Source organism: Rhizobium sp. WYCCWR 11152, from assembly GCF_013087615.1.
Taxonomy (GTDB): domain Bacteria; phylum Pseudomonadota; class Alphaproteobacteria; order Rhizobiales; family Rhizobiaceae; genus Rhizobium; species Rhizobium indicum.
This window is the reverse complement of the sequence record NZ_JABFCP010000002.1, coordinates 1-223,569: the sequence shown is the minus strand read 5'-3', so window position 1 is coordinate 223,569 and position 223,569 is coordinate 1. Positions and strand designations below refer to the sequence as shown.

Annotated in this window: 219 protein-coding genes and 20 pseudogenes (1 of these 239 only partly in view); 138 read left to right on the top strand and 101 right to left on the bottom strand. The window is 59.9% G+C overall.

The window, feature by feature from the left end:
* The 12 genes from G9X67_RS01360 to oiaX all read right to left on the bottom strand — a co-directional run.
* Positions 1–526 carry the 5' end (the start) of an ABC transporter substrate-binding protein gene (locus tag G9X67_RS01360; RefSeq protein ID WP_138390428.1) on the bottom strand. 728 nt of this gene lie to the left of the window's left edge, so 526 of the gene's 1,254 nt are visible here — the first part of the coding sequence; its start codon is at positions 524–526; the stop codon falls past the left edge of the window.
* Between the two features lie 71 nt (positions 527–597).
* The gene (dhaL, locus tag G9X67_RS01355) at positions 598–1,242 is read right to left on the bottom strand and encodes a dihydroxyacetone kinase subunit DhaL (RefSeq protein ID WP_138390429.1); all 645 of its coding nucleotides are present in this window, start codon (positions 1,240–1,242) and stop codon (positions 598–600) included.
* 3 nt (positions 1,243–1,245) lie between these two features.
* Entirely contained in the window at positions 1,246–2,250 is a 1,005-nt protein-coding gene (locus G9X67_RS01350) for a dihydroxyacetone kinase subunit DhaK (protein WP_171597829.1), read from the bottom strand.
* A gap of 55 nt (positions 2,251–2,305) precedes the next feature.
* On the bottom strand, positions 2,306–4,168 hold the full coding sequence (locus G9X67_RS01345; protein ID WP_171597828.1) for a hypothetical protein: 1,863 nt from the start codon (positions 4,166–4,168) through the stop codon (positions 2,306–2,308).
* The gene (locus tag G9X67_RS01340) at positions 4,165–5,199 is read right to left on the bottom strand and encodes a Gfo/Idh/MocA family oxidoreductase (RefSeq protein WP_138330803.1); all 1,035 of its coding nucleotides are present in this window, start codon (positions 5,197–5,199) and stop codon (positions 4,165–4,167) included. Before G9X67_RS01340 ends, G9X67_RS01345 begins: the two co-directional genes overlap by 4 nt.
* A gap of 1 nt (position 5,200) precedes the next feature.
* Positions 5,201–6,265: an ABC transporter permease gene (locus tag G9X67_RS01335; RefSeq protein ID WP_138330804.1), complete on the bottom strand. Its 1,065-nt coding sequence runs from the start codon at positions 6,263–6,265 to the stop codon at positions 5,201–5,203.
* Complete coding sequence (locus G9X67_RS01330; protein ID WP_171597827.1) at positions 6,262–7,812, bottom strand: sugar ABC transporter ATP-binding protein; 1,551 nt, start codon at positions 7,810–7,812, stop codon at positions 6,262–6,264. The genes G9X67_RS01335 and G9X67_RS01330 overlap by 4 nt, the downstream gene beginning before the upstream one ends.
* Positions 7,809–8,453 carry a DUF2291 domain-containing protein gene (locus G9X67_RS01325; protein ID WP_171597826.1) on the bottom strand — a complete coding sequence of 215 codons (645 nt, stop codon included), beginning with the start codon at positions 8,451–8,453 and terminating at the stop codon, positions 7,809–7,811. Before G9X67_RS01325 ends, G9X67_RS01330 begins: the two co-directional genes overlap by 4 nt.
* A 73-nt stretch (positions 8,454–8,526) precedes the next feature.
* A complete protein-coding gene (locus tag G9X67_RS01320) occupies positions 8,527–9,468 on the bottom strand; it encodes a D-ribose ABC transporter substrate-binding protein (RefSeq protein ID WP_171597825.1) in 942 nt (313 codons plus the stop codon).
* A gap of 75 nt (positions 9,469–9,543) precedes the next feature.
* Positions 9,544–10,371, bottom strand: a complete 828-nt coding sequence (locus G9X67_RS01315) for a phosphogluconate dehydrogenase C-terminal domain-containing protein (RefSeq protein ID WP_171597824.1) — start codon at positions 10,369–10,371, stop codon at positions 9,544–9,546.
* A 120-nt stretch (positions 10,372–10,491) separates the two neighbouring features.
* Positions 10,492–11,829, bottom strand: a complete 1,338-nt coding sequence (locus G9X67_RS01310; protein ID WP_171597970.1) for a four-carbon acid sugar kinase family protein — start codon at positions 11,827–11,829, stop codon at positions 10,492–10,494.
* Positions 11,830–11,834: 5 nt separating this feature from the next.
* Complete coding sequence (gene oiaX, locus G9X67_RS01305) at positions 11,835–13,091, bottom strand: 3-oxo-isoapionate-4-phosphate decarboxylase OiaX (protein WP_171597823.1); 1,257 nt, start codon at positions 13,089–13,091, stop codon at positions 11,835–11,837.
* A gap of 175 nt (positions 13,092–13,266) precedes the next feature.
* Here oiaX and G9X67_RS01300 point away from each other — a divergent pair, with 175 nt between their 5' ends.
* The 3 genes from G9X67_RS01300 (at position 13,267) to G9X67_RS01290 (ending at position 15,489) form a co-directional block, all read left to right on the top strand.
* A complete protein-coding gene (locus G9X67_RS01300; protein ID WP_171597969.1) occupies positions 13,267–13,971 on the top strand; it encodes a transcriptional regulator NanR in 705 nt (234 codons plus the stop codon).
* 201 nt (positions 13,972–14,172) lie between these two features.
* Entirely contained in the window at positions 14,173–14,493 is a 321-nt protein-coding gene (locus G9X67_RS01295; RefSeq protein ID WP_138330810.1) for a hypothetical protein, read from the top strand.
* 468 nt (positions 14,494–14,961) lie between these two features.
* On the top strand, positions 14,962–15,489 hold the full coding sequence (locus G9X67_RS01290) for a sigma-70 family RNA polymerase sigma factor (protein ID WP_138330811.1): 528 nt from the start codon (positions 14,962–14,964) through the stop codon (positions 15,487–15,489).
* Positions 15,490–15,712: 223 nt separating this feature from the next.
* Here the strand turns inward: G9X67_RS01290 and G9X67_RS34690 are convergent, their stop codons facing one another.
* A complete protein-coding gene (locus G9X67_RS34690; protein ID WP_348649092.1) occupies positions 15,713–15,964 on the bottom strand; it encodes a hypothetical protein in 252 nt (83 codons plus the stop codon).
* Positions 15,965–16,529: 565 nt separating this feature from the next.
* Here G9X67_RS34690 and G9X67_RS01280 point away from each other — a divergent pair.
* The 19 genes from G9X67_RS01280 (at position 16,530) to G9X67_RS01190 (ending at position 37,545) form a co-directional block, all read left to right on the top strand.
* Entirely contained in the window at positions 16,530–17,288 is a 759-nt protein-coding gene (locus G9X67_RS01280) for a FadR/GntR family transcriptional regulator (RefSeq protein ID WP_138390436.1), read from the top strand.
* 23 nt (positions 17,289–17,311) lie between these two features.
* Positions 17,312–18,286, top strand: a complete 975-nt coding sequence (locus G9X67_RS01275) for a sialic acid TRAP transporter substrate-binding protein SiaP (RefSeq protein ID WP_171597821.1) — start codon at positions 17,312–17,314, stop codon at positions 18,284–18,286.
* A 286-nt stretch (positions 18,287–18,572) separates the two neighbouring features.
* The gene (locus G9X67_RS01270; protein WP_072641116.1) at positions 18,573–19,145 is read left to right on the top strand and encodes a TRAP transporter small permease; all 573 of its coding nucleotides are present in this window, start codon (positions 18,573–18,575) and stop codon (positions 19,143–19,145) included.
* A 4-nt stretch (positions 19,146–19,149) separates the two neighbouring features.
* Positions 19,150–20,556 (top strand): TRAP transporter large permease, encoded by a 1,407-nt coding sequence (locus G9X67_RS01265; RefSeq protein ID WP_171597820.1) that lies wholly within the window; start codon positions 19,150–19,152, stop codon positions 20,554–20,556.
* A gap of 9 nt (positions 20,557–20,565) precedes the next feature.
* The gene (locus tag G9X67_RS01260) at positions 20,566–21,600 is read left to right on the top strand and encodes an L-idonate 5-dehydrogenase (RefSeq protein WP_171597819.1); all 1,035 of its coding nucleotides are present in this window, start codon (positions 20,566–20,568) and stop codon (positions 21,598–21,600) included.
* Positions 21,601–21,825: 225 nt separating this feature from the next.
* The gene (locus G9X67_RS01255; RefSeq protein ID WP_171597818.1) at positions 21,826–22,533 is read left to right on the top strand and encodes a GntR family transcriptional regulator; all 708 of its coding nucleotides are present in this window, start codon (positions 21,826–21,828) and stop codon (positions 22,531–22,533) included.
* 48 nt (positions 22,534–22,581) lie between these two features.
* Positions 22,582–23,469 (top strand): dihydrodipicolinate synthase family protein, encoded by an 888-nt coding sequence (locus tag G9X67_RS01250; protein ID WP_138390440.1) that lies wholly within the window; start codon positions 22,582–22,584, stop codon positions 23,467–23,469.
* 1 nt (position 23,470) lies between these two features.
* Positions 23,471–24,817: an FAD-dependent oxidoreductase gene (locus tag G9X67_RS01245; protein WP_171597817.1), complete on the top strand. Its 1,347-nt coding sequence runs from the start codon at positions 23,471–23,473 to the stop codon at positions 24,815–24,817.
* 261 nt (positions 24,818–25,078) lie between these two features.
* Positions 25,079–26,272, top strand: a complete 1,194-nt coding sequence (locus G9X67_RS01240; protein ID WP_138390442.1) for an ABC transporter substrate-binding protein — start codon at positions 25,079–25,081, stop codon at positions 26,270–26,272.
* Between the two features lie 21 nt (positions 26,273–26,293).
* On the top strand, positions 26,294–27,166 hold the full coding sequence (locus G9X67_RS01235; protein ID WP_018444573.1) for a branched-chain amino acid ABC transporter permease: 873 nt from the start codon (positions 26,294–26,296) through the stop codon (positions 27,164–27,166).
* Between the two features lie 43 nt (positions 27,167–27,209).
* Complete coding sequence (locus G9X67_RS01230) at positions 27,210–28,196, top strand: branched-chain amino acid ABC transporter permease (RefSeq protein WP_138330821.1); 987 nt, start codon at positions 27,210–27,212, stop codon at positions 28,194–28,196.
* A complete protein-coding gene (locus G9X67_RS01225; protein WP_138330822.1) occupies positions 28,193–28,966 on the top strand; it encodes an ABC transporter ATP-binding protein in 774 nt (257 codons plus the stop codon). Before G9X67_RS01230 ends, G9X67_RS01225 begins: the two co-directional genes overlap by 4 nt.
* Positions 28,956–29,699: an ABC transporter ATP-binding protein gene (locus G9X67_RS01220; protein WP_171597816.1), complete on the top strand. Its 744-nt coding sequence runs from the start codon at positions 28,956–28,958 to the stop codon at positions 29,697–29,699. The genes G9X67_RS01225 and G9X67_RS01220 overlap by 11 nt, the downstream gene beginning before the upstream one ends.
* Before the next feature lie 42 nt (positions 29,700–29,741).
* A complete protein-coding gene (locus G9X67_RS01215) occupies positions 29,742–30,950 on the top strand; it encodes an aspartate transaminase (protein ID WP_138330824.1) in 1,209 nt (402 codons plus the stop codon).
* 78 nt (positions 30,951–31,028) lie between these two features.
* Positions 31,029–31,967, top strand: a complete 939-nt coding sequence (nac, locus tag G9X67_RS01210) for a nitrogen assimilation transcriptional regulator NAC (RefSeq protein ID WP_003550373.1) — start codon at positions 31,029–31,031, stop codon at positions 31,965–31,967.
* A 193-nt stretch (positions 31,968–32,160) separates the two neighbouring features.
* On the top strand, positions 32,161–34,224 hold the full coding sequence (locus tag G9X67_RS01205; protein ID WP_171597815.1) for a hydantoinase/oxoprolinase family protein: 2,064 nt from the start codon (positions 32,161–32,163) through the stop codon (positions 34,222–34,224).
* 113 nt (positions 34,225–34,337) lie between these two features.
* Positions 34,338–36,014 carry a hydantoinase B/oxoprolinase family protein gene (locus G9X67_RS01200; protein ID WP_138330827.1) on the top strand — a complete coding sequence of 559 codons (1,677 nt, stop codon included), beginning with the start codon at positions 34,338–34,340 and terminating at the stop codon, positions 36,012–36,014.
* 9 nt (positions 36,015–36,023) lie between these two features.
* The gene (locus G9X67_RS01195) at positions 36,024–36,827 is read left to right on the top strand and encodes an SDR family oxidoreductase (protein ID WP_171597814.1); all 804 of its coding nucleotides are present in this window, start codon (positions 36,024–36,026) and stop codon (positions 36,825–36,827) included.
* Positions 36,828–36,843: 16 nt separating this feature from the next.
* Positions 36,844–37,545, top strand: a complete 702-nt coding sequence (locus tag G9X67_RS01190; RefSeq protein ID WP_171597813.1) for an aldolase/citrate lyase family protein — start codon at positions 36,844–36,846, stop codon at positions 37,543–37,545.
* 80 nt (positions 37,546–37,625) lie between these two features.
* On the opposite strand, the gene G9X67_RS01185 is transcribed toward G9X67_RS01190, so the two are convergent.
* Positions 37,626–38,090 (bottom strand): Lrp/AsnC family transcriptional regulator, encoded by a 465-nt coding sequence (locus G9X67_RS01185; protein WP_003550368.1) that lies wholly within the window; start codon positions 38,088–38,090, stop codon positions 37,626–37,628.
* Positions 38,091–38,216: 126 nt separating this feature from the next.
* On the opposite strand from G9X67_RS01185, the gene alr reads away from it, so the two are divergent.
* From alr to G9X67_RS01170, 3 genes are all read left to right on the top strand, one after another.
* Positions 38,217–39,350, top strand: coding sequence for an alanine racemase (alr, locus tag G9X67_RS01180; protein WP_138390449.1), 1,134 nt, complete (start codon positions 38,217–38,219; stop codon positions 39,348–39,350).
* A gap of 29 nt (positions 39,351–39,379) precedes the next feature.
* On the top strand, positions 39,380–40,630 hold the full coding sequence (locus G9X67_RS01175; protein ID WP_138390450.1) for a D-amino acid dehydrogenase: 1,251 nt from the start codon (positions 39,380–39,382) through the stop codon (positions 40,628–40,630).
* A gap of 87 nt (positions 40,631–40,717) precedes the next feature.
* Positions 40,718–41,740: an AraC family transcriptional regulator gene (locus tag G9X67_RS01170; protein WP_171597968.1), complete on the top strand. Its 1,023-nt coding sequence runs from the start codon at positions 40,718–40,720 to the stop codon at positions 41,738–41,740.
* Between the two features lie 84 nt (positions 41,741–41,824).
* On the opposite strand, the gene G9X67_RS01165 is transcribed toward G9X67_RS01170, so the two are convergent.
* Entirely contained in the window at positions 41,825–43,159 is a 1,335-nt protein-coding gene (locus G9X67_RS01165; protein WP_171597812.1) for an aspartate aminotransferase family protein, read from the bottom strand.
* Positions 43,160–43,302: 143 nt separating this feature from the next.
* On the opposite strand from G9X67_RS01165, the gene G9X67_RS01160 reads away from it, so the two are divergent.
* Positions 43,303–43,851, top strand: a complete 549-nt coding sequence (locus G9X67_RS01160) for a cupin domain-containing protein (RefSeq protein ID WP_003550363.1) — start codon at positions 43,303–43,305, stop codon at positions 43,849–43,851.
* On the opposite strand, the gene G9X67_RS01155 is transcribed toward G9X67_RS01160, so the two are convergent.
* Together G9X67_RS01155 and G9X67_RS01150 are read right to left on the bottom strand one after the other, a co-directional pair.
* Positions 43,848–44,630, bottom strand: coding sequence for a pyrroline-5-carboxylate reductase (locus tag G9X67_RS01155; RefSeq protein ID WP_138390452.1), 783 nt, complete (start codon positions 44,628–44,630; stop codon positions 43,848–43,850). The genes G9X67_RS01160 and G9X67_RS01155 overlap by 4 nt on opposite strands.
* Positions 44,631–44,634: 4 nt before the next feature.
* On the bottom strand, positions 44,635–45,354 hold the full coding sequence (locus tag G9X67_RS01150) for a GntR family transcriptional regulator (RefSeq protein WP_027664541.1): 720 nt from the start codon (positions 45,352–45,354) through the stop codon (positions 44,635–44,637).
* 197 nt (positions 45,355–45,551) lie between these two features.
* Between G9X67_RS01150 and G9X67_RS01145 the strand changes: the two genes are divergently transcribed.
* The 11 genes from G9X67_RS01145 to G9X67_RS01095 all read left to right on the top strand — a co-directional run bounded on the left by G9X67_RS01145 (position 45,552) and on the right by G9X67_RS01095 (position 55,881).
* Positions 45,552–46,385: a transporter substrate-binding domain-containing protein gene (locus G9X67_RS01145; protein ID WP_138390453.1), complete on the top strand. Its 834-nt coding sequence runs from the start codon at positions 45,552–45,554 to the stop codon at positions 46,383–46,385.
* A 60-nt stretch (positions 46,386–46,445) separates the two neighbouring features.
* Complete coding sequence (locus G9X67_RS01140; RefSeq protein WP_138330838.1) at positions 46,446–47,228, top strand: amino acid ABC transporter ATP-binding protein; 783 nt, start codon at positions 46,446–46,448, stop codon at positions 47,226–47,228.
* A gap of 27 nt (positions 47,229–47,255) precedes the next feature.
* On the top strand, positions 47,256–47,918 hold the full coding sequence (locus tag G9X67_RS01135; protein ID WP_027664544.1) for an amino acid ABC transporter permease: 663 nt from the start codon (positions 47,256–47,258) through the stop codon (positions 47,916–47,918).
* A 9-nt stretch (positions 47,919–47,927) separates the two neighbouring features.
* Positions 47,928–48,593 (top strand): amino acid ABC transporter permease, encoded by a 666-nt coding sequence (locus G9X67_RS01130; protein WP_138330839.1) that lies wholly within the window; start codon positions 47,928–47,930, stop codon positions 48,591–48,593.
* A gap of 31 nt (positions 48,594–48,624) precedes the next feature.
* Complete coding sequence (dapA, locus tag G9X67_RS01125; RefSeq protein ID WP_138330840.1) at positions 48,625–49,503, top strand: 4-hydroxy-tetrahydrodipicolinate synthase; 879 nt, start codon at positions 48,625–48,627, stop codon at positions 49,501–49,503.
* Between the two features lie 11 nt (positions 49,504–49,514).
* On the top strand, positions 49,515–50,801 hold the full coding sequence (locus G9X67_RS01120; RefSeq protein WP_171597811.1) for an FAD-binding oxidoreductase: 1,287 nt from the start codon (positions 49,515–49,517) through the stop codon (positions 50,799–50,801).
* A gap of 33 nt (positions 50,802–50,834) precedes the next feature.
* Positions 50,835–52,325, top strand: a complete 1,491-nt coding sequence (locus tag G9X67_RS01115) for an aldehyde dehydrogenase family protein (RefSeq protein ID WP_171597967.1) — start codon at positions 50,835–50,837, stop codon at positions 52,323–52,325.
* The gene (locus G9X67_RS01110; RefSeq protein ID WP_171597810.1) at positions 52,322–53,356 is read left to right on the top strand and encodes a proline racemase family protein; all 1,035 of its coding nucleotides are present in this window, start codon (positions 52,322–52,324) and stop codon (positions 53,354–53,356) included. Before G9X67_RS01115 ends, G9X67_RS01110 begins: the two co-directional genes overlap by 4 nt.
* Before the next feature lie 8 nt (positions 53,357–53,364).
* A complete protein-coding gene (locus G9X67_RS01105; RefSeq protein WP_138390458.1) occupies positions 53,365–54,129 on the top strand; it encodes an SDR family oxidoreductase in 765 nt (254 codons plus the stop codon).
* Positions 54,130–54,140: 11 nt separating this feature from the next.
* Positions 54,141–54,896, top strand: a complete 756-nt coding sequence (locus G9X67_RS01100) for an SDR family NAD(P)-dependent oxidoreductase (protein WP_171597809.1) — start codon at positions 54,141–54,143, stop codon at positions 54,894–54,896.
* Between the two features lie 127 nt (positions 54,897–55,023).
* Positions 55,024–55,881: a hypothetical protein gene (locus tag G9X67_RS01095; RefSeq protein WP_171597808.1), complete on the top strand. Its 858-nt coding sequence runs from the start codon at positions 55,024–55,026 to the stop codon at positions 55,879–55,881.
* 37 nt (positions 55,882–55,918) lie between these two features.
* On the opposite strand, the gene G9X67_RS01090 is transcribed toward G9X67_RS01095, so the two are convergent.
* Genes G9X67_RS01090 through G9X67_RS01080 form a run of 3 tightly spaced genes read right to left on the bottom strand, consistent with a single transcriptional unit; the run spans position 55,919 to position 58,420 of the window.
* Entirely contained in the window at positions 55,919–56,503 is a 585-nt protein-coding gene (locus G9X67_RS01090; protein WP_171597807.1) for a TadE/TadG family type IV pilus assembly protein, read from the bottom strand.
* 1 nt (position 56,504) lies between these two features.
* Positions 56,505–57,035 (bottom strand): TadE/TadG family type IV pilus assembly protein, encoded by a 531-nt coding sequence (locus G9X67_RS01085; protein ID WP_138330846.1) that lies wholly within the window; start codon positions 57,033–57,035, stop codon positions 56,505–56,507.
* Positions 57,032–58,420, bottom strand: coding sequence for a TadE/TadG family type IV pilus assembly protein (locus G9X67_RS01080; RefSeq protein ID WP_171597806.1), 1,389 nt, complete (start codon positions 58,418–58,420; stop codon positions 57,032–57,034). The genes G9X67_RS01085 and G9X67_RS01080 overlap by 4 nt, the downstream gene beginning before the upstream one ends.
* 714 nt (positions 58,421–59,134) lie before the next feature.
* Here G9X67_RS01080 and G9X67_RS01075 point away from each other — a divergent pair.
* Together G9X67_RS01075 and G9X67_RS01070 are read left to right on the top strand one after the other, a co-directional pair.
* Positions 59,135–59,996 (top strand): annotated as a pseudogene (locus G9X67_RS01075) (alpha/beta hydrolase).
* Positions 59,997–60,265: 269 nt separating this feature from the next.
* Positions 60,266–60,505: a hypothetical protein gene (locus G9X67_RS01070; RefSeq protein ID WP_171597805.1), complete on the top strand. Its 240-nt coding sequence runs from the start codon at positions 60,266–60,268 to the stop codon at positions 60,503–60,505.
* A gap of 21 nt (positions 60,506–60,526) precedes the next feature.
* Here the strand turns inward: G9X67_RS01070 and G9X67_RS01065 are convergent, their stop codons facing one another.
* Both G9X67_RS01065 and G9X67_RS01060 read right to left on the bottom strand, forming a co-directional pair.
* Positions 60,527–60,913 (bottom strand): response regulator, encoded by a 387-nt coding sequence (locus tag G9X67_RS01065; protein ID WP_138390465.1) that lies wholly within the window; start codon positions 60,911–60,913, stop codon positions 60,527–60,529.
* Positions 60,914–61,027: 114 nt separating this feature from the next.
* Positions 61,028–61,528, bottom strand: a complete 501-nt coding sequence (locus G9X67_RS01060) for a ferritin-like domain-containing protein (RefSeq protein ID WP_138390466.1) — start codon at positions 61,526–61,528, stop codon at positions 61,028–61,030.
* A 99-nt stretch (positions 61,529–61,627) separates the two neighbouring features.
* On the opposite strand from G9X67_RS01060, the pseudogene G9X67_RS35380 reads away from it, so the two are divergent.
* Together G9X67_RS35380 and G9X67_RS01050 are read left to right on the top strand one after the other, a co-directional pair.
* Positions 61,628–61,735 (top strand): annotated as a pseudogene (locus G9X67_RS35380) (isochorismatase family protein); the annotation flags it as partial.
* 197 nt (positions 61,736–61,932) lie between these two features.
* On the top strand, positions 61,933–62,235 hold the full coding sequence (locus G9X67_RS01050; RefSeq protein WP_171597804.1) for a hypothetical protein: 303 nt from the start codon (positions 61,933–61,935) through the stop codon (positions 62,233–62,235).
* A 12-nt stretch (positions 62,236–62,247) separates the two neighbouring features.
* Here the strand turns inward: G9X67_RS01050 and G9X67_RS01045 are convergent, their stop codons facing one another.
* Positions 62,248–62,547: a hypothetical protein gene (locus G9X67_RS01045; protein WP_138390522.1), complete on the bottom strand. Its 300-nt coding sequence runs from the start codon at positions 62,545–62,547 to the stop codon at positions 62,248–62,250.
* A 161-nt stretch (positions 62,548–62,708) separates the two neighbouring features.
* Between G9X67_RS01045 and G9X67_RS01040 the strand changes: the two genes are divergently transcribed.
* The 4 genes from G9X67_RS01040 to G9X67_RS01025 all read left to right on the top strand — a co-directional run bounded on the left by G9X67_RS01040 (position 62,709) and on the right by G9X67_RS01025 (position 64,632).
* Positions 62,709–62,954, top strand: a complete 246-nt coding sequence (locus G9X67_RS01040) for a hypothetical protein (RefSeq protein ID WP_348649088.1) — start codon at positions 62,709–62,711, stop codon at positions 62,952–62,954.
* Positions 62,955–63,042: 88 nt separating this feature from the next.
* Complete coding sequence (locus G9X67_RS01035; RefSeq protein WP_138330853.1) at positions 63,043–63,456, top strand: hypothetical protein; 414 nt, start codon at positions 63,043–63,045, stop codon at positions 63,454–63,456.
* A gap of 66 nt (positions 63,457–63,522) precedes the next feature.
* Positions 63,523–63,768 carry a hypothetical protein gene (locus G9X67_RS01030; protein ID WP_138390468.1) on the top strand — a complete coding sequence of 82 codons (246 nt, stop codon included), beginning with the start codon at positions 63,523–63,525 and terminating at the stop codon, positions 63,766–63,768.
* 144 nt (positions 63,769–63,912) lie between these two features.
* Positions 63,913–64,632: a Crp/Fnr family transcriptional regulator gene (locus G9X67_RS01025; protein WP_171597803.1), complete on the top strand. Its 720-nt coding sequence runs from the start codon at positions 63,913–63,915 to the stop codon at positions 64,630–64,632.
* Positions 64,633–64,991: 359 nt separating this feature from the next.
* Here G9X67_RS01025 and G9X67_RS01020 read toward each other — a convergent pair whose 3' ends face one another.
* The 7 genes from G9X67_RS01020 to G9X67_RS00990 form a co-directional block, all read right to left on the bottom strand.
* Positions 64,992–65,486: a ferritin-like domain-containing protein gene (locus tag G9X67_RS01020; RefSeq protein WP_171597802.1), complete on the bottom strand. Its 495-nt coding sequence runs from the start codon at positions 65,484–65,486 to the stop codon at positions 64,992–64,994.
* Positions 65,487–65,508: 22 nt separating this feature from the next.
* Positions 65,509–66,423, bottom strand: a complete 915-nt coding sequence (locus tag G9X67_RS01015; RefSeq protein ID WP_171597801.1) for a PhnA-like protein — start codon at positions 66,421–66,423, stop codon at positions 65,509–65,511.
* Positions 66,424–66,609: 186 nt separating this feature from the next.
* Entirely contained in the window at positions 66,610–68,907 is a 2,298-nt protein-coding gene (locus G9X67_RS01010; RefSeq protein ID WP_138330858.1) for a glycosyltransferase family 4 protein, read from the bottom strand.
* The gene (locus tag G9X67_RS01005; protein WP_171597800.1) at positions 68,904–72,140 is read right to left on the bottom strand and encodes a glycosyltransferase; all 3,237 of its coding nucleotides are present in this window, start codon (positions 72,138–72,140) and stop codon (positions 68,904–68,906) included. Before G9X67_RS01005 ends, G9X67_RS01010 begins: the two co-directional genes overlap by 4 nt.
* Entirely contained in the window at positions 72,133–74,490 is a 2,358-nt protein-coding gene (gene glf, locus G9X67_RS01000; protein WP_138390472.1) for a UDP-galactopyranose mutase, read from the bottom strand. Before glf ends, G9X67_RS01005 begins: the two co-directional genes overlap by 8 nt.
* Before the next feature lie 62 nt (positions 74,491–74,552).
* Positions 74,553–75,548, bottom strand: coding sequence for a glycosyltransferase (locus tag G9X67_RS00995; protein WP_348649085.1), 996 nt, complete (start codon positions 75,546–75,548; stop codon positions 74,553–74,555).
* Between the two features lie 662 nt (positions 75,549–76,210).
* Positions 76,211–76,564 (bottom strand): MarR family transcriptional regulator, encoded by a 354-nt coding sequence (locus G9X67_RS00990; protein WP_131718345.1) that lies wholly within the window; start codon positions 76,562–76,564, stop codon positions 76,211–76,213.
* A gap of 91 nt (positions 76,565–76,655) precedes the next feature.
* On the opposite strand from G9X67_RS00990, the gene G9X67_RS00985 reads away from it, so the two are divergent.
* From G9X67_RS00985 to G9X67_RS00910, 16 genes are all read left to right on the top strand, one after another.
* Complete coding sequence (locus G9X67_RS00985) at positions 76,656–77,195, top strand: hypothetical protein (protein ID WP_171597798.1); 540 nt, start codon at positions 76,656–76,658, stop codon at positions 77,193–77,195.
* 3 nt (positions 77,196–77,198) lie between these two features.
* A complete protein-coding gene (locus tag G9X67_RS00980) occupies positions 77,199–77,861 on the top strand; it encodes a transglycosylase SLT domain-containing protein (protein WP_171597797.1) in 663 nt (220 codons plus the stop codon).
* Positions 77,858–78,157, top strand: a complete 300-nt coding sequence (locus G9X67_RS00975; RefSeq protein ID WP_129417250.1) for a TrbC/VirB2 family protein — start codon at positions 77,858–77,860, stop codon at positions 78,155–78,157. Before G9X67_RS00980 ends, G9X67_RS00975 begins: the two co-directional genes overlap by 4 nt.
* A 5-nt stretch (positions 78,158–78,162) precedes the next feature.
* Positions 78,163–78,501, top strand: coding sequence for a type IV secretion system protein VirB3 (locus G9X67_RS00970; RefSeq protein WP_171597796.1), 339 nt, complete (start codon positions 78,163–78,165; stop codon positions 78,499–78,501).
* Positions 78,494–80,860 (top strand): VirB4 family type IV secretion system protein, encoded by a 2,367-nt coding sequence (locus tag G9X67_RS00965; RefSeq protein WP_171597795.1) that lies wholly within the window; start codon positions 78,494–78,496, stop codon positions 80,858–80,860. Before G9X67_RS00970 ends, G9X67_RS00965 begins: the two co-directional genes overlap by 8 nt.
* A 32-nt stretch (positions 80,861–80,892) precedes the next feature.
* Entirely contained in the window at positions 80,893–81,558 is a 666-nt protein-coding gene (virB5, locus tag G9X67_RS00960) for a P-type DNA transfer protein VirB5 (protein WP_246705348.1), read from the top strand.
* Positions 81,555–81,788: an EexN family lipoprotein gene (locus tag G9X67_RS00955; protein WP_171597793.1), complete on the top strand. Its 234-nt coding sequence runs from the start codon at positions 81,555–81,557 to the stop codon at positions 81,786–81,788. The genes virB5 and G9X67_RS00955 overlap by 4 nt, the downstream gene beginning before the upstream one ends.
* Before the next feature lie 3 nt (positions 81,789–81,791).
* The gene (locus G9X67_RS00950; protein WP_171597792.1) at positions 81,792–82,712 is read left to right on the top strand and encodes a type IV secretion system protein; all 921 of its coding nucleotides are present in this window, start codon (positions 81,792–81,794) and stop codon (positions 82,710–82,712) included.
* A gap of 49 nt (positions 82,713–82,761) precedes the next feature.
* On the top strand, positions 82,762–83,046 hold the full coding sequence (locus G9X67_RS00945; protein ID WP_171597791.1) for a hypothetical protein: 285 nt from the start codon (positions 82,762–82,764) through the stop codon (positions 83,044–83,046).
* Between the two features lies 1 nt (position 83,047).
* Complete coding sequence (locus G9X67_RS00940; protein WP_138330870.1) at positions 83,048–83,719, top strand: virB8 family protein; 672 nt, start codon at positions 83,048–83,050, stop codon at positions 83,717–83,719.
* Complete coding sequence (virB9, locus tag G9X67_RS00935) at positions 83,716–84,573, top strand: P-type conjugative transfer protein VirB9 (protein ID WP_171597790.1); 858 nt, start codon at positions 83,716–83,718, stop codon at positions 84,571–84,573. The genes G9X67_RS00940 and virB9 overlap by 4 nt, the downstream gene beginning before the upstream one ends.
* 9 nt (positions 84,574–84,582) lie before the next feature.
* Positions 84,583–85,758, top strand: a complete 1,176-nt coding sequence (gene virB10 / locus G9X67_RS00930) for a type IV secretion system protein VirB10 (RefSeq protein WP_171597789.1) — start codon at positions 84,583–84,585, stop codon at positions 85,756–85,758.
* A 7-nt stretch (positions 85,759–85,765) separates the two neighbouring features.
* A complete protein-coding gene (gene virB11 / locus G9X67_RS00925; protein WP_171597788.1) occupies positions 85,766–86,806 on the top strand; it encodes a P-type DNA transfer ATPase VirB11 in 1,041 nt (346 codons plus the stop codon).
* Between the two features lie 205 nt (positions 86,807–87,011).
* Positions 87,012–87,224, top strand: coding sequence for a hypothetical protein (locus G9X67_RS00920; RefSeq protein WP_171597787.1), 213 nt, complete (start codon positions 87,012–87,014; stop codon positions 87,222–87,224).
* Entirely contained in the window at positions 87,221–87,439 is a 219-nt protein-coding gene (locus G9X67_RS00915; RefSeq protein ID WP_171597786.1) for a hypothetical protein, read from the top strand. Before G9X67_RS00920 ends, G9X67_RS00915 begins: the two co-directional genes overlap by 4 nt.
* A gap of 606 nt (positions 87,440–88,045) precedes the next feature.
* The gene (locus G9X67_RS00910) at positions 88,046–89,971 is read left to right on the top strand and encodes a PAS domain-containing sensor histidine kinase (protein ID WP_171597785.1); all 1,926 of its coding nucleotides are present in this window, start codon (positions 88,046–88,048) and stop codon (positions 89,969–89,971) included.
* A gap of 527 nt (positions 89,972–90,498) precedes the next feature.
* On the opposite strand, the gene G9X67_RS00905 is transcribed toward G9X67_RS00910, so the two are convergent.
* A complete protein-coding gene (locus G9X67_RS00905; protein ID WP_171597784.1) occupies positions 90,499–90,735 on the bottom strand; it encodes a hypothetical protein in 237 nt (78 codons plus the stop codon).
* A gap of 326 nt (positions 90,736–91,061) precedes the next feature.
* On the opposite strand from G9X67_RS00905, the pseudogene G9X67_RS00900 reads away from it, so the two are divergent.
* A pseudogene (locus G9X67_RS00900) lies at positions 91,062–91,810 on the top strand (autotransporter outer membrane beta-barrel domain-containing protein); the annotation flags it as partial.
* Positions 91,811–91,876: 66 nt separating this feature from the next.
* Here G9X67_RS00900 and G9X67_RS00895 read toward each other — a convergent pair.
* Positions 91,877–92,248, bottom strand: coding sequence for a response regulator (locus G9X67_RS00895; protein ID WP_138330876.1), 372 nt, complete (start codon positions 92,246–92,248; stop codon positions 91,877–91,879).
* A 137-nt stretch (positions 92,249–92,385) separates the two neighbouring features.
* Between G9X67_RS00895 and G9X67_RS00890 the strand changes: the two genes are divergently transcribed.
* The 4 genes and pseudogenes from G9X67_RS00890 to G9X67_RS00875 all read left to right on the top strand — a co-directional run bounded on the left by G9X67_RS00890 (position 92,386) and on the right by G9X67_RS00875 (position 95,397).
* The gene (locus tag G9X67_RS00890; RefSeq protein WP_171597783.1) at positions 92,386–93,435 is read left to right on the top strand and encodes a PAS domain-containing protein; all 1,050 of its coding nucleotides are present in this window, start codon (positions 92,386–92,388) and stop codon (positions 93,433–93,435) included.
* A gap of 481 nt (positions 93,436–93,916) precedes the next feature.
* Positions 93,917–94,093, top strand: coding sequence for a DUF3606 domain-containing protein (locus G9X67_RS00885; RefSeq protein ID WP_171597782.1), 177 nt, complete (start codon positions 93,917–93,919; stop codon positions 94,091–94,093).
* Between the two features lie 18 nt (positions 94,094–94,111).
* Positions 94,112–94,914 (top strand): annotated as a pseudogene (xth, locus tag G9X67_RS00880) (exodeoxyribonuclease III).
* A 246-nt stretch (positions 94,915–95,160) separates the two neighbouring features.
* Complete coding sequence (locus tag G9X67_RS00875; RefSeq protein WP_171597781.1) at positions 95,161–95,397, top strand: hypothetical protein; 237 nt, start codon at positions 95,161–95,163, stop codon at positions 95,395–95,397.
* Positions 95,398–95,712: 315 nt separating this feature from the next.
* On the opposite strand, the gene G9X67_RS00865 is transcribed toward G9X67_RS00875, so the two are convergent.
* The 3 genes from G9X67_RS00865 to G9X67_RS00855 all read right to left on the bottom strand — a co-directional run bounded on the left by G9X67_RS00865 (position 95,713) and on the right by G9X67_RS00855 (position 98,410).
* Positions 95,713–96,033: a hypothetical protein gene (locus G9X67_RS00865; protein WP_246705339.1), complete on the bottom strand. Its 321-nt coding sequence runs from the start codon at positions 96,031–96,033 to the stop codon at positions 95,713–95,715.
* A gap of 43 nt (positions 96,034–96,076) precedes the next feature.
* Positions 96,077–96,223 (bottom strand): hypothetical protein, encoded by a 147-nt coding sequence (locus G9X67_RS00860; RefSeq protein ID WP_164986432.1) that lies wholly within the window; start codon positions 96,221–96,223, stop codon positions 96,077–96,079.
* A 426-nt stretch (positions 96,224–96,649) separates the two neighbouring features.
* The gene (locus G9X67_RS00855) at positions 96,650–98,410 is read right to left on the bottom strand and encodes an EAL domain-containing protein (protein ID WP_246705338.1); all 1,761 of its coding nucleotides are present in this window, start codon (positions 98,408–98,410) and stop codon (positions 96,650–96,652) included.
* Positions 98,411–99,068: 658 nt separating this feature from the next.
* On the opposite strand from G9X67_RS00855, the gene G9X67_RS00850 reads away from it, so the two are divergent.
* From G9X67_RS00850 to G9X67_RS00815, 8 genes are all read left to right on the top strand, one after another.
* Positions 99,069–100,001: an NAD(P)/FAD-dependent oxidoreductase gene (locus tag G9X67_RS00850; protein ID WP_171597965.1), complete on the top strand. Its 933-nt coding sequence runs from the start codon at positions 99,069–99,071 to the stop codon at positions 99,999–100,001.
* A 597-nt stretch (positions 100,002–100,598) separates the two neighbouring features.
* Entirely contained in the window at positions 100,599–100,826 is a 228-nt protein-coding gene (locus tag G9X67_RS00845) for a hypothetical protein (protein ID WP_171597779.1), read from the top strand.
* The gene (locus tag G9X67_RS00840) at positions 100,823–101,845 is read left to right on the top strand and encodes a PHB depolymerase family esterase (protein ID WP_171597778.1); all 1,023 of its coding nucleotides are present in this window, start codon (positions 100,823–100,825) and stop codon (positions 101,843–101,845) included. The genes G9X67_RS00845 and G9X67_RS00840 overlap by 4 nt, the downstream gene beginning before the upstream one ends.
* Before the next feature lie 300 nt (positions 101,846–102,145).
* Positions 102,146–105,661: a chemotaxis protein CheB gene (locus tag G9X67_RS00835; protein ID WP_171597777.1), complete on the top strand. Its 3,516-nt coding sequence runs from the start codon at positions 102,146–102,148 to the stop codon at positions 105,659–105,661.
* Positions 105,662–106,054: a response regulator gene (locus G9X67_RS00830; protein WP_210258747.1), complete on the top strand. Its 393-nt coding sequence runs from the start codon at positions 105,662–105,664 to the stop codon at positions 106,052–106,054. It begins immediately after the preceding gene.
* A 41-nt stretch (positions 106,055–106,095) separates the two neighbouring features.
* Positions 106,096–107,070, top strand: a complete 975-nt coding sequence (locus G9X67_RS00825) for a chemotaxis protein CheB (protein WP_171597776.1) — start codon at positions 106,096–106,098, stop codon at positions 107,068–107,070.
* A 92-nt stretch (positions 107,071–107,162) separates the two neighbouring features.
* Complete coding sequence (locus G9X67_RS00820; RefSeq protein WP_171597775.1) at positions 107,163–107,660, top strand: hypothetical protein; 498 nt, start codon at positions 107,163–107,165, stop codon at positions 107,658–107,660.
* Positions 107,661–107,676: 16 nt separating this feature from the next.
* Positions 107,677–107,898: an SDR family oxidoreductase gene (locus G9X67_RS00815; protein ID WP_348649083.1), complete on the top strand. Its 222-nt coding sequence runs from the start codon at positions 107,677–107,679 to the stop codon at positions 107,896–107,898.
* A gap of 133 nt (positions 107,899–108,031) precedes the next feature.
* Here the strand turns inward: G9X67_RS00815 and G9X67_RS00810 are convergent, their stop codons facing one another.
* Together G9X67_RS00810 and G9X67_RS00805 are read right to left on the bottom strand one after the other, a co-directional pair.
* Positions 108,032–108,958 carry a nucleotidyltransferase and HEPN domain-containing protein gene (locus G9X67_RS00810; protein ID WP_171597774.1) on the bottom strand — a complete coding sequence of 309 codons (927 nt, stop codon included), beginning with the start codon at positions 108,956–108,958 and terminating at the stop codon, positions 108,032–108,034.
* A 183-nt stretch (positions 108,959–109,141) separates the two neighbouring features.
* A complete protein-coding gene (locus G9X67_RS00805) occupies positions 109,142–110,023 on the bottom strand; it encodes an AraC family transcriptional regulator (RefSeq protein WP_171597773.1) in 882 nt (293 codons plus the stop codon).
* Positions 110,024–110,158: 135 nt separating this feature from the next.
* Here G9X67_RS00805 and G9X67_RS00800 point away from each other — a divergent pair, with 135 nt between their 5' ends.
* Both G9X67_RS00800 and G9X67_RS00795 read left to right on the top strand, forming a co-directional pair.
* Positions 110,159–110,902: an SDR family oxidoreductase gene (locus G9X67_RS00800; protein ID WP_171597772.1), complete on the top strand. Its 744-nt coding sequence runs from the start codon at positions 110,159–110,161 to the stop codon at positions 110,900–110,902.
* A gap of 16 nt (positions 110,903–110,918) precedes the next feature.
* Positions 110,919–111,191, top strand: a complete 273-nt coding sequence (locus G9X67_RS00795; protein ID WP_246705337.1) for a VOC family protein — start codon at positions 110,919–110,921, stop codon at positions 111,189–111,191.
* Between the two features lie 713 nt (positions 111,192–111,904).
* On the opposite strand, the pseudogene G9X67_RS00790 reads toward G9X67_RS00795, so the two are convergent.
* Both G9X67_RS00790 and G9X67_RS00785 read right to left on the bottom strand, forming a co-directional pair.
* A pseudogene (locus G9X67_RS00790) lies at positions 111,905–112,198 on the bottom strand (epoxide hydrolase); the annotation flags it as partial.
* A 65-nt stretch (positions 112,199–112,263) separates the two neighbouring features.
* Positions 112,264–112,719, bottom strand: a complete 456-nt coding sequence (locus tag G9X67_RS00785) for a hypothetical protein (protein ID WP_168257982.1) — start codon at positions 112,717–112,719, stop codon at positions 112,264–112,266.
* Positions 112,720–112,872: 153 nt separating this feature from the next.
* Here G9X67_RS00785 and G9X67_RS00780 point away from each other — a divergent pair.
* From G9X67_RS00780 to G9X67_RS00750, 8 genes and pseudogenes are all read left to right on the top strand, one after another.
* A pseudogene (locus G9X67_RS00780) lies at positions 112,873–113,386 on the top strand (thermonuclease family protein).
* Positions 113,387–113,911: 525 nt separating this feature from the next.
* The gene (locus tag G9X67_RS00775) at positions 113,912–114,706 is read left to right on the top strand and encodes a DJ-1/PfpI family protein (RefSeq protein WP_171597771.1); all 795 of its coding nucleotides are present in this window, start codon (positions 113,912–113,914) and stop codon (positions 114,704–114,706) included.
* Positions 114,707–114,910: 204 nt separating this feature from the next.
* Positions 114,911–115,633 carry an alpha/beta hydrolase gene (locus tag G9X67_RS00770; RefSeq protein WP_171597963.1) on the top strand — a complete coding sequence of 241 codons (723 nt, stop codon included), beginning with the start codon at positions 114,911–114,913 and terminating at the stop codon, positions 115,631–115,633.
* A gap of 135 nt (positions 115,634–115,768) precedes the next feature.
* Complete coding sequence (locus G9X67_RS00765) at positions 115,769–116,743, top strand: alpha/beta hydrolase (RefSeq protein ID WP_171597770.1); 975 nt, start codon at positions 115,769–115,771, stop codon at positions 116,741–116,743.
* Between the two features lie 146 nt (positions 116,744–116,889).
* Positions 116,890–117,198: a putative quinol monooxygenase gene (locus G9X67_RS00760; RefSeq protein WP_171597769.1), complete on the top strand. Its 309-nt coding sequence runs from the start codon at positions 116,890–116,892 to the stop codon at positions 117,196–117,198.
* 125 nt (positions 117,199–117,323) lie between these two features.
* A complete protein-coding gene (locus G9X67_RS35375) occupies positions 117,324–117,749 on the top strand; it encodes an alpha/beta hydrolase (RefSeq protein WP_348649082.1) in 426 nt (141 codons plus the stop codon).
* 134 nt (positions 117,750–117,883) lie between these two features.
* Positions 117,884–118,222 carry an alpha/beta hydrolase gene (locus G9X67_RS35370; protein ID WP_348649081.1) on the top strand — a complete coding sequence of 113 codons (339 nt, stop codon included), beginning with the start codon at positions 117,884–117,886 and terminating at the stop codon, positions 118,220–118,222.
* Positions 118,223–118,430: 208 nt separating this feature from the next.
* Entirely contained in the window at positions 118,431–119,006 is a 576-nt protein-coding gene (locus tag G9X67_RS00750) for a cupin domain-containing protein (protein WP_171597768.1), read from the top strand.
* A 44-nt stretch (positions 119,007–119,050) separates the two neighbouring features.
* Here the strand turns inward: G9X67_RS00750 and G9X67_RS00745 are convergent, their stop codons facing one another.
* The 4 genes and pseudogenes from G9X67_RS00745 to G9X67_RS00730 all read right to left on the bottom strand — a co-directional run bounded on the left by G9X67_RS00745 (position 119,051) and on the right by G9X67_RS00730 (position 124,411).
* Complete coding sequence (locus G9X67_RS00745; protein ID WP_246705336.1) at positions 119,051–121,993, bottom strand: winged helix-turn-helix domain-containing protein; 2,943 nt, start codon at positions 121,991–121,993, stop codon at positions 119,051–119,053.
* A 536-nt stretch (positions 121,994–122,529) separates the two neighbouring features.
* A pseudogene (locus tag G9X67_RS00740) lies at positions 122,530–122,810 on the bottom strand (EamA family transporter); the annotation flags it as partial.
* 242 nt (positions 122,811–123,052) lie between these two features.
* Complete coding sequence (gene dinB, locus G9X67_RS00735; RefSeq protein ID WP_171597767.1) at positions 123,053–124,144, bottom strand: DNA polymerase IV; 1,092 nt, start codon at positions 124,142–124,144, stop codon at positions 123,053–123,055.
* Between the two features lie 3 nt (positions 124,145–124,147).
* Positions 124,148–124,411 carry a hypothetical protein gene (locus tag G9X67_RS00730; protein WP_171597962.1) on the bottom strand — a complete coding sequence of 88 codons (264 nt, stop codon included), beginning with the start codon at positions 124,409–124,411 and terminating at the stop codon, positions 124,148–124,150.
* A 19-nt stretch (positions 124,412–124,430) separates the two neighbouring features.
* Here G9X67_RS00730 and G9X67_RS00725 point away from each other — a divergent pair.
* A pseudogene (locus tag G9X67_RS00725) lies at positions 124,431–124,592 on the top strand (transposase domain-containing protein); the annotation flags it as partial.
* Positions 124,593–124,981: 389 nt separating this feature from the next.
* Positions 124,982–127,081 carry an alkyl sulfatase dimerization domain-containing protein gene (locus G9X67_RS00720; RefSeq protein ID WP_171597766.1) on the top strand — a complete coding sequence of 700 codons (2,100 nt, stop codon included), beginning with the start codon at positions 124,982–124,984 and terminating at the stop codon, positions 127,079–127,081.
* 250 nt (positions 127,082–127,331) lie between these two features.
* Here the strand turns inward: G9X67_RS00720 and G9X67_RS00715 are convergent, their stop codons facing one another.
* Positions 127,332–127,976, bottom strand: a complete 645-nt coding sequence (locus G9X67_RS00715) for a hypothetical protein (protein WP_171597961.1) — start codon at positions 127,974–127,976, stop codon at positions 127,332–127,334.
* Between the two features lie 295 nt (positions 127,977–128,271).
* Between G9X67_RS00715 and G9X67_RS00710 the strand changes: the two genes are divergently transcribed.
* Positions 128,272–128,490 (top strand): hypothetical protein, encoded by a 219-nt coding sequence (locus tag G9X67_RS00710; protein WP_171597765.1) that lies wholly within the window; start codon positions 128,272–128,274, stop codon positions 128,488–128,490.
* 173 nt (positions 128,491–128,663) lie between these two features.
* On the opposite strand, the gene G9X67_RS00705 is transcribed toward G9X67_RS00710, so the two are convergent.
* From G9X67_RS00705 to G9X67_RS00695, 3 genes are read right to left on the bottom strand one after another with little or no spacing between them, the layout of a single operon-like run.
* The gene (locus G9X67_RS00705) at positions 128,664–128,927 is read right to left on the bottom strand and encodes a hypothetical protein (protein WP_130705389.1); all 264 of its coding nucleotides are present in this window, start codon (positions 128,925–128,927) and stop codon (positions 128,664–128,666) included.
* A 4-nt stretch (positions 128,928–128,931) separates the two neighbouring features.
* Entirely contained in the window at positions 128,932–129,744 is an 813-nt protein-coding gene (locus G9X67_RS00700; RefSeq protein ID WP_171597764.1) for a Ku protein, read from the bottom strand.
* A gap of 11 nt (positions 129,745–129,755) precedes the next feature.
* The gene (locus tag G9X67_RS00695) at positions 129,756–130,664 is read right to left on the bottom strand and encodes a Ku protein (protein ID WP_171597763.1); all 909 of its coding nucleotides are present in this window, start codon (positions 130,662–130,664) and stop codon (positions 129,756–129,758) included.
* Between the two features lie 336 nt (positions 130,665–131,000).
* Here G9X67_RS00695 and G9X67_RS00690 point away from each other — a divergent pair, with 336 nt between their 5' ends.
* Both G9X67_RS00690 and G9X67_RS00685 read left to right on the top strand, forming a co-directional pair.
* Entirely contained in the window at positions 131,001–131,183 is a 183-nt protein-coding gene (locus G9X67_RS00690) for a DUF3606 domain-containing protein (RefSeq protein WP_077988735.1), read from the top strand.
* Positions 131,184–131,330: 147 nt separating this feature from the next.
* Positions 131,331–131,567, top strand: a complete 237-nt coding sequence (locus G9X67_RS00685) for a hypothetical protein (RefSeq protein WP_171597762.1) — start codon at positions 131,331–131,333, stop codon at positions 131,565–131,567.
* A 691-nt stretch (positions 131,568–132,258) separates the two neighbouring features.
* Here the strand turns inward: G9X67_RS00685 and G9X67_RS00680 are convergent.
* Positions 132,259–132,525: a DUF982 domain-containing protein gene (locus G9X67_RS00680; protein WP_011651748.1), complete on the bottom strand. Its 267-nt coding sequence runs from the start codon at positions 132,523–132,525 to the stop codon at positions 132,259–132,261.
* A 538-nt stretch (positions 132,526–133,063) separates the two neighbouring features.
* On the opposite strand from G9X67_RS00680, the gene G9X67_RS00675 reads away from it, so the two are divergent.
* Entirely contained in the window at positions 133,064–133,258 is a 195-nt protein-coding gene (locus tag G9X67_RS00675; protein WP_171597761.1) for a hypothetical protein, read from the top strand.
* Between the two features lie 295 nt (positions 133,259–133,553).
* Here G9X67_RS00675 and G9X67_RS00670 read toward each other — a convergent pair whose 3' ends face one another.
* Positions 133,554–133,826 carry a hypothetical protein gene (locus tag G9X67_RS00670; protein WP_072638816.1) on the bottom strand — a complete coding sequence of 91 codons (273 nt, stop codon included), beginning with the start codon at positions 133,824–133,826 and terminating at the stop codon, positions 133,554–133,556.
* Positions 133,827–134,309: 483 nt separating this feature from the next.
* The gene (locus G9X67_RS00665) at positions 134,310–135,200 is read right to left on the bottom strand and encodes an AraC family transcriptional regulator (RefSeq protein WP_171597760.1); all 891 of its coding nucleotides are present in this window, start codon (positions 135,198–135,200) and stop codon (positions 134,310–134,312) included.
* 132 nt (positions 135,201–135,332) lie between these two features.
* On the opposite strand from G9X67_RS00665, the gene G9X67_RS00660 reads away from it, so the two are divergent.
* From G9X67_RS00660 to G9X67_RS00645, 4 genes and pseudogenes are all read left to right on the top strand, one after another.
* Complete coding sequence (locus tag G9X67_RS00660) at positions 135,333–136,103, top strand: SDR family oxidoreductase (protein WP_171597759.1); 771 nt, start codon at positions 135,333–135,335, stop codon at positions 136,101–136,103.
* 61 nt (positions 136,104–136,164) lie between these two features.
* Positions 136,165–136,944 carry an alpha/beta hydrolase gene (locus tag G9X67_RS00655; protein ID WP_171597758.1) on the top strand — a complete coding sequence of 260 codons (780 nt, stop codon included), beginning with the start codon at positions 136,165–136,167 and terminating at the stop codon, positions 136,942–136,944.
* 470 nt (positions 136,945–137,414) lie between these two features.
* Positions 137,415–137,525 (top strand): annotated as a pseudogene (locus G9X67_RS00650) (oxidoreductase); the annotation flags it as partial.
* 154 nt (positions 137,526–137,679) lie between these two features.
* A complete protein-coding gene (locus G9X67_RS00645) occupies positions 137,680–138,993 on the top strand; it encodes an Nramp family divalent metal transporter (RefSeq protein WP_171597757.1) in 1,314 nt (437 codons plus the stop codon).
* 405 nt (positions 138,994–139,398) lie between these two features.
* Here G9X67_RS00645 and G9X67_RS35365 read toward each other — a convergent pair.
* Positions 139,399–139,704 (bottom strand): annotated as a pseudogene (locus G9X67_RS35365) (hypothetical protein); the annotation flags it as partial.
* A gap of 242 nt (positions 139,705–139,946) precedes the next feature.
* Here G9X67_RS35365 and G9X67_RS00630 point away from each other — a divergent pair.
* Positions 139,947–140,423, top strand: coding sequence for an Hsp20 family protein (locus G9X67_RS00630; RefSeq protein ID WP_171597756.1), 477 nt, complete (start codon positions 139,947–139,949; stop codon positions 140,421–140,423).
* A 177-nt stretch (positions 140,424–140,600) separates the two neighbouring features.
* Here the strand turns inward: G9X67_RS00630 and G9X67_RS00625 are convergent.
* From G9X67_RS00625 to G9X67_RS00615, 3 genes and pseudogenes are all read right to left on the bottom strand, one after another.
* Positions 140,601–140,780, bottom strand: a pseudogene (locus G9X67_RS00625) (hypothetical protein); the annotation flags it as partial.
* Between the two features lie 694 nt (positions 140,781–141,474).
* Positions 141,475–142,407: an NAD(P)/FAD-dependent oxidoreductase gene (locus G9X67_RS00620; RefSeq protein WP_171597959.1), complete on the bottom strand. Its 933-nt coding sequence runs from the start codon at positions 142,405–142,407 to the stop codon at positions 141,475–141,477.
* Positions 142,408–142,691: 284 nt separating this feature from the next.
* On the bottom strand, positions 142,692–142,886 hold the full coding sequence (locus G9X67_RS00615) for a general stress protein (protein WP_171597755.1): 195 nt from the start codon (positions 142,884–142,886) through the stop codon (positions 142,692–142,694).
* Positions 142,887–143,295: 409 nt separating this feature from the next.
* Here G9X67_RS00615 and G9X67_RS00610 point away from each other — a divergent pair, with 409 nt between their 5' ends.
* From G9X67_RS00610 to G9X67_RS00600, 3 genes and pseudogenes are all read left to right on the top strand, one after another.
* Positions 143,296–143,559, top strand: coding sequence for a DUF2934 domain-containing protein (locus G9X67_RS00610; protein WP_246705334.1), 264 nt, complete (start codon positions 143,296–143,298; stop codon positions 143,557–143,559).
* Positions 143,560–144,043: 484 nt separating this feature from the next.
* Positions 144,044–144,340, top strand: a pseudogene (locus G9X67_RS00605) (ATP-dependent DNA ligase); the annotation flags it as partial.
* Positions 144,341–144,641: 301 nt separating this feature from the next.
* The gene (locus G9X67_RS00600) at positions 144,642–144,809 is read left to right on the top strand and encodes a hypothetical protein (protein WP_171597753.1); all 168 of its coding nucleotides are present in this window, start codon (positions 144,642–144,644) and stop codon (positions 144,807–144,809) included.
* A 51-nt stretch (positions 144,810–144,860) separates the two neighbouring features.
* Here G9X67_RS00600 and G9X67_RS00595 read toward each other — a convergent pair whose 3' ends face one another.
* Positions 144,861–145,013, bottom strand: coding sequence for a hypothetical protein (locus G9X67_RS00595; protein WP_171597700.1), 153 nt, complete (start codon positions 145,011–145,013; stop codon positions 144,861–144,863).
* A 2-nt stretch (positions 145,014–145,015) separates the two neighbouring features.
* On the bottom strand, positions 145,016–145,258 hold the full coding sequence (locus tag G9X67_RS00590) for a hypothetical protein (RefSeq protein ID WP_138331622.1): 243 nt from the start codon (positions 145,256–145,258) through the stop codon (positions 145,016–145,018).
* A gap of 600 nt (positions 145,259–145,858) precedes the next feature.
* Here G9X67_RS00590 and G9X67_RS00585 point away from each other — a divergent pair.
* Positions 145,859–146,008 (top strand): annotated as a pseudogene (locus G9X67_RS00585) (DUF1515 domain-containing protein); the annotation flags it as partial.
* Between the two features lie 1,129 nt (positions 146,009–147,137).
* On the opposite strand, the gene G9X67_RS00580 reads toward G9X67_RS00585, so the two are convergent.
* From G9X67_RS00580 to G9X67_RS00560, 6 genes and pseudogenes are all read right to left on the bottom strand, one after another.
* On the bottom strand, positions 147,138–147,464 hold the full coding sequence (locus G9X67_RS00580; protein WP_246705345.1) for an RT0821/Lpp0805 family surface protein: 327 nt from the start codon (positions 147,462–147,464) through the stop codon (positions 147,138–147,140).
* A 296-nt stretch (positions 147,465–147,760) separates the two neighbouring features.
* A pseudogene (locus tag G9X67_RS34810) lies at positions 147,761–147,897 on the bottom strand (BA14K family protein); the annotation flags it as partial.
* A 4-nt stretch (positions 147,898–147,901) separates the two neighbouring features.
* Positions 147,902–148,069 carry a hypothetical protein gene (locus G9X67_RS00575; RefSeq protein WP_171597751.1) on the bottom strand — a complete coding sequence of 56 codons (168 nt, stop codon included), beginning with the start codon at positions 148,067–148,069 and terminating at the stop codon, positions 147,902–147,904.
* A gap of 51 nt (positions 148,070–148,120) precedes the next feature.
* Positions 148,121–148,978 carry a DUF1236 domain-containing protein gene (locus G9X67_RS00570; protein WP_171597750.1) on the bottom strand — a complete coding sequence of 286 codons (858 nt, stop codon included), beginning with the start codon at positions 148,976–148,978 and terminating at the stop codon, positions 148,121–148,123.
* A gap of 99 nt (positions 148,979–149,077) precedes the next feature.
* The gene (locus G9X67_RS00565) at positions 149,078–149,473 is read right to left on the bottom strand and encodes a DUF1236 domain-containing protein (RefSeq protein ID WP_138331626.1); all 396 of its coding nucleotides are present in this window, start codon (positions 149,471–149,473) and stop codon (positions 149,078–149,080) included.
* A gap of 173 nt (positions 149,474–149,646) precedes the next feature.
* Positions 149,647–149,874, bottom strand: a complete 228-nt coding sequence (locus G9X67_RS00560) for a BON domain-containing protein (protein WP_171597749.1) — start codon at positions 149,872–149,874, stop codon at positions 149,647–149,649.
* Positions 149,875–150,299: 425 nt separating this feature from the next.
* Here G9X67_RS00560 and G9X67_RS00555 point away from each other — a divergent pair.
* Positions 150,300–150,566 (top strand): annotated as a pseudogene (locus G9X67_RS00555) (transposase domain-containing protein); the annotation flags it as partial.
* Positions 150,567–150,592: 26 nt separating this feature from the next.
* On the opposite strand, the gene G9X67_RS00550 reads toward G9X67_RS00555, so the two are convergent.
* Together G9X67_RS00550 and G9X67_RS00545 are read right to left on the bottom strand one after the other, a co-directional pair.
* Positions 150,593–150,958: an antibiotic biosynthesis monooxygenase gene (locus G9X67_RS00550; RefSeq protein WP_171597748.1), complete on the bottom strand. Its 366-nt coding sequence runs from the start codon at positions 150,956–150,958 to the stop codon at positions 150,593–150,595.
* A 300-nt stretch (positions 150,959–151,258) separates the two neighbouring features.
* The gene (locus G9X67_RS00545) at positions 151,259–151,636 is read right to left on the bottom strand and encodes a response regulator (protein WP_171597747.1); all 378 of its coding nucleotides are present in this window, start codon (positions 151,634–151,636) and stop codon (positions 151,259–151,261) included.
* Positions 151,637–152,108: 472 nt separating this feature from the next.
* Here G9X67_RS00545 and G9X67_RS00540 point away from each other — a divergent pair, with 472 nt between their 5' ends.
* A complete protein-coding gene (locus G9X67_RS00540; protein WP_246705333.1) occupies positions 152,109–153,344 on the top strand; it encodes a glycosyltransferase family A protein in 1,236 nt (411 codons plus the stop codon).
* Here the strand turns inward: G9X67_RS00540 and G9X67_RS00535 are convergent.
* From G9X67_RS00535 to G9X67_RS00525, 3 genes are all read right to left on the bottom strand, one after another.
* Positions 153,304–153,591: a DUF1236 domain-containing protein gene (locus G9X67_RS00535; RefSeq protein ID WP_138391032.1), complete on the bottom strand. Its 288-nt coding sequence runs from the start codon at positions 153,589–153,591 to the stop codon at positions 153,304–153,306. The genes G9X67_RS00540 and G9X67_RS00535 overlap by 41 nt on opposite strands.
* A gap of 134 nt (positions 153,592–153,725) precedes the next feature.
* Entirely contained in the window at positions 153,726–154,037 is a 312-nt protein-coding gene (locus tag G9X67_RS00530) for a hypothetical protein (protein ID WP_246705332.1), read from the bottom strand.
* Entirely contained in the window at positions 154,034–154,414 is a 381-nt protein-coding gene (locus G9X67_RS00525; RefSeq protein ID WP_138391030.1) for a response regulator, read from the bottom strand. The genes G9X67_RS00530 and G9X67_RS00525 overlap by 4 nt, the downstream gene beginning before the upstream one ends.
* 202 nt (positions 154,415–154,616) lie before the next feature.
* On the opposite strand from G9X67_RS00525, the gene G9X67_RS00520 reads away from it, so the two are divergent.
* Entirely contained in the window at positions 154,617–155,003 is a 387-nt protein-coding gene (locus tag G9X67_RS00520; RefSeq protein ID WP_171597746.1) for a response regulator, read from the top strand.
* Positions 155,004–155,331: 328 nt separating this feature from the next.
* Here the strand turns inward: G9X67_RS00520 and G9X67_RS00515 are convergent, their stop codons facing one another.
* Together G9X67_RS00515 and G9X67_RS00510 are read right to left on the bottom strand one after the other, a co-directional pair.
* A complete protein-coding gene (locus tag G9X67_RS00515; protein ID WP_171597745.1) occupies positions 155,332–155,631 on the bottom strand; it encodes a hypothetical protein in 300 nt (99 codons plus the stop codon).
* A 13-nt stretch (positions 155,632–155,644) separates the two neighbouring features.
* Positions 155,645–155,959 (bottom strand): hypothetical protein, encoded by a 315-nt coding sequence (locus G9X67_RS00510; protein WP_171597744.1) that lies wholly within the window; start codon positions 155,957–155,959, stop codon positions 155,645–155,647.
* Between the two features lie 242 nt (positions 155,960–156,201).
* On the opposite strand from G9X67_RS00510, the pseudogene G9X67_RS00505 reads away from it, so the two are divergent.
* The 11 genes and pseudogenes from G9X67_RS00505 to G9X67_RS00470 all read left to right on the top strand — a co-directional run.
* Positions 156,202–156,303, top strand: a pseudogene (locus G9X67_RS00505) (molecular chaperone Hsp20); the annotation flags it as partial.
* A gap of 63 nt (positions 156,304–156,366) precedes the next feature.
* Positions 156,367–156,468, top strand: a pseudogene (locus G9X67_RS35360) (DUF982 domain-containing protein); the annotation flags it as partial.
* Positions 156,469–156,843: 375 nt separating this feature from the next.
* Positions 156,844–157,842: an ABC transporter substrate-binding protein gene (locus tag G9X67_RS00500; protein WP_138391025.1), complete on the top strand. Its 999-nt coding sequence runs from the start codon at positions 156,844–156,846 to the stop codon at positions 157,840–157,842.
* On the top strand, positions 157,826–159,631 hold the full coding sequence (locus G9X67_RS00495; protein WP_246705331.1) for an adenylate/guanylate cyclase domain-containing protein: 1,806 nt from the start codon (positions 157,826–157,828) through the stop codon (positions 159,629–159,631). Before G9X67_RS00500 ends, G9X67_RS00495 begins: the two co-directional genes overlap by 17 nt.
* A 150-nt stretch (positions 159,632–159,781) precedes the next feature.
* Positions 159,782–159,885: pseudogene (locus tag G9X67_RS34805) on the top strand (alpha/beta hydrolase); the annotation flags it as partial.
* A 109-nt stretch (positions 159,886–159,994) separates the two neighbouring features.
* The gene (locus tag G9X67_RS00490) at positions 159,995–160,666 is read left to right on the top strand and encodes an adenylate/guanylate cyclase domain-containing protein (RefSeq protein WP_246705330.1); all 672 of its coding nucleotides are present in this window, start codon (positions 159,995–159,997) and stop codon (positions 160,664–160,666) included.
* Positions 160,593–161,066, top strand: coding sequence for an AAA family ATPase (locus tag G9X67_RS34800; protein ID WP_348649080.1), 474 nt, complete (start codon positions 160,593–160,595; stop codon positions 161,064–161,066). The genes G9X67_RS00490 and G9X67_RS34800 overlap by 74 nt, the downstream gene beginning before the upstream one ends.
* Positions 161,067–161,531: 465 nt before the next feature.
* A complete protein-coding gene (locus G9X67_RS34795; RefSeq protein WP_171597743.1) occupies positions 161,532–161,999 on the top strand; it encodes a TlpA family protein disulfide reductase in 468 nt (155 codons plus the stop codon).
* 3 nt (positions 162,000–162,002) lie between these two features.
* Positions 162,003–162,494, top strand: coding sequence for a DM13 domain-containing protein (locus G9X67_RS00480; RefSeq protein ID WP_171597742.1), 492 nt, complete (start codon positions 162,003–162,005; stop codon positions 162,492–162,494).
* Positions 162,495–162,710: 216 nt separating this feature from the next.
* The gene (locus G9X67_RS00475; protein WP_348649079.1) at positions 162,711–163,757 is read left to right on the top strand and encodes an MFS transporter; all 1,047 of its coding nucleotides are present in this window, start codon (positions 162,711–162,713) and stop codon (positions 163,755–163,757) included.
* Positions 163,758–164,257: 500 nt separating this feature from the next.
* Positions 164,258–164,752 carry a MarR family transcriptional regulator gene (locus G9X67_RS00470; RefSeq protein WP_210258746.1) on the top strand — a complete coding sequence of 165 codons (495 nt, stop codon included), beginning with the start codon at positions 164,258–164,260 and terminating at the stop codon, positions 164,750–164,752.
* A 68-nt stretch (positions 164,753–164,820) separates the two neighbouring features.
* Here G9X67_RS00470 and G9X67_RS00465 read toward each other — a convergent pair whose 3' ends face one another.
* The 3 genes and pseudogenes from G9X67_RS00465 to G9X67_RS00455 all read right to left on the bottom strand — a co-directional run.
* Positions 164,821–164,967: a hypothetical protein gene (locus tag G9X67_RS00465; protein ID WP_171597741.1), complete on the bottom strand. Its 147-nt coding sequence runs from the start codon at positions 164,965–164,967 to the stop codon at positions 164,821–164,823.
* 77 nt (positions 164,968–165,044) lie between these two features.
* Positions 165,045–165,578, bottom strand: coding sequence for a peptide-methionine (S)-S-oxide reductase MsrA (gene msrA / locus G9X67_RS00460; RefSeq protein WP_171597740.1), 534 nt, complete (start codon positions 165,576–165,578; stop codon positions 165,045–165,047).
* A gap of 32 nt (positions 165,579–165,610) precedes the next feature.
* Positions 165,611–166,829 (bottom strand): annotated as a pseudogene (locus G9X67_RS00455) (alpha/beta fold hydrolase); the annotation flags it as partial.
* 239 nt (positions 166,830–167,068) lie between these two features.
* On the opposite strand from G9X67_RS00455, the gene G9X67_RS00450 reads away from it, so the two are divergent.
* The 7 genes from G9X67_RS00450 (at position 167,069) to G9X67_RS00420 (ending at position 172,135) form a co-directional block, all read left to right on the top strand.
* Positions 167,069–167,944 carry a LysR family transcriptional regulator gene (locus tag G9X67_RS00450; RefSeq protein WP_171597739.1) on the top strand — a complete coding sequence of 292 codons (876 nt, stop codon included), beginning with the start codon at positions 167,069–167,071 and terminating at the stop codon, positions 167,942–167,944.
* Positions 167,945–168,202: 258 nt separating this feature from the next.
* The gene (msrB, locus tag G9X67_RS00445; protein WP_171597738.1) at positions 168,203–168,646 is read left to right on the top strand and encodes a peptide-methionine (R)-S-oxide reductase MsrB; all 444 of its coding nucleotides are present in this window, start codon (positions 168,203–168,205) and stop codon (positions 168,644–168,646) included.
* Between the two features lies 1 nt (position 168,647).
* Positions 168,648–169,187: a peptide-methionine (S)-S-oxide reductase MsrA gene (msrA, locus tag G9X67_RS00440; protein WP_171597737.1), complete on the top strand. Its 540-nt coding sequence runs from the start codon at positions 168,648–168,650 to the stop codon at positions 169,185–169,187.
* A gap of 139 nt (positions 169,188–169,326) precedes the next feature.
* Positions 169,327–170,295 carry a magnesium and cobalt transport protein CorA gene (locus G9X67_RS00435; protein WP_171597736.1) on the top strand — a complete coding sequence of 323 codons (969 nt, stop codon included), beginning with the start codon at positions 169,327–169,329 and terminating at the stop codon, positions 170,293–170,295.
* Positions 170,296–170,389: 94 nt separating this feature from the next.
* Entirely contained in the window at positions 170,390–170,962 is a 573-nt protein-coding gene (locus G9X67_RS00430; RefSeq protein WP_171597735.1) for a hypothetical protein, read from the top strand.
* Positions 170,963–171,052: 90 nt separating this feature from the next.
* The gene (locus G9X67_RS00425) at positions 171,053–171,502 is read left to right on the top strand and encodes a hypothetical protein (RefSeq protein ID WP_171597734.1); all 450 of its coding nucleotides are present in this window, start codon (positions 171,053–171,055) and stop codon (positions 171,500–171,502) included.
* A gap of 144 nt (positions 171,503–171,646) precedes the next feature.
* On the top strand, positions 171,647–172,135 hold the full coding sequence (locus G9X67_RS00420) for a DUF417 family protein (protein WP_138391013.1): 489 nt from the start codon (positions 171,647–171,649) through the stop codon (positions 172,133–172,135).
* A gap of 495 nt (positions 172,136–172,630) precedes the next feature.
* On the opposite strand, the gene G9X67_RS00415 is transcribed toward G9X67_RS00420, so the two are convergent.
* The 10 genes from G9X67_RS00415 to G9X67_RS00370 form a co-directional block, all read right to left on the bottom strand.
* Complete coding sequence (locus tag G9X67_RS00415) at positions 172,631–173,455, bottom strand: DUF4432 family protein (RefSeq protein WP_171597733.1); 825 nt, start codon at positions 173,453–173,455, stop codon at positions 172,631–172,633.
* Between the two features lie 16 nt (positions 173,456–173,471).
* Positions 173,472–174,287, bottom strand: a complete 816-nt coding sequence (locus G9X67_RS00410) for an inositol monophosphatase family protein (protein ID WP_171597955.1) — start codon at positions 174,285–174,287, stop codon at positions 173,472–173,474.
* Positions 174,280–175,083, bottom strand: coding sequence for a glycerophosphodiester phosphodiesterase family protein (locus G9X67_RS00405; RefSeq protein ID WP_171597732.1), 804 nt, complete (start codon positions 175,081–175,083; stop codon positions 174,280–174,282). Before G9X67_RS00405 ends, G9X67_RS00410 begins: the two co-directional genes overlap by 8 nt.
* Before the next feature lie 14 nt (positions 175,084–175,097).
* The gene (locus G9X67_RS00400; RefSeq protein WP_171597731.1) at positions 175,098–175,916 is read right to left on the bottom strand and encodes a glycerophosphodiester phosphodiesterase family protein; all 819 of its coding nucleotides are present in this window, start codon (positions 175,914–175,916) and stop codon (positions 175,098–175,100) included.
* Positions 175,917–176,103: 187 nt separating this feature from the next.
* Positions 176,104–176,961, bottom strand: a complete 858-nt coding sequence (locus G9X67_RS00395) for an ABC transporter permease (RefSeq protein WP_171597730.1) — start codon at positions 176,959–176,961, stop codon at positions 176,104–176,106.
* Positions 176,951–177,880 carry an ABC transporter permease gene (locus G9X67_RS00390; protein ID WP_171597729.1) on the bottom strand — a complete coding sequence of 310 codons (930 nt, stop codon included), beginning with the start codon at positions 177,878–177,880 and terminating at the stop codon, positions 176,951–176,953. Before G9X67_RS00390 ends, G9X67_RS00395 begins: the two co-directional genes overlap by 11 nt.
* Positions 177,877–178,953: an oligopeptide/dipeptide ABC transporter ATP-binding protein gene (locus tag G9X67_RS00385; RefSeq protein ID WP_246705328.1), complete on the bottom strand. Its 1,077-nt coding sequence runs from the start codon at positions 178,951–178,953 to the stop codon at positions 177,877–177,879. The genes G9X67_RS00390 and G9X67_RS00385 overlap by 4 nt, the downstream gene beginning before the upstream one ends.
* Entirely contained in the window at positions 178,875–179,822 is a 948-nt protein-coding gene (locus G9X67_RS00380; RefSeq protein ID WP_246705327.1) for an ABC transporter ATP-binding protein, read from the bottom strand. Before G9X67_RS00380 ends, G9X67_RS00385 begins: the two co-directional genes overlap by 79 nt.
* A 59-nt stretch (positions 179,823–179,881) precedes the next feature.
* Complete coding sequence (locus G9X67_RS00375) at positions 179,882–181,453, bottom strand: ABC transporter substrate-binding protein (protein WP_171597728.1); 1,572 nt, start codon at positions 181,451–181,453, stop codon at positions 179,882–179,884.
* 55 nt (positions 181,454–181,508) lie between these two features.
* Positions 181,509–182,282: a DeoR/GlpR family DNA-binding transcription regulator gene (locus G9X67_RS00370; RefSeq protein WP_246705326.1), complete on the bottom strand. Its 774-nt coding sequence runs from the start codon at positions 182,280–182,282 to the stop codon at positions 181,509–181,511.
* 930 nt (positions 182,283–183,212) lie between these two features.
* Between G9X67_RS00370 and G9X67_RS00365 the strand changes: the two genes are divergently transcribed.
* Positions 183,213–184,529 (top strand): hypothetical protein, encoded by a 1,317-nt coding sequence (locus G9X67_RS00365; RefSeq protein WP_171597726.1) that lies wholly within the window; start codon positions 183,213–183,215, stop codon positions 184,527–184,529.
* Positions 184,517–184,921, top strand: a complete 405-nt coding sequence (locus G9X67_RS00360) for an SMI1/KNR4 family protein (RefSeq protein ID WP_171597725.1) — start codon at positions 184,517–184,519, stop codon at positions 184,919–184,921. Before G9X67_RS00365 ends, G9X67_RS00360 begins: the two co-directional genes overlap by 13 nt.
* A gap of 187 nt (positions 184,922–185,108) precedes the next feature.
* On the opposite strand, the gene G9X67_RS00355 is transcribed toward G9X67_RS00360, so the two are convergent.
* Entirely contained in the window at positions 185,109–186,056 is a 948-nt protein-coding gene (locus G9X67_RS00355) for a DMT family transporter (RefSeq protein ID WP_171597724.1), read from the bottom strand.
* Between the two features lie 85 nt (positions 186,057–186,141).
* Here G9X67_RS00355 and G9X67_RS00350 point away from each other — a divergent pair, with 85 nt between their 5' ends.
* On the top strand, positions 186,142–186,621 hold the full coding sequence (locus tag G9X67_RS00350) for an Lrp/AsnC family transcriptional regulator (RefSeq protein ID WP_164047958.1): 480 nt from the start codon (positions 186,142–186,144) through the stop codon (positions 186,619–186,621).
* Positions 186,622–186,953: 332 nt separating this feature from the next.
* Here the strand turns inward: G9X67_RS00350 and G9X67_RS00345 are convergent, their stop codons facing one another.
* Together G9X67_RS00345 and ligD are read right to left on the bottom strand one after the other, a co-directional pair.
* Positions 186,954–187,727, bottom strand: a complete 774-nt coding sequence (locus G9X67_RS00345; RefSeq protein WP_171597723.1) for an SOS response-associated peptidase — start codon at positions 187,725–187,727, stop codon at positions 186,954–186,956.
* 63 nt (positions 187,728–187,790) lie between these two features.
* Positions 187,791–188,852 (bottom strand): non-homologous end-joining DNA ligase, encoded by a 1,062-nt coding sequence (gene ligD, locus G9X67_RS00340; protein ID WP_171597722.1) that lies wholly within the window; start codon positions 188,850–188,852, stop codon positions 187,791–187,793.
* Positions 188,853–189,134: 282 nt separating this feature from the next.
* Here ligD and G9X67_RS00335 point away from each other — a divergent pair, with 282 nt between their 5' ends.
* From G9X67_RS00335 to G9X67_RS00325, 3 genes are read left to right on the top strand one after another with little or no spacing between them, the layout of a single operon-like run.
* Entirely contained in the window at positions 189,135–189,893 is a 759-nt protein-coding gene (locus G9X67_RS00335) for an ImuA family protein (protein ID WP_171597721.1), read from the top strand.
* Positions 189,808–191,325: a DNA polymerase Y family protein gene (locus tag G9X67_RS00330; RefSeq protein WP_171597720.1), complete on the top strand. Its 1,518-nt coding sequence runs from the start codon at positions 189,808–189,810 to the stop codon at positions 191,323–191,325. Before G9X67_RS00335 ends, G9X67_RS00330 begins: the two co-directional genes overlap by 86 nt.
* On the top strand, positions 191,322–194,588 hold the full coding sequence (locus G9X67_RS00325; protein ID WP_171597719.1) for an error-prone DNA polymerase: 3,267 nt from the start codon (positions 191,322–191,324) through the stop codon (positions 194,586–194,588). The genes G9X67_RS00330 and G9X67_RS00325 overlap by 4 nt, the downstream gene beginning before the upstream one ends.
* A 395-nt stretch (positions 194,589–194,983) precedes the next feature.
* Here the strand turns inward: G9X67_RS00325 and G9X67_RS00320 are convergent, their stop codons facing one another.
* A complete protein-coding gene (locus G9X67_RS00320) occupies positions 194,984–195,325 on the bottom strand; it encodes a hypothetical protein (RefSeq protein WP_171597718.1) in 342 nt (113 codons plus the stop codon).
* Between the two features lie 216 nt (positions 195,326–195,541).
* Here G9X67_RS00320 and G9X67_RS00315 point away from each other — a divergent pair, with 216 nt between their 5' ends.
* On the top strand, positions 195,542–195,931 hold the full coding sequence (locus G9X67_RS00315; protein ID WP_077976707.1) for a hypothetical protein: 390 nt from the start codon (positions 195,542–195,544) through the stop codon (positions 195,929–195,931).
* Positions 195,928–196,353 carry an RES domain-containing protein gene (locus G9X67_RS00310; RefSeq protein ID WP_171597717.1) on the top strand — a complete coding sequence of 142 codons (426 nt, stop codon included), beginning with the start codon at positions 195,928–195,930 and terminating at the stop codon, positions 196,351–196,353. The genes G9X67_RS00315 and G9X67_RS00310 overlap by 4 nt, the downstream gene beginning before the upstream one ends.
* Before the next feature lie 37 nt (positions 196,354–196,390).
* Here the strand turns inward: G9X67_RS00310 and G9X67_RS00305 are convergent, their stop codons facing one another.
* The 3 genes from G9X67_RS00305 to G9X67_RS00295 all read right to left on the bottom strand — a co-directional run bounded on the left by G9X67_RS00305 (position 196,391) and on the right by G9X67_RS00295 (position 198,973).
* A complete protein-coding gene (locus G9X67_RS00305) occupies positions 196,391–196,792 on the bottom strand; it encodes an Ohr family peroxiredoxin (RefSeq protein ID WP_348649077.1) in 402 nt (133 codons plus the stop codon).
* A 104-nt stretch (positions 196,793–196,896) separates the two neighbouring features.
* Positions 196,897–197,571 (bottom strand): VOC family protein, encoded by a 675-nt coding sequence (locus G9X67_RS00300; protein ID WP_138331076.1) that lies wholly within the window; start codon positions 197,569–197,571, stop codon positions 196,897–196,899.
* A 94-nt stretch (positions 197,572–197,665) separates the two neighbouring features.
* Positions 197,666–198,973, bottom strand: a complete 1,308-nt coding sequence (locus tag G9X67_RS00295; RefSeq protein ID WP_171597716.1) for an epoxide hydrolase family protein — start codon at positions 198,971–198,973, stop codon at positions 197,666–197,668.
* A 193-nt stretch (positions 198,974–199,166) separates the two neighbouring features.
* Here G9X67_RS00295 and G9X67_RS00290 point away from each other — a divergent pair, with 193 nt between their 5' ends.
* From G9X67_RS00290 to G9X67_RS00275, 4 genes are all read left to right on the top strand, one after another.
* Positions 199,167–202,019 (top strand): winged helix-turn-helix domain-containing protein, encoded by a 2,853-nt coding sequence (locus tag G9X67_RS00290; protein WP_171597715.1) that lies wholly within the window; start codon positions 199,167–199,169, stop codon positions 202,017–202,019.
* A gap of 228 nt (positions 202,020–202,247) precedes the next feature.
* The gene (locus tag G9X67_RS00285; RefSeq protein WP_171597714.1) at positions 202,248–202,709 is read left to right on the top strand and encodes a TspO/MBR family protein; all 462 of its coding nucleotides are present in this window, start codon (positions 202,248–202,250) and stop codon (positions 202,707–202,709) included.
* Positions 202,710–202,971: 262 nt separating this feature from the next.
* Positions 202,972–203,226: a plasmid stabilization protein gene (locus G9X67_RS00280; RefSeq protein WP_171597713.1), complete on the top strand. Its 255-nt coding sequence runs from the start codon at positions 202,972–202,974 to the stop codon at positions 203,224–203,226.
* A complete protein-coding gene (locus G9X67_RS00275) occupies positions 203,223–203,642 on the top strand; it encodes a type II toxin-antitoxin system VapC family toxin (protein ID WP_138331080.1) in 420 nt (139 codons plus the stop codon). The genes G9X67_RS00280 and G9X67_RS00275 overlap by 4 nt, the downstream gene beginning before the upstream one ends.
* A 224-nt stretch (positions 203,643–203,866) precedes the next feature.
* Here the strand turns inward: G9X67_RS00275 and G9X67_RS00270 are convergent, their stop codons facing one another.
* From G9X67_RS00270 to G9X67_RS00260, 3 genes are all read right to left on the bottom strand, one after another.
* Positions 203,867–204,130 carry a hypothetical protein gene (locus G9X67_RS00270; RefSeq protein WP_171597712.1) on the bottom strand — a complete coding sequence of 88 codons (264 nt, stop codon included), beginning with the start codon at positions 204,128–204,130 and terminating at the stop codon, positions 203,867–203,869.
* 61 nt (positions 204,131–204,191) lie between these two features.
* On the bottom strand, positions 204,192–204,743 hold the full coding sequence (locus G9X67_RS00265; RefSeq protein WP_138331081.1) for a DUF2087 domain-containing protein: 552 nt from the start codon (positions 204,741–204,743) through the stop codon (positions 204,192–204,194).
* A gap of 412 nt (positions 204,744–205,155) precedes the next feature.
* Positions 205,156–206,214: a mandelate racemase/muconate lactonizing enzyme family protein gene (locus G9X67_RS00260; protein ID WP_348649076.1), complete on the bottom strand. Its 1,059-nt coding sequence runs from the start codon at positions 206,212–206,214 to the stop codon at positions 205,156–205,158.
* A gap of 151 nt (positions 206,215–206,365) precedes the next feature.
* Between G9X67_RS00260 and G9X67_RS00255 the strand changes: the two genes are divergently transcribed.
* The 5 genes from G9X67_RS00255 (at position 206,366) to ugpC (G9X67_RS00235) (ending at position 211,346) form a co-directional block, all read left to right on the top strand.
* Entirely contained in the window at positions 206,366–207,061 is a 696-nt protein-coding gene (locus tag G9X67_RS00255; RefSeq protein WP_138331083.1) for a GntR family transcriptional regulator, read from the top strand.
* A 228-nt stretch (positions 207,062–207,289) separates the two neighbouring features.
* Positions 207,290–208,405, top strand: a complete 1,116-nt coding sequence (locus G9X67_RS00250; protein ID WP_246705325.1) for a sugar ABC transporter substrate-binding protein — start codon at positions 207,290–207,292, stop codon at positions 208,403–208,405.
* Between the two features lie 59 nt (positions 208,406–208,464).
* On the top strand, positions 208,465–209,382 hold the full coding sequence (locus tag G9X67_RS00245) for a sugar ABC transporter permease (RefSeq protein WP_171597709.1): 918 nt from the start codon (positions 208,465–208,467) through the stop codon (positions 209,380–209,382).
* Positions 209,379–210,230, top strand: a complete 852-nt coding sequence (locus G9X67_RS00240) for a carbohydrate ABC transporter permease (protein WP_171597708.1) — start codon at positions 209,379–209,381, stop codon at positions 210,228–210,230. The genes G9X67_RS00245 and G9X67_RS00240 overlap by 4 nt, the downstream gene beginning before the upstream one ends.
* 9 nt (positions 210,231–210,239) lie before the next feature.
* Positions 210,240–211,346 carry a sn-glycerol-3-phosphate ABC transporter ATP-binding protein UgpC gene (gene ugpC, locus G9X67_RS00235; protein ID WP_138331086.1) on the top strand — a complete coding sequence of 369 codons (1,107 nt, stop codon included), beginning with the start codon at positions 210,240–210,242 and terminating at the stop codon, positions 211,344–211,346.
* Between the two features lie 457 nt (positions 211,347–211,803).
* Here the strand turns inward: ugpC (G9X67_RS00235) and G9X67_RS00230 are convergent, their stop codons facing one another.
* From G9X67_RS00230 to G9X67_RS00200, 7 genes are all read right to left on the bottom strand, one after another.
* Complete coding sequence (locus G9X67_RS00230) at positions 211,804–214,047, bottom strand: glycoside hydrolase family 95 protein (RefSeq protein ID WP_171597707.1); 2,244 nt, start codon at positions 214,045–214,047, stop codon at positions 211,804–211,806.
* A gap of 2 nt (positions 214,048–214,049) precedes the next feature.
* Positions 214,050–215,147, bottom strand: a complete 1,098-nt coding sequence (gene ugpC / locus G9X67_RS00225) for a sn-glycerol-3-phosphate ABC transporter ATP-binding protein UgpC (protein ID WP_171597706.1) — start codon at positions 215,145–215,147, stop codon at positions 214,050–214,052.
* Between the two features lie 37 nt (positions 215,148–215,184).
* A complete protein-coding gene (locus G9X67_RS00220; RefSeq protein WP_171597705.1) occupies positions 215,185–216,219 on the bottom strand; it encodes a LacI family DNA-binding transcriptional regulator in 1,035 nt (344 codons plus the stop codon).
* Positions 216,220–216,359: 140 nt separating this feature from the next.
* Positions 216,360–218,411, bottom strand: coding sequence for a beta-galactosidase trimerization domain-containing protein (locus G9X67_RS00215; RefSeq protein WP_171597704.1), 2,052 nt, complete (start codon positions 218,409–218,411; stop codon positions 216,360–216,362).
* A gap of 4 nt (positions 218,412–218,415) precedes the next feature.
* Complete coding sequence (locus tag G9X67_RS00210; RefSeq protein WP_138331091.1) at positions 218,416–219,237, bottom strand: carbohydrate ABC transporter permease; 822 nt, start codon at positions 219,235–219,237, stop codon at positions 218,416–218,418.
* Positions 219,234–220,193: a sugar ABC transporter permease gene (locus tag G9X67_RS00205; protein ID WP_171597703.1), complete on the bottom strand. Its 960-nt coding sequence runs from the start codon at positions 220,191–220,193 to the stop codon at positions 219,234–219,236. The genes G9X67_RS00210 and G9X67_RS00205 overlap by 4 nt, the downstream gene beginning before the upstream one ends.
* Positions 220,193–221,500 (bottom strand): extracellular solute-binding protein, encoded by a 1,308-nt coding sequence (locus tag G9X67_RS00200; protein WP_138331093.1) that lies wholly within the window; start codon positions 221,498–221,500, stop codon positions 220,193–220,195. The genes G9X67_RS00205 and G9X67_RS00200 overlap by 1 nt, the downstream gene beginning before the upstream one ends.
* 154 nt (positions 221,501–221,654) lie before the next feature.
* Between G9X67_RS00200 and G9X67_RS00195 the strand changes: the two genes are divergently transcribed.
* Positions 221,655–222,494 (top strand): SDR family NAD(P)-dependent oxidoreductase, encoded by an 840-nt coding sequence (locus G9X67_RS00195; protein WP_171597702.1) that lies wholly within the window; start codon positions 221,655–221,657, stop codon positions 222,492–222,494.
* A 57-nt stretch (positions 222,495–222,551) separates the two neighbouring features.
* Here G9X67_RS00195 and G9X67_RS00190 read toward each other — a convergent pair.
* Together G9X67_RS00190 and G9X67_RS00185 are read right to left on the bottom strand one after the other, a co-directional pair.
* Positions 222,552–223,098: pseudogene (locus G9X67_RS00190) on the bottom strand (MFS transporter); the annotation flags it as partial.
* 44 nt (positions 223,099–223,142) lie between these two features.
* The coding region (locus G9X67_RS00185; protein WP_171597701.1) for an aldo/keto reductase at positions 223,143–223,569 on the bottom strand (427 nt) is incomplete at its 5' end.

Genomic DNA, 223,569 nt, shown 5'->3' with positions numbered 1-223,569 from the left:
CGGCAAGGAATTCCTCGTAGGTCTTGGGCTCTTCCTTGATGCCGGCCTGTTCGAAAAGCTTCTTGTTGTAATAGACGGCCTCACCCTTGAAGGTGAAGGGGACGCCGTGTTTGCCGCCGGGATAGAGGTCAGCAAAAGCCGCTGCCGAGGGCAGCAATTCGTCGTTCCACTTATACTCGGCATAGTATTTGTCGAGGGGCAGGGACAGACCGGCCTTCACATATTCACCACCGAGACCGAGGCCGGCCCAGCTGAAATAAATATCGGGTCCCTTGTCGGAGCCAGCAGCGACACGCAAGGCGGTCTTGTGCTCGTCGACGGCGCGCTGAACGATCTCGACATGCGTCCCGGGGTTTGCCGCTTCGAAGTCCGTCGCCACCTTCTTCAGGGCCGTATTGGCGGCATTGTTGTCGAAGTTGAGGGTCCAGAGCGTGATGTCTTCAGCAAGAACCGGCGTGGCCGATAGTGACGCCACGGCGATCGCAACGATGCTCGCGGTCTTCAATTTCGCAGAAAGGGTCAGCATTACCGTCCTCCTCTTGTAAAGCCGGGCCCCTTGTTGCAGATAGTCATTGACATGTCAACTGGTATGATGAGCTAACCATCGTGATGTTGGGCAAATTTGGCCATCGCGGCGATGATGATGACGGCCGAGGCGGCGCCGGGATCGATGTGCCCGATCACACGGTCCCCCAATCGCGAAGCCCGTCCCTTGGCCGCCGTCATGCTGCTGGTCGCTTCGCAGCCCGCGCGCGCTGCCCGCTCGGCCGTCTCGAAGCATTGGGGGAGGGGCTTTCCCGACTGACGGGCATCGAGAGCTGCGTCAGCCGCGGGTTTCCAGGCGTCAACCATCGTCTTTTCACCGGGTTCGGCCTTTCCGCGTTCCTGGATTCCCTGCGCCATTGCCGCAAAGACGCTGAGGAAGTCGTCATCGCTCAATGTCTGCTTGTCTTTGGCGGCTGCTCCGGCGCGCATGAAGGCCGTGGCGTAGAGCGGGCCGGACGAAGCGCCGACCGCATTCAGGAATGCCTTAGCCGCGACGTTGAATGCGGTTGTTGGGGCAATTCCGGCGTCAAGTTCGCCGACCGCTTTCGCCGCGGCCTGGCAGCCTGCATCCATGGCAAGGCCGTGATCTCCATCGCCGATGGCACCGTCCAGCTCGCAAAGATGATCTCGTTCCGCCGCGATATCCTCGGCAATCCCGGCAAACAAACGCTGCAGGTCTTCGGTGGTAAACGTCATCGATTACCTCGCAAACATCGCGCAATCACAGGGGTGGTCGATCAATCGCTGAAGTTCGTCGTCGAGATGCATGATCGTGATCGACGCGCCTGCCATTTCGAGAGAGGTGCAGTAGTTTCCGACAAGCGATGTATGGATGACGAGCCCGGCATCGTCGAGCCGGGACTTCACGCGCCGCATCATGATGTAGAGTTCCATCATCGGCGTCGAACCCAGCGAATTGACGAGCACAGCGACACGATCGCCCCGGTCTGCTTTCATTTCGCGAAGAATGCTGTCCATGAGTTCGTCGGTCACCGCGTCGGCCGGCCTCAGCGGCTCGCGCGCCACGCCAGGCTCCCCATGGATACCCATTCCGATCTCCATCTCGCCTTCGCCGATCAGGAAGTTTGGTCGGAGGGTCTGGGGCAGCGAACAGGGCGAAAGCGCGACACCCATCGTATAGGTTCGCGCATTGGCATGGCGGGCGACACGCTCGACATCGTCAAAGGAATAGAGAAGATCGCAGGCCGCGCCGGCAGCCTTGAAGATGAAGACGTTGCCCGCCACGCCTCGTCGCTTGTCCCTCTGATCGGCAGGGGCAGACGCCACGTCATCCGTGGTGAGCACCGTGCGTACCTCGATCTCGTCAAGCGCAAGCATCTCGGCAGCCATGTCGAAGTTCATCACGTCGCCGGCATAATTGCCATACATGAACAGGACACCGGCGCCGCCGTCGACCGCCATGGCGCAGGCGACGATCGGATCGGGCGGCGGCGAGGCGAAGACGTTGCCGATCGCGGCCGCGTCTGCGAGGCCTTTGCCGACAAACCCCAGAAATGTCGGTTCGTGCCCGGATCCACCGCCGATGACCAGCCCGACCTTGCCCCTGCGCGGCCCGTTTCTGGCAATGATCGCGCGGGGCATGTCCTCCACGGCGTACAGGTGGCGCGGATGCGCCGCCAACACCCCTTGCAGCATCTCATCGACGGCATCTGCGCCGGCATTGATAAGCTTCTTCGTCTTCATGCAATCCTCCACGGAACGAACTCCGATTGCATAGATGCGGCTGGCGCGTGGGACGTCAATCCGCCAGCGGCAATGCTGCGGTCGCAAACGGCGCGAGCAGCAACTCTTTGCCCGCATCTGCCGGCCCGCATGCGCCGCAATCGACCTTTCGTTCTTCGCTCGTCAGATTGACGACGTAAAGCCTGGCGCCTGTAGTATCCCTTGCAACGAAAGACAGGACCTCGGAGGGAGAGGAGGAGACGCATTCCCGCCAGGTTGCACCAGCCAATTGACACAGTGTCCGCACGGTATCGAACAGCGGACGACGCCCCCCCGGTTCGATCGGTTCCCCCGGACCAGCGATCAGGCCGAACGGACCGGTCAAGGCTGATAACGTCAGGCATTCCAGATCGGCATCCAGCACTCGTATTGCATATCCGAACGCGAAGGCCTGTCCGAAGCGTCCATTATGGCGCGGGTCACGATTGGCCATCGGGATGCGTGCGCTCACAGGATTGTCCATCGTGCGGCTGCCATAGGGGTTCTGCCGCATCGGGATGGTCGACGGGCCGATCCGGTAGGGTTTGTCGCCGTAGATCGCACGCACCGACCGCGTGATGAAGGGCAGCGCTTCTAATGTCTGCATGATGCTGAGATCGTCGGCAGCATGCACGATCGGGTTGGTGCAGTGGCTGACGAAGTCGAGCTGTCCATCGGGGACGCGCTTCCGGTTGAGTTCGGTGAAGTAGCTCAGCATGCCACCGCCGATGCGAATGCCGGGAAAGGCGGCGCGGGCAGCTGTATAGACTTCATCCAAGGGTGGGCAATCCGGCCATGTGCTGCCGGGCGGCGTCGACTGCCGGTCGACGGATGGCGAGATCATGATGGCATCCGGCCTGAATTCCGCGAGCTGCATCTGACGGGCAATCTCGGGGGTCTCGCTCGCCGGGACCGATTTGCAGGGAAGGGCGATCTCCAGCGTCGAGCGGCCGCGATGGACTGTGGCGATCGCAGCAAACCGCCTGAACGCGTCGACGCCATGCCCGGCGCCGGGGTCGAAATGGAAGAGGATTTCCTGGGGAGCGATCTCCGTCAGGACGGACTTTGCCGAGAGGGTCGCATCGGCCTCCTCGGGCGTAATGATCACGCCGATATCAGGCACGGTGCCGGTGCGCGCGCCGAGCTCGAGTTTTATGGCGCCGCTCGACACGCCAGTTGGAGAATGCCGTGCGGCACCCCCGATATCCTTGATGATCAGCGATGTTTTCTGCCGGAGCGGCCGATTGGCAGGAATCTGGTAAGGCCAGGGAAGGGCGAGCGGTCTGACATAGGTCTTGTAGGATGCGTCCGACCAGTTCCTCTGATCTTCCATTTCAAAAGTGTCGCCCTCCATCCGGCATTCCGCCTGAACGTCAGGCATGACCGCGTGGGTGATGGCGCGCATGTCCTTGAAAGGCTGCCAGGGCTCGATGACATCGGGAAACTGCGTTGCCACTATCCGGCCGTCGACATGCTCGACCGTTGCCGGCGAGCCCGCCACGCCGACAATCGGATGCAGGATGCAGAAGCCGCAGCGATTGGTCTCGAAGCCGGTCTCCGTGATGGCTTCGGCCTCGAAGTCGAGCCGGTCCGCGCTTCCGGTGATGCGAACGTCAATGGCAAGCCTCGTATCATCCGGTCCTTCGCAGCGGGCCCGATAGGCGACCGCGAAACGATCGTCACTCTGCTCGATCCGGAGATCAACAATTTCAGGGCTGTAGGTGCCCCAGTCCCGGTCGCGAACGAGGTATGAAATCGCTCGCAGCACCTCGGTCCCATCGTAGCGGATGGTGCGGAGGTTGCCATTGGTGAGATCGGCTTCCAGTTTTCCGGCTCTCAGCCGAACCGGCGGCGTTTCGACGAGGCGAGTGCCGTAGAGCTGGAACGCATCGACCGTCATCGCAGCATCGCTCCGACATCGATCGTCTGTCCCCTGACCGCACTGTCATAAGCGGCCTCGACGAGCGCGAAAGTCTTCAGATTGTCGGCCCCTGATGTCGAGTGCTCCGCGCCGCGCTCCAACTTATCAACCCAATGCTGCTGGATCGCGTAGACGCTCTCCTGGATATTGTGCCAGGGCCGCGAGGCCCATGACAGCAGCTTCGGCGATACGTCAGTGGTGATGGTGCCCCTGGCGTTGGTGATTTCCAGGCGGTAACCCTGGGTCAGACGGATCGTGCCCTCAGAACCGTCGAGCTCGATCAAGGTCTCGGGGAATGGCTCCCTGGAAAGCCTGGTGGCGTAGCTGACGTCGACGACCGATGTGGCGCCGTTTTCATGATCGAGCAGAATGGTCGCGACATCCTCGCCCTTGATTCCGGGATTGACCCGCTTGGTGCGGGCCGTGAGCGAGCGAACGTCGCCTAGGATATAGCGGGCGATGTCGAGCGTATGGATGCCGAGGTCTTCAATGATGAACCGCTCGCCCTCGGCCAGATAGGGCTGGCCGGAAAATACGTCGTAGGCCGAACGGAAGGAGAAGCGCCCCCAGAAGGGCGTGCCGATGCCATCCTCCTCGAGCGCCTTCCGCACCGCCTGGATCGGCGTCTGCCAGCGAAAGTTCTCGTGCACCATCAGCGGTATGCCGGCATTGCGACACGCCTCGACCATCGCCTTCGCGTCCGACAAGGTCTTGGCGAACGGCTTCTGGCTGATGGCCGGCACCTTGTTCCGAGCCGCCATTTCGACGAGGGTGCGGTGGCTTTGGACAGTCGTGGCAATATCGACGAAATCAAAACCGCCATCGGCGAACAACGCCTCGGCATCGCTATAGCGGCGATCGATGCCGAACTGATCGCCGACGATCTTCAGCCGTTCCGGGTCGCGGTCGCAGATCGCGACGACGCGGGCACCCCGAACGTCATTCCAGGCGTGCATCTGGTTGACCGCAAAGAAACCGCAACCGATCAAAGCCCCTTTCAATTCCGTCATCTCAACCTGCCTTTGCCATCTGCATGAGGGTAACGCGCTGCTGCAGGCGGCGCTGGGCCTGGTCGACGACGACAGCAATGATGATGACGAGGCCCTTGATGACCATCTGCCAGAAGGAGGAAACGCCCATCATCACCAATCCGTCGGAGAGGATGCCGATGACGAAGGCGCCGATGATCGTGCCGCCGATCGTGCCGCGACCGCCCGACATCGAGGTGCCGCCAAGCACGGCTGCGGCAATCGCATTGAGTTCGAAACTTTCACCGGTCGCCGGATGGGCTGCCATCAGTTCGGAGGAGATGATGACGCCGACGATGGCGGCGCAAAGTCCGGAGAACATGTAGACGAAGATCTTCACGACATCGACCCGGATACCGGACATGCGCGCGGCCCGCTCATTGCCGCCGACGGCGAAGATGTGACGGCCGATCGGCGTCGAGCGGGCGACATAGGCGGCCAGCAGCGCAAGCACGATCAGAATCCAGATCGATACCGGCAGACCGAGGATGCGCCCCGCGCCGAAGAAATCGAAGCCGGTCGTGGCATATTCAGGCCGGCCGACAAGGTTCGGAAACGTCTGGCCGTCCGACGACAGCAAAGCGAGGCCGCGGGCGATATAGAGCGTGCCGAGTGTGGCAATGAAGGGCGCGACGTTGAGCTTGGTGATCAGCAGGCCGTTGATCAGACCGATAAGCAAGCCGATCGACAAGGTGATCAGCACGATCTCGAAGAGATTAAAAAAGATCGTGTAGCCGATCGGCAATTCGATGCCGTAAAGGATCAGGCCGCCGGCGACCATGCCGCAAAGCCCGACGATCGATCCGACCGAGAGATCGATGCCGCCGGTGATGATGACGAAGGTCATGCCCATCGCCAGGAAGGCGTTCAGCGCCACATGCTTCGACATCAGGATCATGTTCGCCGTCGAGGTGAAGTTCGGGGCGAAGATCGCAAAGAAGATGATGACCGCGAATAGCGCGATGAACGTCCTGAGCTTCATCAGCGTCAGAAGCGCCGAGCCGTTGGCGCCCTTCGGCGCAAGAGTGGTTGATGTAGCCGCCATCATGACGCGAGTTTCCCTTGATGTCCGTGTCCCTTGGCCGAAGCCGCGATAATGGCTTCTTCCGTGGCCTCGTTGCGGTCGAAGACGGCGATCAGCTGGCCGTTGCTCAAGACCGCGATGCGATCGGAAAGCGCCATGACCTCTTCGAGGTCGGAAGTCGAAAACAGAATGGCGAGCCCGTTTGCCGCCAGCCGCCGCATGGTGCGAAAGACGTCGGCCTTGGCACCGACATCGATGCCACGGCTCGGCTCGTCCATCAGAAGCACCTTCGGCTTGGTCATCAACGCCTTACCGATGACGACCTTCTGCTGGTTGCCGCCCGACATCGAGGTCACCTCGAAATCCGGGTTCGGCGCCTTGATCGAAAGATCGCGGATTGCATCGCGAATGGCACTCTTCTCCGCACCCCTGTCGATATGGAAGAGCCGGGTGAAGCGGCCAAGACTCGCCAGCGTCAGGTTGGAGGCGATCGAGAGCACCTGGACCAGACCTTCCCGCTGCCGATCTTCCGGAATGAGCGCAAGGCCACGGCGGATGCGCCGCGTGGTGTCGCGGGCGCGAACATGCTTGCCGTCGATGAAGATCTTGCCGGTCGAGTGTGTGTGCCGCCCGATCACGCATTCGAAGAATTCGCTGCGCCCGGCCCCCATCAGGCCGTAGATGCCGAGGATTTCACCTGCCCTGACCGACAGCGAGACATCGTTGACAGAAAGCCCACCCGTCGGCCGCGGCAGACTGATGTTTTCGGCGCGAAAGACCTCGGCTCCGACGGCGTGGTCCACGGATTTTGCAAAATCCTTGGCATCCGAGCCGATCATGGAGCGCACGATCCAGCGCGTGTCGATGTCGCGGACCATCGCCTCGCCGGTGACCTGGCCGTCACGCAGCACCGTGATGTAATCGCCGATCCGCATCAGCTCTTCGAGCCGGTGCGAGATATAGACGATTGCCACACCCTGGGCCTTCAGTTCCGCGATCACCTTGAACAGGATCTCGACTTCGGCTGCCGAAAGCGCCGACGTCGGCTCGTCCATGATTAGGATCCGGGCATTCAACGACATCGCCTTGGCGATCTCGACGAGCTGCTGCTGGCCGATCGGCAAATCCTCGACCATCGTGCCGGCCTCGATGCCGGCATCGAGACGCTTCAAAAACGCATTGGCCTTTTGCACTTGTGCCTTGTGATCGATGCCGAGGATGCCGCGTGTGATCTCACGCGTGGTGAAGATATTCTCAGCGACCGACATGTTGGCGAAGAGATTGAGTTCCTGGAAGATCATGCCGATGCCGTGCGCCTGCGCGTGCGCCGGGCTGTCGAAGGATATGGGCTTGCCGTCCAGAATGATGCGGCCGAGCGTTGGACGTTCGACACCGGCGATGATCTTCATCAGCGTCGACTTGCCTGCACCGTTTTCGCCGACAAGCACGTTCACTGCGCCGCGGCGAAGCTCGAGATTGGCGCGCTTGACGGCGACGATGCCAGAATAGACCTTCGACACCTCGTCGAGGCGCAGGATGATGTCGTCCTTTTGTGCCTCTCCCGTGGTCATGGGCCGACCTTCAGTTCCGAGGGCGTGACGAGCGGCAGCTCGCCGCTTTTCGGCAGCGGAAAAGCGCCGATCGCGGTCACCGTCTTGCCGGCGAGGCCCTCACGCGGGATGGCGGAGAGAAAGGTGGTATTGGCCTTCTCGTTGAAGGCTTTGCCGAACTGCGCCCATTCGATCTGGTTCTTGAATTCGTTGAAATTGACGAACTCCAACGTGTCGCGCAGCGCCGTGCCGCGCAGCGCCGGGCCGATCTGGACCTTGGCGTCGGCCTCGCCGTCGCCATCGGCGTCGACATCGAGCGTTGCCGCGCGCGAGCCTGTATCGGCCGCGACAACCTTGCCGGTGATCTTCACCGCATAGGTCCATGGCGAGCTGCTCTGCTTGCGGGGATTACCGTATTTCTCGCCTGCGGCGTCGGGGCTGGAGGCTGCCAGTTGCATGACGTCCTTGAGGTCGCCGGCGCGCTTTTCGAAATAGGGCACTGCCTCGGACTGCCAGATCGCCTCGACCTTTGCATTCGGGTCGAAGGCGGTCTTGGCCGCTGCCGCCGCCTTTTCCTCAGCCGTCGGCGTCTTGATGATCTTGCAACCGGGCAAGGCGGCCGCCACGACGGCAGCGATGAGGGCGCCCTTCATTCTCAACATGCTTTAAACCTCGACGTCTTGCGAAATGCATTGCGGAGGGCGCAGCGCTGCGCCCTCCGCAATTCGCGGCTGATCAGTTCGTCAGGGCGAAGGTTTCGAGCTTGCCGGCATTGCCGGCATTGATGAGAACGCAATCCATCAACTGCTTCTCTTCCTTTGGCGTCGTCTTGTTCTTGATGTAGGCATCCGCCTGTTCCACCGCGAGCTGAGCCTGGGCATAGGCGGGCTGCAGAACCGTCGCCTTGATGCCTCCCGCCTTGATGGAGTCGCGCACATCGTTGGAGCCGTCGAAGCCGACGACGATCACGTCCTTGCGGCCGGCCGCCTGCAGCGCTGCGATGGCGCCCATGGCCATGGTGTCGTTGCCTGAAATGACGCCCTTGATGTCGGGATTTGCCTGGAGGATGGTTTCCATCTTCGAATAGGCTTCCGTCTGGCTCCAGTTGGCTGACTGCTTGGCGACGGACTTCAGGTCCGGATAGTCGTCGATGACGTCGTGATAGCCTTGCGAGCGGATGCCGGCATTGGTGTCGGACTCCTTGCCCACCAGCTCGACGTAATTGCCCTTCTCTCCCATCAGCTTGACGAATTCCTGCGCCCCGAGCTGGGCGCCCTGATAATTGTTCGAGACGATCTGGGCGACGGCAACGCCCGTCGCGTTGATTTCGCGGTCGATCAGGAAGGAGGGGATGCCTGCATCCTTCGCCTTTTTGACGGCCGCGACGGAGGCGTCAGCTCCGGCATTGTCGAGGATGATCGCCTTGGCGCCGCGCCCGATCGCCGTGTCGATCATTTCGGACTGCTTGTTGGCGTCGTCATCATGCGTCATGAGCAGCGTCTCGTAGCCGAGCTCCTTGGCCTTGGCTTCAGCGCCGACGGCTTCGGCCTTGAAGAAGGGATTGTCGTGCGCCGGCGTGATGATGGCGATGAGATCGGCCGAAAAGGCCGGAAGAGCCGTTCCGAGCGCCAGTGCGCCGGCAAAAGCTGCAAGTGTCAGTCTGCGCGTCAGTTTCATTTTTTCCTCCCTGTTGTGAATGAAGCCCCTTCTCCCTGGGGCGGTTGAGGGGAGGGCTTGCCTCCCCAAGCCGGTTCAGGTGATGCGCCGGATGCTTTCGGCGATCTCCTGCGGTTCGAATACCTTTTTCCAGTCGTCGCGCATCAGCGCCGGGATGCCGAACTCGATCGCCTTGTTGCAGGCATCCGAGAACACGCCGTCGACTTCCTTGAAGATGACCGCGCCGAGTACGTTCATATGGCCGAGCAGGAAGTCGCGGGCGGCCTGTTCCGGTACGCCGCGTGCCACGCATTCGTCCATGGCCTGTCGCATGACGACGAGCAGCGATGCGCAGACGGTTTCCGACAAGCCTGGTTCGAGCATGGCAAGCTGGTCGACCGTGACCCGGTGCGAGCGCATGACCGGGGCCCAGATCAGCTTGGCGATTTCCTCGCCGAGCGCGTATGCGCTTTCGGGACCCTGCATCAGCGCCGAAACGATATGCTGCTTGGCGAAGAGGCCGCCGAAGTGGTCCTTTTTCGCCTGCATATCCGTCTCGTCGTTGAAGATCGGCGGATGGCAGGGATGGGTGACGAAGTAGGTAAGATCATCACGCTTCGGCAGGTGGCCGGCAAAGGGAGCCGCAGCGTCCAGCGCGATCACCATGGTGCCCGATGCGAGCTTGTCGACGATGCCTGCCGCGACCTTGCCGATCGCCGTGTCCGGCACGGCCAGTATCACCACGTCGGCGCCGTCGAGCCCGACATCGACGGGTACGCAATCGAGACCGAGATCATTCTTCAAACGGGCCTTGCCTGCGTCGCTCACCTCGACATGGCGCACTTGGAAACGCGAGCCTTTGAGATTTTTGGCGAGCCGGTATCCCATTTTCCCGCCTGCGCCGAAGAGGGCAATCTTAGTCATGTTTCCTCACCTTTTCCGTTTCTGGATAGGACCACATACTGGTATGATGAGTCAATCACCATATCACTTAATTCGTATGATCCACACGTTTTTCTGCGCCGAGCCGGATCGGGGAAACCATCAGTGTTTCCTTCCGTCGCGGATCTGCGTGAAATAGCCGTCCGTCCCGACCTGACCGCCTTTGAGCGCGATCTGCAGGCCGTTGGTCGGCTGATAGTCGCCATGCGCAAGGCAAAGCGGAGAACCCGGCGTCTGGGGCAGCGGAAGAAGCGTCGTCAGCGCGTCGATCTTCAACTGTCTCAGTGCGTGACTGGATGTGTCGCCGCCGGCGACGACCGCACGTGAAAGTGCTTCGCTCTCGATCAGGCGGCGCAAGATCGTGCCGAGCGCGCTGCCGAGCCGGTGACGCGCACCCGGAAGCCTGTCGATGTCGGCGCCGCGGTCTGCGGACGGTCCAAGCGCGGTATAGAGGATGACGCTCTTGCCTTGCCGGAGCATCTGGATGCCGGCCTCTACCGCTGCATCCATCGCGCCTTCGCCGTGCTCCGAGACCAGTGCAAGCGGATCGAGCGCGATACTCTCGAAGCCGTTGTCGACAGCCGTCCGGATCTGGCGCTCGGTCGTTGGCGATACGCTGCCCGAGACGACGGCGAGGCGATCAACCGGGCCGATATCGGGAAACTCGGCGCTGTTCGCGCCGATGAAACCGCTCCGCCGCCACGCGCTGAGCAGGGCATATTCGACACCCGAGGAGCCGGCGACGAAGCTTCCGGAACGGCCGGTGGCACGAAGCAACTGCCGACCCGCGGCCTCCTGCGTCGCCTCGGAGTCGACATCGATGAGCAGGATCCCTTCCGAAGGCGACGCCAGTTCGTCGATCCGCGCATCGGCATCCGGCGCGGTGATGGCGACAAGATCGGCGAGCATGACGGGAAGGCGGGTCTGCTTCGACAGATGCACCGCAAGGTCCGCCTCGTCCATCGGGGTCACCGGATGGCGGCTCATGACGGGATGGCGGTCGATGCGAAAGATCCGGCCCTGGTAAGCGGCAAAGAGGTTGCCGAATGCCGTATAGCGCTTCAGTTGCGGCGCGCCGACGATGACGGGCACGACGGATTGCCCGAATACCGAGCGGCCGATTTCGATCGCCTTGCCGATATTGCCGATCTCGGGGCTGGAATCGAAAGTCGAACAGACCTTGTAGTGGCAGATGTCGGCGCCGAGCGACTTCAGCCATTCGAAAGCGCGCGCAAGGTGCTCTTGCATCCAGGCGGGCGTCTCGCTGCGGCTTGTTCCGGCAATGCCGATTGCCCGGCAATCCCTGAAGCGCGCGAACAGTTCCGGCGTCGGAACGTCGAGGAAGAGCACGGTCGACACACCGTTCGAGGCCAGCGCCTCCATGACATCGGTGGAACCGGTGAAGTCATCCCCGTAATAGCTGACGAGAGGTCCATCCATCGTGCTCACGCGCCCTTGCCGTCGCTGAATTTTGCAATCGAGGCGGCGAGCTCCGGATGATCTTTCGCATAGGTCTCCAACGGGATGTCCGCGACCGCGGCCTGCCAGGCCTGCTGCACGGCCCGAACGCCGGCCGCCGGGCCGCCGGGGTGGCTGACGATGCCGCCGCCGCAGAGATAGAGAAGATCGACGGTGCGGCCGGTCCGTTGATAGGTCTCGGGGGCCTGTCCTCCCCACTGGCCCGAACCGGCAACCGGAAGCGGGCAATCGGAGGCATTAAACAGCGGCGTGCTGACGGCCTTGAAGGATGAGACGAAGCTGTCGTCCGGCTCCCAATATTTGACCCTGATACCGTTGATCTGAAACTGATCGACCCCGAGCAGCCGCCAGAATTGCTGGTAGACCTTGAAATCCATGCCGGCGCCGGGGTCGCGCGTCAGCACGTCCCAACCGTTTCGATGCGCGTGCAGCACCAGATTGGAGCGCTTGCGCAGAAAGCTCATGCCGCCGAAGCCGATCGAGTTGATGTTGACGACGGCGCAGTTGCCGCCGGCCTTGGCGACGATGTCGTGGTTGCGCATCATCTCGTCGGGGTCGGCATGCGAGATGCCGAAGGCATACATGACCTTCCTGCCGGTCTTCTGCTCGTGATCGAGAATGCGCGGCATGATCGCCGCAACGCGGTCCTTGAGCGGCGAATAGGCCGGGCTCATCAGTTTTTCGTCATCCTTGATGAAGTCGACGCCAGATGAGATCAGCTCGCCGACGAGTTCCGCCGTCTCGTGCGGTCTGAGACCAAGCGCCGGCTTGACGATCGTTCCGATGATGGGCCGGCCTTCGACGCCGGTGAGGCGCCGGCTTCCAGGAATGCCGAACTGCGGTCCGGGATGCGCGCTTTTGAAGGCTTCGGGCAGCGTCATGTCGACGATGCGGATACCGGTCATGCCCTTGATGGAGTAGACGCCGCCGATCGCAATGGTCATCAATGCCGAGAGGTCGGTGCCGATCGCATCCAGCGGAAAGGCGATGTCGACATCGGCGCGATGAAGCAACGTGCCGGGGGCGATCTCGGGCCAGGTCGGATGACGCGCATCTTCGAGCGGACGGATCGCCAGGACGCGGGCGGCGACACGTGATTTCAGCTCTTCGGTTTCACCGGGAACGGGTACGAAGGTACCGGTCGACTGGTCGCTCGCGATCTTTTCCGCCATCGCCTCGACGCTGCCGGGCGTTTCGATACGGTAGGTCAGGGTAATTATCATGAAACGGACGGTGCTCCTCTCGCCACGCAGATTACCATGGCGTCAACTTGTGATCTGGTATAATGAGTATTCCAACTCATGAAAAGTAGAATCTTCGGATCCGCAAATTTTCGCCGACAGCTTTGTTCTCGACCCGGAAACTGTTAGGAGGAAACATTTGAGCCAGCGAGATGTGATGACCCAGCCCCTCGAACAAATCGTCCGCCGGAAACTCTCTGACGAAGTGTTTGATCGACTTGAACGAATGATTACCTCCGGCGAGCTTCAGCCCGGCGACGAAATGCCCTCCGAGCGGGTGCTGATGGAACGCTTCGGCGTCGGCCGGCCGGCGATTAGGGAGGCCATGCAATCCCTTGCCAACAAAGGTCTGGTCAGCATTTCACATGGCGAGCGGGCGAAGGTCCTCAGGCTGACGGCAAAGTCGATATTCCGCCAGGTCAATCTCACTGCCAAGATCATGCTGTCGCAATCGCCGGACTCGTTGGAATACCTCAAGAGCGCGCGCATCTTCTTCGAGCGGGGCATGGCACGGGAAGCCGCGCAGCGGGCCTCGGCAAATGATATTGCCGATCTCAGGAACGTCATCGAACGCCAGCGAATGTCGCTTGGGCGGGCCGAAGAGTTCATCGACGCGGACATGGAGTTTCACACCCGCATCGCGCAGATATCAGGCAACCCGATCTACGTCGCCGTCAGCGAAGCGATGCTTGCCTGGCTGAAGGAATATCATACTGAGATGCTGATCTGGACCGGCAAGGAAAAATTCACGCTCGCCGAACACGACGAAATCGTCGACCGTCTGGCCGCAAACGACGTCGATGGCTCGGAAACGGCACTCCTCAAGCATCTCGAGCGGTCGCGAGCGCTTTACGCGAAGTAATCTTCGCGAGCACAGTGTTCGCCGCTGGCCGGCACACCTGGCCATTATCACCCATCTCCTGATCCTGCCTCACGCCTTGACTCGGCGTGCCGGCTGCTCACGAGCCTATGGCATATTTGTAAACAGCGACTGCGGAACAATGATGTGACGGTGAGGTTGTGGCTAGGCGAACCACGCAAAGATCCCAAGGAGGATATCAAAATGCATATGAAACTCGTAGCAGCTTCTCTTTTCGCTATCGGCATGGCCACGTCTGCTTTCGCCCAGTCCAATCCGGCGCCGGCCGGTGCCACAATCGACAAAAACCAGGCCGATCAGGGTGGCGGCGCCACCAGCGACATGAAGGCCAAGAAGCCGATGGCAACGGATTCCACCACGACGAATTCCACGACCGGCGGCACGATGAAAACGGATAAGACCAAGTGCCCCAACCCGGTCAACAATTCCGCCAAGCTCCAGACACAAGGCGGCACGAGCAACGCGACCCCGATGGATGAGGCCTGCGCTGCGCATAATAATTGATCGGCCGCTTCACGAAAAAAACCCGCTCCGTGAACTGACCCCGAGCTTGGATGTCCAACTTTACGGGGTCAGTTCATCCGGCGGGGTTTTTGCGTGGGGAACTAAAGGAAGCACGGCCGCCGAGGCGGTGCCGGCATGATGGGTTTTAGGCCGCCTCTTCCTGGCATTTGCGGACGACTGTGCGCGCTGCGTGAGTTTCCCTGTCGGTTGCCTCTTCTTCGGCGAGTGTTGCCTGCAGCTACGGAAGTGTCGTGCTGCTTTGCTCACGCGATCAACTGCCATAGCGGGCGATCCATAGTGCCCGCCCGCGCTGGAAGAAAACCAGCCGGCCTTCGACGGCGACCGAAAGCCATTATTTCGTGAGATCGGCTGAGTTCCACGCAAACGGTGGCAATTGTATTGGTCCGGTATCGTACGGCAACGATTAGGACGTCCAGAACTTTCCTTTTCATCCAAGAGGAGAGGAAAATGACGTCTTTATCTACAGTACACTCTGCTTCTCACAGCAAAAAAACTTCCGCAATCGAGTTAGAGATCGTTGAATTGACGCCGGCATTACGCGCCTTTGCCAGAAGGTTCCTGCGCAGCGACGACGATATCGATGATCTCGTGCAAGAAACACTGATGAAGGCATTGAACTCGCTCCATCTCTACCACCCAGGCACCTCGCTCAAATCCTGGCTTTTCACCATCCTTCGAAACACGTTCTGCACCAATTATCGCAAGCAAAGACGGGAACCAGCTGGAATGGGCGTGGCGATGGACCAGGTGTCGATCGCGCCAACCCAGGAGTGGGCGCTGCGGGAGCGGGAGTTGCAACAGGCACTAACGCTTCTTCCCGACGACAGGCGCCGCGCCCTAACACTGGTGGCTACCGGAACGAGTTACGTGGACGCCGCCAGGATGTGCGGGTGCCGGATCGGCACATTGAAAAGCCGCGTGAGTCGCGCCCGCGAGTCCTTGCTGTTGATGCTGGGAAACCAACTCCTCGACTGACCACGCTTGCTGCCAGGCGATTCGCTCGGCGAGCCAGCGTCACCGAGGCTTTGCACATCCTTTGAAGTGGGCACCTCAGGCTTGGTGAATCCGCACCACGCGTCCCCCAGAGCCGTCACGGCTGATGCCTACCAACTTCGTTGTATGCGAGGCGATTGCTGGGCTCAGTCGCCCGCGCACGGGGCCGGCCAGCCAAACAATGGGGCTCCCGGCCCGATGCGTTTCAGGCGCAATTTCGACGTGTTCGGCGGATTTGCCACTCCTTGTACGGCTTAAACATCTGTCCCGGGAAACGTCTTTCTATGGCGCTTTCGGTAAGGACGATTTTTGCGAAGTCTTCGTCATGAGGCGAAGGCTTAACCCAGGCTTCACCGCGGATTTCCAGATTAGCCATCATTGCGAAGAGCTCTTCATCCGTCATCGCCTCGAGAGCGGAGGCAAACGCCCGCTCCGCGACAGCCACAAAATATGTCACAGTGCACCTCCTGCCGAGGACGGCGTCTGTGCCCTCAATGCACAGCACGCTCACGGCGGTTTGCTTCTCGGTTACTTTCCAGGCAAATCCTTTTCGGTCGTCGCAGCCGCCGGAAGCCTGTTCTGCGACCCTTCTCTGTCGGACGCTCGAAGAGGGGCCGTGGGTGCACTGGCGACATAGAGGCCGAGTCCGAGGGCGCCGAGCGCAACCACGAAAGCACCTGCGATGGCCGCGGCCGACCGCTGTCCATCCTGTTTGATCATTCCAAAGCCAAGAGCAATTCCCAGGAGAACTGCTCCGCCCGCTACTGCAAAAAGCCAGAGGTAATTCATCGGCTCTACTCCAGATGTCGGCCACCGAACCCCGAATGACAACGAAGGTTCCCAGCGAACTCACAAACGCCCGCCACCCTCCGGGTAGAGAGGGCGGACGCCTTCATAGATACTCGTGTCTTGCGTTTGTGCGGCGGATTGACGCACAACTCAAGCAATGCTATTCAGGTACTAATTGGTCAGGCCAGTTGACCAGCTGTGCGGCTTGAGGAGAAGCCGCCGGGAGGCCCACGATGTTTTCGCCTGTTGAATCACGCCGTCTTTATCGGCAGGTTGCGGATCAGATTCGCCTGATGATCGCCAGCGGCGAGCTTGCCGTCGGCCAGCGGCTGCCGGCCGAGCGCGACCTGGCGGAGCAACTGTCGGTTTCACGCCCGACCGTCCGCGAGGCGTTGATCGTCCTGGAGGTCGAAGGCCTCATCAACATCCGCATGGGATCCGGCATCTATGTGGTGCGCCAGCATGCTGCGACCGTCACTGGGGCCGAGCGCGAGCCGGTGGAGGGGCCTTTCGAACTGCTGCAGGCGCGGGCCCTCATCGAATGCGCCATCGCCGAAGAAGCTGCCGGCCGCGCCAAGCCGGACGATATCGCCCTGCTCGATGAAGCTCTGACGCGCATGGGTGGCGTGGTCAACGATGCAATCGCAGTGCTCGATGCCGATCGCGCCTTCCACACCGGCATTGCCGCCATCGTCGGCAATGCAACATTGATCCGTGTAACGGGCGAGATGTTCGACATGCGCATGACCCCTTATTTCGCAAGGCTCGCCAGCCACTTCGAAGGGCCGACAACATGGCGCAGCGCCCTGGACGAGCATCGCGCCATTCGCGACGCGATCGCCGCCGGCGATGCGGCTGGCGCCAAGGCTGCGATGCGCGCCCATCTGACCATGTCGCAGAAGAGGTTTTCCGAGAGCTTCGGGGAGGAGTTTTCGGGGGAAGAGGAGCGCGGACGCAACAAGCGTCCGGCGAAAGGAAGTACCAAGACTTAACCCAAGCTCGGGAGGAGAGAGCAATGAAAAGCAGACTGGCAACGATACTTTGCACCGCAGCCGTGATCATGGCGAGTAGCGCAATCGCGCAGGCCCAGACAGTGCTGAAATGGGCGCATGTCTATGAAACGTCCGAGCCCTTCCACACGGATTCCGTCTGGGCCGCAGAAGAGATCAACAAACGCACCGACGGGCGCTACAAGATCGAGGTCTATCCGGCATCGCAGCTCGGCAAGGAAGCCGACATCAACCAGGGCCTCAAGCTCGGGACCGTCGATGTTATCATCTCGGGATCGAGCTTTGCGGCCCGCGACTACAAGCCGATCGGCGTGACTTACTTCCCCTATATCTTCCGCGGTCCCGATCACCTGATCGCCTATACCAAGAGCGATGTCTTCAAGCGCCTTGCCAAAGGCTATGAAGACAAGACCGGCAACCACATCGCCGCCGTCAGCTATTACGGCACGCGCCACACGACATCAAACAAGCCGATCGCCAAATGCGCCGATATGCAGGGCTTGAAGATCCGCGTGCCTGACGTTCCGGCCTATCTCGCCATGCCGCGCGCATGCGGCGCCAACACGACGCCGATCGCCTTTGCCGAAGTCTATCTCGCTTTGCAGAACGGCACGGTCGAGGCACAGGAAAACCCGCTGACGACAATCGAGGCGAAGAAGTTCTACGAAGTCCAGAAGAACATCATCCTCACCGGCCACATCGTCGATCACCTCAACACGGTGGTCTCGAAGACGCGGTGGGCGAGCCTTTCCGACGAGGACAAGAAGATCTTCGGCGAGGTCATGCAGGAGGCCGCCGAGCGCACGAGCAAGACGATCGCCGGCAAGGAAAACGGTCTTATTGCGACCTTCAAGGAAAAGGGCCTGAACGTCGCCGAGGTCGACAAGGCCGATTTCGAAAAGACCGTGATGGAAAAGGTCAAGTTCGAGGACTTCGGCTACGAGAAGGCCGATTGGGAAGCAATCCGCGCGATCCAGTAAACTCTGGCAACTTCGGTTGCCCCTCACCCTAACCCTCTCCCCGGCCGCGGGGAGAGGGGACGTGCCCCGCGAGAGGTTGGCGAGGAACGGAGAGGTCGCGGCATATCCCCTTCGCCCCGTTTACGGGGGTCCGAAGGACGGGTCGAGACACGTGGCTCGACCCAGGCAAGGGTGGCGGTAGCCGGATGAGGGGCAGGTGCCGCCGAGCAAAGGACGATGTTTGTCGACAACTGAAGGGCGCGCCGCCAAGCGCGCTCCTCCTTCCCCAACTGGAACAAGGCCGATCATGTCGCAAGAAATTCATACGCAAATCACGGCCGAAGAAATCGGTCACGAGTTCGAAGGGCACGCGCCGACCGCAAACGTCTCGGATTATGCCATCGAAGACTGGATCACGCTGATCGTTTTCTGGCTGATGGCGGGTTGCGTCTTCCTGCAGTTCTTCACGCGCTATGTGCTGAACGACAGCTACGCGTGGACCGAGGAGATTGCGATCAACTGCCTGATCGGTGTCGTCTTTCTCGGTTCCGTCATGTGCGTGCGCACCTCGCGGCATATCCAGGTGGATGTGTTCTATCACTATATGCCTGCAGGCCTCGCGCGCGTGCTCGCCACTTTCGTCGATATCGTCCGCATCGGCTTTTTCGCTTATGGCTGCCATCTGATGTGGCGTTACGTCGACATCGTAGCGGACGAGCAGATGGTCACCATCGACCTGCCGCGCAACATCGTCTTCTACAGCGTTCTCGTCGCCTTCGTGCTGATGCTGATCCGAGCGGTTATCGTCTTCATCGCCAACATGCGCCGCGGCTACTCCGTTCTGGAGCGCCCCGAAGAATTCCAGACCATCGAGGGTTGATCAGATGCTGCTGCTTCTTGGTTCGTTTCTGGTGCTGATGCTGATCGGGGTGCCCGTCGCCATTTCGATGGCGGTCGCATCCGTGCTCTACATCGTCCTTTATGGCGTCGCGCCGGACATCATCGTCGCCCAGCGCATGATCGCCGGCGTCGAAAGCTTCCCGCTGCTCGCCGTGCCCTTCTTCATCCTCGCGGGCAACCTGATGAACTCGGCCGGCGTCACCGGCCGCATCTATTCCTTTGCCGTCGCTCTCGTCGGCTGGATGAAGGGCGGTCTTGCGCAAGTCAACATCATCGGTTCGGTGATCTTCTCCGGCATGTCCGGCACCGCGCTCGCCGATGCGGCCGGCATCGGCACGATCGAGATCAAGGCGATGAAGGATCACGGCTATCCGGTCGAGGCCGCGGTCGGCGTGACGGCGGCCTCGGCAACGCTTGGCCCGATCTTCCCGCCGTCACTGCCTTTCGTGATCTACGGTATGATGGCGAACGTCTCGATCGGCGCTCTTTTCATGGCGGGCATCCTGCCCGGCATCGTCATGACGCTGTTGATGATGGTCACGGTCGCCGCCTTTGCTTATAAGAAGCGGTGGGGCTCGGATGCGCCGTTTAATGTCAGAGAGCTCCTATCGGCGGGGATGGAAATCGTCGTCGTCCTGGCGGTGCCGCTGGCCATCTATCTGCTGATGCAGGCGGGCGTATCGATGAATGTTGCGGCGGGCATTGCCCTTGCCCTGCTTCTCGCCCTTGACTGGTATTTCCGCTTCTCCGCCGTCATGGCGCTGATGACGCCCGTCATCCTGATCGGCGGCATGACCATGGGCTGGTTCACGCCGACGGAGGCGGCCGTCGCAGCCGTCCTCTGGTCTCTCTTCCTCGGTCTGGTGCGCTACCGCACGATGACGCCCTCGACGCTCGCCAAGGCAAGTTTCGATACGATCGAGACGACGGCATCGGTTCTCTTCATCGTCACCGCGGCATCGGTCTTCGCATGGCTGCTGACGGTGAGCCAGGCGGCCCAACTCTTGTCCGGTGCGATCCTGTCGATCACCGACAACAAATGGGTTTTCCTGATCCTCGTGAACCTGCTGATGCTGTTCGTCGGCTGCTTCCTGGATACGATCGCGGCCATCACCATCCTCGTGCCGATCCTTCTGCCGATCGTCCTGAAGTTCGGGATCGATCCGGTCCAGTTCGGTCTCATCATGACGCTGAACCTGATGATCGGCCTGCTGCACCCACCGCTCGGGATGGTGCTTTTCGTGCTGTCGAGGGTCGCGAAACTCTCCGTCGAACGCACGACCATGGCGATCCTGCCCTGGCTGGTGCCGCTCTTCCTGGCGCTGATCCTGATCACCTTCGTGCCCGCCATATCGCTGTGGCTGCCGCAGCAGCTTGGACTGCTGAGATAGGAGCGGAAGATGCGGACACGTGTGGCACGGCTTTACCAAAAGGGCGACCTCAGGATCGAGACCGCCGCGGTTGCGGCCCCTGGTCCCGGCGAGGTGCTTCTCAAAATGGCGGCCGCAGGCATCTGCGGCTCCGACCTGCATTATTATCAGGACGGCGGCTTCGGGCCGGTCCGGGTTCGCGAGCCGATCATACCAGGCCACGAGGCATCAGGAACTGTGAGCCAAGCGGGCGAGGGGGTCGATCTGAAGGCCGGGACGCTGGTGGCGGTCAATCCCAGCCAACCCTGCGGGCATTGCGAATATTGTCAGAAAAACATGCCGATCCACTGCCTGGACATGCGCTTCATGGGCAGTGCGATGCGCCTGCCGCATGAGCAGGGCATGTTCCGGGAATGGATGGTGGTGCCGGCCAAGCAGTGCTTCGCGGTCGGAGCTGCGACAACGGCGGCAGAAGCGGCCTGCAGCGAACCGCTCTCCGTCTGCCTGCACGCGGCATCGCGCGCTGGAGATATCACAGGCAAACGCGTGCTGGTCACCGGAGCCGGCCCGATCGGCGCCCTGATGGTTGCCGTCGCCTCCTATCATGGCGCAAGCGAGATCGTGGTAACCGATCTCGCTGATGCGGCGCTGGACAGGGCCAGAGCGATGGGCGCCAGCCGCACGGTCAATGTTTCAAAAAATGCCCAGGCGTTTGCGGAATACGAGGCGGGAAAGGGCTATTTCGATCTCGTCTTCGAATGCTCGGCCGCCGCTCCGGCCATCCGCGGCGCGATTGCCGCCATCAGGCCGCGCGGAACGATCGTGCAGGTCGGTGTCACGGGAGACGTCCCGATCCCTCTCAACGCCATCGTCGGCAAGGAGCTTCAACTCCACGGAACGCAGCGCTTCCACGAGGAGTTCGGTACTGCCGTCGAGCTGATCTCCAGCCGCAAGATCGATGTGCGGCCGATCATCAGCCACAGCCTGCCGCTCGAACAAGCCGCCGCAGCCTTCACTCTCGCCGGCGACCGCGCGGCCGCCTGTAAGGTGCAACTGACCTTTTAGAGCGCGTCGCCGAACTCATACCTGTTGCCCGGTGGCCCGATGAGTGATCGGAGGTCTCCGGTCGACTTGCCGACGCAGCATTCGCTGCGCCGTGAAGGCGGCAACTTTTCCTGACCCGAACCTTCTTTCTCGCTGACTGGGCGAACGGATTCGATTCCGGAGTCTCAAGAGAAAATCTTGACGTCTATCTTATGTCTACATAATGTCTTTCAAAAGGATTATGAGATGGACGATGGCATTGCCTCCGAGATCGGTAACCCCGATCGTAAAACGAATCTGAGCCTGACGCTTCGCAGACGCATCCTGACGATGGAGCTGCCGCCGGGTGCGGTGTTGGACGAGGTGGCGCTGAGCGAGGAGTTCGGGCTATCCCGCCCGCCGGTTCGCGAGCTGATGCGGCAGATGGCTGGCGAAGGTTATATCGAGCTGGAAGCCAATCGTGCTGCGCGCGTCAGTTCCCTGAACCACCAGTCGCTGCATGACTTCTTCCTCCTTGCGCCGATGATCTACATTACCGCCAGCAAGCTGGCGGCCGAGAACGGAACGCGCGGGCAGCTTGACGTGCTCAAGCAGGTTCAGAAATCATTTCGAAAGACCGTCGACAATTGCGACGTCGAGGGGCGCGTCTTCTACAACGACCAGTTCCACCGACAGATCGGCGAGATGGCCCACAACGTCTATCTCGTTCCGAGCCTGCGGCGATTGCAGATCGACCATGCGCGCATCGGCAAGGTCTTCTACAAGCACCCGAACACGCCTCGTATGCAGGAAGAGCTCGAACTCGCCACGCAACAACATGACGAGATGATCGACGCAATCGGGAAACGCGATCCCGACGCAGCCGGAGAACTGGCGCGGCTTCACCTTGAGCTTTCACGACGAAACATGGCCATGTACGCGGCCCCAGAGGGTCTGGAGACGCCGACCCTCTAGGGCCATTTGGCTCGACCTTTCGGCAGCGCAACGCGGGACACAAAACGAATGTCTGACTTCCAATTTCCAGGTCTTAACCTTGCCATCACCACGCCGTTCGACCATGCCGGACGCATCGACTACGGCAGGCTCGAATACAATGTCGAGCGCTACCTCGCAGCAGGCGTCAAGAGCTTCCTGTTCAGCTCCGGAACCGGTATGCACGTCTACCTTTCCAAGGACGAATCCGAGGAACTGATCCGGCGCGGGGCGCGGATCGTCAATGGCCGGGCGAAGGTGATTGCACAGACCTCCGCGCTCCTGGTGGAGGACGTCGTCGAGCGTACCATTCGCGCGCGAGACGCTGGCGCCGAAGGTGTCATGGTTCTTCCGCCCTTCTTCGAAGGGCCGACCGACGATCAGGGCATCGTCGATTTCTATAGCGAGGTTGCAAAGGCCGGTCTGCCGGTGGTCGGCTACAACGTGCCCCAGGCGGTCGGCGTCGCCGTTACGCCCGAACTTCTCGACAAGCTGAGCGAAATCCCCGGCTTTTGTGCCGTCAAGGACAGCAGTGGCGATCTTGGCAAGCAGGCAGCACTTATCCGCACCGGCCGTTTCGTCATGAACGGCGCTGACCCTCTCGTTCCCTACGCGCTCTATGCCGGATGCGACGGCCTGATCTGGGGTGGGGCGAACTTCGCTCCGAGAACCTGCGTCGCCCTCGTCGAGGCCGCCGCCGAGCACAAGTGGGACGAGGTTCGCGCGCTCTGGAAAATCTTGGAGCCGTCGATGGGGCTGATTTGGGAAGGCGATTACGTGCAGTCCGTCTATGCGGCCGCAGATCAGGTGGGCTACGGCGCCGGCGTTCCACGAAAACCGCTGCGCGGACTTGCTCCAGAAAAGCTTCCGGCCATCCGGCGTTCCCTCGAAACGCTCATGGAGCGTGAAGCGATCTGACGTGACCCAGGCCGCAAAAGACGTCTTCACTGCATCCAGGCTTCCGAAACGCGCAGGCGTTTCGGGCTGGGTGGCCACACTTGCGCCGCGCACGCCACAGCCCGCGCTGAACGGATCGGTCATTGCCGACGTCGCGATCATCGGTGGTGGTTTCGCGGGCCTCTCCGCGGCCCGGCGCATCTCACGCCTGGACCCGACCGCGCGGGTCGCCGTGCTGGAAGCGGGTATCGTCGGCGAGGGGCCGGCGGGCGCGAATTCGGGTTTCATCATCGACCTGCCGCACGAGGTCTCGTCCGACGATTTCAGCGGAGAGTCGGAGGCCAAGTTCAGGCAGTCCGTGCTCATACAGCGCTCGGCTATCGCTCTGGCGAGCGAGATGGCGACCGAAAACGGCTGGGGCAAGGATGTGTTCGATCCCTGTGGCCGGTACAGCGTCGCCATCAGCGCGGAAGGCGACAAGCACCTCGATGACTATGCGCAGCAGCTTACGAAAATGGGCGAGGACCATCGGCTCTTGAGCGCCGGGGAAATCGAGGCGGTAACGGGATCGCCGGTTTACACCTCCGGTCTGTTCATGCCCGGCACTGTCATCGTGCAGCCCGCCGCCTACATTCGCGCGGTCGCCGACTGCCTGAAGGAGCCTGTCACCCTTTACGAGCGCACGTCGGCGCTCTCGTTCGAGCGCTCCGGTACGGGTTGGCTGGTCAAGACGCCGCAGGGTTCCGTGCAGGCGGCGAAGATTATCATGGCAAACAATGGACATGTGGAGAGCTTCGGCTTCTTCCGGGGACGCCTGCTCCACGTCTTCACCTACGCCTCCCTCACCGAAGAGTTCGACCCCTCGCGCCTCGCCGGAGAACGGAAGTGGGCCGCCACTCCCGCCCTGCCGATGGGAACAACTGTCCGCCGCATCAGCACCGGCGCGGGCGACCAAATCCTGGTGCGCTCGCGCTACAGCTATAATCCGAGCATCGCAGTCAGCGACGCCGCGATCCAGCGAGCCGGCCGCCTCCACGACGGCAAGTTCTCCAATCGCTTTCCCACCCTTGGTGGCGTCGGGATGCAGTACCGCTGGGCCGGCGCGATGGCACTCACACGCAATCATGTTCCGGCATTCGGTGAGATCGAGCGCGGCGTATTCGCGGCATGCGGCTGCAACGGCCTTGGAGCGTCGAACTCGACAGCGTCAGGGATCGCGGCTGCGGAACTGGCGCTCGGACACGATTCCGAACTCGGCCGCGTCTACGCGCGCCTGGCTGCCCCGACGGCATTGCCGCCGCAGCCGTTCACGACGATCGGAGCAAAGATCCACCTCGCCTATCGCGAGTGGAGTGCAGGATCCGAGTGACGAGGGACGACACGTCACCATTATATCACCGACGGCTCGTCCGGCCGGGACAGTAAGCCGTTCTGGCAATGCCAAATCGATCGGTTCGCTATAAATAAACGCTATAGCGGCAGAGTGGAGTTGTGTTGGCCAGCGACGCTTCCCTGAACCTACTGTGACGGTGTCAGCGCTGGGCTGACGCGATAAGAACCGCGGAAAGCGGTCAGGAGTACGCTGGGCCATATGCCCAAGCGTTTGCACCCGAGAACATGGAGTGGGAACATGAAACTTACCGTAAGCCGCAGAGCACTTTTCCTTTCTACAGCAGTCCTTTCACTGGCAGTGACCGTCTCCGGCCTGCCGACTATCGCGCTGGCAGCGGACGGGACGATCAAGCTCGGACTTGTTGCGCCGATGAGCGGCCCGAATGCGCGCTACGGCGCATTTTCGATGCATGGAGCCGAACTCGCCGTCAAAGACATTAATGATGCCGGCGGCATCGATGGGATGAAAATCGAACTCCTCAATGCCGACAGCCAGGGCACCCCGGTCGAAGGCGTCTCGGCCGCCCGTCGTCTGATTGACCAGGATGGCGTCGACTTCATCATCGGCGATGTTTCCAGCTCGGTGACGCTCGCCATCCAGCCCGTCGCGGAAGATGCCGAAGTGCTTCTCCTGAATGCAGCGTCATCCAATCCGAAGATCACCTACCAGGCCGGCGTCGGCGGCTTCAAATGGACCTATCGCAACTATCCGACAGATGAGAACCGGGCGCTGATCGTCGCCAAGTATGCCGCAGAGCAGCGCGGTTTTACCAAGTTTGCCGTGCTCTCGGTCGACAGCGACTATGGCCGCTCGGCGATCACCTTCACGAAGAAGTACCTGCCTGACTTCAAGGGAGAGATCCTCAGCGAAGACTACTACAAGGAAGGCGAAGTCGACTTCCGCAGCGTTCTCGCCAAGATCCGCGACAATGGCGCCCAGGCCATCATCATGTACGGCCTTGCGGATACGACGCCCATCATCGCCCGCCAGATGATCGAACTCGGAATAGCCGGCAAGGTCGCGCTGATCGGTAATGGCGAGTTCAACACGGAAAAGACCATCAAGTCAGCCCCGTCGGCGCTCGAAGGTGCCGTCGAAGCCGCCGCATGGCTTCCGCAGTTCGACTCGCCCGAAAGCAAGGCTTTCGTCGAGAAGTTCACGGCCACCTACAACGAAGCCCCGAACAACCACGCCTATGTTCATTGGGATACCGTCAATCTCCTCGCAGCGGCGATCAAGCAGGCGGGCAGCGCGGATAAGGTGAAGGTTCGCGATGCACTTTCGAAGATCAAATATAAGAGCCCGGTTGGCGAAGTCACTTTCGACGACCACAACCAGGCCCGATTGCCGATGATCCTGCTGCAGATCGAGAACGGCAAGCCGAGCATCAAGGGTGCATATACGGCGGACATTCAATATCCTGCCAACTAATCTGCCGGGAGGAGTACGCCCATGCTCTCGACCATAGTTGAGCAATCTGTGAATGGAATCGTCACCGGTTCCGTTTACGCCATCGTCGCCGTCGGCATGACCATGATTTTTGGGGTGCTGAGAGCCATCAATTTTGCTCACGGCGAGTACTACATGCTCGGCACGTTCGGGGCGTGGTTTTCGATCGACTATCTCGGCTTGTCCTATGAAGCGTCGATTGTCGTGGGAGTTCTTGCGACAATCGCCGTCGCCTATGTGGTCGGGCAACTCGTCATGCGCCGGATGGTCGGCGCGCCCGCGGAGTCGGGCGTGCTCGCCACGCTCGGCATCGCGCTGATCCTGCAGAACACCATCATTCTCGTCTTCGGCGGAGGCTACAAGTTCTTCGCCGGAGGTTATATCGAGCCGGTTTCCATCCTCGGCTTCAGCCTGGCCCAGCAGCGCATTCTCATTCTCGTCGTCTGTTTGCTGGTGTTCATCGGCCTCGAACTGATGGTCAGCTACACCCGCTTGGGAATGGCGATGCGCGCCGTTTCCCAGAACGTCGAGTGCTGCAGCGTCGTCGGCATCGATGTGCCGCAGGTCGTGCTTCGAACCTTCATGCTGGGGGCGGCGCTCGCCGCACTTTCAGGTGTTCTGACGGCGCCGGTCAATGTCAGTGTCTATGGCGGCATGGGCGAACTGATCACGTTCAAGACGCTGCCGATCATCATCATGGGCGGTTTGGGGAATGTGCGCGGCACGTTTGTCGCGGCGATGATCCTTGGCGTTGCCGAGAGCCTGGTCGCTACCTATGTCGGCCTGCAATTCCGCGACACCGTCGGCTTCGCCACGCTGATCTTGATGCTGATGTGGCGACCGCATGGGCTCTTTTCGACGCAGGCGCGCTTCTAGCAGCTGCGCCCGCCGACCTTTCTCGAACGACCGAGGGTACGACATGTCTCTGACGGAAACCGCTCAACAGGCACGCAGGCGCGATCTTCGCATACCGCTCGCCGCAGTCCTGGTCGTCCTGGCACTCGCGGCGCCGTTCATTGGCAGCCGTTACATCACCCATTCGCTGATCATCGCCCTGATTTTCATGCTTCCGGCCCATGGGCTCAATCTGCTTGTAGGGTATACCGGTCTTCTGTCATTGGCTCAGGCCGCGTTCTTCGGTATCGGCGCCTATACGGCAGGTCTTCTCGCCGTCACCTACGGAACGCCGTTCTACGTCAATCTGATCGCCGCGGGCGCCGTCTCAGGAGCCCTTGCTCTTCCGCTCGGCATTCCCGCCTTGCGTCTGCGCTCGACGTCCTTCGTGATGTGTACCCTGGGTTTCGTGATCATTGGCCAAGCAATCGCCAAGAACTGGATCTCGCTCACCCGCGGCGACATGGGACTATCGAGCATTCCAAAACCATACTTCGAGCTGGGCCCGCTGTCGTTCACGGTGTCCGGTACGACAAACTTCTACTATCTTGCCCTGATCATCGGGACGCTTGCCACCTTCGCCGTCTGGGCAATCGTCCGCTCGCCCGCCGGGCGCAATATGGTGGCGATCCGCGAGAACGAAACGCTCGCCGAATCTCTCGGCGTTCCCACCTGGCACTACAAGCTGATCGTCTTCATGATCAGCGCGGTGTTTGCCGGGGTGGGCGGTTGCCTTTATGCCTATTACCTGACGGTCGTCAGCCCGCTGACATTCCAGATGTATTATTCGACCACGATGCTCATCATCGTGCTCGGAGGCGGGGCAGGGATGATTTCCGGCACTGTCTTCGGAAGCCTGCTCTTCGTCGGGCTGACAGAGGCGCTGCGCATTACACCCGAACTGCGGATGATCGCCTATGGCGTCTGCCTTCTCGTCCTCGTCTTCTGGTTCAAGAAGGGCTGCGCGCCGCTGATCAATCGCTTCTGGAATGCGATCGGAGGCGCCAAATGACCAGTCTTCTTCCTCTTCTCGAAATCAGGAATCTGAGCAAGTCCTACGGCGCGGTGAAGGCTGTCAACGATGTCAGCATTCACATCGACCGAGGTGAGATCGCGGGCCTGATCGGACCGAACGGCTCCGGCAAATCGACCTTCTTCGATTGCAGCACCGGCCTTGCGAAGCCGGACGCCGGCACGGTTGTCCTGGACGGACAGGACATCACCGGCTGGTCCCTGAACCGCATCGCCAGGGAAGGCCGTATGCTGCGATCTTTCCAGAAAACCGTCACCTTCAAGTCGCTCGATGTCGAGGAGAACCTGGTCATCGCCGGTCAGATGTTCACCTTCCCGTCCATTGCATCGACCTTCGGCCTCGGAAAGATGTCCCGCCAACGCATTGATGGTCTCAGGGAAAGGGCCCGCGACCTGATCAAGATGGCGGGTCTCTGGGATGTGCGCCACCAGCCGGCGGGCAATCTGTCGGGCGGACAGCAGAAGCTCATCCAGTTCGCATCCATGCTGATGCCCGAACCGAAGCTCATCCTGCTGGACGAGCCGATGGCCGGGATCAATCCGAAGATCATCGAACGCGTCGTCGACACCATCCTCTACGCCAACAAGTCGCTTGGCGTGAGCTTCCTGGTGATCGAGCATAATATCGATGTCGTCACGAGCATCTGCCAGCGCGTCATCGTGCTCGACCAGGGAGCCAAGCTCGTCGAAGGCTTGCCGGGCGACATCATTCAGGATCAGCGCGTCAGGGAGGCCTATCTTGGCGGGTAATTCGAACCTTTCAATCCGCGACCTGCGCGCTGGTTACGGCAATCTGGACATTCTGAACGGTGTCGATCTCGACGTGCCCGCCGGACAGTTCGCGGCGCTCATGGGGCCGAACGGGGCGGGCAAGTCCACTCTTCTCAAGACGCTCTACGGCATGACCAGCATCAAGCAGGGAAGCATCGACTGGCGCGGCAAGAATATCGCCGGCAGCAAGTCGAGATCCATTCTGGGCGAGGGGATTTCCTTCGTGCCTCAGGGGCGCTGCAACTTCCCCGTCATGAGCGTCGACGAAAATCTTCAGATGGCAGCCTATACCATCCGCGACGCCAAGGTGAAGGCCGACCGCGATTACGTCTACGACCTCTTTCCGATCCTCAAGAAACGCCGTGCGACGCTCGCCGGCAACATGTCCGGCGGGGAGCAGCAGCTGCTCGAAGTGGCGATGGCGGTGCTGCAGCGGCCGAAGGTGTTGTTGGTCGACGAGCCTTCGGTCGGGCTGTCGCCGGCTGCGATCGGCATCGTGTTCGACGAGCTACTTCGGCTTCACGCAGACGGCATGACGATCCTGCTGGTGGAACAGAACACCAAGAAAGCCATGGAAGTGGCGGAGCGCGCGGTCATTCTGAGACTTGGCAAGGTCATCTGGGACGGCCTGCCGAAAGACATCACCCATGACGAACTGGGCGAACTTTTCCTGACCGGGAAGATGCGCGGCGAAACCGAAGCCGTCCACTGAGGCGATCTCGCCTCTCAAGGAATCACAATCGAGGAAATCTCAATGAGCACTTTCGTGCCTGCATCGCGTGTGTCCAGAATCAAGGTTTCGCCAAGCACGGCTGCGGCAGCCCGTGCTCGCGAACTGAAGGCAGCGGGTCGCGACATCGTCGATCTGACGGTCGGCGAGCCGGACTTCGACACGCCTGACAATATCAAGGCAGCAGCGCATGCGGCCATCGACAGGGGCGAAACGAAATATACCGCCGTCAACGGCACGCCGGCGCTGCGCAAGGCAATCATCGGCGATATCAAGCGCCGGCTCGGCCTCAGCTACGCGGACAATGAAATCTGCGTCGGTGGCGGCGCCAAGCAGATTCTGTTCCTGGCGCTGATGGCGAGCGTGGAAAACGATGCCGAGGTGATCATTCCCGCACCCTACTGGGTTTCTTATCCCGATATGGTCATTGCCAACGAAGGCAAGCCGGTCATCATCGAATGCCCGCAGGAAGCAGGCTTCAAGCTGACGCCGGAGGCTTTGGAAAAGGTGATCACGCCGAAGACCTTGTGGCTGATCCTCAACGCGCCGTCCAATCCGACGGGCGCGGCATACGACAGGAGCGAACTCGAAGCCCTCGGCGAGGTGCTGCTGCGCCATCCCCATGTCCTCGTGCTTTCCGACGATATTTACGACCAGGTCTGGTTCAAGGACGAGCCGATGACGACGCTGGTTGCCGCCGTCCCGGAACTGAAGGAGCGTCTTCTGCTCACCAACGGCGTCTCAAAGTCCTACGCCATGACCGGATGGCGTATCGGCTATGCGGCGGGGCCGGCCGCCTTGATCGCCGCCATCAACAAGCTGCAGTCGCAGATGTCGTCCTGCCCGTCGTCGGTCAGTCAGGCCGCAGCCGCCTATGCACTGTCTTCGGACCAGTCATTCGTTTCGGAAAGCGTGAAGGTCTACAAGGAGCGCCGGGATTATGCGTGCTCACGGCTCAATGCCGTGCCCGGCCTCTCCTGTCTCGTACCTGACGGCGCTTTCTATCTGTTTCCGAACTGCGCCGGTGTCATCGGCAAGAAGACCCCTGAAGGCAGGACAATCGAGACAGACCTCGATTTCGTGCTCTATCTGCTGGATGGCGTCGGGGTCGCGGCGCTGCAGGGTGCCGCCTACGGGATATCGCCGCATTTCCGCCTCTCGATCGCGACGTCGATGGAGGTGATCACGCAAGCATGCGATCGCATCGAACGGGCCGTTGCCGACCTGTATTGACTGCAAAGAGGCCGGTGGGACTTGCGCCCCACCGGCCGCAGGCTTTACGTTTTTTCGTGAAACAAGAAGCCGGTGGCCATGAGCGTCGATTTCCGAAAACTGAAGAGCTTCGTCAAGATCGTCGATACGGGCAGCGTATCGCGAGCAGCAAGCCTTCTGCGGACGGCCCAGCCGGCTCTGTCGCAGCAGATTGCCGCTCTCGAGGCGCACTTCAAACACAAGCTTCTCATCCGTAGCAACGTCGGCATTACGCCGACCGAGGCGGGGCTGATCCTCTATCGGCACGCCCAATTGATGTTGAAACAGATCGAGCAGGCGCAGGTCGACATCGATCAGTCCGCCAAGTCGGTGGCGGGCCGCGTCTCGATCGGGCTTGCGACCTATTCCTCGTCAAGCGCCTTGTCGCTGCCGATCCTGAAGGAGATGAAGGCGAGGCATCCCCACATCGTCGTCCACATCAATGACAGTTTCGGCCAGATCCTCAGCGAACTGATCATGACGGGCAAGATGGATATGGCGCTGATCTATGCCGCTGCCCCGATCAAGGGCGTCACCCTACAGCCATTGTTTCGCGAGGAAATGTTCCTCGTCTCGCCGCCGGGCATTGAGCTCCCCGGGGATAGCAGCGCGCCGCTTCCCCTTTCTGCCCTCCAGGACATCCCGCTGCTTCTTCCCAGCAAGGCACATCTGCTCCGGCGGCTGATCGACGACGCCCTGGCGAGAGCGAGAGCCACACCTGATGTCGTCGCGGAAATCGAATCCGTTCCGGCCCTCAGCGCCGCGGTCCTCGAGGGGCTTGGATCGACCATTCTCCCGGCTTCGGTGGTCACGGAGACTGCGATCTTTTCTGGCGCACAGGTGAGGGCGCTGACGAAGCCGGTGATCGACGCGACCGTGTCGCTCTGCGTCGCCGATCATCTTCCCCTGTCGGAACCGGCCATCGCTGCGCGGTCGGTTCTCCTCGATGTCGTGGGCAAGCTCATGAGCAGTCATCACCCCGGAATAAGGCCGGCTTAGCCGGCCGCCGATCCTCGCAACGGCAGTCCGACGGCGTGTCTCCGCTCCGCCATAAGCAAACCCTATAGCGGCAGACTGTAGTTGTGTTAGCCAACGCGCCGGGCATTCCCCTAACCTCCGAGCAGACACCGGGTCCGGGCATTGGATCCGCATAGCGGCGCCTGCCGCGCCGAACACTCGCTTCGAGGACAACATGGCAAAACTGGCTTTCGACACGGGCGGTACCTTTACCGACTTCGCGCTCCTGGACGACAAGGGCGACCTTCACCTTCACAAGGTCCTAAGCACGCCGAAGAACCCTGCCGAAGCCGTCGTGCAGGGTGTGTCAGAATTGCTGGAAAAATTCGGCGGCACCATCGCCATCGAGAACCTGCAGGTGCTGGGCGCCACCACCGTCGTCACCAATGCGGTTCTCGAGCGCAAGGGTGTTGAGACGGGGTTCGTCACCACCGACGGCTTTCAGGACATGCTGCGTATCCGCAACGAAGGACGCTACGACCTCTACGACCTGAACATAAAATATCCCGACCCGCTGGTTACCCGTGCAAACAGCTTCGGCGCCAGGGAACGGATCGCCGCCGACGGTTCCGTCATGACCGAGCTTGAGGAAGAGACGGTGCGCGAAATCGCCGGCCGCCTGAAGGAGAAGGGCATCCGCTCCGTCGCCGTCTGCCTTCTCCATGCCTATAAATATCCGCAGCACGAGCAGCGCGTCGCAGCGCTGCTGCGCGAGGAAGACCCCGATATCTTCGTCTCGCTCTCCTCCGAAGTCTGCCCTGAAATGCGCGAATTCGACCGCGCCTCGACGACAGTCGTCAACGCCTATACCAGGCCGCAGATGGCCGGCCACGTCGCCCATCTCCAGCGTGAATTCGCGGCCAAGGGCATCGATCGCCAGGTCCTGTGGATGACGTCCTCGGGCGGGCTGGTGCCGAGCCGGCGTGCCGCGGAACTGCCGGTGCGCCTGATCGAGTCAGGCCCCGCGGCGGGTGCGGTGGCCGCCGCCGAGTTCGGCCGTACGGCAGGTGAGGCGAGCGTCCTCTCCTTCGACATGGGCGGCACGACCGCGAAGCTTTGCCTGATCCCCGACGGTGAGCCGAATGTCGGCACCGATCTCGAGGTCGCCCATTATCAGCGCTTCCGCAAGGGATCCGGTTTCCCGCTGAAGATCCAGTCGATCCAGATGATCGAGATCGGCGCGGGCGGCGGTTCGATTGCGGCTAAAAACTCTCTCGGTCTGCTCGACGTCGGCCCGCACTCCGCGGGCGCCATGCCCGGACCGGCGGCCTACCAGCGCGGCGGCACCCAGCCGACCGTCACGGATGCTGACATCCTGCTCGGATATATGGGCACCGAATCCTTCGTCGGCGGCTCGTTCAAAGTTTCCAAGGAAGCCGCTCACGAGGCGATGGCCAAACTTGCCACCTCACTCGAGGTCTCGGTCGAGCGCTGCGCATGGGGCATCCATGACCTCGTCAACGAATCCATGAGCAAGGCGGCCGCCATGCATGCGACCGATCTCGGCGTCGATCCTCGTTCGCTGCCCATGGTGGCGTTCGGCGGCGCCGGTCCGGTCCATGCCTATGGCATCGCCCGCAAGCTCGGCATTTCCCGTATCATCTGCCCGACCGGTGCAGGCGTGAGCTCGGCGATCGGCCTGTTGATCGCTCCCGTGGCGGTCGATCTGTCCGCAAGCCATCCGATGGCACTCGACGCCTGGAATATGGACGCCATGAACCGTCTGCTGGACGAACTCTCGGCCCAAGGTGCCGAAGTTGTGTCGGCGGCGGGCGTGCCGAAGGATACGATCAGCAACCGCTACACCGTCGACATGCGCCATGTCGGCCAGGGCCATGAAATCACCGTGGTTCTGCCTGACCGGAGCCTGCCGAAGGAGGAATTCCTCAGTCAGCTCCGCGGCAATTTCTTCAAGCTGTACCGCGAACTGTTCGGCCGGACTGTTGCCGCGCCGCTGGAGGTCATCACCTGGCGCCTGCGCGCCGGCGGCGAAAAAGATCAGGTGACGCGCCCGCACGACACCGTCGTTGCCGACGCGAAGAAGGGCAGCCGCAAGGTCTATTTCCAGGAGATTGGCGGCTTTGCCGAAACTGCGGTCTACGACCATTACAAGCTTCCCGTCGGCGAAGAGGTCAAGGGTCCGGCAATCGTCGAGCAGCGTGAATCGACTGCGGTCGTCGGGCCAAGCGGCGCCTTCCATGTGGATGCCCATGGCAACCTCGTGATCAACATTCGCTAGAGCGGTTCAGCTTTTAACGGAAGCGCAGAACCGCTCTATCCTTTTGTTTTTACGCAATTCCGGACGGAAAACCGCTTCGCACTTTTCCTCGAATTGCTCTAAGGGGCACTCTGATGTCGAAACCCGCCACCGATTTCAACGACCCGATCAACCTTCAGGTCATGTGGAACCGCCTGATCTTCATTGCAGACCAGGCCGACAACGTCCTTGGCAAGACGGCATTCTCGCCGATCGTCCGCGAGAACCACGACTACGTCACCGTCCTGCTGGACAGCAAGGGACGGGCGCTGGCGCAATGCACCTGGTCGATCCCGGTCTTCATCACCTCTCTCCCGGCCGCGGCCCAGAACTATTTCCTGCCGAAGTTCTCGGCAGACAAGCTCGAAGAAGGCGACGTGCTGGCGACCAACGATCCGGAGATCGGCACCGGCCATCTTCCCGATGTCACGATGATCACGCCGATCTTCAAGAACGGCAAGGTCGTCGCCTATGCCGGGTCAATCGCCCATCTTCCCGATATCGGCGGCGCCCCTCTGCATTCCGAAGCGAGCGACATCTACGAAGAAGGCATCCGCTTCCCGATTATCAAGCTGCTGAAGGCCGGCGTTCCGAACCAGGACGTCTTCGACATCATCGAAGCGTCGGTCCGCCTCCCGACCGAAGTACGCGGCGACCTCGAGTCGATGATCGCTGCCAACAACGTCATGGGCCGCGAGCTCGTCAAATTCCTGGACGAATACGGTTTGGATGACGTCGAAGGCCTGGCGACCGCCATTCATTCCCGCTCGGAAGCGCAGACCCGCAAGGCGATCCGCGAATGGCCGAACGGCAGCTACGCGGCCGAGGTTCTGCTCGACGGTTACGATGTCGATGTGACGCTGAAGGCTTCGGTCATCATCAAGGACGACTCTATCCATGTCGACTACACCGGTACCTCCGACCAGGTTCTGCACTCGATCAACTGCCGGACGAACTATCGCTACGCCCATTCCGTCTATGCTCTGAAATGCCTGCTCGACCCTGAGACACCGAACAACGAGGGTTGCATCGTCCCGATCACCGACGAGGCTCCGCTCGGCTGCATTCTCAATCCGCAGCACTGGACGGCGGGCAATTCGCGAAACCTGATCGGGCACGTCATTCCTTCGCTGATCTTCAAGGCGCTCGAAGGCGTGGTGCCCGACAAGGTCATGGGCGACAGCGGCGGTGCTCCGATCTGGGCTGCCAATTGCGTTGGTCAGCGCAATGACGGCACGCAATATGGTTCGGTCCAGAATTTCCATGGCGGGCAGGGCGCGCGCGCTGAGCTCGACGGTCTGGACACGCTGAGCTTCCCCTCGAACTGCAAGGTAACGGCCATCGAGATGTTCGAGGTTGCCGTTCCCGTGCTGACGGAGCGGAAGGAACTGATCGCGGACTCGGGCGGAGCAGGCAAGCATCGCGGCGGTCTCGGCCAGCGTGTCGTGCTCCGGAACCTCGGCAAGAACCCGATGAACATCTACCTCGCTTCCGAGCGTGTTCGCCATCCCTGCTTCGGTGTCGTCGAAGGGCAGAGCGGATCGGCCGGAAAGGTCATGAAGGACGGCAAGCCCCAGTTCCCGAAGGGCAAGGTGGTGCTGAAGACAGGCCAGCGCCTCGAGGTTGAGACGCCAGGCGGCGGCGGTTGGGGAGCTGCGAGCGATCGTTCGTCTGCACTGATCGAGCAGGATCTTTCCGAGAACCTGATCACGGCGAAGGCTGCGAAGGAAATTTACGGCTATTCTGGCCCGATCGCTGCTGCGGCCGAATAGGGGAAAACCATGGGACTTCTCGAAGGAAAAATCGCTCTGGTAACGGGAGCCGGCTCCGGCATCGGTCGCGAAACCGCCCTGCTGCTGGCAAAGGACGGCGCCACCGTCGTGCTGACCGGGCGGCGGATCGAACCGCTGTGCGAGGTGGCGGCCCTGATCGAAGAGGCTAATGGCAAGGCCGTCGCGCGTGCGCTCGATATCGAGACGCGTGAAGAGATCTTTGCGGCCATAAAGTGGATCAAGGATAGCGTCGGACCCGTCGATATCCTGGTGAACAATGCCGGCAGCGCCAGCAAGGTGCTGAACGCGCGTTTCTTGAGCGAGGCAGAGTGGACCTCCACCATCAACGTCAATCTGACGGCCGTCTTCAACCTGACCCAGGCAGTCCTTCCCGACATGATCGCTAAGGGCGAGGGGACGATCATCACGGTCTCGTCGCTCGCGGTGATCAACCCCAACCTGCTCGGTGGCGCGGCCTATGGTGCGGCGAAGGCTGGCGTGAAAAACTTCATGAGCTTCCTGCACAACACCTATCGTAATCAGGGGATCCGGGCGACGACGATCCTGCCCGGCGAGACGAATACGCCGATCATGGATAATCGCGCGCGGCCTCCTCTGCAGGAGGAACGTGCCGTCATGATGGATCCTCATGACGTCGCCCGTGCGATCGCCCTCTGCGCCAGCCTGAGCAAGAGCGCCGTGATCCCCGAGCTTCACATCTGCCCGACATTCATGCGGGACACGTCCGCGGACATCGAAATTGCGCGTTGGGTCGGAGCGCCGGCCGATACGCCGGATATGCCGAAAAAGTAGAACCGGGAGGATATTGATGAACGGAGCGAAGTTGCGCGCCCGGCTGCTGGCCGGCGAGGCAGTCACCATGTATACGCCGCACCACTCCTCGTCGGGGCTGGCAGCCCGGCTGGTGGAGCTCGGCGCCGATTCCGTCTTCGTCGACTGCGAACACGGAACCTGGAGCTTCGATGATGTGCGCATGACTGCGCAGATCGTCCGTTCTGTCGGCGGAGCGGCGATCGTCCGGCCGCATTCGCACGAACGTCCGATCATCATCCGCTACCTGAATGCGGGCGCTGACGGCATAATGGTCCCGATGGTGGACACGGCCGAACAGGCGCGCGCCGTCGTTGATGCCGTCCGTTACGCTCTTCCGTCCGACTTTGACAAGCGCCTGGTGGTGGCGATGATCGAGACGGTGGATGCCATAGAAAATCTCGACGAGATGCTTAAGGTCGATGGCATCGACGTCTTCTTCATCGGACCTGGCGATCTCTCGCAGAATATGGGCTATCCGCCGGCTCCACCCTTCGGCGAGCCGCGTCCTGAAGCGGTCATGGAGAGGGTCTCGCTCGCCGTCGACAAGATCCGCGCAGCAGGCAAGGTTGCAGGCACGCTGGCCACCGCTGATGAACTGCCTCATTGGCTGCAGAAGGGTGTTCAGTTCTTCTATATCCACACCGACCCCTTCCTGCGCCGCGGGATTGCCGGCATCAGGCAGACAATCGCGCGATAGCAGGCGGGGTGGATTTCCTTCTTCGCTGACGCTGGGCTGCCATGCGGGACGCTCGAATTAATATAAGCTTGGATCGCGGTTCAGCGTCTGCCCCTCGTGCGCGTCGCCAGAACATTGCGGATCGAGAAGCTGGAATGGATCCTGAGGACGCCGGGCAAGGTCGAAAGGATCTCTTTGTGGATCCGCTCGAACTCGCCGGCATTGGCGACCTCCACGCGCAGCAGGTAGTCCGAACCACCGGTCATCAGAAAACATTCCCGGATCTCTGGATGCCGGCGGACCGCCGCCTCGAGGCGATCGAGATAGTCCTCCGTCTGCCGCTCTAGGGTGATGTTGATGATCACGGCGATCATCTCATCCGCATTGCCGGTGTCTACCAGCACCGTATAGCCGCGGATCACGCCTGATTTTTCCATGATTTTGATGCGCCTGAGACAGGCCGATGGAGAGAGACCGATCTCGGCGGCGAGCTTGGCATTGCTCATGCGGGCATCGAGGCGCAGCAGTCTCAGGATATTGCGATCGATCGCGTCGAGAGCGGGCATGAGAGATTGTTCCAAATTTTCGTTGATTATGCGACTAATAAGCAAATCAAACAATAATCGACTACTGAATGATAGGCAATTTCGCTCATTATTTCATACACTCCTTGAAATCGAGAAGGGGTGGACATGGATAGCGATATTTTGGTTTCCCGCTCACGCACTGCCACGACCACGCAGGGAGCCACGGGCTATCTGACGATCGATCTTGCCGCCCTCGGCCGTAACTATCGCAAGCTGCTATCGATGCTGGCGCCGGTCCGCGCAGGCGCCGTCGTCAAGGCCGACGCCTATGGCCTCGGCGCCGAGCGGGTCGCAAGAACGCTTTACAGTGAAGGTTGCAGGCATTTCTTCGTCGCCCAGTTTGTCGAGGCCGTGAGGCTCCGACCGGCCCTTGCGCACGACGCCCAGATTTTCGTGTTGAACGGCTTGCAGCCGGGTAACGAACTCGCCTGCGCCGAGATGGGCATCGTTCCGGTTCTCAATTCGCTGGCGCAGTGGCAGCAATGGTCGGCGGCTGCGCGCGCTCTGAAGCGCTGCCTGCCTGCTGTCCTGCAATTCGACACCGGCATGTCGCGGCTCGGTTTTCCCAGGGAAGAGCGAGCGGAGCTGGCGGCGGCTCTTGGCGATGGCAGCAATGTCGAAATCCTGTTCATCATGAGCCATCTGGCGTCGGCCGATGACATGGACAGTGAGCAGAACGGCGAGCAATTTGCCGAGATGTCCCGCATCGCCGATGAATTTCCGGGCTTCGATATTTCCTTCGCCAATTCCGGCGGCGTTTTCCTGGGCGAGGCCTATCACGGCGTGCTCGCCCGCCCCGGCATCGCGCTTTATGGCGGCGCTTCGAACGCCGGCGAGAAGAACCCGATGGAGCCGGTCGTCAGCCTGGATGTCGCCGTCGTGCAGACGCGCACCGTGCCGGCGGGGGCGAAGGTCGGTTATGGCGGCGCGCATGTCACGCAGCGCGACACCCGTCTCGCCACCATTGCCGCCGGCTATGCAGATGGGCTGCCGCGATGCCTGGGCGACCGCGGCGCCGTCTATTTCAAGGGCATACGCCTGCCGATCGTCGGCCGTGTGTCGATGGACAGTGCGACCGTCGACATCACAGCCCTGCCCGAAGGGGCGCTGACCTTCGGCAGTCTCGTCGAAGTGCTTGGCCGCCATCAGACGCTCGAGGACATCGCCCGCGACGCCGGCACCATTTCTTACGAAATCCTAACCGGCCTGGGCGATCGTTACGACAGACAATATCTCTAAGAGCCGGCGGCTCCATCATTGGGAACATCATGAAGGTCATCGTTCTAGGAGCCGGCATCGTCGGCGTCACATCCGCTTATCAGCTCGCCAAGGCCGGCCATGAGGTCACGGTCGTCGACCGGCAGCCGGGTCCGGCGCTGGAGACCAGCTTTGCCAATGCCGGCGAAGTCTCCTTCGGCTATTGCTCGCCATGGGCAGCGCCCGGCATTCCTATGAAGGCCATGAAGTGGCTGTTCATGGAGCACGCGCCGCTCATCCTGCGCCCGAAATTAGACATGGCCATGCTCTCCTGGATGGCGAGGATGCTGTCGAACTGCACCTCCGAGCGCTACGCGATCAACAAGAGCCGCATGCTGCGCCTTGCCGATTACAGCCGCATCGCGCTGGCCGATCTTCGCGCCGAGACCGGCATCGCCTATGATGAACGCATGCAGGGAACCCTGCAGCTGTTCCGCACGCAGCAGCAGCTCGATGCCTCGGCTAAGGATGTCAAGGCGCTGGCTGCCGACGGCATTCCCTATGAGGTGCTGGACCGGGACGGCTGCATCCGCTTCGAACCAGCGCTGAAGCATGTGCGCGACAAGATCGTCGGTGGTCTGCTGACGCCGAAGGACGAAACCGGCGACTGCTTCAAGTTCACCAATGCGCTGGCGGCCAAAGCCGAGGCGCTCGGCGTCCGTTTCGCTTACGGGACGACGATCAAGGCGCTGGATGTCGAGGCTGGCCGGGTGCGCGGGGTCATCACCGACCGTGAGCGGATGAGCGCGGAGGCGGTGGTGGTCGCGCTCGGCAGCTATTCGCCGCTGCTGCTCAAGCCGCTCGGCATCAGGCTGCCGGTCTATCCCGTCAAGGGCTATTCGCTTACCATCCCGATTGCCGATGCGTCACGCGCGCCGGAATCGACCGTCATGGACGAGACCTACAAGATCGCGATCACCCGGCTCGGCGATCGCATCCGCGTCGGCGGCATGGCTGAAATATCAGGCTACACCAATGATCTCGGCCTGGCCCGCCGCAGCACGCTGGAATATTCGGTCACCGATCTTTTCCCCGGCGGCGATATTTCCAAGGCCTCCTTCTGGTCCGGCCTGCGCCCGATGACGCCCGATGGCACGCCGGTCATCGGCCCGACAAAGGTCGCCGGTCTCTTCCTCAATACCGGCCACGGCACGCTCGGCTGGACGATGAGCACCGGTTCGGCGCGGCTCATCGGTGATCTCGTCGGCGGCCGCCAGCCGGAAATCGATGTGAGGGATCTCGCCATCAGCCGCTACGGCTGAAACCGCGCCGAGGCAACACAAAAAGAGGGATGAACATGATTGCGCAAATCCATTACCACTTGTGTACATCGTCTTTCGAGGCCACGAATGTCCGTTAATTCTCATATACATAACGATGGCAGCCTCACCCGACAGATGGCGGTGCAGAGCATGTTGTTTCGGGAAACGGCGCACAGCGGAACGGATCCGGATGAACTCTCGGAAATATTGTCGACGCCAACCTCCCCGATCAAGGTTGCGGCCGAAGGCAATATGCCGATTGGATACCACTGCAATTTCGTCTCCGTGGGAGAAGAGGTAACGGTAGCCGACTGTACCTACGAAGGCACAATCCTGATCAGGCGGGAGGCGCCCAGCGACAGGATGATCGTTTTTCTGCCGATGGCAGGGAACGCCTCCTTCGAAGGCATGCGGGAGCAAATCTATTCCGTTCCCGCGCGTGGTACGATCCTTGAGGCAGGTCGTGCCGCGGGTGCTCGCCTCTTTGGGCCGCGCCGTCATTTCGGCCTCTTCGTCGATCAGGCGAAGATCATTAGCCACCTGACGCATATGTTCGAGAGAACCATCAGCGGCGACGTCGATTTTCATCCTCACATCGATCTGACGACCGGTCCCGGGCTTGTATTCCAGCAACTTGTCTCGAGCCTCCATCGCGGCCTCAGCGGGAACGGACCGTTGCAGCGGTCGCCGCTGGCCGCCAGCTCGCTCTGCGATGCGGCGATCTATCTGCTTCTGGAGACCTGCCCCAATCGTTATTCGAACGAGCTTGCGCTCCCTGCTCCGGCGCCGGCCCCGCGCCATGTGAAATGGGCCGTCGACTTCATGCAGGAACACATCGCCGAGCCGATTTCGCTCAACGATATCGCGATAGCAGCGAAGGTAAGCGTTCGGACTTTGCAACAGGGTTTCCGGCAGTTCAGGGATACGACCCCGATGTCCTACCTGCATGATCTTCGGATGGCCGCCGCCCATCGCGATTTGCTCGAATCTGACGAGAAGAAAGCCATCGCCGACGTCGCACTGCGATGGGGCTTTACGCATCTGGGGCGATTTGCAGCAGAATACAGGAAACGCTTCGGCCAGTTGCCGTCACAGACCTTGAAGCGCTGAGCTGCATCTCGGTGTGCCGGATGGTTCCGTCGACGATGGACCAGACGTCCGATCGCCGACGGGAGCGGCACGCGGGATGCGGATTTATGCGGCGCGCTTCAACGCATCACTGAGCGTCGAGACGATCGTGTCGATCTGGCTTTTCTCGATGATGAGCGGCGGCGAGAGGGCGATGATGTCACCGGTCACGCGGATCAGCAGACCCTTGTTGAAGCAGTCGACGAAGATGTCGTAGGCGCGCGTTCCCGGCGCTGCGGCTCTCGGCGCCAGCTCCACCGCGCCGACCAGTCCGAGATTGCGGATGTCCACCACGTTGGGCGAGCCTCGCAGCGAATGGAGAGCCTCCTGCCAGTATTCGGCGAGCTCGGATGCGCGGGTCAGCAGACCTTCCTCCTCGTAGATCTCGAGCGTCGCGAGCCCGGCCGCGCAGGCGACCGGATGGCCGGAATAGGTGTAGCCATGAAAGAGTTCGATCGCGTTATCAGGTCCGACCATCAGGCCGTCATAGACCTTGCGGCTGGCAAAGACCGCGCCCATCGGGATCGTGCCGTTGGTGATGCCTTTTGCCGTGGTGATCAGGTCGGGCACAACGCCGAAGTAGTCGGTCGCGAAAGGAGTGCCGAGACGGCCGAATCCGGTGATGACCTCGTCGAAGATCAGGAGGATTCCATGCTTGTCGGCGGTTGCGCGCAGCTTCTCCAGATAACCCTTCGCAGGCAGCACCACGCCCGCCGATCCCGACATCGGCTCGACGATGACGGCGGCGATGGTCTCGGCGCCGTGCAGCTGTACCAGCCGCTCGAGATCGTCCGCTAATTCGACGCCGTGGGCGGGAAGGCCCTTCGAAAACGCATTGCGCTCAATGTCGAGCGTGTGGCGCATGTGGTCGGCCGGTATTTGCGGGAAGACCCGCCTGTTGTTGACGAGACCGCCGACGGAAATGCCGCCGAACCCGACGCCGTGATATCCCTTCTCGCGCCCGATGATCCGCGTGCGGGTGCCCTGGCCGATCGCCCGCTGATAGGCGATGGCGATCTTCAGCGCCGTATCGACCGATTCCGAGCCCGAGCCGGTGAAGAAGATCCTGTCGAGCTTGGCTTCTGGACCGCCCGGCGTGTTCGCAGCCAATTTCGAGGCGAAGTCGAAGGCGATCGGATGCCCCATCTGAAAGGTCGGCGCATAGTCCAGCGTTGCAAGCTGTCGCTCGACGGCATGGGCGATCTTCTTGCGGCCATGGCCGGCGTTGCAGCACCAGAGCCCGGCGGTGCCGTCAAGAACCTGATTTCCATCGATGTCGGTGTAGTACATTCCCTCGGCTGCTGCGAGAAGTCGCGGCGTGGCCTTGAACTGCCGGTTCGCGGTGAACGGCATCCAGAAATTTTCAAGTGCGGGCGCGTTCGTTTTGCTGAGCTGGTCCATTCTGGCCTCCTTTGGGATGGCGCCGAGAATGACAATTTCTCACTTTCAAACAAGTCCTTTTCTTTGTTGGTGCAAGCTATTGAAATACAATGGTTGGATAGATATTAATTTGGATATTCTGGACAACACAAACGAACCGCATCATGTCAGTCGATATCGGCAGTCGCCTTCGCCATCTCCGCATCGCACATAAGCTTTCCCAGCGCGAGCTCGCCAAGCGCACCGGAGTGCCCAATTCGACGATCTCGCTGATCGAATCGAACGCCTCCAATCCGTCGGTCGGGGCCTTGAAGCGAATTCTCGACGGCATCCCCATCGGTCTGGCGGAATTCTTCGCCTTCGAACCCGAGCGTCCAAGGAAGGCCTTCTATGCGGCCGAGGAACTGGTGGAGATCGGCAAGGGCGCCATTTCCTACAGGCAGGTTGGCGAAAACCTGTTCGGCCGCAGCCTGCAGATCCTCAAGGAATGTTACCAGCCGGGCGCCGACACTGGAAAGGTTCCCCTTGTTCACGAGGGCGAAGAAGGCGGGATCGTGCTTTCGGGCCGACTCGAGGTGACGGTCGATGACGAGCGGCGGATCCTTGGAGCGGGTGACGCCTACTATTTCGAAAGCCGGCGCCCGCACCGTTTCCGCTGCGTCGGACCGGTGCCTTGCGAGGTCATCAGCGCCTGCACGCCGCCGACTTTCTAGTTCTTGCCCTCGATGCGGGCAAGTACGCCGTCGAGTGCGGCGGTCAGTGCGGCAAGGCCGCCCTTCTTCTCGAAGTCTGAGAAAACCTGCTCGTTCAGCCCGCCCTTGGTCGCGAATTCGCGGCTCAGCGCGCTGAACGGTTCGTTGCCGGGGCTGTTCGCTTTCTGCGCGAGGCTTGCAAAGAGCGGGGCAATGTAGGCCTGTCCCTTCGCCTTTTCGAGGCCGCTTTTCTCCAGCCAGACGGCAACCTGCTCCATGATGCCGAAATAGGTCGACATCATTGCGCTCGCTGCCGCGAGAAGATCATATTCCTTCCTCGATTGGCATTGGACAGCCGTTCCGAGCGCATCGAAAAGCGCTGCGACGGCGGTATCGGGCGGATAGATGGCAGTGACGCCTTGCCGGCCTGCGACGAAGGGCAAGGGGATCGCCTGCACCAGATGCACGTCGGCGGCGATCCACTCGGACAGGGCCTGGCGCTCCGTCGCCGCAACGAGGCTGACGATCATTTGGCCATCCCTGAACGATAGTGCGCGCACGACCTCCTCGGCGACCTGCGGCCGTATTGCCAGGAACACCATGTCGCTGCGCTCGACGACGTCCTGGTTGTCCTTGGCAATTCTGACGGCGGCGAATTCGTCGGCCAGCGTCGCGGCGATATGAGCGCTTCGTGGAGACACGAGAATTTCGGAGGCATAGGCCGGTTCGGCCAGAAGGCCGCGAACCATCGCTTCGGTAATTGCGCCGGTTCCGACGAAGCCGATACTGTCGATTTTCATTTGATTACTCCGCAGCCCGCAGCGGGCCTAACGCGACATCCGTCGTATAGTTCTCGCGCATGAAGTTGATGAAATTGTCCTGGAACTGGCGCGTATGGGCGTGGGCGAGTTCGTCGGCGAGTTCCACGTTTTTGTCCCTGACCGCATTGAGCATGAGCGTGTGTTCGTCGGTCAGCAGATAGCCCTCGTGGGTTCGCTCCAGATATTCGAAATGCAGGTGGAGCATGCGCTGCCCCTGCGACAGCAGCTTCTCGTAGAACGAGGCGAGATACTGGTTTTTTCCGGCATGGGCGATTGCCATGTGGAATTCCTTGTTGGCTTCCGACATGGCCAGGTGATTGCCTGTTTTGACCGCCGCCTCGAACGACTTCAGCCGCTTGGCGATGATCTTCAGGTCAGCCTCGGTTCTGAGCGCGGCGGCAAGCCGCGTATTCATCCGCTGCGCGATGTCGAGCGCCTCCACATATTTGGGAAACGTTGCCACTTCGATCGGCGCTACGATCGTGCTCCGGTTCGAGAGCGTGACGACCAGCTCGTCGGCGCCGAGCCGGATCAGGGCTTCGCGCACTGGCGAGCGCGACATGTCGAAGCGTTCGGCAAGCGTCATCTCGTCGAGGAGCTGACCGGGCGGTAGAGCGAGCGACAGGATCTCGTTGCGGAGCGTCTCGTAGACGCTTTTCCAGCCGGTCCCGCGGATTCGTTTCACTTCCGATTCATCAGACACTTAGGTCCCTTTCTCTCGACGCGGGTCACATTGGGCCAGAAAAGCCGCGTGTCGGCAATGTAATTTTTCCGCTTGACTTTGTCGACACGCTGTTGACATATCTCGCTCAGTCGACACGCAGCCGACAAGAAAAACAGAAACGGCTACAGCCGACGAGTGGAACTGCGCACTTCGCGCACAGCAAAAGAGGAATGCCGATGCTTTCGAAGTTGATAACGTCCGCCTTGCGGGCGCTGCCCGCGCTCGCTCTCATGGGAGGTCTTTCCGCCGGTGCCGTGCGGGCTGAGACCGCTGAGGGATATTGGCAGGGTGTGCAGAAGGCGGGCGTGTTGCGTTGCGGCGCAGCGGTTGCCCCGCCCTATGTCATGCGCGATCCGGCAACTGGAGAATATTCCGGCTTCTTCGCTGATCTCTGCAAGGAATTTGCCGATGTCCTGAAGGTGAAGCCCGAATTCGTCGATACGACCTGGGACAACATCGTCGCCGGCCTGCAGGCCGGCAAATGGGATCTGTCGCTGGCGCTGAACCGGACGCCGGCCCGCGCCATGGCCGTGCAGTTCTCGATCCCGGCAATGGAGTACCAGATCTCGCTCGCCTATAACAAAAACAATCCGAAAATTGCAGCCGGCGCTGCTTCGGTTGCCGATATCGACAAGGCGGGCGTGACGCTCGCAGTCATGTCCGGCACGGCGCAGGACAAGGCAATTTCCGCGGCGGTGAAGAACGCCACGGTCATGCGCCTTCCCGGCAACGACGAGACCCGCCTGGCGGTCACCTCGAAGCGCGCCGACATCCTGGTCGACGCCTCCGACACCAACCAGCTCTTCACTCAGTCGAACCCGGAATGGGCGGTGGCGCTCAACCCGACGCCGGCCCTCGCCAAGCAGGGCGTCGCTTTCGGTCTGCCGCACAATCTTTCGGCTGCTGACGTCGAGGTGGTCGATATCTTCCTCGAAGAGAAGGTCGCGACCGGCCACGTCGACGAGCTGATCAAGAAGGCGGTCGACGACGTGCTCAAGGGCGCAAAGTAATCTCACCGGCCGGTGCGAGGTTCGCGCCGGCCCTTCCAGCTTCGATCATCGGAGATTGGCATGACCACGTCCTTCAGCCTTCCCCTCGTGAAAATGCAGGCGCTTCACAAAAGCTACGGCAACGGCGCCATTCAGGTGCTGAAAGGCATCGACATCGAAATGAAGCCCGGCGAACGTGTCGTCGTCATTGGTCCGAGCGGCGGCGGCAAGAGCACGCTGCTGAGGGTGATGATGGGGCTGGAGCAGATCGACAGCGGGTCGGTCAGTTTCGATGGGAAACCCTATATTTCTTCCGAAAGCGCGGGCAGGAAGACCCAGATCGACACCAATGTCCGCCGTTCGATCGGCATGGTCTTTCAGCACTACACGCTGTTTCCGCATCTGAACGTCATACAGAATCTGGTTCTCGCTCCCTGCAAGGTGCGTGGAGAAGCCAAGGCAAAGGCCACGGCCCGAGCCCAGGCGCTGCTCGAGCGGTTCGGCCTCGGCGCCAAATCCAATGCCTATCCGGCCCAGCTTTCCGGCGGCCAGAAGCAGCGTGTCGCCATCGCCCGCGCGCTGATGCTCGACCCGAAGCTGATGCTGTTCGATGAGGTCACTTCGGCGCTGGACCCGGAACTCGTCAGCGAGGTGGAGCATGTCATCCTGCAGCTCGCCGCCCAGGACATGCCGATGATGATCGTGACGCATGACATGTGGTTCGCCAAGAACATCGCCTCTCGCGTCATCTTCTGCGCTGGCGGCGTGGTCGTCGAGGACGGCCCTCCCGAGCAGGTGCTCGGCGCCCCGCGCGAGGAGCGGACGAAGGAATTCATCGACCGCGTCTTTCATATCAAGCAGTAGGCCATATCAAGCGGCAAGGAGGGCATCGTGAACTACACGTTCGACTTCAATGCAGTATCTATCGCTCCGCTTCTGCAGGGGCTGTGGGTTTCGCTGGAACTGACGGCTGCGGCAAACGTCATCGGCATCGTCTTCGGCTTCGCGCTCGCCCTTCTGATCATGAGCCCCTACCGGGTCGTGCGGCTGCCGTTCATGCTGTTCGTCGAATTCTTCCGCTGCACGCCGGCGATCGTTCAGATCGTCTGGATATTCTATTGCGTGCCGATGCTGTTCGACGTCTTCCTCGACCCGGTGACAATGGGCATCCTGGCGCTTGGGCTCAATCTGATGGCGTTCAACGCTGAGGCCTACCGGGCGTCCATCCAGGCGGTTCCGCGCGAACAGCTCGACGCCGGTATCGCGCTCGGTCTCAATCCGCTGCAGCGGGTGCTCTACATCGTCTTCCCGACGGCGTTCCGCGCGTCGATCCCGGTACTTCTGACCAACGGTATCGTCATCTTCCAGCAGAGCGCGCTGGTCGCGATCGTCGCTATCCAGGACCTGATGTACCAGGGCAAGACGCTGGCCACCGAGACCTACCGCCCGATCGAAACCTTTACGGTCGTCGCTCTCATCTATTTCGCCGTGTCCTTCCCGATAACCCAGATCGTCGGCCTGCTCGAACGCCGCCGTCAAATCCTTGTCAGCTAGGAGGCCAGAATGACACTCGACTTCTCGATCCTGCTGCGTTTCGAACACGCACTCCTGCTCGGTCTGTGGATGACGCTCAAACTGACGGTCATCTGCATCGTGCTCGGATGCTCTCTCGGCTTCCTCGTCGGTCTCCTCAGGACATCGCGCAACCTCGCCCTTCGCGCGATCTCCAGCCTGTATGTCGAGTTCTTCCGCGGCACACCGGTGCTTATCCAGCTCTTCTGGATCTTCTTCTGCCTGCCGCTCATCCTTGGCGTCGAACTCTCGAACCTGGCGTCGGGGGTCATCGCGCTGACGCTCTATATGGGGGCGATCACCAGCGAGACCTTCCGGGCGAGCCTCAAATCCATCGGCCAGGAGCAGTTGGACGCCTGCGTCGCCCTCGGCCTGCCGCGCAGGAGCCAGGTGATGAACGTCGTGCTGCCGCAGGCCGTGTTGCGCGCCATCCCGACACTGCTGTCCAACTGCGTCAGCCTCTTCAAGGAGAGCGCCTTGGTTTCCGCCGTCGGCATGGCGGACCTGATGTTCGTCGGCCAGAACATCTCCAACAACACGGCCCGTCCCGTCGAAGTGCTGACGGTCGTCGCCCTCATTTACTTCGTGATCGCCTTTCCTCTGACGCGAGCCGTCTCGCTAGTAGAAGGCCGGATCCTGAAGAAACTCGCAATCTGAAGATAGTCGTTCCCAGACAGGAGAATTCCCCATGAAACTTTCCGGCGTCATGCCCGCGCTCATCACTCCCTTCGACGCGAACAACAAGATCGACTTCAAGGCGTTCGAAAAGCACCTGACGGTGCTGCGTGCGGCCGGCGTCACGGGCTGGGTGCCGATGGGCTCGACCGGCGAATACTTCTCCCTCTCGAACGAGGAGCGCGACGAGGTGCTCAAGTTCGTCAAGGACTTCGCCAATGACGGCGAGATACTGATCGCCGGCACCAACGCGCCTGCCACCCGCGAGGTGATCGAGAACACGGCGCGCGCCAGGGAGATCGGCTATGACACCGTTCTGCTCGCCACACCCTTCTACACGCGTCCGACGCAGGACGAACTGCTCGCGCATTACCGCGCCGTGCTCGACGCCACTGATGTCAATCTCATCCTCTACAACTATCCCCCGAAGGACGGCATCGAGATCTCCTTCGACTTGATGGATGCGCTCGCCGACGATCGCCGGGTGATCGGCATCAAGGAGAGCTCGGGCGTTCTGCAGCGCGCCGTCGATATCCATTCGCGCTACAAGGGCCGTATCGATCTCGTCTCGGGTTCCGACGATATCGCGCTGGACTTCATGTTCTGGGGCGCGGATTCCTGGATCTGCGGTCCGGCCAACTGCATGGCGAAAGCGTGCTGCGACCTCGACCGGACGTTCCGTTCCGGCGACCTCGAAAAGGCCCGCGAGATGATGACGGTTCTCTACAGAGCGCTGAACATTCTCGAGAGCGGCAAGTTCGTCCAGAAGATCAAATATGGCTGCGAGCTCCAGGGCACGCCGGTCGGTACCTGCCGCGCGCCGCTCGGCGAACTGACGGCGGAGGAGAAGGCCGAATTCAAGGCGGCAATGCAGCCGATCCTCAACTGGTAACAGTAACAGTTATGGGGCGGTCAAGTCGCCCCAAGATCTCTGAAATTGCGAGGTTGGCCGTGTCATCCATCGTGGTCGTCGGCGCCGGCATTATCGGCACCACAATCGCCTATGAACTGCAGCGCCGGGGAAAAGCCGTCACCTTGCTCGACAAGGCGGCGCCGGGCCGCGGCGCTTCCTATGGCAATATGGCGAGCATCGCCGTCACCGAATTCATGCCGGCATCGCGTCCCGGCATCTGGGCGCAGATGCCGAAATGGCTGCTCGATCCGGAGGGTCCGGTCCGCATCCGTCCCGGTTATCTGCCGAAACTGGTGCCCTGGTTCCTACGGTTCCTGGCTGCGAGCCGTCCCTCGAAGCTGCGGGAACTGGAGGCAGCCGGCGCCGTGCTGTGCCGACGCGTCTACGAAGACCTGGACGCGCTCCTGAAGGAGACCGGCTTGACACACATGGTGACCGCCGAGGGATGTCTCAGCCTCTATGCCGATGACGCCGAATTCAAGGCTGATCGCGAACATATCGAGATCCTGGAGCGGTTCGGCTTCAGGCACGAAATCCTTGGCGGCAACGCCATTCGAGACCTCGAGCCTGCCTTGACGACGAAGATCGGCAAGGCGGTCCTCTTTCCCGACAACCGGTCAATCACCGACCCGTACAGACTTGTCTTCGCCCTTTCGGAACGGTTCGGGCGGCTCGGCGGCAGGATCGTTCAGGGTGACGTCGTCGATTTCGAGCAGGGCGACGCCGGCGTCTCCGCGCTTCGGTTGGCGGACGGGCGTACCGTTGCTGCCGACAAGGTGGTGCTTGCGGCCGGCGCCTTCACCGCCCGGCTTTCTGCCCTGCTGCGGGAACATATCCCGCTTGAAACCGAACGCGGCTACCACACGCAGATCATGGAACCCGGCATCTCGATGCGCCATTCGATCATCTGGCCGGCGCGCGCCTTCATGGTCACGCCGACGGCAGGCGGCATCCGCGTCGGCGGCACGGTCGAGATGGCTGGTCTCGACGCGCCGCCGGACTATCGGCGCGCGAAGATCCTGGTGAAGAGGGCTCAGCAGGCATTGCCGGATCTGCAGGTCCAGCGGGCGACGGAGTGGATGGGGCATCGCCCGGCGCTGCCCGACACCGTCCCGGTCATGGGCCGATCCGCCAAGCGCCGCAACGTCTGGTACGCGACCGGCCACGGACATCTCGGCCTCACCTATGCGGCGACGACCGGCCGCCTGATGGCCGATCTCATCACGGGCGTCGAACCGCCCGTGGATATGAAACCCTATCGCGTCGACCGTTTCTGAGAGCGGCGTCGGCGCAAGGCGAAGGGAGTGACTATGCGAAGCGAACTCTACATCGATGGGCAATGGGTGAAACCGGCCAAGGGCGGAACCTGCGAGGTGATCAATCCGGCGACCGAGGAGGTGATCCACAGGATCGCCGCCGCAACGGCCGAAGACGTCGACCTCGCCGTGAAGGCCGCACGCCGCGCTTTCGATAGGGATGGCTGGCCGAAGCTGACGGGGGCCTGGCGAGCCGGATATCTCCGCGCCATCGCGGACGGCATCCGCGCCCGTCAGGCCGAGATTGCACGCCTCGAAGTCCTCGACAACGGCAAGCCGTTTCCGGAGGCCGACTGGGACGTCGCCGATGCGGCGGGCTGTTTCGATTTCTATGCGGGGCTGGCTGAACAGCTCGACAACAATCCCGAGGAGGCGATCGCGCTTCCCGATGCGCGGTTCACCTCCAAGGCGGTGCGTGAGCCGATCGGCGTGGCCGGCGCGATCATTCCCTGGAACTATCCACTGCTGATGGCAGCATGGAAGGTCGCCCCGGCGCTCGCCGCCGGCTGCACCGTGGTGCTCAAGCCCGCCGAATTGACATCGCTGACGGCGCTTGAGCTGGCGGCGGTTGCCGACGAAGCCGGGCTGCCTGCTGGCGTTCTCAATATCGTAACCGGCGCCGGCTCGATCGCCGGGCAGGCGATCATCGATCACAGGCAGGTCGACAAGCTCGCCTTTACCGGCTCCGGACCGGTCGGCTCGAAAATCATGGCCGCGGCCGCCCGCGACATCAAGCGCGTCAGCCTGGAGCTCGGCGGCAAGTCGCCCTTCGTCGTCTTCGAGGACGCCGATATCGACAAGGCCGTCGAGTGGATCATGTTCGGCATTTTCTGGAACCAGGGCCAGGTCTGCTCGGCCACCTCCCGCGTTCTCGTGCACGAAGCAATCTATGGCCGTCTGCTCGAACGGCTGGTCGAAGAGACGAACAGGATCAAGATCGGCAATGGTCTCGACGAGGGAACCCTTCTCGGCCCGCTCGTATCGAAACGCCAATATGACCAGGTCGTCGCGGCGATCGAAGGCGCCCGGAAGGCCGGCGCCACCGTCGCCTGCGGCGGCACGCGCCCGGAAGGAATCGACAGAGGGTTCTATCTCAGGCCGACAGTGCTGACCGACGTGCCCCTCGACAGCGACGCGTGGAAGGAAGAGATATTCGGGCCGGTCGTCTGCGTGCGCTCCTTCAAGACAGAAGAGGAGGCTGTGAACCTCGCAAACGACTCTCGCTTCGGCCTAGCCGCGGCTGTGATGTCGAAGGACGACGCCCGTGCCGAACGGGTGGCGGCCGCCTTCCGCGCCGGCATCGTCTGGATCAACTGCTCGCAACCGACGTTCACGGAAGCACCGTGGGGCGGTTACAAGGAATCCGGCATTGGCCGCGAACTCGGACGCTGGGGCCTCGACAATTATCTCGAGACCAAGCAGATCACCCGCTTCGCCAGCGAGGACCCCTGGGGCTGGTACATCAAGCCGGAGGTGGCCAAGTGAACTGGGACCGGACCCTGGAGCTCTTACAGGTCCACTGCCAGGGCGAGATCGGCAAGGTCATCGTCTCAGGGGCGCCCGAGATACCCGGTGCAACGATGCTCGACAAAATGAACCACATCAACACGGTCGACGACAGTCTGCGCCGCTTCGTCACCTTCGAGCCGCGCGCCAGCGTCGCCATGTCGGTGAACCTGCTGGTCGCGCCGACGCGCAGCGATGCGGACGCCGGCTTCATCGTCCTTCAGGCCGATCGCGCCCACCCGATGTCCGGCAGCAACTGCATCTGCGTGGTCACCGCACTTCTCGAGAGCGGGCGGGTGCCGATGTCGGAACGGGAGACGGTCGTCCGCCTCGACACGCCCGCCGGACTCATCGTCGCACGCGCCGTCTGCCGCGACGGCCAGTGCCTGTCCGTCAGCCTCGACAACGTGCCGAGCTTTGCCGAAGTGCTGGACAAGGAGGTGGAGACGCCGAAATGGGGCCGCATCAAAATCGACGTCGCCTTCGGCGGGGTCTATTACGCACTCGTGGATGTCGACCAGATCGGCCTCGATATTGCGCCTGCCAATGCCCGGCTACTCGCAGAAGCCGGTATCGAGCTTAAGTCGCTTCTCTCAGGGCAGGTCTCGGTCGCCCATCCCGTCCTGACAGGCGTTGATGAGATTGCCTACGTGATGTTCCGTGGACAGGAGGCCGATGGCGCGGTGCGGACCTGCACGACGCTGCAGCCCGGCCGGGTCGACCGCTCGCCCTGTGGGACCGGTAGCTCGGCGAACCTTGCTGTGCTCTACGCCCACGGAGAAGTCTCCGTCGGAGACCGCAGGACGTCGCGGTCGATCATCGGCGGCGAATTCCTGGCGGAGGCGATCGGCGAGACCGAGGTGGGAGGCCGCCGCGCCGTGCTGCCGCGAATAACCGGCCGGGCCTATGTCTACGGTCGCGAACAGCTCCGCATGTCCGACGACGATCCCTTCACAGCGGGATTTGCGCTGTCCGACACCTGGGGTCCCCAGGTCGGTTTGCTGGATTAGGAGCCGCCATGTCTCACCTTCAACCGCTGGCTGGCCAGACGGTCCTCGTCACCGGGGCGTCGGGCGGTATCGGCGCAGCCATCGCCGAGCGCCTGTCTGCCGAAGGCGCGCGGCCCGTGATCCATTACGGGCGCGACAGAGAGAGGGCGCAAGCCCTTCTCGGCAAGCTGGGTGGAAACGGCCTGATCGTCCAGGCCGACCTCTCCAGTCCGGACGGCGCCTTCGCGTTGTGGCGCGACGCGCTCGCGGCGGCGGGGCGGATCCATGCCGTCGTCAACAATGCCGGCATCCGCAGCGAGATCTCGATCGAAGCCGATCCCGTCGATTGGCGGATCGCCTGGCAGACCGAGTTCCAGGTGAATTTCTTCGCAGCCGCCGATCTCTGCAAGGAAGCCCTCGCGCATTTCAAGCACCATGGCGGCGGGCGGATCGTCAACATGGCAAGCCGCGCGGGACAGCGCGGCTATGCGGCCGACGCCATGCCTTACGGAGCGACCAAGGCGGCGCTGATCAATCTCACAAAGTCGATCGCGCGCAGCTTCGGGCGCGATGGGATCGTCGCGGTCTCTGTCGCGCCCGGATGGGTGCGCACCGACATGGCCGAGGAGTTCGTGGCAAAGCACGGCAAGGATGCAGCGGTCGGCGATATCCCGATCGGCGAGATGGCCGAGACGGCGGAGATCGCCGAGCTGGTGGCCTTCCTACTTCGCCCTTCGCAGGCCTCGGTCAATGGGGCGACGTTCGACATCAACGGCGGCAGTTACATCAGGTAGGGAGGTTCGATATGAAAAGATTTGTGGGTAAGGTCGCGGTGGTCACGGGCGGCGGCGGCGGTATAGGGTCGGCCATATCGAAGAGGTTGGCCGACGAAGGCGCCCTGGTGGTGGTGGCTGATGCCAATGCCCAGGCGGCAGGCGAAGTCGCTTCGCTCATCGAGGCGGCGGGCGGATCGGCGACCACCATCGCGGCCGACATCTCCCGCAAGCCGGAATGCGTCGAACTCATCGAGAAAGCCTTTGCGATCAAGGGGCGGCTGGACGTGCTGGTTAACAATGCCGGCATCAACCGGCGCGGAAACCTGCTTTCCCTTTCGGATGAAGACTGGCAGCTGAGTTTCGCGGTCAATCTGGATTCGATGTTCCATCTCTGCCGCGCGGCCCTGCCGCATATAATCGCTGCCGGCGGCGGGGCGATCGTCAACACCGCCTCGCAATGGGGACTCTACCCCGCGCCGAACCACATCGCCTACAACACGACGAAGGCGGCGGTCGCCGCCTTCACCCAGAACCTCGCCCGCGACTATGCGCCCGACAAGGTCAGGGTCAATGCCGTCTGCCCCGGTGAAATCCACACGCCGATGCTGGAAGCAGGCGTCATCCGCGCAGGGCGGACGATCGCCGATCTCGACAAACTCGTGCCTTACGGCCGTATCGGCAGGCCGGAGGAGGTGGCAGCGCTCGTTGCTTTCCTTGCATCGGACGAAGCGGCCTTCATGTGCGGCTCGCTCGTGGAAATTACCGGCGCGCAAGCCGTGGCTTGAACGAGCCGGGCGGGCTCGGTGATGGCATACCGGACTGTCGGGCGCTTAATCCTGCTTTTGTTTCGGATTTCGTCCGGTTACAAGGCGAGGAGGCTGCGAACATTCGACAGAACGGAAGGCATCGATCTTGAATCTCCTGCGTCGCGCTCTCTTGGCGTCCATCGCGGCGATGATCGGCTGGAAACCGTCATCGGCCAAGGAAATCAGCCCGGCCTCCGGCGAGGAAACGGTGACCCAAAACGAGGTGGAGAAATCGTCGGTGACGCCCCGGCATGTCTTATGTTTCCTCGGCAAGGGACGTGACCTCAGCCCCTTGTCCGATGCGGCATCGCAGGCGATCCGTGAGTTCGCCACGGCCTTCAGCATCGACGAGGACTATTCCCAGGCCGAACCTGATGACCGTATGAGCCAGTCATTCGCCGTGTGCTGGGATCGGGTCGAAGCCGATGCGTGGAGCCCGGCAGACGAAGATGCCGTCTCCGATCATCAGTCTGTCCTCTATGTCCTCGGGCCGAGCATGGCGCAGGCGGAGACGGTGAAGGTTTCGATGCTGGCGCTGCGCTTCGTCGAGCGGTTGATCGATGCGGGAGCGGTTGCGGTAAAGGGCGAAAGCGCCGGCATTGCCCATGGCCTCGACCGGTGGAGAGAGCTGATCCGGCAAGGCGCCGAGGCGGTAAAGGCCGCCGACCCGTTGGCTGAGCAGCGGATCGGCCGACTGGCCTTTGCGAAGCGGCCGCTATCGGTTCCGGGATACCTGGAGAGCGTCGGTTTCCATCTCGTCGGATTGCCGGAGGTCTATGTGCCTGAAACGGCCGGCAACGAAAGGCAGATCGTCGCCATCATGGATGCGGTGGCCGACGAGATCGCAGGGCGGGGCCTTGAACCGACGCTCAAGGGTCGCCACGCAAGCCTCTCCTTCGATTCGACTTACGAAGTGGATGAGTTCAAGTTCAACCCATACGGCATCGTCAGGCTGCCCAAGTGAGCCTGGGCTGTCGCCCCGCAGGGCTTCGATTTCCGCCTCAATTGTAGGTGATCTTGTCGCCGACCCTCGGGCGATTGAAGTAATGGCGATCGAAGCTGTAGCCATTCTGCCCGGTGAAGTTTGAAAAGAACGCCGAGACCGGCGTCGTCAATGTGTACTGCACCCGGGTCAGCACCACCTGTACGCCGTCATCCTGGATCTCCGAAGGGACCTCGATTGTGCTCGCCGAGGCGGAGGTAAGAGCGGAGGTGTTGAGTGCTGCAGACCAGTTGACCGTTGCACTGCCGCTCTTGGCGATATCGTCCACCGCGAGGGTAATCGTCAGCCCTGTCGTGTCATAGGGCTGCAGGATGAAGCTGGCGCCGGAGAGAAGCTTGGCGACATCGGATTTCGTCCAGGAGCCCTGCTGTGAAATCATGTCGCCTGTGGAAGAGGCGATCTCATCTATCTTCCGGCTGACTGTGAGTGCATGGCCGAGATCGACGGTGCCGAACAGGAGCATCACCAGGATCGGCAACACGAGCGCGAATTCCACACCCGAAGCCGCCGACCGGTCGCGCATGAGATGACGGGCGCGGGACCGGGTGAAGCGGAAGAACGACAGGCTCCGTTTTATGATCATGTCAGAAAGGCTCGTTGCGGAACAGAACGGAAGATCCGAGCAGGTAGCGGCCGTCCGAAAGCTTGGCGCTCGACAGGCTGAAGAAATTGACGACGGCTGTCCATGGCAGAAATGTCTGAACCAGGATGTAGTCGCTGCCCTTGCCGATATCATAGGTCTCGGTCACAGTGAGATTGCCGCTGGCGTCGATGGGGTCGGTGCTGGCGGCGGACGAGAGGTCGGAAAGCACGATCACCTTGACCAGCAGACCGCTGGAGCAGCTGAACGAGAGAAGCATGTCGTTGCAGATTCTGGCCTTGAAATCGGCCAGCGTGATGTTGGAGGACGCAACCTCGCCGGTGCGGATCATCCGGGAGATCTTGTGCACCGAAGCGTCCAGCGCCGAGTTGACGAAGAACATCAGCGACACTTCGATAATGCCGAATATCATGATGAAAAGCGGCAGAGCTAGGATCGCAAATTCGATCGCAGCGACCCCTTTGCGATCGCCGAGCAGGCGGCGCAACGATGCGAAGCGTTTTCCTCGCCTCATTGGGTCAGCCGGACAGATGCGAGATATTGGGTGAAAAGCGCCGACAGGCCTGCGGTGATCTCGCTCGACGACGATGCTGATAGGAACAGACTCTTGGAGGATGCGCAGTCGGAAAGCGCATAGGGAATGTAATCCCGTCTCGTGATGCTGGCCGACACGTCGCTATCCATGGTGCCGCCGTAGGTGCTCTTCCAGCTGGCGCTTGCCATGGTCGATCCGACAGTGGCGTTGTAACCCCAGTCCGAGGTGATCGGCAGATATTCGGTGTAAAGAACCGCCATGGTGGTGGACTGGTTTTTGACGTAGGCGCACCAATCCGGATTAAGCGGCGCCACTTTGTTCCAGTATGCGCCATACGTCGGCTTCCCGCTCTTATTCCATGTGACCTTGTCGGTCACCCATTCGCGCTGCGACTGGACGCCGTCCGTCAGCAGCAGAACCAGCTTGAGCGGCGAGCCCGAGGACGTTCCGTCCCCGCCGGTGCCGACTTTCTGCTTGAGCGTCGCCAGGGAGACGTCAAAATAGGTGGCTGCCTTCGAGGTCGCGCTGGTGAGGCCGTAACTTGCGTCCGCAAGGCGATTGCGCGCCGTGTCAGTGCTGAGCGTCGGGGTCAGAACTTCGGTGAGGGTATCACCGAGGCTGTATAATCCAACCTTGATGCGCTGATGATTGCTGTCGGACGTGTCGATCATGTCGAGCACGTCTCTGACGGCGTCACCGGCAACATCGGCGCGAAGCTTTATGTTCTTGGCCGCGCTGTATTCGTAATTGTTGGCGTATTTCGTCTTGCCGATAGTGTGTGCATCGCCGGTGTGGCAGGCGAACTGGCAACCGATGCCGGCATACATGGTCGACTGGCCGGCCGTTGTTGCCGCGAGTAGCATCGACGGGGATGTGTCGATAACGATATAGACATTGAGATAGGAGGTGGCCGGGCCCTTGACGGCGCTTGCCACGCTGACGTCAACGGTGTCGATGTTGGCGATCTTCATCAGCGTCGTCGGAACCGTGCCGCTGGCCGTCGCCGTGATCTTATGGTTGGATGTATCAATGTCGATGTCGCCAAGCGTATAGCTGTTTTCCACCTGCGCGTGGAACCAGTCTGCAACCTTTTCCTTGAGGGCGTCGGTGTCGTCGGTATCGATCTCTTTGACTGCGGCGATCAGGGCCGTGTCGAGATCGCTCTGCATCCTCTGACGGACATTGTAAGTACGGATGTAGTCAAAGCTCGCGCCGACTGCGACGATCATCGGCACCAGGGTGAGGGCAACGACGATCGCGACATTGCCGCCGCTGTCCCTTCCGAGACCGCGAAGGGTTTTGAAGACCCCAGCAAGTGAATATGAAAGACCCGAGCGCAATAAAACCACCGTCAAATAAGTCATACTAATGTGCAAGAAGTATCCGAAGTGCTTAAGTCTTTGTTAATTCCTGCGTTTTCCGGTAGAGCATGGGCTTCCGACGTAGCGTTTCCTGCGCATATCGTACATGTCTGCGAATTATGGATATTCGCAGAACGGCATATCATCGTCTTTCACCCTGCTGGACCGCATAAGTCGGGTCTGCCCCGTCACCGTAACGATCATACCCGGACGGATCGACAAGGCTTCGGATTTAGACAACTGACGTGGGCTGCCTTCCGTAGAATGTTCCCGATGTCGATCTAGTCGCGTTTTTCCTTTCCATGCTCCAGGTTCAAGGCCGGCCAGAACCGATACGGGTTCGTTTTTCTCCACAGACGTCCTCCGACAACGATGTAGCCTCCGTCCGGCGTTTCGAGAACGGCCGTCCAGGATTTCGTTGCCTCCTTGCGCGGGCGGGTCGACATTTCGAAGTTCCATGTTCTCGGGGCGCACGACCTAGGGGCTTTTCGCTCCCGTCAAACTTTTTCTGCCGTCCGACGTTGTTCTCGACGATCGAAGGGAGACGCAGAATGTCGTCCCAGCGCACCGCATCGAAACAACGCGAGGCTCACAAAGGTCGCGAAGGCCGACAAGAAGGAAAGCCGAACCTTCGGAAGCAATGCAGGCCGGCGCCGTCATTCGACCAAACCGCTGCGGCGTATGTAACGTCGCTCACCCAAATCTAAGGTGATAGAAATGGCCTTCGATTGCTTCGAACTGCAAACGGTTCACATCGACGCGGGTGACATTCGGCTCCGCGTGGGGGGAAGCGGTCCCGCTCTTCTTCTGTTGCACGGGCACCCGCGGACCCACATGACCTGGGGGAAAGTAGCCGATCTTCTCGCGCCATCGTTTACCGTCGCCTGCCCGGACGTCCCCGGCTTCGGCCAGTCCTACATACCGCCCGACGCACCTGACAGCCGCCACTCGTCCAAACAGGCGAAGGCTGCGGCTCTAGTGGAGCTGATGCGACGGCTGGGGCATGATGATTTCTTTCTGGTTGGACATGACCGTGGCAGCCTGACGGCCTTCCGAATGGCGATGAACCATCGGGAGGCGGTGCGGAAACTTATCGTCATCGACGGCCTACCGGTCCTCGAACATCTCGAGCGAGCCGACTGGAAGTTCGCGCGAGATTGGTACCATTGGTTCTTCTTCGCACACCCGGATAAGCCCGAGCGCGCGATCTTAGCCGATCCCGGCGCATGGTACGATAAGCTTTCGCCAGATCTCATGGGCCAAGAGGCATACGCTGATATTCACGAGGCCATCCATCGGGCCGAAACCGTCCATGGGATGATCGAGGACTACCGCGCCGGCATTCGCATCGACCATATTCATGACAAGGCTGATCGCGACGCGGGCAGGAAGATCGGCTGTCCAATGCTGCCTCTGGTCGCTCCGGGATGATCTCGAGCAGATCTACGGCGATCCGGTAGCGATCTGGAAGGACTGGGCGATCGACGTAAGAGGATTTGGCATCGATAGCGGTCACCACGTGGCGGAGGAAAACCCTGTCGCTCTGGCAAAAGCAATCGTCAATTTTCTAACGAAATAGCACCGATGTTCTTGTTGGCCAGCGTGAAAGGGTAGCTCGCGGGGGAACAAGTTCAAGCAGTTGACATATTGGACATCCGGCATCCGGCCTGCAGCCGACCTCGCCGAGAACGAGGTTGAGCTTGCCGAGGACGTCTTTTCGCGGGCGATTTCTCTGAACGTCACGTTGCCGGCATGTCAGACCCTCCACTGATCGGGCGACGTGCAGCCACGTTGCCCGTTGAAGGATTTCAGCACGCTCCTAGATCTCATCACTGAGAGGAGTTCGACATGGATGGACGGCAGGTCGAGCCGGTGGTCGCGGTGGTTTCCGAGGCTGTCCGGCGATGGTTCGAGTTCTACGAGGTCCCGCTTGACGAAAGAGCGTCCGACACGCTCTGCAGCGCGGCGATCAGTCTCTATGGTGACGGTTACCAGCTAGTCGATGATATCGCCACCATGCTAATTGGGACATATGTCGGTCTCTGGGCTACGCGGATCAACGCCCCTACTTCGGAGGCTGTCCATTAGACTAAGCAATGCGGACGGACATTACCACACCGCTTTCAGTGCCTGCCTAACGGCATCTTCAAACTGATCCGGCGTGCAAGGTTTCGGTAGCCACACGCCTCTTCCAAAGGATTCGTCTTCGCCGGTCGCACCCCGCGTGTCTCCGGAATAGACGATGAAGGGGATTTCCCGTTCGATGAGATCGGCGACGACGCCTGAGCAGAGGCCGTCCTTCAGTCGTGGATCGACGATCGCTAGATCAGGGGTTTTCTCCAACAACCATAACAACGTCTCCTCGTTGGTCTCGAGAGACGTAACGTTTCCAATTCCCATAGCGCGCAACATCTCTTCGGCGTCGATCGCGATGATTGCCTCGTCTTCCAGAAGAAGAACCCGCGTTGATCGATGAGATGGCATCTTCGTCGTCATTTTTGATGAGCTCGCTTCATAGGAATGACATCATCATTCGCTCGATGCAACCGATACAAAAGGCCACGGCGACCTTATGGTCGCCGTGGCGCCGGCAGTTGTCGTGAGGTGTGGTCAGGCTGCTTTGGAACCCTTGGCATTGGCCTGGGATTCAGCAAGCTGGGTCAGCTTCTTGTCAGTTGCTTCTTCCTCGGCGAGGTTCGCCTGCAGAAGCGGAACGGCGTCCTTGAGACCGAGCTGGCGGGCCCAGGCGATGAGCGTACCGTAGCGGGCGATCTCATAGTGTTCGACTGCCTGGGCCGAGGAGATCAGGCCGGCGTCTAGGGCAGCCGATCCTTTGAACTCTTCCATGATCTCCTCGCCCTCGGCGATGATGCCCTGGATGGCTTCGCAGGTCTTACCGCGCGCCGGTTTGCCGAGGATTTCGAAGACCTGCTCAAGCCGCGCGATCTGGCCCTGGGTCTCGTCGCGGTGCTTCAGGAAACCTGCCTTGCCTTGTTCGGACTGGGCGCTGCGGGCCATCTTCGGCAGTGCTTTCAGGATCTGCTTTTCGGCAAAGTAAATGTCCTTGAGAGTATCAAGGAAAAGGTCGTCGAGCGTTTTCGTAGTTGCCATCGTGTCCTCCTGGCAATGGGATTTGCGGGAACCTAACGCCGGGTATCGGGAGTTGTTCCGGCAAGCGGACATGGCGAACCCGGAAGGCGACTTCGCGCCCTCACGGGCGGAGGCACCGACGTCTGCGCTCTCGCCGCGGCGATGGGCGCGATTGATCTCGGCTATCGCGTGGTGGTGGTGCGCGACGCCTTTTGCGCCGGCGCCGACGGCTACTCGCAAGACGGCGATGTAGGCGATCGAAAGCGCGGCGGAGGCGGAGCGGGGGAAACGGAGCGCCTGCGAGGCTTAAGGCGCGGCCTTAACGACGCCGGCCGACCGACCCGCTCCGCGCTGAGCGGCGACAGGCGTCCGGAACAAGAGCCCGACAGCGGCATTTCCTTCCGTCCATCAAGGAGTGCACAGACATGCAGATCATCGGCACCAGTGTTACAAACATTTCAAACGGCAAGGTCACTGTCGAATTCACGGGCGAGGGAGGCGAGGGAATTTCCGTGACGGTAGTTTCATCGACCGGCGATCTCGACGGCGACGCCGCCGTTCGCAGAGCGAACGAGTTGATGGTTCAGGTTGCGACGTTTGGGATTCCGAACGAGGCGTTTGTGGAAGCGCAGCAAGCCGCCGATGAAAGCGTGGTCGAAACTCACGACGGGGCCGAAGAGACGTCGCCCGCGACCGGTTTCTTCTCTTCCCCGAAGGCCGTGTCTTAGTCCTGGGGCTCCCTACAGGCGCTCGATAACCCCCGCCCGAACGACGATCTCCTCTTGACGGAAGCGAACCTCAAGGTCGGCGCGGTAAGACGACCACCATGCACGGTCGAGATCGTCCACCATAACTTCGACGACAATGATGCGGTCCTCCTCGACGTCGCCGTCGTCCTCCCACAGACCTTCCGCGGGCGCGTTGACATGGAGGGTGATGCCGCCGAAGCGCTCGGTGAGTTCTTTGCGCACGCTGTCGAGATTCGTTCGGTTGCATCTGCCTCGGATGACAGGGAGAAGAATTTCGACAAGGAAAGGCATGGGACGCTCCAGCAGTGGACCTATGCCCTCAACATCTTTGAAGCAAACCTGTTCCTGCGCCATCGGAACTTCCAGGCGCCATTGCCTGTTATCGGGGGCGCCGCGACACACATGAAGGAGATCAGATTGAACACGGCGAACCTCGAGCTCGAGGCCTGATCATGGCCGTAACGGCGATCTCGGACATCCTTGTCACCCAAAGGTGTCGTGACCCATCAGGAAATAGCCGCCGCACTTGGGCTGCAGAGCGCGCGGTCGATCAGGACGACGAACACGAGCTTTCCGATTCGAACCGCGCCGCCACGCTCTTCCCGGTCCGCGTGCTCCTCCTCGCCAATGAAGCCCCTCAGCGCGGCAAGACGTTCACTTTCTCAGACTACGCAGAGCTGGTCGAGAAGCTCACGTAATGCTGCTGGCCGGACGCCTTTGCCAGAGGCTTGCCCTCCGACGGCACAGCCCCATCTTTACCCGTGAACAAATGTCTGGAGGACACATATGCCACCTCGTAAGCCAGGTAAATCTGCTACGCTCGAAGCCACCGCTGCGAAGATCGCCAGTCCAGTGCCGAAGGGCGTCGTGGATACTGCGACTGGACAGGTCGGCGTCCCTGTCCAGCCCGATTATGATCCTCGCGAAGAACTCGGCGCCCTCCGCAGGCAGCTTGAAACGTTACAGAAGCAGGTGTCGGATGCCGCCCAGACTATCAAGGGCGGCGCGCGTGAGGCTGCGAGGCAGACGCAAGCGACGGTGAAGTTGTACCCTGTTTCGACGATGATCGCGATCGCAGCCGCCGTCGGGGCGATCGCCTTTGCTATAGGAGGCTCCCGCTCGGCGCCGCCTCGTTCGCGTTACGACCGCGCGCTCGACGAGATGCGCGATCTTTATGACAGGGTACGAGACCGGATCTAGGTCCTTTCGGGATTGCGCATAAGGCGATTCTCCGCCACGCTTGACTTGCAAGCGAGGGGAAAACGCATGCTCGAAACCATCATCAAGAATAGTCTCGACGTCGTCGATCGCACCGAACGCCTGATCGACGCGGCGAGGCGACTGCTGGCAGCAGGACTCGACGAGTTCGAGGCCTACAGTCTTCGCATTGAAATCGAAAAGTTGACGGACGTCGTCCTTGTGATGGACGAGGCTGCCCGGCTTCTCCGGCGGACTTTCGAGCTTCGGCCAGAAATTGCCCGCTACACCATAGTGAATTCGACGGTTCACTGACGTATCATCCTTTCGGATCGGATGACTTCGATCATTCCCTTACGCTGGGAATTGCGTCAGGATGGGCCATAGCCGATAGGGGCTATGGGACATGCCGAAATTCAAAACGGCTAGCGAGCCGTGCGTCATAACAGGGGTCGCAAGATGGAAGGCCAGCCGGGATGCGACAACGGATTGATCAAATTGCTTCCAGAAGAAGAGCGCCGGTCTTTCGCCGAGCGCTTGGAAAGGGTGTTCCTACCTCAAGGGTATCAGATCGCGCAGGCGGGAGAGCCGCTGGAGTCAGTCTATTTTCTGTCGTCGGGCATCGGTTCCGTTTTGGCTGTCTCGGATAGCGGCCTGAAAGCGGAGGCCGGCATGTTTGGGCGAGAAGGATTTGCGCCCACTGCGTCATCGGTGGGGGCAAATACCAACCCGTACGATATCGTTACCCAGGTTGAAGGATTTGCACATCGCCTCCCAGTCGGGCTGTTTCAGGAAATCGTTGCCGACAATGGAGTTTTTGCAGACCTGTTGTCCCGCTACCTCTATGTCTTTGCAGCGCAGGTGGCCTATACCGCCCTTGCAAATGCAGCATTCAAAATCGATCAACGTTTAGCGAGATGGCTCTTGATGTGCCACGATCGTCTTGTAACGGACAATATGCCCATCACGCACCAGTTTATTTCCTTGATGCTGGCCGTCCGACGGCCAAGCGTGACCACCGCCTTGCACATGTTGGAGGGAGAGGGGCTAATTCGGTCGGACCGTGGACGCGTTGTTCTTAGAGACCGACCGGGACTGGAGGAATATTCCGCGGGGTCCTATGGGCAGCCTGAACATGAGTACCGGGTGTTGCTGCAAGCGCGCTACGCGCAGCCCTAGAGTAACCCACTCCCACCATAGGGCCTGTCACCGCGCATGCATTGCAGCTTCAGCGACTGACGCTAAGGGCTGGTTTCCATTCGATCAAAGGGTGCCGAATCTCCGGGAGGATCAATCCGTCCCCTGACGCCTTCTACGCATGAGCCTACGGCAAAGCAGAGGGGGCTCCCATCATCGCGGTTGTGCTTGGCAGGGACTAACGGTCGCCGTGCCGCCGCTGCACGTGGCCACATCTGGCGCCGGTTTCGAAGCAGATCCGCTATTTTCCTTGCTGATATTGTCGGCGATATTTAACCCGACAGATTTTTGAGTGAGTCTGCTTCCTCAGGCGCGCGCCGATGCGGCGCGCGCGAGAGCTTTTATGCGGCAGCTGCATTGACCGCGGTTTCGGCGATTTCCGATAGTAGCTCGTCGGTCGACTCTTCTTCGTCGAGTGTCTGGCCGAGAAGCTCGGCAACCTCGTCCTGGCCGAGCGTCCTTGCCCAAGAAAGCATGGTGCCATAGCGGCTGATTTCGTAATGCTCAATCGCTTGGGCGCCGGCTAGAAGGCCGGGGTCAAGAGCGGGGGTTCCCTTAAACTCTTCCATCATCTCCTTCCCTTCCTCGATCATTCCGAGGATGGCACTACAGGTTTTCTGCTTCGCTGGCTGGCCAATCAGTTCAAAGATCTGTTCCAAACGTTTGACCTGCCCCTCGGTTTGCTCCCAATGGGTCTGGAAAGCCTGCTTGAGGTCAGGAGACCGGGCCGCTTCTGCCATTTTCGGCAAGGCGGTTAGGATCTGATTTTCGGCAAAGTAAATGTCCTTGAGGGTTTCGTAGAGAAGATCGCTGAGATTTTTCGGTTCGATAGACATCAGGTTTCCTTTCCGGTGGTGATTAAAGCCGTTGGGTGGAAGTGTGTTCTTCGACAAACAAAGCGGGCTTGGTGCCGGCCGTGCCGCCGAACCAGGCTGCGATTGCGCCGAGCATGAGCGCGAGGAAACCCAGAAGCGCACCCCGTGACACGACTTTCGTCGCCGTCTGGGCTGCGGCCAACGCTTGCTGCTTCGTCTGTTCGACCGAAGCTCTGTAGCTGGCCTCGTATTCATCCACCTTCGCCCGTGCCTGATCGACTGGGATGTTCTGGGCCTTGGCCAGGGCGTCGGAGGCACGTGTTTTGGCATCGTCTATCTTCGACTGATCTCCGGTGGCAACCGCCGTCATGGCGGAGACCGCTGCAGTCTGCAGAGCCGCAGGATCGTTGCCTCCGCTGGCATTTCTGATCTGCTGTTCGATGGTGCCCATCGGGTCGGTTGCTGTGGCCAACGCCGGAGCGGCCGCGGTCGCAGCCGTTGCGACCGTCTGGCCAACTCCGCCGACGATACTCGACAGGCCGCGGAACGCACCCCCGACGAGCGAACCCACCGACGTTGTCAGAAGAAAGAGAACGACAAGCGTGGTCACGGCCCAGGATGTGACCCCATGATAGCCGCCCGTGGATTTGCTTGGTCTGCCGGAAAGCCTCGCGGCAACATAGGCACCGATGAAGGATGCGATGATGCCGGCGACGACGAACCAGAGGCCGCCGACAATCGAGAACGTGCTGGCCGCCGGATTGTCCGAGGTCGCCGGATCGAGGACAGCCGCACCAATGCCAACGCCGAGCAGATTTAGAAGGAGCTGTGTGGCAAGAGCGAGAACGACACCGGCAAACACGGCTCCCCATGCAATGTTGGTGAATGATGTCGTTAGGGAAGGATCGACAGTATGTGCGACGTCGCCGGGTATTCGGTTGGTGGCGAGTTTTGACATGGATTGAACTCCTTTGAGTTCTCGAGTGCGTGGTGACGTCGTACTCACGCGTCGAGGAATTGTTCCCGCATAACCAACTTATCTTATGATGCGCAGCCGCTTGACGAGGACCGCTGTATCCTGCCTAGCGGTCGGCGCATGACGAGACGCTGGTCCGCGCGTAAGGGTAAATTTGCCGTCCCATTGTCATCGGGCGGCTCGCGACGGGATGAATTTTTGGCCGCCTCGATCGGTTGCGAAAGGCATTCCAGCTCGCGCCGCTTGAATAGCGGTCGCAAGCGGTGCGTATGCAGTTCGTCCGGATGCCGTGACCTCCGTCGAAAGAACGCCATTTGCGCACTGGCGGCCATTGTCCCAGCCCGGATGATCTACGATCGGATAGAGGCATAGTCCCTCCAGCGGAACGCCAGACTGCATTGCCAGGGAAGCTTGGCCAACAACATATTCGAACCAAGTCGCGCGTCGCTCGTTCTCGATACCGGTCTCGGCGATGAGGATCGGCCTGCCGTATCGCGCGAAAGTCTGGCGCAAAATCTCATTGAGGGGCTTGTATAGCTCGTGCCCGATGTCGATCGGTGTGCCTCCATGAATCCACTGGTTGTTGAAGTAATAATTCACGCCGATGACGTCGAGATAGCGCTCGCTTCCCCCGATCTGCGGCCACAATCGACCGCCGATGAGATCCCACGCCTGGTATTGCGATTGGCGGTGACCTTCGGCAATACCCCTGTCTTCGGGCCGTGAGGGATGCGCGGTGACATTGATCACCGGCTCGCAGTGAACGAAGCGCGCCCGCTGGTCAACTGAACTGATTTCGTCCATCGCAGCGATTGCGGCGCGCGCCAGCTGCACTTTCAATTCGAAGCCCCGGCCATTGGCAAACGGATTCAGATAGCCCGCATCGCCGCCGCCCCAGGAGAAAAACGAAATCTCATTGACTGGGCAATAAAAGGGAACACTGTCGCACTCCTCGCGCACCAGCTTTGCGCAAGCGCGGGCGAAGGCGGCGAAGCGATCGACAAAACGCGGCGACCAGATGTCGAGATCGTCCGGCCAGCCATAATGCAGCAGATCCCAGATGACCTGCGTGCCGGTCATCGCGGCCGCCCGTATCATCGGTCGCACGCTCGACCAGTCATAGCCACCGGATTTCTCGATCAGGTGCCATCTAAAGCCGTCGCGCACTGTGCGGATCCCCAGGCCTAGAAGTTGACGGTAGTCCTCTTCGGCGTAGCGATCGTGGCTGACGGCGGCTATCATGTCGAGACGGCGGCCCTTGGTCTCACCTTCCCGCGGCCGAAGCCGATGGGTCGAGCATTCGAAACCGCCCTGCAGAAATGACCGGAACAGACCGGTCGGACCGGCCGCCTTGCCCTTGCCGCAGACATCCGCCAGCAGCTGCTCCCACTGCGGCAAAACCGCCTCGATTGAATAGGTGTTCTCCACCTTCCGCCGTAGTGCGGTGCCAAGTGCATGTCGACGCCGCGTGTCCCGCAAAAGAGCGATCATCTGTCCGGCCACGGCGGTGGCATCCCGATAGGGGACGAACAGACCAGATACGTGGTCGTCAATCTGCTGCTTCGCGCCGTTGTCGGGCGTTGCGATCACCGGGAGGGCTGCTGCACCGGCCTCTGCAATGACATGCGGCATGCCTTCTCCGCTTGAAAGCCAGGCAAAGATATCAAATGACGCCATGAGGGCAGGGATATCCTTCCGGTCGCCCAGAAACTGAAGCACACCGCCGAGCCCGCGTTGGGCCGCCAAGGCCTTGAGTTGGATCGCATAGTCCGGCACGAAGGCGTCCGGGCCACCGACGATCATGAACCTGGCATGCTTGGCCGCGACACTCACCAGAGCAGCGGCTTCGATAAAATCCTCGACGTTCTTCTTGGGGTCGAGCCGGCCGACCCAGCCAATCAGAACCTCGTCCTCGGCAATCCCCAGAGCGCTACGGGTCGGCCCCCGCAGAACTGGATCGAACGCCGAGAGGTCGACCATCGAGGGGATCTCAAGCGCATCATGCTCGCGTCCCGGCATCCGCGCTGCGGCGGCGTCGCGGATGGAACGGCATACGCCGACGTAGCGGGTCGTCAAATGTTTGGGGCCGGCCAGTGCTTCAGAAACGAGCCCGCCATGTTCGATCAGCGGCGGGCGAAGATGCAGGCGCTCCAACGCAGGATAGATATCCGCGACGTTCTGACAGGAGATGACGACGTCGTAGCTCGAGATTTTCCCGGCAAGGTAGCCGACCGTGTCGTTAAACGACAAGTCGTAGGGTGTGGTGTCGACGTCGATCCCGAGGGAGCGGAGCTGTACATGGGTCTGCTCGGGCATGCCGGGCTTTTTGAAGCAGGCCACGACGTCGATGCGGTAACGGCGGCGATCAAGGTGTTTGGCCAGCAGCCGCACTTCGGTCTCCTCCCCGCCGACGACCAGCCAGGCGAAGACGAAGAGGATCCGGATGGGCGTCGGTTCGATGGTCATTCGCCAACCTTGAAGACTATTTGCAGGAACTCCGGTCGGTTCTCGACCAGATCGGCGAGGAAGGATGGTGCCTCGTCAATAGGGACGACGTGGGTGACCATGTGCTCACGGATCGTTGTTCCGTCCGAGGCAAGGAGGTCGACCGTCGCACGCGCAAGCCGGCGCCGATCCCAGAGAGGAGCGAGCCCGCGGGGAACGCGGTTGATTTGAGCGCACCGAATGTTCAGGCCATTGTGGTGGAATTCTTCGCCAAGTCTCAAGGCATCCGCTCCGTGCTGGTAGAAGGCAAGATCGATCACAGTACCCTGCGGCCGCAAAGCCTTGAGCGCCGTATGCAGGCTGCCGGGATGCGCTCGTGTCTGAAACGCGAGATCGGCACCGCGTCCCATCGTCCCGTCATGCCAGCGCGCCTTGGCATGCTGCCAAGCCTGATCTTCCGTCATCGCGGTCAGCCCCATTGCCTCCGCCTTTTTCCGGCGAAAGTCGGAGGGGTCGGTGATCACCACGTCGGAGGCGCCAAGCACGCGGGCAAAGAGCGCCGTCATCAGACCGACGGTGCCGGCCCCGAGAACGATCACCGGACGACCGGCGACACCCGCACCGAGTGCGGGGACATTCGCCCCGAACGTTTCCGCGTCGGCATGGAGGATGCCGTTGGCGGCGATCGGCCCCATCTGGGCGACGAAGATGCCGAGCAGGGGATCGAGGTCCGGGGGCACCTGGACCAAGAGATCGTGAAACGGATCTGCCGTATGGCCGGTCTTATGACCATAGCTCGCCGCGAGCACCGCGCCCTCGGAGAAACCATGTGCACGCGACTGCGAAACGCGCGCGACCTCCATGTAGCCGAGGAATGGAACGGGATAATGCAGGTCGGGCTCGTTTTCGATAAAGACGCCGCGCCCGCCATCGAAGCGGGAACGGAAATAAGGATTGGTGTTCTTCAGGAAGGTCAGTTCGGTGCCCGCGGACAGACCAGTGAACAGCGTTTCAAGCCGCAAGTGGCCGTTGGCCGGCGGGCCTTCCTCATAGTCGAAGAAATAAGCACGGCCCGGTGCCTCGACGCCAAGCGAGCGAATCTTGCGATGGCCGGGTGGAAGCCCCTCCGGCGGCCGCGGCTGCGGCTGCAGCGGCGCTGGTTGAGTCCGTCTAATCCCGGAGGGGTCGAGATGCACGACCGACCCACTGCGGGCCGAGGACACCACGGCCAGGGCAAGACGGTGGGTTGCTACAGCGTCGCCGTAGGGGCACCGGATGCGGTTTTCGCCACCACGTACGGCATCGATAAAATCGCGGTCCTCGCGCCAGACCGGATCACCGTCGGCGGTGCGCACCGGGCGTCCTCGTCCGACATCGACCATGATCTCACGGTCGGTCAACTCGATCGCCAGCCTGTCGGCAAAAATGTGCAATCCGACCCGATGGCTCCAGCCGAGAAGGCAGGTGGAAGCTATATTGGCGACCACGCCCGTTTCAAAGGTAAGGCTCGCCGTCGTTACCGTCGGTACGTCCAGGCCTGGAAAATCCGGTCTGTCCTTGTAGCCAGCGCGTCCGTAGACTTCCGTGACGTCGCCGATGAGCCACCGGGCGAGATCGAGCAGATGGGTTGCCTGTTCGACCATCTGACCGCCTGATTTGTCCGCTTTCCACCACCATTCCGGCGGGGGTGTCGAGTCGAGCCAGTAGCCTGACAGAAGCTGCGCGGGATTGTCTGCTAACAGGCTTTTGGCCTCGTCGACGATATCAAGATAGCGCCAATGATAGCCGACAGCCGTTACGAGGTTGGCGTCGGCTACCCCCGCAGCGATGTCTTCGGCCTGCGCCAGGCTCAGCGACACCGGCTTTTCGACAAAAAACGGGATGTGGCGCTGGATGAGATCGCGTTCGGGCTCGCCATGGGCAAAAGGCGGGATGCAGATATAGACCGCATCAAGCTGTTGCGTATCGAGCATTTCGCGATGATGCCCGAACGATCTCGCACCGAAGCGCATCGCCGCCTCGTCGGCCCGGCCAAGATCGGGGTCGGCAAATGCCACGAGTTCGACATCGTCGAAGCTCGCCAGAATGTCCAGGTGCCGGCGCGCGATACCTCCGACACCGATGAAGCCCAGCCGTGTTTTTTCCATGGAAGTGTCCTTTTGTGTTTGGTTTCCCGGCTGGGTCAGGAACCGCTCGTAGACGGCCCCGGTCTCGGCAGCCATTCGAAAGACGGAAAAGTCCCGTTTGAAACGTTCAAGGCCGGCCCGGCCGCTTGCCGCCAGACGATGAGGATCGGCCAGCGCTTGATGGATGACGGCAGCAATCGCCGCTGGATTGCCCGGCTCGGTGAAATAGGGATGATCATCGCCGAGCGCCTCCACCGTCCCGCCGATGCGTGTTGCAATCACGGGCACGGCAAGCGACATGGCCTCCAGAACGGCCAGCGGAAGGCCCTCGAAATGCGATGTAAGAATGAAGAGATCAGCGATTGCCATGGCGTCGGCGACATCGGATCTGTGCCCCAGAAACTGGATGTGATCGCTCACGTCCAACTCCTTGACGAGGGCCCTGACGCGCTCTTCCTCTGGCCCCGTCCCAACAAAAAGCAAGACAACGGACGGGTGATCCTTCAAGACTGCCGGCAAGGCGCGCACCAGCGACGCCTGGTCTTTCTGCTCGGTGAAACGGGCGACCGTCAAAAGGACCGTTTTTCCGACAAGGTCGAGTTCCCGCGCGAAAGCGGTGGCAGATCGCGCGGGCAGCAGCGGAAAGATGCCGTTTCGAACCACCGTCAAACGCGAGGGCGCGACCTGTGCCTCACAGAAGCTCTGCCGCGAGGCTTCGGAAACGACGATGAGATGCGCCAATCTCTCGGTTTCGCGTCGATAATGGTCGATTTGCTCCGGGTCGCTGAGAAGATATGGAAGGTGCTCGGTGCGTATGATTGGGATGGCGCGGGCATCGGCCGCCGCCGCCAGATCGTGGCCCTCCCATCCGATCCCTGCGTGGACGTGCAGGATATCGACGCTGGATCTCGACAGCCACTCGTGAAACTCGCCTGTATCCTGGATCAGCTTCACCGCAAGCCCGACGCGCGCGGCGCGCGCCAACAAGCCCGTTGGATCCTCGGACATCACTGCGATGGTGACATTCCAGCGTTCGCTCAAACCGCGGCCGAGCGCGAGCATATGTTCGCCCATCCCGGAGGGATCGAAGCTATCGGTTGCCAGAAGGACGTGAGGCCTTTTAGTCATGCTGGGCGACGGCTAGGGTTCTGCTGGATCCATGGCGATCCCGCAAGCGCCGGTATGTGGCCAGCGCCTGGCCGACGACCTGGTCCATATTGTAATATTTGTAGGTGCCAAGCCGCCCGACGAAGGTGACGTCGTCGCGCGTACGCGCAAGGCTCTCGTATTGTTTGTAAAGCGCCTGGTTTTCTGGGCGCGGGATCGGATAGTAGGGCTCTCCTTCGGCACTCGCATATTCATAGCTGATACTGGTCATCGGATGGACCTGGCCGGTCAGGTGCTTGTATTCCGTGACGCGCGTATAGGGCACATCCTCCGACGGGTAGTTTATGACGGCGACCGGCAATAGGCGCCGCACATCATGCGTTTCGTGGGTGAACCTCAGACTGCGATAGGGCAGATGCCCGAAGCAGTGGCCGAAATATTCGTCGATGGGACCGGTGAAGATCGTATGGTCAGCCAGGCTCTCACGCCTGAGATCGGCGAAATCCGTGCCGACCATCACCGTGATATTGTCGTGGTTCAGCATCCGTTCAAACATGCGGGTAAAGCCGTCAAGCGGCATGGCCTGAAAGCGATCCAGGAAGTAGCGATCATCGGTGTTGGTCCGGGTCGGGATACGTGCCGTCACCGATCGGTCAAGTTCAGATGGATCGAGCCCCCACTGCTTGCGGGTGTAGCCCTCGAAGAAGGTCCGATAAAGCTCCGCGCCAACCTGGGATATCACGACGTCGCGCGATGTCTTCACCGGATCGCAAGGCTCGGCTCGGTCCGCCAAAAAACGTTCCGCCTCGGCGTCGCTGGTCAGATCGATGTTGTAGAGCGCATTCAGTGTCGTGCGATTGATCGGGATCGGAAGGCGCAGATCGCCGGCCTGGGCAAGCACTCGATGCTCATAGGGCCGCCATGCCGTGAAGCGGGAAAGATAAGCAAAGATATCTTCGCTGTTGGTATGGAAGATATGCGGGCCATATTTGTGAACCAGGATCGCCGCCTCGTCGTAGTGATCGTACGTGTTACCGCCGATATGAGGCCTCCTGTCGCAGATAAGAACCCGCTTGCCGGCGTCGGCCGCGAGCCGCTCGGCAAGAACCGATCCGGCAAAGCCGGCGCCGACGATCAAATAGTCATAGGTTGCCGAAGGTGCTCGGCGCGAGGTTCCGACGCGAAATCGTTCGGGAAGGGCGGCCGAAACCATTTTTTGCGCCGCCGCCTGTTCGACGAGCACGGACATTCTGCGAAAGGTGATGTCCCAGGACGATTGCGTCAGAACCCGGTCTACCACCTCCAACCATGCCGCATCGGAACGGGACAATAAAAGCGCGGCGTCGCAGGCGCCGGCAAAGGCCTCGGCACCGTTTGCCAAGAACACCCCTGGCACGTCGCCGTAACCGCGCACGACATCGACGATCTGCGTTCCAACCACCGGCCGGCCGGCGGCGAGATATTCAGGGGTCTTGGTGGGGCTGATGAAGCGCGTGGCCTCGTTCAGCGCAAACGGCATCAGCGCAGCCTGCCAGCCCGAAAGATATGCCGGAAGATCGGCATAGGCCTTCTGCCCGAGATAATGGATATTCGCGCCCTGGGGTAGATCATCCGGCGAAATCTTTACAATCGGCCCCAAGAATACGAAGGAAAGGTCAGGCCGGGCCGTTGCGACGCTGCGGATCAAGTCGAGATCGAGCCTCTCGTCAATAACCCCATAATATCCAAGACGAGGCTGAGGAATACGCGCCTGGTCGGCTGGATCGGGCAAAGGGCAGCGGGCGGCGCGGAAGTGATGCGTATCAACCCCCGACGGGAACGGATGGATATTGTCGTGTTGACCCCGCCTCGCCTCATAGAGGCTGAGACCGCCGGTAAAGACGACATCGGCACAGGCCATCAAGGCCTGCTCGGAGGCCTTGAGATTGGCCGGCGCGAATTTGAAGTTCGCGAGTTCGTCCATGCAATCATAGACAATCGCGACAGCATCGACATGCCGGGCAAAGCCAAACATCAGCGGCGTATAGAACCAAAGGATCGGCCGCTTGCCGCCGTGGAGCAAAATGAGTTCGTCCAGCAGTCGGCGAAGCGCGGCCTCCCGTTCGACCTCGTTCCACCAATGTGGGATGCGCGGGCGGACTGCCTTGACGTTCGTGCCGTCAAAGGGATGAATCTCCAGATAAGCGAGATGGTGGTCTGTCGGGATAAACTCCTCGAAATAAAAGACCGGCCGCTCGCGTGAGAACCGTTCCATCAGATGCTGTGGCCTCTGGAGTACAAAGTCCCATCTTAGATGCGAAAAGCAGATGAGCGGCGCGTGATCCAACAAACTATTGTCGGACAATTGCGGGATAGAATTCAGCAGATTCATCGAGGACCTCGCAATCAGAATGGTCCCGAACCAAGAATGGCGACGAATGTTCCCGGAGGGCGTTATCTGGCTGACCCGCCAATGAAGGACCTCAGCTTTCGCAAACTGTGCGGCCACGTCCAGTTGGCCAGCACGACCTGGCGCGGCTTGAACGTATCGAGCCGGGTCAGCATGTCGCGAATGCCTTCGTGAAAATTCTCGGGCGAGGCCACTTGACCCGTCTCGGGCGTGATAAATTGCAATCCGCAGCGCAACTGGCTGTTGGCAAGGACGGGGATTCCCGCCAACATATATTCCGTCAGGATTGCTGGTGCGCCGTCATCGATGCCGCAGACCACGCCGATATGCGCTTGGTTCATCAGCCTGTTCACCTCCTCAAACGATACGCCGGGCGGGTCGATGAAGTCGACATGGATGCCGAGTTCGCCGACCTCGCGACGCAATGTGCCCACCATCTCGCCGTAGCCGCAGACGCAAAGGGCGCGTATCGAACGCGGAAGCTTCGCAAGCGCGTGAAACAGGATGTCGTGCCGCTTATAGGCTTGCGCGGCAGCAACATAGATCACGTCGTAGGTCTTAGGTATGTCGATCGGCCTGAAGGTAAGTTCTGAGGCGAACTCGGGTCCAATCGGCATGATGATCGTCGGTATCATCGGATGGCGTGAGCGCACCGCTTCGGACTGCCATTCGGAGCCGGTGAGAATGAGGTCGAAATGCCGGCTCACGTCAAAGGGAACGCGCAAGGCGGGTGCGTCGATCGAGTTGTAAATCTTGAAACTGCCGCGGCATGCCAACAACACGTCTTCACTCACGCCGAGGCCCCAGACACAAAGGATCGACGGCGGCCCGAAGGCCGCGATGTGCCCGAGCATATCGTTGGAAGAAAACGGCGCTTCGGACCCGTTTGCCTGGAATGCGCGGCGCATCAGAAACGGGTTGGCGCCAGGCCGTTCAATCGGCGGTGTGGCGCCGTGCCAATGTGTCCAGACCTCGGCGCAGTCCACAAGGCCGGCTTTGAGAACGGCAAGCGGCAGCCGTTCGATATAGCCGCCGATCACCTGAAGGTCTGGGGCCCGATCGGCGGGTTGTGGACGAGGTCCCCGATTGCCTGCGAGCCACTGTTTGCGAAACCACGCCGGGGTCCGAGGCTCTGCGTTTTCGCCATCGCCGTCCTGGAAGTCGCTGATGATGACTATTCGTTGTAGCGCTCTCGGCGCTGCTGGCAATAATGGCATGGAGGTCCCGCGGCATGATGTCTGCAGCCCGAACCATGCGATCGCACGTAATGTTCCCACCTTGTCGCACCGCTTCCACCGCGCTCGAGCCAGAGCGGTCCACGCATCTCGTTGTTGTGGGCGATGGTTCCGGCTTTTGCTGCCGAGAGCAAATGCTCTCTTGTCGCTGCGGTTACGGCCGTCGTGTCCAACGGGTTAGACGGCCCACATACACATTGTCTTGGGAGCTCAGCGCGTCATGGGGACGCTTCTTTGGCGAGTTGCCTCCGCGCCAGGCGGACGCGACAGGGATGGTGAACACAGCGATATTGCGGTTTCTTGTGTCGCCGGCGAATGACAATCGAGCGCCAACGTGCCCGGCGCTCACCTCACCCTATATGTCGTGACCCTGGCCTTGCGATGTCAACCAATTCTCGCAGCTGCAGGCGTTGCGGTAATTTCTGAGCAACTGACAACCAAACCAAAATCGTCACTTAAAACCGCAGTCATCCGGCTGCGAAAGAACTCAGTTTCTCCAGAAGCGCTTCTGAAATCTCGAACTGGCGCGCCGTTCCACGACCCATCGAGTTCTTCACGATCGTCTCGTCCAACATCCCCCGTTTGACCAGGAGATCGACCGTCTCCTTGACGCCACTGCGTGTCAGGGCCGTAATTTCCATGATACTGGAAAGGGTTAGCTTCTGATGCGCCTGGTTCATGCTGTAGAGGACCGTCATCATGCCGACCTGCTTCAGCCTTGCCTGAGGCGTCTCGTCTTCCAGGGGATGATCGAGGATCTCGTGCAGGATGAGACCTGAGAAGGCCAGATTCCGCCATTGGGTCGTGAGTGCTCTTGTCATGTTATTTTACTGTGTTATATAAATCAGTATAAGTTGCTCTACAGGCAAACCACCTTTTCCACAATGGGATGTCCTTTGGAGGGTCGTCTTCATGAAAAACCTTCTGCTCAACTCAGTCGTGGCGGTCTGCTGCATATTGCCACCCTACCCTACTTCACCTGGCAGGGCGCAAGCAAATGATTGGGGTTGCGAGGTTATCCTATGCCTCTCCAACCCCGGAGGCCCGACGCAATTTGCAGAATGCCGGCCGCCGATCGAGAAGCTCTGGCGCGAGCTTGCCGAGGGGCATTCGTTCCCAACCTGCAGCAGCGCTTCCTTCCACACTTCGCGCCCGGGCTATGAGCCTTATTACTGCGAAACCGGATACCGGCTGGAAAGCGATTATGGTCCGCGCGGGCAAGAAACAACCTGCGTGTCGACAGCCCTCCAACCCGTGAGCGATGCAGTCTGCCCTCGTGTTGGGGACGGGTACAATTTCAGCAACGGTTCGGTTCTGTCCCCGCGTTGGCAGCTGCTGGATGGACGGCGCCAATGCATGGGCTATCCGACGGCCCGCCCGAACGTCAGATCGCAGCCCAATTATATCGACGTCACGATCGACGGGACGGCAACCCAGCGGGTCTGGTACTGATCGATGGCCGTCGCCTTTGTGGATCTCGCCCAGAACTGCGCGCCCATGGTGGAAATCAGGACGCTCGCCGCTGTCATCAGTCTCGAGAGTGGTTTCAAGCCCTTCGCTATTCGTATCAACAGCGGTGCACCGCTTGAGCGCCAACCCGCATCAAAGGCCGAGGCAATTGAACTCGCGACCTCCCTCGTCGCCGATGGGCAGGACGTCCAGATCGGTCTTGGCGGCATCGGCCTGGACGAGTTGCGCAGGCTCAAGCTTTCGATTTCGGATGCATTCGATCCCTGCATGAACGTCAAGGCCACGGCCACTCTGCTCGACGGCTATTATCGGCTGGCCTTGCGCGCTGGTGCCGATGCGATGCAAGCCGAAAACGTCATGCTTCAATCCTACTACGGGCGTGACGATCCGTCCGTCGGCGAGATGATCAAATATGACGAGCAGATCCGCCAGGAAATGGTCCGTCTGCCTTCCGACCTGGCGTCGCTCGCTATCGCCGAGCCGCGCGAAGAAGCCGCTCGCGCGGAGCCGTCAGCCACGAGGGAGATATCCCCGGCCGCACAATTCCTTCCCCAATCCGGTGAAGCCGCATCGTGGGACGTCTTCAACGCCCAGCGGTCATCCCAGGTTCTCGTGTTTCAAAAAAGTCGATCGGAGCAAAGTGAATGATCTCAAAAGCAAACCTTCGCCCTGTCGGAGCCTCTCTCCTGATGGCCGCCGCCATCGTCGCCTGCCTGGTGGAGCCGGCATTCGCCCAGGCAGCCGGCGTTGAAACCGTGCTGCAGAACATCGTCACCATGCTGACCGGCAACATCGCCCGGCTGCTTGCGGTCATCGCCGTCATCATCATCTGCATTGCCTGGATGTTCGGCTACATGGATCTGCGCCGCGCCGGTTTCTGGATCATCGGCATCGGCGGGATTTTCGGGGCGACGGAACTCGTCAATACGATCGTTGGAAGCTGATCAACATGCCGACAGCTGCCGCTATCGAGGAAGATACCCTGTTCCTTGCCTGCACCCGCCCGGCGATGATCGCCGGCGTGACGATGGAGGCAATGGGCGTGAACGTCATGCTGACGACGATCCTCTACATCACCACGGGATCAATCGCCTATGCGCTTGTCGGTGTCGTCTTCCATTTCATATTCCGCACGCTCGTCAAGCACGACCACAACATGTTCCGGATCCTGATCTCCTGGATCGAGACCCGCGGTCGGTCGCGCAACGCCGCCTATTGGGGTGGCGCCACGCTCTCACCGCTGACGCTCATCCGGCGCTATGACGAAAGGGATTTGAGCCTTGCCTAGCATCGCAACGCTTCGCTCGCGTGAACTCGGGCCGGAAACCTTCATTCCGCACGTCCGTCATGTCGATAAGACAACGATTGCGCTCGAATCCAGGGTGCTGATGGTGATGCTCGCTCTCGAAGGCATATCCTTCGAAACCGCCGATGTCCTGGATCTCAACGGCCTGCACCGTGATCTCAATACGCTCTACCGCAATATCGCCGATGAGCGCCTGGCGCTCTGGACACATGTCATTCGCCGTCGCAACAACGACTATCCGGATGGAGAGTTCGCCAATCCTTTCTCGCACGGTCTGAATGCAAGATACCGCCAACGCATGATCGATGAGGATCTGTTTCGAAACGATCTTTATCTCTCGCTTGTCTGGCATCCGGGCCGGGATCCCGCCGAAAAGGCCGCCCATCTTCTCTCCCGCCTGCGCAAGGCACGCCGTGCCGACATCGAGCTCGATGAGGATGCCCTGAAGCACCTGCAAGACAAGGTATCCGACGTCACCGCGGGCCTGAGGCGCTTCGAGCCCCGTGTGCTTTCCGTCTACGAGCAGGACGGCATCCTGTTCTCCGAGCCGAGCGAGGTCCTGCACCAGATCGTCGGCGGCCGGCGGGAGCGCGTTCCCTTGACGGAGGGCAGGATATCGTCGGCGATCTATTCGGATCGGGTGATCTTCGGGCGGGAGACCATCGAGATCCGTCATGAGGCCGACAGCCGTTACGCCGGCCTATTCGGGTTCAAGGAATATCCGGCGACGACCCGCGGCGGCATGCTCGATGGCATCCTGACGGCGCCGTTCGAGCTCATCCTGACGCAGTCTTTCGCCTTCGTCTCGAAAGCCGATGCGCGCACGATCATGGGGCGCAAACAGAACCAGATGGTGAGCGCCGGCGACAAGGCGGCCTCGCAAATCGACGAGCTCGGCGATGCCATGGACGATCTGGAGTCGAACCGCTTTGTGCTTGGAGAGCACCATCTGGCGCTGTCGGTCTTTGCGCCTTCGGTGAAGGAACTCACCGACCATATGGCCAAAGCAAGGGCGTATCTCACCAACGGTGGCGCGGTCGTCGCTCGCGAGGATCTTGGGCTGGAGGCGGCCTGGTGGGGGCAGTTGCCCGGCAATTTCCGTTATCGCGCGAGATCGGGTGCCATCACGTCGCGAAACTTCGCGGCCCTCGCCCCCTATCATTCCTATCCGACAGGCAGGAAGGACGGAAATGAATGGGGACCGGCGGTTGCCATGCTGAAGACTGCCTCCGGCTCGCCCTTCTATTTCAATTTCCATCACAGCGACCTTGGCAATACCTTCGTCTGCGGTCCGTCGGGCGCCGGCAAGACGGTGCTCCTCAATTTTATGCTCTCCCAACTCGAAAAACATGATCCCCACATGGTCTTCTTCGATAAGGATCGCGGAGCCGACCTATTCGTCAGGGCCGCGGGCGGCACTTACCTGCCGCTTCGAAACGGCGTTGCCACCGGCTGCGCGCCGTTGAAGGCGCTTGAACTCACCCCCGAGAACAAGGTGTTCCTCGCCCGCTGGGTCGGACAATTGGTCGGGTCGGCCAAGCGCGAGTTGTCGGTCTCGGAGTTGCGCGACATCGCCTCGGCCATCGACGGCCTGGCGGACCTGCCGGTCGACAGGCGCTCGATCGGCGCCTTGCGCACTTTCCTCAACAACACCGATCCCGAAGGCATCGCCGCGCGGCTCAGGCGGTGGGAGAGGGGAGGGCCGCTTGGCTGGGTGTTCGACAACGAGACCGACGACATCGGGATCGGCGCCAAGTTCATCGGCTACGACATGACCGACTTCCTCGACAATGAGGAGATCCGCACTCCGCTGATGGCCTATCTGTTCTTTCGCATCGAGCAGCTGATCGATGGGCGCCGCATCATCATCGTCATCGACGAGTTCTGGAAGGCCCTGCAGGACGAAGGCTTTCGCGATCTCGCCCAGAACAAGCTGAAGACCATCCGCAAACAGAACGGGCTGATGTTGTTCGCGACCCAAAGTCCGCGCGATGCCATCGTCTCGCCGATCGCCCACACGATCATCGAGCAGTGCCCGACGCAGATCTTCCTTCCCAATCCGCGCGGCGACCGTGCCGATTACGTCGACGGGTTCAAATTGACGGAGCGCGAGTTTGCGCTTCTCTCCCGCGAGCTTTCGGTCGAGAGCCGCCGCTTCATCGTCAAACAGGGTCACAACAGCGTTGTCGCCGAATTGAACCTCAGGGGTTTCGATGACGAGCTCGACATCCTGTCCGGCCGGACCGCCAACGTCGAACTCGCCGAGGCGATTCGCGCGGAGGTCGGCGACCGGCCCGAGGACTGGCTGCCGGTGTTTCAGCAAAGAAGGAGGACGGATTGATGCAAAGGGTCGGAATGAAATTCACTCTGGTGATGATGGCTGCACTGCTGCCGGTTGGAACGGTATCGGCACAGGGCATTCCGGTGATCGATGAAACGGCGATCGCCAAGCAGATCGAAAGCATCACCCAGCTGAAATCGCAGCTCGACACGCTCAATCAACAGCTTCAGCAGGCACAGCAGCTTTACGCATCGCTGAACAAGGTCACCAACATGGCCGATGTCGCCGGTCTGCTGAACGACCCTTCAATCCGCAAGGCGTTGCCGCAGGATTTTGATGCCATCGAAGGGCTGCTCAAAGGCTCGGGCACCGGGGCCTTCGGCACCTCCGCTTCGAAATTCCTTGAGAATAATTCCACCTATCGCACCGATGCCAATGACTTCTACGCGCAGGAACTGGCGCGCGCCCAGAACCGGAATGCCGGCCAGATGAGCCTCGGCCAGCAGATCTACGATACCGCCACCAAGCGCATCGACGGCATCGATCAGCTGCGCCAGCAGATCTCCAGTGCCGCGGATGCCAAGGATATCGCCGACCTTCAGGCACGCCTGCAGGCCGAAACCGCCTTCCTGCAAACCGACGTGCTGCGCATGCAGGCCCTGCAGATGGTCCAGCAGGCACAGGTTCAGGTCGACGATCAGCGCAAGGCCGAGGATTGGCGCAAGCGCCTGGATGCCATGGGAGAGGCGCTCAAATGAAACATCTCCTGCTTGGCATCGTGATGCTCACCCTTTGTGGCTGCTTCGGCGAGGAAGACAGGATCTACACCGTCGACGAGCTGATGGCTGATGAGGTCCTGCTGGCGAAGATCACAAGTGAATGCCGCAACAACCCGGGCGCCTTGCGTCAGACGCCCAATTGTCAAAACGCGGCGGCGGCGGACTGGAAGCTGCGGCTCGAACGCATGAACAGGGCGCTTGGAGGCTGAGCCATGTACCAGGTCTTCAGCTTCGTCGACGGCCAGTTCAAGTTGCCGCTAGAAAATTTCATCTCGTCGGGCACGTCGAACATTGCCAGCTGGATCAGCGGCCCGCTCACCGCGGCGCTGACGCTCTACGTCGTGCTCTATGGCTACCTTGTCCTGCGTGGCTCCGTTCAGGAGCCGATCCTCGAATTCGCGTTTCGGGCGATGAAGCTTGCCATCATCGTCATGCTGGTGCGCAACGCCAGCGAATATCAGACCTATGTCACCAACATTTTCTTCGAGACGCTGCCCCGCGAGATCTCTCAGGCATTGAACTCGGGCACCGCTCCGAGTGCCTCCACCTTCGACAGCCTGCTCGACAAGGGCCAGAAATGCGCCCAGGAAATCTGGGCGCGTGCCACCTGGCCTGCCGACATCGTCACCGGCATCGGCGGGATGATGGCAATCGGCGCGAGCTTCACCGTGGCGGCGATCGGCTATATCGTCTCACTCTATGCCCGGCTGGCGCTCGCCATCGTGCTGGCGATCGGTCCGATCTTCGTCGCGCTTGCGATGTTTCAGTCCACCCGTCGCTTTACCGAATCCTGGATCGGCCAGCTCGCCAATTTCGTCATTCTCCAGGTCTTGGTCGTCGCGATCGGTTCACTATTGATCAGCTGTATCGACACGACCTTCACGGCGATCGAAAGCTATTCCGACGTCATGATGCGCCCGGTCGCCCTTTGCGCCATTTGCCTTGCCGCCCTCTACGTCTTCTATCAGCTGCCTGGCATTGCCTCCGCACTTGCCGCGGGCGGGGCATCGCTGACCTACGGCTATGGTGCTGGCCGAGACGCCCACGAAAGCACGCTCGCCTGGGCCGCCTCGCATAGTGCCAGAGCGGTCGGCCGAGGCGCCCGTGTCGTCGGCCGCCGCCTCAGATCTTGAGGACTCAATGACGACTTCCACGATAAACGTTTCAGAGGTTTGCGTTCCAATGATCCGCATCATCGTCTCGCTTTTCCTTGCCATCGAGCTCACCGGCTGCGCTTCCATCTCCCACCCTTTGCCCAAATGCGACGGCTATTCGCGCCGGCCGCTCAACCGCGCCATGTGGCAATGGGAGGACAACAAGCCCGCCAAGCAGAGCGGCTCCGAGGCTGTCCCGGCGACGGCGACCGGTCACGTGTCTTCCTATGAGGAAGCGCCGCTGACGAAGGAACCAGCCGCCTTCGCGCATTTCGATGCCGTCGGTTCCTATCGGCCGTGCGAGGAGGGGTGAGATGGTGAGTACGGACAGTCTGAAGAGCTATTTCGACAAGGCGCGCCGCTTCGATCAGGATCGCCTGGTCCAGGTGGAGCGGTCGGCGCGCATCGCCTGGTCGATCGCGATCGCCGCGAGCGTGCTTGCCGCCACTTCGATCGTCGCGGTCGCCGGCCTCACGCCTTTGAAAACGGTCGAACCTTTCGTCGTTCGGGTCGACAATTCGACCGGCATCGTCGACGTCGTCTCGGCGCTGACCTCGACCGCCGGCAGCTATGACGAGGCGGTGACCAAGTACTTCGCCGCCAAATATGTGCGTGCCCGGGAAGCCTATGTCTGGAGCGAGGCCGAGGAGAATTTTCGAACGGTCGCTCTGCTCTCGACCCAGCCGGAACAGACGCGGTTTGCGGCGATCTATCGAGGCGGCAATCCGGACTCGCCGCAGAATATCTATGGCCGCGGCGCGACGTCACGCATCAACGTCGTCTCGATCTCGCTGATCAACGCCAATGTGGCTTCGGTGCGCTATATCAGAACCGTCACCCGCGGTGACGATGTGAGAACCACGCATTGGGTCGCGACGCTCACCTTCTCCTATGTCAACGCGCCGATGTCCTCGACCGACCGGCTGACCAATCCGCTTGGGTTCGTCGTCAGCGAGTATCGTGCCGATCCGGAGGCGATCAATTGAAGCCAAGTTTCCTGATCGCCCTGACCCTGGTCGCCAGCCTCTCCACCACGGCGCTGTCGCTCGAAGTCCCGCGCGGCGCATCGCAGGATAGCCGCGTCCGTTTCATCGACTACCAGCCCTATAACATCACCAAGATCGTCGGCACCTTGCGGTCCTCGGTGCAGATAGAGTTTGCCGCCGACGAGGAAATCGCCCACGTCGCGCTCGGCAACAGCGTTGCGTGGGAAGTGGCGCCGGCCGGCAACATCCTGTTCCTGAAGCCCCGTGAAAACCAGCCGGTGACCAACATCTCGGTCGTGACGACCCGGCGGGACGGCTCGACGCGCAGCTACCAGATGGAGCTGACGGTGCGCGACGGCACCGTGGAGGCCGGGCAGAACACCTACTTTTATGTGAAGTATCGCTATCCCGCCGACGAGGCCGAACGCCGGAGACTGGAGACCGCCGCTCGTGCGCAAGCGGCTCAGGCCGGTGAAGCGGACAAGGTTCTCGCTCTCCACGAAGCCTATGGCCCACGCAACTGGCGCTATTCGGCGCAAGGCTCCGCGGCACTTGAACCGCAGGCGGTCTACGACAACGGCAAGGTCACCACCTTCGCTTTTGCCGGCAACCAGGAAATGCCGGCGATCTACATGGAAAATTCCGACGGCAGCGAGAGCCTGGTGCCGAAGTCCGTCGACAACAACCTGGTGCTGGTTCATGCGATCAGCCGCAAGTTCATCCTGCGTAGGGGAGGTGACGTCCTCTGCGTCTTCAACGAGGCCTATGATCGTATCGGCATCAATCCCGACACGAACACGACCTCACCCTCTGTCGAGCGCGTCGTCAAGACGCGGGATGGCGCAGAAGAATAAGAGGACGTCATGGCCGAGGAAGATAACAATACCCACATTCCCGGAGAGCGCGCGGAAACAACGACCGGCCGCGGGCTCGACAGCAATCCGACCCTGAAACGTGGTGCGGTGGCGCTGGCAATCGTCGCCTTCGTCGGTTTTGCGCTCTGGTCGATGCGCGGCCAGGAGAAGCCCGCCGACGGCACCCAGCCCGAGCGCGTCGTCATCCGTCAGACATCGGATTTCGAGCCGGCGAAGGAGCCGGTGCAACCGGTCGCCACGCCGCCGGAAACACTCCTGCCGACGCCCGGAATGCCCGAGCCGGCGGGCGAGGATGGGAAGCTTCTCGACGCTGCCCGCCGCGCACCGGTCATCGCCTATGGTGGAGAAAAATCTCCACAGCCTCATCCTCGAGACGAAGGTGCCAGCACCGATGCCAGTTCGAGCTACGTTCCGCTCGGGAACAATCAGGGCGGTCTCGGTGGCCAGGCGGAAAACGAGGACCAGCGCTTCAATCGCATGCTGACGCCGACACAGTTGCAGGGCTCGCGGGCCGGCACGCTTGGCAATCGGGATTTCATTGTTGCGATGGGCACCTCGATTCCATGCGTCCTGGAGACGGCACTGTCATCCGACCAACCCGGCTTCACGAGCTGCGTCATCAACCGCGACGTGCTGTCGGACAACGGCCGGGTCGTGCTGATGGAGAAGGGCACGCAGGTCGTCGGCGAATATCGTGGCGGCCTTCGCCGTGGCCAGAAACGCCTGTTTGTCCTCTGGAACCGGGCAAAGACGCCGAAGGGGGTAATCATTACCCTGGCGTCGCCGGCAACCGATGCCCTCGGGCGTGCCGGTGTCGACGGCTACGTCGATACCCATTGGTGGGAGCGTTTCGGCAGCGCGATCCTGTTGTCGATCGTCGGCGACGCAACCTCTTACGCCAACAGCCAGCTGCAGGATAGCGATGTCGAGGCAGACAACACGACGAGCGCCGGTAAGCAGGCGGCGACCATCGCCGTCGAGCAGTCGATCAATATTCCGCCGACACTGTTGAAGCATCAAGGAGAGCTGGTCTCGATCTTCGTGGCCCGTGATCTCGACTTTTCGAGCGTCTATCGGCTTCGCGTGACGGAACCGCGCAATCGCATCTACGATCGGGCGGTTCTTGGCGACTTCCGTCAAGCCTCGACCTTGGTCACGAAGTAGCCCCGCCATGACAGAGGGAGCCGACTCTGGCGTCGTGCGCGAGTTGCTGGCACCGCTGTCGCCCTTCCTGCGCGACAAGTCGCTTTACGAGGTCATCATCAACTGGCCGACCCAGGTGGTCACCGAGGGTACGGCTGGGTGGCAGATCCATAATCTGCCAGAGCTGTCATTCGACAAGCTGATGCGCCTCGCGAGGGCTGTCGCCAGCTATTCCAACCAGTCGATCGACGAAACCTGGCCCATCCTTTCGGCGACCCTGCCGGGCGACGAGCGGATTCAGATCGTGGTCCCGCCGGCGACGACGAAGGGAACGGTCAGCATCACCATCAGAAAGCCGTCCTCGGTGTCGCTGAGCCTGAACGATCTTGATCAAGGCGGCTTGTTCGCCGAGGTGGCAAAGGAAGAAGCGGACATCTCTCCGATCGACCGTAGGCTCCTGGGCCTCCATCGAACCGGGTCATATCAGGCATTTCTTCGCGAGGCCGTCTACGCACGCAAGAACATCATCATCTCCGGAGCGACGGGCTCTGGCAAGACAACGCTTTCGAAAGCGTTGATCCGCCACATTCCCTCGAGCGAGCGTATTATCTCGATCGAAGACACGCCCGAACTCGTCATCCCGCAACCGAACCATGTCCGCCTCTTCTATTCCAAGGGTGGCCAAGGGCTGGCGAAGGTCGGGGCGAAGGACCTGCTCGAATCCTGTCTTCGCATGCGTCCGGACCGAATTCTTCTGCAGGAGCTGCGCGACGGGAGCGCGTTCTACTACATTCGCAACGTGAACTCAGGTCATCCGGGTTCGATCACGACCGTGCACGCCGACTCGGCCAGGCTAGCATTCGAACAGCTGACACTGCTGGTGAAGGAATCCGACGGCGGGCGGGACCTGGAGCGAAACGACATACGCGAGATGCTGAAGATCGCGATCGACGTCATCGTCCAGTGCAAACGCATCGATGGTCGGTTTCGGGTGACCGAGATCTACTATCGAGCCGCCGTGGGAACCAAGATCGTCGATGCTGCTCGCAGGGATCGCCGAAACTGCTAACGCCGGGGTTCCCACCACGCCATTGACACTGCTGGTGAAGTAATCCGACGAAGGGCAGGACCTGGAGCGAGACGACATACGCGAGATGAGCACATCGATACCTTGATGGTGAAAAGCCGGAACTTCCACTGATCGAAGGAGGTCCTCGGCCATCCCGGAACTTGCCGGCATTCCCCGCGTTCTCGAACGACGAGGAGGATGCCAAATGTCAATTCCCTTTGAACCGATCGTGCCGCCACCATCCGTGCCGCCGCTCGACAATCCACCACCCGATCCCGATCGCATTCCGGGCGAAGAACCGCACCCCGATCCTGAACCGGACGAGGGCGCCGCGCCCACCAGCAGGACGTCTTCCCATTGCCCGACTTGGGGAATGCTTCGCCAGGTCGTCCGCCTTCAGCCAGAGGATCAAAGATGAGCGGCGACTGGAAAGACCGGCTTCGTGACCAGCTCGAGGACTTCGTCGACTCGTTCGTCGTGAAAGGTGCGAAGCAGTCGGACGTCTACGACGCAATCGTCAAGGAGATTGCCAACCTTCGAACCGCCCACGAGCGCGATCCCGATCCAGCCGAAGATCGTCCAGGCTCCGAGGCCGAGGAACCGTCGATCGAATGGCCTGGCGCATTTCCATGAGAGCAAATAAAAATGGCCGGGGCGAAATCGCACCGACCTTTCAAACATCGCTCTTCACACCAGTGCCAGTACATCCGTGGTCAAACGTGAGATAACCGACTCCCGCAGTCGCGAAAGCTCACGTGGACTCACCGGCAACGCCGATTACCCTGTCGAGCCGCTTCAAGACCCTGCCTTACCGAGGGGGCCGTGGAGACGACGTGGAGGAGTTGAAACCGTGCCGAAACTCCTCGCAGCCCACCACTTACGTGCGAGAACCCTCCTCAGATCCTTGATGGGGAGCGAGGGTTTCAACGTCCTCCATGGCCTTTGCGACGACGGCCGCCAGTGCTGGGGGGACGTCGCACCGTCGACGAGGATTGCTGCGGCATCCGCGAGGAGTGCCTCGCATCCTAGGGAGCGGGCCTCGACGGCCACGAGTGGCGTCCGTCCCTCGGGCGCGCCGAAGCCGTGCGATACCCTTAGTTACGAACCACGTTTTCTTCGTGATCTCGTGTGCGCCTCGTTCTCTACGGCGCAGGCAGCTTCACAGTTCGGCGGAGATTGATGGAAAAGTGGCGGAGGGGCGCTATATCCTGGTTTTACTCGAACTAGTTTGGAATAAGCATGCTGCCTGAAGCGACCACCGATACCGTGGTGGACGACCGTTACCGCATTCTCGTCGATGGGATCACCGACTACGCAATCTACATGCTGGATGCCAGCGGCTATGTCAGTAGCTGGAATGCGGGCGCGCAGCGGTTCAAGGGCTATGGCAAGGACGAGATCCTCGGAGCCCATTTCTCTCGCTTTTACACCGATGAAGACCGCGAGCGGGGTCTGCCGCAGCGGGCGCTCGACACCGCTAGGAAGGAAGGCAAGTTCGAGAACGAGGGCTGGCGCGTCCGCAAGGATGGCGAACGCTTTTGGGCGCATGTGATTATCGATGCGATCCGGGACGGGACCGGCACCCTGCTAGGATTTGCAAAGATCACCCGCGATCTGACGGAGCGTAAGCAGGCTGAGGACGAACTGCGGCGGAGCCAGGAGCAGCTAAGGCTGCTCGTGCATGGCGTCACCGACTACGCCATCTACATGCTCGACCCTGAAGGGAAGGTCTCGAGCTGGAACCAGGGTGCGCAGCGGATCAAGGGCTATACCCCTGAGGAAATTATCGGCGAGCACTTCTCCCGCTTCTACACCGACGAGGACCGCGCCGATGGCCTGCCGGCGCGGGCGCTGAAGATCGCATCGACCGAGGGACGCTTCGAGCACGAAGGCTGGCGTGTCCGCAAGGACGGGACCCGCTTCTGGGCCAGCGTCATCATTGACCAGATCCGGGCCGAAGACGGCACGCATATCGGCTTCGCCAAGGTGACCCGCGACGTCAGCGAGAAGCGCGCGGCGCAGGAAGCGCTTATTCAAGCGCAGAAGATGGAAGCGCTCGGCCAGCTCACAGGCGGCATGGCGCATGACTTCAACAACCTGCTGACCGTCGTGATCGCAAGCCTCGAGATGGCCCGCAAACGCGCAATAAAGGGGAAGGACGTCGTCAGTCTACTGGACAACGCACTTCAGGGCGCGCTGCGAGGTGCGGCGCTCACCCAGCGCCTCCTGGCGTTCTCCAGGAAGCAGGAGCTGTCGTTCGAAGCCGTTGACGTCAATGATCTTGTAAGAGGCATGGCCGATCTTCTTCAGCGCGCGGTCGGACCTGAGACGGTCATCCAGACGCAGTTCCCGATCTCGCTCCCGAAGGTGAAGTCAGACCCCAACCAGTTCGAAAGCGCACTGCTGAACTTGTGCGTCAACGCTCGCGATGCCATGCCCGGAGGCGGCACGATAACAATTTCCGCAGAGCGTGCGTCCATCTCGAAGCAGAAGACCCACGACGATCTCGCACCAGGAGATTACGTTCGCCTTTCTGTGAAAGATGAAGGCGAGGGGATGGACGAAAAGACCCTTGCCAGCGCTCTGGAGCCCTTCTTCACGACCAAGGGTGTTGGAAAAGGGACGGGCCTCGGCCTACCGACGGTGCAGGGACTTATGGCGCAGACCGGTGGCAAGCTGGTTCTCCGGTCTCGGAAAGGCGAGGGTACCACGGCCGAACTCTGGCTGCCGGCTGTCCAAATGCAGGACGATGGTGCCGTGGTATCGCCGTCAGCAGAGCCGGTGCTTGAAACGGCTGCGGAGCCACTCACCGTACTTGCCGTCGATGACGACGGACTGGTCCTCATGAACACCGTGCTCATGCTCGAGGACCTCGGCCACAGCACCGCGCAAGCGGCATCCGGAGGGGAAGCCCTCAAGTATCTTGAAGACGGTTTCGTCCCGGACGTCGTCGTCACCGATCACGCCATGCCAGGCATGACGGGGTCGGAACTCGCTTCCAAGATAAGGCAGCAGTATCCACACATCCCGGTCATTCTCGCGACAGGCTATGCCGAACTCCCTCAGGGTGCCGATCCAGATGTTCTCCGCCTGCCGAAACCGTTCAACCAGACTCAGTTGACTGGTGCGCTCCAGCAGGCCGTGCGAAGGGCCGTCGCAGGGTAGCGACATTCCCTTCGCTATGCCAGCGATGGTGAAGGTGGCGTGGTTGAGGCATTGGATCAACTGACCGAAATTTGGCACTTGCTTCCGCGGAGCTCGACCCGGAAAAAAGCCCCGCCGAGACGGGGCAAGTTAATGGATCGCACAGGAGGAACAAGCGCCCGTGCTTTCCTGCCAATATAACAACAAAGGGCCTGATTGAGTTCCCGTCACAGCAGAGGGCGGATCGCGAAGATTGCAAGGGGTGTGTTGCTGAAGACAGGAGACTCCTCTGCGCGATCCGCTCCGGGCCAAGTAACACTTTTCTGTGACAATAGTTCCGGTCCGATCCTGCACGGCAAAAGTATTGTCGCCGCCGAGCGATGATATGTCCTCAGGGTCAGACGTGGGGAAACTGGGAAAGGGAAGTATTCTCAATCACACCAGTCGTTCCTATGCTGTGGCTTCATGTGTCAGAGAAACCTTCCTTGAGCAGCTTCTTGCCGATATCGAGCGGGCCACCAATGGTAACGGCTCATCGCCAGCAGCCATTAGATCCTCCCCATTGGCCCGCCCGTGGTCCACTTTGCAATTTGGGATAGCCGCTCGAGTTCCATGTCCATCAGCGTTCGGATTTCTTCCGGAGACGCATCGACAAAAATTGGCCCAGCGTTCTCTCTAAGCAAGAATAGTTCTGTCTGATGTTTGTCGTCATCGAACCGCATCTGGATAACAGCGTCCATATTGATCCAGCGCGTTATCGTGCCGTCGGTCAACTTCACGAACATCCCATCCTCCAAAGGTGGCGACCCCCGAACCGAAGCAGAAAATTTAGGGCCGGTTCCAAACACGTCCAGCATACGGGGAGGCACTTCCGCACAAAAAAAGGCCCCGCCTTAGGTAGGACGGGGCTAGTTATGGGTTGCGGTGGGCCGCACATCGAAGCGTCGAGCGGCTGCTGTGGAACAAATCTCCGCACGGCCCGAGTTCTTACGATCAGCGGAGCCTATTGTTCCCATGGCCACCGATTTTTTAATCAGTCACACCATTCATTCCGCTGCTTAGGACTCCATGTCTCGGCAAAGCCTTCCTTGAGCAGCCTTTTGCCGATTTGTTCACCCTGCAGGTGGGCGGCGACGGAATGCTGCACGAATGCGGAGCCGGCGTGCTGATCGGCGGGCTCAGCTTTCATGTCGATACGGCCTCCGCAGACGTCTCTTCGCGCTTCGGCACGGGCGACATCGACACCACAGGTTACGGCTTCGACGGCACCTTGACCTGGTACGGCAACAGCGGCTTCTACATCGATACGCAGGCTGGCGTGACCTGGTACAGCAGCGATCTCAAATCCTCGACGCTTCACACCACGCTTGCCGACGACAACAACGGCTTCGGCTATGGGCTCAGCGTCGAAGCCGGCCAGAAGATCGCGCTGACGAACCGGTGGTCGCTGACGCCGCAGGCGCAGCTTGCTTATTCCTCCGTGCGTTTCGATGACTTCACCGATGCCTATGGCGCCGCTGCCTCGCTCGACGATGGCGACAGCCTGACCGGCCGTCTCGGCATCTCAGCCGATTATGACAGCGACTGGAAGGATGCCTCCGGAAAGATCAGTAGCTCGAAGCTCTACGGCATCGCCAATCTCTACTACGACTTCCTCGACGGCTCGGATGTCGATGTCTCGGGGACTAAGCTTTCAGTGAGAACCAGGCGCTCTGGACCGGCCTTGGCATGGGCGGCTCGCTCAGCTGGGCGGACGACCGATACGCGGCCTACGGCGAGGCCTTCGCCCGAACCAGCCTCAAGGACTTCGGCGACAGCAACGCCTTCGGCGCCAAGGTCGAGTTCAGCGTGAAATGGTAGAGAAAGGCCTGAGGGAAGTGCAGGACAACGCGGCGGTCTTCGAGATCGAGGACTGAGGAGGGCCGATCAGTCCTGCAACCGTCTGCGGCCGATGGAACGCTCGAGCGTGTCCCTCAGCATCTCCGGCATCGTCGGTTTCGACAGCCATTCCCCGTGCGAGAAAGCTTCGGCGTCGCCTTCCTCGACCTCCGCCCCCGAGTAGACGACGAACGGCACATGCGCGGCTGTCAGGATCTTGACCACATCCGTGCAGATGCCGTCGTTCACGTGTGGATCGACGATCGCGACATCTGGAATGTTCGTGGCAAGCCATTGAAGAGCGTCTGTACGGGAGTCGACTGAGAAAACGGACGTCGCGCCGAATTCCTCCAGCATCGCCTCCAGGTCCAACGCGATGAATGGCTCGTCTTCGACAACGAGCACCCGCCCAAGCTTCATTCTCGAAATCCTTTTCCCGACCGTAGCTCTCGATGTACGGCGGGACAAGTGACGTTTCCGCTACAAGCTTTGGCAGCGCTGCAACTTCAAGCGTTTACGGACGTTCTTCCGCCGTATAAGACTCTGAAGGTGCGCCCTTGTCCAACGTAGAAGCTTCCAACATTCACGGCGACCGGCCTGCCGCCGCATCCGCGCAGGGGATGGCCGACCGCAAGGAACTCGCCTCGTTCGCGTTCGAACGAACCCGGATGCCTATCGTCGTAACCGACGCCCGCCAACCCGATCTCCCGATCGTGCTCGCGAATGAGTCCTTCCTGAGCCTGACGGGCTATTCCGCCGACGAGGTCATCGGTCGGAACTGCCGCTTTCTTCAAGGCGAGGCGACATCCCGAACCACCGTCGCGGAGATCCGAGCCGCGATCGCGCAACACCGCGACGCCACGATCGAAATCCTGAACTACAAGAAGGACGGCACTCCGTTCTGGAACCAGCTTCATATAAGCGCCCTTCGGGACGACGATGGCATGGTGGCTTACTATTTCGCCTCGCAGATCGACGTGACGGAACATCGGCGTATCCAGACGCTAGAGGAAGCGGAACACCGGCTGCTTCTGGAAGTCGACCATCGGACCAAGAACGTTCTCGCCATCGTCGACAGCGTCGTCCGTCTGTCGAAGACCGACAGCGTCGAGGCATACTCCGCGTCCGTCCAGCAACGCGTCCAAGCGTTGGCGCGGACCCACATGCTGCTGGCCGAAAACGGATGGAAGCAGGTGGCGCTGGACAATATCGTCCGTACCCAGATCGGCGTCTTCGGCCTCGATAGCGTAACGGCCGCCGGACCGGCGGTAATGATTCCGGCACCTTCGGTCCAGCCAATCGGTCTGGCACTCCACGAACTTGCGGCGAACGCGGCAGTTCACGGCGCACTTTCGCACGGTGGGGGCTCGCTGGACATAGCGTGGCAGCAGGAGGGAAGCGGCCTGATCCTCGACTGGACGGAACGCGGGCTATCCCGAACACCGACGCAGCAAGGCCGGGGGTTCGGTACCGTCCTCATCAGCGCGGTCATAGAAAGGCAACTCGGGGGCACGATCACCCGCGACTGGCGCGACGATGGTCTCTCCCTTCGTATCGAACTTCCAGCGCTGGACCGGGTGGGAGGTGGCCTAAGGGGTAGGCCATGAGCCGATCACGAGTGTGTCGATCCGGAAACTTCTTGATTCGACGCCCGCCCGTGCGGTCGCACTTCTGACGATGGCCGCAATCGGGCTGCTGGTCGCGGACATAGCTCGTCTCCGCGCCTCGCTGGCCTGCCACCGATGGGATCGCGGAGCCATACCGGCTTTCAAGGAATTTTCCAAGCCGCAGCCGGCCATCTTGTCGGTCGCAGCAGCCTCACTATCTCAGATGTGACCTCGAATTTGGGAGCCTCGAGATGGAAAACCTTCCTGTGGACCTACACGCAGCCCAAGATGGTGAAATACTGCCGCCCGAGCGCGAAGACAGCCGCGACATGGCAACATGTCTCTGTTGCGGCCGGCCGCGGCCGTTCCTAGACGAAGACGGATGCGGTATATGCGAGGAATGTCTCGCGCCATGAAGGCTTCGGCGGAACTTCTTGAATCGGCGTCAGTTTCTTCGGTGATAACCACCGAGGAGACGAACATGGCAACCACATCCCGCGGCCGCTCTCAGGACCGCGCACGGGTCGCAGGCGGTCAGGATCACGAAGTGAAATACGAGGCCAAGAAGGAAGGCGTGCCGAAATCCGAGGTCAAAGAGACCGTCAAGGAGGTCGGCAACTCCCGCAAGAAGGTCGAAGCAAAGCTCGATAAGAAGTGACGCCCAGGAGCTGGGCCGTTGAAGATTGCCACCTACAACGTCAACGGCGTGAACGGCCGGCTGGAAGTCCTGTTGCGATGGCTGCAGGAGGCCGAGCCCGACGTCGTGTGCCTGCAGGAGCTTAAAGCCCCTCAGGAGAAGTTCCCCGTCAAGGCCATCGAGGCGGCCGGCTACGGCGCCGTCTGGCTCGGGCAGAAGTCGTGGAACGGCGTGGCGATCCTCGTGAGAGGTCAGGAGCCTCATCTGACGAGAAAGGGGCTGCCCGGCGATCCTGAAGACGTCCAAAGCCGTTACATCGAGGCTTCATCGACGGCGTCGTCATCGGCGGCCTCTACCTCCCGAACGGCAATCCCTATCCCGGACCTAAGTTCGACTACAAGCTCCACTGGTTCGATCGGTTACACCACTACGCCGCCGAGCTGCTCGAACTGGACGTTCCCGTCATTCTTACGGGCGACTACAACGTCATGCCGACCGAACTGGACGTCTACAAGCCGGAGCGCTGGACGAATGACGCGCTGTTTCGCGTCGAAGTTCGCGAGGCCTTCAAGAATCTGGTCGATCAAGGTTGGACGGACGCGCTGCGCGAGCTGCATCCGGGCGAGCGCATCTACACCTTCTGGGACTACTTCAGAAACGCGTATGCGCGCGATGCCGGGCTGCGCATTGACCACTTCCTCCTCAGTGCGGAAACCGCTGCACGGCTGGCGAATGCAGAGGTCGACAAGCATGTCAGGGGATGGGATCACAGCAGCGATCACGCGCCGGTCTGGATCGAGCTTTCTAACAAGCCCGTTAAAAAGAGGAGGACGAAAGTATGAGCGAGGCAACCTGGAGAATGAAGCTGCGGCTTGATCCGGAGCGGCTTGTCGACGAGATCGTCGTCGGGGCAAAGGCCGGTCTTCGACGCAATCATCGACGAGGTCGCACGACTGCGGGCTGCACGAACGTGTTCCTGACCCTGCGGACGATGAGCCTCCGACATAGAAGAGCCCGCCAACGACTGGCCTGCTGCCGATCGGAGCTGACCGCCTCCGTTACCCCACTAATCAAAGTCGCCAAGAGCGGTGAACACCACCACCGGGCACGCCACGGTCAGTTTCGACACAGGCGAGATGATCGCCCTCGGCGAACCGCTGGCGGCCACTATTGATCGGCTTTACCTCGAGGTCGAGGCTGCCGTTCCGATGGCGATGGAAGACGATCTCTTTAAGTCGGTCAATTCGGCTTGTGACCGATTTGCCTGTTGTGCGATCGGTATCGATGGTCGTCAGCCGTATTCCCGACGCTCGCCACCTTGTTGAGCTGTCTTCCTCCCATAGAAATGAACCGGATCGAGAATCCCTGTGCCTTCGACGTGCGGCCGACCTTTCCCTTTGAGGCTGGGCCATTTCACACATCTGGCCAGCCGGGAAATATGCGCGACGCACTGGCGGGCGTCTTCGCTGACGCCGCGCCTGACAGCTGGGGCCGCAGGCTTCTCGAACGCGCCTATGGCAATGGCCTTTCCGGTTCGAATATCTGACCCTATTTCGATGACACTTGCCGACAGGGGCGCTGCGCATTTTTCGATAACAACCATTTTTGCGGTCAGCGCGCCGCTTTGCGTGTGTGACTCGTCAAGGCGTAAGCTTCACAAGCTGCTCCCCGCTTCTTGCGTCCCAGATCGTTAGGTCGACGACAAAATCTCCCCTCCTCGATATCAGGTCGAGCAAGGCTGCGGCCAGCCGACCCGCGCAGATCGGGTTGGTCGCAAGATCGAGCGTTTCATTGCTCGTCAGCGCCAACCGAAATGAAAGGTCACCGTCTTCCAGGGGAGAAAATGGAGTGGCACTGTCGAATTCAAGATAGGCGTCCGCTTCGCCGTCGGCAGAGGGCCGACGAGCTTCGAAGGCTCGGTGAAATTCACGCTTTTGTTCGGACGACAGCATCGTATCCATTCCTCTATCGCGATTAGTCCGGTGCCCAACCGAGGACGGCGCGTTAGGGCTGGCGCATTGGCACCAGTCTGGAGGTCTTTTCCGCGTGGATTTCCGGCCACTTGCTGTACGGCGCCGGTGCAGTGCCGATTGCCGAAATGGACACCACGATCGCCGTTACGGCCGAGAAAAGCACAAGTGCATAGGTCATAGCGTCCGATCCTTTGAGGTTGGTTCCCAGCCATTCCGGCCGCAAACTGCTCTGGAAGGATGAATCAAAGGCTAAGCAACATAGTTAAACGCACGGATTTTCCCGATTATGGACAGAGCTGAGGATGAAGCTTTATCGCCTCGCCGTCCGGAACCTCTGGCTCGCTGTGAGTTCTTTTAGCGCGATTGTCGACCGCGGTCATCCGCGAAGTCATCGCAGCCATTGGCATCTCTAAAGGAGGGGACGATCACGCCATGCAATTTCGTTCGGCTAGTGGAGCGACGGCGCGAATGAACTTCCAAGTCGGCGCCCAGCATATTGCGATCGGGATTGACCACCTCTTTTTGGGGCTCCTAACGGCGGACCGGTCTAGCTTCACCGTCGCCCTCGCGACCTGCAGGCTGCAAGGTTGCTTCGAGCCCTAGTTTAGGGCGTGGGCCTAGCCCGAATGAAGGTTCCTGCTTCTTGCCGACCAATCGGCGGCGCGGATGCTGCCTTCTGCTCGATGAGGCTCAAGACCGCGCTGAACGGCATAGGCCGACCGTAGAGGTAGCCTTGACCACATGGGCAACCCAAGGCCACGAGAGCCTCCTCCTGCTCGCGGGTTTCGATGCCTTCCGCGACCGTCTCCAGTCCCATGTCCCGGCTCAGGCTGATCAGTGCCCGTGTGATCGCAGCATCGTTCGGCCTGCTGCGGATCTGCTGGACGAAACCGCGATCGATCTTCAGCGTCGTCAGCGGATAGCGCTGCAACGAACTGAGGGAAGCATATCCCGTTCCAAAGTCGTCGAAGGCGATGCCAACGCCAAGTTCCCGCAGTGCCGTCATCGCCTCCAGCGAACGGTCGTCATCCGCAAGTGCAATCGTTTCGGTGACTTCAAGCTCCAGTCCCTCTGGTGCAAGGGAGTGCTTTTGAAGTGCACTGGCCACTTTTTGGATGAGATTGGGTGCGCGCAGCTGCCCCGGGAAGAGATTGACGCCGATCCTGATTGCGTAGCCTGACGCCTGCACCTCGCTGGCGCGCTTTGCGGCCTCGTCAAGCGTCCACCAGCCAATATCCAAAGCCAGCGCGCTCTGATCGAGAGCAGGAAGAAAGGCTGCGGGCGTCAGCAGGCCCCGAACCGGATGATGCCAGCGGATCAAGGCTTCAAGCCCGATGATCTCTCCGTCGGAGAGCTTTACCTGGGGCTGATAGAAGAGCTCCAGTTCACCCTGACGCATCGCGGCAAGCAGTTCGTCCCGCAGTTCGCGACGCGCCGACGTCTCGCTCCGCATGGTGGCGTCATACATCTGGATCGATTGCCCGCCTGCGGCTTTCGCTCGGTACAGAGCGTAGTCGGCACTGGCAATCAGCTCTTCAGCTTCCACCCCGTGGGTCGGTGAAAGGGCAAAGCCGATGCTAGTGCCGAGTTGCAGAACATGTCCGCCCAGTTCAAACGGCTTTGCAAATGCCTGGAGGATTGCATCGGCTTGTGCATAAACGGCGCGCGGGTCGCTTACACCCTGCAACAGCACCGCAAATTCGTCGCCGCCGATGCGGGCTATATTGGCATCCGGGCGCAGCATGTATGGGAGCCTGACACCGACGGCCTGCAAAAGACTATCGCCGACCAAATGTCCGTGCGTGTCGTTCACCTCCTTGAAGCCATCCAGGTCCAATAGAATGATGGCGGCAGCGTTTCCCGCAGCAAGCGTATCGGCAAGCAGCGCGGAAAAGCGGTGACGATTAAGCAGTCCAGTGAGGGTATCCTGGCTCGCCAGTCGCAACAGGCGCCCCTCCCGCTCGCGTCGCTCCGAAATATCGATCATGACGGCACCAGCACAGAACCCGCGTTTGCCGCGCCAGGTTGATAGGGTGATCTCGATCGGAAACTCCGTGCCATCCTTCTTGACCGCCGACACTTCGACTGGCCTGCCGCCGAGATTTGGCTTTTGCCCCGCAGACACCTTTTGCAGCCCTGCCATATGCGCGCCCCGCATCCGCTCGGGGATAATGATGGTGATAGGCTTTCCGATCATCTCCCCCTTGCTGTAACCGAACAGCGCGCACGCGGACGGATTGACGAACTCGATATCCCCGTGGCTGTCGATCGAGATCAGCGACAATTTTGTGGCCTCGGCAAATTTCGCCACCGTGAACGGTATGCGCCGCTTCGACCTGCTCAATAAAGATGACCTAATTGCCATAAGTGCCTCGTGCATCGTACCGGGCCTGGTTTCCAAATCGTCACCGTTGGAACTCCGCTCAGCCAAGCACAATCAAGATGGATTGTATGCGTGAACATTGATTTAAGTTGCGTGCATGCCGCTCGCAGAAAGTGCAGAAAAGCGCCACCCGAGAGTGGTACGTAGCACCTCGCTCGAGATTGTTCCGATCGATGAACATGGCCGATGTGGAACGCCATCAGTGCGTGTCCTCAGAGTCAGCCAGGGCCGCGACGACCGTGTTACATGCAAAACCGAGACATCGCCGCGATCCATATCGAGGCGATGCCTATGACCTCCACCCGTCCACTTTGGCTTCGTCCCCAGAACTGGAAGCAGACCTGCTAATTCGGCAATGGTTTCGTGAAACCTATCTCAGGCCCCTCTCATCGCCACCCAACCTTGTGGTTCGTCGGGGGATCTGGGTCGCTCTAGCCGATAGCTTGAACTTGGAAGGTCGAGGCCATCCAAATTTGATGGCCCCCCAGAGCCCCGGCAACCTTTGACGGCATCGCGTGGATGTCAAGGACATGGTGAGTTGGGTTACCGGACAATGGAACCATTGCCGTTTGCCGAGGTTGGCCATGTCGCCCACACTGGTGCAATCCCGGTTGGGGCCAACAGGATACGGAATGGCATGATGACGAACGCATTTGAAGATAAAGTGAACGACTGCGTTGTCATCGGGGGTGGTCCGGCTGGCCTGACCGCGGCGATTTACCTGGCGCGCTACCATCTTTCCGTGACGGTCTTCCACGATGACTCCAGCCGGGCTTCTAGCATCCCTATGTCGCACAACCACGCCGGATTCCCGGACGGCATCAGCGGCACTGAGCTGCTGGCGAGAATGAACGCCCAGGCTCAGCTCTACGGGGCAGCCATTCGACGCCGCAAGATCACGACGCTTCATAAAGTCGACAACCTGTTCCTGGCAGAATTCGAGAACGGCAGCATCCGCTCTCGGACCGTACTTTTGGCTACCGGTGTCGTCAACCGACGGCCTGCGATGCCACAGGCAACCCATGATGAAGCCGTGGCTCGTGGCCTTCTGCGCTACTGTCCCGTCTGTGACGGTTTTGAGGTAACGGACAAGCCCGTCGGTGTAATCGGAACTGGAACGAAGGGGTTCAAGGAGGCAGTTTTCCTTCGAAGTTACACGAAGGATCTCACGCTGATATCGCCCGAGAGCGTACATGATTTGTCCCAAACCGAGACGTCGTCCTTGACCCACCTCGGAATAAGAGTGGAGGTCGGCCCCGTAACCTCGACCGATCTGGACAATGATATGATCCGCGTCACAACACCAACGGAAACCTATTCATTCGCTTCCATATATCCGGCTCTCGGATCCGACATATGTTCGCACCTGGCATCACGTCTTGGAGCGCGGCTCTCAGACGAAGGATGTGTTCGCGTCGATGGTCACCAGAGGACCACGGTTCCGGGATTTTACGCCGCAGGAGACGTCGTCGCCGGTCTTGACCAGATCAGCCATGCCATGGGGCAGGCAGGCGTTGCTGCTACGACCATCCGCAACGACCTTGGCGAGCAAGCAGCCCTGGTGCGTTGTTGACCCTAGTTTCGCGGCTCTGGCGCATTTTGGCGGGCGTGTAAGAGAGTATATAGCTGGCGTCGCCGCTTAAGCTGCTCAATAGGGCACCTCCGATCGACCTCCTTGCTTCAACAATCTCGCCGACCACGAATGGATCAATGGGCGGCGACCACGCCAGGCGGTTGCAGCGGCGGTAGCGATCCGCAAGTTCTACCGTTTCGTGCTCCGTCCAGACCCAGGGTGGTTTGAGAGATAGCACCGAGCGGCAGCCAGCAACGATCACCGGCTGCCGCTCCCTTCGAGCGTCCGCCGCCACGCGCTCAAGAAGGTAGGCGACTATACTCCCCCCGCATTGGAAACGACATTGTTTGCGCGAAAGACCTTGCTTCTGTCGCAGAATTGTCGCCCGTTATTTGTCCACTGAAAGCCGTAGCAGCCAAGAAACGACGAGATTACGCAGCCTTCTCCTGGGGATATCCTGTGGAGAGCCTGTGGGAAATGGTGAACGGGATCCGAGGGGCATTTTCCGCTTGGAGCAGTTCCCCGACGTGATGAAGCAAACTGACTGTTGAACGTAGCCCAGCTAGCTTGCGCGGGCTTCGAAAGCGGAGGCGGACAATGCTCAACGAAAACGCCCAGACGGAACTTGTGAAAACCCTGTCTGGCCGCGATGTGGCGCAGGCCGGTGCTCTTTGCTACCGCCGGACCGAAAGCGGTGGCCTTGAAATTCTTTTTGTAGGCAGCCGACGGAAGACACAGTGGTTCCCGCTGAAGGGCGCCGTGCGCGACGCCGCGCAGCCGGGTCTGCGAACGCTTCTGTCGCGGGTTGAGAACCTTGACCTATGAAGCTCGGTCTCGGCAGGTCGCTGTTAAAGGTCCTCAGAGCCCAAAAGAAAATCAGCAAGCGGATCGAGAAAGCTCTCGAAACGACCCGAAGCAGAACGAAACGTCCAACATCCCGTCCGGCGAAACCGATTTTGGTCGAGACAGCCGCGTTTGGAAGCAATCCGGGTCGCCTGGTGATGAAATCCTTCGTCCCGACGACGAGGCTACCGAAAAACCCCGCGCTTGTCGTCCTGCTTCATGGTTGCCGCCAGACTCCCGAAAGCCTGGATGTCGCGACCGGCTTCTCCAAGCTCGCGAAGGAGCGCGGTTTCGTTCTGCTCTATCCGCAGCAGAGGAGAGCAAACAATCCGCAAAATTGTTTCAACTGGTTTCGACCAAGCGCCGTCGCTCGAGACCGCGGAGAGGTGCGTTCAATCAAGCAGATGGTCGAGCACATATGTGAGCGATATCGCATCGACCGTTCGAGGATCTTCGTTGCGGGACTATCCGCCGGCGGGGCGATGACGGGCGCACTTGTCGCGAACTATCCCACTTTGTTTGCAGGCGCCGCGATCATAGCCGGTATGCCATTCGGTTCTGCCCGCGACGCGATGTCCGCCCTGCGCGCGATGAAGTCAGGAGCGACGCCGCCGCCGGGTGGATGGGGAAGACCCATCGCTGAGATTTCCCCGGAAGCCAAGGCATGGCCTGCGATAACCATCTGGCAGGGCATGGAAGACCGGGTGGTCAAGCCCGTCAATGCGCTCGCGTGCGTTGCTCAGTGGCTCGAAGTCCAAGGGATTGCAGAAAGCAGCGGCCGTTTGGAGGAGAAACCATGGGGCAGGTTGCAGTCATGGAAAGTCACAAGCCAGCTGAAAGTGGCCCTCTATTCGGTCAGCAACATGGGCCACGGGCTTCCGATCAAGAAGCGCAAGAGCGTCACGGCGCTAGGATCTGGAGATCCCTACGTGATCCCGGTAGAAATCTCGGCTCCAGCGGAGATGATGCGATTATGGGGTTTGTCGAGGCTTCGAACATAACCAGCTCGCAGCACGGCCGGCCGGAGCCGGCAAATTGCGGTCAGCGATGGGTTCTACGCCTGCACCATCTCGGTGCGGGCAACGAAACACCCGGCGAGCACCCCACCCGGCGCCCAGTGACCGACTGGTGCGACCTGTTCAAGGGCGTTGATGTAGCCTCCGTTTCTGCACGTCGATTTCCGGCGCCCCTTCGGCTTTCGCCTGTCATTCGACTTTAGACGGTATTTGTCTTCGCATTGCCAATTTGGCCCTCCCAGGATCCAGGTCGGGAACATAATCGAGGGCGTACGGTTAATGGGAATGAGGGATGATCAAGAAAAATCTGCCCGCTCTGGCCTTATTGTCGGCATCGGCGCTTCGGCGGGTGGTCTCGAAGCCTTCAAAGCGTTTTTCGCCAACTTGCCGGCCGACAGCGGAATGGCTTTCGTGCTGGTGCAGCACCTATCTCCCGATCATAAGAGCATGCTGACCGAGATCCTTGGGCGGGCGTCGCCCATCCCGGTCGTCGAAGCCGAGCACGGCATGCGCGTCGAACCCAATCGGGTTCACGTGATCCCGCCCGATGCCACTTTGACGATAAACGACAGCCACCTCGTTGTCGTCCAGCCGGCGCCACCGCGGGCGGACCGTCGACCAATCGATTCTTTCTTCACCTCCCTGGCCAAGGACCAGAACGATAACGCGGTTTCGATCGTGCTATCGGGCGTGGGAAGCGATGGGTCGATCGGGCTTGCAGCCGTGAAGGAAGCCGGCGGGCTGACGATCGCCCAGGCAGAGTTCGACCACCATGCGATGCCCGGTATGCCGCAAAGCGCGGCGGCCACCGGCCTCGTGGACTATGTGATGCAGGTCGAAGAGATGCCCGCCAAGCTGATCGAATATCGCGATCATCTGGCGCTGGTTGCCGACCGCAAGGATGGCGACGGCACGCGGACCGATGCTGCTGAGCACCTTGCAACCGTCCTCGCCGTCCTCCGCTCGAAAACCGGGCATGATTTCGCCAAATACAAAATCAAGACGGTCACCCGCCGCATCCAGCGTCGCATGCAGGTTCTGCAAGCAGACGCTGTCCCCGTCTACCTCAAGCATCTACGCGAGGATCCTCGCGAGCCGGAACTGCTCTTCCGGGACCTTCTCATCGGCGTGACCGAGTTCTTCCGCGATCCGGTGGCATTTCAGGGGCTGTCGGCGGCCATTGACGCTATTCTCGAAGGCGGTGGGGCCGAGCAGCCGTTAAGGGTCTGGGTGCCGGCCTGTTCGACGGGCGAGGAGGTCTACAGCCTGGCGATCACCATTCGAGAAGTGATCGAAGCGCGCGGCGCCACTCTGGACGTCCAGATTTTCGGTACGGACATCGATGACCGTGCTATTGAATTTGCCAGAGCCGGGCGCTTCCAGCGTACGACGGGCATCTCGCCTGAGCGTCTTCAACGCTGGTTTTTCGAGGAGGACGGCGCATTCTGCCCAAACCGGCAGATACGGGGAATGTGTGTCTTCTCCGTGCATAATGTGACGAAAGACCCGCCGTTCTCCAAGCTGGACCTGATCTCGTGTCGCAACCTCATGATCTACATGGATGGCGACCTGCAAGATCGCGTCCTTCGAACGTTCCACTACGCATTGAAGCGCGATGGCCTGCTATTCCTTGGGCTTTCCGAGGGCGTGGGCGGGCACCCCAAACTCTTCGCGGTTCGAGACAAGGCCGCACACATCTTCCAACGGAGAGATGGGGATGCGGCATTCCCAGCCATGCCAATGCCTTCACAGACGCCCGCTGCGGGAAATCGCTTGGCCGGCGAACTGAGTCAAGGAGCCGGTGACCGGGTCGATCGCGCTGTCCGCATGGCCCTGGCAAAACACTCGCCCGCATTCGTCGTCGTTGATCGGCAAAGCAACATCCTGCGGTATTCCGGCGGAGAAGTTGCCCGATACCTCGAACCTTCGGCCGGCGTCGCAAGCCTAAACCTCCACTCCAACCTGCGGAAAAACTTGCGGATCACCGTTCGCACCGCGTTGCAGTCCGTGGTGAAGACCGGCGAGGCCGTGGTCGCCGACAACGTATCCGTCTTCCTCGAGGGTCGACAACGCGTGCTGAGCGTCATCGTCGAGCCCGTCCAAAACGTAGGCAGCGAAGGGCTGTACGTCGTTGCCTTCCAAGAGATGCGCACGTTGGCGACAGAGCCTATGCAAGCCCCGGACGGAAGCCCGCGGAGCCCGGAAGCCGTGGCCGCGGAGCAGGAGCTCCGCATTGCGCGAGCACAGTTGCAGGCGACGATCGCCGATCTTGAAACGGCAAACGAGGAGATGAAGTCCACGGCGGAGGAATACCAATCGGTCAACGAGGAACTGCAGTCGACGAACGAGGAGCTGCAGACCTCGAAGGAAGAGATGCAGTCGATCAATGAGGAGCTTCAGACAGTCAACTCCGAGATGATGGCGAAGAACGATCTTCTCTCCAACCTAAACAGCGATCTGCAAAATCTGCTGGACAGCACACAGATCGCCACGATCTTCCTCGACGAAAATCTCCGCATCAAGAACTTCACCCCAGGTATGGCGGACATCTTCAGCCTGCGCGAGAACGACCGTGGCCGACCTCTGACGGAAATCGTCAGCCTGCTTGCCTATGGTGACCTGCGACGCGACGTCACGAAGGTGTTGCGGGAACTCACGGTCATCGAGCGCGAGCTCGAACTGCATGACCGCGACGCGTCGTTCGTCATGCGCATCCGACCATACCGCAGCATCGAGCGGGTGATCGAAGGCGTTGTCATTACCTTTGTCGACGTGACGGCGCGCAAGGAGGCCGAGCGGGCGAAGGGCGTCAGCGAGCGACGCTTCACCGCGATCGTCAACCAGACAGCCGTGGGCGTTGCCGAAACAGACCCTTCCGGCCGCTTCAAGCTGACCAACGCTGCGTTCCAGACGATGACCGGTCGGTCTGCGGAAGTTTTGCATCGGCTACGTCGGCAGGAGCTTATCAATCCCGATGACGCCGAGGCGATCAACGAGCGCTTCGAGCAGGCGACCCGCGATGGGAAGCCGTTCGAGGCCGAGTACCGCCTACAGCGGGCAGACGGAACGTCCGTGTGGGTGCACGACAGCGTCTCCGTGCTCGGCGAGAGCGATGGGCGCGCCAACAGCGTCATTTCAGTCACGTTGGAAATTGAACAACGCAAGCGCGCCGAAGAGCATGCGGCATTGCTTCTGGGTGAGCTCGATCATCGTGTGAAGAACATTTTGGCGATCGTTTCCTCGATCGTTGCCCAGACTCTCAGGACAAGTCTTTCGCCCGAAGCGTTCGCCGCGACGATTTCAGGCCGCATAACTGCGATCACGCGCGCTCACAGTCTCCTTACCAACCGAGGGAAAGGCGGCACCGGTACTTTGCAAAACCTCGTGGATACCGAACTGAAGCCATATGAGGATCGACACCTTCGGGTCGAAGGCCCCGACATCATGCTCACGCCCAAGGCTGGCCTGTCGGTTGCGATGGCCATCCATGAACTGGCCAGCAACGCAGCAAAGTATGGCTCGTTGTCCGTCCCCGAAGGCCAGCTTGCCGTTTCCTGGGAGGTGACGAACAACCCCCATCGCCGGTTACGGCTGAGCTGGGCGGAAACTGGCGGCCCGACCGTTCCCGGACCGCCTTTGCAGAGGGGATTCGGTACGACGGTGATCGACCGCTCCCTGAGCTATGAATTCGACGGGGAGGTGGAGCGTAGCTTCGAACCGAGCGGTGTGGTCTGCATCATCGACCTGCCCTTCACCTCGGAGGTAGGAGACCTTCGCCCGTCTGAGCGAGGGGGGCGTTGAATGGCTGCTCAAGACATCGCGGAAGGCCGCCAGGTGCTTGTCGTCGAAGATGAGATGACCATCGTGCTGGTGATCGAAGACACTCTGCTTGAACTCGGCGCCCACGTCGTCGGGCCTGCGTCGCGCCTGGACGCTGCCCTGCTGCTGGCCAGCGAGGCTTCAATCGATGCCGCGATCCTCGACGTCAACATCCGCGGCGGGAATTCCTACCCTGTTGCGGATATCCTCGCCGAACGTGGAATTCCGTTCGTCTTCTGCAGCGGCTACAGCGACTGGGCGCTCGAAGAACGGCACCGCGACCGCCCGCGTTTAACCAAGCCCTACAGCCCCAGCGACCTTACGGAACAGCTGCTGCAATTGCTAGGAGCGGCATCGAACGAACGGAGCCAGTGACGACTGCCGCGTCGGCCCAGGCATTCACCGGAGGAAGTGACATGGCCATGCGCAAGATCATCGCAATCGGCGGCTCCGCAGGCTCGATCCAGCCGATCCGGAAAATATGCAGCCTATTGCGAGCGGACCTGCATGCTTCCGTGCTCATCGCCGTCCATGTCAGAGCCGGCAATCAGAATCTGCTTGCCAGTATTTTGGACAACGGCGGACCGCTCCCCGCAAGCACGGCGGTCGACGGCGAGACGCTAGAGGACGCGCGTATTTACGTGGCTCCCGTAGACCATCATCTGGCAGTCGATGGGCGCTTTGTCCGACTAGGTCGCGGACCACGCGAGAATATGGCGAGGCCTGCGATCGATCCTTTGTTTCGGTCTGCAGGGATCAGCGCCGGACCGAGAGCGATCGGCGTCCTGCTCTCTGGCATGCTGAACGACGGGGCTTCCGGGTTGGCGGACCTCAAGCGTTGCGGCGGTGTGACCGTCGTTCAAAGCCCGCTCGACGCCGCCGAAAGCGAGATGCCGCGAACGGCGCTGCTGGCGAGCGACATCGACTATCGTGCGCCTGCAATTGATCTGGCCGCCCTGCTGACCCGCCTGGTGCAGGAAGAGCCAGGTCCGGCCCTAACTCCTCCTGCAAGCGTCGCGCTCGAAGTGGCGATCGCCATGGGGCGCAACTCCGACACGCCCACCATCGCCCAAATCGCAGATCCAGTACCATTGAATTGTCCCGGATGTGGGGGGACGCTGTCGCAGATCAGGCGTTCACCGCTACGCTTCCGCTGTCAGGTGGGGCACGGCTACACCGCCGAGGCCTTGGTCCACGAGCAGGAGGGCTCCGTTGACGAGGCACTGCGCATGGCGGTTCGGGTCATTGGCGAGCGGGCCACTCTCATGGAGAAGATGAGGCTCGACGCACTTCAGGCAGGTCGAACCGCCGCCGCCGAAACGTTCGACGAGCGCGCTCAAGAATACAGACGCTCCGCGGCCGTCCTGATGGAGGCGGCGCTCAAGGGGTAGTGGACGCTTAGCATCGATGAACTCTCACGAATCCTTGACCCCGAGGAACAACGGGCTGCATTTGTTGTTCGGACGGCAGGAGGAACCACATCATGTCACAGGGCAATCTCGCCGGCCGAAAAGTCCTCGTCGTCGAGGACAACTACCTGCAGGCGAAGACGATCGCGGAAGCCTTGGCCGACCACGGCGCGGAGGTCCTTGGACCGTTTCCCGCGCCTGAGGAATGTCTCCCATATTGCATGCGGGACCAGATCGACGCCGCCGTCCTCGACGTCAAGGTCGGGGAAGCAGACCCATTTCCTGTCGCCGATCGGCTGGTTCGGGAGGACATTCCGTTCATATATCCTCACCGGATACGACCGGAACATTATCCCTCGTCGCTTCAAGGGCGTGCCGCACTACTTGAAGCCGTTCGTCGGGCAGGATGCGCCCGCAGCCGTGGCGCTCGTAATGGCACTTCGGCGAAGGACGAGAGTCCCCGACTAAAGCGCGTCGCGATCTTTCAGATTCGCTTGTCGCGCTTTAGGTCTTTGTTTTTACGCATGTCGTTGTCGCAAAACCGCGGCACATTTTTGCGCGACATGCTTTAGTCGCCCTGTTCGCCGCGTGCCCCGCCGTCTACACCCCCTTCGCCGCAACGGCAGATCAGAAGACCTCGCGGGCACCGTGGCCTGGTTGCTTTCGGACGACGCCAGTTTCGTTACCGGGCAGGAGATCACGGTCGACGGTGGTTTCACAATAGCCGGTATACGGTTCTCATCCAGTCCAATCGTATCCATGCGGGAACTGACCGTAAAACCTTGGGAAGCCGGATCGCCGGCTGCGTAGGACCGCCTCGGCTCGATTGAAGCCATTGAAAGATCGCTGATCAGCCTTCTGTCTTGTCCTGTCACGTTCCAGGGTCATCCTGAGGGCTAACAACTGCACCCATTGAGTAGCATCAGACGTGTAGTCGGCACCCTTAGTGACTGTCGTGTTGGAGCTTTTCGAGATGCTGGGAGCAAACCATCCGGACCAAGTCGAGCAGCACGGCCATTCGCTCGTGAAGCCAGCTTAACGCCTCCTCGCTGATCTCGTAATGTTTCGAATAGCGCGCCTTCACATATGCCTCGTTCAATGTGTTGAACCAAGCGCGTTCCTTGTGCTGATCACGCGGAAAGGCTTCGGCTAGGCGGCGGTCCTGCTCCTCGGCGAGTGAGCGCAGAAACTTGATGTTGTGCGATGGTGGGCCGTAGTTGGTCAGGGTGAGCAGAACGCAGGAATAGGCTTGCTCAAGGGATTGATGGAGGCTGAATGCGGATAGGTTTGACCAGGCGTCCCCAGTTCTTTCTGACTTGCTGAGTTGAAATTTAGCTGTTCCAAGAAAAGCGCTGGCTTCGGCAAACCTTTGCTCAAAATGCTCATTCGCGACGCGGAGCCGATCCTCGATCGAAAGTGGCTCGGGCTCCGCCAGCGGCTCATCGTCCAGTTCATAGAGAGCGATGCCTTCTTTGCGAATGTCAGAGAAGAAATACTGCCCTTCCTTGAGGTAGGTGTTCACCTCGCGTCTGGAATGGACGATGAAGCTCACCGGCGTTTCGATCGAGGCTTCGTGCATCAGCCGGTCGGCGGCCTTGTGCCAGTATTCAGCGAACTCGCAGAGCTTGCGGTTGTTGACGATGATCAGAAGATCGAAATCGGAGCGATATCCCTTCATCGTAAAAGGTTCATCGACCCATCCACCCTTGGCGTAGGAGCCGAATAGGATGATCTTCAATATCCTGCCGCGCTTCTTGAAATCGGCAGTGCCCTCTTTCAGCGCATCCTCGAATTCCTCGTGGAGGATTTCCAGAACCCGTCCGAGTTCTCGCTGCTTACGAAGTGGCATATGTTCGAGCGACGATTTCATAAGCAATCGATAGGCGAAAGATCTTGTAGCGTCTACTCGCAGTTTTGAGAGGGGATCTGTGGAAGTTAATCCTGTCTGAAATGTTTCACGCGATGCAACTTCCGATTTCAATATCGGGATGGATTGGCCGAGCTGATTTGCTCCGGCTGTTCTTCCATGCGGGAGTCTCCCTCTTTAGCGCCCTCATGCAGCTTCGCCCCTCAGCCGAACCTCATCCTTTGACGGTGGCAGGCCAAACTGCCGAGCATACTCCCGGCTGAACTGGTTCGGACTTTCATAACCAACGCCAAACGCAACCGATGTTGCGGTTCCTTCTCCAGCCATCAGAAGCGTCCGCGCATGCAGCAACCGGACCTGCTTCTGGTACTGGATCGGGCTGAGCGCCGTGACCGCCTTGAAATGACGATGAAAGGCCGAGACACTGAGCGCCGCCATCTCGGCAAGCGACTCCACCCTCAAAGGTTTTGCGAAATTCTCCCGGATCCATTGGATCGCAACGCCGATCCGCGAGAGCGCCGCGTCGGGTGCTGCGATGTCCCGCAGCATCCAACCCAGCGGTCCCTGCAGCACTCGGAACAGGATCTCCCGCTCGTAAGCAGGCGCGAGCACGGCGATCTCGTCAGGCCGGTCCATGAGCCTGAGCATCCGCACCCAGGCGTCGAGGAACTCCTCGTTGACGGGCGCGACCGAGAAACCGGAACCGAACAGCGTACTGCACACCTGCACAGGCAGGTCGCTGAGGAGGGCTGCGACCGTCGGAGGGTGGAGAGTCAAGCTGACCGCGAGATAGGGGTCCCCGGTGGCTGACGGATGCACCGATCCCATGGCGGGCAGATCGACCGACATGACGAAATAGGTCGCCGGGTCGTAGGCGAAGGTCCGCTCGCCGACCGTCATTGTCTTTGACCCGGTCAGGATCAGGTTGATCATCGGTTCGTAAACGGCCGAAAGCCGATGTTCGGGTATCTCTCCCTGCACCATGGCGACACGCGGGATGCCAGTTTCCGTCCGTCGGTTTTCCGCTGACGAAGCAAGGGTTCGCAGTTCGTGCAGCTGTTTTTCCATGGTTGTGAGCATGACCGACCGGGGATGCATCCGCAAGCATGAAGCAGAAATAGGCAAGCTTCAAAGAGGAATGGGTGAGCGGGCGAGACGATGCAGGGCTAGCTTCAGGTCACAGCAACAAGCAAGGAAACAGCCATGAAGATCGTTATCGTCACCGGAGGAAGCCGGGGTCTTGGAGCAAGCACGGCCATCGAATGCGCCCGCAAGGGGATGGGCGTCGTCGTGACTTACAACAGCAGTCTCGGAAAAGCAGAGGAGGTCGTGAAGACGATCGTCGAGGGCGGCGGGAAGGCCGTTGCCCTTAAGCTCGACGTCGGCGACACCAACGCGTTCCCCGGCTTTCGTGACGCCGTTGCCTCGAAACTGCAGTCCGTCTTCGGCCGGGGCGATTTCGACTATCTCGTCAACAATGCCGGGTATGGCCTCTTCAAACCGATCGCGATGGTTACGGAAGAGCAGTTCGACAGGTTGTTCAACGTCCATCTGAAAGGTCCGTTCTTTCTCACACAGGTTCTGCTGCCGCTGCTAGCCGACGGCGGCCAGATCATCAACATTACCAGCGCCACCACGCGCGTGGCGACCGCAGGTGTCGCCCCCTATGCCGCCTTCAAGGGTGGTCTCGAAGTCCTGACCCGCTACATGGCCAAGGAGTTTGGCGAGCGGGGTATCCGGGCGAACTCAATCGCCCCTGGCGCGATCCGCACCAAGCTTGGTGGCGGCCTGAACGACGAGTTCGAGACCATGCTTGCAAGCCAGACCGCACTCGGCCGCGTCGGCGAGCCGGAAGACATCGGTGGCGTCGTTGCAAGCCTCCTGTCGTCCGAGAACCGTTGGATCAACGCCCAGAATATCGAAGTCGCAGGCGGCTACATCATCTGAGCAAAAGGAGAGCAGCATGCTCGACCATGTCTTTATTTCCGTGAGCGACATCGATCGGTCGATCGCCTTCTACGAGGCGGCGCTGGCACCGCTCGGGATCGTCCATGCTCATGACTACGAGGGAAAGGACGGCCCTCCCGGTCATCCCGACCTGAAGGGGTTCGGGGCGAACGGCAGAGTGTTTTTCTGGCTCCGCGAAGGCGTGGTCGAAGGCCGGGCCGCTCATATCGGGTTCGTCGCCAATGGCACCGTCGAGGTCGATGCTGCCCATGCCGCCGTCTCTGGTTAGCTCCGGCTTGGCGGTTCGCATCGACGTCGTCCGATTTGCCCTTGTGTTCGGCAGGTAGTAGAACGATCTGAAGATCGGGAGGCTGGCATGTCAGACAATGGATCGAACGATGCGCCCAAGGTCGACGCCGTCGGCTCAAGCGGCGAAACCCGGCAAACGAGTGAAACGGTGGGCGAAGCGCTCTTGAAGGTCGGGTTCAAACCGTCGAAAAGTGGGCGCAAAATCGTGGGACAAGGAAAACGCCGGGAAACCTTGAGAAAATTTTCGAAGGATTCGCACAAGTAGGTGCGGTCTCGGATGTGCGGGTCGGCGTTTCGTCCACCCTTGTCATTGGACCTGATTGAAACAGTGGAACGGCAGCTCAGCCACGAGATGTCCCTGGGATGGCGGCAACGCCTAAAGGTGTGACGTCTTCGGTTGCAGGAGGCCTTCGAGCATGTGAACTCGGACGCGGCAAATCCTGCTGCAGACGTCATCGAGATACTACCTGCTGCGCCGATATGGCGCCCGACCAGGAGACGGCCAGCCACACCATCTGAAAGATCAGGATAAGCGCCGTCGGCCAATCCAACAGCAGACCGAACGTCCGTGTAAGGGCGAAGCCCATTGAAGCCATTTTCCGCTGGAATCCATGACAGTTCCTGATCTCGGCCCGAAGGCCGAAATCATTGAAGCATCGAGTGTGGTTGTCATCAAGAACGAGGTACCTTCGCTCACGACGTCCGGAGCGTCCGAAACCCGGTGCGCAGTTCTTCGCAGAATACCTCCGTCTGCTCCCACGCCGCGAAGTGGCCGCCTTTCGCCAGCTTGTTGAAGTGTATGAGGTTGGGATAGGCCTTCTCTGTCCAGCTTCGTGGGGCTGCGTAGATTTCGTCGGGAAAGACGCTGACGGCAACGGGGATCTTAATGTTCTTCGGCTGGAAGAAGGCCAGCTTGTTTTCCCAGTACAGACGAGCCGACGAGACGGCGGTGTTCGTCAGCCAGTAGAGGGTCACGTTGTCAAGGATGTGCGCCAGAATCCTTGCCGTCGGTGACGTTTGTCAACCCAGGTCGGGTTCACGCTGGAAGGCAGTCAATGGATCTGTCCGCTTGCCTCTGCCTCATTGAGATTGATCGCGTGATCGGCGAAGGCGTCGAGGTTCTCGAAGAACTGCATGCCTGTGAGGAATTTATACACCTTCGCAATCACATCCTGGGGATCTTTGAACTGGTACCAAAGCGGCGGCGTAGCGAGGTCATGCATTTCGCCAGTCGATTTCACCATCATGAGGGAGCGGTACATTCCGCATCCGTCACCCGAGCGAACATCGATTGCGATATCGAACCTTCCCGACGGAGCGCCCGAGTGCTTGTTGTGAACATTTGCCGTCAGAAGCTGGATGTCGGGTCTACCCTGGATCGCCTTCACCATCTCGTCGTGGGCCTCGACTATCTTAAACGGGGCGAGCGGCCCCCAGTAAAGCTCGGTCATCGGAGCTACGGGCACACCAATGAGCACAGCTCCGCCGCCGTTCGAATGCTTCTGCATCGTCGTTCTCCCACCTGCATTTTTTAAGATTGGCGACTTCTGTCACCCAGATGTTCCTATTATGTTCTGATACGCCTCGATGTCAACAGTTTTGACCAAATAGTGATTCCGTTGTCGCCAACCTGCTGTACTGTCTGGATATTCATCGAGTCTATGCGCAAGCGAATCCCGCTGTTTCCGCTGCTGTTGGCCGGGCTCGTTCTCTCATCCGTATCTGCCGGAGCAGAGCAGCTTGTCGGCCGAGCTTCGGTTATCGACGGCGACACGATCGAGATCGCCGGGCAGCGGATCCGGCTGAATGGGGATCGATGCTCCGGAAAGCTGGCAGGCGTGTCGCGACGCAGCAGGGAGGCCGTACCGTTGCGGCAAGGAAGCCGCGGTTGCACTCGACATGTTCCTTTCGAAATCACGTCCGACCCGCTGCGTTGAGCACGACAAGGATAGATATCGGCGGGTTGTTGGCGATTGCTTCAGGGCAGATGGGCAGAGCGTGAATTCTTGGCTGGTCAGGCGGGGTTGGGCGATCGACTGGCCCAGATATTCCAAGGGAGCGTTTCAGGACGATCAGGCAGTTGCCCGGGCCGCTCGCGCAGGTGTCTGGCGTGGGGCGTTCGAAGTTCCATGCGAGGCGAGAGCAGCCCGATTAAAGCGGCGGGCGGCCTGCTGATGTGCGGGATTCGCCAGTCAATCCCGCCAAACTACAAGGGCCGCTTCGCGCCGCTGACAGCGGACATGTAGTTCTGGACGCATATCGCTGCAGCAGGATGATTATGGATCACTTTCAGTCACGCTCGGTCACGACGGATGATCGTCGTGCACGCTGGGGCATTTGTGGGCCTTGAGTTCGTAAAGAGGCATTACGTGGAGGTTCCAGATCGAAGAGCTTGGGGCAGGGGACTGGGAGATGGAAATCGAGGGCTACTGTTGCGTGCACCTCCTGTGCCTTCTTCAATTTGATCGAAAGTGCAGCCACAGTTGAGCTTTTGGCTATTTCTGTGGCCGCCTTTTAGCTCAACAGTTTTCGTTGGGCCGTAGGTTCAAATCCTGCCCCCGGTGCCATCGAACGACTTTACCGGATCAAGGACCGTAAAAGCAGCTTACCGGATTTAACCGCACCTAACCCCGTCGAGAGCAGGAAAAGTATAAGACTTACTCCATCGCTGCACTCGTAATGCAAGGCACGGAGGAAGTCATGAGTGAGGGAAAAGTCGTAGTGCTCGGATCTAACGCGACCCGCATCGAGACCAAGGGCGGATATTGGGGAAACACGGGCCAGTATCTCAACGAGACGGTGGTCCCGGCAATGGCCCTGATCGGCGCCGGTTATGAAGTCGTGCTCGCGACCCCCGATGGCACGCCCCCGACGATCGATAGGGCTTCGGATGCCCCCGCACATTTCGGCGGCGATGTGGCCGCCTATGAGCACGCCAAGGTGTTCTACGCGGACGACCCATCGATGAAGGCGCGCACCCTGCGCTCGGTCCTCGACGAGGGGCTGGACAATTATGCTGCCATCTTCATCCCCGGCGGCCAGGCGCCGATCGTCGATCTGATGCAGGACCAGGAAATCGGCGAGATCCTGCGCCATTTCCACGAGCATGAGAAGCCGACCGCGATGCTGTGTCACGGACCGATCTCCTCGGTCGCGGCGATGCCCTATGCGCGCGAGTTCCGCGCGGCGCTGATCGCCGGCGATCCCGAAAAGGCGAAGGAATGGGCCCAGGGCTGGCAATATGCCGGCTACAGGATGACGGTGTTCGAGAAGGCCGAGGAGAAGGTGATCGAGGACACCATTCTGCACGCCAAGATCTATTTCGACATGCCATTCGCGCTGGGCCTTGCCGGTGCCATCGTGGATACCGGGCCGGACTTCGAGCCCTATGTGATCGAGGATCGCGAATTGATCACCGGGCAGAATCCCCGTTCGGATCATCCGATTGCGGCGGCCCTGATCGCTGCCTTGGACCGGAAGCGCGTTGCAGCGTGACACGGCAGTGGCGCCGTGGCCGCCCCGAAGCTCCCCGATGGCGATGGCGGTCTCGCCGTGCTCATCAACTACCGCTTCACGGCCAATGGCGTGTGGAGCACCGACTAGACAGTCGAAAAGCTCCTCGCCGCGGCCGGCTAGGCGCAGCTCAGAGATTGATGGAGATTACTGATGAAACGGTCAATTTGGAGATTACTCGCTGCCATGATTGCTCTTGCTCCCGTCGCCTCCGCCGCCGCGGAGAAGCCAGTCTCGATCGTGCTTGTGCATGGAGCGTTCGTCGACGCCTCCGGCTGGCAGCTTGTCTACAACATGCTGTCAGCGGACGGCTATGAAGTCCTGGTCGTCCAGAATCCAACGATCACCTTGGATGGTGATGTCGCGGCGACCAGGAAGGTCATCGCGAATGCCAAGCATCCAGTGGTGCTTGTCGGCCACTCCTATGGCGGGGCCGTAATCACCGAGGCGGGTGGCGACGCGAAGGTCAGAAGCCTTGTCTACATCGCCGCCTTTGCACCGGCGGCGGGAGAATCGGTATTCGATCTGGCAACTGCACCACACCCCGGCGAAGAGGGGGCTCCGCTGCTCCCGCCGGAAGACGGTTTCATCCTCGTCGATCCGGCGAAGTTTCCCGCCGCCTTTGCCGCCGATGTCGATATCTCGACGACGCGGTTTATGGCTGCAGCTCAGGTGCCTTGGGGGCTCGGGGCCGTTCAGACCAAGATAACCAACCCAGCCTGGAAGCAGAAGCCGAGCTATTTCATTGTGACCGCGCTGGATCACATGATTCCACCTAGCGGACAGCGCTCCATGGCCGCGAGGGCTGGCGCGAAGGTCATGGAAATCCAGAGCAGCCATGCGGTGATGCTGTCGCATCCCAAAGATGTCGTCGACTTCATCACTAGCGCTGCGGTCGGGACAAAGTAACTATGGCACCCGGACTACTGCCGCCGCGCCGCGACGAGTGGAGCAAGACGGCCGTCTTGGATCAGTGCGAGGAGATTTCCTCCTAAATATTGGAATCGGCCTCGCGCTCAGCCTCAACAAGTTATGGAGATGACAATGAACCGACTGATCATTTCCCTGGTGCTTGCTACCGTCAGCTTTGCTCACTTTTCCGAAATCGCAGCAGCTCCCGCCAAGCAGGTTGCGATCACCCAGCAGGTGCCGGTGACCGTGCACTATCGTTCGGCCAAGATCGATGGCGTCGACATGTTCTATCGTGAGGCCGGCCCAGCCGTCGGCCCGGTCGTCCTGCTTCTGCACGGATTCCCGACATCGTCGCACATGTTCCGCAACCTCATTCCGCTGCTGGCGGACAGGTATCACGTCATCGCGCCGGACTATCCGGGCTTCGGTCAGAGTGATGCACCCGATCACACCAAGTTCGCCTACACCTTCGGCCATTATGCAGACATGGTCGATACGCTGATGACCCAGCTCGGCGCCAAGAAGTACGCCATGTATGTCATGGATTACGGCGCACCGATCGGCTACCGCCTGGCTCTCAGGCATCCGGAAGGGGTGAGCGGGTTGATCGTCCAGAACGGCAATGCCTATGAAGAAGGCCTGCGCGAGTTCTGGGATCCGATCAAGGCCTACTGGGCCGACGATTCGAAGGAGAAGCGCGAGGCGCTGTCCAACCTCGTGGTCCTCGAAACCACCAAGTTCCAGTACACGGACGGCGTCAAGGACCTCACTCGAATCAGCCCCGACAACTGGGTTCACGATCAGGCCTTGCTCGACCGGCCGGGCAACAAGGATATTCAGCTCGATCTCTTCCACGATTATGGCACGAACGTCCCGCTCTACCCGCAGTTCCAGGCCTACTTCCGCGAACGCAAGCCGCCGACGTTGATCGTCTGGGGCAAGAACGACAAGATCTTCCCGGAGGAAGGGGCACATCCTTACCTGCGTGATCTTCCGGACGCTGAATTCCATATCTTCGATACCGGCCATTTCGCTCTGGAGGACAAACTCGATGAGATGGCGCCGCTGATTCGCGATTTCCTCGATCGAAAAGTCGCAAGGCGTTGATCGAGAGTCATTGGCCACGCCCTGGCGGTCATTTCAGGCGGACACTGCAACACTTCCGCTCGCTTTGGACGCTGGCCAACCGGGGGGCCTGGGTATCAATGCCGTAGCCTTGATTGGCTTTTGTCGGAGATTGAAAGGCTTCGTCCATGTCATCGCACGTTAAGATCACCGCCATCCTCACCTCTCGTCCAGACAAGGCCGAGAAGCTGCAGGCACTGCTTCTCGGAATGGCGTCGGATTGCCGAGCAGAGCCGGGCAATCTGCGATGGGATATTTGGCAGGACCAGTCTCGTCCCGACCGGTATGTTCTCGATGAACTGTATGTGGATGGCGCAGCCGTCGCAACACATCGTGAGACCCCACACTATAAAAACTATCTCGCTGAGATCGGGGATCTGGCAGACCGCACCGCGTTGGTGCTGAGTCCGATCGAGGTCGGGCATGCGCGTGTTTAGCACCATTTGCGAGATCGGGACGCGCCTTCCAGATGCGCAATACGGCAAACGCATGCCTAATCTCACGCTCGATCTCCGATACCTCAGAATGAAAATGTTAGCCGCTATGCCATGGGGAACAAGCGATGAACTGGCACCGGGTGCGATATAAGAAGGTCAATCTCGGTGAGGTGGAGATGTTCTATCGCGAGGCAGGCGCTGAAGCGGCGCCCGTTCTGCTGCTGCTCCACGGCTTCCCGACGTCAAGCCATATGTACCGCGATCTCATTCCCCAACTCGCGGACGGACACAGGATAGTAGCGCCGGACCTTCCAGGGTTTGGGTCAACAAAGGCGCCAACGCGTGGTGCATACGCCTACACGTTCGGCAATCTCTATAAGGCCGTTTTGGCGTTGGTGGACACGCTGAAGCTTGAACGGTTCGGACTGATGGTCTTCGACTATGGCGCGCCCGTCGGTTTTCTTTTGGCCGCGGCATATCCGAAGCGAATTTCCGCCATCATCACGCAAAACGGCAATGTCTACGAGGCGGGATTGAGGGAGGCCACCTAAAGCCCATGCGGGCCTATTGGGAAAATCCCAGCCCAGCGAATCGCGACGCACTGCGTTCGTTCCTCACTATAGACGCCACACGTTTTCAGTACACGCGTGGCGTACCCGAGACAAACTCGAACTCGTGAGCCCGGATGCTATCGCGCACGATCAGGCCATTCTCGACCGCGATCCGGAAGTGCAACTCGACCTGGTTCGGCGACTACAAATCGAACATCGCATTGTATCCACGCTGGCAAGAATATCTGCGCGCGACAAGGCCACCCGTTCTGGCTGTGTGGGGAAGCGGCGATCCCTCCTTCGCCTCGGCCGGCGCACATGCCTACCGCAAGGATGTTTCTGACGCAGAGATCCATCTCTTCGATACAGGGCACTTCGCCCTGGAGACGGACGGACCAGCAATCGCAGCGGTGATCAGGGATTTTCTAAGTCATAAGGGCTGCTATGAGTTCGAGCAGGAGGCGCGTAAGTGAAGGACGATCAATGGATCGGTCTGGATCGAAAGATAAGACGTTGAGGATCTGGGAAGAGCTCTTTCACGATCCGTTCAATGACTTGGGCAAGGAATAAGTAACCGCCTAAAATATCGCCTATAGCGTATCGCGACAGTAGAAATACTGTACCTCTCTTAGCTACTATGCCGCGCTACAGTACAGCCGCCTGCCCTCAAGGAGCATATCCATGTCCTTTCCAGCAATCCACCGCGTCGTCACCGGACATGATGCCGATGGCAAGTCTATCGTCGGGATCAACGGCCCACTGCCGACAGTCGTCGAATTGAATGCCATTCCCGGGATGATCTTCCATGAGGTTTGGGAGACGCGCGACACGCCGGCGCAAGTGGATAATGGTGCCGATCCGACCACCGGTGCGCTGATGCACCAGCCCCCGAAGCACGGCACCCGCATCCGCTTCGTCGACATGCCGCCAGACGCCGAATACCTTGCCGATGGCACGTTGCAGATGAAGGCGCTGTTCAGCGAGGTCAACGACCCCAGCGGCTTGACTGTAAAGGCGGATTCGCCGCACCCGATGATGCACCGGAGCGAGGCCGTTGACTATGGCATCGTTATCAAGGGCGAGATGACGCTGATGCTCGACGATTCCGAAGTGCTGCTCAAGCCCTACAGCGTCGTAATCCAGCGCGGCACCAACCACGCTTGGGCGAATCGCTCTGGCAAACTGTGCCGCATGTTGTTCATTCAAATAGACGGACAATATGAGCCGTCGATCGCTGCGGCGCTTGCGCGTCGATAGGCCGGCGCCGATGCTCCGCTCTTGCGCGGGCTGGCGGGAATTTTTTAGCAGGGAATCGAAGGCAGGCCGCTTCGAGGTCGGATCACGGGCGGGCTCTTAAGAGAAGTGGCCTGGCTGTCTCCGGAGCGTGTGAGCGATGCGAGCAGGTCAGCGGCGAAAGCAAGATCGTGCGTCTCGAACCCCTCGATGAATTCGCTGAATATTGGCAACAGCATCTTGTAGGCATCGTCGGCCTTTGACCCAGCGCGCCAGAGTCGTGCGAGGTCGTTGGCTGCACGCAATCGCCATGACAACGCACCTATTTCCTGCGCAAGCGCCATCGACTTGATGAGTTGCGCCTCCGCCCTTTCCGCTTGGCCTTGAGCAAGCAGAATGGAGGCTTGGACTCGCAAGACCTCAGGCAGGCACCACAGGTCATTTTTTGCATCTGCTCGGTCAAGCGCGGCTCGGATCGTGGTTTCGGCGTCGTCAAGACGACCTTGCTCGGCCTGGAAGTCCGCCAGGACGCCCAGGTAGAACGGCAATCGCGCCAAATGCTTCGTTCGGTGGAAATCCGCAATGGCTCGCTCGAGCTCGTCAACTCTCTGGGCCGCGGCGTCGCCTTGTGCGCGCGCTAGCGCCGCCCAATAGAACATCGCGACTGGACGCCGGACGTCGAATCCGTGCCGTCTCGCTTGGTCGTCGAGCATCGTAACATAACGACCACACTCCTCATAACGTCCAGTCCAATAGAATACCGGGCAAACCCACGAGAGGGCATTGCCCAATGAAAGGTGATGCTTGGTCTTCAATGCGTATTCGACGGTCGCCCGCGCGGTGTTCAAAGCGGTGTCTGGTGAACCCGTCAACCACTGTACGTGCGACAACACATTCGCCACATCGACGATCCTATCGGAGAGGTATCGCACATGCCGCCGCAGGCGCTGGGAATCGTTGATGTCTTCCAGGTTGAGTTCGTGACGGCGTTCGAAGCGTTGCCGGACGTCGTGGAGCTGACCGATGAAGAGTTCGCCGATACCGAGGGCCACTTCGGCCTCCAACACGGCGGAAGGGACCTCCGCAGCCGCAACTGAGGCGAAGGTCTCAAGCGTGCGGACCGCAGCGTCGTTTTCACCACTGAATAGTTCAAACACTCCGATCAACCGAAGGCAGCGAACACGGCAATCGGTGTCGCCAATCTGAACGGCGATGTCTAACGCCCGTTGCATGGCATTTCTCGCCTGAGGCATGAGGCCCTGCGTGAACATCGTAGCGCCACCAAGCCACACCTGAAGCTGCATCTCAAACACGCTCCCGGCGAGTCCCGCCGGGCCAAGCTCTTCAATCGCATGCGAAACATGAACGCGGCATTCTTCGGTGAGCGACAGGTGGTTCCAGAGCAGGAGCCCGGCGACGGTCAGCCGGATGAGCAGAGACCGATTCGCTGTATCCTGAGCTGCCCACGCTAGCGCACCACGCAAATCGTCGAGTACACGCCCATAGGCGGCTTCCCATTCACGGGCAGGGCGCTCAGCCCATTCGGCCGTGGCCCGCTCGAGCACCGTGCACACATGCTCCGTGTGGCGTTGGCGAATTATCTGATCCTCGCCGCTGACCCGCAGTCGTTCGAGACAATAAGCTCGCGTTGTCTCAAGGAGACGATAAGCAACTCCGTCGGTGTCGACATCGAACGCAAGCAAAGACTTCGCCGCAAGCTGTGCCACGGCGTCCGCCGTTTCGGCTGGAGCGACGTTCGACACTGCCGAAGCGCCTTCGATATCGAAAAGACCTGCGAAAACGGATACCGCTCGTAGCAGCGCGGTCTCGCTTTCCGTCAGCAGGCCGTAGCTCCAGTCGAGCGTTTCAATCAGGGTGCGATGCCGCTCCGGGCCCGCCCGCCGCCCGACAAGAAGGCGGAATCGATCATCGAGTTGCTTCAACAGACCGCCGACTCCGAATGCATCGATGCGTGTCGCGGCAAGTTCTATTGCAAGCGCCAGACCATCAAGTCTCCGGCATATCTCGGCAGCGGCCGGCGCATCGACGTCATGCAGCTCAAACAGTTCGAAGCTGTCGGTTGCTCGGTCCACAAAAAGCTCAATGGCAGGGAATGACAGTGCTTCGGCGGCGCTCAGCCGAGACGAGCGCGGCGGCGCGCCTAGTCCCGGCAGCCTTCGCACGCGTTCCCCTTTCACTCGGAGCGGTTCTCGGCTGGTCGCGAGGATCCTCACGCCGGCAACTTCCGCCAGCATGCGGTCTGCGCAGGACGCCGTAGCGTCAATGATGTGTTCGCAACTGTCGAGCACGAGCAACACCTCGCGATCGCGCAAGGATTCACACAGGCTGGAAAGGGCGTCTGCAGAATGGACCGCCAGACCGAGTGCCGTCGCTATGGCGTTGGGCGTTAGGGCCGGGTCCTTCAGAAGCGCCAGATCAACAAGCCAGACGCCATCCTTAAACGCCTTAAGTTCGTGCTCGGCGACAGCGAGCGCCACTGTCGTCTTTCCGATACCGCCGGGGCCAACGACCGATACCAAGCGGGATTCTCCCAGATCCCGTCGAATGGCATCAATCGTATCTGCCCTTCCAAAGATCGTCGACGTTGCAATCGGCAAATTGTGATTGCGTGGTGTTGGCGAACGAATGGGCGCCGCAAGGCCCGATGATCCATGCCTCTGGACGGGAGAAGTGAACTGATATCCGCGCCCAGTCACGGTCGCGATATATTTCGTGGCGCCGGGTCCGTCCCCAAGCGTTCGCCGCAACGCCGCCATGTTGACCTTGAGGTTACCTTCGTCAACGATGATGTTTGGCCAAGCGCGAGCCATTAACTCGCGTTTGCTTACAAGTTCGCCAGGCCGCTCGACAAGCGCCGTCAGGATGTCCAGTGCGCGGCCTCCTATCCGAACGGGCGCCTCTCCTTGCAAGAGCAGTTGGCGCTCGGGAATCAGCATGAACGGCCCGAAGGAGTAGGTCCGCCAAGGCCGCTCGGCGAGGTCGCTTGTCATAATTCCTTTCCTTCGAAAGTTCTCTCTTGGTACGAATGAAAATTTAAATAGCACTTCGGTGAGCAGTCATGCAGGGGGCAAACCAACATCTCGCCACATCTGGAGCCGTACGGCTCATGAGACCATTCGCGTTTTCCCAGTGAGTATCGATACGATAAACCCGGTCGATCGACCAAGCAGGGCCACGGAGTACGCTACCAATAGGACGGCACGGCGAAGAAGTATTCTTAAGAACTTGATGAAATGAAGCCAGAACCTTCCGTGTTTTGGCAGAGCTGAATTCGTATCAAAAGCGATTCAACTACAATAGTCCCCCTATGGCGTTTTGACTAGATTTCTGATGGAGCAGGCCCAGGGCTTTGTTGGCTGTCGTGGTTCGAGGAGTCCCCGTACAAGCAATCTGTAGGCCACGGTATGGCAGGGACGTTTGGATAAATCTGGAGCCAGGCTTTATCAGCAAAATTCATGGTCGAAGTAATGATCGAGACGCCCGCTCCTAAACCGCGGTAGTATCATGCGGCCAGCTAGCCCTCTCGACCAATCGCAAGAATCGGGTGTTGCGAGCCCGCACAAGCGCGACCATGGCGCCGAAATGCCGGTACACGATCGGCATCAGGATCGCCCAGGCGATCAGCACGCGCCAGAAGCAAAGCGCCCAGGGAGGCATCTCCGAAGAGACCCATTTCGCGGCGATATAGACGCCGGCCGACAGCAGCCAGCAGAAAACCCCCACGGAATAGGCGGCTGCAAGCGGACCGCCCGCCGTCTGTTCCGTCCCGCCCGTGTCACAATGGACCGCCAAGACATGTATCGCCATGGCCCAGTTATGCCACAATTCCCCAGCGCTGCACAGATGAAGGCGGCGGCACTTCGTCTATTGAGGACGACCTCCAGCCCCGGGGGCCAGCGACGATTAAAACGCAGCATTCGCGATGACTAGCCGCTGGCTGCTTGGGACCGATCGCTGACGAGCCTCGGCAGCTTTTGCGCCAATAGCGGTCATCTCGATTCACCAATGTTTGACGATGCGCGGTTAGCTTCGCAAGGCATTGCGCATGTCTAAAGCGCCAGCCGCAACTGCGGCGTCGCTTCAGATTTCCGCCGTTCCAGCGAAGACAGCGACACGCCAAGCAGGCGTATGCCTTTTCGCGGCGGGAAGATTGGAGCGAGAAGCATCTCGACCACGTCTTCAAGTTCGGCGATCGCCGTCAGAGGTGCGGGAACGGTCTTGCTGCGGGTGATCTGGCTGAAGTCGGCATATTTGACCTTGAGGGTCACCGTCTTGGCGCCGATCTCATTGGCCTCGCAGTAACCCCAGACCTTTTCGATCAGCGACTGAAGCCCTTCGCGCGCGGGTTCGTAGGAATGGATGTCCTGGGAAAAGGTGTCTTCCGCACCAACGGATTTCCGCACTCGGTCCGGCTTGACCTGGCGATCGTCGATACCGCGGGCGATCCCATAAAAATACGGTCCTGACTTCCCGAAATGTTCGATGAGGAAGTCGAGTGTTTTCTCCTTCAGGTCCGCTCCGGTTTCGATCTCGAGCCGATGCATCTTCTCGGCCGTCGCCGGTCCCACGCCATGGAATTTCTTGACAGGAAGCTGTTCGACGAAGGCGGGGCCGTTCTTCGGGGTGATGACGAACTGGCCATCCGGCTTGTTCTGGTCGGACGCCATCTTGGCGAGGAACTTGTTGTAGGAAATGCCAGCGGATGCCGTGAGCCCGGTGGTCGCCTTGATCCTGGCGCGTATCTCTTCGGCGACTTCAGTGGCGATCTCCATGCCTTTGAGATTGGTGGTGACATCGAGATAGGCCTCGTCGAGCGACAATGGCTCGATCATCGGCGTGTACTCGGCAAAGATCGTCCTTATCTGAAGCGAGACAGCCTTGTAGACATCGAAGCGTGGCTTGACGAAGACAAGGTCCGGGCACTTCCGCTGCGCAGTCACTGACGCCATGGCGGAATGGACGCCGTATTTTCGTGCCTCGTAGCTGGCGGCCGCCACGACACCGCGGGCAGCAGGACTGCCGACGGCAACCGGGACGCCACGCAGTTCCTCATTGTCGCGTTGCTCGACCGATGCGTAGAAGGCGTCCATGTCGACATGCACGATCTTGCGCGGCCGTTCGCGGTTGTCTTCGTCTGTCATCATCTAGCTTCCATCAGCGAGGCCATTAATCAAACATGGGAAGTGTGCTCCACACTTGTCACCCTCGGGCGTCTGCATCCGCTCGCAGCCCATCGCCATGCGTCGGCGGATTTCCGCGAAGCTGACGCTTGCGCCAAACGCCTTCACCAAAAGCCTGCGCTCATGCGCGCAATGGCGGTCGCAGACACGGCAGATGAGTTCGACCACCGGGACCTTGTGATCTTTCAGTCTAGGAGTCGCATCGTCCATAAGCCGCGTTCGGCGCATCCGAAAATATTCCTTCCTCGGAGCCGAGAACTGGGCGACCATCGCATCGCTCATCGAGACCTGCAAACTCAACGCCGTCGATCCGTAGGCCTACCTGACCAACACGCTCACCGCCATCGTCAACGGCCATAAGCAGAGCCGGATCGATGAGCTGCTGCCTTGGGATTACAAGGGGAAGTAATATGGCCCCAAGACTGGAGTCGGCCCATACGACACATTGAGCACTGAAGCAGATGGGTGCTTTATCTTCCGCTCCGAGCTCTGGCAAAGCACAGACAAAAGTGCAATAGTCTGGCAACGGGCATTCGCGAATGCCGTATAGTTAGTACTATTAGCTATTTAGAAGCAGGCGGGGGTTCGCCCGGCAATTTGTTCTCAGGAAACTGAGACTGCACGCCATGTTTCCCTACGTCCAATAGCGCGGTCCTTTTTTCCTCGATCAGCCTGATCACCACAAGCAGTTCAAGGCGATCTGCCTGCGGAGCACGGCTAACCTGTCCAGCGACGAGCAGTGCCGACTTAGCCGCCGCCAAGTGTGGCGACGCAAAACTTAAAACGAGGAGGGCTCACATGAACATCCAGAAATACGGTGTGGTTATAGCACTGGTTGTTCCACTATTGGGGGGCAACGCAGCTTTGGGCGCGGGTGGCGGGGCGGTGCTCGCGGACCCAGGGGCAATGGAGGGCAAGCACTTCCATCCGAAGGGCAAGATGCCTTCAAAGTTCACGATCGATCTTCAGAACGGCTTGCGCGCAACGCTGCCGTTCGACGACAAACGTGACTTTGAGGAAGCACAGCGCGGTTTCGTCGCTGCGCCGTCCTACAAACAGATCATTGCCGAGGCGGGGAACGTTGCCTGGGACATGGGCAGCTACGAGTATCTGCTGCAGGGCAAGGACTTCGACAGTATTCACCCGTCGTTGCAGCGCCAGGCCATCCTGAACATGGCATACGGCCTCTATGAAGTGGTGCCGGGTAAAATCTGGCAGGTCCGTGGCTTCGATCTCGCCAATATCAGTTTCGTTAAAGGCGACACCGGCTGGATCGTCTTCGACCCTTTGACGGCCAAGGAGACCGCAAAGGCAGCGCTGGAATTCATCAACGAGAAACTCGGCGAGCGCCCCGTGGTGGCAGTCGTCTACTCCCATTCCCACGCCGATCATTATGGCGGCGTGCGCGGCGTCGTGGACGAGGCTGACGTGAAGAGCGGCAAGGTGCAGATCATCGCACCAATCGGCTTTATGCAACATGCGGTGACCGAGAATGTCTATGCTGGTAACGCGATGAACCGACGGATGTTCTTCCAATATGGGGTATTGCTGCCGCGCAGCCCGTTCGGCCACGTGGACCAGTCGATCGGCAAAAACACGGCCTCGGGCAATCTGGGACTGATCGAACCGAACCGCTACATCGAGAAGGACTTCGAGGAATTGACCATCGACGGAGTGACGGCAGTGTTTCAGAACACGCCTGGCACCGAGGCACCGGCTGAGATGAACACCTACTTCCCGCAGCTCAAAGCCTTTTGGGCGGCGGAAAACATCACCGCCACAGTCCATAACATCTATACGCTGCGCGGCGCACTGGTTCGGGACGCGCTGGCATGGTCGAAACACATAAATACTGCCTTGTATCGTTTTGGCGGGGAAGCCGAGGTGATCTTTGCCTCGCACTCATGGCCACGTTGGGGAAACGAGCGCATTCAGCAGGTGATGCGCACCCAGCGGGACGTCTACGCCCATCTCAACAACGAGGTATTGCACCAAGCCAACAAGGGCGTGACGGTCAACGAAATCCAGAACGTCTACAAGCAGCCCAAGAGCCTGCAGGACCAGTGGTCGGCCCACAGTTACCACGGCTCCGAGGAGCACAACAGCCGTGCGGTGATCAACCGCTACCTGGGTTACTGGGACGGCAATCCGGCGACGCTGACCCCTTTGTCGCCGCGTGACTCCGCCCCGCTCTATGTAGAGATGATGGGTGGCGCCGAAAAGATCATGGCCAAGGGCCAGGAACTCTTTGACCAGGGCAAGTACCGATATGCCATGGAGATACTGAACAAGCTTGTCTATGCCGAGCCAGAGAACCAGACGGCCAAGGACCTGCTTGCGGACGTGTTCGAGCAGATCGGCTATCAGAAGGAGAGCCCGAGCGTGCGCAACAGCTTCCTAGCGGCGGCCTACGAACTCCGCTCGGGAATGCCGGCAGGAGCGTCACCCAAGTCGAGTGGGCCCGACACGATCCGGGCGATGACAACGGGCCTATGGCTCGATTTCGTTGGCATCCGCCTAGACAGCACAAAAGTCGAAGGCATGACGGGCGTTATCAATCTGGTGACGCCTGATAACGGCGAAGAATATGTGGTGGAGTTGAGCAACTCGGCCCTTACGAACATCAAAGGCGTCAAGGCAAAGAATCCTGACCTGACGATTACCATCGACCGCACCGATCTGGAGTCCGTGATGGGTGGCAAGGCTACGTTCGACGAGCTGATTGCTTCCGGAAAGGCGAAGTTCGAGGGTGATCGCAAGGCCTTCAATGCGATCAGGAGCAGCCTGGTCCAATTCGCCCCCGACTTCGAACTGATGCCGGGGACAAAACCTAAGACGGAACCATCGGCGATGGACCCTTTCGCGCAGGCTGAACCTGCCGACAGTTCGGGGGGCTGATCGAAGGATGATACGCGGCCCTTGGGCTCTCCTAAGGGCCGCGGTGCATTGTCCGGTAAAGGGGACAAGACAGGGTGGAACGCGAGCAAGATTCAATTGCGACACTGAGGCCCTGATGTCCGCAATTGGCGCAGACTTGTCGTCCCATCACGCTGAAATCTTCGACATCAATCCAAACAGATGGTCAAGGTGCGAGGGGGACACCGCTTACGCTGAAAGTGAAGGCACGAAACTTCCACTGACGGCAATCCTACCGAAGGAGACCGTCGCTCCCGAATTCGTCCCATCCGCTCAAGCCGGTCGCGGCTTCATCGGCTAGTTCGGTCTGTTTGGCTTCTTCCTTTTTCTTCAGCGAACGCGTCAGCTTCGCCTGATACGCGGCCCGCCTGCGACTTTCCGCTTTCGCCGCTGCGTCCTCCTCTCGCCATTCATCCATGGCGCCACGGTCGAGCAGATCTTCGACGACTCGGGGGTCGAATACGTGAAAGGTGATCTTCCTTGCGCGCCCTTGCAGCCTCACCGTTCGCGTTCCGGCGCTGGGCAGGCGACCGTCTTCGAGCCAGCGCTTCCGCTCTGATGCCGTGATCGTCAGGATATCCTCGATCTCACGAGGAATGATCGGAAGGTCTGCGATGCCGTCCAGTGCGCTGGAAACGGCCGATGCCGTCGCCCTGAATGCTGTCTTCGCAGCCTCTGGCATGACGAGGATGAGCCCGCCTGCCTGCATATCCAGCGACTTCCGCACCGGGGATGGTAGTCGCGAGCGGATTTCCTGCAGGATCCCCTTCACCCTGACACCAGATCCGAGGGTCGCCACCACGGGAAGCGGCCACTCCCTGATCAGCTCGGGATCGTCGCCTTCCTTGCTTTTCGTCTTCGTCTTCGTCTTGGGCATGTCGCAGCAGATGGTGTTGAAGGGGCCGCGCGTCAACGGAACTTGAGATCAATTCCCACGTTCTCGGACCGAGGAGGAACCCCCAAATGTCTGTGCCAAACGAACCCATTGTGCCGCCGCCATCGCCGCCGCCCGTCGACACGCCACCGCGCGATCCCGACCGGATACCCGGCGAGGAACCGCTTCCCGATCCCGGACCCGACAAGGGCGCTTCTCCAAGAATACGCGCTTCCGTACATTGCCCGATGTGGGACCTTCTTTGCAGAGGCATTCGTCTTCAGCCGGAGAACGGGCAATGACCAAGGACTGGCGCGACGACCTGAGCCTGAAGCTCGAAGATTTCGTCGACACTTTCGTGGTTAAAGGCGCAAAGGCGACGGACGTCTACGATGCCATCCAGAATGAACTCGACCGCCTGGGGGTCGCGTACGACCGCGACCCGGATCCCGCAGACGACCAATCGGACGAGGCTGTCGAGGAACCGTCAAACGACTGGCCGGCTTCCCCGGCCTGACCCACGCCCGGAAAGCCGGCTGGCACATCCTTCGCTGCTCGCAAGGCCGCATCCCTGAAATGCTTTTGACAACGGAAGTACTGGCACTGGTAAGAAGGCGACGATGAGGAAGGTCGGTGCGGTTTTCGCCCCGGCCTTTTTGGCTGAGAGGCTGGGGTTTCCTCAGGGGCGGATCAGTGCCGCGTATCCAGCAGCGGCTCGTCGTCGTCAAAGTTTCCATTGCTGGCGGCATCGTACGGGTTGATGCTCCGGCCGCCGCCACGCGTGCCATATGCCGTCAACTGAACCATGACCTCTTTCGCACGCTCGATGGCCTCGTCTTCGCTTGCAGCGTGACCGTCCGCGACCTTGATCGACACCGCTTCCCCGTCGTCGCCGACAAAGTCTACCCGCCATCCGGTTGTCTCGTGAACAATCTTCGTTTCCAGCAAGTGCATCCGACTACCCTGCCTTCCTACCTTTGAGATCTGCCTCGACGCTCTTCCGGAGCGCGTCCATGATGCTGACCACATTCGACTTCGGAGCGGATTCGGCCGCCTTCCCCTTCGCCGCCTTTTTCGGCTTCAGCGCCTTCTTCTTCTCAGCGATGAGCTTGAGCAGGCTCTCCTGGATTGGATCACTCACCATGTCCGGGGACCAACGCGCGGTCTTCTGCTTGATGAGCTGCTGCACAAGGGGAATGAGATCCGGATCGGCCTGCTCGTCGATGTCTTCGAAATAGTTCTGTTCCGGCCGAACCTCGTCACCGAAACGCAAAGTCCAGAGCACGATGCCTTCGCCGCGCGGTTCCAGGACCACCGCCCGCTCTCGGCGGCCCATCACCAGCTTCGACACGCCGAAAACCTTGTCGGCCTTCATGGCATCCCTGATCACCGCGAATGCCTCGTTGCCGACAGCGTCGTCCGGCATCAGGTAATGCGGCTTCTCAAGGTAGATCCACTCGATGCTGTCGGCCGGGACGAACTTGTCGATGTCGATCGTCTTCACCGTGTCGAGCGCAACGGCATCCAAATCGTCCTCGGTGAGGATAACGTAGTCGTTCTCCCCGCGAGCGTAGCCCTTGGCTTCGTTCCCGTCCTTGACGGGCTTGCCCGTGACGGAATCGATGTACCGGGAGACGACGCGGTTGCCCGTCTCCTTGTTGAGTGTATGGAAGCGAACCTTCTCGCTTTCGCTCGTGGCCGGGCTCATAGCGACGGGGCAGGTGACCAGGGAGAGTTTGAGATAGCCTTTCCAGTAATATTTCGGAGCCATCGTCTCTCTCCCTAGCTGGCTTTGCGCTGCGGGGCAGCCTTTGAAGCGGCGGACTTCGTTGCCGCCCCGCGCGCTGCGCGCTGCCTCCCAGTGCCAGTGTTAGCGTTGGCGGCAGTGCGTTTCGGTTGGTCCGCAGCGGCCTTCATCATTCCAGCACTCTCTCGGAGCGCGGCCAGCAGATCGTTGGGCTTCGAGACCTGCACCTTCTTCGGCTTCGGAAGCGACTTGCCTTCCAGCTTCGCCTTCACCAGGTCCGCAAGGGCGGCTTCGTAGCGGTCATCGAAGGTCGCCGGATCGAACTCGCCCTTCTTGGTGCTGATGATATGCTTGGCGAGATCGAGCATCTCGCCCTCGATCTTGAGCTTGGGCATTTCCTCGAAAGCCTTCTCGGAGGAACGAACCTCGTAGTCGTAGTTGAGCGTGCTGGCGATCAGGCCCTTTCCGTGCGGCCGTATCAGCACCGTACGCATTCGACGGAATAGGACGGTGCGGGCGATGGCCGCGACCATCGACTTCTTCATCGCATCGCGGAGAGCCGCGAACGCGTCTCCGCCCATCTTGTCGGGCGTGAGGTAGTACGGCTTGTCGAAGTAGACATCGTCGATGTCGGAGCAGGGGATGAACGCCTCAACCTCGAGCGTTTTGTTGCTCTCGGGGATCGCGGCGGAAACTTCCTCGGGATCGATGATGATGTACTGGCCGTTGTCGATCTCGAAGCCCTTGGTCTGGGCTTCCTTCGGCACCGGATCCTCGGTCTCGCTGTCTATGAAGATGCGGTTGACGCGGTTGCCTGTGGCCTTGTTGATGGTGTTGAAGGTGATGCGCTCGCTAGTCGAGGCCGCCGTATAGAGAGCGACGCCGCAGCTTACCTCGCCGAACTTCAGAAAGCCTTTCCACTGCGCACGCTGTCCTGACGGCATGACAAATACTCCGAATCACTAATACGCGACTCAAAGACGTGTCAGGGTGATTCGTTCCGACTCAAAACGAATCATTTTTCAATACTTTACGGAATTTCTCTCTCAAATTGATTCCGCCGTCTCCGCTGTTCGAATTGCGCCCGACGGTAGTGGAAAGCGGTGGAGATTGTTTAGTTCGAGAGCCACAGCAACCTGCTTCCTCCAGCACCATGCCGGGCACCTCCCTTAGGGAATTCCGCGGCCGCTTCAAGCGCGGCATCACATCCACCATCTCCCGGGAACCACCGGAATCGTCATGAGTTTCTACTGCGGACGTTTATTCGAAGGAGAAGCCCGATGGCACAGACACCGACATCCCGAGGCCGCGCACAGGATCGAGCCCGCGTGGCCGGCGGCCAGGATCACGAAGTCAAGTACGAAGCAACGAAGGAAGGCGTCTCGAAAGATGCCGTCAAGAAGGCCGTGAAGAGCGCTGGAAACTCACGGAAGAAGGTCGAGGCCGAGATTGGTCGCCGTTAGACGACCGAGCGGCGTTGCCCTGTCCACGGACGAGGCAGTCCCCGTGGGTGTCCTGTCTTTCCTAGTCCGGGATATGGCGACGCCGCTCGGTCGTAACGGAGCAGTCATAGCCACGCAGGCCTGCCACCTCCATGTCTGGGGTAACGCATGTCCAAGTGCATACAGGAAGACCATCTGCTGATGTCGAAGGCGGTCCGTGAATGGTATCGGTACTACAAGGTGGAGTGGGACGATCAAGCGTCCTCGTTTTTGTGTGATGCCGCCATCGAACTCTACAACGAGGGCTGTCGCTCGGTAGAGGAGATGGCGACAGTGCTGATCAGCACCTACGTCGGGTTGGCCGCCACGCGCGTAAACGCGCCATCTTCGAGCTCAGTGCATTGACAGGCCAGATCAGATCCGACTGAACTCGATGAATTCGGACTGCATGATCCGAGCACGTCTTTTCCAGCCGTACGGCTTGTGACCTGCTAACCGTTCAACGAACCTTGCTACGACTCGTTCTGGTGTCTAGCTTTTCGGTGCTCGCGCCGTTGTATCGGCCGCTTCGCTGCCTCAACATTGTCTCCGAGCATGCTTCCTCCTAAACTCACGAGGATCCGATATGCTTGCCGAACGTCATATGAAACCGGAATCTAACTCCGTCGACGCAGCTATGGCCTGGCACGGAGGGGATCCGCGCGCAACCATCGATGCTCTGCTCAAGGATCACTAACGGCTGTGCGAACAGCTTGCAATTTCCCAGGCATGCATCAGCAAAGGCTAATACGCGCGGTTGGCTGCCCGGCGCTGAATTCGAGGGATTATGATAACTTCGGAGACGAGCAGTGTCCGGGGGTTCGTCGCAGAACTCGTGAGGGCGGCGAATGAAGTCGACCGCCTGACCGCGAGCGAAATCGAGAGCTTGTTGCTTCGTGCGATCACCACGCCTCAATTCGGTGACAACGCCAATTCCACGGAAGCAATTGCTCCAGTCTGCTGATCGGTGTGTCGGCGATGCGGCAGGACGTCGGTAAGCCGTAATATCAGGGCCCGCATGATCCGATTCGCAACCATCCGCTTCTTTTATTCGCTGTCATCGGTGAACGATAGTCAGAGCAGCGATGCCCGCTTCATCGGCCGCACGCAGGAACGCGTCCCAAAATTGCTGTGGAGTGATCTCACCGCTGATCGCATCGACGCAAGCCTTCACCGCAGTGACGTATTCTTCGCCGTCATCGGATGGCCAGTCCTTGAGCAGCATGTATGCCGCGTCGCCGAGGGTGCGGACGATCCTGTGAGCTGGCTGACCGCGCAGAGCCAGCCCGACGGGTGTGAATGCAGAGGTTGCGTCCCAGTCCATTATCGTCGACCTCAGGGCAGGGATCGCAATCCCGGAGGGGTAATATACGCGTGTATTCCCAATTCGTAATTGACGATTGATTACCTGGAGTGACCGGGTGTGAAGGCATGCGGCTGAAAAGGAGTGGGGGCTCTACGATTTCGTATAGTTGGAGACGATCGGAATTTCGCTGGATTGCGGATGCATTCGCGAGACGAACGTACATCATTTGTTACTTCGCACCTGCGGTAATTGTAATACGATTCAAAACAATAATTAATAACAAAAATCAGTTACTTACTCGAAGTTTCTCGACTACGTTTTTTACAGAATAGTTCCGAAATAACCGGCCCCTCGCCGGCGATACTCAGCGGTCGTTTGACCTCGCTTCAGGAGGATGATGACGTTGTTTGCCCGACTTCGTTTCTTCGCAATGGTGCGGCGAGTGCGTGATCTCGTCTCGATCCGTTACCGAACTACGACGGCAATCTGACGCGTCGTAACCCTTTGTTCCACTTTTCTAAGATGGTGCTCCCGTGTGGCGCGCCCGAGGTTTGTTATGCAAAAGCAAGCTGTCGTATTCAACGGTCAGGAAGTCGGGATCGCAGTCCCTGTCGAAAGCCGCTTCAAATTCATCGCTGTCCGCTTCAATGTCATCGACTTGGACAACAGGCTCTTCGACACGGTTACCGAAATCCGGCGCGCCATTACTGAGCATCTCGCGTCCAGCGGTCGTGCGATCACCTCGCACTGAATGGCAGGAGATATTTTTCTACGTCATGCGGCGTCCGTCATCGGAGGCCGACATGAACGCAATCCCCATCTGCTTCACAACGCTGCCCGATTACGAGAACTCAAAGGTGAAGAATGGTGGACGAAAGACCATCAGCCGAGGCGGTTCAATGCCCTACGTCTCTCCCATGAAACTCCCGAACACAATCATCGAACTGAATTCTCTCGTGGCTCCGAGGTCGGTTGTCGTGTTGATGTCCGATTGAGGTTCCTTGTGCCCAGCAAGCTGATCGGCCAGTGCTCAGGGCTTTTGCTTCCTACTCACGCACTTCAAGCTTGTCGCCATATTTCAAGGCGAGCCGACGGCAGTCCTCGCAATTCAACAAAATGCCCTCGGCAACGACACTCGCGGCGGCGGTCGTGCAAACCGAAACGTCCAGTCTCGCGACATGCAGAATTGCATTACCCAGTAACATATCGCACGGCGCAGTCTCGACTTCGGCCCCGCCCACGCTATGCGCAACAACGCCGCGCACGGTCGCCAGCATTCCACGCTTTCTTAATATGGTTATGTCGGCATCCCTTGCCATGACGATCTCTTCTGCCGCCCGAGGCGCAGGATGTCCGCCCGATACGCCGCATCTGCGACTAAACGGCCGCGAGACACCGAAGTTCCCATCGCCTATCCAGCGGACATTCCAGGAAGACAGCGACGCAGATTTTTCGTTCGCCGGAAGGTTGCGTTGCGCAATGGACCCGGAAAAACGTATGGCATACTTGACCATATGACAGCAGCAGAGAGTTGGTCGTGACCGAGACTGATGGTGACTGCTCGGAGGTGCGCGACGGGCTGACGAGGCGGGAAGGGTGGATTTCGACCGCGCTGCTTTCCGACGAGCGGCCGAGTACATCGCAGCCTGGGATGATACCCTCCATGCTCCACCATTCGCGGAGAGTCTTGGAGGAAATTGCGGAATTATGTAGCAGATGCCACCAGCCGGTGATCGTGCGCGGTGACCGCTTTGCGCCGCCAACAGCGGTCAAGTTAAGTTTCAGCGTGCATGCTGAAACAGTCAGGCCGACAGAAGCTTTCCGATGTCTCGGCGTGGCGGAGCCCCGAACAGCCGGGCATATTCCCGGCTGAACTGTGAGGGGCTGGCATAGCCCACCTCAAAGGCGACCGTTTCCGTCGACATTTCGCGCGACAGCATCAGCCGGCGCGCCTCCATCAGGCGGATCTGCTTTTGAAACTGCACCGGTGTCATCGCGGTCATTGCCTTGAACTGACGATGGAAGGCTGTCGGGCTCAGGCCGGCGAGCGCGGCAAGATCATCGACGCGCACCTGCTTGTCGAAATTGCCCCGCAATGCGTGGATCGCTTCGATCAGACGCCGGTTTCGCTCCGCGCCGACGACCATGCGGGCGAAGACACCACCATGTGGCCCGGCCAGCAGGCGGTAGCAGAGTTCGCGCTTGACGCCGGGATAGAGCAGCGGGATTGCCTGCGGCTCGCCAAGTAGGCTGACGGCGCGCGCGGCGCAGCCGAGGATCGCCTCGTTGAGCTCCATAACGAAGGCGGCGGCATACACGTCGGAGGCCGGAGTGGGCGGTGCCTCCATGCTTTCATAGACTTCGCGTAGGATCGCCTGGTCGAGTTCGATGACGGCGCTTAGATACGGCGCATCGGGCGCGCCGTGCACCACCTGGCTTGCACCCGGCATCTCGACGCTGACGACCATGGCCTGGCTGGTGCGATAGTGGAGCCGCCGATCGCCGAACGTCGTCCATTTCGCGCCCTGCACCACGATGCAGAGCGCTGGCCGGTGGATGAGGTGGTTCGGATGCCGCTCGGAGAAGGATCGGAGCAAGGCCAGTCCGTCGATTGCGGTGAAATAGGGGCTCCCGTTTCCATGAGCCGCAAATGCGGCGACGACGGCATCATGCAATATCGAAAGAGTGCTCAATCGGACCCCCCGCAAATCTGGAATTCCAAATTAACGCTAGAGGCAGGATCAGGCAAGAAAGAAGCCGGTTCCGGCATGTTCGCCCGTGCTTCGCCCTCTTATGTTCACCGTCATCAACGAAGGAGAACGGCGATGACACAGAATTCCGAACGCAAAATCGCAATCGTCACCGGCGGCAGCCGCGGGCTGGGCCGCAACACCGTGCTCAACCTCGCCAGACGTGGTGTCGACTCGATCCTCACCTACAATTCCAGCAGGGCGGAAGCCGAAAAGGTCGTGGCCCTGGTTGCTGAAGCCGGCGCCAAAGCCGTTGCCCTCAAGCTCGACACCGGCGACTCCCACGGTTTCGATCCTTTCGTCAACGCCGTAAAGCAGGCGCTTGCCGATCTGGGCGCCGCCGAGCGCTTCGACTACCTCGTCAACAATGCCGGAACCTCGCACCACAACAGCATCGAGGCGACGACGGAAGATGAACTGGACATGCTTTACAATGTGCACTTCAAGGGTGTTTTCTTCTTGACGCAGAAGCTCTTGCCGCTGATCAATGACGGCGGCCGGATCGTCAACCTGTCGAGCGGCCTCACTCGCATTATCGTTCCTGGCAGCGCTGCTTACGGTGCGATGAAGGGAGCGGTCGAGGTGCTGACCCGGTACATGGCAAAGGAGCTGGGACAGCGTCGCATCGCCGTCAATGTCGTCGCGCCCGGCGCCATCCAGACCGACTTTAGCGGCGGTATGGTCCGCGACAATCCGGATCTGAACCAGCGTGTTGCCGAAATGACCGCGCTGGGCCGCGCCGGCCTGCCCGACGATATCGGTCCGATGATAGCCTCGCTGCTCTCGGAGGACAACCGCTGGGTCAATGCCCAACGCATCGAGGTCTCCGGCGGCATGTCAATCTGAGATGCTGGTCCGGACCGAGTTCAAATAATCCTACCACTTCGCAAACGATGGAGATTCGATCATGATGATGAACAGACGCACATTTTCGAAAACTTTGCTCGTCGGTGCTGCCACGTCACTTGTTGCGACACATGCCGGCCTGGCCGCCTCCAACACGCCTCCAAAGGCGCGCAATGTCGTTCTCGTGCATGGACTTTTCGCCGACGGATCATGCTGGACCGAGGTTATCGCCCTGCTGCAAGCGAAGGGCCTAAACTGCACGGCGGTCCAGAACCCGCTCACTACGCTGCCCGATGCCGTTGCGGCCGCCTCGCGCATCCTCGACCGGCAGGACGGTCCGACCGTCTTTGTCGGCCACTCCTTTTCGGGGATGATCCTCACCGAAGCAGGCGTACATCCGAACGTCTCTTCACTGGTTTATGTCGCTGCCCGAGCACCGGATGCAGGTGAGGACTATGCAGCTTTGGCAAAAACCTACCCGACACCACCCGCAACCGCGGGCATTGTCTTCGACGGCGACGAAGGACGACTGACGGAGGAAGCGTTTCTGCGCGATTTCGGGGGCGACCTTCCCGAGGCCAGGGCGAGGGTTCTCTATGCCGTTCAACAACCATTCCAAAAGGCGTTGCTCACCGGCAAAACCTCAAACGCTGCTTGGCGTTCCAAGCCAAGCTACTACGCCGTTTCGACGCAAGATGGAACGATAAATCCAGACCTGCAGCGTTTCATGGCCAGACGCATGGGCGCTAAAGCCATTGAACTCAAATCCAGCCATCTGTCGCTCATTTCACATCCGAATGAGATCACCACTCTCATTCTAGAAGCTGCCGGGCAATCATGACATTGAATCCCCTGACGCCGCGCGAGCTGATATTCCGAGCCTAATCGCTGCCGGCAAGGCCAGCGGGGAGATCGCCGAGGCGCTCGGAAAAACGCCGGCCCGGATGGCCGCGAAGGATGACGAATTTGCTGCGCGGATATCAAAGCCTGCAGCTAGAGTTGGAGTCGACCAACGAGAGCGGCATCGAGAAATACCTAGCCCAAAACGCACCGTTCATCGATGCCGTGGTTAGACCACCACAAAAGACCTTATGACGGCTCCGGGTCGGAAGCGGCCGCTGGTGGCATTTGCTACCTAATACTGGGACTTTGGATTTTATCTTCATGAGCTTTGTCGCCAGCAATCCCGTTGAAGTGACTGCGCCGAAAATACAGCAGTTGCGGCCGGCCTTCTTGATGAACGATCATCATCAGCCCGAGTTCTTGGCTTCTCGCACGGCCTCGGCCTTGAATGGGTTGCCCCCGCTCGTCTTCTTCGACGCGGAGGACGAGGTCTGGGACCGACACTGGCAGGTCAACGTCATGTCCGCGGTCCGACTGTCCCGCGCCTATTTGCCCGGCATGCAGAAGCTGAACTGGGGCGTCCGTGCGGGTCGATGGCGGCGTTATCGATACACTCTGAGAAGAAGACCATGACGAAAAACACGACCGGGCCGCTTCTGGCCATCCGCCGATAACGTTCCGGCATCTTGAAAGCCCTTAATTTCGAGATAGTTATGCGTGACGGGAGGAGCGCATGGAAACTTCATTTGGTGACCCATTGCCACGCGAAGCGCACCCGACTTCTCGCGCGGCTGGAAAGCAAGGTTCGGTCCTCAAACAACTCGGTCCCGGACTGATAACCGGAGCCGCCGACGACGATCCAAGCGGTATAGCGACTTACTCGCAAGCCGGAGCCCAGTTCGGCTTCAATATGCTCTGGACGATGCTGCTGACCTATCCATTGATGTCGGCGATCCAGCTCATCAGCGCCCGCATCGGCCGTGTCACGGGATGCGGCCTCGCCGCCAACATCGGGGCGATATGGCCCAAGCCACTTGTCGTCGGACTGGTGCTGCTTCTCTTCGTGGCGAACACGATCAACATCGGTGCCAACCTTGCTGCAATGGGAGCTTCCGCGGAACTTGCCACTGGAATACCGAGTCTTCCGGTAACCATGCTTTTCGCTGTCCTGTCCCTCACGCTGCAGATGTTCATTCGCTACGAAAGCTACGCCCGATATCTCAAATGGCTGACGCTTGTGTTGCTGAGCTATGTCGCCGTTTTGTTTGTTGTCGAAATCGACTGGGTTGCGGCTTTGAAGGGCTTCATATGGCCGTCCTTTCCCCTGTCAGGTGACAGTTTTACCGTTATCGTGGCGATCCTCGGAACAACGATTAGCCCCTACCTTTTTTTCTGGCAATCGAGCCAAGAGGTCGAGGAGATTGATCGCAAGGAAAGCGCAGAGCCGCTCAAGAACGACCCGAGGCAGGCTCCGAAGGAACTCAAGCGAATCCGTCTCGACACCTTTGCCGGAATGGCGATTTCCAACATCGTCGCGATCGCCATCATCATGAGCACCGCAGCTACGCTCCATGCTCATGGCAAGACCGAGATTGCGTCGGCTGCCGATGTCGCCGAGGCCCTCAAGCCTCTTGCGGGCGAGTTTGCATTCGTGCTGTTCAGCCTCGGCATCATCGGCACCGGCATGCTGTCCATTCCGGTGCTTGCAGGATCCGCAGCCTATGCCTTTGGCGAGAGCCAGGATTGGAAATGTGGTCTGGAGCACAAGCCTTGGGAGGCCTACGGGTTCTATGGAGTGATCGCGGCTGCCACCCTGCTGGGACTTGGCCTAGAGTTTATGCCTATCGATCCCATAAAAATGCTGTTTTGGAGTGCTGTTATCAACGGTTTCGTCGCCGTTCCGATCATGGTGGCAATGATGATGGTGGTCAGCCGTCAGGAACGAATGAAACAATTCACAGCCTCCAAGACCGTTTCATTCTTCGGCTGGGGCGCAACCGTGGTCATGGCGGTGGCGGCGATTGCAATGATCGCCCTCAAAACATGACGTCCGCTGGAACCCCCTCGGGCTGGCGGATTTTTACAAATGCCAATTCAACTGTTCACCTCGCTCAATGGGCCCAACCTAATGCAGCACTGAAAGCTTCGCCTGCCTCTCAAGAAGACCTTCGACGGTACCAACTAGCCTCGCGGCCCGCCGCAAAATGACCGCGCCGGTTGCGCTCACCGCGATGTCGTTGGACAGCCTTTCCATACAGCCTGCCACCTCCATCATTGCCGTGCCGAGTTCGCTGCGGCCAATGCGGTCCGCCAGCCGTGCGAGGCGGCGGAAGTTCTCCACATAGCGGGAAATCGCCAACAGCCGCTGTGGTACGGGATCACGGGTAGCGGTGGGACCCCGAGGTTGGGTTTGCCTGGTATTCATGTCCGGCCTTCGCTTAGAAATCCGGCGGCGCGCGGGTCGCGTCTGTGAGTCCTCATCTCGCCACTCGTCGAGCTTCTTCAGTGCGTCGAGGATGTCCCTGTATCGAACTGGATGGGGGACGCCAGGCGGATGGCGCAGTTCCGGCAAAGATTCGACCGCGTGAAGGTCAGAAGCCCACGAAGCGAGAATTGCTCGTTTCTCGTCATTCGAAAGCCGCGCTGAGACGACCTCCTCCGGGTGGTCGAAGTGCCGGTGCTGGTGAAGAACGTGCGGCGCGGATATCGCGTCGACAGCGTTGTGGGGATTGGTGTGGTCAGAGCCTTTGGTTTTCATCTTGCGTCTCCTAAAAACTTCCAGCTAACGGAGCGAAAATCTCCAGGTGAAAAAGAGATTGTTTCAACGAAAACAGCATTCAAGAGGTTCGAAGCGCGACGCTCAAAATTTTTTGATGCGCATCTTGAATCAAAAAACGCTCGAGACCAGATCATTTTCCCTCGGTCGCCCGATGGGGCCGACAGCAACCCGGAGACGTCAGACCGCGTCTCCATTCCATCTCGCTTTACGGAGGATTTGGTATGAGAAACGACTTCGACTTCGCACCGCTTTATCGGTCCAGCATCGGCTTCGACCGTGTCTTCAGTCTTTTGACCAACGCGCAGCAGCGCGTGCAGGCCATCGACACATGGCCGCCCTACGACATCGTCAAGACGGGCGACAACGGCTATCGCATTCAGATGGCGCTCGCCGGCTTCGCCGACGCCGATCTCGAGATCACGCAAGAGCGCAACGTGCTCGTGGTGAAGGGTCAGAAGGCCGACGAAAAGGATGGTGAGTATTTACACCGCGGTATCGCCGGCCGCGCCTTCGAGCGCCGCTTCGAGCTCGCCGACCACGTCAAGGTGGAGAACGCCTCTTTGACGAATGGCCTTCTCAGCATCGAGCTTAAGCGGGAGATCCCGGAAGCGATGAAGCCCCGCAAGATCGCGATCGGCAGGGGCGCCGGAACACAGGCCCCTCTGCAGATCGAGGGCGAAAAGCAGGAAGCCGCCTAATTCGAAGGAGGTGCGGGAGCACTGTCTTGGACGGCGCCCCCGTCCATATGACCCCCAGAACTGGTCTGCGAAGGGGGGTGGATAGAAGAGCTTCGGAAGGCTGCCAAATAGGCCGCCACTGCATCGCATCGCCGTCAACTTCCGACAAAGACGGTGCAATGGCTGCCGACCACCCTCTCAATGAACTATCTTCGACGGCTTCTCGGCACGCGAAATGCCATCGAGCGTCGCAATCAGCTTTTCGAACTCGTTCAAGACACGATTGAACTCGGCGTCCTGCATGTTGGCGATTTCGGATATCGTCGAGGACACGGAGGCGATCAGGCTGTCGATCCAAACGCAGCGCTCGGCCGGCACTTTTGCGGCGCTCGAGCTCCTCCGCGACCGGAAATACGAACTCGCCCTCCAGGTGAACATTTAGAATTGCTGCGTCGATCTCTTCATTCTCAACAAGATCCAGAGCGGCCGCCACCCCAGCTACCAGACCGATAACTTTAGCGCCGACTTTCTCAAGCTTCCGCCGTGTCTCATCTGCCTGTAAGTATTCGTCTTCGACGATCAGTACTCGTTTTCCTGCAAAGAGCTCGATGGTCGAATTTAGCCTCGCTCCTTTGATCCAGTTGGGACGGACGGGCATAGATGATTTGCACGCAGGCAAGCGGGCAAAGTGCGGGTGCAATCGCAATCGATTGGCCGTCGAAGCCGCAGTCGTTGCGGCGTACGACCTTTAGCAGCCCGACGCCACTGGGCGCATCAGTTATCGTTGTCTTCGTCGCAATGAAGCTTTGTCACGAAAGTGCTAGCGCGGCCTTTGGAGACCACGACATCACCCTGGACGCCCTCTCGACTCATATCGACATTTTTGAGATCAAGGGACCGCTCTCTGGATTCGCGCTTCACGATCGCCGGATTAGGACGGGATGGTTTCCATATGTGACCTTTATTCGACATTCTCGTTATCCCTGTTGCGGGCACCTAACCGACAAAGACCACGCAGGTTCCAGGCAGAAACTTAGAGCAGAAATCTGCCAGCCCGGCGGAGCTTCGGTGGTCAACAACGCACTAAAGTTGAGCGCTCGCCAAGGTCGTTGCGGATGGTCGTAGCAGCAACTCCTGCCTGGCCCATGGCATGGCTGATCTGGTCAAGACCGGCGACGACGTCTCCTGCGGCGTAAAGTCCCGGAACCGTGGTCCTCTGGTGACCATCGACGCGAACACATCCTTCGTCTGAGAGCCTCGCTCCAAGACGTGATGCCAGGTGGGAACATATATCGGATCCGAGAGCCGGATATATGGAAGCGAATGAATAGGTTTCCGTTGGCGTGGCGACGCGGATCATATCATTGTCCAGATCCGTCGAGGTTACGGGGCCGACCTCCACTCTTATTCCGAGGTGGGTCAGGGACGACGTCTCGATTTCTGACAGATCATGGACGCCCTCGGGCGATATCAGCGTGAGATCCCTCGTGTAACTTCGAAGGAAAACTGCCTCCTTGAACCCCTTCGTTCCAGTTCCGAGAACACCAATGGGCTTATCCGTTACCTCAAAACCATCACAGACGGGACAGTAGCGCAGAAGGCCACGATCCACAGCTTCATCATGGGTTGCCTGGGGCATCGCAGGGCGTCGGTTGACGACACCGGTAGCCAAAAGTACGGTCCGAGAGCGGATGCTGCCGTTCTCGAATTCTGCCAGGAACTGGTTGTCGACTTTATGAAGCGTCGTGATCTTGCGGCGTCGAATGGCTGCCCCGTAGAGCTGAGCATGGGCGTTCATTCTCGCCAGCAGGTCGGTGCCGCTGATGCCGTCCGGGAATCCGGCGTGGTTGTGCGACATAGGGATGCTAGAAGCCCGACTAGAGTTATCGTGGAAGACCGTCACGGAAAGATGGTAGCGGGCCAGGTAAATCGCCGCCGTCAGGCCAGCCGGACCACCCCCGATGACCAAGCAGTCTTTTACTTCGTCTCCAAATGCGGTCGTCATCATTCCATTCTCTATCCTATTCGCCCCAACCGGGATTGCTCGAATGCTGGACGACATTGCCAAAGGGCAATAGTTCCATTCTCCGCAACACCAACTCGCGATGCGTGGATCAAGCGAAATCTCCAACGGCGCTTGCGTTACCTTCCGCGATCCTTTGAAATCGATTGGCGGCTTCCAGTTCCGGCGGTGGGGAGCCTTGCGCCTGTGACAGGCGGCCTGAAATCACCACCGATGCTGTCTTAAAAGGGCCGGGCGGAGCCCGGCCCCATTACGAACGGAGGCTATTACCGATTGCCGCCACTCGAGTTTTCGCCGCCCTTTTTGCCGGCTTCGGAAGCGCGCTCTGGATCGTTCTTGAAGTTGCCTCCAGATGCCTGGCCGCCTTTGCTGGCAATCTCCTTCTGCTTTTCGTCATCCATCGATGCGAAGCCGCGCTTGGATGTATCGCCGCCGGACTTGTTTCCACCTTGGTTTGCCATTGCATTTCTCCTTACTCGGGGATCATTCCCCGGTAGGCGAACCTCAAATACCCGATAGGGTTTCCCGTTAGTCCTACACCGTACAAAGATGTTTCCCCGTCTGCGGAATGCATGACGGCAGGCACGTGCAGTGTCCCATCGGCGCAGTAAGAATGGCCGGCTGGAAATCCTGCTCGTCGGCAGCCGCCGCAACGGCCGTTTGGGAATTCCGAAATGCCATACCGAAGAAGGCGAGAACAGGCAACCTCGCGGCCGCAAGAGTAGCCTCGAGGAAGCGGGGTACAAGGCGTCATTGAAGCTACTGTGGTCATTCGATTACCGGAAGGATACCAGCCGGCACCGGAGCGTTGCTCCCAGGAACTCAGTGCCCTCGACTAGGTTCGAGCATGTGAAATGGAGAAGCATGATCATGGATATCGAACAGATAAGAAAACGCGCACAGGAAATTTGGGAGGCCGAGGGAAGGCCCGAAGGACAACACGAGCGTCACTGGCAGCAGGCCGAACAGGAACTGTCCGGCGGCGGCGAACTCCCCCAGACGTCCTCCCCAGCTCATCACAGTGCAACCACTATCCCGGAAGGGCGCGGAAAGAAGAAGTCGGACGCCGTACCTTCGCTGGGCGGCGAACCTGGCGGCTTCCAGCCGGGCGAACTCGCTTCGAAGAAAAAGTAGCGGTCGACGCGACGCCGGATGAGCCCAAGCGTAGGCAGCCTTCCAATCCGACCGCTCTCCGCTCAGTTTCGCGCAAAGAGCTGTAACCCCATCGCCCTGACGACGAGAAGCCGCAGCTATGCGCGAGAACCGAACCCATTGAAGGTTTTTCAGCACGCCATCGAGCCGGTGACGTCGCCGAGCTCAGCGCAATAGCGCCGAGCAGGAGTTCATCATTGCGACCAAGCGCATGAACAAACATGTTCGCCGTACCACCGCGATCCCTTTGCCGGACCAGAGGCGACCATCTCCTCCGGAAGGACGGTCGAGCGTCTGAAACATTTGCGTCCCGCCTTCTGCAGGTCTGCCGGATGAAGCGCGTGTCTTCTTCGGTTGGCGGCCAGCGTCGATTGCCGTGCGAGACAAGAGAACCGAAACTTCGATTCCTGTACGCTTTCGAACGGGACCAGTCTCGAATGCGCCGTGTTTGGTGGCTAACAGCAATGGAAGCCTTCTCCTGGCCGCTCGGAAGGGCGACGACCTTCAGTATGTCGGCTCGGTCGGCACCGGCTTTAAGGAAAAGGTCGCCATTGAGCTCCGCGAGACGCTCGACAAGCTGGTCAGCAGGAAGCCGCGCGTTTCCTATGGAGGGCGGCGCAAGAATGCCGTCTGGGCGCAGCCGACGCTAATCGCGGAGATCGAATACAGAGCCTGGACCGACGACGGCAAGCTCCGGCACGCTTCTTTTAAGGGGCTGCGCGAATGCCAGGACAATGCCGCCGTGTATGAAATTTACGACTGACGAGATCGTCTAGGCCGCCTCCATTCTCTTGAGCTGCGGCGCACGTATCCCCGCTCGGCTGGACGCTCGCATCGAAGCCCGGAAGGTTTTCCACGGCAAGGATTGCCGTCAGCTCGGATACAGTCGCCAGCCCGCTCCGTAGGTCGTGATCGGCTCGCTCGAGCGTCCAGAGATATCTCGTTGCCATTCGAAATCCATATTAGTTCGCGCAGCCAGCGGCCTGGAGGAGGGTTGGCCCGCCATCTTGTCCGTCGCAGCAGCCTCACTATCTCAGATGTGCCCTCGAATTTGGAGCCTCGAGATGGAAAACCTTCCCGTAGAACTAATCGCCGCCCATGACGGTGAAATACTGCCGCCCGAGCGCGGAGATGACCGCGACGAAATGTCGACATGTCTCTGTTGCGGCCGGCCGCGATCCTTCCTCGACGAGGACGGTTGCGGCATCTGCGAGGAATGTCTCGCGCCGTGAAGGCTTCGTTGGAACTTCTTGAATCGGCGTCAGTTTCCCGGACGGTGATAGTCAACGAGGAGACGGGAAGACCTCCCGAAACGGCCGAGCCTTTGCCAACTCTTCGTCGGTGAGTTCAGGGCTGTCCGGGTCCGAGGCAATCATCTTCTGGATTTCAGCCTCTTCCTTATCGGTTAGAGGGTGTTTCGAGGAATACTTGGTCATAATCAAAGCTCCCGCATCAGCTTCGCTATGTTATCACGGTCGAATGGTATGTCGCGACCGTGAGCACGAATATGGAGACTTATCTCACGTGGGATAGGGTCCAATGCCTTCAGGTAGTCGACAGCATCTGACATCATCGGGAAGGTCTTCTCCTCGGTGGAGAAGCCATCGCGAATGATTGTGATCGTGGTTTCACTCTCACCGTATATGGCGAAGGTCTCCCTAGCGCTGAAGTTCTGGCTCATCTCGCCTACTCCTTATGGAGTCAAAGCCATCCGGCTGCGGTGCCAGGGCGATCTGCTGCGGTTGGTGGCCGCTCAGCGCACGGTGTACTTGGGGCAGTTCAGCTTACGCTTGTCCGGGCGTGAAGAAGGCCAAATACGCCAACGCTAAGATCATCGCGACAACGAAGATTGTCAGCACGAATTTGATCATGCCTTTCGTGGCTTTTTTCTCTGTGTTGCTCATGCCACCCCAACATCAATGAAGTAGTGAAGTTCCCGCCGTTCGGCAAACTAGCCGGTTAGCTGCTTAACGACATCATCGATCGTTTCTCTGACTGGATAATAACTCGGCGAGGCATCTTTCCCCAACACGCAGACATAGATGCGGGTGCTGCTGGTAAACGCCCTAACGGCGACCACATGCTCCGGATTGATGAAGCGATTGGATCGTTGTGGCCTGCGTAGTGGAATGGCACCAGCCTCATCTCATCCTCCCAAGTTGGCTATCCCCGCAGTGAACTAGAAAAGTCGTCGTCGGTTGCAAGATACCTGGAGCTGACTGCGCGTCCGCCTCAACAAGGAAAACTCTAATGGACCCTTCGATTGCTCCGGCCTCCCGGTCAGATCCGGGAAGAGATCAAGGGGCTAAAGGAAACCGTGGAGAGTAACCATGAAGCGGTCCAGCCAACCCTTGAGGAGTGGAAGCGGCTCAAGACTGTCGGTTATGGCATCTCAGGGCTCATTGCCTTCGCCGGCCTGACGATCGGCGGCACTTCGGCACTGGCTGACAATCAACGGCCGGCTCGGATCAAAAAGGAGCCCCGCCGAAGCGGGGCAAGTGATCGCTGGAAAGTACCGGACCGCACAGGAAAGGAAGGGAAGCGGACACCCCAGTGTGGGGCGCCTGTGCGATCCTCGCCGCCTAACGTGAGATTGCCCAAAAAGTTCCCGGGTTCCGGACCAACTAATAGCTCCTAACGGACAGGAGAGCGGATCGCGAAGATAGCAAGGGGTTGCTGCTGGAGACAGGAGCCTCCACTGCGCGATCCGCTCCGGGCCACGTAACACTTTTGTGTGACAATAGTTCCGATACGATACTGCGCAGTAAGAGTATTATCGACGTCAAGCGACCATCCATCCTGAGGATCAGTTGTGTGGCAACTGAGAAAGGGAAGTATACTCAATCACACCGGTCGTTCTGCCGCTTCGGCTATTTCAGGTTGTTCTTTCCTGGAGTCGGTGTTGCGTCGTCCATAAAGCGCCGTTTTCCCATATTGAGGCATGCCAATGTCAAAAAAGCCCCGCTTCGGAGCGGAGCTAGGTTGAGGTTTACGACCGGCCGCACAGCGAAGTGTTAGACTGGAGTTGTAACAAATCTCCGCACGGCCTAACGCTCTTACGATAAGACACGCCATTTGTTCCCTGGGGCGGAAGAATTTTTAATGTCGATCCGGGGGTGGGCCGAAACGCCAATGCCAAAAAAAACCCCGCCTTAGATAGGACGGGGCTAGTTTGGGTTCGGCGGGCCGCATATTGAAGTGTATGGTAGGCTGCCATAACGATCTCTGTACGGCCCGACCCCTTACGATCGGCGCAGCCAATTGTTCCCGTCCCGACAGATTTTCTTATCGGCCTTTTGGCCGGCCATGTAATCCTAACAGTTTTTCGCAGTGCTCCTCGACCCTCCGGCATGCCTCCCGGGACGTTGTCTCCCATTCCAGGCAACACGGTACCGGATGGATTAGTCGCCGCTCTCCGAGCGATGTACCGCCAGAACATGCCCGAGGTATCGGACCGGTCCTTCTCAATACGAGAGAGTTTCGGGTTCCTGTGCGATCCAGCATTGAAGAGAGCATGGCGTAGATGCCCTTGACGCGAGACCGGACGTTTAGCGCTACTCCTATTGCCCGCTCAGTTTCCAACTATCCCCAGACGGGCAGGCTACGCCGTTGAAGCGCGTGATGCCGTCGAGAGATTGCCGACTGGTTATAAAACCGCGACATCCGTCAGGCCCATCGTTACTGGGATCGATCTGTTCGATAACACCCGCGCTGCCCGTCGATGGGTTGGCCCAAGCAAGCGCAGTTGCACCGACAGCACTGCGGCCCACAGTATCTGCGATCACCGCTTGATCGGTCAAAGGCGTCTGGTGCTGGGTTGCTGACTGGGCGAGGGGCGTCTCAAGCGGGTCGCTATGTGAGCATGCCGCTAAAGCTGCGATACTCATTGCCAAGATGGAGCTCTTCGGATTCATCGGTCGGATAATGCGGTTTGCTTGTTGTGTTTCAAGTTACAAATGGTTCACGATATTGCGAGGTCTGAAGAGACGCGGTCGCTTTGAGACGGCGCGGACGTGTTCTCCAAAGCGGGGCAAGAGACCTTTCAATGAGCACGGCCGGACAATGATCTCTACGCGTTTCAACCGTTCGTGACGATTATCCCAATCACCAAGTCTCCGTTGCTCGCCCAGGCGGCGTTTCACTAACGACCTGTCGGGTGAGACGACGAGACTACAGGGTGTCGCGTCGTTGTCCATAGATCGCGCGCTGCGAGCTCCCTGAAGGCGTGAGGTTCGGAATCCGCCACGACATAGGATACGACAGGGCGGCGGCAATGTGGGCCCCGATCGAGCTTAAGATGCCAAAGGCAAGGGATGCGATGGCTTCATTGTCCCGACCCCTGCTGTTGAGCCTGTGGAACCCAGACGCGGCCGACGGCGCTGTTATGTCGGCCGCCGGTGGCAACAAGCATGGCGAGAATGCCGGCGATTGCCAGCAGGATGGCGATCAGCGGGAAGGCCAGACCACCGGACTTTTCTTGAGAATAGATCATGTCTCCCTCCTATAGCGCCCCGGTGGCCCTCCGCCGCCGGGGCGCTGGCTGCTATGCGGCGATGATGTAGATGATGGTGAATGCAGAAGGATCGACGATGACGATCCGGCCGTCGGCAAGTATGAAGAAGCGGTAGCCTTCATACTGCGGAACGATCTTCACGATGCGTGGTGGCAGCGGTTCCAGCCGTACCTTTTTCGGGATCTTCACCCCGACGGAAACCGTGAAGTCGACTTCCTTCACCGGCTCGACATGTACCTCCTTCACCACCGTGCGAATTTCGGTCTGCTGCTCGACAGAGATGTTGACGTTGGTCTTGGTGCTGGACGTCTGATTGTTCGTGGTGGTGGTGTTGTTGACGTTGGTTTCTGAAGAGCTCTTATTCGTCGTCGACGAGTTCTGGTCGGTCGACTGCTTGGACGCATCCCCGCTCTGCGTGCTCTCTGCAGGCTTGGCATTTTGCGTGCTGCTCTTCGTGCCTGAGGTGGCCGTGCCGCTTGTATCGGTGCTGCCGGACTTGGCGGCGGGCTTCTGTTCGGTAGTGGCGCCGCCGGTGGCTTGCGATCCGGGTTTGTCTTCTGTCGAAGACTTGCCGGAGGCCGTTCCGCTCGTCGAAGAATTATCGTTCGAAGGCTGCTCGGCGCTCTTTTTCATGTCCGAGCCCTTGCCAGATTTCTCCTGCGACGACTGGCCCTTGCCTTGCGGGCATGCTCCCGACGCGTCGGGGGTGCAGTCGGTGCTGGTGGTCTTGGAGCCGGACTGCGAACCGGTGTCCGTGCCCGTCTGAGAACCGGACTGAGCCTGGCCGCCGCTCTTGGTGTCCTGCTGGGCTGCTGCTGGCAATGTTGCAAGTGGCGACACACTCAGTGACAACGCCGCCACGAGCATGGTGAGGTGGTTGCTTTTCATGATTACTCTCCGAGGTTTCGGGCACGCGATGCCGCCACGCGTTCTCTGCGTCGCATGCGTGCCCTGATGGTTGGAAGGGGCGGCTGAGCCGCCCGACGGTCACTGGATGACCTGGATGACCTTCCGGGAGGAAGGTTCGACGATCACACGCTGATCGTTGACGATCGCATATGCATACGTGGGGTCATCGGGAATTGGCGTGATGACCACGGTCTCCGGCAACGGCTGTCCGACGACGACCTTCTCCTTCACCACGACGCGCGTGGTCGGTGCCGGAGCCTGCTGAACATAGGTCACCACCTTCTGCGGCGGCGGATCGATGATGCTACCTGCCACGCCGCCGACGATGCCGCCGACAGCAGCACCGACCGGGCCGCCGACAATCGCACCCGTTGCAGCACCACCTGCAGCGCCCGTCACCGTGGACGACTGCGCAAAGGCAGAAGTCGATGCCAGCAGGATACCCGCGGCGATCCCTACGACTTTGATATTCATCTGTTTTCCTCCTTGAATGCGGTTGGTTCCGCTGGGGGAGACAACCGAAAGATGGAGGAAGTGTTCCAGACGTAGGACTTCATGCCGGGGCTTAGACAGACCTTGGTCCTACCGGAGGATTCGCCTGCCTACTGCGTGGGAAAGCGGCTCAGCATCCGGTCCTGGACGTTCTCCTAGCCGACGATCATCGCGGCAAGCGAGATGGCTTTGTCGCGGTCCACAGCCTTGGTTATAAAGCCTTCGAGCAGGACGACGGGGCCGAGCATCCTGATCTCGATGGCACTGCTGTCGATATCCGGATCGGCGGAAAGGGCTGCTTCGATTGTGGCGATCGTTGATGCCGAACTATGTCCTTGCGAGCCGCGCTCTTCGTAATTGTAGTTATCGGGGCCGAACTTCATATTCTCCTCCTGTCCGCCCCTCCACGGATCTTCACGTTACCTCGCATGAGATATGAGCAGCTGTCCTGACATCACCAGCCGGACTTAAGTCCGCCTTTCCCTCGGCACGATTCGGCATAGACTTTCCTGATCCTTGCAAGGACGTCAGGCTTGTGATCCTTGCAAGGACATCAGGGAGGTTCAAGCATGTTGCCCAACTCCAGTCAGAACCTCCCTGATGACTCCCCAACGCCGCTATAAATGTGGAATGCTTTACGTTTGTAGGACACGGATAGAAATGCGAACGGTCGGCGACCTCGAATCCTTGGCGATCAGCCCGTGTGCCTTCCGGTGCCGTAGCTACGCTACCTCCGCTAGGCGCCCTGGCGCCATCTGATTGCTGCTTCCCTTCGATTGCGGGCGCCAGCTTGAACAGTATTTCGGTCGGTCGTATCGAGATCGACAACAATAGTGTCGAGAGAACTATCCGGCCGATAGCGCTCAATCGGAAGAACGCTCTCTTCGCCGGGCACGACGCGGGAGCAGAGAATTGGGCGACCATCGCCTCGCTCATCGAGACGTGCAAGCTCAATGCCGTCGATCCACAAGCCTACCTGACCAGCACGCTCACCGCTATCGTAAACGGCCATAAGCAAAACCGGATTGTGGATCTCCTGCCGTGGAATTCCCCTCTCAGGATGATACGTGCGTAAAGGCTCCTGTCGGCGCGAAGCGGACGTTAGCTGGCGTTGCTACCTGCGTCAGCCGCAGTCACCGGTTCTCGGTCAAAACCGTAGGCTCGCTGCACTACGGCAACACGAATTTCGTATCTTGAGTACCAATCTTGGCGACCTCGTCGTTGTGCTTCAACATGATCAACGACGGCTTTCCATGCGCGGATGCTCTGTTCATCCTTCCAGAATGATAGCAGTATTCCGAAACCATCTGCACTGCGAACGCTTTCAAAACCAAGGTAACCTGGTTGTTGACTTGCAAGTTCGCTCATTGCGTAGCCAATCTCGCCGTAACCGTCCTCCACATCTGTTCGCTGCGAGGTGAAGCTGACCATGTAGTATGGTGGTTCAGGTAGAACAGAAACTCGCATTTGGACTCCTGCCTGGTCGATAACATGACCTAAGAATGCAGTCTGTCCCAATCTCGTATAGCTCGCTAGTCCGTAAATGGCGCGAAGCACCGTCCCGTCATGGCGGCAACCATCGAAACTACCTAAAGCATCTTGGTCAAGGTGCGGCCGCGGCACCGCTTACGGAGTTCCCGAGGGTAGCCTTCGTTGAAAAATTCGAGCACAGCCGCTTCATACGCTTGCGGAGTGGGCAGGTGCATCTCCTGACCGGCATAGGAATAGTGTCGGCAGCATTGGGTTCGGGGAGGAAGCCTCAAGCGTTCAGGAGAAGGTGGGGCCGCTCGCGAGGCGATGCGTTCTTGCGTTCTTGGCTGCCATGGACAACGCGTCCACTATTCTTTCGGGGCTCGCCCGTTTGGTGACGACAGCTCGGCCCTCCGGGCTTTCGATAAGGCCGGGGTTCACTGTGAAATACACCACACCAAGTCCGAACCGGGAAAAGAGGGCGCGGGCAATGGACGGCCCGGTGAGTCCATCCCCAAGCCGGACGTCGATGATGGCGATGTCTGCTTCGGAGCCGACCTCCAGAGCCTCTGACATGTTCCCCGCGATGCCAATGATTTCGAATCCGGCGTCGATCGCGACGTCCTCGATCACTAGAGCGATTCCCGGTTCGTCTTCAACGATGAGCAGACGCATGTTTCGTCTCCAGGGCGGCTACAAAATCGGCGCGGCACTCTCTGGCGCCGCCAATCGAAAACATTCCCCGCTACAAGCCGTTCCACGTGTAGGACTTCAGTCTCAAGCATACCCAACTAAGGTCCGAGATCCCGATGCCTCACCGAGGTCGGGCGCCGGCCCCTGTGCGCGACCCGCGTGAAAGAAGTGTCGAGGACCAGATCTTGACGCCTGGCCTGGAACTCCAGGGTTCGCCAACGTGCGGCTGACATATCTACCCTCTTCTACGAAAGTAGAGGGTCTACGTCAGACCAAAGTCCGTTTGCGCCCGCGGAACAAAGCTAGAGTGTAGGCTTGTTGACGGCGTTCCAACAATGTCGGCGGCTGGGATTTGCCCGCCCCGAATTGAATGTACGAAAACGGCAGAAATCAAAAACCAGTCCCTTCACCTGTACGAAAGTATCTTTCTGGATGACGTGGCGAGAGATCTGCAATGCTTTCAAATAAAGATGAGGATCGACCAGACACATTTCATTCCGATCAGCCTCTGGTCTCGGTAGTCATCCCGGCCTTCAATGCTTCCACTTACATTGAGCGCACGCTTCGGTCCGCTATGCGACAGACCTACGCCGCCCTGGAGATTGTCGTTGTCAACGACGGTTCCACCGACGACACGGCAAAACTCGTCGAGCAGATCGCGACGTCAGACTCACGGATCCGCCTCCTGTCCACCCCCAACCGCGGTGTCGCCGCCGCAAGGAATTTTGGGATCGAGGCATCATCAGGTCGATTCGTGGCATTCCTTGATGCGGACGATCTCTGGCACCCAACGAAAATCGAAAAGCAGGTGAACGCTCTCGAGCGGTTGCCCTCGCACTGGGCTGCGGTCTATACGCTGCATTACATCATCAATGACGACGACGAGATCTTTCGCCCTGGCAGTTCCGATGTTGCAAGAGGATATATCTATGCCCGGCATCTGAATGTTAAGTATATAGGGAATGGAAGCGCGCTTCTCGTCCGGCGTGACGTCGCGCTTGCGATAGGTGGGTTTGATAGCTCATATGCAGCAGCCGGCATTGGAGGCTGCGAAGACCTCGATTTCGAGCTCAAGCTAGCCGCACGCTACTTCATCGAGGTCGTTCCCGAACGGCTGGTGGGATATCGAAAGCATCCAGGCAGCATGTCTTCCGATCATCTGCGAATGGGTAAAAGTGCTTTGGAAGTCGTCCGGCGTTCCCTGGCCACAAATCCGCAAGTCCCCCGATACGCGATCGCAAGTGCAATCGACGCCACGCAGAAATATGCGTTTTGGGAATTCCGACAAGCTCGGAGAACGTATCTGTCACTCGTGACCATTGGGGTGATTTTCCGAAGCGACCCGTGTTTCGTGGTTCGGCTTGTACTCGAGAAGGGTCTGCGCGGAATACAACACTGTCTTCGTCTCGGGACGACCACAGCAAACCGTGAAGATCAGCCGCGAATGAAGAGGTTGAAATTCGACGATCATATTGCTCCTTCGCGTCTCGAATGCCCAAAGGAGACCCCGCGATTACGACGTCATCTGATGCGGCTGGCTGCGGTGGATGCCAAGCTTTATTCAGCCCTCGCTCCCGAGCGAACGGCACCTGATGCGGACGGAGGAGAGGAATCGCGGGCCTTGGAAGCAGGCCCGCGATACTTTCAATTTATTGGACGACCTCAATCACCGTGCGGGTCTTCGGATTGACGAGCACACGTTTTTTGTTGACGACTACATAACCGTAATCAGGTTGATCGGGGATCGTGTGGACCTCGACCGTGTCAGGAAGCGCCGTACCGACTGCGACGTCACCTTCAAAGGTGACGGATGGCGTTTCCTGTTTTAGTACATAGGTCTTGACCTCGCCGGGAACGACGACCGTCGTCGTCTGCGCGACCGCCGCTCCTCCGAGTGACAGAAACAGCGCTACCGCAGAGATGACCAGTGTTTTCATGTTGTTATCCTCCCAGGATTTTGAGTGTCCGGATAAACGCCACCGATAAGATATAGTTCCTCCGCTACATGGAATGCCTGCGGCCATGCCTGAATAGGCGAGGTTAGCGTTCTCCCTCGTGCTCCGCGAGCTCATCACGAACGCGACAAATGGATTCGCTTCGGCGCGTCCTCAATCTGTTCGAGGATGTGGATCAGCCCCAAAACCACACTCTCGTTCAGGCGCGCCAGAATGCTGCAGACGCAGCGTCCAACCCAGCGGAGATTCGTGAGCTGCCGATCCGTCCTGGTCGGCATCGATCCGCATGAACGAGACCACCAGTCGGCCGGCATGGCACCGGGAACGTCCTCGGCCACAATGATCGAAATGATTTCCCCGATCGTGTCGAGGCCGCTGAGGGTCGACCGGCCTTCGCGTTCCAGCGTCCAGAGATAACGTGTCGTCATGCCCCGGACTTACGCAGGCGGTCGGACCCGTACAAGGCCGTCTCGACGGCTTCCACAAGCTGTTCAGGCGAGGCCGGCTTCATCAGGAGATGACCTTCTGCGAACGCGGGTTCCAGCTCGGAAACGGATTCCGTCTCGCCCGAATAGACAATGAACGGAATGTCGCAATAGACGAGATGCCGCGCCACGGCAGTGCAGACGCCGTCCGAGAGGCGAGGGTCGACGATTGCGGCGGACGGCGAGTTTTCCTTCAGCCAGGAAACGGCGTCCGAACCCGTCGAGAGCGTTACGAAGCAGCGCTGGCCACAACCCTCCAGAACCGTTTCGATATCGAGCGCGATGAACGGTTCGTCTTCAAGGATGAGAATCGTAGGCATATTTCTCCTTCTGGGGCAGCGCAACAGTATCGAAAACGACCGTGCCTGTCACTTCCGACTGAAGTCCGAAGATCCGTTCGGAGTGGCCGTCAATCAAATCTTCGTGGGTATCCACTACTTTATTAGCATTTTCTTATCTATCCGCCGTTGACTTTCGTTGTCGCTGAATCATGTCCGTTACAGAGGTAGGAGAGGCGGCTCCATGCAGAAAGCAGTCCTGGTAGTGGACGATGAAGCGCTCATTCGCTTCGTCGCTGTCGACGTCCTCGAAGACGACGGCTACGTGGTCTATGAGGCGGGCTCCGTCCTCGAAGCGGTTGGCATCCTGTCGAGCCGGGAGATCGATGTCGTCTTCACCGACGTGGACATGCCCGGTGGCCTGACGGGCGTAGACCTGGCGAAGCTCGTGGCAGGCGTCTATCCGGAGATCGGCATTCTTATAACCTCGGGCAGATACCACGTCGGCGCAGACGTCCTGCCAGCGGGCGCGCGATTTCTCCCTAAGCCGTATGACCTCGGACTCCTTTCGTCACACGTCCGCGAGCTGATGCCGCGCGGGTCGTCGTATCGTGCCGGCAGCTCAAGGTAAAAACAGACGCAACATTTTGGAATCTTGTGCGTTTCCAATTCTTTGACAGAGGAGAAAAGTCATGACCAAACGCGAACTGATCGAAACGAGAACGGACAAGCGCTTCGTGCGCCGCGACAAGCAGGGGCAGTTCAAGGAATCGACGGATGTCGGCCGGTGACCGAAGCGAAGCGGGGCGAAGGCGACCGGCGCGACCATCATGCCAAGCAATGACGAAGCATGATTTCGATCGGCCCGTCCTTCCTCGAACTTCCGCCCGCGGAGCGGCAGGCCGTCCTCGAGCGGATTCGCTCAGTTCGCGGAAAAGTCGATCTGGATTGGAACAGACCTAATGCAGCACTGCAAGCTTCGCCTGCCTCTCCAGAAGACCCTCGACGGTACCAACAAGCCTCGCGGCCCGCCGCAAGATGACCGCGCCGGTTGCGCTCACAGCGATGTCGTTGGACATCCTTTCCATACAGCCTGCCACCTCCATCATTGCCGTGCCGAGTTCGCTGCGGCTGATGCGGTCCGCCAGCCGTGCAAGGCGGCGGATGTTCTCCACATAGCGCGAAATCACCAAGAGCCGCTGTGGCACGGGATCGTGGGTAGTGGTGACACTCCGAGGTTGGGGTTGCCGGACTTTCATGTTCGGCCTCCGCTTATCCAAGTAAAACCGGACGGCGCGAGGGCTGCGTCTGCGAGCCCTCGTCTAGCTTCTTCAGTGCGTCGACAATGTCCCTGTATCGAACTGGATGAGGGACGCCCGGCGGATGGCGCAGTTCCGGCAAAGATTCGACCGCGTGAAGGTCAGAAGCCCACGAAGCGAGAATTGCTCGTTTCTCGTCTTTCGAAAGCCGCGCGGAGACGACCTCCTCTGGGTGGTCGAAGTGTCGGTGCAGGTGAAGAATGTGCGACGCGGATATCGCGTCGACGGCGTTGTGAGGATTGGTGTGGTCAGAGCCTTTAGTTTTCATCTTGCGTCTCCTAAAAACTTCCAGCTAACGGAGCGAAAATCTCCAGGTGGAAAAGAGATTGTTTCAACGAAACAGCATTCAAGAGGTTCGAAGCGCGACGCTCAATTTTTTTGATGCGCTTCTTGAATCAAAAAACGCTCGAGACCAGATCATTTTGCGTCGGTCGCCCGATGGGGCCGACAGCAACCCGGAGACGCCAGATTCCGCGTCTCCATTCCATCTCGCTTTACGGAGGATTTGGTATGAGAAACGACTTCGACTTCGCACCGATTTATCGGTCCAGCATCGGCTTCCACCGTGTCTTCAATCTCTTGACCAACGCGCAGCAGCGCCTGCAGGCCATCGAATATCGAAAGTAGGGCTGCCGATCAATGCGCATCATCCCAGGATACATCTCTCTTTAGCTCGTGGCGGCCTGTCTCGAAGCGGGCATGCCATCCGTCCTGGCCCCGTGGAAGAGAAAGCCGACCACGCATCCGCCTCGGCCGGCACGTCTCGTTGCCAATTAATGCAGAAGCAATGACCTCGCCTCGGACGAGGCGAGGTTTGGCATCAGTGCGCTTTTCCCCGATAATCGGCTGAGCGTACGCCATGATGGAACTTCGAGCTGTCAGCCGGCATTTCGACCGGTCTCCCTTACCCAAATTGTCGGCAGGCGGCCGCATCGCCTTTTCTTCTTATCGCAATGAGAATCAACAGATCTTACGGAATGCCAACTAGGCTGCCCGCGCTACCAATCCGCGCCAATATCAACTATACTTTCATCCACTGAATATCTTGGCTTGTTTGTCGGTCGCTCCTTGAGGAGAAGGGGCGCATCGAAATGTGAGTTTGCAGCAATTAGCCGACCCGTTCTGTGCCGTGGGTCAGCGAGGGGTGGTCGGATGAAACCGAAACGACGTCCCTTCCTCAAGCTTGCCGTCGCGCTGACGCTGAGCTTTCCTGCCATCGCCGCCGCGCAGCAGACGTCGGCTGAGACGCCACGAATCGGCCTTCTCGCCTGGTGGCCGTGCGCTATGCCGTATGTGAGCGAAACCAGTGAGTTCGGAATGTTCATGCAAGGGCTTCACGACCTGGGCTACACGCTGCACGAACTTAGCTTCGAGTGCCGGAGCGCGAGTAAGCAAGACAGTCGGCTTGCGGCCGCGGCGAGGGACCTGGTGCAGCTCCCCGTGGATGTGATCGTGACATCGTCTCAGCCGGCGGCGCATGCCGCCCAAGCAGCGACCGATGCGATTCCAATCGTGACCATCATCAGCGGTGACCCAGTTGCGGCAGGCTTGGCGAGAAGCCTCGCAAAACCTGGGGGCAATCTCACGGGCGTCACTTATTACGCCACCGAACTAGCCGCCAAACGGCTGCAGCTTTTGATGGAGGCCATACCGGGGCTTGTCAATGTCGGCGTGCTGGCAAACCCGGTGGTGTCATATCTCCCTTTCGAAACGGACACCAAGCAAGCTGCCCGCCACCTCGGAGTGGCTTTGAGCCTCCAGCAAGTCAGCGAGCCGGGCGAACTCGATGCTGCCTTCTCGCGCATGAAGGCCGATGGCGCTCAGGCTGCGCTGGTGCTTCCCGACATCATGTTGGCCGACCAGTCGTCACGAATCGCCGCCTTGGCGATCGAGCATCACATGCCGATCATGGCTTGGGGCTTGTGGTACGTCGCAGACGGCTGCCTGATGGCCTATTCGGCGGACTATGGTGTAATGCAACATCGGCTCGCCTATTATGTCGATCGCATTTTGAAAGGAACCAAGCCAGGGGAGTTGCCGATCGAGCAGCCGACGAAGTTCGACTTGTCGGTCAATCTGAAGACGGCAAATGCACTCGGGATCGAGCTGCCGCAGACGGTTTTGCTGATGGCTGATGAAGTCATCGAGTGAGGATGGTGTGCGGCGTTCGGTCCAGCTTCAAGCCGCCCCGATGCGCCGATCGCTGTTCCGGAAGTACTTCCTCGCCTTCTTCGCTGCGGTCATTGTTCCGCTGGCTGTTAGCGGCATCGGCGACGCCTGGTTCGGCTATCGCGACCAGCGTGCAATGCTCAGCACTCTATTGCGGGTGGAGGCCACATCGGCGGCCGGCAAAATTCAGAGCTTTCTCGACGGAATCAAGGATCAACTGGGTTGGACGGTCCAGCAAGCCTGGACCGCTGATGCCGAGGGACAGCATCGGCTCGATGCACTGCGGGTGATGCGCCAAGCCCCGGCGATCGTCAGCATCACCCTTGTTGACGATGTCGGTGTCGAACGGCTGCATGTCTCCCGTATCGACTTGAACAGGATGGAAGGCGGATCGGATCGCTCTGGCGATCCTGCCGTCGTGGGAGTTCGCTCGAACGGCACATGGTTTGGGCCAGTCACTTTTCGCGACGGCTCCGAACCGTTCATGACCATGGCCATGGCCGGAAACCGTAAGGCAAGTGGCATCGTCGTCGCCGAAATCAACCTGAAGCTTGTCTGGACGGTTGTTTCGGAAATTCGAGTCGGTAGTCGTGGCCGGGCGTTTGTTCTCGATCGGACCGGCCGGCTCATCGCCCACCCCGACATCAGTAAGGTGTTGCAGGGCACGGACGAGAAGACAGCGGCGGCCCTCACCAGATTGCGGGACGAGATCGCCGCCGCCGGGGGAGAGGCGACCACGGCCCGCAACGCCGAGAACGAACCGGTTGTGACCGCCATGGCGGCGATCCCCAATCTCGGTTGGACCGTGTTCGTGGAGCAGGCGCAGGCCGAGGCTTTCGCACCGCTGGATGCGTCATTGTGGCGAACGGGTGGCCTGCTGCTCGCCGCCGCCATCTTCGCATCGGCGCTTGCCTACTGGCTTGCTAGGCGGATGACCGAGCCAATCCGCCTGCTGGAGGAAGGCACCGAAAAAATCGGTGCTGGACAGTTCGAGCACCGGATCGACATCGTCACAGGAGACGAATTCGAACGGCTGGCGGACCGGTTCAATGAAATGGCGCAAGAACTCGCCGTATCGCGGGATCGTTCAGAGCGAATTGCACGGCTGAAGCGTTTTCTCGCACCTCAGGTCGCGGAACTCGTCGAAAAGTCCGGCGACGAGAGTGTGCTCGCCGGACAGCGCGCGGAAGTCGTCGCTGTATTCTGCGATTTACGTGGCTTTACCGCTTTTTCGGCGCACGCCGAACCCGAGGAGATCATGCAGGTCTTGCGCGAGTACTATGAGGCGCTCGGCGCGATCATTACACACTACGAGGCCACGCTGACCAACTTCGCGGCAGACGGTTTGATGGTGCTCGTCAACGCCCCGGTACCGTGCGCAGACCCGGCGCTTCGTGCTGTTGAGATGGCGATCGACATGCAGGATGCCATCCAGCGCCTAATCGCCGAATGGCGTCTGCGCGGTCATGCGATTGGCTTCGGCATAGGACTGGCGATGGGATGGGCGACAGTCGGCCGAATTGGTTACGAAGCCCGTGTTGACTACACCGCGATCGGACATGTCGTGAACCTGGCATCGCGACTCTGTTCGTCCGCCGCCGATCAGCAAATCCTCGTCGATCACGCTGTAGCGCAATCCGTGCGTGGAGAAATTTTATTGGTCGCTCTCGGCCCGCGGCAGCTCAAAGGTTTCGACGAGCAAATACCTGCTTGGAAGGTCGGAACGAGAAGCGGAAGATCAAATGGCGGCACGAACCGATTGAGGGGTTGAACGGGTAGGTGGACCTCACGCAGTTGAGCAGCGATCAGCCTTCTGAAATCTTGCTCGGTTCGCCAACTCCACCTGTCGGGGAGCCAGCCTTCATCGACCGGCGCGTTTCTTGCTTGAAGCGGATTTCGCTCTTCCGGCGCGGTTATGCACATCGACATCGACGTGTTCCGTCGCCAGTTCACCGAGATGGGGCCGAAGCGCCGCACTTTGTGATCCTGACGTCGACACGCGACAAGGCGCTGGAGATGTCGAATCCTTCTTCTGCTCGGTCCCGACGATCACCGCAACGACGTACACTTCCATGGCGCTTGTGTGCTGTGCAACCACCGTTGTGGTATTCTGTCTCCCAGGGAGGTGGTTGTCATGCCGCACATCGCCTCATGGCTGGCTCGCCTAGGGTTGAACAAGTACACAGAGGCGTTCACTGCCAATGAAGTCGATTTTGATGCGCTTCGGCATCTCAGTGAAGAAGACCTGAGAGAGCTGGGGTTACCCCTCGGGCCGCGTCGCAGGGTTCTGGCTGCAATTGCCGCACTGGACACGATGCCGCGAGGGAGTTCCGTGTCCGCGCCAGCGCCTTCGCCAGTCGAAGCCGAGCGGCGGCAGTTGACCGTCGTGTTCATCGATCTTGTAGGTTCGACCGAGCTGTCACAGAGGCTCGATCCGGAGGAAATGCGCGACGTCCTGCGCGCCTATCAAAGTGCGGTGTCGACGGAGATTGCACAGTACGACGGTTACGTTGCCAAGCTCATGGGTGATGGCGTGCTCGCCTATTTCGGTTGGCCAAGGGCGCATGAAGACGATGCTGAGCGGGCGGTGCGGGCGGGTATGGCGGCAGCGGCAGCGACTGCCAGCCTGACGTCCCCATTGGGCAAATCGCTGGCAGACCGGATAGGTATCGCCACCGGTCTCGTCGTTGGTTGGCGACCTCATTGGCGAAGGATCAGCGCAGGAAGAGGCCGTGGTCGGCGACACGCCGAACCCCGCGGCTCGCTTGCAGGCCTTTGCCGAGCCAAGCACCGTCGTGATCGCTGACAGCACGCAGCGGCTGGTTGCAGGGTTGTTCGAGATGATCGACCTCGGTTTTCAGCAGCTCAAGGGCTTCGCCGCCCCTGTTCCCGCCTGGCGCATCACCGGCGAGGCTGATGCCGAGGGACGCTTCGATGCGCTGCACGCCATCGCGACGCCGCTGGTGGGGCGATCCGAGGAACTCGAGCTTCTGCTTCAACGCTGGGAGCAGGCTCGCACAGGAAAAGGCCAGGCGGTGATGCTGTCGGGGGAGCCTGGGATTGGCAAGTCCCGCCTGACGGCCGCGTTGGAAGAGCGACTGAGCACCGAGCCGCATGCACGGTTGCGCTACTTCTGTTCCCCCTACCACGTGAAATACCGGAGGCTCTATCAGTATGGAAATGTGTTGGACCACTTTAGGTCGTGATTGTTGTGTGGTGACTATAGCGTCAGGCTAGCATGATTTCCCAATACCTTGTGGCTATAGTTTTGATAGCTTCGCATCAGCATTACAGCGGCATCCCTGTCGGCGAATTTCAAGCGGACGCCGGCGCTTGTCAACGGTAGTGTAAGATCGGGGGCAGGGCGATATCGCCCCTACCAACGCTACTGCCGAGAGGTCGACATGCCTATGCAAACTGAGGTTACTACGATCGGACTGAACGGCGGTAAGGTATGGAAACTATGTCGCGCCGCTATTGGAAATGCTACGCGCATACCTTCATAGTCTAACACGCGAAGCCTTTAGATCCTGAGTATAGTTCGGAAGAAATGTCGATCTGATCGATCAAGGCTTCAGGATACAGGGCGCAAACAAGGTCGGAAGTTCGCCTGCCATCGCGACGCTCGACCATACATACAGCGCGCGTCTGCGTCGGGGTTGGAGGATAAGATGAGCGTGACCGAACAACGAGCGCCTGAACTGCGGGTGCAGAAATGGATTGGCGAGGATGGAGGAAGCATCGCGCCGCTCAAATTGTCGGATGTCGGGATCGGCCCGAAGATCTTGTTCGCCTTCCAGCACTGGTGCCGTGGCTGCCATTTGGATGGGTTTCCGACTTTGCGAAGGTTGCATGATGCATTGAGCTCCAAGGGCGTGGGGTTTGCTGTGATCCAGACCGTCTTCGAGGGAGCGCATGAGAACACCTTCGAGAAATTGCGCGTCAACCAGCTCAAGTATGAGCTTCCTGTCGCTTTCGGTCATGACGAGCCACCGGCCAGCGCGACGCTTCCCACCTTCATGGAAGACTACCGCACCCGGGGAACGCCCTGGTTCACGGTTATCGACGCTGGCGGCCGCATCGTTTTCTCGGACTTCCATCTCGACGCGGACCAACTCGTGAAGGAACTGATAGCGTAACCAATGGGGCGTTGGCTCATCCTGATTACCACCCATCTCGTGATGCTCGCTATAGGCTTTGCAGGAGGCATCTATACGCTGCCGGTCCTCACAGCGCCGCGGGGGCCGGACACAGCAGCGCTTCAGATGATCGCGACTGAAACGCTCTACGTAGGGGCCCTAGTTCGCAATCTCAAAGGCAGCGACCTACTTCATTGGGGCGAAGGCGAAGTCCGGGTCTCGCGCAATCGGATCGCACACCTTGGGCGTCTCGCCCCTGGACCGGACTACAAGCTCTACCTTGCCCCACGTTTCGTCGATACGAAGGAGGCCTTTCTCCTAGTCAAGGACAAATCGGTCCGCGTGGGCGACGTGAAGACTTTCAACGGCTTCATCGTGGAGATGCCCGCCGGCATCGATGTTCGCGACTACAATACGGTCGTCATCTGGTGCGAAGCATTCGACCAGTTCATCAGTGGGGCAGAATATCAACCCTCACGTCAGGATCGAAAATGAGACAGGCGATGGATATCGTAAAGTCGGCGGGTGGACGCGGCCTCGTTCTAGCGCCGGTGGCGGCGTTGCTGTTGAGCGTCGCCGCTCTGCTACTGGGCAATGGTTTGCTGGGTACGCTCTTGATCGTGAGAGCCGGCCAGGAGGGCTTCTCGAGCGGCGCGATCAGCGCGATGATGTCCTTCTACTTTCGCGGGTTTCACGATCGGCGCGCTGGCGTTGCCGCGGATCATCGTTTCTGTAGGGCACGTCAGAACCTTCGCCGGCTTTGCGGCTATCGCTTCGATGACCGCCCTTCTCCATGTGGCCTTCATTGGGCCTATTGCTTGGATGCCGCTTCGCCTCGTTACCGGCTTCGCCTACGCGGGCATGATCCTCGCAACGGAGAGCTGGCTCAACGCCCATGCATTGCAAACCACGCGCGGGCAGCTCCTGTCGATCTTCGGAGTTGTCTCGAAGGGCTCATGGGCAATCGGGCAGGCGTTACTCAACATCGCACCGCCTGCCGATGTGACATTGTTCCTCATCGTGTCGCTGTTGATATCGGCAGCGGTGGTTCCGATCACCTTGCTACCCAGTCATCCGCCGGGCCAGGTGGCACAGGAACGGGTCGCGTTCAGGGACCTCGTCCTCGCATCACCTCTCGCTGCGGCTGGCGTTTTCTTGGCCGGCCTGGCTATTGGTGGTTTCTGGGGCATGGGCCCGAACTTCGCCCAGAGGATCGGACTCGATGTGGGCGGCATATTCGCTTTCATGGCTGCGGTTGTTGGTGGCACACTTGCATTGCAATGGCCACTCGGCTGGCTTTCGGATCGGGTGCCCCAGAACCGTGTCATTGCCGGCGCGGCCCTAGCGGCCGCAGTGGCCGCCGTCGGCGTAGCATTGGCGGCGGAAGCGCCTTTGCCCGTGCTCCTCGCAGCGGGTGCGCTCTTCGGCGGATTTGGCATCCCGATCTATTCGTTGTCACTCGCCGTCGCGAACGACGATCTTCCGGCCGGTCGGCTACTCGGGACCGCACGCGGGCTTCTTCTGCTTAACGGGGTCGGGACAGCCGCTGGACCCCTTATAGGGGGAGTTGCGATGAATATCGTCGGCCCAGGCGGCTTATTCCTCTATGCGGCCGGGTTGCTCACTACCCTGGCGGTGCTGACCATCGCACGCAGGCAGCCAAGGCGCCCAATCGAGGCCAAGGCCACCCGTTGTCCGAGCACGCCGATGATAACAGGATCTCTCGATGCGATGATACGAACGCAGGAGGACGCGTAGGACGCATCAGATCTTGGACGCGGCCCTGGACGAGATACCAAGGCCTACCGAAATCGAAAGCAGCGATCGTTGCAATCCCCAGCTTCGTGGAACACGGACTTTTCCTCAATGAGATTGATGCAATCGTAATCGCGTCCGGTGACGCGGTGGAAGTGCGACACCGTAGGGCAAGCTTAAGGCCTCGCTGATCTACACCTGCGCGACTTGATGGCGGCTCTGACGCGAGATGATTCTCAAGCGCGACCTACGGCGATTCAGAGCAGAGAGGCCTACTCTATAGCCGCAAGGTATCGATTCGTTCCCCGCCTTGATGGGCCGGACCCTTTTTTTTGGTGGGCCAGATAACTCGAAAACCCTCAAACCCCTTTGAAACAGAGCTTTCTTAATCCGCGCGTTGATGAAGAGGACCAGAGTATGACTTGCTGTCTATGCTCCGCGCACATATAGCTGTGGCAATGGATGGACCTCGAGATCGAAATATTTTCGGTGCGTTCGCACTCATGATCAGCGACGACATCGTTCGCGCTAGTTCATCGCTGGCGCCGGAAGCTGGACCTGCCGCCTCAGCGCTGGCGTTGCTCGCGCACAAGCCCGGGCTCTCGATCCGTATGCTTGCAGTCGGGGTGGGCCTTTCACATGCAGGGACCGTTCGCCTGGTGGATCGATTGGCGACTGAGGGGTTGATCGAGCGTAGGGAGCATTCGACCGACGGGCGCACGCGATCCCTCTATCTTACTCCAGCCGGGAAGGTCGCGAGCGACGAGGTCCTGGCTTCGCGCGATCAAGTGATTGCCGAAGGGCTATCGATCCTTAATCCGGACGAACTGAAAATCTTATGCGACATCGCTGAACGCGTTTTGCGCGATCGCTTGGAAAACCTCGAGCATTCATACCGCATCTGCCGCCTGTGCTGCTACGAGGGCTGCACGAACTGCCCCATCGATGCCGAATTACATGAGCGAGGTGTAGACCGCGAGAAGAACGACGACGCGTAGGACGCGTGTAATTAGGGCAGATCAATGCTGAGCGATAAAATCAGCAGCCAGAAAGCCCACAACCGTGATCAGGCCGATGAACTGCGGCGCCCACCGCCGAAATCATGCGGCGCGTCATCCTCCTGAAAAAATGCGTCCACTATAATCGCTCCAGCCAAAAGTCCGCTGCCCGACATCAGGCCCCAAAGGCCAACAATCATGAACTCAGGCATCATAGCAGGAGTCCGGCCTGCAGCGTCGCGTGGCGCTTGCTACCCCATCCCTCACGAACCAAGAGGCGGCTACGACTTGCTCATCGACCTGATCGTTCCAGACGCCAGGTCGGGCGCGCGAAATGGCAGCTATAGCCCCCAGGATAGCGCACCAGGTATTTTTGGTGCTCCGGCTCCGCCTCCCAAAACGGTTCTTCCGGATTGATTTCCGACACGATCTGGCTAGGCCAGCGACCTGATGCTTCGATCTCTGCGATGGTCGTCAGGGCGACTTCCTTCTGCACCTCGGTGGTATAGAAAATTGCCGATCTATAGCTCGGACCGACATCGCTGCCCTGTTGCTCGTAGGTCGTGGGGTCGTGGACCTGGAAAAAGAGCTCCAAGAGAGAGCGATAGCTAAGCACGGAGGGGTCGAAAGTCACTTCCACCGCTTCTGCATGGCTGTAATGTCTCTCATAGGTCGGATCAAGCATCTCTCCGCCTATGTAACCGACACGCGTCGATACGACTCCCTTCGCTCGGCGCAGCAAATCCTCCATGCGCCAGAAGCAGCCGCCTGCGAGAATCGCTCGCTCTGTAGCGGCCGCATCATTACCGGCAGCTGATTGGCTCATAGCTCGTTCGCCTTTCTCTATGTGGGTCAAGGTCAAGCCAGCCTCGTGGGATCAGCAGCCTGACTGGTGATAGAAAGCTCGGTCTGCACGTCCGAACCCCGGATAAGAGTTAAATCTACGGGACATCGATCAGCTATCGCGAGAATCCGAGCGCGCTGATCATCACTCAGCGGGCCATCGAGGACGATGGTCCGGGAGAATCGATCGGGTGGCATCATGTCCGGCACCTTCTCGTGCTGCACGGTCGTGCTCGCCCGTTCAAGCGGAAAGCCCTTGCGGTCGGCGTAGAGGCGCATCGTCATCACCGTGCAGGCTGCGAGGCCGGCAGATACCAGTTCGTAAGGAGATAGTCCGATTCCGAGACCACCAACCGATGCTGGCTCATCGGCGAACAGAGTGTGCTCGCCGCTGCGAACCTTGAGCTGGAACCTCCCCTCAAGAGTTTCGGTGGCGACAACGCCCTCGGCAGCCTCGACCTGCGGTAGATCCGCCGTGAGCGGTGGAAGAAAGCGGCTTGCCCATACCGCCACCATTGCCGAGGCGTAGTTCGCATCTGCAACGTTGGTGAGAAGGTGATCCGCCGTGTCGAGCGAGATGAAGCTTTTAGGATGCCTGGACGCGACGAAGATGCGCGACGCGTGGTCGATGCCGACCACCTGATCTAGCGGAGAATGCATGACCAGCACCGGACGTCGCAGAGAGGCAATGGACTTCTCGATGTCGATTCCCGCAACCGCCTCTAGGAAGCTGCGACGAATGAAGAAGGGTCTGCCGGCGATCTCCACCGAGGCCTCGCCCTCGCTCGCGATGGTGTCTAGATCGTCCGGTCCGAAGAAGCGCAAGATGTGCTGAAGGTCGGCCGGCGCACCGATCGTCGCCACCGCGGCAATGTCAGGCAACTCGGCAGCGGCTACGATCGTCAGCGGCGCCACCCAGGCTGTGCCCGACAAGGAGGGAGGGTAACATACCCGCCGCCGCCATCGCCTTTGCGGCTGCACGAAGGTCCTCGACGTCCGACGCGAAGCTCACAGCTTCCCCCGACCCACCGCTGATCCCGGTTCCGGCGAAATCGAACCTCAAGACCCCGATGCCCGCACGCGACAGCGCGCGCGAGATGTAAACGGCGGCGCGACTGTCTTTTCCGCAGGTGAAGCAGTGGGCGAAGATCGCCCAGCCCCGCGGCGTCCCTTCCGGCGGTTCGAGATGCCCGGAAAGCTGAGAGCCAGCCCCGCTAGCGAATGTGAATGTTTTTCTGCCATGTCCATCGAACCTCCAGCAAGCGGCTTGGCGGTTGCCCTCCCAGAGCCTTCGATGGAGCTGAGCGGGGCGAACCGACACATTAATCGTCATCCCAGGGTATCATTTATATGCGCGGCGCATATAGACAATCCCTTCGACGATGATTATATGCGTGAAGCATACATCCGTCACCTGCTTTCCGAAGCTGGTCTCACGAGCAAGCATCACTCAGGCACATGGGCCGGAAGCTAATGGAACTCAATCAGATCAGCTATTTCATCAACTTGGCCGATACGCTGAACTTTACAGCCGCGGCTCGCTTGAGTGGTGTGTCTCAACCAAGCCTGACCCGTGCCATCCGCCGCTTGGAGGAGGAACTTGGCGGGCCACTGATCCATCGCGATGGGAAGAACAGCCGCCTTACTGGCCTTGGCCAGGACGTCGAGGCAGAATTTCAGCGCATGATGGTCGCGATGAAGAGCGTGCGCAATCACTCTGAGAACTGGGCGATGGGGAGGCACCGCGTGCTGGATGTCGCCGTCGCGCCCTCCGTCGGACCAAAGCAATTCACGGCGTTTTTCGAGAGTGCGTTGGCGGAGATGCCGTCCATCGAGATCAAGCTGCACTCGCTCCGTTCGAACGAGGACACATCGGAAGTGCTGTCAGGAAAATACCACGCGTGCATCCTGCCGCGTGAAACAAGACCGGAACGCAAGCTGGATGTGCGTCCTCTGTTTCGGGAGCGCTTCGTGCTCGGCTGTTCTGCAAACCATACCTTGGCAGCCAGTGAGATCGTTCGGGCCGAAGACTTGCTCGAATTTCCTTTCGTTGATCGCCTGAAATGCGAGTTTCGCGATCAGATTCTCGATCACTTCGCGCGACGGGACTTGCTCATGCAACCCCGCTTTCGATCAGATCGCGAGGACTGGGTGCAACGGGCCGTCGCCGACGGCCACGCCATATGCATTCTTCCTGAACGATCGGCCACGGCGCATGGACTCGTCACTCGGCCGATCGACGGATTCGTCTTGGAGCGCGAAGTCGTGATCGCGACTGTATCCGGTTCCACGGCGACGGTCGAGATACGCAAGATCGCGCAGCTGGCAGCCCTATACGAGTGGAACTGAAGCACGACGTGAAGAGCTTCGGCGCTATGGAAACTATACGCACAGCGTATTGGATAAATCTTGGGCGCACTGCGATAGTTCGCAATGACTGATAAGTTGGGTAGCAGTGCGTCTGGCGCCGAATGTCAGGATAAGTGAGAGCGTTCTATCCGAATGGACAATTCTCAACGGCGCCGTGGCCGGTCCAAATATAGATACGGCCACTGTAGCCGATGAAGAGATCAAATGTCCCCCTCGAGATGAGTATTGGAGACTATCATGAAGTTTGAAAAGTCACAGACAGCACTTGACCGCCTGACCCCCGAGCAACGCCGGATTACCCAGGAGTCGGGCACCGAAAGGCCCTTCACCGGCGAGTACAATGACAACAAGGAGCCTGGCATCTACGTCGACATCGTGTCGGGCGAGCCGCTGTTCGCTTCGACGGACAAGTTCTATTCGCGTACTGGCTGGCCCAGCTTCACCAAGCCGATCGTTCCGGCAAACGTCAACGAAGTGCGGGACAGCGCGCACGGCATGGTCCGGACGGAGGTCAGGTCGGTACACGCCGACAGCCATCTCGGCCACGTGTTCCCGGATGGTCCTTCCGACCGCGGCGGTCTGCGCTACTGCATCAACTCAGCGTCCCTTCGCTTCATCCCGCGCGACGAGATGGAAAGCGAGGGATACGGCGATTATCTCGATCAGGTAGAGGAGGCTTAACATGCATCAGCGCGCTGTTCTCGCAGGCGGATGTTTCTGGGGCATGCAGGACCTAATCCGCAAGCAGCCCGGCATCGTCTCAACTCGTGTGGGTTACACCGGCGGCGATGTTCCGAACGCCACTTATCGCAATCACGGCACGCATGCCGAGGGAATCGAGATCGTCTTCGACCCGGAGGTGACGAGCTATCGGAACATCCTGGAATACTTCTTTCAGATCCACGATCCGACGACGAAGAACCGCCAGGGCAATGATCGTGGGCTCTCCTACCGGTCGGGCATCTATTACGTCGACGAGGCGCAGAAGCGCGTCGCCGAAGAGACGATAGCCGATTTGGATGCCTCCGGTCTGTGGGATGGCAAAGTGGTCACCGAGGTCGAGCCGGTCAGCGATTTCTGGGAGGCCGAACCGGAGCACCAGGATTATCTTGAGAAGCGGCCGGGCGGGTATAGCTGCCATTTCCCGCGAGCCGGCTGGGTGCTTCCCAAGCGCCAACCTGCTGGCGACACGCAGCCGGCGGCCGGTGCCGCAGCGGAGTAGGTAAGGCGTCCGTACGTGCTATGCTGCTACGGTTCGCAACGCTCGTGACCGCATCGTTCACCGATGCGGTCACGAACCAGCCTTGATGAGCAAGGGCATCCCCAGTCCTCCGCCATCCCCGCACTAGGATCGTAGAAGCATGAGTGTCATCGCCGCCTACTATTACAACGAAGGCAAGCGAATTCGGGAAATCGCGATCGACGAGCGCGTCAATCTCGATAAGAGTCGCTCGGGCTTCTGCTGGATCGCGCTTCGCGAGCCCACCGCCGACGAACTTCACGCGCTGCAAGCGACGTATCATCTCCATCCGTTGGCAATCGATAACGCGATGCACCCGCTCTGCCCGCCCAAGCTCGAAGTCTACAACGGCGAGCTATACATCGTCGCTCAGACCGCCGAGCTGGTCGGCGACCGGATCAGCTATGGCAAGACGGCGATCTTCACCGGTCACAATCACCTTATCAGCGTACGACATGGCAACGCCGGAGCGCTAGGCAACCTTCGGGAGCAACTCGAGGCTTCGCCGGCGCTCTTCGGGCAGGGTGTCGACTACGTGCTGCACGCGATCTTGCACCGGCTCGTCGACCAGTATTTGCCCATCTTCGAAATGATCGAGGATGACGTTCTGGCGATGGAGAGACGGTCGTTAGACGACTTTCTCGGACGAAAAGAAGTCGCCCGCATCTTCGGACTAAGGTCCGAACTCACGCGCTTCCAGCGCACACTCGGGGCTATGGCCGAGCTGGTGCGAAAGCTCGTTCGCGGCCACTTTCCCTGCATCAGCGCCGAAGTGAGACCATACTTCAGCGACGTCGCGGACCATATCCAACGCGTGCAGTCCATGATCGATGGCCTCCTTCAGGTTCTGTCCACGGTCTTTGAGGCCAGCAGCCTTCTCGAAGCACAAAGGACGGGTGTGATCACCCGCCAGCTCGCGGCTTGGGCGGCAATACTGGCAGTTCCGACGGCGATCGCGGGAATATACGGCATGAACTTTACGAACATGCCGGAACTGAACACGACCTATGGATACTTCGTCGTGCTCGGTCTGATAGCGGTGTTCTGCCTTCTCCTGTTCGTGCGCTTCAAGAAGGCCAAGTGGCTATGAATACCGCACTTCGGTTTCTTCGCCGTCATCCGACGGGTCACGGCGCGCCTTATGCAGGAGCGTGTCCAATCCAACTCGAGATGAAGGTGCGTCTATGACATCCCATGTGACCGACGTTCTAGAAGCAGCCCAGTCGTTCATCGCCAAGGGCTATGACGGCGAGTACCGCGTCAAGGACGGCAATCTCGTCGATCTCGAACTAGGATCGACCCTAGATCCGTGCACCATTCGCGTCGACGCAGCGTTGCGCCTCGAAAGCGGAAATGATGCCGAAGACGCCTCTAACATCTACGCGATCACAGATCCGGCGACCGGGCATAAGGGCCTTTTGATCGACGCGTTCGACGTGTTCGACGAAATATGTCATCGCGACCTTTCTGAGAGGCTTGTAGCGCATCGTGAAACAGCGCCGGCAGGTGACCAAGATGTGCCGAGCAAGCACGGACTGCGCAAAGTCTACAAGAACGAGTTTGAGCATGATCCAGAGCGCTACGTTCTGCGGGAGGGCTTTCCAGACTTCCCACCATGCCCTTTCGGCGGAGCCTTCAGCATCCTCGGCTTCGATACCGCCGAGCAGTCATATGTCTGGCTCGTCACAAGCATCATCCGAGATTCTCGGCTGATGAGAATCCCCTACCAGGGAGAAGACGTCATCAGCGATGAATAGCGGTGTCGACGAGTTTGTGCGGTCATCACCCAACGCGGTCACGGACCAGCCTTTAGGACATTTGGATTACCGAAACACAACGAGGTTATGATGGATTGGAATAAAGACCACATTCGAGAAACTATGCTTTCGCTGGAGACCGCAGCCTTGCATAGCGCTCGCGACAATTATCTGGATTACGTCTCCACCGCTCGGGTCGATCGGAGCGAGCCGATCGAGAACGACGAACTGGCTCAGGCCGAGGTCGCTAGCGACTTCGCCGAGGCGCTTGATGACACTCTGGAAGACTACGGCGATAAACTCGAAAAGCTCAGGATGATCGACTTCGGCCCTAAAACTTCAGTCAAGGAAGGCGCTGTCGTCAAGCTGTCCGGCCGCTATTTTGTGATCGCAGTGTCAACGAGCAAGTTCACTTGTCGTGGGCGGGAGCTCATGGGCATTTCTACGATGGCGCCGATCTTCGAAGTGATCGAGGGTGCCCGAGCAGGGGAGACCGTGCAGTTCAACGGCCGGGACCTGACTGTGGAAGACGTTGCATAAGGGGTCGCTGACTTAGCCGTCGTAGATGCAGCGGCTAGCATGGCGAAACAGCAGTCAAAAGACATCTCCCGCGCTCAAGTGTATGATCGGCGCATATACCCACCCATGACATGCTACCAGACCACTACAATTGAGGAGTTTTAGATGAGCATTTTTGACCGCTACGAATTTCTTGTCCCCGAGCAGGATCGGAAGGAACTCGCTCTGCTCAGATGGGCTCTCGTGATCGTATTTCTGTGGTTCGGCGCGATGAAGTTCACAGCGTACGAGGCTGATGGTATCGCCCCGTTTATCGGAAACAGCCCTATTATGGGTTGGCTGGGTATTTTCGGGACGCAGGGGCAGAGCTATTTCATCGGCGTTATCGAGCTATCAACCGCTATTGTTCTGATCCTTGGTGCATTTCGTCCACTATTCTCGACGCTCGGCGCACTGATGTCAGCCGCGACGTACCTGATTACGCTGACCTTTTTCATCACCACCCCTGGTGTCGCGGAGCCGACTGCCGGCGGCTTTCCTGCGATTTCGGCTGCACCAGGGCAGTTTCTACTAAAGGACGCAGTTCTGCTGGCTGCGTCCCTCGTGCTGGTTCGCGCGTCGGTGCGTCTCAGAGGGGCGCGTGTGCCCTCGTGAAGGCGTATGTCGTTAGCCTTTTAATGCGACGTGCCAAGGCGGAAAACTGTTTAGTTCCATAAATTGGCGTTACGCAGCAAAGGCTTCCTTTTCGGCAGCTGGCGAAAGTGAGCGGTAGGTCGGCGTTCGAACTGGTTCAAGAGCTACGGTTCTATGTCGATACAGAGACATGATTCTGTGAAGGCCAGACATCTGAACGTGGGAAACAGTATCCGCCTCGCGACAACCGCTAGCCAACAACCTGAGACGAACGGAAATGGAGAGATTTTCAGAGCATCGATCCGAGATCGATTGTCATCCAATACTCGGCGGTGTCTCCTGCTCCTAAAGTCAGTGAACCATTTTTCGGCTCCCCTTCCGGCTCAAATTGCCGCGTCGGCTCGAGCGCCAGAGCATACACGCCGGACTGATAAGCTCTCCAGATGCCGAAGCTCGGTAGAGCCTCACGGGAAAACGAGAGGCGGGCGCGTACTCCTCCAAGCAAGGCACTGTTGCTTAATTCAACGGACGCCTGCGGCAATCGCAAACGACAGGCGTCTCCTGAAAATAGTCCACGAAGTCGGCCGTTGGACGCTTGTGCCCGCCGTTGAACGCTGCGACAACGTCGCGGCTCAGATCGCCCGCGAGTTGCGTTGACTCGTCGAGGAATGGGTAGCCGAAGTTCACGTGATAGAGGATCGCATGCGGCGTGGGCCGGAATCCTTGGTTTTCGACCACATCGTTGAGGCGGATAGCGTTGCCGAACACATCGATTTCTACGCGCCGGCGAAGAAGAAGGTTCTCTCCGAACACTGAACTCTGCCTGACGACGCCCTCTGCCCAGATGACGGGATCGCTTGCGCTCCAGTTGACCCCATAACCCGAAAGCCTCGCCCGCTGGCTGGAAATCCTCCCATGCAGCGGATTGAAAACTGCCTTGCGATGTTTGTGGATAAAGTGGCTGGCATCGCTCCGTTTCGCTCCGCCTATATGATCAAGGCCGCAAGTGACGATGAAGCCATCGAAGTTCCTGTAGAAGCCGACGCCGTCTTCCGCATCGATCGAATTCGGCGGCCAAGGCAAGCCGTTCGCACTGTTCCACCCGATGTTGATTCCGCGCCATGTTGCACTCGCAATATCGAAACCTCGATCCACCGCGACCTCAAATCCAATGCCGCTTGCGTTTCGAACAACGAGCAGCCGCTGTCCTCTCCCTGGGCCGTCTTCCATCTGCAACAGCCGAATGTCCGCGACACCCCTGCCGTCTACAGTGCGCTGTCGCAATTCCGCCGGCGGCAGTGCCCGAGCGGCCCGGAGATCTCTTTCAGCGCCGCCAGTCATGGGAGTTCCTTCGGCATCAGGCTACCGACACCTTCTGCAGCAAAGGGCGTACCTTTTGCAGGAACTCTTCGCTACCGCAGGCGAACCGCAGCTTTGCCTGGAGTTCGGTACGATCCCAGTCGATTGTATGGGAGACACCGAGATTGGCGAGAATGGGCAGTCCGGCCATCACATCCCAGGTCGAGTCCCCGAGCGCCACGTAGCCGTCGGTCTCGCCCATCGCGACTTCGATCAGCGAGAGGGTCGACGATCCGCAGCAGCGGAAACTGATGCGCAACTCGTCGGAAATATAGCGTACGACCTCCAAGCGATCTTCGGTGGCGATCGAAGGGTGCAGGCCGATCCCCGCGGAGGCCTGCGAGAGATCGAGAGCAGGCAGAGCCGGCATCGGCTTGCCGTTGAGCCGGGTTTCGACAGTCTCCCCACCCATTAACATCAGGTCCCGGACAGGAGCATAAATCACGCCAAAGACCGGCCGGCGGTGTTCGTAGAGGCCGATCGATATCGCCCAGTTCTGGCCACCACGGACAAAATTGAACGTCCCATCGATCGGGTCGATGACCCAGGTCCGACCGGAAGCACCCGCGATTTCGCCGCCCTCTTCGCCGTAGACGGCGTCATCCGGAAACGCGTGATGCAAGCTGGCAATCAGGAACTCCTCAACTTGCCTGTCAGCTTTGGTCACGAGGTCGAGGTGCCCCTTCTTCTCGACCGGCAGACTGGCCAAGGACCGAAAGTGGGTGAGGGCGAGTTCACCAGCTTTGCGAGCAATCTCCTCGAGGACTGCCTCGACCGTTCGCTCGGTCGGCTCGGAAATATGCAAATCAGCCATGAGCTTCGTCCCGAAGCCTTGCGACCTGCGCCACATCGTCACTGATGAGCTGATCCAGTTGGCCTTCGCGGATCCATTGAACCACATCGGCCTCGATGTCGACACCATACTCCTTCAGGTTTTTCAGCCGTTCCGGGCGCGGTACATGCAGGAAGGCAGCGATACCGCCGTCATGAAGCTGGAGTGCCTCACCGCTCGGGAAGTGATAGATCTCAAGATTGATGGCATCGAGGTTCGCCTCGCGCGCAATCGCCACCGGGTCGATCAGGCGCGAGTGCGACAGGCCGACGGTGGGCACTTCCGGTATCGCCTTTTTCAGCGCCCTCAGTTGAACGAAGTCGAAGGAGGAGAACTGCAGAAGATCGGCGCAGCCAAGTTCGTCAATGAGCGCCCGCAGTTTTGGGAAAAACACGTCGTCGCGATCATAGGTCTTGAGTTCGAGCTGATAGATGATGCCAAGTTCACGAGCGAACTGCAGCGCCTCCTTCAGAAGTGGAATACGCTCTCCTGCAAACTCCTCACCGAACCACCGGCCGGCGTCGAGAGCGGCAATCTCGGAGTAGGTCATGTTGCGGATGAGGCCGTGACCGTTTGTGGTGCGGTCTAAGGTTTCATCGTGGATGAGGACGAGTTCACCGTCGCTGGTGATCCGCAGATCCGTCTCGCAGGTAACGCCTCGTCCTTCAAACTGATGGGCTTTTTGGAATGCTGCGAAGGTATTTTCCGGTGCACCTGCGCTATGCCCCCGGTGGCCGGCGAGACGCATCGCCGCCGATGTCGTTCTGAGTGGATTCATGTCTTTTTCCTTTTCTAGGACAGGCGCGACACGCCCAAACCACAGCGCGTAACAAAATCGACACTCCAGCCGACATCGTCGCAGACCAGCATGTCGATCAGTCCCGCGCGCAGATGGGCGCCAAGCTCTTCAAAATAGTCGACGCCATAGCCGCGCCTGATCGCGAAGAATTCCGGCGGCGGGACGTAATGGCTGACGGTAACGTTGGCGGCGTGAAGACCCTCGGCTATATCGGCTGTAAACTGCGGATAGTCGGTGTTCATGACGTCCATCGATGCAGAGTGTGCGGTTGCGGCCGGGTCGACCAGGCGATGATAGTTGATGCCCATCGTGCGGATGCCGGGTGCAATGCTTTTGATGTCGCGCAAAGCCACGTAATCGAACGAACTGACCAGCACCCGTTCGAACATTTGGGCGTCCTTCAGCAGTCGGACTACCTGCTCCAGGTAGGCCGTGCCCTCGAACTTGTCCTTGATCTCGATGATCAAGCCGAGGCCGAGGTCTCGGCAATATGCAAGAATGTCTTCGAACGGCTCGATCGGTTGGCCCTCGATCGGCATGCCGTTGCGGGCCCGGGTCCGAAACTGTGCGATCTGTGCATAGTCGAGTTGCGAGATGATGCCTGTGCCTGTCGATGCATTGTCGAGAATGTCATCGTGAAACACGATAAGCAGACCGTCTCGCGTCATGCGCAGATCGATCTCGCAAAGTGATGCGCCAAGTTTGGCGGCGCGGCGCAATGCCGGGAGGCTGTTCTCGTGTCCGTCGACAACATGCCCGCGATGGCCACAAACGAGAATGTGTCCGGAGCGCGAAGGGAGGAGCTCAAACATCAGGACTGCCTATCTGAGAGAGCGTTCAAGTTTGTCGCAACCGCCGGAAATGGTTCAATCCACAGAGAAGCGGAGATGATAGCCCAGCCGCCTGAAGCAATTGGCTCGGGCGAGACGATTTGCAGTTGGACGTCGATGTCGAGAAGGCGGGGTACGAATTCGAGCAGTCGGTACATCTTTTCTCTTTCTAACGCAGACGGGCGTCGAAACGGTCGCGCAGATAGTCGCCAAGCAAGCTGATGGATAAGGTGGTGAGCACGATCATCAGTCCGGGAAGAGCTGTGAGCCACCACGCGATCGCCAGATAGTTCCGGCCGTCGGCGACCATGAGCCCAAGGCTGGTGGCAGGCGGCTGGATTCCGAGGCCAAGGAAGCTCAATCCGCTCTCCAGGAGAATGATCTCGGGAAAATTCACCGTAAGTTGGACGATGAGTGGACCTGCGATATTCGGCAGAATGTAACGCAGGTATATGCGCAGGGACGGAATGCCGACGATGCGAGCCGCCTCCGCGTATCCCTCTTGGTTGGCGCTCAGCACGAGCCCACGACTGAGCCGCGCATAGCGCTCCCAATTCGCGACGCCCACGAGGAACACGAAAAGCAGCGGGCTTGATCCAAAGAATGCCAGCACCCCGAGCGCAATGATGATGAAGGGCACAGACGACACGGCGTCGGCGAAACCCATGATCAGATTATCGATCCAGCCATGGAAGTGTGCGGCCAGGAAGCCGAGGCTGGTACCGATGACTGCGCAGATCAACGATCCAATGAACGCGATCATTAGCGTCGTCTGCGTCGCGATCAGCAGGTTGCTGAGCACATCTCTTCCGAGATAGTCCGTCCCGAACAGGTGGCTTGCAAGGGTACCTGGCGGCGCGAACCGCGATATCGGCGCCTGTTGCAGATAATTGTAAGGCGCCACCCAATGTGCCGTCACGCCGATGAACACGACCGCGACGATCCATGCTGCGCATAGACAGATACTGACCGGCACTTTTGGCGTCACGGGTCCGGCCCTGCGCAATTTGACAGCGTTATCTTTCATTGCTTTGAAGCCTGATCTTCGGGTTGAGGACGGCGTAGAGGATATCGACGATCAGGTTGATCGTGACCATGAAGGCGGTGAAAAGAATGATCATTGCCTGCACCACGTTGAGGTCGCCGGAACTTGTAGCGCGAACGAAACCGCTGCCCAGCCCCGGCCAACCGAACACGGGCTCGATTAGAGCCGCACCTCCGAGCAAACCGCCGGCGATGAAGCCCAGCATCGTGACCATCGGGATCGCCGCGTTCGGAAGCGCGTGGCGCAGGATGATATCCCATTCCGGCACGCCGTCGGCACGAGCCGCGGCGATATAGGGCTGCCCCAGCACGTCGATCAGCGTCGAGCGAGTAAATCGCGCAACGCCGGCCGCATTGAAGAGGGCGAACGTCGCGATCGGCAGGATCGCATGTTTGAAGGTGGAGCTTCCTGAACTCGGCAAGACCCGCAGCCAGACCGCGAATATGAAGATCAACGCAAGTCCGAGCAGAAAATTCGGAACGCTATATCCAAGAACCGCGCCTGCCATGACTGCTTTGTCGGAAGCAGTATCGCGCCGTACCGCGGCGAGAATTCCCGCGGGGATACCGATGAGCATGCTCAGCACGAAGGCTGATACGGTGACCAACAGAGTTTTCGGGACGCGCTCGGCAATGACCGCGAATACCTCGCGGCCGTCGGCAAAGGACGTCCCGAAATCACCCCGGATCGCGTGACTCCAGTAAATGAGAAACTGTTCCAGAATGGACTTGTCCAGCCCCCAGTTAATGCGAAACGCCGCCAGTGCCTCTGGCGTCGCGACATCGGAGAGAATCTGTTCGGCCGGATCGCCGCTCAACCGCAGAACGATGAAGACGAAGGTTACGGTGAGGAAGAGGACCACAAGGGCTCGAACAGTTCGTGCGAGGATGAAGCTCATCATTGCGCGATCTCCCTCTGCGGGACGATTTCGCGTGGAAGTTCCTCAGCGCGGTGACAGGCCACCTTTTGGTCGCCAGCCTGGCGAAGCGCCGGCGTTTCGGAAACGCATCGGTCGATGGCGAACGGACAGCGCGACCGGAAGGAGCATCCTTTTGCGAGCGTGCTGAAATCGAGCTCACCCTGGATGGGTGGTTCCACGTTTCGAACGCGCGGGTCCATCGTCGGCACCGACGCAAGCAATGCCCTCGTGTACGGATGACGAGGCCAGGCGTAGACGGACCTTATGTCTCCTGTTTCGACGACACGTCCGAGATACATGACGGCGATGCGATCAACCAGGTGCCGGACAATGCGCAGGTCATGCGTTATGAAGACATAGGCAAGGTCCAGTTCCTGCCAAAGCGATCTCAGGATCGAGACCACCTGCGCCTGAACCGATACATCCAGGGCCGACACGGCCTCGTCGAACACAACAAGCTTCGGGCCGAGGACCAGGGCACGCGCGATGACGACGCGCTGGCGCTGGCCCCCAGACATCTGATGGGGGAAACGGCCCATCATTCCAGTCGGAAGCCCGACCCGCTCGAGCATGGCGGCGGCGCGATCGCGGGCTCCCGCGCGATCGGCCACATGATGTACCCAGACGGCCTCCGCCACCTGCTCGCCAATCGTCATTTGAGGGTTCAGAGCAGACAATGGGTTCTGCTGCACCAGGGAGGTCTGCATCCGAAACTTCGACCAGTCTCGTGAGGTGCGTTCCTTATGGGGTACTCCTTCGAACCGGACCTCACCCACCGTCGGAGGCGTGAGACCGAGCAGAAGCCGGCCGAGCGTCGACTTGCCACTGCCGGATTCGCCGACCATGCCGATGCGCTCCCGTTTGGCGAGATCCAGATCGACTGAATCCACCGCCACCTGATTGGATGCCTTTGCGAACAGTCCGGATTTCAACCGGAAGACCTTGGTCAGGCCACGGGCTTGAAGGAGAGGGGTACTCATGCGCTCACCGGATGATAGCACCAGGCCTGATGAAGGGGGCCGACGCTTGCGGGACCGGGAAAGCTGGCTGTGCATCTGTCGCTCGCACGCGGGCAGCGCGGATGATAGTAGCATCCTGCCGGAAGGTTCTCGAGAAGCGGAACCGATCCGGGGATAGGGACCGGCGGCTCAAGGTCGTCGGGATCAATGGTCGGCATGCAGTCGATCAAAGCGCGGGCATATGGATGCGCTGCACGCTCCAGCAAGTCGACCACGGGGGCCGTCTCGACGATCTTGCCACAGTACATGACCGCCGCGCGATCCGCCAATCGCGCGATGACTCCCAGATCGTGCGATACGATCAACAAAGCCATGCCCGTTTCCGATCTCAGTTCCTCGAGCAGGTGAAGGATCTGAGCCTGTGTCGTGACATCGAGCGCCGTTGTCGGTTCATCGGCAATGAGCAACGCAGGCTTGGCAGCCAGAGCATGCGCGATCATAACGCGTTGGTTCATGCCACCCGAGAATTGGTGGGGATAGGAGCGCAGGCGGCTCTTTGCCTGGTCGATGCCTACGCGCTCAAGCAGCCGCATCGCTTCCAGCCGCGCGTCATTACCCCGCAGCCCCTGATGGCGGCTGAGGCTGGATTCCAGGTAATAGCCGATCGTGTGAACAGGATTGAGGCTACTCGTGGGATCCTGAAAGATCATTGCGATCGTTCGATCCTTTCGTTTGCCGGAGCCGCGACCGTCACTGGCCAGTGTTATTGTCCCACCGGTTTGAGCTACCGCGCGCGGCAATGCCTTGGCGATCGCATAACAGGTCATGCTCTTGCCGCAACCGGATTCGCCCACCAGCCCGAGCGTCTGCCCGGCGCTTAGCGAAAAGCTGATTCCATCGATAATTCTTGCTGCTCGCCCCGGCACCTGAACCACCAGATCGCAAACCGTCAAAAGATCTGACAACTGCTGTTCCTCCCAAAGACGGCGCATACTCCAATGCGCCGCCATTCGCCTGGTGACCCTCAGCCGAAGATGAGGTTGTTTGCCCGCAATTCCATCGTTTCGAAGCTCACCGGCTTCCAGTGCACATCCTTGCGTGCGCCGTAGACATCGAATGGCTGATAAAGAATGACAGCCGGCGCCTCGTCCTCGAAGATATCGCGCATGCGGTTGAAGGCGTCGAACCGTTCCTCGCCGTCAGGCAATTGCGATACCTTCACGGCCAGTTCGTTGAATTCGGCCGGCGCCTTCCAGCCCCACCGCTTTTGCACTCCACCCTGGGGTCCAAACTCGGAGACGATGGTGTTCAGGGCGTCAGTCAAGGACAGGCCATTCGACCAGTTCCTGATCCAGACATTCTCGTCCTTTGCCGTCGTCCCGGGAGCGTAGATTTCCGGGACGACATTGACGCCAATCTCCTTCCACATCTCGATCATCATCATCAGTGCGGGGACCGCATTGGCGTAGTAGTTGCCCATTGTGCGATAGGGAATTGGCGTCCCGTCGTAGCCGCTTTCCTTCACGAGGCGCTTGGCCTCCTGGACATCGTGTTCCATCGGCCGCCGTTTGGGATCGAAGGTGGCTCCGTAATGGGGGAAGTTGAAGCCGTTGGGGATCGAGGCCAAATTCTTCCACAGGGACTCGACCATGACAGGCCGGTTGACGGCAAGCGCCATTGCGCGCCGGAGCGCCTTTGCCTTGAAGACTGGCTGGTTCATATTGAATGTGAACATGTGGAAGTTTTCGATCAACGTGCCGCGGGTTTCCAGATCGGAATAGCCGTTGATGAGTGCCATGTCGTCCGGCGTCAGCGTCGTGACAATATCGTATTCGCCGCTGATCAGCCCGGCAACGCGCGTCGCCGGCTCCGCAACGACCTGGTACGTGATTTTGGATGCAGTCGGCTTGTCACCCCAATACCCATCATTGGCTTCGAGAACCACACGGTCGCCCGCGACGAACTCGACGAATTTATAAGGGCCCGTGCCAATCGGCTTGTTGCCGAACGCGACCGCCCCAAGTCCCTCGTAATATTCTTTGGGAACGATGCGGCCGACCCAGGAGGCCACAATCTTTTCGATCAGATAGGAGGGTGTCTTGGTGCGCAGGACGACGGTGTATTTGTCCTCCACCACCGGTTCGTCCCAATCCGGCGAGAAGTTGCGGCCGTTTGGAATGGTCTTGATCGCCTCGTCGCCCCACAACCGCCCAGATGAGAACGTGTAGGCGACGTCGTCCGCGGTCATCTCCAAACCATTATGGAACTTGACGTTCTTGCGCAGATTGAAGCGCACAGACTTGTCATCAAGGCGTTTCCAGCTCTCGGCCAGAGCGGGCACCAGTTCGGTGCTGTTTCCAGGCGCCCCGTTGTGGAACCAATCTCGTGCGATAAGGGTGTCGAAAATCTGGGCAACAATACGAACCCCGGTATTGCTGATCGCGTTGACGGGCTCCAGCGAACCGGGCAGGCCATTCACCCCGATGCGTAGCTCGCGCAGCTCCTGGCCAAATGCTAGTTTGACGCCAGACGTCGATGCCAGCACTGCCGCTGCACTCACGCCGATCATGAAGTTTCTGCGATTACTTCTGAGCATTGTTCTCTCCCTGCCTTGTTTGAATGCTGTTGGTGGGTAGCGGATACGTCGGACCCTAGTTCGCGATGACGAACTTCTTCCGCAGTTTCTCGTGCACATTATCGATGATGCTCTTGGCGCCGGCGTCCGTGATGATCACGCCTACGTCCTCGATTTTCGCGACGACCGAGAGGCTTGACCTTGTGAACTTCGAGTGGTCCGCCACGACGATGACCCGCCTCGACACCTCGATCATGGCCTGCTCGACACTCGCGTTCTGAGGCGATCCCGTGCAGATCAACCCGCGATCCAGGTCGATCGAAGCGGCGTTGAGGATCAGTTTGTCCACGTTGAATTGCCGGATGAAATGCTCTGCCAGCGGACCCCGGAAGGACCGGTTCGTGTCGGCGTACTCTCCTCCGACCGTATAGACGCTCTTCGCCGCGCCGCGGATCAGTTCGGCGATAATGTCTGCGCCGTTCGATATGAGGGTGAGCTCTGTGCGCCCCACCAGCAGTTTCGCAACCTCCAGTGCCGTCGTGCCGGCATCCAGGAGAACAGCGTCTCCATCGGCAATCATGCCCGCGGCTGTCGCCGCGATTGCCGCCTTCTCTGCCTGGTGGGACACGGCACGAACCGCATTGCTAGGATCCAGCGCCACCTGATTGATGCTGACTGCACCACCATGCGTCCTGCGCAAAAGCCCGGCCTCTTCGAGTTCACCGAGGTCTCTACGGGCCGTTGCGACCGAGACTTGAAAGCGTTCCGTCAGCGAACGGATGTCGAGGAAAAGCTCCTCACGTAACAGCTCGACAATTTTTGCCTGTCGGTCCTCAGCGGTGTTGAGCAAAGGCTTGTTCCTCTTCAAGAGATGACGTATATCGCTCATAACGAGCGAAATACATCTTTGTCAAGTGGATGGCGCATGAAGGTTTTATGACTGTTTAGCAAGGAATGTCGGCCAGAGTTGTCTCCTGTTGCTTTGTTTGAGACGTGGGGTCGTTTCGCATCGGCTCTTATGTTGATCGATATCGCTCACACATGAGTGACGTATGGAGCAGGAAGGCCAGATAGCGGGAGTCACAGGTGAATTGGTGCGCTTTGGCGCCGTCGGAATCTCGCCGGCCTGCCGGCAAGCAGCAAAAGAACACCTATTTAGGATCCTAGCCGCGAGAACCAATCGCCTTCGCTGTCTGGGTGCGAACATCGCCCGTGCGTCGGATATGTGGGATGAAGCCGGAGGCGAACAGGAGACGGGGCGTTGTCACGTTGTCTGGTCGTTTGGCAGTTAATCGAGAATGCGCCTTAGAGCAGCTCTTGACAGTTAAATTGAGACGGAACGCCCACATGCCGCACTGAACAATCCTGATTTAAGCTGTTGAAACTATTACGACTCACTGGACGTCGTTCGTTTCCCGCGAACGCCACGCCCGATTGTGCCCAGGTCTCGCGACCGGAATGAGCAAAGGGCGTTTCCATGCCCTCATGCGTCTGGTCGCCCTGGATCACCGGCCAGCCATAATATGGCCCTCTTGCACCAGGCAACCTTGCCGGCCAGGCTGTCGAGGTTCCTTAGGTCGTTGACGATTTTCCGTCCAGCGCGGGGCCCCAGAGGGATTCGGTAGCATGTCAGTCTCAATCGTAAGAATGCGGGGTCTTTCGCCGTGGACGACTGGGCGCCTTCCCCGCCACGCTGAGCCTCCAACCTCCCGCTACGTCATTGCCCTGTCTCCAACCCGTCCTATCTCTTGCGCGGGACGGTCAGCGAGAGAGGATGCGCATGCCGATAGACAATGCGAGATTGGCTCCGATGCAGCCGGGTGTATCTGTGGAGGAGCTGAAGGCGGCTTTGGGGACGAGCTGGAAGGAGCCGAGCCTACAGGCGGAAGGCCATCTGCATATCGACGAATTCGGCACGCGCATTACCGCCGATGGCAGGCTCGGCGAGGTTCATTTCCGCGCCCCCTTCGAACTTCCCCCTATCCATGGCGTCAGGATGGGAATGCCGGCCGAAGAGCTGCATCGGCTTTATCCCGGTGTCGAGCACATCTCGGACGAGCGGGAGAAATATGGCTGGACCATGCTGAAGACGAACCTGTCGGATACGCTCACGCTCGGCGTCGGCATCAGGGAGGATGTCGTCAGGATCATCAGTCTGACGGATCCGACGGCGGTCTATCCGGAGCGGCCCTATAAATATGCCGATGCCAGCCTCACCGAGGCCTATGACCTGACGATGACCGATCCTGTCGATCTCGCCCGCCGTCCCAATAGCGGCTGGTGCTACGGCCGCCCGCCGGGCATCGATGCCAGGAGATGGCCGGTCAGCACCACCAACGGTATGCCGCTTCGCCACGCCTTCACGGTGAAACTGCCGCCGCAATACCGCACGCTCGGCGATGAGTATGTGGCGATCTCGCTCTTCGTCGACGAACAATGGGAAACGCCGCCGGCAAGCAGAAATGTGGACACCGAAGGCGCGCGCCGGGCCGACCCGCGCCGCTTCGACATGGAATTCATGGACAACGACTACGTTCTCTTCTGGCTGACGGAAGAGGAGTTTGCAGCACCGCTCGGCGCACCGCCGGCCATCGAGGGCGCTCCTGTTCCCGGCTGGCTCTCGAAATCGCCGCTCGATTATTTCGGCGAATTCAACCTGCCGAAAACGGTGGCCGAGCAGCAGGCGAAAAGCGTCTTTTCGCCCGGCGGACTTGCCGTCAACCAGCTTCTGGCGGCCGCGCGGCCTGCGAGGGGCTGGAAGAACCTGCCGGGAACAGAAGCGCTCGACTACGGTTGGCCGATCGAGATCACCTTGCGCGAGGGCGACCCGAATGTCGGAAAGCCAGCACGCGAATTCAGGCACGAGAACGAGTTCAGCGGCTATATCGCCGCTTATTCGGAAGAAGGCCAGGCATTGGGGCTGGAGCGCTTTCAAGACTGGCACGCCCATCTCGGCGGCACGATGTTTCCGATGCAGGGTTATCCCGATTTCTCGCCCTTCTACATCGAGATCTCGGAGATCTTCGGCGGCTTCAATTTCGGCGACGGTGTCGCCCAGATCGACCTCAAGGAGATGAAGCTCGAATGGGCCTGCTGATGCTGGAGAAATTTGAAGGTGGCTGCCAGTTGCCGGGCGCAAGTCCGGCTGAAATCGCGGCCTGCGAGGCGAAACTGAAGATTATCCTGCCGGCGGAGATCAAGGCCTTCCTTGCCGCCTCCAACGGCTTCAACGGAGAGGTCGGCCAAGGTTATCTGGTCCTGTGGAGTGCGGCGGAACTCTCCGGGGCTGACGGCTACGAGATCTTCGAACTCCGCGACGACCAGCTGCTGATCGGTTCGAATGGCGGCCCGACCGCCTATGGGTTCGTCAAGGGCGACTATATTTCCATCCCCTTCGTCTTTGCCGGAAACTGGCTGAATGAAGTGCGTGTTCTCGGCCGCTCTTTCGAGGAGTTCATCGAGGCGATTGAGCGCGGCGAGGGCTGGTAAGGCCATTTGCCTGGCGGTCCGGGTTGCGGCTAATATTGACTCATGTCGCAAAAGAGCATCCGAGGCGTCACCTTCTGGTATGAGGCACCGACGCCCCATAACTGCCCGCTCTGAGGCGAGTCTCCAAGCCAAGAGAATTTGGAAGGCCGCTGCACATCCCGCCAGTCGCGAGCTAGCGTCGCAGAAGTCAAACTTGTGCGACTGAATTTTGCGACAAACTGGACGGCGCACGCGGCTTGCTGAAAACTGCGATGGCGGAGCAGACGCCGGCGACCTGCATGGTCGCTCCGATCGCCTCGGTGGGAGATGGAAGCCGGCCCTCGAACATGAAACCATAGGCAAGGCCGAAGACCGTTTCGGCAACGATGAGCTGGGCGGCAAGCGCCAGCGGCAGGCGACGGGAGGCGACCGCCCAGCACCAGGTCGCGAACCAGGAGCCGGCCAGTCCCATCACCAGCGCCCATACGACAAAGCGAGTGGCTTCTGAAACGGAAACCGTATCCGCGAGGTCGAACGAGGCCAAGGGCAACAGGAGAAGGCTTCCGATTGCCGCGCCGATGCCTTGCAGTCCTGTCCATTGCAGACCGTTCGGCGCGGTCGCTGACCGCATGACAGCCGCATTCGCTAGCCCGTAGGCAATCCAGATCGCCAGCGCCGCTGAGCTAGCGAGAACGCCGAGCAAAATTGACTCTGTATCCGCAACGTCGGCCGCGCTGACCGTCGCGGCGTTCACGATCGCCACGCCGATCGCGATCAGTGCCAAGGGCAGCGCGAGAGCTTTCCATGGTGCGGAGCGGTCCCTGATGTTGGCGATGATCGCCAGGAACACCGGCATGGTGCCGATGATGACAGGCGGCACGGCAGCACCGGCGAGCTGGACGGCAAAGGCCACGCTGATGAAATACCCGACATACCCTGCGCCGCCGAGTAACAGGCCGATCAGAAGTCTCGAGCGAGCAATGCCGATGGGCCGGAACCGTCGATCAGCCATGAGCATCAGGCAGGCTAGGCCGAAGATGCAATAGCGGGCAATCGTCAAATCCCAGGCCGTGAACGGCGTGACGGCGCGCGGGGCGACGAAGGTGAGGCCCCAAAGGGCGCAGGTGGTGAGGCCAGCGATGATGCCGAGCAGCATGATGTTCTCCTGTGGGAGTAATCATGCAACGCGATCCATCCGATTTATATGGAGTTGCCAGAGCAATTCCTGTAGTTTTCCTGTTATGTCGAAGGCAAAAGCCCCTCAAAACCTTCAAGTTGCGAAATCAACGCTGGACGCGACGGACGCCCAGATTCTTGGTGCGCTCGATTCCGATGCCCGCTTGTCGATGAGCGAGCTTGCCCGCCTTGTCGGCATGTCGGCACCGAGCGTGTCGGAGCGCGTTCGCCGGCTTGAAGCCGGCGGCGTCATCCGAGGCTTCACCGTCGATGTGGACACGCGCGCCATCGGCTACCAGATCAGGGCGATGGTGCGCATCCGGCCGCTCCCCGGCAAACTCCACCTCGTCGAACGGCTCATTCAGGAGCGTCCGGAATTTGTCGAATGCGACAAGATCACCGGCGATGATCCATTCCTTGCTCGTCTGGTAGTCCATACGATCGAGCAGATGGACGACGTCCTCGAAGTGCTCTCAGAACACGCCGTCACCAGCACGGCCGTCATCAAGGGAACGTCCGTCAAACGACGCTTGCCGCCCCTGTAGCAAAAATCAGGATTTCTGCGAATGCCGGGCAGACGTCAGTAATGGTCGAAATAGCACAGGATCGATGTTGCATTGCAGCATGTGCATAGCTGCACTGTGATATGAGCGCTGGCGGTCGGGGCAACCTCTGATACTTTTGGATCAACGAAGCAATGCACCTCCTCCCGCAGAGCTTCGTGATTCAGGCGACCCGTTCCTCCTCCAGGGGCGCTTGGCGGAACAACAGCACTCCTCCTCCCAGCCGTTGTTCAATTTTTTGCAAAAGCCTGCCGCACCTCCTCCCGCGGCAGGCTTTTTCGTTTTTCGATACATTCAAACTCTGAGTTCAGGCGTCAAAGCAGACTGCCCTGTTCCACCGACTCCCCGGATTTGGACACAATCGTGGATCCGTACGGTTCGCGGGACGAGATGATGAGCGCATCATTCGGTAACGGACGGGCCAGCTCCTTGGCCTCTTCCCAAGGCGCCCGCATCCAAGTGTCCGTCTCTTCCTTCGTCAGCAACAGGACCGGCATGGCCTTCTCATGGATCGGCTTCACTAGGTCGTTTGGATTCGTGGTCAAAAACCCATAGAGGTCGTCGGTGGTCAGGCCGTCCCTGACCTTTCGCACACTCTGCCATTGCCGCACATGGAGACCGGCAAAGAACATCAGCGGCTTAGTTTCGTCGCGGGCGAACCAGGCGTTCGGTACGTTGCCGCCTTGCTCTTGACTGGCCGGATCCGGTTCCGCGAAACTGGTGACCGGAACGAGACATCGATTTTCGACGCCAAACCATCGTTTCCAGTGCGGAAAACTCAGCGTGCGCACGTTGGTCGTGCCGCGGTCGGCCTCCATGCGGATCAGTTCCTCGAGATCGAATGCCTTGCCCTTGGCCGCAAGTTTCTCGGCCTTGGCTTTGGCCGCCTTCTCAAGCGCGAAGCGCGGCGAGGGCAATCCCCAGCGCGCATGGACCAGTTGCTTCTTCCCGTCGGCGGTGTTGCGGACGATCGGCCCCATCTGATCGGGGTTCATCTGGTAGGCAGGCATCAGGTTGATCAGGCTTTCGGCATCCTGGGCCCACTTGGCAACCCAATCCTTGTCTTCCATGCGATAAAGATTGCACATTGCAGGCCATCTACTCCGCTTGAGCTCGAATGGCGGACAATCTAGCGGATCACGCCGGTTTCGCTAGTCGAGCCGGAAGACCTCGGCATTGTCCTGCCGTTCTCGCAGGCCTTTGTAGGATGGATGACGTAGTTTCCCGTCCGACGTCCAGGCGCGAAACTCGATCTCGGCGATCAGGGTTGGTTCGACCCAGGCAATTTCGACACTTCCGGAATAGGGTAGGGGCGGCTGCTTTCGCTTCCATCGCAGCGTGTCCAGCATCTTCCGCAACCTGATGATCTCGGCTTGCCTGAAGCCCGTGCCGACGCTTCCGACGTGGACGAGATCGCCATCGCGGTAGGCGGCAAGCACCAACGAGCCGAAGCCGGTAGGGGACGCTGCCGACTTCTCATAGCCAACAATGAAGAAAGCTTCGCTCTGGACGCATTTGACTTTCACCCAATCCCCGGTCCTGCCAGAACGATAGTGCCGATCGAGGTGCTTGCCGACGATGCCTTCCAGGCCGAGGCGGCAGACATGCTCCAAAAGGACATTTGGTTCGCCGTCGAGTGTTTCCGATAGCCTGACGGCGCCGACCTGGTCATTCCTTGGGCCGTTTAATGTGTCCTCGAGAAGGTGTCGGCGCGACCGGTATTCGACATCACGCAGATCGTGGCCATCAAGGTAGATAAGATCGAAAGCGTAAAAGACGGCGTTGGAGGCACGATTACCAGCTTGTTTGCCGGATGCGCCCAGCGATTGCTGCAACAGCCCGAAATCCGGCTGCCCCTCTGCGTCGAGCACAACGGCCTCGCCATCGATGATCATCGTCGCCGGCCCGAGCGCTCGGGCGGCCTCTGCGATTGCCGGAAACCGATGCGTCCAGTCATGGCCGCCACGCGTGAGGATCCGGATCCCCTGCGGTTCGATATGAACAGCGAGCCGATAGCCATCCCATTTCAGCTCCCAGCTCCATTCGTTTCCCTTTGGGGGACGGGACATGAGTTGCGCCAGCGCAGGCTCGACACGCTCAGGCATGGGATCGAACAGCAGCTGCGGTTGGGCTGGATTGCGCTTGCCTCGCGGCCGGGAACGGATCGGGGCCTCGCTGCGAAGGAGGGGTTTTGATCTCGGAGGCTTCTTCATCGCCCCAGTTCAGCAGAAAAATCTTAAAGACACTGTGACGATGCCGACTTGTGCCCGCAATTCACACAAAGGGATTAGCGCTCGCAAACGCTCGGAAAAAAATCCGCCGCCCGCTATTGGGCTGATTCCCATAGGTATTCTGCTGATTTCTAATGTTCAGGATAATATTCCCATCCCTCCGGTTGCTTGACTCTTCGGGTCCTTCGGAACAGATACAGAACATCTGCATTTGAACGACATGAAGTCGAAACTCCAACACGGCCTTCAAGGGACGCGTGAATGATGACTGCTGCCCGCAACCGGGTAATTACCGATCTACGAGACCGCATCGCCTCCCTCGAGGGCGGTTCGACGAGGAAGGTTGGCTGCCTTGCTTTTGGGGTTTCCGAAATAGACGCGGTGCTTCCGGGCGGCGGGCTCGCCTATGGCGCCCTACACGAATTCGCCGGTGGCGGGTCCGGAACGGTCGATGGTGCTGCCGCTGCCCTCTGCGTGGCGGGGATCGCGGCGCGCACGAAGGGACAGATCCTTTGGTGCATGACGCGTCCGGACCTGTTTTTCCCGGCGCTGGCTTTGGCGGGTCTTCATCCCGATCGCGTGGTCTTTGCCGAAGCCGATAAGGAAGAAGATGTCCTGGCGACAATGGAGGAAGGTCTTGGTTACGGTGGCCTGGGCGCCGTGGTCGGTGAACTCGTCCGTCTTCCCATGACCGCCTCGCGCCGGCTTCAGCTTGCGGCTGAGAAGACCGGAACGATTGGGCTGGTCGTGCGGCGATGGCGGCGGCAGACGGAGGCATCGGATTTCGGCCAGCCGACGGCGTCAACATCAAGGTGGCGCGTCAGCGTACTGCCATCGGAAGAACTGCCGGTTCCAGGCGTCGGCCGGCCGCGATGGCTCCTAGAACTGATGAGAGTGAAGGCGGGTGAGTGCGCAGAGTTTATCGTAGGAGCGTGCGATGCCACGGGTCGTATCCATTTATCTTCCGGATCTGGCGATCGACAGGATCAGACGAGCCGACGGCGCGGGAATGCTGGCCGCTGAGCGGCCGCTTGTCGTCGTCGCGAAGAGTGGTTCCAAACGCTGGATCGCGGCGGCTGATGAAACAGCCCGATCGGCGGGCCTTCATATTGGCATGCCGGCTGCCAAGGCGCAGGCCATCGTGCAGGGCCTACAGATGGTCGACGCCGATCCGATCGCAGACGGTGCGGCCCTCGAACGCCTGACGCTCTGGGCGTTGACGCACTACACGCCGATTGTCGCAATGGATGCGCCCGACGGCATCGTCATGGACACCGAAGGCGCCGATCATCTCCAGGGCGGCGAGGACCTGATGCTATCCGGCATCGTCAATCGCTTCCGTGCTAAGGGGTTGACCGCGCGGGTTGCTATTGCCGACAGCTGGGGTGCGGCGCATGCGCTGGCACGGGTGAGCCCGCGCGATACTGTGATCGCTGCGCGGGGCGAGACGTCACGTTTCGTCGAGCGGCTGCCGGTATCATCATTACGATTGCCCGCGGAAACTATCGTAGGCCTGCGGACCCTCGGGTTTCAGACGATCGGCGAGCTTTCGGCCACACCGCGCGCGCCGCTTGCCCTTCGCTTCGGTCCTGAAATCGGCCGTCGTCTCGACCAGATATATGGGCGGTTGCCGGAGCCGATCGATCCGATCCGTCCAATGGATGTCATCGAGGTCAGCCGCGCCTTCGCCGAGCCGATCGGCGCGCCCGAGACCATCGCCAAATACGTCTCGCGGCTTGTCGTTGAACTCTGCCAAGTGCTCCAGCAGAAGGGCCTCGGCGTTCGCCGCGCAGACCTTCTCGTCCACAAGGTCGACAATACCATGCAGGCGATCCGTGCTGGAACGGCGAAGCCCGCACGCAATGTGGCCTGGCTGACGAAGCTCTTCAAAGACCGGATCGAGAAGATCGAGCCTGGCTTCGGGATCGAGAAGCTCTCGCTGGTGGCTGTCATCGCCGAACCGCTCACTGAAGTGCAGAAAGCGTCCTCCCTGATCGAGGAGGAGATCGTTGATATCGCGCCGCTGATCGACGTGATCGGCAATCGCGGGCAGCGTGTCTATCGCTTGGCGCCTGTGGCGAGCGACGTGCCCGAGCGCAGCGTCAAGCGCGTGAGTGCGGTTGCCGAGGAGACCGGTACGTCATGGACCTTGCACTGGCCTCGACCCGTTCGCCTCCTCTCCCGCCCGGAGCTCATCGAGGTGATCGCGCTCCTGCCGGATCATCCACCCGTGTCGATGACCTGGCGCGGCAAGCGCCGGCGGGTGAAACGCGCCGACGGTCCAGAGCGGATTTTCGGCGAGTGGTGGACGAGGGGCTCCGAGTTCGACGCGGTGCGCGATTATTTCGTGATCGAAGACGAGGGCGGTGAACGGTTCTGGATCTTCAGGTCGGGCGATGGCATCGACGCGGCGACTGGCTCGCATAAATGGTTCCTGCACGGGATTTTCGCATGAGATATGCCGAGCTCCAGGTCACGACACATTTCTCATTCCTGCGCGGGGCATCGTCGGCGGATGAGCTGTTTGCGACCGCCAGGGCGCTCGGCATCGAGGCGCTCGGCGTCGTCGACAGAAACTCGCTCGCCGGCATCGTCCGGGCTCTCGAGGCGTCCCGCGCCACAGGCGTTCGCCTCGTGGTCGGTTGCCGTCTCGATTTGCAGGACGGCATGTCGATCCTGGTCTATCCGACCGATCGTGCTGCCTATTCGCGCTTGACCCGTTTGCTGACGCTCGGCAAGGGCAGGGGTGGCAAAGCCAACTGCATCCTGCATCTCGACGACCTTGCCCTCTATGCCGAAGGCCTGATCGGCATACTGGTTCCCGATCTGCCCGACGAGACCTGCGCGGTGCAACTCAGAAAGATGGCGGAGATGTTCGGGGACCGGGCCTATCTCGCTCTTTCCCTTCGCCGGCGGCCGAACGACCAGATGCGGCTGCATGAGTTGTCGAACATGGCAACACGTTTCAAGGTGAAGACCGTTGTGACGAATGACGTTCTTTTCCACGAACCGTCGCGCCGTCAGCTGCAGGACGTCGTCACCTGTATTCGCACCAGAACCACGATCGATGACGTCGGTTTCGAGAGGGAGCGCCATGCGGATCGATTCCTCAAACCGCCCGAAGAGATGCAGCGGCTGTTCCCCCGTTACCCGGAAGCATTGGCCAGGACGACGGAAATCGCCGATCGCTGTCGGTTCTCGCTCGAGCAACTCACCTATCAGTACCCCGAAGAAGCCATCGTCCCAGGCAAGGACGCGCAAGCGTCTCTCGAGCATTATGTCTGGGAATGCGCGCCTGCGCGGTATCCGGAAGGTCTGCCGGACAACGTTCTAAAAATCATCCGCCATGAGCTCGACCTCATCGGGGCCATGAAATACGCGCCCTACTTCCTGACCGTGTTCTCGATCGTCCGATACGCCCGCAGCCAGGGCATCCTCTGCCAGGGGCGGGGATCTGCCGCAAACTCGGCCGTCTGTTACATTCTCGGCATCACCTCCATCGACCCGGAGACGAACGACCTGCTCTTTGAGCGCTTCGTTTCCCAGGAGCGCGACGAGCCGCCGGATATCGACGTCGACTTCGAGCATGAGCGCCGCGAGGAAGTCATTCAGTGGATCTACAAGACCTACACGCATCAGAAGGCGGCACTCTGCGCGACCGTGACCCGATATCGTGCAAAAGGTGCGATCCGTGATGTCGGCAAGGCACTCGGTCTTCCGGAGGATATGATCAAGGCTCTGTCATCGGGCATGTGGTCCTGGTCCGCCGAGCTGGTCGGCGATCGGAACCTGCGGGAACTCAACCTCAATCCCGACGACCGCCGCCTCGCATTGACGCTGAAACTTGCGCAGCAGCTGATGGGGGCCCCGCGGCATCTGGGCCAGCATCCAGGTGGATTCGTGTTGACGCATGATCGGCTCGACGATCTCGTCCCCATCGAGCCGGCATCAATGGCCGACCGTCAGGTGATCGAATGGGACAAGGATGATGTCGAAGCCCTGAAGTTCATGAAGGTCGATGTTCTTGCGTTGGGGATGCTGACCTGCATGGCAAAAGCATTCAAGCTGATTGAGGAGCATAAGGGCGAAACGATCGATCTCGCAAACATCGAACAGGAGGATTCCGCGACCTATGCGATGATCCGCAAGGCCGACACGCTCGGCGCCTTCCAGATCGAAAGCCGGGCTCAGATGGCGATGTTGCCGCGGCTGAGGCCGCGGACCTTCTACGATCTCGTCATCCAGGTGGCGATCGTCCGGCCTGGACCAATACAGGGTGACATGGTGCATCCGTACCTGCGCCGTCGCGAAGGCAAGGAACCGGTCGTCTATCCGACGCCCGAACTGGAAGCGGTGCTTGGAAAGACACTCGGCGTGCCTCTCTTCCAGGAGTCAGCCATGAAGGTGGCGATGGTCTGCGCCGGCTTTACCGGCGGCGAGGCCGATCAGCTTCGCAAATCGATGGCCACGTTCAAGTTCACCGGCGGCGTCTCAAAGTTCAAGGACAAGCTGGTCTCCGGCATGGTGAAGAATGGATATTCGCCGGAGTTTGCTGAAAAGACCTTTTCGCAGCTTGAAGGTTTCGGCTCCTACGGATTTCCGGAAAGCCACGCTGCGAGCTTCGCACTCATTGCTTATGCCTCCAGCTATGTGAAATGCCATTACGCCGACGCGTTCTGTGCAGCCTTGATCAACAGCCAACCGATGGGTTTCTATGCTGTCGCCCAGATCGTCGGCGACGCCCGCAACCACGGTGTGGAGATCCGGCCGGTTTGTATCAACCGCTCTCGCTGGGACTGCACGCTCGAGCCGGTAGTGGGTGACGAGCGCCGCCATGCCGTCCGCCTGGGGATGCGTCTGGTCCGTGGCCTGGCCGCAGTCGATGCAGCACGCATCGTGGCGGCCCGCGCCGATCAGCCGTTCGACAGCGTCGATGACATGTGGCGGCGCGCGAGCGTTCCGGCAGCATCGTTGGTCGAACTGGCGGAGGCCGATGCCTTTCTGCCATCGCTCGAACTTCAGCGACGGGATGCACTGTGGGCGATCAAAGCTTTGCGCGACGAGCCACTGCCGCTCTTTGTTGCTGCGGCCGAGCGAGAAATTAGGACGATAGCCGAGCAGCAGGAGCCCGATGTCCAACTCCGGCAGATGACCGATGGGCACAACGTCATCCAGGACTACAGCCATACCGGCCTGACACTGCGCGAGCACCCGATCGCCTTCCTACGCAAGGACCTTGCTGCACGAAGCATCGTCACCTGCGGTGAAGCCATGTCTGGCCGCGATGGCCGTTGGTTGATGACCGCCGGCCTGGTTCTCGTCCGTCAGATGCCGGGTTCGGCCAAGGGTGTGATGTTTCTGACGATCGAGGACGAGACCGGTCCGGCGAACATTGTCGTGTGGCCAAAGCTCTTCGAGCGACGCCGGCGCGTCGTTCTGGGATCGAGCATGATGGCTATCAACGGTCGAATCCAGCGGGAAGGGGAGGTCGTGCATCTCATCGCCCAGCAAATTTTCGATTTCTCGGGCGACCTATCCGCCTTGGCCGATCGTGACGGGGAGTTCAAGCTGCCGACGGGCCGGGGCGACGAGTTTGCCCACGGATCGCCGGGCAGCTCGGATTCGCGGGATCGGGCACCGGCGGTCAAGCCGAGGGATATTTTCATTCCGGACCTGCACATCGATACGCTGAAGGTCAAGGCCAGGAATTTTCATTAAGGAATCCGGCGCGGCTGCTCTCTTTGATGCAGAGTTCCGCGCTCGGTTCCGCTCAAGGCATTCGACATTGGAGCGGGTTCAAATCTCGCGGACGGCGCAGGTGTTGATATCTTGACCTTGGCTTCTCTTTGAGGAACAGAGAAATGAGATTGACTTCCTCCGAGCTCATCCTCGCAGCGGTGTGCGAATGAACCCAGATCGGAAGAAGATTTCGCGCAACATCTATATTGATGGAATTTTCCTTCGGTGACAGGCGCGGGATCGCGGTAGTAGCGTTACTAATGTGGCGCGTCTTATCCGAGCCTGCGCATCGGCATTACAGCTCTCTAGGAACGGTGGCATATGCGAAGAAGCGAGGTTGGTCAGGATCTAGAGTCTCTCGCCTTTGACTTTCTCTACTTTTTCGCGCGTTTCGAATATGCGCTCCCATCGGCTACCTCAAGAGAACGGAGCCTGGTCAGCCCGCTGAAGCTGGATGGAGACAATTTCGAAAGCGATGGGAAAGTGAGTATAAAATCAGTGAAGCCGCTGCGGCTTTGATCGCGGCTAACCCGAGAAAGCAGATCGTCGGCGACGACGGATCGCTGGCTTTTCGACCGGTCGCGTTTCCTGCTGGCACATCTGAGCTTGGGCAGGTCATCGGCCTTTGCCAGACCGTGCGGAACAATCTCTTTCACGGTGGGAAGCAGCAACGACGGCTTTGATAGTCCGGAGCGCACGAAAATGTTGCTTTCCATTGTTCTCGTCGTCCTCGAGGAGCTGGCCAGGGCTTTCGATCTTGGTCCCGACTATACCGGCTACTACTAAACGGTGCAGTTGAGTGAATCGCTGCTGGTGCTAGCCATGCCGAGGGGATCGCGCTCGAAAGCGCAGTTCGAGAAGCTCCTTGTAAAAAAACTTGATGTGCGCAAATATGTGCATATATTGTGCATGAAAGTGAGCGGAGATTGGATATGGCACAGGCTCAGGCAGCACATCCTTACGCAGTCGTTTCGGGGTTTGTCGATAGCCTTCAGGAGCCGCGGACACCTTATATTTCGCCGTCGCGCCTGTCGAAGGCGCTAGGCGTCAAGGTGGCGAACCTCGCGGAATTGACCGGCGTTCACCGTAACACCTTGCGCAATCCGTCCTCCGAGCGCCTGCAGGGCAGGATGCGGGAAATGATCAAGGCAATCTCGGCAGCAGCGGAACTGAGCGGCGATCTTCAGAAGGCAATTTATTGGTACCGAAACGAACCGATTGCCGACTATGGTCATCACACAGCGGCAGAGCTTGTTGCCGATGGTGAGATCGAGGCTGTGTTGGCGTATATCCGGGACCTGGAGAATGGAGCGCGCGGGTGAAAATCACCCGCATTGGCCCGGACGCGGTCTTTCATCGCTACCTGACACCAAAATGGGCATTTCTTCCGATCAGCGGAGCCGGCGCCGCCATTGATGGCGGCCGCTTCAATCGCCCCGGTGTGGAGGCTCTCTATCTTTCCGGGGCACCCCAGACCGCGCTCGAGGAATACCGACAGGGCGCGAGCATTACGCCGCCGGCTACGCTTGCCGCGTACAAGATCACGCTTGGCGAGGTCGCCGACCTTTCGGAAGGATTCGATCCGCTTCATTGGGATGAAGCTTGGGCTCAATGGGACTGGGCATGGCGAAAGATCGCCCGGATCGACAACAAGCTGCCTCCGTCCTGGAAGCTGGCTGACGAGGTCATTTCGGCAGGCTGTCGGGGGCTTCTTTTTCCATCACTACGTCGTCGGCCCCTTTAGGTCATGGCATTCCGAAACCGCGACGGGTGCGACCGCATCAGTCCAGATCGACCGCCACAGCCAGACCGCGACCAATCGTGTTTGAGAACGGGCAAAGTCGCCGTGCCTCCGCCGTCAAAACCTGTGCCATGGCCCTCTCGATGCCCGGCAACCTGACGCGCAGCCGGACGGACAGGGAGTAGCCATCGGGTTCAATTTCTATTCCGACTTCGCCTTGAATGCTGACTTCGCCTGCAAAAGCTACATTCCTATTGAAGGCGGCAAGCGCGATCGCGCTCGCGAAGGACGCCGACCACCCGGCTGAAAGAAGCTGCTCAGGGTTCGTGCCTATTCGAGGCGAGCCAGGCGCGGAAAATCTGATGTCGAGGACCCCATCCGAGCTGCGTGCGACACCGCTTTCGCGACCGCCGATCGTGTCAGTCATCGCAGTGTAGATCACCCTTTGAGTGTTGCTCACCGGTATTCCCAGTCGGTCAGCGTCATCGACCCATCGTGGAACGATGCGCCGCGTGAGGCTGACCTCACCTTTCACGATTTGTGAAGTTACGATGGAGGCGCGCCTCCGGCCTGCTCCTGCACGATATATTCGGCATACCAGTCCGGCCAGTTGACGTCGTATTCGCCTCCGGTGGCCTTTTCGTGCAGACCGTGTGCGGCGCCTGCACGGCGAAGCGTGGCTGCGAGCTCGGCCGCCGAATTGAAGGTTGTGGCCGCAGCTTCAATCCGCCCTGGCTGACGCGTTGTGATTTCCTGGAACAGCCAGCGATTGCCATCGGGATCCTTGAATGAGGCGAATGAACGATAGCTGCGACCATCTGGATCCCTGCCTGCAGCCCTGAGGCTGCCGAAGAGGTAGTGCTCGTCCTCGCCGACATAGACACCGGCAGCATCATGAAAGACCTCACTGATCTCCAATCCCTCTGCCAGCACCTTGTCGCGGACCGCGACGATGTCGGACACGATCAGGTATAGCCCTTGAGCGGAGCCGGGTGCCGCCGACGTCACGTTTTTTCCGAATATCACCGAGCAACCAGAGCCAGGTGGAGTGAATTGCAGCACCCGGAAATCGCCGACGTCGGACGCGTAATCGGCATCGAGCCGCCAACCGAGCTTTGCGTAGAACGTCTTCGCTCGATCGACGTCGGAAACCGGCAACACGACGATCTCCAGCTTCATGTCCATTCTTGTACTGGTTGCTGCTGCATGGTTGTCACTCATTTTCCGTCTCCTTATGGGGCCTGCGCGTGACGTCGGCGCTTGCGCCAGGCGTCACGGCGTTGACCGCGTGGTAGCTCAGCCGGTTTCGAACACCCTAACTCGTACGGAGCGTCTTCAGGCCAACACGCAGTTCTTCGGTGAAGAGCATCGGCTGTTCCCAGGCGGCGAAGTGCCCGCCCTTGGCGAGCTTGTTGTAGTGGATAAGATTGGGATAGGCCTTCTCCGCCCAGCTCCGCGGAGTCTGGTATAGCTCGTCGGGGAAAACGCTGACGGCAACGGGAACATTCACCCCCTTGGGGCTGAAGAAGGCCAGCTTGTTTTCCCAGTAAAGACGAGCCGCCGAGACGCCGGTGTTGGTCAACCAAAACAGCGTGACATTGTCGAGCACGTCGTCGGGGGTCAGGCCTTCAGGCGTTCCGTCGAACGACCTTGCGATCAGCTCCAGACTGCGGGCGTCGTGGTCGATCATGAAAGTCGCAAGACCGATGGGGGAATCCGCGAACGCTGCCGCCGTCTGCGGCCTCGTGCCCATCCAGAGCGCATAATATACGTGCTTATAGAAGAAGACGAGCTGGTCATAAGAACTTCTCTCTTCGTCGGAGAGACCGGATGGGGCCGGAGCGCCGGAGAACGAAGCCTGATCGATTTCTGCCGGTATGGCACCGGGCATATTGACGTGGATGCCGACCAACGCCTTCGGCGCCTGCACGCCGATCATCTCGGTGACGACGGCGCCCCAGTCGCCGCCCTGAGCCGCATAGCGGTTGTAACCGAGGCGCTGCATGAGCACGATCCATGCGTTGGCGATCCGCTCGGGACCCCAACCCGTTTCCGTCGGCTTGCCCGAGAAGCCGTAACCCGGCATCGAAGGTATCACGAGGTGGAAGGCGTCCGTAGCAGTACCGCCATGTGCGGTCGGATCGGTGAGGGGTCCGATGATCTTCATCTGTTCGATGATCGAACCTGGCCATCCATGCGTCACAATGAGAGGCAGAGCGTCTTCGTGCTTGGAGCGTATATGCATAAAATGGATGTCGAGACCGTCGATCTCGGTGACAAAATTCGGCACCGAATTGATGCGCGCTTCGATCTTGCGCCAGTCGTAGCCGTTCTCCCAGTAGCGCAGGAGCTGCTTGATAGTCTTAAGCTGGACGCCCTGCGTCTTATCGGAAACGGTCTCCTGCTCCGGAAGCCGAGCGTGAGCCAGCCGGCGACGGAGGTCGGTCAGGTCGGCCTCCGGAATGTTGACTTTGAACGGACGGATGGCATCTCCGCCGGAAGCGGCCACAACAGGTCCCGCCGGGAACAGACTTGCGGCGCTTGCGATGGCGATGCCGGTTGCGGCCGCGCCCAAGAGCGTGCGCCGATTTCCGTCGACTGTGTCCGATGTCACCTTAGGCATGATTTTCTCCTCGGGAGTAGCGGGTGAGCGGCTGCACCTCTGTGCTGACAGACAACTACTCTCGCACCCCGCAGACCGCCCGTTATGCATTGTTAGATTTTGTTAGCGGCCGCCGAAGTGCTCGCACGCACTGATGCGTGGCGATGGTCGACCGTCTCAGCTATCATGAGGATGACCATGAAAGGTCAGCGCCATGACAGAAGGGGGCGGTCCGGCCACCGACGATATATCGTTCGGTCCATTCCAGTTGAGAGCGAACGAGCGTCTTCTGACCAGGGAGGGGGCCGTCGTCGAGCTGGGAGGGCGAGCCTATGACATTTTGATCGCCCTCACGTCCTGTCCTAACGAGGTCATAAGCAAGCAGGACCTGATCTCCCGCGTTTGGCCCAATGTCGTAGTCGAGGAGGGAAGCCTCAGGTTCCATATAACCAGCCTTCGCAAGGCACTGGGCGACGGCAAGGACGGCGCTCGGTTCATCAAGACCCTGTCGGGGCGCGGATATTGTTTCGTCGCAGCCATTACTCGAGCCGCGCACTCGCGCCTTCCGATTGTGCCCGTCCCCGTCGATTTCCCGCATGCGAACCTTCCGAGCCCCGTGAACCGGGTCATCGGAAGGGATAAGGACGTAGTACAAATCGCCGCACAGCTCGAAGCATCATGTCTGGTCACGATCGTCGGTGCAGGCGGAATGGGAAAGACGACGGTCGCCATCGCCGCGGCACATGGCCTGAACAATGAGTTCGCGGGCGCCGTCCTATTCGTCGACCTCGGAATGCTGAGCGATGCTCGCCTTGTGACGACGGCGATCGCATCCATGTTGGGCCTACAGGTCGGTGCGGGCGATGCGCAGGCCAGCCTGATCGCGTTCCTGCGCGACAAACGTGCCCTCATAGTCCTCGATACGTGCGAACACCTCGTCGAGGCGGTGGCGCGGCTTTCCTCTTCCCTCATCATGGCAGCGCCTTACGTTCGCATCCTCGCGACCAGTCGCGAAGCCCTCCAGGTCGAAGGAGAAAGAGTCTACCGTCTGGAACCCCTTGCTTGCCCGCCTGATGATCGTATGGCCTCGGCGGAGACGGTCCGGCAATTTCCCGCCACCCGATTGTTCGTCGAGCGCGCGGTGGCCAACGACGCCCATCTCGATATCGACGAGGTGGATGCGCCGATCGTTGCGGACATTTGCCGCAAGCTCGACGGGGTCGCCCTGGCTATAGAACTGACCGCAAGGCGAGTTGAAGCCTTTGGTCTTCGCCAGACCGCCGAACTCCTCGACGAGCACCTGGCGCTCCAATGGACGGGTGCCCGCACCGCGCAGCCGAGGCACAGGACACTTCAGGCCACCCTCGACTGGAGCTATGACCTCCTCGCTCCCCTTGAGCGCACCGTGCTTCGACGCCTTGCGGTATTCGCGGGCCATTTCACCCTCGACGCCGCGGTGGAAGTCGTGGCGGGTGACGGTCTAGCGCGTTCCGACGTGTTCGGAGCGATCGACAGCCTTGTCGCAAAGTCGATGGTCGCCACCCGTCCCATCGGGGCGACGTTGCGCTACCGCCTCCTCGACACGACGCGAGCCTATGCCTTGGCGATCCCGCTGGAGACTGACGAACGTACTAATCTCGCGGTTCGACACGCCGACTATTTCGGGCGCTGGCTTGGCCAGAGTGCCGGAGACTGGGCAACGAGGAAGACAGGTCCCGAACGCGCGTCCTATTTCGCCGCGCTCAATAACGTTCGCGCCGCTCTTGAGTGGTGTTTCGGCGAAAAAGGCGAAATCGAAGTCGGCGTGAGGCTCGCGGCCGCGGCCTGCCCCGCCTTGCTTGCGATGTCGCTGATGCCCGAAGCCTTTCGCTGGTCGCAACGTGCCATCCTGGCACTCGACGACAGCACACGGGGAGGCGTCGATGAGATGCACCTCCAAGCGGTGTTCGGCATTGCGGCAACGCATCTCCACGGAAAGATCGATGCCGCGCTGATCGCCTTGAGCCGCGGGCTGGAGATCGCCGAGAAGATGGACGACGTCGTCAATCAGGTCGGGCTCCTGAGCATGTTACGGACTTACTACTTCCGAAGCGGCGACTTCAGGACGGCCTACGTGTACGCACGCCGCTGCAAGACCGTGGCCGACACGATCCGAGATTTCGCTGCCTCGGCACAAGCGCGATCAATCCTGGGAAGATCGCTCCATCTGGCCGGCGACTTGGCGGCCGCGCATGTCGAGCTTGAGGCGAGTCTGGTCGACTGGTCGCGAGCAGGTCGGACAACCATCTATCTGTCTCATGAACTGCACTTCCCCAGCGAAGTGACGATGGCGAGAAACCTCTGGCTGCGTGGGTTTCCCGATCAGGCAGCGGAATGCGCCCACAAGGTTATCGAGAGCGCGGTGCGAACCGACCGGGCCGCCGCTTTGGTAGTTGCCTTGGGGTGGGCCGTCTCTGTTTTCATTTGGAACGGCGATTGGGAGAACGCTCAGAAGCACGTCGAAGCGCTCGCATATCAGGCCGAGACCAATTCGCTGGGACCGTTCATCGCGGCGGGGCGGGCTCGCCGCGGTGAACTCGCCATTCTTCGAGGGGCAGCAAACGCGGGGATCCTGGAGTTGCGAGCCGGTTTGGCGACCATTCAATCGATCGGTTACGAAGTGCTGACGACTGAGTTCAATATCTCTCTCATTCGAGGATTGCATGCGGTCGGCCGGGTGACCGAAGCCCGGGAACTGATGGAGCGCACCATTCGAAATATAAACATCAACGGCGATGACCTCTACATGCCGGAACTTCTCCGGGTTAAGGGAAACGTACTTCTAGCCGTTCCAGAACGACGCGACGAAGCGCAGACATGCTTCCAGCGCTCAATCGACATGAGCCGTCGTCAGGGTGCACGCGGCTGGGAACTGAGGGCGGCGACCGACTTTGCAAGCATGATGAGTAGAAGTGGAAATTACGGCGCCGCTCGGGAAGTGCTTCAACCTGTTGCCGATCACTTCGTTGAAGGTTTGGAGACGGCGGACGTTAGAAAGGCCGAGCAGCTCTTGGCTGAAGTGAGCTGAACCGAGCGGAAGATCTCCTACCACGAACAAAGGTGACGCCCGGACCCGCAAGAGATGTTTGGTGTTCGGTTGAACTGAGGAGGACCCTCATTTCAGTCCTTTCAACTATCATTCAACAGCCGTATGTACCGCCGCTCGAGGTGCGGCTAGATGCATCATCGCGATCTTGCACGGCTATCTGTTCGAGAACATAACCCGTGAAGACATAAAGCATGGAGGCTCAGGCGAATGAGCAGTATAAGGGTTCGGCCGCCTCTTCTGGCGATTTTTGTCATCGGCGTCGTGGGTGTCGGATTCGCGATCGGACTAACCATCAGGCCGGGCCCGTGGTACGAGTCGCTTGTAAAGCCGTTCTTCACCCCTCCAAACTGGGTGTTCGGTCCAGTGTGGACAGTCGTATATGTGCTGATCGCGATAGCGGGCTGGCGTGTAGCGTTGAGCGAAGGTTTCAGCTCGTCAGCGTTCCGTCTTTGGGGATTGCAGATGGTCCTGAATTGGGCGTGGACCCCGATCTTCTTTGGTGCCCATTCTATCTCTCTGGGGCTGATAACCATCCTGAGCTTGTCGGTGGTTGCTATGTTTTTTATGGCCAAGGCTCGTGACGCGTGGGCGTTCTGGTGCTTCGCACCGTATATTGTCTGGCTGTGCTATGCTTCTGCATTGAACGCGGCAATCCTGGCGCTCAACTGAAATGGGTTATTTCCGAGGTGCGCCGCCGATCGGCTCGGGTATGGCGACCAAATCTTCCGGGTGAGTCACTATTTCTTCTCGGACGGATCGTCCGTTTCATCGAGAATACAAACGCTGGTTTCTTTGACACAGACGTCGAGGCCGGCGTAACGTTTCACAGCTGCGCTCGATGTGATTTCGTCCGCGCATCAATTTCCTTGACAATTGACATCATTGCGCATATGTTGATATCAACGACATCGTTTTTCCTAGATTGACATCAATGCCGGCGGTCACCATTCGCAATCTTTCTGATGAAACACATCGCGCCCTACGGGTGCGAGCGGCTCACCATGGCCGAAGCACAGAGGCCGAAATCCGTGACATTATCGAGGCCGCCGTTCGCCCGTCTGAACGTGTGAAGCTCGGATCTTTACTTGCGGCCATCGGTCGTGACGCTGAGCTCTCCGATAGCGACGTTGAAGCCTTGCAGCAAAATCGCGATAAGGCGCCTGCTGAGCCCATGACTTTCGAATGATCCTGTTGGACACCAACGTGATATCGGAGCCGTGGAAACCGGTTCCTGATGGAGCAGTGGTCGCCTGGTTGGACGCCCAAGCCATCGAAACTCTCTTCGTTTCCGCAATAACAATTGCTGAACTTCGTTTTGGGATCGCTGCTATGCCCTCAGGCAGACGGCAAACTATCCTTCGCGATCGCCTGGAGGACGAAGTGCTTCCGCATTTTGCCGAACGCATCCTGCCTTTCGGTCTTGCCGCCAGCCAATTCTACGCGGAATTGATGGCGCGCGCTCGAGTATCCGGGAAGGCGATCGGCAAGGCGGATGGATATATTGCAGCCACCGCCTTAGCGAACGGCCTTGCCGTCGCAACTCGCGACACAAGCCCTTTTGAGGCCGTTGGGTTGAAAGTGATTAACCCCTGGCTCCCATAAACATCATGTGGTTTTAGGTATCGTCGGTTCGACTCCCATCAAGACCGTCAAGGTTCCTGGCCGCGGCACCGAGATGTTCATCGAAGGCAACGCGGCGCCGGATGCCAGCCGCCGGGCGCAGGACCTCGGCATCGTGTCGGCATTGCCGACCACATCGAAGGTCGGCGTGCCAGCACGAACCGCGCTTTCCAGGATCCGACGGTGCGCAACGCCGTCGTCGAGCTTTACGCACCTTCAACGGCCGCGACATCGTCTGCGATGGAATGAATGGACAGTTCGTCAGGAAACGGGTTGTAGCCCAACAGGATGAAGTCCCGTCCATCAGGCATGATCCCAGCCATTCGATCGGCATCGTTTGCGACGCGCGCGGTTTCGGGCCGCATCACGAAGCCTTGCCCACAGTTGATAATGAGGATGGGGTCTTGCCCGTGGCCGACCTTAGCGAACGGAATGCGGTCGAGGAATTTACCTGTTTGTACTGCTTGCATGTCTGATGACGGCTGGGATCGCCCGGCCGGTCCCTTTAAGGTCGGGTTGGTTCTTGATTTTTTAGCGTGAAGCGAGACGACGGAGCGCCGAGGCTACGTTCACCGGGACCGGCTGTTCGACGCGGCGATAAACGCTGCCATCGCGGGTCCGTGTCACGAGGCCGAGTTCGTAGAGTTCACGTCTGAGAAGTGCGTAATCCCCGAACAGGTGCTTTTCCTGAAGCAGCCCGCTGACATCGCGTTCGGACAGTTCGACAGATGCAGGCATCTGTGACCAGAGGATCCAAAGGACCAGTATCTGATCGGATCGTCGGGAGGGCCAGCGCAGCAGGCGTCGGCTGTCGTTGAAGCAACGGACAACCCGGTCGACGAGCTTCTCGTCGACGGCCTCGGGGCGTAAGGAGAGGTCTTCCTCGTCGACCCCTACGATAGCGGAGGTTGGCTCTGCAATGGCGCGCAGGGCTTGCACGTTTCTATGTCCTGCCGCTTTCGCGACCATGTTGAGCATTTCGAGGTGGGAAGGTAATCCCTGATGCGCGACGAGTTGCGCGCGGAGCGATTTCGCGAATGTGGAGGTGTCGCTCACCTGGAGCGGAATGAGGGTTCTGGACATGACCTATCCTTCTGCCGCGCCGTTCCTAACGAATCATCGGTGATCGCCCTTCCGACATGGCACGGGATGGGTGTCCATATCTCGATATCGAGCAGGTTTAGCATGTTCCGGAGAACGGCGATGCCTGGGTGAACTGCGGACCCTTGATGGTCCTGATACCATCGGATTTCCGGTCGATCAAGTCTCAGAGCGAACGCCGTTGTTTATGCTATGCCCGCCAATCATGGGGTCAAAGACTCGGAACGAGATTCGTCGTGGTCTCCGATAATTTTCGCAGAAACCGGCGACCGGTGGACAGGCTGTGTCCGGGATCAGGACGCTGTCACCAGGCACGACAACGGTGAGGAAAACCGACGCCAGAAGGCTTTGCCAGGAGACATTACCGCATCGAACGGCCCAAGGGGCTTGCGCATCACATTCCATTCAAACGAGGAAGGCGTGAATTTTCAGGTGGTTCACCAAGTTCCGAACGATCCAGTCGCTTCGGGCGCGACCACTGCTCACGTGAAGCTTCGCTAAGAACGAGACCATGGCCTGGACGATCGGGAGCATAGGCGAATCCATCGCGGATTAAGATCGGCTGCTCCACAAGGTGATCAAAATTCTGGAACGAGTATTCGAGCCACTCGACTTCCGGGAGTGCGACGGCCATGTGGACGCCTACTTCCAGGAACGTATTTCCCAAGCTCACAGGAATGCCAAGCTCGGCAGCCAGCCATCCGATGCGCATGACGTCCGTGACCTGGCCATGAACATTGAGCAGATCGGTTCCGAAGTTCTCCATGAGGAGACGCTTTCCAGTGGCATCGAGATACTCGCCGCTGTTGATCTGCGTCCAGTTCACGGCGTGACGGAGCGTACGCAAGCCCTCGAAGTCATGGCGAAGAATCGGATCCTCTACCCACAGCAGATCATGGCCCGCATCGCGGATCACCGTCAATTTGACGAGCGCCTCCTTGGAATTCCAGGCTTCATTTGGGTCGATCATAATCTGCGACCCGGCGGGGACGACCTCTTTGAGCAGGTCGAGCCGGCGCATGTCCCGCTGGAAGTCGGGATGACCGACCTTGATCTTGAATGCCTGGTAGCCGAGCGCGGCGGCGTGCGAGAACAGTGCGCGGAATGCCTCGTCGCTCAGATGAAAGTCTAGACCGCTGGCATAGGCGCGGACCCGGTCACGGCGGCTTCCGAGCAGCTTATGCAAAGGCAATCCCACTTCCTTGGCCGCCAGGTCCCACAATGCGACCTGAAGAGCTTCATAAAACGGCAGCGAGAAAGCACGCTGATTGCCGCCTCGCGGGCGGTTGACGCGATGGACCAGCCCGATCGCTTCTTGCCCCGCGATCGCGGGCCATGCTTCATGCTTGAACACGGCTTCGATCTCTGCTTGATCCGGCAGGGGGTGAAAGAGCGTTTGAATAAAGCCGAGCCCAACGTTTCCCGTTTCGCCGATAAGTTCGAGAGCGGCCACGTTGACGTCATCTGCACGGACCTGACTGTCGCCGATTACCCTGTCGCGGGCGAATTGAAATCGGGTTATACGAAATCCGGATAGGGGCATGGAGCGTGCTCTCTGATCGCTTTACATTGATAATTGATCTATCAGAGGTATTATCGGACGGATGAAAAAATCGCAAGTGCGCAAAGCGAAGGCAACTGTACCGGAGGTCGCTGTCCCCCGGCTCAGCGATCTCGCCTATGATCGCATCCTCGAAAGCCTGTTTGAACGAAGGGTTCCTGTTGGCGCATTTATCTCCCAAAGCGAACTGTCCGAGATTGTCAGCGTGCCAGTTGCGCCGCTTCGCGATGCGTTGCGCATGCTGGAAGCCGAAGGCATTCTGACAATCCATCCTCGCTCCGGCATCCAGTTCGTGAGGCCCGGCCTTGAGCTAACGCGCTCGACGTACCAATTCCGCGCGATCATTGAACGCTCGGCCATTCGCGTGTTCGCCGAGGAAGCCGGCGAGGACTTGATGAACAGCATGGAAGTCCGGCATTCCAGGCTTTTGCGAAAGCTCGAGAAGGATGGTCTAACGCCTGACCATATTGCGGAAATGGACCTTCTCGAGCTCGATCTTCACGGTCAAATCATCGCCGCCTTGCGCAATCCACTCATCGACACCGCATACCGGCGGATGCACAACTATCTGCGTTTGTTGCGATTGGAGCGCAAGGTGACGCCCCCTATGCTTATTCGAACGCTGAAGGAGCATCTGGAAATCCTTGAAGCATGCTCTTCGAGAAACCCCGACGCGGCCGAGAAGGCGCTTCAAGCCCATTTCCAGGCGGCGATAAATCGCAATCTCGGCTTGGCTTGATCCCAGTCTGTCCTGGGGCAACTCTGGTGTTGCCGTACATTCAAAAGGCTGCTATCTCCATCTGATCGATCAGGTTGCCATTCTGATATCTGGGAGGATGAAGAGATGCAGATCACCAAACGCGAATTCCTTGTTGCGACAGCAGCGCTAGCGCTTGCCAGCGGTGTCCGCTCCGCAAGTGCTGCCACAGCGATCAATTATTGGCATCACTTCGCCAGCCAGTCGGAAATGGCCGGCCTGGTGAAAATCATCGAGCTGTTTGGGAAATCCCATCCAGGCATCACGGTCACACAAGAGAGCATTCCGAATTCGGAATATATGGCCAAGGTTTCGTCGGCGGTCGTGGCCGGCGGGCGGCCCGACACCGGAATGGTCATTGCGGAACGCTTTGCCGATCTGACGGCGATGGGCGCACTGACCGATATCACCGAGCGGGTGAAAGGATGGAAGGGAAAAGCCAATCTGCCGGAGAACCGGTGGGCTGGCATGTCTCAGGACGGCGCGATTTACGCGGTTCCGGCCTATGCTTTCGTCGACTGGATGTACTACCGGAAAGACTACTTCGAAGAAGCAGGCCTTTCAGGTCCACCAAGGACTTTTGATGAGTTTGTCGCCGCTTGCCGGAAGCTTACCGATCCGGCAAAGGGGCGCTACGCTTTTGGAATGCGCGGGGGCGCGGGGGCGTTCAAATACGTCATCGACGTCATGGAGGCCTTTGGCTCGCCAATTGTAAAGGACGGTCAGGCGGCCATCGACAAGGCTGCCGCGGTGGAGGCGATCACCTTCTACTCAAGTCTGTTCTTGAAAGAGAAAGTCGTTCCTCCAAGTGCGCCGAACGACAGCTATCGGCAGATCATGGAGGGTTTCCGAACTGGCCAGACAGCCATGGTCTGGCACCATACCGGATCGCTGATCGAAATCTCGGCCGCCTTGAAACCGGGAGAGCAGTTCGCCACGGCTCCCATGCCCGCGGGACCGAAGGCACATATCGCGCGTGTTGCCTATGCCGGCAACGGCATCATGAAGGACGACAATATCGACGCTGCCTGGGACTGGATCAGCTTCTGGGGAGAAAAGGACGCGGCGATAGCCTTGTTGGAAGCGACGGGTTATTTCCCGGCATCAACGGCAGCGCTTGAGGATGATCGCATCAAGACCAATCCAATCTACCAGGCCGCTTCGCAGACGCTCGACTTCGGTCGTCTGCCGAACAGCTTCGTCGGCGCTGCGGGCTGGTCCGAAAATGTCGTCAATCCAACGTTCCAATCCGTTCTGACAGGTCAACTCACCCCTGAGCAGGCAGTCGAGCGTATGATCGAGGGTCTGGAAACCGCGCTCCGGTAGGGAAGCCGACACGACGAGAAGTCGTCGCGTCCTAGAGGACGGCAAGCCGCCGTGAAAAAATGAAGCCAGCCTTGCACCGTGATCCACTCACCCTTCTCGGCGACCTGTCTGAAACACGCTACTGGGTCTACTTCCTGCTGTTTCCGAGCCTGATCCTGCTTTTGCTGGTGGTCGCCTACCCGACCCTTTATGGCTTCGTCATCAGCGTACGTGAAATGCGTCTCACCCGACCAGGTCTCAACGGCTGGGTCGGGGCAAAGCACTACGTCGCGATGATGTCGGATCGCGTGTTTTGGATATCGTTGAAGAACACCGCGATCTGGGTGGCCGCAGCCATCGCAATCGAGGTGACGCTTGGCTTCATCGCCGCGATCGCGCTGAACCGCAATGTTCCAGGCACGAAGCTATTTGGTGTGTTGATCCTGCTTCCCTACTTTTTGCCGAACGTTGTCGCAGGGCATATGTGGGCGCTTTTGCTCGACCCTCGTCTGGGTGTCATCAACGATCTGCTGGTGCGGAGCGGCGTGTTGGGCACCTACAAGGCATGGTTCGCCGATCCGGCCACAGCCTTGGCTGCGACTATCCTTGTCGAGGCATGGCATGGGTTTCCATTCTTCGCGCTGCTGTTTCTGGCCGGTCTCAAAGGCATCCCCGAGGATCTTTACAAAGCCGCCGCGGTCGACGGCGCAGGGCCGGTTCGGCAGTTCCAACTGATCACCGTGCCGATGCTGAGAGCGGTGATCACCGCGGCCGTTATCCTGCGCGTGATCAGCCTGGTGAACTCACCCGATTTGCTGCTTGTCCTGACAGGTGGGGGGCCAGGAAACGCCACGCAGGTGCTGTCGCTCTACGCCTTCCAAACCGCTTATCGCGAATTCAACTTCGGATATGCCGGGGCACTGTCGGTCGTCATGTTTGTCATCCTCATGGTGTTCGCAACCCTCTACATCAGGTTCACGCGGGTCTCGAAGGAATGACAATTTTCAAAACCCGTCGCGGTCGCCGCCTCATGGCCGACATCCTGACCTATGCCGTGCTCTTGACGATGACGACTTTCTGCCTTGGACCCATCGTCTGGATGTTTTTGACGTCCCTGAAGAACGAAGCCGACATCGTGACCTCCCAGATGCAGTACATTCCCCGCACGATCACCTTGCAGAACTACCGCGCAATCTGGACGCAGTCGAATTTTCCGGTGCTGATCACCAACAGCCTGGTGGTGACGACGATCACGGTGGCGATCTGCGTCCTGACTGGAACGCTTGCAGCCTACGCATTCTCGAGGCTATCGTTCAGGGGCCGTGACAGACTAATGCTCAGCTACCTCCTGGTGCGGATGTTCCCGGCTGTCATGGTGATCATTCCGCTCTTTGTGATGATGCGGACCGTTGGCCTCGTCGACAGCCGCTTCGGCTTGGCGCTTGCCTATACCAGCTTTCTGCTGCCGCTGTTCGTCTGGATGCTTAAAGGCTTCTTCGACGCGGCCCCGAAGGAGCTGGAAAGCGCCGCCCGTATCGATGGGTCAACCAGATTGGGCGCCATGGTGCGCATCGTCTTGCCGCTCGCGCGCAACGGTCTTGTCGCCAGCTCGGTGTTTATCGCGATCGCCGCCTGGAACGAGTTCATATTCGCGCTGATGCTGACGACCGGACAAGGGTCGAGGACCTGGCCGGTCGGTCTGCAACTGATGGTCGGAGAGTTTCAATTGCCATGGGGCGTTCTTGCTGCGGGCGGCATGCTCAGCATTCTGCCAGTCGTCGTTCTGTTTGCGTTCGTCCAGCGCGCGATGGTTCAGGGCCTCACCGCAGGCGCGGTCAAGGGTTAGGAGACGATCATGTCGAGCTTGTCCATCAGGGATATTCAAAAGTCTTATGGCGCATTCAAGGTGCTGCACGGAGTAGACGTCGACCTCGAGGATGGTGGCTTCCTCGTTCTCCTTGGACCGTCAGGATGCGGCAAGTCGACCTTGCTCAATATCATTGCGGGATTGGATGAGCCGTCGTCTGGTGATATTGCGATCGGGGATCGATCCGTGACGGCCCTCGCGCCGAAGGATCGAAACATCGCCATGGTGTTCCAGTCCTACGCGCTCTATCCGACCATGTCGGTTGAGCGGAACATCGGCTTTGGCCTCGAGATGCGTGGCGTTCCGGAGCAGCAGCGCAGGGCGGAGGTGCAAAAGGCGGCCGAACTGCTGCAGATCGGCCACCTTCTCGATCGGCTTCCAGCCAACCTCTCCGGCGGTCAGAGGCAACGCGTTGCCATGGGGCGGGCAATTGTCCGCAGCCCGGATCTGTTTCTCTTCGACGAGCCGCTCTCGAACCTTGACGCGAAGCTGCGCGTCGAGATGAGGACCGAGATAAAAAGGCTGCACGAACGCCTCGGCACGACCATCGTCTACGTGACCCACGATCAGATCGAGGCGATGACGCTCGCGACCAAAGTCGCCGTGATGAAAGGCGGCTATGTCCAGCAGCTTGCCGATCCCAGGACCATCTACGAACGACCTGCGAACATGTTCGTCGCCGGCTTTATCGGATCTCCTGCGATGAACTTCATCAGGGGCAAATTGATCTCGGACGACGGCGGCTCCCGGTTTGAGAGCGGTGGCGTGATCGTGCCTGTCAGTATACCAGATAGCGCAGCCAGGCGCCGGGATTGTGTCCTTGGGGTAAGACCGGAAGAGCTTAAGGTCGTCGAGAGGGATGATGCCGCGATCCACGGAGTGATAGACGTCGTGGAACCAACGGGTCCGGACACGATGGTCACCGCTGTGGTTGGCGGCCACGCGATCGTGGCCAGAGCTGAAGCGCGCTTCCAGGGTCGCAGAAGTGATCAGGTTCGCTTCAGCGTCGATGCGCAGAGCATCAACCTGTTCGATGCTGAAACTCAGGATCGAATAGAAACGCGATTTCTGTTGGCAAGCAGGGCCTTTGACTGAAATTTCGACTGCCTTGACTGCGAGAAGAAGCCATCGGTTGGCCAGCGATGTTTGCTATGGCTTTAACTCTCAGTCATGGGCGGAGCCATTGAATCTCCAATGGACAGGCGCGGCTAACATATTTGATTGGCCGCATGCTCGCCGGGCGAGAGGCCGCTCCTCCGATGGCCTGTTGTCGCGAACGATGCGCCGCGCAGGCGCTGATTTGCATCACTTTTCAAGCAAGAGTGTTCTGACGCCAAGCGATGGGTCTCGGCCGTCTTTTCCAAAAGCTGCGTGACGCGATCAAATACAGCGTCGCCTGCAGCCTTCGGGTCCTTGCGCTCGAGTGCCAGCACCATCTTTTCGAGTTCGACAATCTCGGCGACGTCCGGCGTGTAGCCGCCAAACCCGTCTCCGACAGATCCGACAACCCGTTTGCCGTACGAGCTCAGCCCAGCCCGTCGTCCGCGCGGATTTAGCGGAACTCGCTTCCGCCCTCGAAAAAACTTTCGCCAGCGGCGAGATCGACACTGCGTCGCGTTTGGCCGAAGCGAAGGATCGAACTGACATTGCGCGAGGCCGTGAGCCTAATCGTCAGCGGTTCGCCGCCCTCCCAGTCAAGGTCGAGCAGCATGCCGCCGCGAAGGCGCAAGCCACGGATCCTGCCGCCCGGCCATGCCGTCGGCAACGCAGGGAGTAAGTGGATTTCCCCCGGGCGCGACTGCACGAGCATTTCCAGGATGCCTGCCGCACCGCCGAAATTTCCGTCGATCTGAAAGGGCGGATGAGCGTCGAACAGGTTTTTGTAGCTTCGTTCCGGTGTGAGAAGCAGTTTCAGTACGTTGTGGGCATGGTTGCCATCGCGCAGCCGCGCCCAAAGGTTGATGCGCCAGCCGATGCCCCACCCCGTTGCGTCGTCCCCGCGGATCTCCAGTGAACGGCGGGCGGCGGCCGCGAGTTCGGGCGTTCTGTCCATGTCGATCTGCCAGCTCGGATAGAGGCCGTAGAGATGCGAGACATGGCGGTGATGCATCTCCGGCGCCTGCATGTCCCAGTCTTCGAGCCATTCCTGCAACTGGCCATTCGCGCCGATCCTGTCGGGTGCAAGGCGCGGCAGCACACGATCGATGTCGGCGACAAGATCGGGCTCTCCACCGATTGAGACTGCGAGAGGGCGCAGGAGACCCAAAAAATCGCGGATGAGTTGGCTATCCATTGCCGGACCGGCGCAAATCGAAGCTCCGTACGGGTGGGCGTTTTCGGGTGAAAGCGATGGGTTCGTCACCAGATAATCCGTGCCGGGAAACGGGACGAGCACGTCGAAGAGGAAGTGCGCCGCCTCCCGGGCGATCGGAAATAGTCGACGTCGCATCGCTTCGGCGTCATCAAGGTAGTCGCATGCGTCCAGCAGCTGCGCCATCAACCAGATACCGCCCGTTGGCCAGAGTCCCCATTTGGCGCCGTCGATCGGTCCCGTTGCGCGCCAGAGATCGGTATTGTGATGCATGACCCAGCCGCGGGCGCGATAGTGTACGTGTGCCATCACCTTCCCGGTCTCGGCAAGCTCTTCGGCCATTTCGACGAGCGGCTCGAGGCACTCGCGCAAATTGGCCGGTGCCGGCAGCCAATAGTTCATCTGGAGATTGATGTTGGCTGTGTATTTGCTGCCCCAGGGCGGATCTGTTTGCGCATTCCAAATGCCCTGCAGATTGGCCGGTTGCGTCCCGGGACGCGACGAGGCAATCATCAGATAGCGGCCGAATTGCACATAAAGCGCCGCCAGCGCCGGATCATCGCCGCCAGCGAATCCAGCGATACGTTGGTCGGTTGGAAGCGACGCTGCAGGCGTCGATCCGAGATCAATGGCGAATGCGCTAAACAGTCGCCGATGCTCCTCGATATGGTCGTCGCGTAACGATACGAAGTCGCGCGAAGCGGCTCTTTCGAGCCTATCGACGATATCGCGCTCGGGATGTCCCAACACGTCGTCGTAGCGCCGGAAGCTCGTCGCCGCATCGAGAAAGACCAGAACCTCGTCAGCGCCTTCTACCGACAAGGCTCCCCCCGAAGCGTTTACGGTTCCACCGCTGTTGATAAGCCGGACGCCAAAGGCGAACCGGAGAGCGGCGGCAATGCCGGATTCCGCTTTGCCCTTCCCCGAAAAGCTCAACTGAGATCCCTGGCCGATGCGCATCTCCCCCTGCTGCGGACTGTCGATGGAGATCCGGCAGCTGATCGCGCGTTTCCGGTCAGCCGAGAGGCGTAGGACGAGCACACCGTCGACCGGCGACACGAAGGCTTCGCGCAGGTAGGCGATGCCGTCGGCGGTGTAAGACGAGGTAGCGATGGCGGTATCGAGATCGAGCGCGCGCCGATACCCGGAGACGCTTTCGGCGCGCTTGAATTCGAGGCGGAGATCGCCGATCGGCTGGTAGGACATCTGCTTGATCGACCGTGCCATCAGACGTTTCTCGGCCAGCGCCTCAGCGTCCGCATAGTGGCCGTCGAAAATCAGCTGCCGCACGGTTCCCAGATGACCAAAAGCGTCTGGATTGACGGGCTGATAGGGACCGCCGGCCCAGAAGGTGGATTCGTTGATCTGTAGGTGTTCGCGCAGGGGATCGCCGAAGACCATGGCGCCGAGCCGGCCGTTGCCGAGCGGCAGCGCGTCCGTCCACAGCTGTGCGGGCGCATCGTACCACAGAAGATCAGACGTCATGGCTACCCCACCGGAAGGGTGTTTGCCGGGCGCGCCCCGCGGATGCGCTCACCGTCCCCACCGAAGAGCAGGGCCCTTCGTGCGGGGAAACCGGCGGTGACGGTTTCCCCGGGGCGGCGGATGGTCTCGGAGCGGTCCTCGATGATGACGGCCTGCCCGGAACTCAGCGTGCCATAGATGAAACGGGTGCCGCCGAGATTTTCCACCACGTCGACCTTGAGGTCGATTGCGCCGCCAGCATCGTCGCGTCCGGTGAAGTGCTCGGGCCGAATGCCGGCCTTGATAGGGATTTCGCGTTCGCCCTGCAAGAGACCCGTCTTGAAGACAGCGCCGCAATCGAGCCTGACCACCCCATTGGGGTCCAGCGTGCCATCCAGGAAATTCATGCGCGGGGAGCCGATGAAACCGGCGACGAAGAGGTTGTCGGGGTCGGCATAGAGCGTATCCGGTGTCCCTGTCTGCTCGATCTTGCCTGCCCGCATGACGACGATCTTGTCGGCCAGCGTCATCGCTTCCGTCTGGTCATGTGTGACATAGATCATCGTTGCGCCGATGCGCCGGTGCAGCTTCGCGATCTCGACACGCATGGACACCCTGAGTTCAGCGTCGAGGTTCGACAGCGGCTCGTCGAACAGGAAGACGGCGGGATTGCGCACGATCGCCCGGCCGATGGCGACACGCTGACGCTGACCACCGGAGAGTTGCGCCGGCTTGCGCTTCATCAGCGGTTCTATCTGCAGTGTTGCCGCCGCAACGGCAACACTGCGCTGGATCTCGGCCTTTCCAAGGCCCGCCATGCGCAGCGAGAAGCCGATATTCTGCTCGACGGTCATATGCGGATAGAGCGCGTAGTTCTGGAAAACCATGGCCACGCCGCGCTCGATCGGATCGGCTTCGTTCATGCGCCGCCCGTCGATCCTGAGGTCGCCTGCCGTGATCTTTTCGAGGCCGGCGATCATCCGTAGCAGCGTCGATTTTCCACAGCCGGAAGGGCCGACGAACACCGTGAACGAGCCATCGTCAACGCTCAGATTGAGATTGCCGATCGCCTCGAAGCTCCCATAGGTTTTGTCGATATTCTGCAATTCTACGCTGGCCAATATTTCCTCCCTTTGACCGCTTGGCGAGCAGAGCGCGTCAGGTGATCCGTCGCGTCGAGCCTCGCAGGATGATGTCGCATTCGAGAACGATGCTGCGCGTCGCGCCGCTCGAGGATTCCGTCAAGCGTTCCACAAGAATGTCCGTGATCTTTTCCGCAATGCCGGCGACCGGCTGCGCGACCGCGGTAATTCCAGCTTCGTAGAGCCGGAAGATCGCTACATCGTCGAAGCTCGCCAGCGAGATATCGTCGGGCACGTGACGGCCGTTCTCCTTCAGCCAACTGAGCGCCCCGACCGCCATGCCGTAATTGGCGGAGAAGATAGCTGTGGGTGGGCTTTCCAGCGACATCAGTCGCTTGGTCGCCTCGTAGCCGCCATCCATGCGCCAGTTGCCGCGCACTGCCAGGGAAGCATCCACCACGATGCCCCGGTCGCGCAGCGCCTGCTCGTATCCGGCCAGGCGTTCGATGCCAGAGGAATTGCGCGGGTCACCCGTCAGCATGCCGATGCGCGTATGGCCGAGATCGATCAAATGGCTGATTAGGCGGTAGCTCGCGCGGTGGTTTTCGACCATCACCCGGTCCGCCGCGAGCCCACGCACGTCGTTATTGTAGAAGATGATCGGCACGTCATGTTCAATCAGGTCGTCTACCCGGTCATAGACTTCGGCCGTACCATCCATGATCAGCGCATCGACGCGCTGCGCGGCGAAAAAGTCCAGCGCTTCAGCAACAACGCGCGGATCGCCGCCATGGCAATAGGTCAGGAGCGCGCGTCCAGTCGAGCGGACCGAATTGGCTAGGTGCTCCAGCATGCGGGCATGAAACTCATCGAAGGTCGGAACCAGAAAGCCGATCATATGGGTTAGATCGGTACGGATAGACGCTGCCGCTGCATTTCGCCGGTAGCCGAGCTCCTGGATCGCCCGCTCGATCTGCTCACGGTTTGAGCGACGGACCGTCTCGCCGTTGAGATAGCGCGACACGGTGCCGACAGCGACGTCCGCCACCCTGGCAACGTCGATGATCGTGGCTCCCCGCCTCCTTCCGGCCGTCCGATCCGTTTCATGCATTTCAAGCGGGCTCCCGCAGTTATTCATCGGATTGTGACGCGTTTTCGCGTCCATCTCCCTCGTATAGCCCGGCGCCCGGCCGCTCACCAGCATTGAGAACGGCGGTGCGAAGTCTGACACATGGAAGGCGTCGATCCTCATTACGCGCCTTCGAAGACCACGGCACTATGGATGCGCAGTCGTGGTACCGTGATGCTGATGGCGCCGTCTGGGCCGGCTTCCCAGGCCAGATCCTCTCCGGTCATGGCATCGAAAACCCGCTTCGGCTTTGCCGGCAACCGCACGCTGGCGTTAACCGGGCCGATCGCCGGGATGTCCTCGATCATTTCCATCACCCGTGTCGAGCCGTCATCGCCACGAACATCCTTGCCGCGGATCTGCGGCGGTCCATAAAGAAGATGCAGGATGTGGCGATTGTGCCCAATCTGCCTGGTCAGCGTTGCCCGGCCGGATGAGGGAAGATCGGTAACCATCGCCGGATCGGGAACGAGACGATCGAGAAGCCCGCGAACAACATATTTATAGAGCGGCTGACCAATGGCCCGGTAAAGCCGAAAGATAGGGTAGGCGATATAAGCAATGCCCCCATGCTCGGTCACGGCAGCGCCAAGCATATCAGCGGCTGTATCGTCCGGAGCATGCTGGTGCGAGCAGAAATGTTTGTAAGACCGGTTGAAGTAGGAGGGGTAGATAGCGGCCAGCACCGTTGCGTCGACCGGGCGGACGGTTTCGGCTTCATCGTAGAAAACGAAAGCCGTTTCCGGCATGGACGGATCAAGGTCCTTGCCCGCCTTCACATAGCTCGGTTTGAACGCGACTGGCGTTGGCTGCCGCTCGATGCCGAAATCGACAGCAAATGCACCATCATCCCCGATGCCCGAATGCCAGGAGGCGATGATCTTGCCGCCACTGGCGAGATAGGCTTTCAGCCGCGACGCAAGGGCCGCATCGACCGGGATTTCGTCCGGCAGGATCAGCAGTCGGTATTCCTCGAAACGAGCGGAACTGTCGAGCACGTCGAAGGGCCGCTTCAGTTCCTGCAGTATCTGTGCCGCGCCATCGTCGCTCGGATGATTGCGCGCGCCCTTAGGGTTCATATGCTCGGCCGACAATATGGCGATCTCGGAGACCTGCTTGGCGCCATGCAGAAACGGCTCCAGCTTTTCGACGCGTCGATAGGCCGGCGCGATCGAGGCATAGGTATCAGGATTGATGGCGCCGTTCGGATGCAACTGGTCGCCGACCAGACACTTCGATCCGAGCGCGATCATTTGCGCACATTCATATTCCAGCGCATCAGGGTGCTTGAAACCGCCGAACTCGCCCCACGAGGTGTGGAACTTGCCTGTATGAGCCAGGAAATCCATGCCGAGCGTTGCCGCGTAGCGCGCGCTGGACGGAAAGTGATCGTAACCCCAACCGCCGGTCGGCAGGCTTTCGAGCTCGAGATGAGAATAGGTGGAAAAGCGCTTCGGGCCCTGCTTGTGGATATGTCCGCAATTGTAGAAGACGCGGAGATTGGGGAACTCCTTGAACAGCGCCTCGCTCGTTTCGCGGCGGAACTGTCCGTTGACGGCCTCGTCGTTCTTCAGCCGGTCCGCCGAATTTTCTGGATCGAGACCCTCGCACTGCATGCGCTCGATGCAAGCCGGGCAGACACAATCCGGCGTGAGGATGATATCGAAGAACAGACCCTGCGTGGGATAGCTTTGCGCGACTTCGCGCGCCTGGTCGAGAATGTATTTCCGTAGACCGGCATGGTTGAGGCAGAGCGTATGCCACGCCGGGCTGAGCTGTTTGCCCGCCGAAGGGTCGTCGGGACGATCGTGATGGTATTGGTTCGACGCGGTCATGGCGCGCCATTCGGGATGTTCGCGCGCCGTCAGCTCGTCCCACTGTACCGATATATAAATCGGGCTTTCGATATCGGCCGCCGACAGCGCCTTCACCATGTCGCCGAGGAGGTCCGGACGGGCCAGCTGCGGATGCGGCTTGCCGACCTTGGTCGGATAGTAGGACCAGCCGTGATGGCACTTGGCGAAGATCGTGATCGAGTCGACATGAGCCGCCTTCAGCGTTGAAACGAAGATATCCGGATCGAAGTCGGCGCCGATGCCGGGAATATGTTCCGACGTATGGAAGTCGAGATGGATCTGGCGGTAGCGCAACGGCTTGTTTGTGGTGTTCGGCATGGTCCTATTCCTTTGCGCCGGTGCGGGTTTGAGAGCCGGCGGCGAACTGACGTTGGAAGACAAGAAAGACGAGGAGGGGAACGATTGTCGTGATGATCGCCGCCACCGAGCGCAGGTCCCAATTGATCTCGTAGCTGCCGGAGATGCGGGCAAGCAGCACGGGCAGGGGTACGTCGTTGCGCAGGAAAAGCATCGGCAGCAGCAAGGCGTTCCAGGTCCAGAGGAACTGCAGGATGCCGACGGCGAAGATCGGCGACAGGCTGTTCGGCAGTACCACGTGACGGAAAGTCGCAATTGGTCCGCAACCGTCAATCTTGGCTGCTTCTACTAGTTCGCGCGGGAAATCCTCGAAGAAACTTTTGACGAGGAAGATCGACCAAGCGAAGGACATCCCGACATAGGGAATGAGAACGGAGAGAATGTTGTCGATCAGCCCGAGATCGCGCCACAGCGTGAAGAGCGGAATGATGACAACCTGCTGCGGCAACACGAATGCGTTGATGATGATGATCAGCAAGATGCGGCGGAACGGGAAATTGAGGAAATGAAAGGCGTAGGCGGCTGCCGGCGTCAAAACCATCGTCAGCGCCGTCGCGATCCCCGCCGTTTTCATCGTCACCCACATGGATTGGGACAGCGGATATTTGTCCCAGACGCGGTGCCACGCATCGAAGGTCAGATCGAAGCGCTCGAAGTGCCACCAGCCAAGCGAGACGCCCTCGGGAGGACGCAGGGAGGTAACAACGATACCGACGATTGGGATGACCCAGATGCAGGCGATGATGCCGACGAAGATGACAATCCAGCGGGGGGCCTTGCCGATCATTTCGCACCTGTCGTTCGCTGGATGATGGCGGGGATCGAGACGATGAGCACGGCCAGCAGCAGGATGACGGTCGCGGCGGCGCCATAGCCTAATTTGAACTGGGTCATGGATTCCCGGTACATGAAATAGCCGACCGTCTCAGTTGAGCGCACCGGTCCGCCGCCCGTCAGGATGTAGATGATGTCGAAGGCGCGCAGCGCACCCAGAAGATTGATGAAAACCGCGACACGCACGCCGGGCATCGACAGCGGCATCATGATATGGCGCATGGTCGAGAGCGGCTTGGCGCCGTCCATATAGGCTGCTTCGAGCACGGATTTCGGGATTGCCTGGATGGCGGCGAAGATCAGCATCAGGGGCAAGCCCACGCCACTCCACGATGCGGCTATGATGAGCGCCCACAGTGCCGTATTGGCGTCACCGAGCCAAGCATGCGAGAAGCCGGAAAACCCGAAAAGCTGAATCAGCGAATTGAGCAGGCCGCCGGCGTCGGCCCTGTAGATGCCGATCCACATGTAGCCCGAAACTGCCTCCGAAATACCGAAGGCGGCAAAGATCATCACGCGGAACGGCAGTGTCTGTCGTGGCGCGAACGCGCACGTCATTGCCAGAGCCCAGCCAATCGAGACGGAAATCACCGTCGTCCCGATCGTGAATATCAGGGTCGTTAGCAGCGTGCTGCGAAAGGCGGCATCCGAAAACAGCCGCACATAATTGCCGAAGCCGATGAAGGAAGGCTTCCGCAGGCCCTGTATGTCCCAGAAGCTCAAGCGGATAGTCTCCACCAGCGGATAGACGACGGCGACGGCAAAGAGCACGATGACGGGTGCGATCAGGATAAATGCGGCGGGCGTGTCCCTGAGCAGACCCCGACGGCCTAAAATGCTGACCGCTAGCGGGGAAACCTGCATCACGCCCGCCGCTTCCCGCGCGGGGGAAGCGGAGGTGCCGGCCATCAGTAGGATCCCTGGGCCTTGGTTTCGATTGCCGCAAGGACGGTATCGATATTAGCAGGGGAGGGATCCTGCAGAAATTTCTGCAACTGCACGCGATATTCATCGACGAGGTCGCCGGGCAAGAGATCTCCGAGCACGAATTGCAGCTTCGAGCTTGCGACCGCTGATGTCGCCACCTTTTGCGTCTCGCCATACAGCGACGTGTCGATATTGCTGCTTGGTGACGCATAGCCGTTCTTGGCAAGAATGTTGGCGGCCTCGGCGCTTGTCCAGAAATCGAGGAAGGCGTCTGCTGCCTTCGGATTGGGGCCGTTTGCCGTGACGAGCAGTTCCTTGGTATCGACGCTCGACGTGTCGTCATGACCCATGCCGAGGGCTGGGAACTGGAAGAGACCGTAATCCTTACCTTCGGTGAGTTTGTAATCGTTCTTGGCGCGGTTATTCATCCACATGCCGATCAGCAGGTAATTTTTGGAATTCGCCTGGAAGATTTGGTCGGCTTCCCCGTCCCAGTCGTTGGCGAGCATGCCGTTCGGCGCGCCGCAGCAGCCCGCGGTCAACATTTCGGCATATTTTGTAAGCGCATTCTTCACGGCCGGATCGGTCCACGAAATTTCGTGCGCGCCTAGCTTCGAAGCCGTCTCGACGCCTGCCGTTCTCAGTAGCAGCGTTTCGAACCATTCGGCATGCGCCCAGTATTTGCCGGGAATAGCGACCGGAGCCGCGAACCCAGCTTTTGTAAGCTTCGCAAAGCTGGCGACGAACTCGTCCCAGCTCCTCGGCGGCTCGGTGATGCCCGCCTTGGCAAGGTGCTCCTTCTTGTACCAGATGCCGGAGCGGTTGCCGAAGGTGTAGGTCAGGCCATAGGTCTTGCCGGCTATAGCGCCGAGATCCTTCCAGGATTGGCTGATGAGCCTGTCCCAGCCGAAGGACTTCCATTGGTCGTCGATCGGCCGCAGCATGCCGGCATCGAGCAGTTCCTTCCGGAAGGCCGGCCAGGTGTTGTAGAGAACATCGACCACTTCGCCGCCCATGAGTGCCGTGCGGATACCACCGCGCATGTCTCCTTGGCCGGTAATGGCAACTTCCCTGATCGTCACTTTCGGATATTTCACCGTAAATGCATTCTGGATCTGATGCATCATGTCGAGCTCGGAACCTCCGAGCCAATTCAGCACCACAAGTTCGCCGCTCACGGTATCCTGCGCGTTGGCGCTGGTCGCCAACGCCATCAATGCGGCACTTCCCGCACCCGCAAGCAGGGTGCGGCGACGTATCTCATGCGTGAATCCACTGCTGTTGGTCATGTCACATCCTCCCAAACGTTGACTTTGCCCTTCGCACTCAATTTAATTGAAACGTTATCATCTATCTTGAAACTAGCAAGGATTTTGTCAGATAGTGCTCACGAGCCGAACCGTTGCGTTGCGGCGGCGGCGCTGCACAAGATAGGAGGACAAAATGACCCGGCTTAAGGACAGCGTAGCGGTCGTCACCGGTGGCGGTAGAGGAATCGGTCGGGAGATCGCGCTCCGGCAGGCGCGAGAAGGCGCCAAGGTCGCGGTGCTTGCGCGAACCGCCACTGAGATCGAGGAAACAGCCTCGCTGATTGAAGATGAGGGCGGGCAGGCGATCGCTGTGACGACCGACGTTACCCAATACAGCGCCGTCGAAAACGCTTTTGCCCGGATCGCATCTGAGTTGGGTCCGGTTGATACTTTAGTCAACAATCACGGTTCTTTCCAGGCTTTCGGACCGATATGGGAGTGTGATCCTGTTGCCTGGTGGCGGGATGTGGAAATCAACTTGCAAGGGACGTTTCACACCTCCCGCACGGCTTGTTCGATAATGTTGGCGTGCGGCAGAGGCCGGATCATCAACCTCGTTGGCGGAGGGACAGGCAACAGTTTCCCACACGGTTCCGGATACGCATCGAGTAAAGCAGCGATCATGCGGCTGACCGAGTGTCTCAATGATACGACGATCGCTCATGGCGTACGCGCCTTTGCCGTCGACCCGGGGCTCGTACGCACCGACATGACGGAAAAGCAGTTGTTTTCGGAGGCAGGCAAAACTTATCTGCCCGCCATCCAGCAGCTCTTCGACGATGGCATCGATATCCACCCTTCTCGAGCTGCACTTCTTGTCGCAGACATCGCCGCCGGCCGTTTCGATGTGCTTGCTGGTCGCCTCTTGCGCGGCGTCGACGATCGAGATGTGCTCGAAAAGGAAATGGACGCTTTGGCTGAAGCCGATGGAAGGGCGTTGCGCTTCAGCGCGATAGAGCAACAGAAACTCTGAGGGCGATGAAACGGCGCTCCGAGCAGTCGCAGCGCTACCTCCGCCGGCAGCCCGGAGCGCCGCGCGATCTGTGCGTTGGGCCGCCGCCGAAACGGCGAGAGGATAGACCGCGCTGCAGCCGGCGCCCATCAAGGCAAAGCCCGCCAGCGCGACATAGGGATGCGGCGCCCCCGACACGGCGCAGATGCCGATCGCCGAAAGAACAAGCAACATCGTGGCGGACGGCCCGCGCGCCAAACCGATCGACCAGCGGATCGACGAACAGGCGCGCCAGCGCCATGCAGAAGGTAAAGAGCGTCAATCCCAATCCGCCAATGAACGGCTCGACCGAAAACACATCGCGCATATAGATCGCCGACCAGTCGATCCCGGCACCTTCGACGAGAAAGGCCGCGATGCCGATCACGCAGAGCGGCATTAGGCCCCAGGTGGGAAGCGCTACCAGCGGTGCCTTGCCTTCATGCAACGCGATCCGCGCCGGCGCATTCCGCATGCCGGAAATTGCCCAGATGCCGATGACAAGAACCGTGACAAAGGTGGCGGCGAGATGGAGTTCCATCGAAATGCCCGCTTGGCGGACGACCGATGAGACAAGCGCCGTGACGAGGCGAACCGGACGGCGGCTCGGCCACCGTCCCAGTCCACGAACTACCGCCCACCCTCGATCTTGCGGTGGCGCTGGTTGATGCCGCCCTTGCCGTAGGGGTAGTCGAAAGGCTGGGGCGCACTCACCTCGTTGAGCCGGGCCATGTCGTCGTCGGAGAGTTTGAGCTTCATGGCGCCCAAGTTGTCGGCGAGCTGTTCCGGCGTGCGAGCGCCGAGGATGACGGATGTGATTGCCGGCTGCGCCGCCGTCCAGGCGAGCGCCACCTGCGCCATGCTGACGCCATGCGCCTTGGCGATCTCCTCGACGACAGCGATGATCGCCCAGGTTCTCTCCATCGCATTGCGCGGCGCATAGGATTCGCCGCCGCGATTGGGGTTTTCGCCGAGGCGGGTGGCGCCCTTCGGCATCTCGTCGCGCTTGTACTTGCCGGTCAGCCAGCCGCCGCCGAGCGGCGACCACGGCAACAGA

Excerpts from the sequence above, each read along its gene's own strand:
- dhaL (WP_138390429.1), bottom strand. The coding sequence starts at position 1,242 with ATGACGTTTACCACCGAAGACCTGCAGCGTTTGTTTGCCGGGATTGCC.
- G9X67_RS01350 (WP_171597829.1), bottom strand. The coding sequence starts at position 2,250 with ATGAAGACGAAGAAGCTTATCAATGCCGGCGCAGATGCCGTCGATGAG.
- G9X67_RS01345 (WP_171597828.1), bottom strand. The coding sequence starts at position 4,168 with ATGACGGTCGATGCGTTCCAGCTCTACGGCACTCGCCTCGTCGAAACG.
- G9X67_RS01340 (WP_138330803.1), bottom strand. The coding sequence starts at position 5,199 with ATGACGGAATTGAAAGGGGCTTTGATCGGTTGCGGTTTCTTTGCGGTC.
- G9X67_RS01335 (WP_138330804.1), bottom strand. The coding sequence starts at position 6,265 with ATGATGGCGGCTACATCAACCACTCTTGCGCCGAAGGGCGCCAACGGC.
- G9X67_RS01330 (WP_171597827.1), bottom strand. The coding sequence starts at position 7,812 with ATGACCACGGGAGAGGCACAAAAGGACGACATCATCCTGCGCCTCGAC.
- G9X67_RS01325 (WP_171597826.1), bottom strand. The coding sequence starts at position 8,453 with ATGTTGAGAATGAAGGGCGCCCTCATCGCTGCCGTCGTGGCGGCCGCC.
- G9X67_RS01320 (WP_171597825.1), bottom strand. The coding sequence starts at position 9,468 with ATGAAACTGACGCGCAGACTGACACTTGCAGCTTTTGCCGGCGCACTG.
- G9X67_RS01315 (WP_171597824.1), bottom strand. The coding sequence starts at position 10,371 with ATGACTAAGATTGCCCTCTTCGGCGCAGGCGGGAAAATGGGATACCGG.
- G9X67_RS01310 (WP_171597970.1), bottom strand. The coding sequence starts at position 11,829 with ATGGATGGACCTCTCGTCAGCTATTACGGGGATGACTTCACCGGTTCC.
- oiaX (WP_171597823.1), bottom strand. The coding sequence starts at position 13,091 with ATGATAATTACCCTGACCTACCGTATCGAAACGCCCGGCAGCGTCGAG.
- G9X67_RS01300 (WP_171597969.1), top strand. The coding sequence starts at position 13,267 with ATGACCCAGCCCCTCGAACAAATCGTCCGCCGGAAACTCTCTGACGAA.
- G9X67_RS01295 (WP_138330810.1), top strand. The coding sequence starts at position 14,173 with ATGCATATGAAACTCGTAGCAGCTTCTCTTTTCGCTATCGGCATGGCC.
- G9X67_RS01290 (WP_138330811.1), top strand. The coding sequence starts at position 14,962 with ATGACGTCTTTATCTACAGTACACTCTGCTTCTCACAGCAAAAAAACT.
- G9X67_RS01280 (WP_138390436.1), top strand. The coding sequence starts at position 16,530 with ATGTTTTCGCCTGTTGAATCACGCCGTCTTTATCGGCAGGTTGCGGAT.
- G9X67_RS01275 (WP_171597821.1), top strand. The coding sequence starts at position 17,312 with ATGAAAAGCAGACTGGCAACGATACTTTGCACCGCAGCCGTGATCATG.
- G9X67_RS01270 (WP_072641116.1), top strand. The coding sequence starts at position 18,573 with ATGTCGCAAGAAATTCATACGCAAATCACGGCCGAAGAAATCGGTCAC.
- G9X67_RS01265 (WP_171597820.1), top strand. The coding sequence starts at position 19,150 with ATGCTGCTGCTTCTTGGTTCGTTTCTGGTGCTGATGCTGATCGGGGTG.
- G9X67_RS01260 (WP_171597819.1), top strand. The coding sequence starts at position 20,566 with ATGCGGACACGTGTGGCACGGCTTTACCAAAAGGGCGACCTCAGGATC.
- G9X67_RS01255 (WP_171597818.1), top strand. The coding sequence starts at position 21,826 with ATGGACGATGGCATTGCCTCCGAGATCGGTAACCCCGATCGTAAAACG.
- G9X67_RS01250 (WP_138390440.1), top strand. The coding sequence starts at position 22,582 with ATGTCTGACTTCCAATTTCCAGGTCTTAACCTTGCCATCACCACGCCG.
- G9X67_RS01240 (WP_138390442.1), top strand. The coding sequence starts at position 25,079 with ATGAAACTTACCGTAAGCCGCAGAGCACTTTTCCTTTCTACAGCAGTC.
- G9X67_RS01235 (WP_018444573.1), top strand. The coding sequence starts at position 26,294 with ATGCTCTCGACCATAGTTGAGCAATCTGTGAATGGAATCGTCACCGGT.
- G9X67_RS01230 (WP_138330821.1), top strand. The coding sequence starts at position 27,210 with ATGTCTCTGACGGAAACCGCTCAACAGGCACGCAGGCGCGATCTTCGC.
- G9X67_RS01225 (WP_138330822.1), top strand. The coding sequence starts at position 28,193 with ATGACCAGTCTTCTTCCTCTTCTCGAAATCAGGAATCTGAGCAAGTCC.
- G9X67_RS01215 (WP_138330824.1), top strand. The coding sequence starts at position 29,742 with ATGAGCACTTTCGTGCCTGCATCGCGTGTGTCCAGAATCAAGGTTTCG.
- nac (WP_003550373.1), top strand. The coding sequence starts at position 31,029 with ATGAGCGTCGATTTCCGAAAACTGAAGAGCTTCGTCAAGATCGTCGAT.
- G9X67_RS01205 (WP_171597815.1), top strand. The coding sequence starts at position 32,161 with ATGGCAAAACTGGCTTTCGACACGGGCGGTACCTTTACCGACTTCGCG.
- G9X67_RS01200 (WP_138330827.1), top strand. The coding sequence starts at position 34,338 with ATGTCGAAACCCGCCACCGATTTCAACGACCCGATCAACCTTCAGGTC.
- G9X67_RS01195 (WP_171597814.1), top strand. The coding sequence starts at position 36,024 with ATGGGACTTCTCGAAGGAAAAATCGCTCTGGTAACGGGAGCCGGCTCC.
- G9X67_RS01190 (WP_171597813.1), top strand. The coding sequence starts at position 36,844 with ATGAACGGAGCGAAGTTGCGCGCCCGGCTGCTGGCCGGCGAGGCAGTC.
- G9X67_RS01185 (WP_003550368.1), bottom strand. The coding sequence starts at position 38,090 with ATGCCCGCTCTCGACGCGATCGATCGCAATATCCTGAGACTGCTGCGC.
- alr (WP_138390449.1), top strand. The coding sequence starts at position 38,217 with ATGGATAGCGATATTTTGGTTTCCCGCTCACGCACTGCCACGACCACG.
- G9X67_RS01175 (WP_138390450.1), top strand. The coding sequence starts at position 39,380 with ATGAAGGTCATCGTTCTAGGAGCCGGCATCGTCGGCGTCACATCCGCT.
- G9X67_RS01170 (WP_171597968.1), top strand. The coding sequence starts at position 40,718 with ATGTCCGTTAATTCTCATATACATAACGATGGCAGCCTCACCCGACAG.
- G9X67_RS01165 (WP_171597812.1), bottom strand. The coding sequence starts at position 43,159 with ATGGACCAGCTCAGCAAAACGAACGCGCCCGCACTTGAAAATTTCTGG.
- G9X67_RS01160 (WP_003550363.1), top strand. The coding sequence starts at position 43,303 with ATGTCAGTCGATATCGGCAGTCGCCTTCGCCATCTCCGCATCGCACAT.
- G9X67_RS01155 (WP_138390452.1), bottom strand. The coding sequence starts at position 44,630 with ATGAAAATCGACAGTATCGGCTTCGTCGGAACCGGCGCAATTACCGAA.
- G9X67_RS01145 (WP_138390453.1), top strand. The coding sequence starts at position 45,552 with ATGCTTTCGAAGTTGATAACGTCCGCCTTGCGGGCGCTGCCCGCGCTC.
- G9X67_RS01140 (WP_138330838.1), top strand. The coding sequence starts at position 46,446 with ATGACCACGTCCTTCAGCCTTCCCCTCGTGAAAATGCAGGCGCTTCAC.
- G9X67_RS01130 (WP_138330839.1), top strand. The coding sequence starts at position 47,928 with ATGACACTCGACTTCTCGATCCTGCTGCGTTTCGAACACGCACTCCTG.
- dapA (WP_138330840.1), top strand. The coding sequence starts at position 48,625 with ATGAAACTTTCCGGCGTCATGCCCGCGCTCATCACTCCCTTCGACGCG.
- G9X67_RS01120 (WP_171597811.1), top strand. The coding sequence starts at position 49,515 with ATGGGGCGGTCAAGTCGCCCCAAGATCTCTGAAATTGCGAGGTTGGCC.
- G9X67_RS01115 (WP_171597967.1), top strand. The coding sequence starts at position 50,835 with ATGCGAAGCGAACTCTACATCGATGGGCAATGGGTGAAACCGGCCAAG.
- G9X67_RS01105 (WP_138390458.1), top strand. The coding sequence starts at position 53,365 with ATGTCTCACCTTCAACCGCTGGCTGGCCAGACGGTCCTCGTCACCGGG.
- G9X67_RS01100 (WP_171597809.1), top strand. The coding sequence starts at position 54,141 with ATGAAAAGATTTGTGGGTAAGGTCGCGGTGGTCACGGGCGGCGGCGGC.
- G9X67_RS01090 (WP_171597807.1), bottom strand. The coding sequence starts at position 56,503 with ATGATCATAAAACGGAGCCTGTCGTTCTTCCGCTTCACCCGGTCCCGC.
- G9X67_RS01085 (WP_138330846.1), bottom strand. The coding sequence starts at position 57,035 with ATGAGGCGAGGAAAACGCTTCGCATCGTTGCGCCGCCTGCTCGGCGAT.
- G9X67_RS01080 (WP_171597806.1), bottom strand. The coding sequence starts at position 58,420 with ATGACTTATTTGACGGTGGTTTTATTGCGCTCGGGTCTTTCATATTCA.
- G9X67_RS01070 (WP_171597805.1), top strand. The coding sequence starts at position 60,266 with ATGGATGGACGGCAGGTCGAGCCGGTGGTCGCGGTGGTTTCCGAGGCT.
- G9X67_RS01065 (WP_138390465.1), bottom strand. The coding sequence starts at position 60,913 with ATGACGACGAAGATGCCATCTCATCGATCAACGCGGGTTCTTCTTCTG.
- G9X67_RS01060 (WP_138390466.1), bottom strand. The coding sequence starts at position 61,528 with ATGGCAACTACGAAAACGCTCGACGACCTTTTCCTTGATACTCTCAAG.
- G9X67_RS01050 (WP_171597804.1), top strand. The coding sequence starts at position 61,933 with ATGCAGATCATCGGCACCAGTGTTACAAACATTTCAAACGGCAAGGTC.
- G9X67_RS01045 (WP_138390522.1), bottom strand. The coding sequence starts at position 62,547 with ATGCCTTTCCTTGTCGAAATTCTTCTCCCTGTCATCCGAGGCAGATGC.
- G9X67_RS01040 (WP_348649088.1), top strand. The coding sequence starts at position 62,709 with ATGGCCGTAACGGCGATCTCGGACATCCTTGTCACCCAAAGGTGTCGT.
- G9X67_RS01035 (WP_138330853.1), top strand. The coding sequence starts at position 63,043 with ATGCCACCTCGTAAGCCAGGTAAATCTGCTACGCTCGAAGCCACCGCT.
- G9X67_RS01030 (WP_138390468.1), top strand. The coding sequence starts at position 63,523 with ATGCTCGAAACCATCATCAAGAATAGTCTCGACGTCGTCGATCGCACC.
- G9X67_RS01025 (WP_171597803.1), top strand. The coding sequence starts at position 63,913 with ATGGAAGGCCAGCCGGGATGCGACAACGGATTGATCAAATTGCTTCCA.
- G9X67_RS01020 (WP_171597802.1), bottom strand. The coding sequence starts at position 65,486 with ATGTCTATCGAACCGAAAAATCTCAGCGATCTTCTCTACGAAACCCTC.
- G9X67_RS01015 (WP_171597801.1), bottom strand. The coding sequence starts at position 66,423 with ATGTCAAAACTCGCCACCAACCGAATACCCGGCGACGTCGCACATACT.
- G9X67_RS01010 (WP_138330858.1), bottom strand. The coding sequence starts at position 68,907 with ATGACCATCGAACCGACGCCCATCCGGATCCTCTTCGTCTTCGCCTGG.
- G9X67_RS01005 (WP_171597800.1), bottom strand. The coding sequence starts at position 72,140 with ATGACTAAAAGGCCTCACGTCCTTCTGGCAACCGATAGCTTCGATCCC.
- glf (WP_138390472.1), bottom strand. The coding sequence starts at position 74,490 with ATGAATCTGCTGAATTCTATCCCGCAATTGTCCGACAATAGTTTGTTG.
- G9X67_RS00990 (WP_131718345.1), bottom strand. The coding sequence starts at position 76,564 with ATGACAAGAGCACTCACGACCCAATGGCGGAATCTGGCCTTCTCAGGT.
- G9X67_RS00985 (WP_171597798.1), top strand. The coding sequence starts at position 76,656 with ATGAAAAACCTTCTGCTCAACTCAGTCGTGGCGGTCTGCTGCATATTG.
- G9X67_RS00980 (WP_171597797.1), top strand. The coding sequence starts at position 77,199 with ATGGCCGTCGCCTTTGTGGATCTCGCCCAGAACTGCGCGCCCATGGTG.
- G9X67_RS00975 (WP_129417250.1), top strand. The coding sequence starts at position 77,858 with ATGATCTCAAAAGCAAACCTTCGCCCTGTCGGAGCCTCTCTCCTGATG.
- G9X67_RS00970 (WP_171597796.1), top strand. The coding sequence starts at position 78,163 with ATGCCGACAGCTGCCGCTATCGAGGAAGATACCCTGTTCCTTGCCTGC.
- virB5 (WP_246705348.1), top strand. The coding sequence starts at position 80,893 with ATGATGGCTGCACTGCTGCCGGTTGGAACGGTATCGGCACAGGGCATT.
- G9X67_RS00955 (WP_171597793.1), top strand. The coding sequence starts at position 81,555 with ATGAAACATCTCCTGCTTGGCATCGTGATGCTCACCCTTTGTGGCTGC.
- G9X67_RS00950 (WP_171597792.1), top strand. The coding sequence starts at position 81,792 with ATGTACCAGGTCTTCAGCTTCGTCGACGGCCAGTTCAAGTTGCCGCTA.
- G9X67_RS00945 (WP_171597791.1), top strand. The coding sequence starts at position 82,762 with ATGATCCGCATCATCGTCTCGCTTTTCCTTGCCATCGAGCTCACCGGC.
- G9X67_RS00940 (WP_138330870.1), top strand. The coding sequence starts at position 83,048 with ATGGTGAGTACGGACAGTCTGAAGAGCTATTTCGACAAGGCGCGCCGC.
- virB10 (WP_171597789.1), top strand. The coding sequence starts at position 84,583 with ATGGCCGAGGAAGATAACAATACCCACATTCCCGGAGAGCGCGCGGAA.
- virB11 (WP_171597788.1), top strand. The coding sequence starts at position 85,766 with ATGACAGAGGGAGCCGACTCTGGCGTCGTGCGCGAGTTGCTGGCACCG.
- G9X67_RS00920 (WP_171597787.1), top strand. The coding sequence starts at position 87,012 with ATGTCAATTCCCTTTGAACCGATCGTGCCGCCACCATCCGTGCCGCCG.
- G9X67_RS00915 (WP_171597786.1), top strand. The coding sequence starts at position 87,221 with ATGAGCGGCGACTGGAAAGACCGGCTTCGTGACCAGCTCGAGGACTTC.
- G9X67_RS00910 (WP_171597785.1), top strand. The coding sequence starts at position 88,046 with ATGCTGCCTGAAGCGACCACCGATACCGTGGTGGACGACCGTTACCGC.
- G9X67_RS00905 (WP_171597784.1), bottom strand. The coding sequence starts at position 90,735 with ATGTTCGTGAAGTTGACCGACGGCACGATAACGCGCTGGATCAATATG.
- G9X67_RS00895 (WP_138330876.1), bottom strand. The coding sequence starts at position 92,248 with ATGAAGCTTGGGCGGGTGCTCGTTGTCGAAGACGAGCCATTCATCGCG.
- G9X67_RS00885 (WP_171597782.1), top strand. The coding sequence starts at position 93,917 with ATGGCAACCACATCCCGCGGCCGCTCTCAGGACCGCGCACGGGTCGCA.
- G9X67_RS00865 (WP_246705339.1), bottom strand. The coding sequence starts at position 96,033 with ATGGATACGATGCTGTCGTCCGAACAAAAGCGTGAATTTCACCGAGCC.
- G9X67_RS00860 (WP_164986432.1), bottom strand. The coding sequence starts at position 96,223 with ATGACCTATGCACTTGTGCTTTTCTCGGCCGTAACGGCGATCGTGGTG.
- G9X67_RS00855 (WP_246705338.1), bottom strand. The coding sequence starts at position 98,410 with ATGGCAATTAGGTCATCTTTATTGAGCAGGTCGAAGCGGCGCATACCG.
- G9X67_RS00850 (WP_171597965.1), top strand. The coding sequence starts at position 99,069 with ATGACGAACGCATTTGAAGATAAAGTGAACGACTGCGTTGTCATCGGG.
- G9X67_RS00845 (WP_171597779.1), top strand. The coding sequence starts at position 100,599 with ATGCTCAACGAAAACGCCCAGACGGAACTTGTGAAAACCCTGTCTGGC.
- G9X67_RS00840 (WP_171597778.1), top strand. The coding sequence starts at position 100,823 with ATGAAGCTCGGTCTCGGCAGGTCGCTGTTAAAGGTCCTCAGAGCCCAA.
- G9X67_RS00835 (WP_171597777.1), top strand. The coding sequence starts at position 102,146 with ATGAGGGATGATCAAGAAAAATCTGCCCGCTCTGGCCTTATTGTCGGC.
- G9X67_RS00830 (WP_210258747.1), top strand. The coding sequence starts at position 105,662 with ATGGCTGCTCAAGACATCGCGGAAGGCCGCCAGGTGCTTGTCGTCGAA.
- G9X67_RS00825 (WP_171597776.1), top strand. The coding sequence starts at position 106,096 with ATGGCCATGCGCAAGATCATCGCAATCGGCGGCTCCGCAGGCTCGATC.
- G9X67_RS00820 (WP_171597775.1), top strand. The coding sequence starts at position 107,163 with ATGTCACAGGGCAATCTCGCCGGCCGAAAAGTCCTCGTCGTCGAGGAC.
- G9X67_RS00810 (WP_171597774.1), bottom strand. The coding sequence starts at position 108,958 with ATGAAATCGTCGCTCGAACATATGCCACTTCGTAAGCAGCGAGAACTC.
- G9X67_RS00805 (WP_171597773.1), bottom strand. The coding sequence starts at position 110,023 with ATGGAAAAACAGCTGCACGAACTGCGAACCCTTGCTTCGTCAGCGGAA.
- G9X67_RS00800 (WP_171597772.1), top strand. The coding sequence starts at position 110,159 with ATGAAGATCGTTATCGTCACCGGAGGAAGCCGGGGTCTTGGAGCAAGC.
- G9X67_RS00795 (WP_246705337.1), top strand. The coding sequence starts at position 110,919 with ATGCTCGACCATGTCTTTATTTCCGTGAGCGACATCGATCGGTCGATC.
- G9X67_RS00785 (WP_168257982.1), bottom strand. The coding sequence starts at position 112,719 with ATGCAGAAGCATTCGAACGGCGGCGGAGCTGTGCTCATTGGTGTGCCC.
- G9X67_RS00775 (WP_171597771.1), top strand. The coding sequence starts at position 113,912 with ATGAGTGAGGGAAAAGTCGTAGTGCTCGGATCTAACGCGACCCGCATC.
- G9X67_RS00770 (WP_171597963.1), top strand. The coding sequence starts at position 114,911 with ATGATTGCTCTTGCTCCCGTCGCCTCCGCCGCCGCGGAGAAGCCAGTC.
- G9X67_RS00765 (WP_171597770.1), top strand. The coding sequence starts at position 115,769 with ATGAACCGACTGATCATTTCCCTGGTGCTTGCTACCGTCAGCTTTGCT.
- G9X67_RS00760 (WP_171597769.1), top strand. The coding sequence starts at position 116,890 with ATGTCATCGCACGTTAAGATCACCGCCATCCTCACCTCTCGTCCAGAC.
- G9X67_RS35375 (WP_348649082.1), top strand. The coding sequence starts at position 117,324 with ATGAACTGGCACCGGGTGCGATATAAGAAGGTCAATCTCGGTGAGGTG.
- G9X67_RS35370 (WP_348649081.1), top strand. The coding sequence starts at position 117,884 with ATGCTATCGCGCACGATCAGGCCATTCTCGACCGCGATCCGGAAGTGC.
- G9X67_RS00750 (WP_171597768.1), top strand. The coding sequence starts at position 118,431 with ATGTCCTTTCCAGCAATCCACCGCGTCGTCACCGGACATGATGCCGAT.
- G9X67_RS00745 (WP_246705336.1), bottom strand. The coding sequence starts at position 121,993 with ATGACAAGCGACCTCGCCGAGCGGCCTTGGCGGACCTACTCCTTCGGG.
- dinB (WP_171597767.1), bottom strand. The coding sequence starts at position 124,144 with ATGACAGACGAAGACAACCGCGAACGGCCGCGCAAGATCGTGCATGTC.
- G9X67_RS00730 (WP_171597962.1), bottom strand. The coding sequence starts at position 124,411 with ATGCGCCGAACGCGGCTTATGGACGATGCGACTCCTAGACTGAAAGAT.
- G9X67_RS00720 (WP_171597766.1), top strand. The coding sequence starts at position 124,982 with ATGAACATCCAGAAATACGGTGTGGTTATAGCACTGGTTGTTCCACTA.
- G9X67_RS00715 (WP_171597961.1), bottom strand. The coding sequence starts at position 127,976 with ATGCCCAAGACGAAGACGAAGACGAAAAGCAAGGAAGGCGACGATCCC.
- G9X67_RS00710 (WP_171597765.1), top strand. The coding sequence starts at position 128,272 with ATGACCAAGGACTGGCGCGACGACCTGAGCCTGAAGCTCGAAGATTTC.
- G9X67_RS00705 (WP_130705389.1), bottom strand. The coding sequence starts at position 128,927 with ATGCACTTGCTGGAAACGAAGATTGTTCACGAGACAACCGGATGGCGG.
- G9X67_RS00700 (WP_171597764.1), bottom strand. The coding sequence starts at position 129,744 with ATGGCTCCGAAATATTACTGGAAAGGCTATCTCAAACTCTCCCTGGTC.
- G9X67_RS00695 (WP_171597763.1), bottom strand. The coding sequence starts at position 130,664 with ATGCCGTCAGGACAGCGTGCGCAGTGGAAAGGCTTTCTGAAGTTCGGC.
- G9X67_RS00690 (WP_077988735.1), top strand. The coding sequence starts at position 131,001 with ATGGCACAGACACCGACATCCCGAGGCCGCGCACAGGATCGAGCCCGC.
- G9X67_RS00685 (WP_171597762.1), top strand. The coding sequence starts at position 131,331 with ATGTCCAAGTGCATACAGGAAGACCATCTGCTGATGTCGAAGGCGGTC.
- G9X67_RS00680 (WP_011651748.1), bottom strand. The coding sequence starts at position 132,525 with ATGGACTGGGACGCAACCTCTGCATTCACACCCGTCGGGCTGGCTCTG.
- G9X67_RS00675 (WP_171597761.1), top strand. The coding sequence starts at position 133,064 with ATGCAAAAGCAAGCTGTCGTATTCAACGGTCAGGAAGTCGGGATCGCA.
- G9X67_RS00670 (WP_072638816.1), bottom strand. The coding sequence starts at position 133,826 with ATGGCAAGGGATGCCGACATAACCATATTAAGAAAGCGTGGAATGCTG.
- G9X67_RS00660 (WP_171597759.1), top strand. The coding sequence starts at position 135,333 with ATGACACAGAATTCCGAACGCAAAATCGCAATCGTCACCGGCGGCAGC.
- G9X67_RS00655 (WP_171597758.1), top strand. The coding sequence starts at position 136,165 with ATGATGATGAACAGACGCACATTTTCGAAAACTTTGCTCGTCGGTGCT.
- G9X67_RS00645 (WP_171597757.1), top strand. The coding sequence starts at position 137,680 with ATGGAAACTTCATTTGGTGACCCATTGCCACGCGAAGCGCACCCGACT.
- G9X67_RS00630 (WP_171597756.1), top strand. The coding sequence starts at position 139,947 with ATGAGAAACGACTTCGACTTCGCACCGCTTTATCGGTCCAGCATCGGC.
- G9X67_RS00620 (WP_171597959.1), bottom strand. The coding sequence starts at position 142,407 with ATGACGACCGCATTTGGAGACGAAGTAAAAGACTGCTTGGTCATCGGG.
- G9X67_RS00615 (WP_171597755.1), bottom strand. The coding sequence starts at position 142,886 with ATGGCAAACCAAGGTGGAAACAAGTCCGGCGGCGATACATCCAAGCGC.
- G9X67_RS00610 (WP_246705334.1), top strand. The coding sequence starts at position 143,296 with ATGGATATCGAACAGATAAGAAAACGCGCACAGGAAATTTGGGAGGCC.
- G9X67_RS00600 (WP_171597753.1), top strand. The coding sequence starts at position 144,642 with ATGGAAAACCTTCCCGTAGAACTAATCGCCGCCCATGACGGTGAAATA.
- G9X67_RS00595 (WP_171597700.1), bottom strand. The coding sequence starts at position 145,013 with ATGACCAAGTATTCCTCGAAACACCCTCTAACCGATAAGGAAGAGGCT.
- G9X67_RS00590 (WP_138331622.1), bottom strand. The coding sequence starts at position 145,258 with ATGAGCCAGAACTTCAGCGCTAGGGAGACCTTCGCCATATACGGTGAG.
- G9X67_RS00580 (WP_246705345.1), bottom strand. The coding sequence starts at position 147,464 with ATGAGTATCGCAGCTTTAGCGGCATGCTCACATAGCGACCCGCTTGAG.
- G9X67_RS00575 (WP_171597751.1), bottom strand. The coding sequence starts at position 148,069 with ATGATCTATTCTCAAGAAAAGTCCGGTGGTCTGGCCTTCCCGCTGATC.
- G9X67_RS00570 (WP_171597750.1), bottom strand. The coding sequence starts at position 148,978 with ATGAAAAGCAACCACCTCACCATGCTCGTGGCGGCGTTGTCACTGAGT.
- G9X67_RS00565 (WP_138331626.1), bottom strand. The coding sequence starts at position 149,473 with ATGAATATCAAAGTCGTAGGGATCGCCGCGGGTATCCTGCTGGCATCG.
- G9X67_RS00560 (WP_171597749.1), bottom strand. The coding sequence starts at position 149,874 with ATGAAGTTCGGCCCCGATAACTACAATTACGAAGAGCGCGGCTCGCAA.
- G9X67_RS00550 (WP_171597748.1), bottom strand. The coding sequence starts at position 150,958 with ATGCGAGTTTCTGTTCTACCTGAACCACCATACTACATGGTCAGCTTC.
- G9X67_RS00545 (WP_171597747.1), bottom strand. The coding sequence starts at position 151,636 with ATGCGTCTGCTCATCGTTGAAGACGAACCGGGAATCGCTCTAGTGATC.
- G9X67_RS00540 (WP_246705333.1), top strand. The coding sequence starts at position 152,109 with ATGCTTTCAAATAAAGATGAGGATCGACCAGACACATTTCATTCCGAT.
- G9X67_RS00535 (WP_138391032.1), bottom strand. The coding sequence starts at position 153,591 with ATGAAAACACTGGTCATCTCTGCGGTAGCGCTGTTTCTGTCACTCGGA.
- G9X67_RS00530 (WP_246705332.1), bottom strand. The coding sequence starts at position 154,037 with ATGACGACACGTTATCTCTGGACGCTGGAACGCGAAGGCCGGTCGACC.
- G9X67_RS00525 (WP_138391030.1), bottom strand. The coding sequence starts at position 154,414 with ATGCCTACGATTCTCATCCTTGAAGACGAACCGTTCATCGCGCTCGAT.
- G9X67_RS00520 (WP_171597746.1), top strand. The coding sequence starts at position 154,617 with ATGCAGAAAGCAGTCCTGGTAGTGGACGATGAAGCGCTCATTCGCTTC.
- G9X67_RS00515 (WP_171597745.1), bottom strand. The coding sequence starts at position 155,631 with ATGAAAGTCCGGCAACCCCAACCTCGGAGTGTCACCACTACCCACGAT.
- G9X67_RS00510 (WP_171597744.1), bottom strand. The coding sequence starts at position 155,959 with ATGAAAACTAAAGGCTCTGACCACACCAATCCTCACAACGCCGTCGAC.
- G9X67_RS00500 (WP_138391025.1), top strand. The coding sequence starts at position 156,844 with ATGAAACCGAAACGACGTCCCTTCCTCAAGCTTGCCGTCGCGCTGACG.
- G9X67_RS00495 (WP_246705331.1), top strand. The coding sequence starts at position 157,826 with ATGAAGTCATCGAGTGAGGATGGTGTGCGGCGTTCGGTCCAGCTTCAA.
- G9X67_RS00490 (WP_246705330.1), top strand. The coding sequence starts at position 159,995 with ATGCCGCACATCGCCTCATGGCTGGCTCGCCTAGGGTTGAACAAGTAC.
- G9X67_RS34795 (WP_171597743.1), top strand. The coding sequence starts at position 161,532 with ATGAGCGTGACCGAACAACGAGCGCCTGAACTGCGGGTGCAGAAATGG.
- G9X67_RS00480 (WP_171597742.1), top strand. The coding sequence starts at position 162,003 with ATGGGGCGTTGGCTCATCCTGATTACCACCCATCTCGTGATGCTCGCT.
- G9X67_RS00470 (WP_210258746.1), top strand. The coding sequence starts at position 164,258 with ATGATCAGCGACGACATCGTTCGCGCTAGTTCATCGCTGGCGCCGGAA.
- G9X67_RS00465 (WP_171597741.1), bottom strand. The coding sequence starts at position 164,967 with ATGATGCCTGAGTTCATGATTGTTGGCCTTTGGGGCCTGATGTCGGGC.
- msrA (WP_171597740.1), bottom strand. The coding sequence starts at position 165,578 with ATGAGCCAATCAGCTGCCGGTAATGATGCGGCCGCTACAGAGCGAGCG.
- G9X67_RS00450 (WP_171597739.1), top strand. The coding sequence starts at position 167,069 with ATGGAACTCAATCAGATCAGCTATTTCATCAACTTGGCCGATACGCTG.
- msrB (WP_171597738.1), top strand. The coding sequence starts at position 168,203 with ATGAAGTTTGAAAAGTCACAGACAGCACTTGACCGCCTGACCCCCGAG.
- msrA (WP_171597737.1), top strand. The coding sequence starts at position 168,648 with ATGCATCAGCGCGCTGTTCTCGCAGGCGGATGTTTCTGGGGCATGCAG.
- G9X67_RS00435 (WP_171597736.1), top strand. The coding sequence starts at position 169,327 with ATGAGTGTCATCGCCGCCTACTATTACAACGAAGGCAAGCGAATTCGG.
- G9X67_RS00430 (WP_171597735.1), top strand. The coding sequence starts at position 170,390 with ATGACATCCCATGTGACCGACGTTCTAGAAGCAGCCCAGTCGTTCATC.
- G9X67_RS00425 (WP_171597734.1), top strand. The coding sequence starts at position 171,053 with ATGGATTGGAATAAAGACCACATTCGAGAAACTATGCTTTCGCTGGAG.
- G9X67_RS00420 (WP_138391013.1), top strand. The coding sequence starts at position 171,647 with ATGAGCATTTTTGACCGCTACGAATTTCTTGTCCCCGAGCAGGATCGG.
- G9X67_RS00415 (WP_171597733.1), bottom strand. The coding sequence starts at position 173,455 with ATGACTGGCGGCGCTGAAAGAGATCTCCGGGCCGCTCGGGCACTGCCG.
- G9X67_RS00410 (WP_171597955.1), bottom strand. The coding sequence starts at position 174,287 with ATGGCTGATTTGCATATTTCCGAGCCGACCGAGCGAACGGTCGAGGCA.
- G9X67_RS00405 (WP_171597732.1), bottom strand. The coding sequence starts at position 175,083 with ATGAATCCACTCAGAACGACATCGGCGGCGATGCGTCTCGCCGGCCAC.
- G9X67_RS00400 (WP_171597731.1), bottom strand. The coding sequence starts at position 175,916 with ATGTTTGAGCTCCTCCCTTCGCGCTCCGGACACATTCTCGTTTGTGGC.
- G9X67_RS00395 (WP_171597730.1), bottom strand. The coding sequence starts at position 176,961 with ATGAAAGATAACGCTGTCAAATTGCGCAGGGCCGGACCCGTGACGCCA.
- G9X67_RS00390 (WP_171597729.1), bottom strand. The coding sequence starts at position 177,880 with ATGATGAGCTTCATCCTCGCACGAACTGTTCGAGCCCTTGTGGTCCTC.
- G9X67_RS00385 (WP_246705328.1), bottom strand. The coding sequence starts at position 178,953 with ATGCACAGCCAGCTTTCCCGGTCCCGCAAGCGTCGGCCCCCTTCATCA.
- G9X67_RS00375 (WP_171597728.1), bottom strand. The coding sequence starts at position 181,453 with ATGCTCAGAAGTAATCGCAGAAACTTCATGATCGGCGTGAGTGCAGCG.
- G9X67_RS00365 (WP_171597726.1), top strand. The coding sequence starts at position 183,213 with ATGCCGATAGACAATGCGAGATTGGCTCCGATGCAGCCGGGTGTATCT.
- G9X67_RS00360 (WP_171597725.1), top strand. The coding sequence starts at position 184,517 with ATGGGCCTGCTGATGCTGGAGAAATTTGAAGGTGGCTGCCAGTTGCCG.
- G9X67_RS00355 (WP_171597724.1), bottom strand. The coding sequence starts at position 186,056 with ATGCTGCTCGGCATCATCGCTGGCCTCACCACCTGCGCCCTTTGGGGC.
- G9X67_RS00350 (WP_164047958.1), top strand. The coding sequence starts at position 186,142 with ATGTCGAAGGCAAAAGCCCCTCAAAACCTTCAAGTTGCGAAATCAACG.
- G9X67_RS00345 (WP_171597723.1), bottom strand. The coding sequence starts at position 187,727 with ATGTGCAATCTTTATCGCATGGAAGACAAGGATTGGGTTGCCAAGTGG.
- ligD (WP_171597722.1), bottom strand. The coding sequence starts at position 188,852 with ATGAAGAAGCCTCCGAGATCAAAACCCCTCCTTCGCAGCGAGGCCCCG.
- G9X67_RS00335 (WP_171597721.1), top strand. The coding sequence starts at position 189,135 with ATGACTGCTGCCCGCAACCGGGTAATTACCGATCTACGAGACCGCATC.
- G9X67_RS00330 (WP_171597720.1), top strand. The coding sequence starts at position 189,808 with ATGCCACGGGTCGTATCCATTTATCTTCCGGATCTGGCGATCGACAGG.
- G9X67_RS00325 (WP_171597719.1), top strand. The coding sequence starts at position 191,322 with ATGAGATATGCCGAGCTCCAGGTCACGACACATTTCTCATTCCTGCGC.
- G9X67_RS00320 (WP_171597718.1), bottom strand. The coding sequence starts at position 195,325 with ATGGAAAGCAACATTTTCGTGCGCTCCGGACTATCAAAGCCGTCGTTG.
- G9X67_RS00315 (WP_077976707.1), top strand. The coding sequence starts at position 195,542 with ATGGCACAGGCTCAGGCAGCACATCCTTACGCAGTCGTTTCGGGGTTT.
- G9X67_RS00300 (WP_138331076.1), bottom strand. The coding sequence starts at position 197,571 with ATGAGTGACAACCATGCAGCAGCAACCAGTACAAGAATGGACATGAAG.
- G9X67_RS00295 (WP_171597716.1), bottom strand. The coding sequence starts at position 198,973 with ATGCCTAAGGTGACATCGGACACAGTCGACGGAAATCGGCGCACGCTC.
- G9X67_RS00290 (WP_171597715.1), top strand. The coding sequence starts at position 199,167 with ATGACAGAAGGGGGCGGTCCGGCCACCGACGATATATCGTTCGGTCCA.
- G9X67_RS00285 (WP_171597714.1), top strand. The coding sequence starts at position 202,248 with ATGAGCAGTATAAGGGTTCGGCCGCCTCTTCTGGCGATTTTTGTCATC.
- G9X67_RS00280 (WP_171597713.1), top strand. The coding sequence starts at position 202,972 with ATGCCGGCGGTCACCATTCGCAATCTTTCTGATGAAACACATCGCGCC.
- G9X67_RS00275 (WP_138331080.1), top strand. The coding sequence starts at position 203,223 with ATGATCCTGTTGGACACCAACGTGATATCGGAGCCGTGGAAACCGGTT.
- G9X67_RS00270 (WP_171597712.1), bottom strand. The coding sequence starts at position 204,130 with ATGCAAGCAGTACAAACAGGTAAATTCCTCGACCGCATTCCGTTCGCT.
- G9X67_RS00265 (WP_138331081.1), bottom strand. The coding sequence starts at position 204,743 with ATGTCCAGAACCCTCATTCCGCTCCAGGTGAGCGACACCTCCACATTC.
- G9X67_RS00255 (WP_138331083.1), top strand. The coding sequence starts at position 206,366 with ATGAAAAAATCGCAAGTGCGCAAAGCGAAGGCAACTGTACCGGAGGTC.
- G9X67_RS00250 (WP_246705325.1), top strand. The coding sequence starts at position 207,290 with ATGGCCGGCCTGGTGAAAATCATCGAGCTGTTTGGGAAATCCCATCCA.
- G9X67_RS00245 (WP_171597709.1), top strand. The coding sequence starts at position 208,465 with ATGAAGCCAGCCTTGCACCGTGATCCACTCACCCTTCTCGGCGACCTG.
- G9X67_RS00240 (WP_171597708.1), top strand. The coding sequence starts at position 209,379 with ATGACAATTTTCAAAACCCGTCGCGGTCGCCGCCTCATGGCCGACATC.
- ugpC (WP_138331086.1), top strand. The coding sequence starts at position 210,240 with ATGTCGAGCTTGTCCATCAGGGATATTCAAAAGTCTTATGGCGCATTC.
- G9X67_RS00230 (WP_171597707.1), bottom strand. The coding sequence starts at position 214,047 with ATGACGTCTGATCTTCTGTGGTACGATGCGCCCGCACAGCTGTGGACG.
- G9X67_RS00220 (WP_171597705.1), bottom strand. The coding sequence starts at position 216,219 with ATGCATGAAACGGATCGGACGGCCGGAAGGAGGCGGGGAGCCACGATC.
- G9X67_RS00215 (WP_171597704.1), bottom strand. The coding sequence starts at position 218,411 with ATGCCGAACACCACAAACAAGCCGTTGCGCTACCGCCAGATCCATCTC.
- G9X67_RS00210 (WP_138331091.1), bottom strand. The coding sequence starts at position 219,237 with ATGATCGGCAAGGCCCCCCGCTGGATTGTCATCTTCGTCGGCATCATC.
- G9X67_RS00205 (WP_171597703.1), bottom strand. The coding sequence starts at position 220,193 with ATGGCCGGCACCTCCGCTTCCCCCGCGCGGGAAGCGGCGGGCGTGATG.
- G9X67_RS00200 (WP_138331093.1), bottom strand. The coding sequence starts at position 221,500 with ATGACCAACAGCAGTGGATTCACGCATGAGATACGTCGCCGCACCCTG.
- G9X67_RS00195 (WP_171597702.1), top strand. The coding sequence starts at position 221,655 with ATGACCCGGCTTAAGGACAGCGTAGCGGTCGTCACCGGTGGCGGTAGA.